At 34.6% G+C, this 230,686-nt stretch carries 215 protein-coding genes, 2 tRNA genes, 1 other RNA gene, 3 pseudogenes and 2 riboswitches (1 of these 223 running past the window's edge); of the genes and pseudogenes, 77 read left to right on the top strand and 144 right to left on the bottom strand.

Annotated features, from left to right (window positions below; genetic code table 11):
• Positions 1-88: 88 nt before the first annotated feature.
• From ACYQ1E_RS00540 to ACYQ1E_RS00555, 4 genes are all read right to left on the bottom strand, one after another.
• Positions 89-1,162 carry an IS3 family transposase gene (locus ACYQ1E_RS00540; protein ID WP_459874715.1) on the bottom strand — a complete coding sequence of 358 codons (1,074 nt, stop codon included), beginning with the start codon at positions 1,160-1,162 and terminating at the stop codon, positions 89-91.
• Positions 1,123-1,590, bottom strand: a complete 468-nt coding sequence (locus tag ACYQ1E_RS00545; RefSeq protein WP_459874716.1) for a transposase — start codon at positions 1,588-1,590, stop codon at positions 1,123-1,125. Before ACYQ1E_RS00545 ends, ACYQ1E_RS00540 begins: the two co-directional genes overlap by 40 nt.
• Before the next feature lie 72 nt (positions 1,591-1,662).
• Positions 1,663-2,475 (bottom strand): FkbM family methyltransferase, encoded by an 813-nt coding sequence (locus ACYQ1E_RS00550; protein ID WP_459874717.1) that lies wholly within the window; start codon positions 2,473-2,475, stop codon positions 1,663-1,665.
• A 132-nt stretch (positions 2,476-2,607) separates the two neighbouring features.
• The gene (locus ACYQ1E_RS00555; RefSeq protein WP_459874718.1) at positions 2,608-2,754 is read right to left on the bottom strand and encodes a hypothetical protein; all 147 of its coding nucleotides are present in this window, start codon (positions 2,752-2,754) and stop codon (positions 2,608-2,610) included.
• Between the two features lie 733 nt (positions 2,755-3,487).
• Between ACYQ1E_RS00555 and ACYQ1E_RS00560 the strand changes: the two genes are divergently transcribed.
• Together ACYQ1E_RS00560 and ACYQ1E_RS00565 are read left to right on the top strand one after the other, a co-directional pair.
• Entirely contained in the window at positions 3,488-4,402 is a 915-nt protein-coding gene (locus ACYQ1E_RS00560; RefSeq protein ID WP_459874719.1) for a tyrosine-type recombinase/integrase, read from the top strand.
• Positions 4,399-5,472: an IS91 family transposase gene (locus ACYQ1E_RS00565; RefSeq protein ID WP_459874720.1), complete on the top strand. Its 1,074-nt coding sequence runs from the start codon at positions 4,399-4,401 to the stop codon at positions 5,470-5,472. Before ACYQ1E_RS00560 ends, ACYQ1E_RS00565 begins: the two co-directional genes overlap by 4 nt.
• 351 nt (positions 5,473-5,823) lie before the next feature.
• On the opposite strand, the gene ACYQ1E_RS00570 is transcribed toward ACYQ1E_RS00565, so the two are convergent.
• Entirely contained in the window at positions 5,824-6,147 is a 324-nt protein-coding gene (locus tag ACYQ1E_RS00570; RefSeq protein WP_459874721.1) for a HigA family addiction module antitoxin, read from the bottom strand.
• Positions 6,148-6,153: 6 nt separating this feature from the next.
• Positions 6,154-6,453 (bottom strand): type II toxin-antitoxin system RelE/ParE family toxin, encoded by a 300-nt coding sequence (locus ACYQ1E_RS00575; RefSeq protein WP_459874722.1) that lies wholly within the window; start codon positions 6,451-6,453, stop codon positions 6,154-6,156.
• A 125-nt stretch (positions 6,454-6,578) separates the two neighbouring features.
• On the opposite strand from ACYQ1E_RS00575, the gene ACYQ1E_RS00580 reads away from it, so the two are divergent.
• A complete protein-coding gene (locus ACYQ1E_RS00580) occupies positions 6,579-6,962 on the top strand; it encodes a transposase (protein WP_459878409.1) in 384 nt (127 codons plus the stop codon).
• Positions 6,963-7,247: 285 nt separating this feature from the next.
• On the opposite strand, the gene ACYQ1E_RS00585 is transcribed toward ACYQ1E_RS00580, so the two are convergent.
• A complete protein-coding gene (locus tag ACYQ1E_RS00585; protein ID WP_459874723.1) occupies positions 7,248-7,736 on the bottom strand; it encodes a hypothetical protein in 489 nt (162 codons plus the stop codon).
• Positions 7,737-7,787: 51 nt separating this feature from the next.
• Entirely contained in the window at positions 7,788-8,303 is a 516-nt protein-coding gene (locus ACYQ1E_RS00590; protein ID WP_459874724.1) for a hypothetical protein, read from the bottom strand.
• 228 nt (positions 8,304-8,531) lie between these two features.
• Between ACYQ1E_RS00590 and ACYQ1E_RS00595 the strand changes: the two genes are divergently transcribed.
• On the top strand, positions 8,532-9,446 hold the full coding sequence (locus ACYQ1E_RS00595; protein WP_459874719.1) for a tyrosine-type recombinase/integrase: 915 nt from the start codon (positions 8,532-8,534) through the stop codon (positions 9,444-9,446).
• Positions 9,443-10,522 carry an IS91 family transposase gene (locus ACYQ1E_RS00600; protein ID WP_459874725.1) on the top strand — a complete coding sequence of 360 codons (1,080 nt, stop codon included), beginning with the start codon at positions 9,443-9,445 and terminating at the stop codon, positions 10,520-10,522. The genes ACYQ1E_RS00595 and ACYQ1E_RS00600 overlap by 4 nt, the downstream gene beginning before the upstream one ends.
• A 346-nt stretch (positions 10,523-10,868) precedes the next feature.
• On the opposite strand, the gene ACYQ1E_RS00605 is transcribed toward ACYQ1E_RS00600, so the two are convergent.
• The 4 genes from ACYQ1E_RS00605 to ACYQ1E_RS00620 all read right to left on the bottom strand — a co-directional run bounded on the left by ACYQ1E_RS00605 (position 10,869) and on the right by ACYQ1E_RS00620 (position 13,064).
• Positions 10,869-11,084, bottom strand: a complete 216-nt coding sequence (locus tag ACYQ1E_RS00605) for a HepT-like ribonuclease domain-containing protein (RefSeq protein ID WP_459878412.1) — start codon at positions 11,082-11,084, stop codon at positions 10,869-10,871.
• 3 nt (positions 11,085-11,087) lie between these two features.
• A complete protein-coding gene (locus tag ACYQ1E_RS00610; protein ID WP_459874726.1) occupies positions 11,088-11,240 on the bottom strand; it encodes a hypothetical protein in 153 nt (50 codons plus the stop codon).
• Positions 11,233-11,517, bottom strand: coding sequence for a nucleotidyltransferase family protein (locus ACYQ1E_RS00615; RefSeq protein WP_459874727.1), 285 nt, complete (start codon positions 11,515-11,517; stop codon positions 11,233-11,235). The genes ACYQ1E_RS00610 and ACYQ1E_RS00615 overlap by 8 nt, the downstream gene beginning before the upstream one ends.
• Before the next feature lie 293 nt (positions 11,518-11,810).
• On the bottom strand, positions 11,811-13,064 hold the full coding sequence (locus ACYQ1E_RS00620) for an IS256 family transposase (RefSeq protein ID WP_459874728.1): 1,254 nt from the start codon (positions 13,062-13,064) through the stop codon (positions 11,811-11,813).
• 154 nt (positions 13,065-13,218) lie between these two features.
• Between ACYQ1E_RS00620 and ACYQ1E_RS00625 the strand changes: the two genes are divergently transcribed.
• Positions 13,219-14,145, top strand: a complete 927-nt coding sequence (locus tag ACYQ1E_RS00625) for an IS110 family RNA-guided transposase (RefSeq protein WP_459878415.1) — start codon at positions 13,219-13,221, stop codon at positions 14,143-14,145.
• 275 nt (positions 14,146-14,420) lie between these two features.
• On the opposite strand, the gene ACYQ1E_RS00630 is transcribed toward ACYQ1E_RS00625, so the two are convergent.
• The 8 genes and pseudogenes from ACYQ1E_RS00630 to ACYQ1E_RS00665 all read right to left on the bottom strand — a co-directional run bounded on the left by ACYQ1E_RS00630 (position 14,421) and on the right by ACYQ1E_RS00665 (position 21,454).
• On the bottom strand, positions 14,421-14,657 hold the full coding sequence (locus ACYQ1E_RS00630; protein ID WP_459874729.1) for a YlcI/YnfO family protein: 237 nt from the start codon (positions 14,655-14,657) through the stop codon (positions 14,421-14,423).
• Positions 14,654-14,971 (bottom strand): PIN domain-containing protein, encoded by a 318-nt coding sequence (locus ACYQ1E_RS00635; protein ID WP_459878418.1) that lies wholly within the window; start codon positions 14,969-14,971, stop codon positions 14,654-14,656. The genes ACYQ1E_RS00630 and ACYQ1E_RS00635 overlap by 4 nt, the downstream gene beginning before the upstream one ends.
• Positions 14,972-15,020: 49 nt before the next feature.
• Positions 15,021-16,094, bottom strand: coding sequence for an IS3 family transposase (locus tag ACYQ1E_RS00640; RefSeq protein ID WP_459874715.1), 1,074 nt, complete (start codon positions 16,092-16,094; stop codon positions 15,021-15,023).
• Positions 16,055-16,321 carry a transposase gene (locus tag ACYQ1E_RS00645; protein ID WP_459874730.1) on the bottom strand — a complete coding sequence of 89 codons (267 nt, stop codon included), beginning with the start codon at positions 16,319-16,321 and terminating at the stop codon, positions 16,055-16,057. The genes ACYQ1E_RS00640 and ACYQ1E_RS00645 overlap by 40 nt, the downstream gene beginning before the upstream one ends.
• Before the next feature lie 251 nt (positions 16,322-16,572).
• Positions 16,573-17,847, bottom strand: a pseudogene (locus ACYQ1E_RS00650) (IS1380 family transposase); the annotation flags it as partial.
• Between the two features lie 77 nt (positions 17,848-17,924).
• Positions 17,925-19,736 carry an IS1634 family transposase gene (locus ACYQ1E_RS00655; protein WP_459874731.1) on the bottom strand — a complete coding sequence of 604 codons (1,812 nt, stop codon included), beginning with the start codon at positions 19,734-19,736 and terminating at the stop codon, positions 17,925-17,927.
• 287 nt (positions 19,737-20,023) lie between these two features.
• A complete protein-coding gene (locus ACYQ1E_RS00660; protein WP_459874732.1) occupies positions 20,024-20,209 on the bottom strand; it encodes a transposase in 186 nt (61 codons plus the stop codon).
• Between the two features lie 72 nt (positions 20,210-20,281).
• Positions 20,282-21,454, bottom strand: a complete 1,173-nt coding sequence (locus ACYQ1E_RS00665) for a DUF1156 domain-containing protein (RefSeq protein WP_459874733.1) — start codon at positions 21,452-21,454, stop codon at positions 20,282-20,284.
• Positions 21,455-21,686: 232 nt separating this feature from the next.
• Between ACYQ1E_RS00665 and ACYQ1E_RS00670 the strand changes: the two genes are divergently transcribed.
• Together ACYQ1E_RS00670 and ACYQ1E_RS00675 are read left to right on the top strand one after the other, a co-directional pair.
• The gene (locus tag ACYQ1E_RS00670; protein ID WP_459874734.1) at positions 21,687-22,676 is read left to right on the top strand and encodes an Rpn family recombination-promoting nuclease/putative transposase; all 990 of its coding nucleotides are present in this window, start codon (positions 21,687-21,689) and stop codon (positions 22,674-22,676) included.
• Between the two features lie 498 nt (positions 22,677-23,174).
• On the top strand, positions 23,175-24,122 hold the full coding sequence (locus tag ACYQ1E_RS00675) for an IS1634 family transposase (protein ID WP_459874735.1): 948 nt from the start codon (positions 23,175-23,177) through the stop codon (positions 24,120-24,122).
• Positions 24,123-24,562: 440 nt separating this feature from the next.
• Here ACYQ1E_RS00675 and ACYQ1E_RS00680 read toward each other — a convergent pair whose 3' ends face one another.
• The 3 genes from ACYQ1E_RS00680 to ACYQ1E_RS00690 all read right to left on the bottom strand — a co-directional run bounded on the left by ACYQ1E_RS00680 (position 24,563) and on the right by ACYQ1E_RS00690 (position 27,568).
• Positions 24,563-25,585, bottom strand: coding sequence for an Rpn family recombination-promoting nuclease/putative transposase (locus ACYQ1E_RS00680; protein WP_459874736.1), 1,023 nt, complete (start codon positions 25,583-25,585; stop codon positions 24,563-24,565).
• 124 nt (positions 25,586-25,709) lie between these two features.
• Positions 25,710-26,234: a helix-turn-helix domain-containing protein gene (locus ACYQ1E_RS00685; RefSeq protein WP_459874737.1), complete on the bottom strand. Its 525-nt coding sequence runs from the start codon at positions 26,232-26,234 to the stop codon at positions 25,710-25,712.
• Between the two features lie 335 nt (positions 26,235-26,569).
• Positions 26,570-27,568 (bottom strand): Rpn family recombination-promoting nuclease/putative transposase, encoded by a 999-nt coding sequence (locus tag ACYQ1E_RS00690; RefSeq protein WP_459874738.1) that lies wholly within the window; start codon positions 27,566-27,568, stop codon positions 26,570-26,572.
• A gap of 333 nt (positions 27,569-27,901) precedes the next feature.
• Between ACYQ1E_RS00690 and ACYQ1E_RS00695 the strand changes: the two genes are divergently transcribed.
• Positions 27,902-28,309, top strand: a complete 408-nt coding sequence (locus tag ACYQ1E_RS00695) for a cereblon family protein (protein ID WP_459874739.1) — start codon at positions 27,902-27,904, stop codon at positions 28,307-28,309.
• Positions 28,310-28,326: 17 nt separating this feature from the next.
• Here ACYQ1E_RS00695 and nadD read toward each other — a convergent pair whose 3' ends face one another.
• The 3 genes from nadD to ACYQ1E_RS00710 are packed head-to-tail and all read right to left on the bottom strand — an operon-like array spanning position 28,327 to position 31,040.
• Positions 28,327-28,971 carry a nicotinate (nicotinamide) nucleotide adenylyltransferase gene (nadD, locus tag ACYQ1E_RS00700; RefSeq protein ID WP_459874740.1) on the bottom strand — a complete coding sequence of 215 codons (645 nt, stop codon included), beginning with the start codon at positions 28,969-28,971 and terminating at the stop codon, positions 28,327-28,329.
• A 28-nt stretch (positions 28,972-28,999) separates the two neighbouring features.
• Positions 29,000-30,262, bottom strand: coding sequence for a glutamate-5-semialdehyde dehydrogenase (locus tag ACYQ1E_RS00705; protein ID WP_459874741.1), 1,263 nt, complete (start codon positions 30,260-30,262; stop codon positions 29,000-29,002).
• 22 nt (positions 30,263-30,284) lie between these two features.
• Complete coding sequence (locus ACYQ1E_RS00710) at positions 30,285-31,040, bottom strand: MBL fold metallo-hydrolase (protein WP_459874742.1); 756 nt, start codon at positions 31,038-31,040, stop codon at positions 30,285-30,287.
• A 114-nt stretch (positions 31,041-31,154) separates the two neighbouring features.
• On the opposite strand from ACYQ1E_RS00710, the gene ACYQ1E_RS00715 reads away from it, so the two are divergent.
• Genes ACYQ1E_RS00715 through ACYQ1E_RS00740 form a run of 6 tightly spaced genes read left to right on the top strand, consistent with a single transcriptional unit; the run spans position 31,155 to position 36,365 of the window.
• Positions 31,155-31,832, top strand: coding sequence for a tetratricopeptide repeat protein (locus ACYQ1E_RS00715; protein WP_459874743.1), 678 nt, complete (start codon positions 31,155-31,157; stop codon positions 31,830-31,832).
• 2 nt (positions 31,833-31,834) lie between these two features.
• Positions 31,835-33,673 (top strand): indolepyruvate ferredoxin oxidoreductase subunit alpha, encoded by a 1,839-nt coding sequence (gene iorA, locus ACYQ1E_RS00720; RefSeq protein ID WP_459874744.1) that lies wholly within the window; start codon positions 31,835-31,837, stop codon positions 33,671-33,673.
• Positions 33,673-34,260 (top strand): indolepyruvate oxidoreductase subunit beta, encoded by a 588-nt coding sequence (locus tag ACYQ1E_RS00725; protein ID WP_459874745.1) that lies wholly within the window; start codon positions 33,673-33,675, stop codon positions 34,258-34,260. The genes iorA and ACYQ1E_RS00725 overlap by 1 nt, the downstream gene beginning before the upstream one ends.
• Before the next feature lie 47 nt (positions 34,261-34,307).
• Positions 34,308-34,847 (top strand): FmdB family zinc ribbon protein, encoded by a 540-nt coding sequence (locus ACYQ1E_RS00730; protein ID WP_459874746.1) that lies wholly within the window; start codon positions 34,308-34,310, stop codon positions 34,845-34,847.
• A complete protein-coding gene (locus ACYQ1E_RS00735) occupies positions 34,834-35,619 on the top strand; it encodes a tetratricopeptide repeat protein (RefSeq protein WP_459874747.1) in 786 nt (261 codons plus the stop codon). Before ACYQ1E_RS00730 ends, ACYQ1E_RS00735 begins: the two co-directional genes overlap by 14 nt.
• A complete protein-coding gene (locus ACYQ1E_RS00740) occupies positions 35,616-36,365 on the top strand; it encodes a cyclic di-GMP-binding domain-containing protein, MshE-related (RefSeq protein ID WP_459874748.1) in 750 nt (249 codons plus the stop codon). Before ACYQ1E_RS00735 ends, ACYQ1E_RS00740 begins: the two co-directional genes overlap by 4 nt.
• A 169-nt stretch (positions 36,366-36,534) precedes the next feature.
• Here ACYQ1E_RS00740 and ACYQ1E_RS00745 read toward each other — a convergent pair whose 3' ends face one another.
• The 7 genes and pseudogenes from ACYQ1E_RS00745 to ACYQ1E_RS00775 all read right to left on the bottom strand — a co-directional run bounded on the left by ACYQ1E_RS00745 (position 36,535) and on the right by ACYQ1E_RS00775 (position 41,997).
• On the bottom strand, positions 36,535-37,569 hold the full coding sequence (locus tag ACYQ1E_RS00745) for a hypothetical protein (protein WP_459874749.1): 1,035 nt from the start codon (positions 37,567-37,569) through the stop codon (positions 36,535-36,537).
• Between the two features lie 499 nt (positions 37,570-38,068).
• Entirely contained in the window at positions 38,069-38,254 is a 186-nt protein-coding gene (locus ACYQ1E_RS00750) for a hypothetical protein (RefSeq protein ID WP_459874750.1), read from the bottom strand.
• A 308-nt stretch (positions 38,255-38,562) separates the two neighbouring features.
• Positions 38,563-39,399: a PD-(D/E)XK nuclease domain-containing protein gene (locus ACYQ1E_RS00755; RefSeq protein WP_459878421.1), complete on the bottom strand. Its 837-nt coding sequence runs from the start codon at positions 39,397-39,399 to the stop codon at positions 38,563-38,565.
• A 225-nt stretch (positions 39,400-39,624) separates the two neighbouring features.
• A pseudogene (locus ACYQ1E_RS00760) lies at positions 39,625-39,840 on the bottom strand (AAA family ATPase); the annotation flags it as partial.
• Positions 39,841-39,910: 70 nt separating this feature from the next.
• Entirely contained in the window at positions 39,911-40,984 is a 1,074-nt protein-coding gene (locus tag ACYQ1E_RS00765) for an IS3 family transposase (RefSeq protein WP_459874751.1), read from the bottom strand.
• Complete coding sequence (locus tag ACYQ1E_RS00770) at positions 40,945-41,412, bottom strand: transposase (RefSeq protein WP_459874752.1); 468 nt, start codon at positions 41,410-41,412, stop codon at positions 40,945-40,947. The genes ACYQ1E_RS00765 and ACYQ1E_RS00770 overlap by 40 nt, the downstream gene beginning before the upstream one ends.
• 93 nt (positions 41,413-41,505) lie before the next feature.
• Positions 41,506-41,997, bottom strand: a complete 492-nt coding sequence (locus ACYQ1E_RS00775; protein WP_459874753.1) for an AAA family ATPase — start codon at positions 41,995-41,997, stop codon at positions 41,506-41,508.
• Between the two features lie 633 nt (positions 41,998-42,630).
• Here ACYQ1E_RS00775 and ACYQ1E_RS00780 point away from each other — a divergent pair.
• The 4 genes from ACYQ1E_RS00780 (at position 42,631) to ACYQ1E_RS00795 (ending at position 47,948) form a co-directional block, all read left to right on the top strand.
• Positions 42,631-43,404, top strand: coding sequence for a formylglycine-generating enzyme family protein (locus ACYQ1E_RS00780; RefSeq protein ID WP_459874754.1), 774 nt, complete (start codon positions 42,631-42,633; stop codon positions 43,402-43,404).
• 240 nt (positions 43,405-43,644) lie between these two features.
• The gene (locus ACYQ1E_RS00785) at positions 43,645-44,238 is read left to right on the top strand and encodes a transposase (RefSeq protein WP_459874755.1); all 594 of its coding nucleotides are present in this window, start codon (positions 43,645-43,647) and stop codon (positions 44,236-44,238) included.
• A 989-nt stretch (positions 44,239-45,227) separates the two neighbouring features.
• Positions 45,228-46,736: a caspase family protein gene (locus tag ACYQ1E_RS00790; protein ID WP_459874756.1), complete on the top strand. Its 1,509-nt coding sequence runs from the start codon at positions 45,228-45,230 to the stop codon at positions 46,734-46,736.
• Between the two features lie 129 nt (positions 46,737-46,865).
• Complete coding sequence (locus ACYQ1E_RS00795) at positions 46,866-47,948, top strand: FlgO family outer membrane protein (RefSeq protein WP_459874757.1); 1,083 nt, start codon at positions 46,866-46,868, stop codon at positions 47,946-47,948.
• A gap of 43 nt (positions 47,949-47,991) precedes the next feature.
• Here the strand turns inward: ACYQ1E_RS00795 and ACYQ1E_RS00800 are convergent, their stop codons facing one another.
• Positions 47,992-49,740 (bottom strand): AAA family ATPase, encoded by a 1,749-nt coding sequence (locus ACYQ1E_RS00800; protein ID WP_459874758.1) that lies wholly within the window; start codon positions 49,738-49,740, stop codon positions 47,992-47,994.
• A gap of 566 nt (positions 49,741-50,306) precedes the next feature.
• Between ACYQ1E_RS00800 and ACYQ1E_RS00805 the strand changes: the two genes are divergently transcribed.
• From ACYQ1E_RS00805 to ACYQ1E_RS00825, 5 genes are all read left to right on the top strand, one after another.
• On the top strand, positions 50,307-51,032 hold the full coding sequence (locus ACYQ1E_RS00805; protein WP_459874759.1) for a formylglycine-generating enzyme family protein: 726 nt from the start codon (positions 50,307-50,309) through the stop codon (positions 51,030-51,032).
• Between the two features lie 345 nt (positions 51,033-51,377).
• On the top strand, positions 51,378-51,971 hold the full coding sequence (locus ACYQ1E_RS00810) for a transposase (protein ID WP_459874760.1): 594 nt from the start codon (positions 51,378-51,380) through the stop codon (positions 51,969-51,971).
• 437 nt (positions 51,972-52,408) lie between these two features.
• A complete protein-coding gene (locus tag ACYQ1E_RS00815) occupies positions 52,409-52,765 on the top strand; it encodes a tetratricopeptide repeat protein (RefSeq protein WP_459874761.1) in 357 nt (118 codons plus the stop codon).
• On the top strand, positions 52,735-53,175 hold the full coding sequence (locus ACYQ1E_RS00820) for a caspase family protein (protein WP_459874762.1): 441 nt from the start codon (positions 52,735-52,737) through the stop codon (positions 53,173-53,175). Before ACYQ1E_RS00815 ends, ACYQ1E_RS00820 begins: the two co-directional genes overlap by 31 nt.
• A gap of 129 nt (positions 53,176-53,304) precedes the next feature.
• Positions 53,305-54,387: a FlgO family outer membrane protein gene (locus tag ACYQ1E_RS00825; protein ID WP_459874763.1), complete on the top strand. Its 1,083-nt coding sequence runs from the start codon at positions 53,305-53,307 to the stop codon at positions 54,385-54,387.
• A gap of 43 nt (positions 54,388-54,430) precedes the next feature.
• On the opposite strand, the gene ACYQ1E_RS00830 is transcribed toward ACYQ1E_RS00825, so the two are convergent.
• The 3 genes from ACYQ1E_RS00830 to ACYQ1E_RS00840 form a co-directional block, all read right to left on the bottom strand.
• On the bottom strand, positions 54,431-56,179 hold the full coding sequence (locus ACYQ1E_RS00830; protein ID WP_459874764.1) for an AAA family ATPase: 1,749 nt from the start codon (positions 56,177-56,179) through the stop codon (positions 54,431-54,433).
• A 61-nt stretch (positions 56,180-56,240) separates the two neighbouring features.
• A complete protein-coding gene (locus tag ACYQ1E_RS00835) occupies positions 56,241-57,770 on the bottom strand; it encodes a B12-binding domain-containing radical SAM protein (protein ID WP_459874765.1) in 1,530 nt (509 codons plus the stop codon).
• Positions 57,771-57,921: 151 nt separating this feature from the next.
• The gene (locus tag ACYQ1E_RS00840; protein WP_459874766.1) at positions 57,922-60,216 is read right to left on the bottom strand and encodes a mechanosensitive ion channel family protein; all 2,295 of its coding nucleotides are present in this window, start codon (positions 60,214-60,216) and stop codon (positions 57,922-57,924) included.
• A gap of 475 nt (positions 60,217-60,691) precedes the next feature.
• Here ACYQ1E_RS00840 and sfsA point away from each other — a divergent pair, with 475 nt between their 5' ends.
• The 5 genes from sfsA to ACYQ1E_RS00865 all read left to right on the top strand — a co-directional run bounded on the left by sfsA (position 60,692) and on the right by ACYQ1E_RS00865 (position 69,013).
• Entirely contained in the window at positions 60,692-61,852 is a 1,161-nt protein-coding gene (gene sfsA, locus ACYQ1E_RS00845; protein WP_459874767.1) for a DNA/RNA nuclease SfsA, read from the top strand.
• Between the two features lie 116 nt (positions 61,853-61,968).
• On the top strand, positions 61,969-64,464 hold the full coding sequence (locus ACYQ1E_RS00850) for a UvrD-helicase domain-containing protein (protein WP_459874768.1): 2,496 nt from the start codon (positions 61,969-61,971) through the stop codon (positions 64,462-64,464).
• Positions 64,440-64,982 carry a hypothetical protein gene (locus tag ACYQ1E_RS00855; RefSeq protein WP_459874769.1) on the top strand — a complete coding sequence of 181 codons (543 nt, stop codon included), beginning with the start codon at positions 64,440-64,442 and terminating at the stop codon, positions 64,980-64,982. The genes ACYQ1E_RS00850 and ACYQ1E_RS00855 overlap by 25 nt, the downstream gene beginning before the upstream one ends.
• Positions 64,983-64,987: 5 nt before the next feature.
• The gene (locus ACYQ1E_RS00860) at positions 64,988-67,837 is read left to right on the top strand and encodes a PD-(D/E)XK nuclease family protein (RefSeq protein WP_459874770.1); all 2,850 of its coding nucleotides are present in this window, start codon (positions 64,988-64,990) and stop codon (positions 67,835-67,837) included.
• A gap of 126 nt (positions 67,838-67,963) precedes the next feature.
• Positions 67,964-69,013 (top strand): M48 family metallopeptidase, encoded by a 1,050-nt coding sequence (locus tag ACYQ1E_RS00865; RefSeq protein WP_459874771.1) that lies wholly within the window; start codon positions 67,964-67,966, stop codon positions 69,011-69,013.
• Between the two features lie 76 nt (positions 69,014-69,089).
• On the opposite strand, the gene ftsZ is transcribed toward ACYQ1E_RS00865, so the two are convergent.
• From ftsZ to mraZ, 15 genes are all read right to left on the bottom strand, one after another.
• A complete protein-coding gene (gene ftsZ, locus ACYQ1E_RS00870) occupies positions 69,090-70,334 on the bottom strand; it encodes a cell division protein FtsZ (RefSeq protein ID WP_459874772.1) in 1,245 nt (414 codons plus the stop codon).
• Between the two features lie 164 nt (positions 70,335-70,498).
• Positions 70,499-71,725 (bottom strand): cell division protein FtsA, encoded by a 1,227-nt coding sequence (ftsA, locus tag ACYQ1E_RS00875; RefSeq protein WP_459874773.1) that lies wholly within the window; start codon positions 71,723-71,725, stop codon positions 70,499-70,501.
• Positions 71,726-71,754: 29 nt separating this feature from the next.
• The gene (locus ACYQ1E_RS00880; protein WP_459874774.1) at positions 71,755-72,513 is read right to left on the bottom strand and encodes a cell division protein FtsQ/DivIB; all 759 of its coding nucleotides are present in this window, start codon (positions 72,511-72,513) and stop codon (positions 71,755-71,757) included.
• 1 nt (position 72,514) lies between these two features.
• Complete coding sequence (gene murB / locus ACYQ1E_RS00885; RefSeq protein WP_459874775.1) at positions 72,515-73,390, bottom strand: UDP-N-acetylmuramate dehydrogenase; 876 nt, start codon at positions 73,388-73,390, stop codon at positions 72,515-72,517.
• The gene (gene murC / locus ACYQ1E_RS00890; RefSeq protein ID WP_459874776.1) at positions 73,387-74,757 is read right to left on the bottom strand and encodes a UDP-N-acetylmuramate--L-alanine ligase; all 1,371 of its coding nucleotides are present in this window, start codon (positions 74,755-74,757) and stop codon (positions 73,387-73,389) included. Before murC ends, murB begins: the two co-directional genes overlap by 4 nt.
• Positions 74,758-74,778: 21 nt before the next feature.
• Positions 74,779-75,885: an undecaprenyldiphospho-muramoylpentapeptide beta-N-acetylglucosaminyltransferase gene (gene murG / locus ACYQ1E_RS00895; RefSeq protein WP_459874777.1), complete on the bottom strand. Its 1,107-nt coding sequence runs from the start codon at positions 75,883-75,885 to the stop codon at positions 74,779-74,781.
• A complete protein-coding gene (gene ftsW / locus ACYQ1E_RS00900; RefSeq protein WP_459874778.1) occupies positions 75,878-76,969 on the bottom strand; it encodes a putative lipid II flippase FtsW in 1,092 nt (363 codons plus the stop codon). Before ftsW ends, murG begins: the two co-directional genes overlap by 8 nt.
• A 5-nt stretch (positions 76,970-76,974) precedes the next feature.
• Positions 76,975-78,261: a UDP-N-acetylmuramoyl-L-alanine--D-glutamate ligase gene (gene murD / locus ACYQ1E_RS00905; protein ID WP_459874779.1), complete on the bottom strand. Its 1,287-nt coding sequence runs from the start codon at positions 78,259-78,261 to the stop codon at positions 76,975-76,977.
• 6 nt (positions 78,262-78,267) lie between these two features.
• Positions 78,268-79,341, bottom strand: coding sequence for a phospho-N-acetylmuramoyl-pentapeptide-transferase (gene mraY / locus ACYQ1E_RS00910; RefSeq protein WP_459874780.1), 1,074 nt, complete (start codon positions 79,339-79,341; stop codon positions 78,268-78,270).
• A gap of 9 nt (positions 79,342-79,350) precedes the next feature.
• Positions 79,351-80,736 carry a UDP-N-acetylmuramoyl-tripeptide--D-alanyl-D-alanine ligase gene (locus ACYQ1E_RS00915; RefSeq protein WP_459874781.1) on the bottom strand — a complete coding sequence of 462 codons (1,386 nt, stop codon included), beginning with the start codon at positions 80,734-80,736 and terminating at the stop codon, positions 79,351-79,353.
• Positions 80,727-82,163, bottom strand: coding sequence for a UDP-N-acetylmuramoyl-L-alanyl-D-glutamate--2,6-diaminopimelate ligase (locus ACYQ1E_RS00920; RefSeq protein WP_459874782.1), 1,437 nt, complete (start codon positions 82,161-82,163; stop codon positions 80,727-80,729). Before ACYQ1E_RS00920 ends, ACYQ1E_RS00915 begins: the two co-directional genes overlap by 10 nt.
• Before the next feature lie 18 nt (positions 82,164-82,181).
• Positions 82,182-84,116 (bottom strand): penicillin-binding transpeptidase domain-containing protein, encoded by a 1,935-nt coding sequence (locus tag ACYQ1E_RS00925; RefSeq protein ID WP_459874783.1) that lies wholly within the window; start codon positions 84,114-84,116, stop codon positions 82,182-82,184.
• A complete protein-coding gene (locus ACYQ1E_RS00930; RefSeq protein ID WP_459874784.1) occupies positions 84,116-84,379 on the bottom strand; it encodes a hypothetical protein in 264 nt (87 codons plus the stop codon). The genes ACYQ1E_RS00925 and ACYQ1E_RS00930 overlap by 1 nt, the downstream gene beginning before the upstream one ends.
• Positions 84,376-85,335 (bottom strand): 16S rRNA (cytosine(1402)-N(4))-methyltransferase RsmH, encoded by a 960-nt coding sequence (gene rsmH / locus ACYQ1E_RS00935; protein WP_459874785.1) that lies wholly within the window; start codon positions 85,333-85,335, stop codon positions 84,376-84,378. The genes ACYQ1E_RS00930 and rsmH overlap by 4 nt, the downstream gene beginning before the upstream one ends.
• A gap of 1 nt (position 85,336) precedes the next feature.
• Positions 85,337-85,792 carry a division/cell wall cluster transcriptional repressor MraZ gene (gene mraZ, locus ACYQ1E_RS00940; protein WP_459874786.1) on the bottom strand — a complete coding sequence of 152 codons (456 nt, stop codon included), beginning with the start codon at positions 85,790-85,792 and terminating at the stop codon, positions 85,337-85,339.
• A gap of 313 nt (positions 85,793-86,105) precedes the next feature.
• Here mraZ and ACYQ1E_RS00945 point away from each other — a divergent pair, with 313 nt between their 5' ends.
• On the top strand, positions 86,106-86,747 hold the full coding sequence (locus ACYQ1E_RS00945; protein WP_459874787.1) for a class I SAM-dependent methyltransferase: 642 nt from the start codon (positions 86,106-86,108) through the stop codon (positions 86,745-86,747).
• Between the two features lie 97 nt (positions 86,748-86,844).
• Here the strand turns inward: ACYQ1E_RS00945 and ACYQ1E_RS00950 are convergent.
• The 15 genes and pseudogenes from ACYQ1E_RS00950 to cmr1 all read right to left on the bottom strand — a co-directional run.
• Positions 86,845-87,057: pseudogene (locus ACYQ1E_RS00950) on the bottom strand (IS1634 family transposase); the annotation flags it as partial.
• Positions 87,058-87,172: 115 nt separating this feature from the next.
• On the bottom strand, positions 87,173-87,937 hold the full coding sequence (locus tag ACYQ1E_RS00955) for an IS1634 family transposase (RefSeq protein ID WP_459878424.1): 765 nt from the start codon (positions 87,935-87,937) through the stop codon (positions 87,173-87,175).
• A 369-nt stretch (positions 87,938-88,306) separates the two neighbouring features.
• Complete coding sequence (locus tag ACYQ1E_RS00960) at positions 88,307-89,911, bottom strand: ATP-binding protein (RefSeq protein ID WP_459874788.1); 1,605 nt, start codon at positions 89,909-89,911, stop codon at positions 88,307-88,309.
• A 95-nt stretch (positions 89,912-90,006) separates the two neighbouring features.
• Complete coding sequence (locus ACYQ1E_RS00965) at positions 90,007-91,602, bottom strand: ATP-binding protein (RefSeq protein WP_459874789.1); 1,596 nt, start codon at positions 91,600-91,602, stop codon at positions 90,007-90,009.
• A 96-nt stretch (positions 91,603-91,698) separates the two neighbouring features.
• Positions 91,699-93,303, bottom strand: a complete 1,605-nt coding sequence (locus tag ACYQ1E_RS00970) for an AAA family ATPase (RefSeq protein WP_459874790.1) — start codon at positions 93,301-93,303, stop codon at positions 91,699-91,701.
• Between the two features lie 95 nt (positions 93,304-93,398).
• Positions 93,399-94,994 (bottom strand): ATP-binding protein, encoded by a 1,596-nt coding sequence (locus tag ACYQ1E_RS00975; protein ID WP_459874791.1) that lies wholly within the window; start codon positions 94,992-94,994, stop codon positions 93,399-93,401.
• Positions 94,995-95,216: 222 nt separating this feature from the next.
• Entirely contained in the window at positions 95,217-95,534 is a 318-nt protein-coding gene (locus ACYQ1E_RS00980; RefSeq protein WP_459874793.1) for a type II toxin-antitoxin system PemK/MazF family toxin, read from the bottom strand.
• 49 nt (positions 95,535-95,583) lie between these two features.
• Positions 95,584-95,721 carry a hypothetical protein gene (locus ACYQ1E_RS00985; protein WP_459874794.1) on the bottom strand — a complete coding sequence of 46 codons (138 nt, stop codon included), beginning with the start codon at positions 95,719-95,721 and terminating at the stop codon, positions 95,584-95,586.
• 128 nt (positions 95,722-95,849) lie between these two features.
• Positions 95,850-96,539: an RAMP superfamily CRISPR-associated protein gene (locus ACYQ1E_RS00990; RefSeq protein WP_459874795.1), complete on the bottom strand. Its 690-nt coding sequence runs from the start codon at positions 96,537-96,539 to the stop codon at positions 95,850-95,852.
• A 14-nt stretch (positions 96,540-96,553) separates the two neighbouring features.
• The gene (locus tag ACYQ1E_RS00995; protein WP_459874796.1) at positions 96,554-97,141 is read right to left on the bottom strand and encodes a hypothetical protein; all 588 of its coding nucleotides are present in this window, start codon (positions 97,139-97,141) and stop codon (positions 96,554-96,556) included.
• A complete protein-coding gene (locus ACYQ1E_RS01000) occupies positions 97,134-97,409 on the bottom strand; it encodes a hypothetical protein (protein ID WP_459874797.1) in 276 nt (91 codons plus the stop codon). Before ACYQ1E_RS01000 ends, ACYQ1E_RS00995 begins: the two co-directional genes overlap by 8 nt.
• A gap of 288 nt (positions 97,410-97,697) precedes the next feature.
• A complete protein-coding gene (locus tag ACYQ1E_RS01005; RefSeq protein WP_459874798.1) occupies positions 97,698-98,678 on the bottom strand; it encodes an AAA family ATPase in 981 nt (326 codons plus the stop codon).
• A gap of 194 nt (positions 98,679-98,872) precedes the next feature.
• A complete protein-coding gene (locus ACYQ1E_RS01010) occupies positions 98,873-100,291 on the bottom strand; it encodes an RNA-guided endonuclease InsQ/TnpB family protein (RefSeq protein ID WP_459874799.1) in 1,419 nt (472 codons plus the stop codon).
• A 45-nt stretch (positions 100,292-100,336) separates the two neighbouring features.
• Positions 100,337-101,002, bottom strand: a complete 666-nt coding sequence (locus ACYQ1E_RS01015) for an RAMP superfamily CRISPR-associated protein (protein WP_459874800.1) — start codon at positions 101,000-101,002, stop codon at positions 100,337-100,339.
• Positions 101,003-101,037: 35 nt separating this feature from the next.
• On the bottom strand, positions 101,038-101,262 hold the full coding sequence (cmr1, locus tag ACYQ1E_RS01020; protein ID WP_459874801.1) for a type III-B CRISPR module RAMP protein Cmr1: 225 nt from the start codon (positions 101,260-101,262) through the stop codon (positions 101,038-101,040).
• A gap of 385 nt (positions 101,263-101,647) precedes the next feature.
• Between cmr1 and ACYQ1E_RS01025 the strand changes: the two genes are divergently transcribed.
• The 5 genes from ACYQ1E_RS01025 to ACYQ1E_RS01045 all read left to right on the top strand — a co-directional run bounded on the left by ACYQ1E_RS01025 (position 101,648) and on the right by ACYQ1E_RS01045 (position 110,752).
• Complete coding sequence (locus ACYQ1E_RS01025; protein WP_459874802.1) at positions 101,648-105,304, top strand: Eco57I restriction-modification methylase domain-containing protein; 3,657 nt, start codon at positions 101,648-101,650, stop codon at positions 105,302-105,304.
• Positions 105,301-105,777 (top strand): AlbA family DNA-binding domain-containing protein, encoded by a 477-nt coding sequence (locus ACYQ1E_RS01030; protein ID WP_459874803.1) that lies wholly within the window; start codon positions 105,301-105,303, stop codon positions 105,775-105,777. Before ACYQ1E_RS01025 ends, ACYQ1E_RS01030 begins: the two co-directional genes overlap by 4 nt.
• A complete protein-coding gene (locus ACYQ1E_RS01035) occupies positions 105,770-105,919 on the top strand; it encodes a phospholipase D-like domain-containing protein (protein WP_459874804.1) in 150 nt (49 codons plus the stop codon). The genes ACYQ1E_RS01030 and ACYQ1E_RS01035 overlap by 8 nt, the downstream gene beginning before the upstream one ends.
• A gap of 80 nt (positions 105,920-105,999) precedes the next feature.
• Complete coding sequence (locus ACYQ1E_RS01040; protein WP_459874805.1) at positions 106,000-107,292, top strand: IS1380 family transposase; 1,293 nt, start codon at positions 106,000-106,002, stop codon at positions 107,290-107,292.
• Between the two features lie 271 nt (positions 107,293-107,563).
• On the top strand, positions 107,564-110,752 hold the full coding sequence (locus ACYQ1E_RS01045) for a helicase-related protein (protein ID WP_459874806.1): 3,189 nt from the start codon (positions 107,564-107,566) through the stop codon (positions 110,750-110,752).
• Positions 110,753-110,875: 123 nt separating this feature from the next.
• On the opposite strand, the gene ACYQ1E_RS01050 is transcribed toward ACYQ1E_RS01045, so the two are convergent.
• The 6 genes from ACYQ1E_RS01050 to ACYQ1E_RS01075 form a co-directional block, all read right to left on the bottom strand.
• Complete coding sequence (locus tag ACYQ1E_RS01050; RefSeq protein WP_459874807.1) at positions 110,876-111,913, bottom strand: hypothetical protein; 1,038 nt, start codon at positions 111,911-111,913, stop codon at positions 110,876-110,878.
• A 54-nt stretch (positions 111,914-111,967) separates the two neighbouring features.
• On the bottom strand, positions 111,968-112,186 hold the full coding sequence (locus ACYQ1E_RS01055; protein WP_459874808.1) for a hypothetical protein: 219 nt from the start codon (positions 112,184-112,186) through the stop codon (positions 111,968-111,970).
• Between the two features lie 36 nt (positions 112,187-112,222).
• Positions 112,223-113,566 (bottom strand): AAA family ATPase, encoded by a 1,344-nt coding sequence (locus ACYQ1E_RS01060; RefSeq protein ID WP_459874809.1) that lies wholly within the window; start codon positions 113,564-113,566, stop codon positions 112,223-112,225.
• 128 nt (positions 113,567-113,694) lie between these two features.
• On the bottom strand, positions 113,695-113,841 hold the full coding sequence (locus ACYQ1E_RS01065) for a hypothetical protein (protein WP_459874811.1): 147 nt from the start codon (positions 113,839-113,841) through the stop codon (positions 113,695-113,697).
• A gap of 289 nt (positions 113,842-114,130) precedes the next feature.
• Positions 114,131-114,649, bottom strand: coding sequence for a hypothetical protein (locus ACYQ1E_RS01070; RefSeq protein ID WP_459874812.1), 519 nt, complete (start codon positions 114,647-114,649; stop codon positions 114,131-114,133).
• Positions 114,650-114,726: 77 nt separating this feature from the next.
• The gene (locus ACYQ1E_RS01075) at positions 114,727-115,164 is read right to left on the bottom strand and encodes a permease (protein ID WP_459874814.1); all 438 of its coding nucleotides are present in this window, start codon (positions 115,162-115,164) and stop codon (positions 114,727-114,729) included.
• Between the two features lie 195 nt (positions 115,165-115,359).
• On the opposite strand from ACYQ1E_RS01075, the gene ACYQ1E_RS01080 reads away from it, so the two are divergent.
• Positions 115,360-116,619 (top strand): EAL domain-containing protein, encoded by a 1,260-nt coding sequence (locus ACYQ1E_RS01080; RefSeq protein WP_459874815.1) that lies wholly within the window; start codon positions 115,360-115,362, stop codon positions 116,617-116,619.
• Entirely contained in the window at positions 116,620-118,098 is a 1,479-nt protein-coding gene (locus ACYQ1E_RS01085) for a TolB-like translocation protein (RefSeq protein ID WP_459874816.1), read from the top strand.
• A gap of 32 nt (positions 118,099-118,130) precedes the next feature.
• On the opposite strand, the gene ACYQ1E_RS01090 is transcribed toward ACYQ1E_RS01085, so the two are convergent.
• On the bottom strand, positions 118,131-119,102 hold the full coding sequence (locus ACYQ1E_RS01090) for a sirohydrochlorin cobaltochelatase (protein WP_459874817.1): 972 nt from the start codon (positions 119,100-119,102) through the stop codon (positions 118,131-118,133).
• A gap of 122 nt (positions 119,103-119,224) precedes the next feature.
• A riboswitch (cobalamin riboswitch) is annotated at positions 119,225-119,470 on the bottom strand.
• A gap of 106 nt (positions 119,471-119,576) precedes the next feature.
• Here ACYQ1E_RS01090 and ACYQ1E_RS01095 point away from each other — a divergent pair.
• The 3 genes from ACYQ1E_RS01095 (at position 119,577) to rnz (ending at position 121,703) form a co-directional block, all read left to right on the top strand.
• Complete coding sequence (locus ACYQ1E_RS01095) at positions 119,577-120,380, top strand: TatD family hydrolase (protein WP_459874818.1); 804 nt, start codon at positions 119,577-119,579, stop codon at positions 120,378-120,380.
• 165 nt (positions 120,381-120,545) lie between these two features.
• The gene (locus ACYQ1E_RS01100) at positions 120,546-120,785 is read left to right on the top strand and encodes a KH domain-containing protein (RefSeq protein WP_459874819.1); all 240 of its coding nucleotides are present in this window, start codon (positions 120,546-120,548) and stop codon (positions 120,783-120,785) included.
• Positions 120,786-121,703: a ribonuclease Z gene (gene rnz / locus ACYQ1E_RS01105; protein WP_459874820.1), complete on the top strand. Its 918-nt coding sequence runs from the start codon at positions 120,786-120,788 to the stop codon at positions 121,701-121,703. It begins immediately after the preceding gene.
• 4 nt (positions 121,704-121,707) lie between these two features.
• Here the strand turns inward: rnz and folE2 are convergent, their stop codons facing one another.
• From folE2 to ACYQ1E_RS01135, 6 genes are all read right to left on the bottom strand, one after another.
• Positions 121,708-122,484 carry a GTP cyclohydrolase FolE2 gene (folE2, locus tag ACYQ1E_RS01110; RefSeq protein WP_459874821.1) on the bottom strand — a complete coding sequence of 259 codons (777 nt, stop codon included), beginning with the start codon at positions 122,482-122,484 and terminating at the stop codon, positions 121,708-121,710.
• Positions 122,484-122,903 carry a nickel-responsive transcriptional regulator NikR gene (gene nikR, locus ACYQ1E_RS01115; protein WP_459874822.1) on the bottom strand — a complete coding sequence of 140 codons (420 nt, stop codon included), beginning with the start codon at positions 122,901-122,903 and terminating at the stop codon, positions 122,484-122,486. Before nikR ends, folE2 begins: the two co-directional genes overlap by 1 nt.
• Positions 122,904-123,045: 142 nt before the next feature.
• Positions 123,046-126,591 carry an SNF2-related protein gene (locus ACYQ1E_RS01120; protein ID WP_459874823.1) on the bottom strand — a complete coding sequence of 1,182 codons (3,546 nt, stop codon included), beginning with the start codon at positions 126,589-126,591 and terminating at the stop codon, positions 123,046-123,048.
• Between the two features lie 19 nt (positions 126,592-126,610).
• Positions 126,611-127,414, bottom strand: a complete 804-nt coding sequence (locus ACYQ1E_RS01125) for a sulfite exporter TauE/SafE family protein (protein ID WP_459874824.1) — start codon at positions 127,412-127,414, stop codon at positions 126,611-126,613.
• Between the two features lie 175 nt (positions 127,415-127,589).
• Positions 127,590-127,949, bottom strand: a transfer-messenger RNA (tmRNA) gene (ssrA, locus tag ACYQ1E_RS01130).
• Positions 127,950-127,972: 23 nt separating this feature from the next.
• Positions 127,973-128,046 (bottom strand) — tRNA-Met (locus ACYQ1E_RS01135).
• A gap of 799 nt (positions 128,047-128,845) precedes the next feature.
• Between ACYQ1E_RS01135 and ACYQ1E_RS01140 the strand changes: the two genes are divergently transcribed.
• Positions 128,846-129,553: a hypothetical protein gene (locus tag ACYQ1E_RS01140; protein WP_459874825.1), complete on the top strand. Its 708-nt coding sequence runs from the start codon at positions 128,846-128,848 to the stop codon at positions 129,551-129,553.
• A 54-nt stretch (positions 129,554-129,607) separates the two neighbouring features.
• Here ACYQ1E_RS01140 and ACYQ1E_RS01145 read toward each other — a convergent pair whose 3' ends face one another.
• Complete coding sequence (locus ACYQ1E_RS01145) at positions 129,608-130,483, bottom strand: DMT family transporter (protein ID WP_459874826.1); 876 nt, start codon at positions 130,481-130,483, stop codon at positions 129,608-129,610.
• A 57-nt stretch (positions 130,484-130,540) separates the two neighbouring features.
• Here ACYQ1E_RS01145 and ACYQ1E_RS01150 point away from each other — a divergent pair, with 57 nt between their 5' ends.
• The 3 genes from ACYQ1E_RS01150 to ACYQ1E_RS01160 are packed head-to-tail and all read left to right on the top strand — an operon-like array spanning position 130,541 to position 132,685.
• Entirely contained in the window at positions 130,541-131,098 is a 558-nt protein-coding gene (locus ACYQ1E_RS01150) for an arylesterase (protein ID WP_459874827.1), read from the top strand.
• Between the two features lie 15 nt (positions 131,099-131,113).
• Positions 131,114-132,124, top strand: a complete 1,011-nt coding sequence (locus tag ACYQ1E_RS01155; protein WP_459874828.1) for a DUF933 domain-containing protein — start codon at positions 131,114-131,116, stop codon at positions 132,122-132,124.
• Positions 132,125-132,142: 18 nt separating this feature from the next.
• A complete protein-coding gene (locus ACYQ1E_RS01160) occupies positions 132,143-132,685 on the top strand; it encodes a nitroreductase family protein (protein WP_459874829.1) in 543 nt (180 codons plus the stop codon).
• A gap of 161 nt (positions 132,686-132,846) precedes the next feature.
• On the opposite strand, the gene ACYQ1E_RS01165 is transcribed toward ACYQ1E_RS01160, so the two are convergent.
• Positions 132,847-133,281 (bottom strand): FKBP-type peptidyl-prolyl cis-trans isomerase, encoded by a 435-nt coding sequence (locus tag ACYQ1E_RS01165; RefSeq protein ID WP_459874830.1) that lies wholly within the window; start codon positions 133,279-133,281, stop codon positions 132,847-132,849.
• Positions 133,282-133,367: 86 nt separating this feature from the next.
• Between ACYQ1E_RS01165 and ACYQ1E_RS01170 the strand changes: the two genes are divergently transcribed.
• The 3 genes from ACYQ1E_RS01170 (at position 133,368) to gltA (ending at position 137,023) form a co-directional block, all read left to right on the top strand.
• Complete coding sequence (locus ACYQ1E_RS01170) at positions 133,368-134,681, top strand: M23 family metallopeptidase (protein WP_459874831.1); 1,314 nt, start codon at positions 133,368-133,370, stop codon at positions 134,679-134,681.
• 80 nt (positions 134,682-134,761) lie between these two features.
• Positions 134,762-135,598, top strand: a complete 837-nt coding sequence (locus ACYQ1E_RS01175) for a sulfide/dihydroorotate dehydrogenase-like FAD/NAD-binding protein (RefSeq protein WP_459874832.1) — start codon at positions 134,762-134,764, stop codon at positions 135,596-135,598.
• 21 nt (positions 135,599-135,619) lie between these two features.
• Positions 135,620-137,023: an NADPH-dependent glutamate synthase gene (gene gltA / locus ACYQ1E_RS01180; RefSeq protein ID WP_459874833.1), complete on the top strand. Its 1,404-nt coding sequence runs from the start codon at positions 135,620-135,622 to the stop codon at positions 137,021-137,023.
• A gap of 32 nt (positions 137,024-137,055) precedes the next feature.
• Here gltA and ACYQ1E_RS01185 read toward each other — a convergent pair whose 3' ends face one another.
• Together ACYQ1E_RS01185 and yihA are read right to left on the bottom strand one after the other, a co-directional pair.
• Positions 137,056-139,143, bottom strand: coding sequence for an acetate--CoA ligase family protein (locus ACYQ1E_RS01185; RefSeq protein ID WP_459874834.1), 2,088 nt, complete (start codon positions 139,141-139,143; stop codon positions 137,056-137,058).
• Positions 139,144-139,187: 44 nt separating this feature from the next.
• Entirely contained in the window at positions 139,188-139,784 is a 597-nt protein-coding gene (gene yihA / locus ACYQ1E_RS01190) for a ribosome biogenesis GTP-binding protein YihA/YsxC (protein ID WP_459874835.1), read from the bottom strand.
• Positions 139,785-139,892: 108 nt separating this feature from the next.
• Between yihA and ACYQ1E_RS01195 the strand changes: the two genes are divergently transcribed.
• From ACYQ1E_RS01195 to ACYQ1E_RS01230, 8 genes are all read left to right on the top strand, one after another.
• On the top strand, positions 139,893-140,660 hold the full coding sequence (locus tag ACYQ1E_RS01195) for a hypothetical protein (RefSeq protein ID WP_459874836.1): 768 nt from the start codon (positions 139,893-139,895) through the stop codon (positions 140,658-140,660).
• Positions 140,661-140,752: 92 nt separating this feature from the next.
• Positions 140,753-141,220, top strand: a complete 468-nt coding sequence (locus ACYQ1E_RS01200) for a type II 3-dehydroquinate dehydratase (protein WP_459874837.1) — start codon at positions 140,753-140,755, stop codon at positions 141,218-141,220.
• Positions 141,221-141,300: 80 nt separating this feature from the next.
• Entirely contained in the window at positions 141,301-141,858 is a 558-nt protein-coding gene (gene efp, locus ACYQ1E_RS01205; protein ID WP_459874838.1) for an elongation factor P, read from the top strand.
• Between the two features lie 11 nt (positions 141,859-141,869).
• Positions 141,870-144,059 carry a DNA translocase FtsK gene (locus ACYQ1E_RS01210; protein ID WP_459874839.1) on the top strand — a complete coding sequence of 730 codons (2,190 nt, stop codon included), beginning with the start codon at positions 141,870-141,872 and terminating at the stop codon, positions 144,057-144,059.
• Positions 144,060-144,087: 28 nt separating this feature from the next.
• Entirely contained in the window at positions 144,088-144,714 is a 627-nt protein-coding gene (locus tag ACYQ1E_RS01215) for a TetR/AcrR family transcriptional regulator (RefSeq protein ID WP_459874840.1), read from the top strand.
• Complete coding sequence (locus ACYQ1E_RS01220; RefSeq protein WP_459874841.1) at positions 144,698-146,062, top strand: TrpB-like pyridoxal phosphate-dependent enzyme; 1,365 nt, start codon at positions 144,698-144,700, stop codon at positions 146,060-146,062. The genes ACYQ1E_RS01215 and ACYQ1E_RS01220 overlap by 17 nt, the downstream gene beginning before the upstream one ends.
• Before the next feature lie 10 nt (positions 146,063-146,072).
• Complete coding sequence (locus tag ACYQ1E_RS01225) at positions 146,073-147,413, top strand: aminoglycoside phosphotransferase family protein (protein ID WP_459874842.1); 1,341 nt, start codon at positions 146,073-146,075, stop codon at positions 147,411-147,413.
• Between the two features lie 8 nt (positions 147,414-147,421).
• Positions 147,422-148,018 carry an adenylyl-sulfate kinase gene (locus ACYQ1E_RS01230; RefSeq protein WP_459874843.1) on the top strand — a complete coding sequence of 199 codons (597 nt, stop codon included), beginning with the start codon at positions 147,422-147,424 and terminating at the stop codon, positions 148,016-148,018.
• A gap of 87 nt (positions 148,019-148,105) precedes the next feature.
• On the opposite strand, the gene ACYQ1E_RS01235 is transcribed toward ACYQ1E_RS01230, so the two are convergent.
• From ACYQ1E_RS01235 to ACYQ1E_RS01260, 6 genes are all read right to left on the bottom strand, one after another.
• Positions 148,106-148,792, bottom strand: coding sequence for a methylenetetrahydrofolate reductase C-terminal domain-containing protein (locus tag ACYQ1E_RS01235; RefSeq protein WP_459874845.1), 687 nt, complete (start codon positions 148,790-148,792; stop codon positions 148,106-148,108).
• 30 nt (positions 148,793-148,822) lie between these two features.
• Positions 148,823-149,173 carry a 4Fe-4S dicluster domain-containing protein gene (locus ACYQ1E_RS01240; RefSeq protein ID WP_459874847.1) on the bottom strand — a complete coding sequence of 117 codons (351 nt, stop codon included), beginning with the start codon at positions 149,171-149,173 and terminating at the stop codon, positions 148,823-148,825.
• Positions 149,174-149,205: 32 nt separating this feature from the next.
• A complete protein-coding gene (locus ACYQ1E_RS01245) occupies positions 149,206-149,889 on the bottom strand; it encodes a hypothetical protein (protein ID WP_459874849.1) in 684 nt (227 codons plus the stop codon).
• A 203-nt stretch (positions 149,890-150,092) separates the two neighbouring features.
• Positions 150,093-150,395 (bottom strand): flagellar biosynthesis anti-sigma factor FlgM, encoded by a 303-nt coding sequence (flgM, locus tag ACYQ1E_RS01250; protein ID WP_459874851.1) that lies wholly within the window; start codon positions 150,393-150,395, stop codon positions 150,093-150,095.
• Positions 150,396-150,428: 33 nt separating this feature from the next.
• The gene (locus tag ACYQ1E_RS01255) at positions 150,429-150,833 is read right to left on the bottom strand and encodes a DVU0524 family FlgM-associated protein (RefSeq protein WP_459874852.1); all 405 of its coding nucleotides are present in this window, start codon (positions 150,831-150,833) and stop codon (positions 150,429-150,431) included.
• A gap of 200 nt (positions 150,834-151,033) precedes the next feature.
• Positions 151,034-151,201, bottom strand: a complete 168-nt coding sequence (locus ACYQ1E_RS01260) for a hypothetical protein (protein WP_459874853.1) — start codon at positions 151,199-151,201, stop codon at positions 151,034-151,036.
• Positions 151,202-151,375: 174 nt separating this feature from the next.
• Here ACYQ1E_RS01260 and ACYQ1E_RS01265 point away from each other — a divergent pair, with 174 nt between their 5' ends.
• The 4 genes from ACYQ1E_RS01265 to ACYQ1E_RS01280 all read left to right on the top strand — a co-directional run bounded on the left by ACYQ1E_RS01265 (position 151,376) and on the right by ACYQ1E_RS01280 (position 153,909).
• Positions 151,376-152,341 (top strand): sigma-54 interaction domain-containing protein, encoded by a 966-nt coding sequence (locus ACYQ1E_RS01265; protein WP_459874854.1) that lies wholly within the window; start codon positions 151,376-151,378, stop codon positions 152,339-152,341.
• 63 nt (positions 152,342-152,404) lie between these two features.
• Positions 152,405-152,641: an AAA-type ATPase lid domain-containing protein gene (locus ACYQ1E_RS01270; protein WP_459878427.1), complete on the top strand. Its 237-nt coding sequence runs from the start codon at positions 152,405-152,407 to the stop codon at positions 152,639-152,641.
• Positions 152,601-152,735 carry a helix-turn-helix domain-containing protein gene (locus tag ACYQ1E_RS01275; protein WP_459874855.1) on the top strand — a complete coding sequence of 45 codons (135 nt, stop codon included), beginning with the start codon at positions 152,601-152,603 and terminating at the stop codon, positions 152,733-152,735. Before ACYQ1E_RS01270 ends, ACYQ1E_RS01275 begins: the two co-directional genes overlap by 41 nt.
• A 112-nt stretch (positions 152,736-152,847) precedes the next feature.
• Complete coding sequence (locus tag ACYQ1E_RS01280) at positions 152,848-153,909, top strand: IS630 family transposase (protein ID WP_459874856.1); 1,062 nt, start codon at positions 152,848-152,850, stop codon at positions 153,907-153,909.
• Here ACYQ1E_RS01280 and ACYQ1E_RS01285 read toward each other — a convergent pair whose 3' ends face one another.
• On the bottom strand, positions 153,910-154,140 hold the full coding sequence (locus ACYQ1E_RS01285) for a hypothetical protein (protein ID WP_459874857.1): 231 nt from the start codon (positions 154,138-154,140) through the stop codon (positions 153,910-153,912).
• A 182-nt stretch (positions 154,141-154,322) separates the two neighbouring features.
• Positions 154,323-155,036 carry an orotidine-5'-phosphate decarboxylase gene (gene pyrF / locus ACYQ1E_RS01290; protein ID WP_459874858.1) on the bottom strand — a complete coding sequence of 238 codons (714 nt, stop codon included), beginning with the start codon at positions 155,034-155,036 and terminating at the stop codon, positions 154,323-154,325.
• Between the two features lie 96 nt (positions 155,037-155,132).
• Between pyrF and ACYQ1E_RS01295 the strand changes: the two genes are divergently transcribed.
• Both ACYQ1E_RS01295 and ACYQ1E_RS01300 read left to right on the top strand, forming a co-directional pair.
• Positions 155,133-157,559 carry a ComEC/Rec2 family competence protein gene (locus ACYQ1E_RS01295; RefSeq protein WP_459874859.1) on the top strand — a complete coding sequence of 809 codons (2,427 nt, stop codon included), beginning with the start codon at positions 155,133-155,135 and terminating at the stop codon, positions 157,557-157,559.
• Positions 157,510-158,427, top strand: a complete 918-nt coding sequence (locus ACYQ1E_RS01300) for an HpcH/HpaI aldolase/citrate lyase family protein (RefSeq protein WP_459874860.1) — start codon at positions 157,510-157,512, stop codon at positions 158,425-158,427. The genes ACYQ1E_RS01295 and ACYQ1E_RS01300 overlap by 50 nt, the downstream gene beginning before the upstream one ends.
• A gap of 27 nt (positions 158,428-158,454) precedes the next feature.
• Here ACYQ1E_RS01300 and ACYQ1E_RS01305 read toward each other — a convergent pair whose 3' ends face one another.
• The 4 genes from ACYQ1E_RS01305 to acs all read right to left on the bottom strand — a co-directional run bounded on the left by ACYQ1E_RS01305 (position 158,455) and on the right by acs (position 164,825).
• A complete protein-coding gene (locus tag ACYQ1E_RS01305) occupies positions 158,455-159,618 on the bottom strand; it encodes an acyl-CoA dehydrogenase (RefSeq protein WP_459874861.1) in 1,164 nt (387 codons plus the stop codon).
• Between the two features lie 219 nt (positions 159,619-159,837).
• Entirely contained in the window at positions 159,838-160,278 is a 441-nt protein-coding gene (locus ACYQ1E_RS01310; RefSeq protein ID WP_459874862.1) for a secondary thiamine-phosphate synthase enzyme YjbQ, read from the bottom strand.
• A gap of 304 nt (positions 160,279-160,582) precedes the next feature.
• Positions 160,583-162,394, bottom strand: a complete 1,812-nt coding sequence (locus ACYQ1E_RS01315) for an IS1634 family transposase (RefSeq protein ID WP_459874731.1) — start codon at positions 162,392-162,394, stop codon at positions 160,583-160,585.
• Positions 162,395-162,803: 409 nt separating this feature from the next.
• On the bottom strand, positions 162,804-164,825 hold the full coding sequence (gene acs / locus ACYQ1E_RS01320; protein ID WP_459874863.1) for an acetate--CoA ligase: 2,022 nt from the start codon (positions 164,823-164,825) through the stop codon (positions 162,804-162,806).
• 205 nt (positions 164,826-165,030) lie between these two features.
• On the opposite strand from acs, the gene ACYQ1E_RS01325 reads away from it, so the two are divergent.
• Positions 165,031-167,721, top strand: coding sequence for a bifunctional acetate--CoA ligase family protein/GNAT family N-acetyltransferase (locus ACYQ1E_RS01325; RefSeq protein ID WP_459874864.1), 2,691 nt, complete (start codon positions 165,031-165,033; stop codon positions 167,719-167,721).
• A gap of 11 nt (positions 167,722-167,732) precedes the next feature.
• Here ACYQ1E_RS01325 and ACYQ1E_RS01330 read toward each other — a convergent pair whose 3' ends face one another.
• The 7 genes from ACYQ1E_RS01330 to ACYQ1E_RS01360 form a co-directional block, all read right to left on the bottom strand.
• Positions 167,733-169,085 (bottom strand): sigma-54-dependent transcriptional regulator, encoded by a 1,353-nt coding sequence (locus ACYQ1E_RS01330; RefSeq protein ID WP_459874865.1) that lies wholly within the window; start codon positions 169,083-169,085, stop codon positions 167,733-167,735.
• A gap of 33 nt (positions 169,086-169,118) precedes the next feature.
• Positions 169,119-170,534, bottom strand: coding sequence for a sensor histidine kinase (locus tag ACYQ1E_RS01335; RefSeq protein ID WP_459874866.1), 1,416 nt, complete (start codon positions 170,532-170,534; stop codon positions 169,119-169,121).
• Between the two features lie 21 nt (positions 170,535-170,555).
• Positions 170,556-171,386: a cytidylate kinase-like family protein gene (locus ACYQ1E_RS01340; RefSeq protein WP_459874867.1), complete on the bottom strand. Its 831-nt coding sequence runs from the start codon at positions 171,384-171,386 to the stop codon at positions 170,556-170,558.
• Positions 171,387-171,446: 60 nt separating this feature from the next.
• Positions 171,447-173,261 carry an SLC13 family permease gene (locus ACYQ1E_RS01345; protein ID WP_459874868.1) on the bottom strand — a complete coding sequence of 605 codons (1,815 nt, stop codon included), beginning with the start codon at positions 173,259-173,261 and terminating at the stop codon, positions 171,447-171,449.
• 289 nt (positions 173,262-173,550) lie between these two features.
• Positions 173,551-174,105, bottom strand: a complete 555-nt coding sequence (locus ACYQ1E_RS01350; RefSeq protein ID WP_459874869.1) for a hypothetical protein — start codon at positions 174,103-174,105, stop codon at positions 173,551-173,553.
• 16 nt (positions 174,106-174,121) lie between these two features.
• Positions 174,122-174,598 (bottom strand): hypothetical protein, encoded by a 477-nt coding sequence (locus tag ACYQ1E_RS01355; protein ID WP_459874870.1) that lies wholly within the window; start codon positions 174,596-174,598, stop codon positions 174,122-174,124.
• 71 nt (positions 174,599-174,669) lie between these two features.
• Positions 174,670-174,849: a hypothetical protein gene (locus ACYQ1E_RS01360; RefSeq protein ID WP_459874871.1), complete on the bottom strand. Its 180-nt coding sequence runs from the start codon at positions 174,847-174,849 to the stop codon at positions 174,670-174,672.
• 277 nt (positions 174,850-175,126) lie between these two features.
• Between ACYQ1E_RS01360 and lon the strand changes: the two genes are divergently transcribed.
• From lon to ACYQ1E_RS01380, 4 genes are all read left to right on the top strand, one after another.
• On the top strand, positions 175,127-177,154 hold the full coding sequence (gene lon / locus ACYQ1E_RS01365; RefSeq protein ID WP_459874872.1) for an endopeptidase La: 2,028 nt from the start codon (positions 175,127-175,129) through the stop codon (positions 177,152-177,154).
• Positions 177,155-177,355: 201 nt separating this feature from the next.
• Positions 177,356-178,321: a sulfite exporter TauE/SafE family protein gene (locus ACYQ1E_RS01370; RefSeq protein ID WP_459874873.1), complete on the top strand. Its 966-nt coding sequence runs from the start codon at positions 177,356-177,358 to the stop codon at positions 178,319-178,321.
• Between the two features lie 45 nt (positions 178,322-178,366).
• The gene (locus ACYQ1E_RS01375; protein ID WP_459874874.1) at positions 178,367-178,783 is read left to right on the top strand and encodes a DUF1634 domain-containing protein; all 417 of its coding nucleotides are present in this window, start codon (positions 178,367-178,369) and stop codon (positions 178,781-178,783) included.
• Positions 178,784-179,002: 219 nt separating this feature from the next.
• Positions 179,003-179,155: a hypothetical protein gene (locus ACYQ1E_RS01380; RefSeq protein WP_459874875.1), complete on the top strand. Its 153-nt coding sequence runs from the start codon at positions 179,003-179,005 to the stop codon at positions 179,153-179,155.
• 55 nt (positions 179,156-179,210) lie between these two features.
• Here the strand turns inward: ACYQ1E_RS01380 and ACYQ1E_RS01385 are convergent, their stop codons facing one another.
• A complete protein-coding gene (locus ACYQ1E_RS01385; RefSeq protein ID WP_459874876.1) occupies positions 179,211-179,396 on the bottom strand; it encodes a hypothetical protein in 186 nt (61 codons plus the stop codon).
• A 934-nt stretch (positions 179,397-180,330) separates the two neighbouring features.
• Here ACYQ1E_RS01385 and ACYQ1E_RS01390 point away from each other — a divergent pair.
• Positions 180,331-181,479 (top strand): transposase, encoded by a 1,149-nt coding sequence (locus ACYQ1E_RS01390; protein ID WP_459874877.1) that lies wholly within the window; start codon positions 180,331-180,333, stop codon positions 181,477-181,479.
• 195 nt (positions 181,480-181,674) lie between these two features.
• Here ACYQ1E_RS01390 and ACYQ1E_RS01395 read toward each other — a convergent pair whose 3' ends face one another.
• Entirely contained in the window at positions 181,675-182,967 is a 1,293-nt protein-coding gene (locus tag ACYQ1E_RS01395) for an IS1380 family transposase (RefSeq protein ID WP_459874805.1), read from the bottom strand.
• Positions 182,968-183,702: 735 nt separating this feature from the next.
• On the opposite strand from ACYQ1E_RS01395, the gene ACYQ1E_RS01400 reads away from it, so the two are divergent.
• Positions 183,703-184,137, top strand: a complete 435-nt coding sequence (locus ACYQ1E_RS01400) for an IS1 family transposase (RefSeq protein ID WP_459874879.1) — start codon at positions 183,703-183,705, stop codon at positions 184,135-184,137.
• A gap of 95 nt (positions 184,138-184,232) precedes the next feature.
• On the opposite strand, the gene thiC is transcribed toward ACYQ1E_RS01400, so the two are convergent.
• The 4 genes from thiC to ACYQ1E_RS01420 form a co-directional block, all read right to left on the bottom strand.
• Positions 184,233-185,489 (bottom strand): phosphomethylpyrimidine synthase ThiC, encoded by a 1,257-nt coding sequence (gene thiC, locus ACYQ1E_RS01405; RefSeq protein ID WP_459874881.1) that lies wholly within the window; start codon positions 185,487-185,489, stop codon positions 184,233-184,235.
• A 47-nt stretch (positions 185,490-185,536) separates the two neighbouring features.
• Positions 185,537-186,325, bottom strand: a complete 789-nt coding sequence (gene thiD, locus ACYQ1E_RS01410) for a bifunctional hydroxymethylpyrimidine kinase/phosphomethylpyrimidine kinase (RefSeq protein WP_459874882.1) — start codon at positions 186,323-186,325, stop codon at positions 185,537-185,539.
• Entirely contained in the window at positions 186,318-187,115 is a 798-nt protein-coding gene (locus ACYQ1E_RS01415; protein WP_459874883.1) for a sulfide-dependent adenosine diphosphate thiazole synthase, read from the bottom strand. The genes thiD and ACYQ1E_RS01415 overlap by 8 nt, the downstream gene beginning before the upstream one ends.
• A 119-nt stretch (positions 187,116-187,234) precedes the next feature.
• Positions 187,235-187,334: riboswitch (TPP riboswitch) on the bottom strand.
• 44 nt (positions 187,335-187,378) lie between these two features.
• Positions 187,379-187,591: an FmdB family zinc ribbon protein gene (locus ACYQ1E_RS01420; RefSeq protein ID WP_459874884.1), complete on the bottom strand. Its 213-nt coding sequence runs from the start codon at positions 187,589-187,591 to the stop codon at positions 187,379-187,381.
• A 150-nt stretch (positions 187,592-187,741) separates the two neighbouring features.
• On the opposite strand from ACYQ1E_RS01420, the gene ACYQ1E_RS01425 reads away from it, so the two are divergent.
• Entirely contained in the window at positions 187,742-188,350 is a 609-nt protein-coding gene (locus ACYQ1E_RS01425; protein WP_459874885.1) for an HD domain-containing protein, read from the top strand.
• Entirely contained in the window at positions 188,313-189,218 is a 906-nt protein-coding gene (locus ACYQ1E_RS01430; protein WP_459874886.1) for a D-alanine--D-alanine ligase family protein, read from the top strand. Before ACYQ1E_RS01425 ends, ACYQ1E_RS01430 begins: the two co-directional genes overlap by 38 nt.
• 33 nt (positions 189,219-189,251) lie before the next feature.
• Here ACYQ1E_RS01430 and ACYQ1E_RS01435 read toward each other — a convergent pair whose 3' ends face one another.
• The 5 genes from ACYQ1E_RS01435 to ACYQ1E_RS01455 all read right to left on the bottom strand — a co-directional run bounded on the left by ACYQ1E_RS01435 (position 189,252) and on the right by ACYQ1E_RS01455 (position 194,890).
• Positions 189,252-189,551, bottom strand: a complete 300-nt coding sequence (locus ACYQ1E_RS01435; RefSeq protein WP_459874888.1) for a hypothetical protein — start codon at positions 189,549-189,551, stop codon at positions 189,252-189,254.
• Positions 189,552-189,579: 28 nt separating this feature from the next.
• A complete protein-coding gene (locus ACYQ1E_RS01440; protein ID WP_459874889.1) occupies positions 189,580-190,752 on the bottom strand; it encodes a M20/M25/M40 family metallo-hydrolase in 1,173 nt (390 codons plus the stop codon).
• On the bottom strand, positions 190,694-192,247 hold the full coding sequence (locus ACYQ1E_RS01445; RefSeq protein ID WP_459874890.1) for a KamA family radical SAM protein: 1,554 nt from the start codon (positions 192,245-192,247) through the stop codon (positions 190,694-190,696). Before ACYQ1E_RS01445 ends, ACYQ1E_RS01440 begins: the two co-directional genes overlap by 59 nt.
• A 494-nt stretch (positions 192,248-192,741) precedes the next feature.
• Positions 192,742-194,394 carry an ABC1 kinase family protein gene (locus ACYQ1E_RS01450; protein WP_459874891.1) on the bottom strand — a complete coding sequence of 551 codons (1,653 nt, stop codon included), beginning with the start codon at positions 194,392-194,394 and terminating at the stop codon, positions 192,742-192,744.
• A gap of 37 nt (positions 194,395-194,431) precedes the next feature.
• A complete protein-coding gene (locus ACYQ1E_RS01455) occupies positions 194,432-194,890 on the bottom strand; it encodes an Lrp/AsnC family transcriptional regulator (protein WP_459874892.1) in 459 nt (152 codons plus the stop codon).
• A 481-nt stretch (positions 194,891-195,371) separates the two neighbouring features.
• Between ACYQ1E_RS01455 and ACYQ1E_RS01460 the strand changes: the two genes are divergently transcribed.
• A complete protein-coding gene (locus ACYQ1E_RS01460) occupies positions 195,372-195,788 on the top strand; it encodes a hypothetical protein (protein ID WP_459874894.1) in 417 nt (138 codons plus the stop codon).
• A gap of 165 nt (positions 195,789-195,953) precedes the next feature.
• Here ACYQ1E_RS01460 and ACYQ1E_RS01465 read toward each other — a convergent pair whose 3' ends face one another.
• A complete protein-coding gene (locus ACYQ1E_RS01465) occupies positions 195,954-197,912 on the bottom strand; it encodes an HD domain-containing phosphohydrolase (RefSeq protein ID WP_459874895.1) in 1,959 nt (652 codons plus the stop codon).
• Between the two features lie 157 nt (positions 197,913-198,069).
• Between ACYQ1E_RS01465 and larB the strand changes: the two genes are divergently transcribed.
• Positions 198,070-198,825, top strand: coding sequence for a nickel pincer cofactor biosynthesis protein LarB (larB, locus tag ACYQ1E_RS01470; RefSeq protein WP_459874897.1), 756 nt, complete (start codon positions 198,070-198,072; stop codon positions 198,823-198,825).
• A 28-nt stretch (positions 198,826-198,853) separates the two neighbouring features.
• On the opposite strand, the gene ACYQ1E_RS01475 is transcribed toward larB, so the two are convergent.
• The 6 genes from ACYQ1E_RS01475 to gmhA form a co-directional block, all read right to left on the bottom strand.
• Positions 198,854-200,119 (bottom strand): class II fructose-bisphosphate aldolase, encoded by a 1,266-nt coding sequence (locus tag ACYQ1E_RS01475; protein WP_459874898.1) that lies wholly within the window; start codon positions 200,117-200,119, stop codon positions 198,854-198,856.
• Positions 200,120-200,268: 149 nt separating this feature from the next.
• Positions 200,269-201,675 (bottom strand): M16 family metallopeptidase, encoded by a 1,407-nt coding sequence (locus ACYQ1E_RS01480; protein ID WP_459874899.1) that lies wholly within the window; start codon positions 201,673-201,675, stop codon positions 200,269-200,271.
• An 11-nt stretch (positions 201,676-201,686) separates the two neighbouring features.
• Entirely contained in the window at positions 201,687-203,198 is a 1,512-nt protein-coding gene (locus tag ACYQ1E_RS01485) for a M16 family metallopeptidase (protein WP_459874902.1), read from the bottom strand.
• Between the two features lie 5 nt (positions 203,199-203,203).
• A complete protein-coding gene (hemC, locus tag ACYQ1E_RS01490; RefSeq protein ID WP_459878429.1) occupies positions 203,204-204,133 on the bottom strand; it encodes a hydroxymethylbilane synthase in 930 nt (309 codons plus the stop codon).
• 22 nt (positions 204,134-204,155) lie between these two features.
• Positions 204,156-204,392: an FmdB family zinc ribbon protein gene (locus tag ACYQ1E_RS01495; protein WP_459874904.1), complete on the bottom strand. Its 237-nt coding sequence runs from the start codon at positions 204,390-204,392 to the stop codon at positions 204,156-204,158.
• A gap of 24 nt (positions 204,393-204,416) precedes the next feature.
• Entirely contained in the window at positions 204,417-205,025 is a 609-nt protein-coding gene (gene gmhA, locus ACYQ1E_RS01500) for a D-sedoheptulose 7-phosphate isomerase (RefSeq protein ID WP_459874905.1), read from the bottom strand.
• A 182-nt stretch (positions 205,026-205,207) separates the two neighbouring features.
• On the opposite strand from gmhA, the gene eno reads away from it, so the two are divergent.
• A complete protein-coding gene (eno, locus tag ACYQ1E_RS01505; RefSeq protein ID WP_459874906.1) occupies positions 205,208-206,482 on the top strand; it encodes a phosphopyruvate hydratase in 1,275 nt (424 codons plus the stop codon).
• A gap of 45 nt (positions 206,483-206,527) precedes the next feature.
• On the opposite strand, the gene ACYQ1E_RS01510 is transcribed toward eno, so the two are convergent.
• A complete protein-coding gene (locus ACYQ1E_RS01510) occupies positions 206,528-207,307 on the bottom strand; it encodes a type III pantothenate kinase (protein ID WP_459874907.1) in 780 nt (259 codons plus the stop codon).
• Positions 207,308-207,426: 119 nt separating this feature from the next.
• Between ACYQ1E_RS01510 and ACYQ1E_RS01515 the strand changes: the two genes are divergently transcribed.
• Complete coding sequence (locus ACYQ1E_RS01515; RefSeq protein WP_459874908.1) at positions 207,427-208,470, top strand: hypothetical protein; 1,044 nt, start codon at positions 207,427-207,429, stop codon at positions 208,468-208,470.
• A 456-nt stretch (positions 208,471-208,926) separates the two neighbouring features.
• On the opposite strand, the gene ACYQ1E_RS01520 is transcribed toward ACYQ1E_RS01515, so the two are convergent.
• From ACYQ1E_RS01520 to selA, 5 genes are read right to left on the bottom strand one after another with little or no spacing between them, the layout of a single operon-like run.
• Positions 208,927-210,042 carry an SPL family radical SAM protein gene (locus ACYQ1E_RS01520; protein ID WP_459874909.1) on the bottom strand — a complete coding sequence of 372 codons (1,116 nt, stop codon included), beginning with the start codon at positions 210,040-210,042 and terminating at the stop codon, positions 208,927-208,929.
• 9 nt (positions 210,043-210,051) lie between these two features.
• Positions 210,052-210,999, bottom strand: coding sequence for an uL15 family ribosomal protein (locus ACYQ1E_RS01525; protein ID WP_459874910.1), 948 nt, complete (start codon positions 210,997-210,999; stop codon positions 210,052-210,054).
• Positions 210,992-212,062: a GGDEF domain-containing protein gene (locus ACYQ1E_RS01530; protein ID WP_459874911.1), complete on the bottom strand. Its 1,071-nt coding sequence runs from the start codon at positions 212,060-212,062 to the stop codon at positions 210,992-210,994. The genes ACYQ1E_RS01525 and ACYQ1E_RS01530 overlap by 8 nt, the downstream gene beginning before the upstream one ends.
• Before the next feature lie 18 nt (positions 212,063-212,080).
• Entirely contained in the window at positions 212,081-213,430 is a 1,350-nt protein-coding gene (locus ACYQ1E_RS01535; protein WP_459874912.1) for an aminopeptidase, read from the bottom strand.
• Positions 213,431-213,441: 11 nt separating this feature from the next.
• Complete coding sequence (gene selA / locus ACYQ1E_RS01540) at positions 213,442-214,857, bottom strand: L-seryl-tRNA(Sec) selenium transferase (RefSeq protein WP_459874913.1); 1,416 nt, start codon at positions 214,855-214,857, stop codon at positions 213,442-213,444.
• Positions 214,858-214,960: 103 nt separating this feature from the next.
• Here selA and ACYQ1E_RS01545 point away from each other — a divergent pair.
• Positions 214,961-215,034: transfer RNA gene (locus ACYQ1E_RS01545), tRNA-Arg, on the top strand.
• Between the two features lie 532 nt (positions 215,035-215,566).
• Here the strand turns inward: ACYQ1E_RS01545 and ACYQ1E_RS01550 are convergent.
• The 5 genes from ACYQ1E_RS01550 to ACYQ1E_RS01570 form a co-directional block, all read right to left on the bottom strand.
• Entirely contained in the window at positions 215,567-215,854 is a 288-nt protein-coding gene (locus ACYQ1E_RS01550; protein ID WP_459874914.1) for an RNA polymerase factor sigma-54, read from the bottom strand.
• An 861-nt stretch (positions 215,855-216,715) separates the two neighbouring features.
• Positions 216,716-216,934 carry a type II toxin-antitoxin system HicB family antitoxin gene (locus tag ACYQ1E_RS01555; RefSeq protein WP_459874915.1) on the bottom strand — a complete coding sequence of 73 codons (219 nt, stop codon included), beginning with the start codon at positions 216,932-216,934 and terminating at the stop codon, positions 216,716-216,718.
• Positions 216,924-217,127 carry a type II toxin-antitoxin system HicA family toxin gene (locus ACYQ1E_RS01560; protein WP_459874916.1) on the bottom strand — a complete coding sequence of 68 codons (204 nt, stop codon included), beginning with the start codon at positions 217,125-217,127 and terminating at the stop codon, positions 216,924-216,926. Before ACYQ1E_RS01560 ends, ACYQ1E_RS01555 begins: the two co-directional genes overlap by 11 nt.
• Positions 217,124-218,296 carry a tyrosine-type recombinase/integrase gene (locus ACYQ1E_RS01565; RefSeq protein WP_459874917.1) on the bottom strand — a complete coding sequence of 391 codons (1,173 nt, stop codon included), beginning with the start codon at positions 218,294-218,296 and terminating at the stop codon, positions 217,124-217,126. Before ACYQ1E_RS01565 ends, ACYQ1E_RS01560 begins: the two co-directional genes overlap by 4 nt.
• 292 nt (positions 218,297-218,588) lie before the next feature.
• Positions 218,589-219,392, bottom strand: a complete 804-nt coding sequence (locus ACYQ1E_RS01570; RefSeq protein ID WP_459874918.1) for a hypothetical protein — start codon at positions 219,390-219,392, stop codon at positions 218,589-218,591.
• A gap of 319 nt (positions 219,393-219,711) precedes the next feature.
• Here ACYQ1E_RS01570 and ACYQ1E_RS01575 point away from each other — a divergent pair, with 319 nt between their 5' ends.
• Both ACYQ1E_RS01575 and ACYQ1E_RS01580 read left to right on the top strand, forming a co-directional pair.
• Positions 219,712-219,885, top strand: a complete 174-nt coding sequence (locus ACYQ1E_RS01575) for a hypothetical protein (protein WP_459874920.1) — start codon at positions 219,712-219,714, stop codon at positions 219,883-219,885.
• A gap of 80 nt (positions 219,886-219,965) precedes the next feature.
• The gene (locus tag ACYQ1E_RS01580) at positions 219,966-220,082 is read left to right on the top strand and encodes a hypothetical protein (protein ID WP_459874922.1); all 117 of its coding nucleotides are present in this window, start codon (positions 219,966-219,968) and stop codon (positions 220,080-220,082) included.
• 41 nt (positions 220,083-220,123) lie between these two features.
• Here the strand turns inward: ACYQ1E_RS01580 and ACYQ1E_RS01585 are convergent, their stop codons facing one another.
• From ACYQ1E_RS01585 to ACYQ1E_RS01640, 12 genes are all read right to left on the bottom strand, one after another.
• Positions 220,124-220,807, bottom strand: a complete 684-nt coding sequence (locus ACYQ1E_RS01585; RefSeq protein WP_459874924.1) for a phosphatase PAP2 family protein — start codon at positions 220,805-220,807, stop codon at positions 220,124-220,126.
• A 116-nt stretch (positions 220,808-220,923) separates the two neighbouring features.
• On the bottom strand, positions 220,924-222,105 hold the full coding sequence (locus ACYQ1E_RS01590) for an acetyl-CoA C-acetyltransferase (RefSeq protein WP_459874925.1): 1,182 nt from the start codon (positions 222,103-222,105) through the stop codon (positions 220,924-220,926).
• 88 nt (positions 222,106-222,193) lie between these two features.
• Complete coding sequence (cmk, locus tag ACYQ1E_RS01595; protein ID WP_459874926.1) at positions 222,194-222,850, bottom strand: (d)CMP kinase; 657 nt, start codon at positions 222,848-222,850, stop codon at positions 222,194-222,196.
• A gap of 6 nt (positions 222,851-222,856) precedes the next feature.
• Complete coding sequence (hisC, locus tag ACYQ1E_RS01600) at positions 222,857-223,954, bottom strand: histidinol-phosphate transaminase (RefSeq protein ID WP_459874927.1); 1,098 nt, start codon at positions 223,952-223,954, stop codon at positions 222,857-222,859.
• 31 nt (positions 223,955-223,985) lie between these two features.
• On the bottom strand, positions 223,986-224,648 hold the full coding sequence (locus tag ACYQ1E_RS01605; RefSeq protein ID WP_459874928.1) for a lactate utilization protein: 663 nt from the start codon (positions 224,646-224,648) through the stop codon (positions 223,986-223,988).
• A 23-nt stretch (positions 224,649-224,671) separates the two neighbouring features.
• Positions 224,672-226,045: an FAD-binding oxidoreductase gene (locus tag ACYQ1E_RS01610; RefSeq protein WP_459874929.1), complete on the bottom strand. Its 1,374-nt coding sequence runs from the start codon at positions 226,043-226,045 to the stop codon at positions 224,672-224,674.
• Between the two features lie 2 nt (positions 226,046-226,047).
• Positions 226,048-226,512, bottom strand: coding sequence for an SsrA-binding protein SmpB (gene smpB / locus ACYQ1E_RS01615; RefSeq protein WP_459874930.1), 465 nt, complete (start codon positions 226,510-226,512; stop codon positions 226,048-226,050).
• A 217-nt stretch (positions 226,513-226,729) separates the two neighbouring features.
• Entirely contained in the window at positions 226,730-228,499 is a 1,770-nt protein-coding gene (gene ptsP / locus ACYQ1E_RS01620) for a phosphoenolpyruvate--protein phosphotransferase (RefSeq protein ID WP_459874931.1), read from the bottom strand.
• Between the two features lie 15 nt (positions 228,500-228,514).
• On the bottom strand, positions 228,515-228,793 hold the full coding sequence (locus ACYQ1E_RS01625) for an HPr family phosphocarrier protein (RefSeq protein ID WP_459874932.1): 279 nt from the start codon (positions 228,791-228,793) through the stop codon (positions 228,515-228,517).
• Between the two features lie 14 nt (positions 228,794-228,807).
• The gene (locus ACYQ1E_RS01630; protein ID WP_459874933.1) at positions 228,808-229,545 is read right to left on the bottom strand and encodes a PTS system mannose/fructose/sorbose family transporter subunit IID; all 738 of its coding nucleotides are present in this window, start codon (positions 229,543-229,545) and stop codon (positions 228,808-228,810) included.
• The gene (gene rsmI / locus ACYQ1E_RS01635; RefSeq protein ID WP_459874934.1) at positions 229,538-230,389 is read right to left on the bottom strand and encodes a 16S rRNA (cytidine(1402)-2'-O)-methyltransferase; all 852 of its coding nucleotides are present in this window, start codon (positions 230,387-230,389) and stop codon (positions 229,538-229,540) included. The genes ACYQ1E_RS01630 and rsmI overlap by 8 nt, the downstream gene beginning before the upstream one ends.
• On the bottom strand, positions 230,322-230,686 hold the 3' portion of the coding sequence (locus ACYQ1E_RS01640) for a YraN family protein (RefSeq protein WP_459874935.1). The gene runs 40 nt beyond the window's last position; 365 of the gene's 405 nt are visible here — the last part of the coding sequence; its start codon lies beyond the right edge, outside the window; it ends in the stop codon at positions 230,322-230,324. The genes rsmI and ACYQ1E_RS01640 overlap by 68 nt, the downstream gene beginning before the upstream one ends.

The raw sequence follows: 230,686 nt of genomic DNA on the forward strand, positions 1-230,686 counted from the left end.
CTATTTTGATTATTTTCTTGTTCCCATTAATTTGATATACGGTGAATGTCAGTAAAGATGTCACCAAAAGTTATTTTATTTTTTCCCATCAAGCAACCTTTTTAAGATGTTGTTTAGCTTTTGGATTGAGATCAACACTTAAAATAGGATCCCAATTCCGAATGTTTCCAGACCACCGTTCTGGATGTTTAGAACGGGCTTTTTTGTATACATCTTTACGCTTGGCTAAAATCTCAATATCCAAGCCTAAGTGTCTCTGCTCAGGCGTAACAAACTTAATTTTGCTGTGATAATGTTTAAAATTATACCAATTAACAAATTCAAGACACCAATTCCTGGCTTCTTCCAGACTAGAAAATCTACATGGATACTCAGGACAATATTTTACTGTTTTAAAAAGGGACCCTATGTATGGATTATCATCACTAACATGAGGGCGACTAAAAGATGGCACTATCCCTAAATTCTGCATAGTAGCTAACATGCTTGAGCCTTTCATAGGCTTACCATTGTCTGAATGAATCACAAGCCCTTGTCCTGTAATATTTTCACAAAGCAAAGCTCTATTTAGTACTTTTGTTGCCAAGTCACTTTTTTGTTCTGAATATACCTCCCATCCTACTATCTTACGGCTATAAATATCTATGTACATGTATAAATAAAAAAACATGCCTTGGATTAATGTAGGAAGATAAGTGATATCCCAACTCCAAATCTGATTCGGCCCTGAAGCTCTATAATGTTTAGGTTTGGAATATGTCTTGGATTTAGACCTTTGTCTGTGTGTCAATTGACCTGCTTCTCTGAGTACACGGTAAAAAGTACTTTCTGATGCAATATATTGCCCTCTGTCAGCTAACATGGGTACAATCTTATTGGGGGATAACTCTTTGAAGGTCTCTGAATTACAAATAGATAAGATCTTTTTTCTTTCTTGCTCAGACAACTTGTTAGCTGGCTTCCTGGGGACATCTTTTCTCTTATCTTCCAAAGTCCCTGCACTCTTCCATCGTTGGTAAGTCCTTATTGAAATCCCAATAAGATCACATGCTTTTTTCAAACTACACCCCTCTTTTTTGGCTTGTGTTATAGCTTTGTAAGCATATTCTTTTTGTTGTAACTCTATCTTTCGTCCTCTTGCTCCTCCAAGAAATTTTCCCATTTTTTTTTAAGCACCAATAAAGCCGTTGTCTCTGCTATAGTCTTGTCCTTTCGCCGTATTTCCCTTTCTAACTTGCAAATCCTCTGTTTTAATCTTTTCTCTTTTTTCTTGAATTCCTTATTAGAACGGTTATCAATATTTTCCAGACAGGCCTGTTTCCATTTCTCCAATGTACTCGGATATATGCCTTTTTCCCTACAAAACCTGGACACCTCAATCTCACTCATTGAGGCACATTGAAAAAGTAAATTAAGTTTTTCTTCAGCTGAAAATTTTTTATTCATTGTTTTTCCTTTTTGAGCGTTAATTTTCCATGTCATCACTGTACTATAGGGGATATTATTCTCTCTTGCAATAGCAGCAACTGTTTTTGAAGTGGTTAAAATTTGCTTAAGCACACTTTCTTTAACATCTTCAGGATAAAACATAATAAAAGACTCCTTTTCGCCCAGGTTAAAATTTCCCCTTCCCCCTAGGGGGAAGGATGATAAGATAAGAGCTCAAGAAAAGAACCCCTTTCTTATCTCACTAACGCGACATCTTTCCTGAGACATTGGGTATATGTGATATTTTTTTGTCCGAAGTATTTCTTCCAATTCTTGTATTCGCAATTCCCTAAAATCGATTGACTCTTTATCAAGTTTTTCTTTTGTCACTACAAGATAATGGTGGAGAACTTCGAAGAGTATGAAAGGACGATGCTTGTCTATTGTCATTTTAAGTCCTTTTATTACTTCAAGTTCAGCACCTTCCACATCAACCTTTATTAGAGCTATTGAAGGTATGCCCAAACTGTCAATAACTTCATCCCCACGGGCAGCATATATATATTTTTTATAATTGTAAAAATTCGCTGGCCTGAATCCGTCAATCATACTTGCTACGTCCGATGCCATAGAATAGACTCCGTTTCCTCTTATATGAAGCAGTACGCATTCATTTTTATCAGAAAGTGCAATTGGCAAAATACAATAGTTTTTGATTTTGTTCTCAATTAAAAAACTTTCAACACATGAAGCAGCTGTGCTCTGTGGTTCGAAGCCAAAGTACAGACGATTTTTGTCAAAAGAAAGAATTTTAAGCAAGGTCTGCCCAGTATTTACTCCTACATCAATGATAGCCCCTTCATTTTTCTTTAGTGCTGCTCTATATATATCATCTAAAAATTCTTCATGATGCAACGTTTTAGACATAAGATTTGGCAATAAAAGCCTCCTCATATAAATGTCTTTACCTATACATATTTTTTCTTTCAAAAAAATACTTGCGACTAATGTTATCATTTTGTTGATTATTTTCTTTAGAATCTGCATATAGTTATCCTCCTCTTTATGACGTAATTAAGGTAGGACTGCCGATTACCCTACAGCCCCCCTCACAGATCCCTGCGTGCGGTTTTCTCGCACAGGGCTCTTCGATATTGTTCGCTTCGTACAAAAGCTTAGTTAACTCCAGTAACCGATTATTTTGGGACGTGGTATTTTAAAATACTCCATCATCTCTCCAAATTGGTGTTGTGAGTCTTCCTTTGCCTTCTTTGCTATTCCCCGCAGTGAGGTTGGCATATGTTTATCAGCCTTTCTTATCCGCATATGTTTCCTTTACGGGCTACACAATATCGTCATCCCCTTCCCCTTGTGATCGGGTGCTACCGTCTCTGAGTACTATGAGATGATCTGACTCCCTACCACCCTTCAAACGCTCTTCTTTTGGTTGATGCGTTTTACCCCTCTTCTTGGAGGAGGTGTCAGGGTCTCCCAGGTTCCTGACGCCTCTCTCTCTACATGCCACGCTCTCGGACACCGGCAGTCCCTCAGGAATCTTACCAAAGCGATTCCTTTGTGCAGGCTTTCAGCACGTTAACACCGTCGCCAACTGCTTTGTTCCTTCTTACGAGGCTGTATTGCTTAAGGGAGATACGTCTCCCTTGCGGCCTATAAAGTTCCCTGGGTACGCTTCACCTGTTTTGTTCGCCACAAAGTTCTTTTCATGACTCCGCCATAGGCGCAACACTCGGTACGGGCTGCTGGTCAGGCTTTGCCCGATAGGGACTTCCTGCCTATAAACATTGGCAGGGCATCCTATAAGAAGTGCCAAGCTGCGCCTGGCGCACTAACGTTAAAGCTAAGCTGCCGACAACCCCAAGCCCTAAGGGCGCAGCGGGTTGTCGGTCAGCTTGAGCGCCTTGTTGGACGAAGCCGCTAAAGCGGCAAGCAATTTTAGGTAATTATACTTCGGATAATTAATGATTGCAATATAAAGTTTATGTGATAAAAGGTTAGCTAGTATTGAGCCAAGAAGAGGCTCTTAAATTAGGAGGTTATAATGAACACAAACATGCCCACTGACCCCAAATTCAATGCTTATTATCAAAAACATGTTAAGTTACTGAAATTAAGCGGATTTCAGCCAAAAACAATTGAGGCATATTCTAGGGCACTTAGGCGAATCGGAAATTACTTTGATTGTAAAATATCCGACCTATCCTCTGACCAGCTTCTGGATTACTTCAACGATCTTCGGGCAAGCCACTCCTGGAGTGCCGTCAAGCTCGATCTCTATGGTCTCAAATTTTTTTATTCCTATGTGCTGAAAAAAACATGGGAAAATATCCCTTTGATTAAACCGCCAAAAACATCCAGAATTCCTGATATTCTGACTATAGAAGAACTTCAACGATTAATAACAGCTACCAGAAGTTTGAGTTACAAAGTTTTCTTTTTCACACTCTATTCATTGGGATTGCGGTTGGGTGAGGGAATTGAGCTTCACCTCGGAGATATCGACTATACAAACATGAGGGTTCATATTCGTGATGCCAAGGGCAGAAAAGATAGATTAGTCCCATTGCCACGGAAAACCTTACAGGTACTCAGAAATTTTTGGAGAGTTCACAAACATCCACGCTTTATATTCCCAAATCGCAAAAGAGGTCGTAAAAACGCCCATCTTGTTGACAAACCACTGGATAGAAGTGGCATCCAGACTGCCATGAAAGTAGTTGTCACAGAACTAGAAATTAGAAAAAAAATTTCATGTCACTCTCTTCGCCACAGTTATGCGACACATATGCTGGAGGCCGGAGTTGACCTTGTAGAATTACAGAAAATCCTGGGGCATGTCAGCATCCTCACAACCTCAAAATACACACACCTTACCAACAAAACCGGAACCAATGCTCAAAAGGCTGCAAACTTCCTCAGCAATCACCTTGAAATCAGATGGGGAGATGTGCAATGATTTACCTTTCTTCTATCATAACCCAATTCAAAGATTCTTTTTTTGTAAAGTATAAAAATTTCGTCCTGCCGGCCCATAAAAAGGCCCTACATGTCATGGAACATTGCAGGGATAAACATGGCCCTCTCATGTTAGCACGGTGCTCAAATGATAACTGCTCCCACACCGTTTATATTCCACATTCATGTGGACACAGAAGTTGTCCTCACTGCCAGAACCATGAAAACCAGCAATGGATAGAAAATCAGTTGAGCAAAAAACTTCCCGCTACTTACTGGCTGATTACATTTACTCTTCCCACTCAGCTCAGAAACCTGGCATGGAAAAATCAAAAAACCTTCTATTCCCTGATGTTTGAATCTGTCCAGGAAACCTTGAAGACTTTTGTAAAAAACGATAAAAAACTTGGCGGTGCAGCAGGCTTTATTGCCGTACTTCATACCCATTCCCGCAACCTTAACTATCATCCCCACATCCATGTAATCATGCCTGCAGCCAGCATCAATACAAAAACAGGGCTGTGGCGAACAAAATCCACTAAATACCTCTTTAACCAAAAGGCTCTTGGAACCGTGTTTAGGGCTAAACTCCTGCACGCCATTGTAGATGCAAAACTTAGACTCCCCAAAAATTGCTCCAAAAAATGGATCGTCCACTGTAAAAACGTCGGAAACGCTGAAAAGGCCATTGTCTATCTTGGCAATTATCTTTACAGAGGAGTTATTCGGGAAAAGGACATCTTAAAATGCAAAAACGGAAAGGTCACCTTCAGATACTTCCATGCCAAAACCAGGCAATATAAAACCAGAACCGTTTCAGGTGAATACTTCCTCTATCTCATTATGCTCCATGTATTGCCTAAAGGCTTTAGAAGAAGCAGAAGTTATGGCTTTCTTCACTCATGCAGCAAGAAATTAATCTGTTTTTTACAGTTGATACTCCGTATTAATCCATTCACCAAATGGAAACGAAAACCGTCAATAGTCTGCCCCCTCTGTGGAAATAGCATGAAGATTATAAAAACAATGATACCTGGATTATTACCATCGCAACCTGGTTATTGTACATGAAAGGGGCTGGGAGGATGATTATGTAAGCTCAAACCATATATGATTCAAAAAACCGGAGATCTTTTAAAATCCCCGGCAAAGGATAGTTATACCCTAAAAACAGAATTTTTTACCTGAAAATTGCCTGGATATTAAAAAAAATGACAATCGCAACAACAAATCAACTTCCCATAGCATTGGTTAATCCAACCAATGCCCCTTACCACCACTTTCCTTGATCAACACTCCATAGCCACAAAAAGATATTTTCTATATTTAACCGGGCTTGTCCAACAAACGGTTCAGATTGTGGTTCGCTCTCTTACGCTCGCTCTCACAATCTAACCTTATTCGTTCGGCTTTCAATATTTTTTAGACTTCTGCTGGTTCATGCCTCAATTTCAATGGCTCAATCTCTTTTAATATCTCTTTTTCCTTCTTCATTGCACGATAAAGATCCCATCTAAGTTGTAAATTAAGCCAAAAATCTTCACTTGTGCCAAAAAATTTGGCCAATCTCAAAGCAGTGCTTGGTGTAATGCCTCTTTTTCCATTTATAATCTCATTTATCTTTTGATATGGAACTTTTATACCTTTAGAAAGCTCTTTTTGAGTTATACCCATGGGTTTCAAAAATTCTTCCAAAAGCATCTCTCCTGGATGAGTTGGTTTTCTATGTGTTGGTATTCTTATCATTCTTATTTACCCCTTATGGTAATCTACTATTTCTACTTCTGATGGACCCTTATCTTCCCATATAAAACAAATACGATATTGATCGTTTATTCTTATGCTGTACTGGCCTTTTCTATTCCCTTTTAGGATTTCTAGCTTGTTACCAGGAGGAATGGATAAATCTTCTAGTGTTGCCGCAGAATCAAGTTGATCTAGTTTTCTTCTTGCAATTTTCCAAAGTTGTTCAGGACAGGTTTTCCTAGCTCTTTTAGTATTTTTCCCATTGAAAATATCCTCTGTGCCAAGATTTTTAAACGATAATATCATGTATAATCATTATCACGGTATTCATGTTATTTCAAGCCTAATTTTGTAGCCGAACGTCTGAACTCACTGGTTTTTACGGAGCGGAGCGGAGTAAAAATCCAGTGCAGTAAAAATCCAGTGCAGAAATCTTTTATCTTCTTAAAACAGTCCCAGGTATAGGTTCTAAAATAGCATTTATTATCCTATCAGAAATTATTGACATGAAAAGATTTAAAAATTTCGACCAATTAAAATCATATGTGGGTCTTACTCCTTCTGTATATTCCTCTGGAGATACTCATTATGAATATGGACTTACATATAGAAAAAATTCCAGATTAAAATATGCATTAATAGAAGCCTCATGGGTTGCAATTAGAAAAGACCCTGCATTATTAGAAAGTTATAACAAATTAATAACTAGAATGAAAAAACAACAAGCTATCATTAGAATAGCTAAAAAACTTCTATCTAGAATAAGGCATGTATGGTTAAATAAACAACCTTATGTAACAGGTATAGTAGAATAAATTAATGCATTTAAAATTTGGCAGACCGCAAACACGTCGATGCGGAAGATTTAACATCTTTCGCTAAGCTGCAGACTGCGGCTGCCATTAAAATGTGTTAATTCTAGGTCATGCAGCAGGGCCTAATCCCTGACTGTTAATAATAGCTTGCATTAATACTTATTCTACTACTACCTATGAATTAAAAAAGGAGTACTTCCGTGCCTTAACGAAAATTTTTTTAAAAAATTTATTTATGAGCTTGACTTTTTACATAATAGCATCTTGTTAAACAGCACATTTAATTCATTCAATCGGTAATCGAGTTGAAGCTGCCTCACACGGTGACCAAAACCAACCTCGGGGATCCCAAGTTCTTCCATATTTATACTTTTTACACACAGTTTTATAAGCTTCCTCAGCTATTCTTTTATATTTCAAATTTTTAGTTTTTTTATATAAAAATTCAGCGGATCTTCCCTTTATCCAATAAGCAGTTGCGACATCATTTAAAAGTCCTCGTTCAAATATTTTATGCTTTTCTGGACTAGAAACTTTACCTGTTGGTGGTTCAGGTATATGTTTTAATTCTAAATTCTTTTGTATTTTAGCAGCTTGTTTGCCAAATTCATCAATACACTTATCTGCATATTTTATTGCATGTTCATAGTTTTCTTTATTAAAAGCATTCCATGCATTTTTTAAACATATTTCTTCTGCTTGTAATGATACCTTCATTAAAGAAAACAAAACCCAAAATAAAACTATTAAAATTTTTTTGTTACTTTTAACCATTGCTATAACCTCCCTTTGTGTATTAAGAAGATATTTACAAAAAAATTGGTATTATTTTCGTTGTACTGTAATTTCATCAAATTCTTTTGTTCCATTAGGAAGTATATTTAACCAACAACCAATAGGTCTACTGTTACACTGCTCAAATTCTTCTTGAGCCTTATTATCAACTAACAAGGCAATTATATCAAATTCTTCACCTGAGTCAGCACTTGAACCTATATTAACATTATAACTAACCCAATTACCTTGATTAGTAATAATAGCATGGCTTTGATGTGGATAGAATACTCTGTCAGAATGTGAGTAGACTACAATCCAAATTCTAAAATCTGACGGAACATTTCGATAAGTTCCTCTAATGGTTTCAATCTGATTTACTATTTGGCCATTAACAGGAGATATAATTTTTATATAAATTTTATTATACTTTTTCCAGCTCCAAAATCCTATAATACTAATCACAAATATTAAGATTAATCCAAGAAAAACTTTTTTAAAAGGGATATTTCTTTCTCTTAAGTATTCAATTATAGCAGTTATCAATTTTATTATAGATTCGATCATGTTGTTTTTATACGAACTTAGATATTTCTATCTGTCTGTTTAACGTTAGAGGTCAGCGGCGAGCGGGTAGCGAGTCCGCTGAACCGACTTGTTGGACGAAGCCGCTAAAGCGGCAAGCAATTTTAGGTAATTATACTTCGGATAATTAATGATTGCAATATAAAGTTTATGTGATAAAAGGTTAGCTAGTATTGAGCCAAGAAGAGGCTCTTAAATTAGGAGGTTATAATGAACACAAACATGCCCACTGACCCCAAATTCAATGCTTATTATCAAAAACATGTTAAGTTACTGAAATTAAGCGGATTTCAGCCAAAAACAATTGAGGCATATTCTAGGGCACTTAGGCGAATCGGAAATTACTTTGATTGTAAAATATCCGACCTATCCTCTGACCAGCTTCTGGATTACTTCAACGATCTTCGGGCAAGCCACTCCTGGAGTGCCGTCAAGCTCGATCTCTATGGTCTCAAATTTTTTTATTCCTATGTGCTGAAAAAAACATGGGAAAATATCCCTTTGATTAAACCGCCAAAAACATCCAGAATTCCTGATATTCTGACTATAGAAGAACTTCAACGATTAATAACAGCTACCAGAAGTTTGAGTTACAAAGTTTTCTTTTTCACACTCTATTCATTGGGATTGCGGTTGGGTGAGGGAATTGAGCTTCACCTCGGAGATATCGACTATACAAACATGAGGGTTCATATTCGTGATGCCAAGGGCAGAAAAGATAGATTAGTCCCATTGCCACGGAAAACCTTACAGGTACTCAGAAATTTTTGGAGAGTTCACAAACATCCACGCTTTATATTCCCAAATCGCAAAAGAGGTCGTAAAAACGCCCATCTTGTTGACAAACCACTGGATAGAAGTGGCATCCAGACTGCCATGAAAGTAGTTGTCACAGAACTAGAAATTAGAAAAAAAATTTCATGTCACTCTCTTCGCCACAGTTATGCGACACATATGCTGGAGGCCGGAGTTGACCTTGTAGAATTACAGAAAATCCTGGGGCATGTCAGCATCCTCACAACCTCAAAATACACACACCTTACCAACAAAACCGGAACCAATGCTCAAAAGGCTGCAAACTTCCTCAGCAATCACCTTGAAATCAGATGGGGAGATGTGCAATGATTTACCTTTCTTCTATCATAACCCAATTCAAAGATTCTTTTTTTGTAAAGTATAAAAATTTCGTCCTGCCGGCCCATAAAAAGGCCCTACATGTCATGGAACATTGCAGGGATAAACATGGCCCTCTCATGTTAGCACGGTGCTCAAATGATAACTGCTCCCACACCGTTTATATTCCACATTCATGTGGACACAGAAGTTGTCCTCACTGCCAGAACCATGAAAACCAGCAATGGATAGAAAATCAGTTGAGCAAAAAACTTCCCGCTACTTACTGGCTGATTACATTTACTCTTCCCACTCAGCTCAGAAACCTGGCATGGAAAAATCAAAAAACCTTCTATTCCCTGATGTTTGAATCTGTCCAGGAAACCTTGAAGACTTTTGTAAAAAACGATAAAAAACTTGGCGGTGCAGCAGGCTTTATTGCCGTACTTCATACCCATTCCCGCAACCTTAACTATCATCCCCACATCCATGTAATCATGCCTGCAGCCAGCATCAATACAAAAACAGGGCTGTGGCGAACAAAATCCACTAAATACCTCTTTAACCAAAAGGCTCTTGGAACCGTGTTTAGGGCTAAACTCCTGCACGCCATTGTAGATGCAAAACTTAGACTCCCCAAAAATTGCTCCAAAAAATGGATCGTCCACTGTAAAAACGTCGGAAACGCTGAAAAGGCCATTGTCTATCTTGGCAATTATCTTTACAGAGGAGTTATTCGGGAAAAGGACATCTTAAAATGCAAAAACGGAAAGGTCACCTTCAGATACTTCCATGCCAAAACCAGGCAATATAAAACCAGAACCGTTTCAGGTGAATACTTCCTCTATCTCATTATGCTCCATGTATTGCCTAAAGGCTTTAGAAGAAGCAGAAGTTATGGCTTTCTTCACTCATGCAGCAAGAAATTAATCTGTTTTTTACAGTTGATACTCCGTATTAATCCATTCACCAAATGGAAACGAAAACCAAAACCGTCAATAGTCTGCCCCCTCTGTGGAAATAGCATGAAGATTATAAAAACAATGATACCTGGATTATTACCATCGCAACCTGGTTATTGTACATGAAAGGGGCTGGGAGGATGATTATGTAAGCTCAAACTATATATGATTCAAAAAACCGGAGATCTTTTAAAATCCCCGGCAAAGGATAGTTATACCCTAAAAACAGAATTTTTTACCTGAAAATTGCCTGGATATTAAAAAAAATGACAATCGCAACAACAAATCAACTTCCCATAGCATTGGTTAATCCAACCAATGCCCCTTACCACCACTTTCCTTGATCAACACTCCATAGCCACAAAAAGATATTTTCTATATTTAACCGGGCTTGTCCAACAAACGGTTCAGATTGTGGTTCGCTCTCTTACGCTCGCTCTCACAATCTAACCTTATTCGTTAGCCTTTGATTTTATATGTCTTTTAAAATCTCTTCTATTGTATCTTTAAGCTCTGGTATTTTATTCTTGCATACTTCATAAATTATCTCTGCATCAATATCAAAATAATGATGACTTATTATATCTCTCATTCCTTTTATCTCTTTCCAATCAATAGAGGGATATTTAGAAAATAATTTCCCTTCTATAAGTTTATCTATTTTTTTAACAGTTTCTCCAATTGCTATAAGTTACATACATATTGAATCCAATTTCTCCATATCTCCTAAAGAATTGGTAAAATCTAATACTTTTCTTACTGGTGCAAAATGATATAGAACAACTTCTAATGCATTATTTATTTGCTGTAAAATTTCTATTATCAATTCCTTATCGTTATACATAAATAAAATCTCTTTCTATTCTTTTTTTCATAGATGGATTTATATCATTTGCAACTATTATAGTATCAAAATGATTATTAAATTTTTCTTCTAATTCTATTTTTATCCTACCTAATAAAAACAAATCTGCATATTTCTGTCCTACAACTACATCTTTATCACTTTTTTGATTATATTTATTTCTTGTTACAGAGCCAAATATACCTATCTTAATAATTTTATCTTTATATTTTTCTTTTATTTTCTGTAAATTTTTTATTATTACTTCTCTATTCATCACTTTTATTTAGGGCTAACGCAAAGCTCAGTGGCGAGCAACCGCCAAGCCGTAGGCACAGGCGGGTTGCGAGTCCACTGCAGACCTTATGCTAAAAAGCACTTTACGAGTTTAACCCTCCCAGGATATAAGGAGGGAATCAATAAACTTAAACCTTATACCCCAGGAGAGCATTTATGAAACAACAAAAAAATAATAAAAAAATTTCTTTTAAAGGTAAAGATTTTTTCATAGGAATTGATGTCCATAAAAAAACTTGGTATATCTCTATTAGACATAAACGGGCGGTTGTGTCAAGAATTTTGTGTAAAAATTTTATTAATATTTTTTAGGTTAATCAAAGAATTTTGCATCATCCCTATAGGGTGAGATTGCCAGTATAACTCCATTTTAAGGCTTATAAAAGAAAGTAATAAGTAGCAACTTGTCTCTCCTCCTATTATTTCCATACTTTTTGTTCTTCTTTTAAACTCTTTATGCAACCTTTCTATTATATTGGTACTTCTTATTGATACCCATTCTTCATAAGGAAATGAATAAAATGTTGTACAATACTTAAAACTTTTTTCTAAACTCCTTACTGCTGAAGGGATTATTTTTTCCCATTTTTGTTTGAATTTCATAAAAAGCTCATAAGATTCTTTTTTAGATGCGGCATAAAATATATCTCTTAAAGCATCTGCTACTTCTTTTTTATACTTTTTAGGCACTTTATATAGCACATTTCTCATAACATGAACTAGACATCTCTGAATTTTGGAATTTATAAATTCTTCTTTAAAAACCCTTTCTAAACCACTAAGACCATCCATTACTCCTAATTTTATATCTGAGCCTTTCAGACCTCTGGATTTTAAATCCTTAAAAAATTCTCGCCAGGAAGATGCGCTCTCTTTATCTCCCATTTGAAAACCTAACACCTTTTTTATTCCCTTATCATTTACTCCTATTGCTACTAATATGGGTAAACTCTCTATGCTATTGCCTATTCGAATTTTAAAATTAACTCCATCTACAAATAAATACTTTATTTTTTCTCGGGATAAATCCCGATTTCGCCATCTCTCTATTGCTTCCTTTAATTCTTTAGTACAGTTAGATACTTGACTATGACTTATTTTATAGCCCAATAAATGCTTAGAAATCATAGATAACGTTCTTGTGCTTAGGCCTGTTAAAAACAACAAGGAGATATCTCTGCTAAGTTCTTCCTCCTGTCTCTTATACTTGGGAATAATTCTACTATTAAATTTCCCAAGTCTATCTCTAGGAACTTGAACCCTTATCCCCCCTATTCCTTTTATTGCAAATGTCTTAGTTGTATATCCATTCCTGTAATTCCTTTCCCTTTTTCCTTTAATCCTCTCATATTTCTGCCTTCCTAAAAAAATAGTAAGTTCAACTTCCATCATCTTTGTCAGAAATTTCCCTATGGGGTCCTTAATATCTCTTCTTATCAACTTAAAAATATTCTCAGGAACTAAAACTAAGTCCTTGATAAAATCCTTAATTTCAGGCAAACTAATCTTGCATTCGAATATAGACATAGGGCATCCTCCTTTATGGGTTTTTTAAGTTATTTTTTCCTTTCACCTCACCCTAAAGGATGATGCCCATTTTTTCTACAAAAAATTTACACAAATTTTTTTACACTACCTAACGGGGCTTATTAAATCTTTTGCCAGGGACCCTATACCTGAAATTCTCGTTAATTTCCTTAATAAAAATTATCCTTGTGCTAATTTCTTTGTGGCATATGAAACTGGAAGATTTGGCTTCTGGATCTATAGAAAATTTAAAAAATTGGGCATTAATTGTATGGTCGTTAATCCTGCTGATATACCTTCTACTCATAAAGAAAAAGATAAAAAATCTGATAAAATCGATTCTATTAAATTAGCTAGAGAGTTGGAAAATAATAATCTTAAACCCATATACGTACCGCCTCCAGAGGCTCAGCATTTAAGATCCTTAGTAAGATTATATCTAAATTACACTAAAAACATCACTAGAACCAAAAATCAAATAAAAAGTTTTTTAGATTATAACGGTATAACATTACCAAAACATACATCTTATTGGTCTAATAACTTCATTAATCACCTCTATTCCATAACTATTGATAATGGACCAGGAGATAAAACTCTACACTCTCTTTTGAATATTCTCTGTTTCTTTAGAAAAGAACAAAATGATATCTTAAAACAAATAAGAAAATTCATAAATAACTCTTATTTTAAAGAAATCTTTTATCTTCTTAAAACAGTCCCAGGTATAGGTTCTAAAATAGCATTTACTATCCTATCAGAAATTATTGACATGAAAAGATTTAAAAATTTCGACCAATTAAAATCATATGGGGGTCTTACTCCTTCTGTATATTCCTCTGGAGATACTCATTATGAATATGGACTTACATATAGAAAAAATTCCAGATTAAAATATGCATTAATAGAAGCCTCATGGGTTGCAATTAGAAAAGACCCTGCATTATTAGAAAGTTATAACAAATTAATAACTAGAATGAAAAAACAACAAGCTATCATTAAAATAGCTAAAAAACTTCTATCTAGAATAAGGCATGTATGGTTAAATAAACAACCTTATGTAACAGGTATAGTAGAATAAATTAATGCATTTAAAATTTGGCAGACCGCAAACAAGTCGATGCGGAAGATTTAACATCTTTCGCTAAGCTGCAGACTGCGGCTGCCATTAAAATGTGTTAATTCTAGGTCATGCAGCAGGGCCTAATCCCTGACTGTTAATAATAGCTTGCATTAATACTTATTCTACTACTACCTATGAATTAAAAAAGGAGTACTTCCGTGCCTTAACGAAAATTTTTTTAAAAAATTTATTTATGAGCTTGACTTTTTACATAATAGCACTTTGTTATGCTATTACAGCTTATCATATTCAAATGGTTCAACGTCTGGAACTTCTTTTAGAGCATCTAAAAACTTATCCCGTGAAGCTTCCTTAGCTCTTTTTTTTAGATAATCTAAGGTTATTAACGCACTAATCTTCTCTGCTAATGCAGAGGCAATAAACTGATTAATTGATATTCCTTCTTTTTTGGATAACTCTCGTACTGTTTCATGAAGAGAGTTAGGTAATCGTACACTTAATGTACTCATTTAACGACTCCTATTTTATTTAAAAAATCTTTTGCTGATAGGACTTTTATACCAAATTTTTCTACTCCCTTAAAATCTCTTATATTGTAAGTCACTATATATTTACATCGAGCTGTTACTGCCAATTCGAGTATCATATCGTCCTTCGGATCTCTCAAAAATGGTCTCCATAAATAATAAATCTCATGATGTTCTGATACTAAACACAAATAATTTAAAATATCATTTATTTTTTCATCTGATAATTTAATTTTTGAACGATTTCGTTTAATAATTGATTTATATTCAATAAATAGTGGTACTGATAATACAATCGGTGAATGTCAGTAAAGATGTCACCAAAAGTTATTTTATTTTTTCCCATCAAGCAACCTTTTTAAGATGTTGTTTAGCTTTTGGATTGAGATCAACACTTAAAATAGGATCCCAATTCCGAATGTTTCCAGACCACCGTTCTGGATGTTTAGAACGGGCTTTTTTGTATACATCTTTACGCTTGGCTAAAATCTCAATATCCAAGCCTAAGTGTCTCTGCTCAGGCGTAACAAACTTAATTTTGCTGTGATAATGTTTAAAATTATACCAATTAACAAATTCAAGACACCAATTCCTGGCTTCTTCCAGACTAGAAAATCTACATGGATACTCAGGACAATATTTTACTGTTTTAAAAAGGGACCCTATGTATGGATTATCATCACTAACATGAGGGCGACTAAAAGATGGCACTATCCCTAAATTCTGCATAGTAGCTAACATGCTTGAGCCTTTCATAGGCTTACCATTGTCTGAATGAATCACAAGCCCTTGTCCTGTAATATTTTCACAAAGCAAAGCTCTATTTAGTACTTTTGTTGCCAAGTCACTTTTTTGTTCTGAATATACCTCCCATCCTACTATCTTACGGCTATAAATATCTATGTACATGTATAAATAAAAAAACATGCCTTGGATTAATGTAGGAAGATAAGTGATATCCCAACTCCAAATCTGATTCGGCCCTGAAGCTCTATAATGTTTAGGTTTGGAATATGTCTTGGATTTAGACCTTTGTCTGTGTGTCAATTGACCTGCTTCTCTGAGTACACGGTAAAAAGTACTTTCTGATGCAATATATTGCCCTCTGTCAGCTAACATGGGTACAATCTTATTGGGGGATAACTCTTTGAAGGTCTCTGAATTACAAATAGATAAGATCTTTTTTCTTTCTTGCTCAGACAACTTGTTAGCTGGCTTCCTGGGGACATCTTTTCTCTTATCTTCCAAAGTCCCTGCACTCTTCCATCGTTGGTAAGTCCTTATTGAAATCCCAATAAGATCACATGCTTTTTTCAAACTACACCCCTCTTTTTTGGCTTGTGTTATAGCTTTGTAAGCATATTCTTTTTGTTGTAACTCTATCTTTCGTCCTCTTGCTCCTCCAAGAAATTTTCCCATTTTTTTTTAAGCACCAATAAAGCCGTTGTCTCTGCTATAGTCTTGTCCTTTCGCCGTATTTCCCTTTCTAACTTGCAAATCCTCTGTTTTAATCTTTTCTCTTTTTTCTTGAATTCCTTATTAGAACGGTTATCAATATTTTCCAGACAGGCCTGTTTCCATTTCTCCAATGTACTCGGATATATGCCTTTTTCCCTACAAAACCTGGACACCTCAATCTCACTCATTGAGGCACATTGAAAAAGTAAATTACCTAAAATCTGCAATTACAGTTCAATCGTAAGCAACTGATTGTTCTGGACAGAGATACCTAGATATGGAGCTGTTATGTTAAAGGATATGTCTCCCTCATTGTGACTTGGAAGGCTTTTTCAGGTAGAAGCTGCGGTCAGTGGCACTCTTTACGGGTGTGTAAAGGCACACCACTGCACATGGACTTACGCAAAATCCTATTTTGGAGGATACTCTCAAAAAAAGATTAAGCAAATTGTAATGACCGGATGGAATTTTCTATCTTTATCCAACGTTCTTTGAAAAAATAATCCCTCGATAATCGAAGGAACCATTGTCGTCCCGCATGCATCAGCCGAGCTGGAACATGGATTAGAAACATGCGGATTGTGTTGGGCTCTTCTCTAAAACCATCTTCATCGTTGAGCCACATCATCCAAACCAGTAGATTGTAAGCCAGAATACAGGTCTGGAATATGGCGGAGTTGGCCCAAAAATCCTGTGTCAAAATGCTTCCAGAGGCCATCTCTCCCTTACACCACTCAATCCAGTTTTCACTGGCCCCCCGTTGGCAATAATACCTGTGGACGTCCCAGGGACTCAGGTTCATATTTGTTACATAACAAAAATAATCATACTCAGTCTTTGTAACGCTGAAAAAAAAGCAACTAAATTTGCTCTCTATTACTTGACGTACGGCCACAAACCGGCGGGGGTGCTTCCACCTTTCACATTTGTATGTGAATTCGGTCTTCTCATAGCCAGGTCTATTTTTAACCTTGTGCCATTTCTGAGCTTCTAAAAGCTGAGTGAGTCCTCGCATCTTAACCTTGATTAAGTACAAAGCATGAGCCTCTTCTAAGTAGTCTAAAAGTTCTCCATTAAAAAAGGCGGAATCTGCACGTACAATAATTTTCCAGACTCTCCTTGGAAGCTTGGCAAAGCACTCTTGCATAAACTCTACACAACCATTGGCTGAATAAGCATCTCCGGCTCTAAACCAGTTGTGAAGACATTCCCGCGTCTCAGCAATAAAGCAAAGGAGCGGATGATATCCCCTTTGTCCTGGCTTCTTGGGGTTGTAACCCTTCTCGGCACCTTCCTGTTTCCCATACACCCCACGCACTGTAGAGTCCAAATCTAAAGTGATGCGGCTAAACCATTTTTTACCCCAAACCTTTTTGCGCACTTTTGTTTCTACATCGGAGAGCTCATTGCAATGTCGGGGATTAAACAACTTAAAAACCCGATTTATGGTAGTATAGTCAGGAAACCTTTCCCATTTAAAAAGCGACCTCAATGCTAAATCAGATCTTAGGATAAATACATGGCTCATATGCTTAGCCCCAGCTAACACTGCCATCATCAAAATCATGATAATGTCGGAAACCTTATACTGTGCGGTAGCTCCCCGCTTAATAGTAATGTGTTGCTCAAGCATCTTGGGAACCTTCAGTTTGTCAGCAAACAGGCCCAGCAATACCAGTCCGGCGTTGCCCGTAAGATTTTTTTCAGTGAACTTAACCCAAGTTTGTCACTTTTTTTTGTAAGATATTGTAATTATTGAATTCAATCATCTTTTTCTTCACTACAAATTTATCAATTAATTTTTAAAATGCTAGATAAAGGCTTTAAAGGAAGTTCCAGGGCATTATATATCTCCAGTTGAAAAGATTCTAATTCTGTTATTTGTCTCAGATGGATTGTTTTACCTTCCTGGGTTATCATAGTGGTGGTTACTCTAATTATGGTACTTAACTCTCTTCTTATTGTTTCCCATAATTTTGAAATCCCTCTTTGTCTCAATCTCCTTTGAATAACACAAAGCAGATGATAAGCTAATATGGTTAAAAAAATATGACCTGTTATTCGTTTATCTATTCTATGATAGATTGGTCTTAATTTTAGTTCACTCTTTAAGCTCCTGAATGATGCTTCTACATTTGAAAGAAGATTGTAAATCTCCCATAATTCCTTATTACTTAGCTCTGTCCTGGAAGTTCTAAGTTTGTACGCTCCTGAAAATCTTACATGAAGTTTGTCTTTATCTCTTACTCTCCAGCAAATATCCACTGCTTTGCCATTCTCTTCCTTTACTTTAATCTCATAAAATTGCGACACACTGCTGTATTTCTCTTTTATTCTTCCTATCCTCTCCAGTACCTTCGGATAACTTTTGATTCCTACTTTTCTTGTAAGAGATTGCTTGAGCCTTTGTAAATCTTTTTCCAGGCGCAGTTGAATACGATTTTTTATTGCCTCTTCCTTTTTGGCCCTACCGCTACTTTTACAATATAAAAATACCTCTTCAGGCTCTTCTACTCGTATCGCATATACTTTGCCACTATTACTCTCATGAACTATACTTTCTTCACCTGAGGGAAGTTCTTTTACTCGTCGTCTGTCTACACATATATAATCAAGTCCTTTGGCTCTGATTAGTTTTAAATTCTCTTCTGTGGCTATACCTGCATCTATAACTACTGTAAGCTTGCCTGTAAGCGATCTTGGAGAATTTATAAAAAAATCATCTAAAATCTTCTCCAGTGTTGAGGCTTCCGACACATTACCAGGAAAAATCCTGCTGGCCTTGGGAAAACCATCTTCATCAAGTATTATACCTACTGTCACTAATGGCCTATCATTTCGTTTCTCCTTAGATAGACCTCTCTTTGACAATTCTGAGCTTGTAACCTTCCCCTCAAAATATGTATTAGTCAGATCATATAAAATAAGCTGTTCTCCAAGACCAAAAAGTTCTCTTTCTCTTTTTACCACCTTCTCTTCTATAGCTTCTTTATTGGCTATCAGCTTGTCCAGAGTCCTATATAAACTGGATAGCGATACCACTTTTGCATCAATATTCATTACCTCATCAAGCCCACTTAACCGGTGAAACCATTTATGAATTTCCCTCTCACTCCCACAATTTATCAGACTCCCAACTATAAGAACTTTTGCTCTATCTATATCCTTTCTATTAAAACCTATTTCCTTTAAAATTTTTGTAATCATAAGTTTATCATATGCCCAGGCCCCTACAACTTCTGCTCCAACACATCTGACATCTTCGTTTTTTACTGAAGCAACATCAACCATCTTCCAATGAGCCTCATGTTTTGTTTTCTCCTCACTCTTTTGAAGAGCTTTTTTTCTTATTAAACCTGCAAAACGTCTTGCAGGTTTTTCAATTTTTTCAGGGACTTTTAATAACGACAATTGTCCTTTTAATAATTCCTCAATTCTATTAGCAAGAAATTTTAACTCCTCCCTGGACAGATCCAGTTTTCCAAGGTTTAAAATAGTTCTCTGCCTGGGACCATCAGGGGTTCTGTAAGATTCTACTAATTGATGGTAGAAATAAGTTTTTCCAGATTTGGGATCGGTTTTTCTAACTTTGCGGATAAACATAGGTAAGGATTATATCAAATCGGTTTTTCTTTGTCAAGATGCGAAATATTTTTTCTACCACTACATTCAGTTTTTAAAAAATTTAATTCAATAATTCCAACAGATTATAGCATTTTGCATCACAAAATCAACCAAATTTTTTATAAAAATCTTATTATTTTGACAAACTTGGGTTAACATGGAATCTACGCATAGAATCAGTGCCTCCTTCATACTTCCTATTTGAAACACTTTATACCATTAATTCACTATATTGTCAAGCTAAACATTATCTTATGATGCAAATTTTAGGAATTAAGTTTTTCTTCAGCTGAAAATTTTTTATTCATTGTTTTTCCTTTTTGAGCGTTAATTTTCCATGTCATCACTGTACTATAGGGGATATTATTCTCTCTTGCAATAGCAGCAACTGTTTTTGAAGTGGTTAAAATTTGCTTAAGCACACTTTCTTTAACATCTTCAGGATAAAACATAATAAAAGACTCCTTTTCGCCCAGGTTAAAATTTCCCCTTCCCCCTAGGGGGAAGGATGATAAGATAAGAGCTCAAGAAAAGAACCCCTTTCTTATCTCACTAACGCGACATCTTTCCTGAGACATTGGGATTGTATCAACATGAGTAATTTGTCCGCAAAATGGACATTTTACTCCTCTTGAAACAATAGTGCCTTCTGTCCTTTCAATATCCTCTCCTTTAACAATACCAAATCTCACAATTTTCTGTTCCTTATCTACATTCATTGTAAGGACAACTTTTTTACCACCTTTATTACAAAGAAGCAGACTGCGCAAAAGAGGTATCTCCCCCCTACAGGAAGGATTTGAACACGGAGCAGTTCTGGCCCATAAATATCCTACAACAGGTCTGCCATCTTTTCCTGGAGGATAAAGATGACCTATTTTTTGTTTTGTTTTCTCAAGTATCCAATTTGCCCATTTCTCAACATCATGGACAAGAACATTGGGGACCTCTACCTCAACTTCTTTTTTGGTGTCTAATTCTTTTTTTATTACCTTACGCTTGCCAGGTTTCCCATATTTCTGGGGAAATTCGCATGTTGCCCTGAGTATCAGATAAGCTACTGGATTGTAATCATTAGCAATTGGTTGACAGCCAATGCGTCCAGCTTCCAGAGGTATTGCTCCGCCGCCAGCAAAGGGGTCAAGAACAGTGGGGATTTGGCCTTGATTTGCAATTTTTACCAGTTCTCTGGCAATATGAAGTACTTCTTTGCCCTGTTCATTTTCTGGATTAGATATTTCCCATTTGATAAGGCTACGGTCATCAAGTAGTTGTTTAGGTTGTGGCGGTTTTGAGCGTATGCCCATTTCAAATTCTATTGCCTCTTTTGACCATTTGGCAATAAACATGAGCAGGCGATTTCTAAGGGTATCTTCCATTCCATCATAAGGACGATAGGGATCGCTGTCTTTAATTACATTGCGGCCACGATAATAATATTTAAGTTCCTCAGGAACATTTGTTTTCAAATACTTTTCCACTGCTTCTTTAAAATCTTCTGGACATCGTGGATCATCAGGGTCAAACACTAAAGAAGCAAAAACAACAGCACGACAAGCAGCAAGAGGCCTTCTGGCCCACCACAAATGTAGTGTTGAAATATGTCCGTGCCGAAGACTTTTATCCCGCACGCTTTCAGCCGATATTTCCCTGACAGGCAAAGCAACTTCAATAAGGCGGGGACACGTGTTGTTCATAGTGGTCTCCTTTTTGATGATTGGGTATTATTGTATTGCTAGTATCGCATGGTAATAAAAAAGTTGGATTTTTTCTACATATTTTTTCAAATATACAAGCACAGGAATTGAAAAGCGAAAAAGTGCCAAGCAAATAAAGAGTGAACAGTGAACAGAAGAATTTCCACCTCAAGTAAGAGGAGCAAACAAAACTCCCCTTGCCATCCTTTAAAAGGTGTTTTATTAAAAAATTATGGACAAAAAATACATCCAAAATCCACATGATGCATTTGTTAAGGAAGTCTTTTCTCATAAAGAGCAGGCTGAAGATTTTTTAAGAAATTATCTACCTCAAGATATTTGCAGATTAATTGATTTTGATTCCCTTAGTCTTGTCAAAGATTCCTTTGTAGATGAAGATTTAAAAGAACATTTTTCTGATTTACTCTATGAAGTCCAGCTAAGCTCCAGGCCTGGTTTTATTTATTTGCTTTTTGAGCACAAAAGCACTCCACAAAGATTTACTGGTCTGCAACTATTGCGTTACATGGTGAAAATCTGGGACCTTTATCTTAAACAACACCATGAGCCTATTCTTCCTGTTATTATCCCTCTTGTAATTTATAATGGACATAGAAGATGGACGATAAAAACAAATTTTTCCTATCTTTTTGGAGAAATAGAAAAGGAGCTAAATAAATATATACCTGAATTTAATTATTTACTTTATGATTTGTCCACTCTATCAGATGAAAAGATCAAGGGGAGAGTGATATTAAAAGCCACTTTAATGGCACTAAAATATCTTACAACACCTGAACCAGGCAAACATCTAAAAGGAATTTTTAGTCTTTTTAAAGAGCTTGGTGAGAGCAATACACCCCTTCAATACTTAGAAACACTTTTACGTTACATAGCAAGTGCTAGTGATAAAATAGAAGAAAAAGACATAACAGAAGCAATAAAACAAATAGGAAAGGAGGCAGATATTATGCCAACTCTTGCAGAAAAATGGATAGAACAAGGAGAACAACAAGGGATGATTAAAGGCATGGTCTTAGATGCTCAAGAAATGGTTCTCGAGGCCTTGATAGAGAGGTTTGGACTTATTAAACCAGATTTGTCTGTTAAAATTAAGGGAATAGTTAACAGAGAGGTTTTAAAAAGCCTGCTTAAATTAGCTATTAGAGTGGATTCTTTGTCTGAGTTTGAGGAAAAATTAAAACAACTTGACCAGTGCTAGGGCTTAGATTTTAGACTTTAAATTTCTGGGTAAGGAATTTTTTGTTTGACATTAACAGCATATTTAACAAAAATATATAATATATAACAATTTAAAATAGTCCAACATTCATCTATTACTCTTAGAAAGAGGGACGGCTCACTTTAAAATTATCGAATACTTTCAGCAAAATTTGGTGACATCTTTACTGACATTCACCGAAATATATCCTGGTAGAAGTGGCGGATTATTTTGACACTGTACTTCTTCCTCGTATTAAAAAGGTGGTCTATTCCAAGGATTGGAAGGGTGGCAAACCAAAATCAGATCAAAAAGGAAATCTTAACCCAAGTTTGTCAAAATAATAGGATTTTTATAAAAAATTTGGTTGATTTTGTGGTGCAAAATGTTATAATCTGTTGGAATTATTGAATTAAATTTTTTAAAGACTGAATGTAGTGGTAGAGAAAATATTTCGCATCTTGACAAAGAAAAACCGATTTGATATAATCCTTACCTATGTTTATCCGCAAAATTAGAAAAACCGATCCCAAATCTGGAAAAACTTATTTCTACCATCAATTAGTAGAATCTTACAGAACCCCTGATGGTCCCAGGCAGAGAACTATTTTAAACCTTGGAAAACTGGATCTGTCCAGGGAGGAGTTAAAATTTCTTGCTAATAGAATTGAGGAATTATTAAAAGGACAATTGTCGTTATTAAAAGTCCCTGAAAAAATTGAAAAACCTGCAAGACGTTTTGCAGGTTTAATAAGAAAAAAAGCTCTTCAAAAGAGTGAGGAGAAAGCAAAACATGAGGCTCATTGGAAGATGGTTGATGTTGCTTCAGTAAAAAACGAAGATGTCAGATGTGTTGGAGCAGAAGTTGTAGGGGCCTGGGCATATGATAAACTTATGATTACAAAAATTTTAAAGGAAATAGGTTTTAATAGAAAGGATATAGATAGAGCAAAAGTTCTTATAGTTGGGAGTCTGATAAATTGTGGGAGTGAGAGGGAAATTCATAAATGGTTTCACCGGTTAAGTGGGCTTGATGAGGTAATGAATATTGATGCAAAAGTGGTATCGCTATCCAGTTTATATAGGACTCTGGACAAGCTGATAGCCAATAAAGAAGCTATAGAAGAGAAGGTGGTAAAAAGAGAAAGAGAACTTTTTGGTCTTGGAGAACAGCTTATTTTATATGATCTGACTAATACATATTTTGAGGGGAAGGTTACAAGCTCAGAATTGTCAAAGAGAGGTCTATCTAAGGAGAAACGAAATGATAGGCCATTAGTGACAGTAGGTATAATACTTGATGAAGATGGTTTTCCCAAGGCCAGCAGGATTTTTCCTGGTAATGTGTCGGAAGCCTCAACACTGGAGAAGATTTTAGATGTTTTTTTTATAAATTCTCCAAGATCGCTTACAGGCAAGCTTACAGTAGTTATAGATGCAGTATAGCCACGGAAGAGAATTTAAAACTAATCAGAGCCAAAGGACTTGATTATATATGTGTAGACAGAGGGCGAGTAAAAGAACTTCCCTCAGGTGAAGAAAGTATAGTTCATGAGAGTAATAGTGGCAAAGTATATGCGATACGAGTAGAAGAGCCTGAAGAGGTATTTTTATATTGTAAAAGTAGCGGTAGGGCCAAAAAGGAAGAGGCAATAAAAAATCGTATTCAACTGCGCCTGGAAAAAGATTTACAAAGGCTCAAGCAATCTCTTACAAGAAAAGTAGGAATCAAAAGTTATCCGAAGGTACTGGAGAGGATAGGAAGAATAAATAAAAAAAGGGACGGGCGAATAATGAGTAACCTACAAAGAAAAGGAACAATATCTACCCCCAACTTGAGGTGAAAATTTTATTCTGTTCACTGTTCACTCTATAACACCTTTCTCTTACAATTCAAGTTGTTTTAATCTCTCTTCAAATTCCTGTATGGACTCTACTCTAATAGCCAGTTTATGCAGGATTTTTAAAACATCTCTGTTGCCCACACCTCTGATTTTAACAGATAACTCTGGTTTAACAAGCCCAAATCTCTCTATCAGAGCTTCCATGACCATTTCCTGGGCATCCAGGATCATGCCTTCCATACGACCTTCCATACGACCTTCTATACGACCTTCTATACGACCTTCTGTACGTCCTTGTTCTATCCATTTTTCTGCAAGTGTTGGCATAATATCTGCCCCCTTTTCTATTTGTTTTATTGCCTTTTTTATATCCTCTTCTTCTATCTTGTCAGTTGCACTCACTATATAGCGAAGTAGTGTTTCCAGATATTGAAGTGGTGTATTACTCTCACCAAGTCCTTTAAAGAGATTGAAAATTCGCTCCAGATGTTTACCTGGTTCAGGTGTTGTAAGGTATTTAAGGGCCATTAAAGTAGCCTTTAATATCACTGTTCCTTTGATCTCTTCTTCAGATATACTAGATAGGTCATAAAGCAGGTAATTAAAGTCTGGTATATAAACATCTAACTCTTTTTCAGTCTCTCCAAAAAGATCGGAAAAGTTTGTTTTTATTGTCCATTTTCTGTAACCATTGTATATGACTAACGGAATAATAACAGGTAGAGTAGAAGATTGATTTTGTTTGAGATATAGATCCCAGATTTTGACCATGTATCTGAGAAGCTGCAGAGCAGTGAATCTTTGCGGGATGCTTTTGTGCTCAAAAAGCAAATAAATAAATCCATCTCTGGAACTTATCTGAACTTCATAGAGCAAATCAGAAAAATGTCTTTTTAAATCTTCATCCACAAAGGAGTCTTTGACAATGGCAAGAGAATTAAAATCAATTAATTTGCAGATATTTTGAGGCAGATAATTTTTTAAAAAATCTTCAGCCTGCTCTTTGTGTGAGAAGATTTCCTTCACAAATGCGTCATGAGGGTTCTGTATATATTTTCTCTCCATAACTTTTTTATTAAAACACCACTTAATAAATGGCAAGAGGAGTTTGGAAAATAGTAAATAATGAACAGGAGAGAAGGTAGAAAGAGGTAGACAGCCCTTGTTCACTTCCTTTATGTGTGAACCATTATTCGCCCGTCCCTATTTTTTTCCCTAAGAGCTGAAGCAAGCCCCCTTTTTTCCCCTCCTTTTGTGCCTCGGCACAGGCTTTTTCTGCTTTCGGCCTTGGAACTTTCTTCTTGATACCAAGCCGAACAAACAACGATCGCATCCCCCAGTAGCTGTATTTGACTTTGAACTCTTTCGCTACCCACTCTACAGCATCTTGTATCGTTTTAAAGACTCCTTCTGCTGCCTTAGCTTTCAATTGCTCCTTTTGCTCTGCACTCAACCAGCATTCTCTCCCCTGTCGCCCTCCTTTCTTTCGTCGCCTCACTTCTTCTATACCCCCTGACCTATACCATGCTATCCAACGTCGAAGCGTTCGTTCATGGATACCTAAAACTTTTTTCACCTCTGCTACTGAATACCCTTTCCTCAAAAGCCAAAATGCATGCAATCGAGAACGTATCTCAACATCTTGTTCTCTTTTATACAATTCCAATAATTCCTTTTCCCTCTCTCGCCATTCTATATTCATCCTCTTAGACATCACTACCCCTCTCATCTGAAACTGGAGGCCTTTTATTTTATAATATGTCTTTTCCAAAGGCAAATGGTATAAGCATGATTCACACCCATTTATTAGTCAATCATTGGTCAATTTAGTCAATTGTCAAAGATAAAATAAATTCCCCAGGAAAAGGCCATTAAAATTCCCCCCTATATGACAATCGCCTCGGGAAATTTTTTGTCCGGAGGTGAAATTAAAAATATGGACGGGCATATATTGCTACCCTCGAAGGAAATAGCTGCCTACACCTGTAGGTTTTAGATGTAAATTCTTTCTCTTCACTGTTTACAGCTCTCTGTTCACTCCAGCTACTCTTACAATTCAAGTTGTTTTAATTTCTCCTCAAATTCCTGGATGGAATCTACTCTAATAGCCAGTTTATGCAGGATTTTTAAAACATCTCTGTTGCCCACACCTCTGATTTTAACAGATAACTCTGGTTTAACAAGCCCAAATCTCTCTATCAGAGCTTCCATGACCATTTCCTGGGCATCCAGGATCATGCCTTCCATACGACCTTCTATACGTCCTTCTGTACGTCCTTGTTCTATCCATTTTTCTGCAAGTGTTGGCATAATATCTGCCCCCTTTTCTATTTGTTTTATTGCCTTTTTTATATCCTCTTCTTCTATCTTGTCAGTTGCATTGGCTATATACCGAAGTAGTGTTTCCAGATATTGAAGTGGTGTATTACTCTCACCAAGTCCTTTAAAGAGATTGAAAATTCGCTCCAGATGTTTACCTGGTTCAGGTGTTGTAAGATATTTAAGAGCCATTAAAGTAGCCTTTAATATTACTGTTCCTTTGATCTCTTCATCAGATATAGAGGATAGGTCGTAAAGGAGGTAATTAAAGTCTGGTATATAACTATCTAACTCTTTTTCAGTCTCTCCAAAAAGTTCGGAAAAGTTTGTTTTTATTGTCCATTTTCTGTAACCATTGTAGATGACTAATGGAATAATAACAGGTAGAGTAGAAGATTGATTTTGTTTGAGATATAGATCCCAGATTTTGACCATGTATCTGAGAAGCTGCAGAGCAGTGAATCTTTGCGGGATGCTTTTGTGCTCAAAAAGCAAATAAATAAATCCATCTCTGGAACTTATCTGAACTTCATAGAGCAAATCAGAAAAATGTCTTTTTAAATCTTCATCCACAAAGGAGTCTTTGACAATGGCAAGAGAATTAAAATCAATTAATTTGCAGATATTTTGAGGCAGATAATTTTTTAAAAAATCTTCAGCCTGCTCTTTGTGTGAGAAGATTTCCTTCACAAATGCGTCATGAGGGTTCTGTATATATTTTCTCTCCATAACTTTTTTATTAAAACACCACTTAATAAATGGCAAGAGGAGTTTGGAAAATAGTAAATAATGAACAGGAGAGAAGGTAGAAAGAGGTAGACAGCCCTTGTTCACTTCCTTTATGTGTGAACCATTATTCGCCCGTCCCTATTTTTTTCCCTGAGGAAGTGAAATTAAATCCTTGATAAAATCTTTCACTTTAGGCAAAGTGATTTCACAATCAACCATAGGGCGCCTTCCATAATAATATGCAGATTTAAAGAGCGGAGGTTAGAAGAGAAGATCTGCCCTGTACAAACAGGCCTGCAGTCTGCTCAAAGGATTGGAAGTTAGGACTTACATATGGCTTTATCACAGGTTATTTTATTTAAAAAAAGTTTATCACCAGATATAGAGGTGATCATTAAAGAACAGACTGAAAAAATAGAACAAAAAAAAGATATATATTATTTATGTAAATTTTGCAAAACCAAAATTACCTCAGCAAGATACAAGATTAAAATAAATGGCAAATTCAAACATGTGTGCGCAAATCCCCATGGATTAATATTTGAAGTTGGTTGTTTTTCAGATGGCAAAAATTTTATCCCTGCAGGAAAACCCACCAAAGATTTTACATGGTTTCCTGGTTATGCATGGCAAATAGTTGTTTGTGCCACATGTCTTAACCATTTAGGATGGTTATATACGTCTTCAGAAAGTTCCTTTCTTGGCCTGATACTCACAAATCTAATTGAAGAGAAAAATTAATTTTCTATTGCTTATAATCACACATCTTTCAAAAGGAGTTTACAATATTCCTGAGATATTTTTTTCTCAAGGGATTCTGGAACTAGACCCCGCAAAAATTTTTGGGTCATAGCCTTTTTTCTTATCAAAGAGCTACTTATCTCTAACCTTGGAATCTCAATATAATGTATTTTATATTCTCCCACTTGCCAAACAAAGTTCTGGTTTGTTTTTGCTGAAAGATTTTTTTCAATAAAAAATTGCAAATTATGAAGGTCCCCTTGTCTCCTTCCAACTACGATAAAATTACATAAATCAAAAAGATGTCTCCATTTATACCACTTAGTTAAATGGGTTATTTCGTCTCCTCCAATAACAAAATAGAGATCATCTCCAGGGTATAGTTGTTTTAATTCTTCTAAAGTAATAACTGTATAAGAAGGGGTGCTCCTCTTTGCTTCAATTGTATTTATCCTTAAAAAGGAAATACCATTTATTGCTATTTTTATAAGCTCTACCCTTTTCTCAAAATCAAGTAATTTTTCATCCAATTTATGGGGAGGGCGAGGAGCTGGGATGAGTTCAACAAAATCAAGATCCATTTGTTCTTTTACTTCAATGGCCACCCTTATGTGGCCATTGTGTATGGGATTAAAACTTCCTCCAACAAATCCTATTTTCATATCCTCTCCAAAAAGTGATAAACTACTTCTAAGTCCGTATTTGTCCATCTCCAAAGGCTATAAACTTGGTAGTTGTTAACTCTTTTACCCCCATTGGACCATAGGCGTGCAATTTTGATGTACTGATACCGATCTCTGCACCAAGTCCAAGCTCGCCTCCATCATTAAATCTTGTGGAAGCATTAACAAGCACCAGTGATGCATCTACCTCTTTTAAAAACCTCATTGCCCTTTGATGATTATTTGTCAAAATCGCCTCTGTGTGATTAGAGCCATATAGAGAGATGTGTTCCTGGGCTTCATCTTGATTTGCCACCACTTTAACTGCCATCTTAAGCTCTAAAAATTCATATCCAAAATCTTCTTGTTTGGCTTCTTCAGCCCACTTTTCAAGATATTTAAAAGACTTTTTATCTGCCTTAAATAAAACTCCAGCTCCTCCAAGCTTTTCACCTACCTTTGGTAGGAGTGAAGGTGCTATTTTTTCATGAACCAGTAAGCATTCAAGGGCATTACACACACCAGGTCTTTGAACCTTGGCATTATAGATTATCTCTACTGCCTGATCTATGTCCACATCTTCATCCACATATATATGACAAACACCTTTGTAGTGTTTTAAAACAGGCATCTTTGCACCCTCGACCACTGTGCGAATTAGCCCTTCTCCGCCCCTTGGGATTATCACATCAATATATTCTTCTAGTTTGAGCATTTCTGAAACTGCTGTTCTATCAGTTGTGGGAATAAGTTGCACTGCATCTTCAGGCAGACCAGCTTCTAATAGGGCCTTTGAAAATAACTTAGCCAAGACCTGATTTGAATAAAATGCTTCAGATCCCCCTCTTAAAATAACCGCATTTGATGCCTTAACACACAAGATCCCCGCATCAATTGTAACATTTGGCCGAGATTCATAAATCATCCCAATAACACCCAAAGGAATCCTCATTTTACCAACTAAAAGACCCTTTGGCCTTTTCCACATTGTCTCAATTGCCCCTACTGGATCCGGAAGTTGAGCAACTTCAATACAACCTTTCCTCATCGAATCTATGACCTTATCTGAAAGGGTTAACCTGTCTATTTTTGCGCTGCTAAGTCCCCTTTTCTCTGCCAGTTCCAAATCCTTTTTATTTTCCTCTTGAATATATTTTTTTTCAGATTCAAGCATATCAGAAAGTATTATTAATGCCTTATTCTTTTTTTCACTTGATGCCTTGGCCATTAATTTTGAAGCCCTTTTAGCCCTCTTTCCAATATCTAATACCAGATTTCCTATATCAGACATAAATTCCCTCCTGTGTCAGTTTTTAAAGGGTTATTTTATTTCCATGAACAGGAATAATAATATTTAGGTCGTTAAATTTATCTTTATTATTCTCAAAATAAGAAACAATGCTATCCCTTGCATCTCTTTGCATATGAACTGGTGCAAAGGTCTTAGCACCTACTTTTCTCGCAAAATCAATACAATTTACAAAATTTCCGTGACCATGAATGTCTTCATCAAGCAAAAATGTCTCTTGAACCAAAAGATCACAACCCTTTGCTATTTCATAACAACCTTCTTTTGGTGGTCCATCTCCACTATAATAAAGAACTTTTTCGCCATCTGAGATTCTAACTCCTAGGTCAGGCTGCGTATGTCCAGTGGAGGCTCCAGAAAATTTAACTTCTTCTATTTCTTTTTCTTCCCCTTCTACTAACTGGTGAAATATATAATCAAAGGAAATCTTGTCTGCCAGGGTTGGAAAAGCAAGTTTCATAGACGAATTCACAACATAGTCTATTCCTTTCTGACCAACAAAGTGAAGGGGCCTTCTTCTTCCCTGTTCCCAAAATCTCAACAAAAGAAGTGGTAGACCCAAGAAATGATCCCCGTGGAAGTGGGAAATCCAGATTATGTCCACCTTGTTTACGTCTTTTTCATATTTAAAAAACTCATGGGTTACACTAAAACCGCAATCAAGCAGCAGTGTCTTTTGATTCCCAGTGTATAAGAGTAAAGACGTATTTGGATATTTCTCATCACAGGCCTCACCAACTCCTAGAAAAATCACCTCCATACACTTCTCCTTTGACTTTCAGCTATAAAATTTTTTGACCTTTTTTTTAAAAGGGGTTAAAAGACTTCCTCAAAAACTTAAATTTCAAAATAAACTACACGGAGGTAAATTCAAATGCAAGACAAAAAAAAGACCAAACTATCTATTCCAATAGAAGAAGAAATTGCAAAAGAGGCCATGCCTCTTGTTGAAAAAATCATCTCTCACTTAAGGGAAATTGTCATAGCTGTGGGCGCTATTGTTGTGATTGCAGCTGGGTATTCTGGATACAAATGGTATACACAAAATAAATTAAATAACATCAAAAAAGAGCTTGGTTCTATATTGCTTTTAAAAGAAGACAACGAAAAGATATCTAAACTAAATAAATTGCTCAAAGAGGCCCCATCATCAATAAAACAGGCAATACGGCTTCAGCTTGCCAAGTTATACATAAAGACAAAACAATATGATAAGGCAGTATCTATGTTTGGACAAGTTGCAGAAAACAGTGATGATCCCAATGTAAAGGGGATTGCAATCATAGGAAAAGCCAATTGTTTTAAACTGATGGGGAAAAAGACCGAGGCCCTAAAGATACTTCTGAAATTAAAAGACAATCAGGAATATGCACAAATAGTAACAATGGAGATTGCAAGACTGGCAGAAGATACTCAAAATATAGAGCAGGCCTTGTGGGCATATAAAAAACTAAGATCAAGTCTTGGAGTAGGTGATCCAAATGGTTTATTCTATCAATATAAAATAGCTCAACTAGAGCAAAAACTACAAAATCAAACAAAAGGAAAGTAATTATGAGACACATATTGCTGGACTCAAAATCAGGAGAAAAACATCTCTTATTGGGTAATGAAGCAGTAGCCAGGGGTGCAATTGAGGCTGGAGTTGGTTTTGTTTCAGCCTATCCTGGGACACCCTCCTCTGAAGTACCAGATACATTTTATAAATTATCTCCCTATGGAGACTTTTATTTTGAATATTCAGTAAATGAAAAAGTTGCCCTTGAAGTTGGGGGAGGTGCATCATTGGGTGGTGTGCCAACCTTGGTCTGCATGAAACACGTAGGAGTAAATGTTGCTGCTGATCCCCTTATGAGCCTTGCATATGTTGGAACGCCTGGGGGTCTGGTCTTACTGAGCGCAGATGATCCTGGTTGCCATTCAAGCCAAAACGAACAGGATAATAGATACTATGCGCGACTAGCAGGCCTGCCCTGTTTTGAACCCTCTACTGCCCAGGAAGCAAAGGATATGACCAAAGAGGCGTTACTTTTATCGAGAAAGTGGCAACAACCAGTTATGCTAAGGACCACAACAAGGATAAACCACTTAAGAGGGCCAGTTGTATTTGGCGAAAAAAAACAAGTACCTAAAGCTGAATTTAAAAGAGATCCCTATAGATTTGTTCCCTTACCAGCAATAGCAAGACTAAGACATCCAGTGCTTTTAGAAAATCTAGAAAAAATAAGAAAAGAAATAGAAAACCATCCTTATAATAAGGCCAGAATAAAAAGCAAATTGGGAATAATTGCTAGTGGGATTTCAAGGGCATATTTAAATGACGTGCTAAATGATTTAGATCTATTTGATGAAGTATCTGTACTGGAGCTAGGGATCACATATCCTTTAGCTGAAAAAACCTTACTTGATTTTCTTTCTCAGATGGATAAGGTTTTGGTTTTAGAGGAGTTAGAGCCTATTTTAGAAGATAGTGTAAGGATGATTTGCCAAAAAAACAATTTAAACACAAAAGTCTATGGAAAGGACGAAAATCTTACAAGACTCTTTGAATATTCAACAAAAAAAATAGAAGCTGCTATCCTCAAATTTCTTGAAAGGCCCAAAAGCAAGACCAAAGGGTGTGAAGAAGAAAAGGAACTTCCTGGAAGACCCCCAAACCTGTGTGCAGGATGTCCCCACAGGGCAGTTTACTACTCTGTTAGAAAGGTTTTTGGAGATGATGCAATCTACGCAACTGATATTGGTTGTTATACCCTGGGATTTTTACCTCCACACAGGGCATGTGACTTTTTATTTTGCATGGGATCCTCAATATCTGGAGGCTCTGGTATGGCACGGGCAACAGGAAAAACTGTAATCGGCTATATTGGGGATTCCACATTTTTCCACTCTGGATTAACTGGACTTGTAAATGCGGTTCACAACAACCACAACTTACTGGTAATTATATTAGATAATCAGACCACTGCCATGACTGGACATCAGCCCCATCCAGGTGTTGATAAAACACTAATGGGGGATAACAAAAGCAGAGTAGATATTGAAACAATTGTTAAAGGATGTGGTGTTACACATGTTAAAAAGGTAAACCCATTAAATCTCAAAAAAACCCTTTCTGTGTTACAAAAATTTAAAGAATTATCTGGAGTTAGAGTCATAATTGCTGAGCAGCCCTGCACCCTCTTTGCAACAAAGGTTCTTAAGAAAAAAAGTCTAACTTATGCATATGTTGAAAAGCAACATGAAGAAGTTGAAAAATGTTTAAAAGAACTTGCATGTCCTGCCTTTTATAAAAAAGATGGGAAAATTTTTATAGATGAAAGTCTATGTTCTGGGTGTATGTTCTGTGTACAAATAACTAACTATATAAAAGCCAAAAAAAGGAAATCATAATGGGAAAGATGAGAATATTTTTAGCAGGGGTTGGTGGACAGGGCACACTGACTGCAACTAATTTAATTTCTTTAATTGCCCTAGATAAAAATATAGAGGTAACTTCAGGTGAAATCCATGGCATGGCACAGAGGGGAGGGATCGTAGAGTCCACTGTGCTTCTTGGAGGGTATTTAAGCCCTAAAATTGACATTGGAGAAGCAGATGTATTGCTGGGATTTGAACCAGTTGAGACCCTGCGTTCGCTTAAATACCTAAAAAAAGGCGGAACCATTGTCTGGAATACAGAACCAACCTATCCTGTTGGAGTTTCAATTGGCATGGAAAAATATCCTGAAATGGATTACATTGAAGAGAAAATAAATAAATGTGCACAAAATAGCTATAAACTCTCATGTATAGAATTAGCAAAAAAAGCAGGTACAATAAAGTGTGCCAATATAGTCCTTTTAGGCGCTTTTTTTTCTATAAATGAGTCCCCTTTTACCTTAAATGACCTAATTGATGGCATAAAAAAGCATATGTCTCCCAAAATCCAGGATATAAATATTAAGGCAGCAAAACTTGGCAGCGAGGCTATTAAGTAATATAAATATTGCAGTTGTGCAAAAATAATGGATGGGAGGTGATAAAAATGCCTGTATATGAATTTTATTGTGAAAATTGTCATATGATATTTAATTTCCTTAGCAAACGCATAAACACAAAAGACACCCCCATCTGTCCCAAGTGCAAAAACAAAAACATGAAGAGAAAGGTATCTATCTTTTCAGTAATTTCTTCTTCAAAAAAAGAAAATGACAATGGGGAGATGGATGACCCAATCTCAAAGATGCTCTCTCAGGTAGATGAGAAAAAACTTGAAAGTGCCATTGCTTCTCTAGCTGATCAAGCTGATAAAATAGACGAGGACAATCCAAAAGAAATGGCAAAGCTCATGAAAAAACTATTTGAAACAACAGGACTTAAAATGGGAGGGGCAATGGAAGAGGCCCTAAGACGACTGGAAGCAGGCGAGGACCCTGAAAAAATTGAAGAAGAAATGGGCGATCTATTTGAAGATGAAAATTCACTCTTTGATCTTAAAAAAACAAAAATTTCAAAATTGTTGCCACCTAAAGAAGACGAAACCCTCTACAATATGGATGACTATATAGTAAATGAAACAAAATAAGAGATTAAATATTGGCCATTCTAATAGAATTTACGGCGTATTTTCAATTATAAAAAGCGGAAAGATTGGGGCCGGACATACTCAAAGAAACAGTAGTCACAAATTGTTATTCTTTGCCAAAGAGCAAGAAGATAGCAGTATATCTCTTCAGCCAATAAATAAGAATTTTGTTCCCTCAGGGCCAAGGTCCTTTATCTCCAAAGAAGAATTTCTTCAAAACTTCATACCCGAGCCTGATATATACATGAACAAAGTCTATCCTGCTATAAGGGAATTACAAAAGACTATTGCAAGAGGCGAAAGGTATAGAAGAAATAAAAAATACTATAGCGCTGAATATGAATTCAAAAATGCACTTAGAATTGATGAAGAAAATATTAGAGCTACCTTTGGACTTGGATTTACCTATTTAGATAAAGGCGATAAAGAAAAGGCCAAATTAGTGTTTAAAAGGATTTACAATTTAAATGCTGCCTTTGAGAGGGAACATAAACACCTGTTCAATGAATTTGGCATTAAAATGAGAAAATATAAAATGTATAAAGAGGCTCTAAAATATTACTTTAAAGCTTATAGACTGGAAAAATGGGATGAACATCTTTTTTTTAATATTGCGAGGACATTATTTGAATTGAACAAATATAAACAAGCCCTGAAATTTGTAAATAAAGGACTTGCTATAAACCCTGATTTTGAAGAAGGAATTAAATTAAAGAGAGTTATTGAAAAAAGATTACAAACTCAAAATCCTACATGTGGGATGGTAAAATGAATGATAGATTCTTTGGAGAGTATTTAATATCAAAGGGAATAATAGATGAAAACACATTGAAGGACCTTTTAAATGAACAGATACAAAGAAATAAAAAGATAGGAGAGATCTGTGTTGAGAAAAAACTTTTGTCTGCAAAGGACGTAGAAAAGATCATTCAAATTCAACAAATAGAAGATAAACCTTTTTGTGAAATTGCAAAAAAATTAAATCTTCTTAGTCAAAAACAAATTGACGAGATTTTATTTTTGCAGGATGTAAAACATGTTCATCTTGGAGAATTACTTGTAGAGAAAAAAATAATCTCTTTTGAAAAGTTATCTCCCTTATTAGAGGAATATCTAGAGATAGAGCACAAAAGAAATAATTACTTAAACGAATATATTCAAAGTCTTAACGAGAAAGAGCTAAAACTAATTATAGAGGTTGTTACAAATTATTTTGTAAGAATTAGACACGAGATATTAAAACCTATTTATGTAAATAAAAAAATAATTAATTTAAAATTAACGTCTATTTTAAAAATCAAAATATACAACAAAGAAAAAAAGACATTTCATCTAAAAATTTTTGGAAGATATGATACTTTGGATGATTTTATTAAAGTCACTAAAAATTACCTCTTAAATAAAAACATAAAATGCCAAATAGAAAATGTAAATACACTTGAAGGTATTGAAACAGAAAACAATATCATATTTTATTCTCCTGGTGGCAACATGGTTATTTTGTTTTATCAATCTTAAATGAAGACTTATACATAATAAGCCACTTCTTTGTCTGTCTGCCCCCTATTCTCTATAAATGGCACTCTTATTTTTTCATCTTCTATACCACATAAGCCAATAAAGAAGATAGTAAAAAAATGTTTTTTTCATCTTCTTTCCCACTTATTTTTATGTTTTTAATGTCTTTTTAAAAATTCTTTAAAGAATTTGTATCAATTTTGTAATTACAACCCCTGGGCAAGAAAGGGTTAAACTCTTGAAGGGCCATAACAAACCATGCTGTAGCTCCTACGTGAAGGTTGGGGTAATAGGACCAATTAAGACCTGTAGAAAGATGGTCTTTTGAGGATGCCACAATTCCTTTGCCATTTCCATTGTTTGCCTCTGCTTGCCACTTTTTCATATTTTGAATATATAATTCTGCTTCTGAGGTGCAGCCTGCCAGCTTCAGTGCCAGCGCAAGTTGAGCTGTTCCTTCCCACCATATTCCATCGCAATCGTCGTTAAAGTCAATGCCTTTATATCCCTCCTGTTCTACTACACTATGATTAAGAACCCAATCAAGAGCCCTGTTCATTTGAGCAGGGTCATTTATTTGAGCCATAGCAAGGTATCCCCAAGTGTTCACGTCAATGGGTTTGACAGAATCATTTATTGTCACACCATCTTCCAGAGTACCAGCATAGTAACGTCCCTCTGAATTATTCCACATGGAGTCAATAAACCTTTTGGCGTGCTGAGCTCTTTCCAGCCAGATTTCGTCATGGGTCAAATAGTAAAGTCTCATAAAAGCAACATATACATCCAGATTGTGTTCTGTGGATTTCCACATAAGACGTGTCTGACCTGTAGGATTTGAATTATTTTGTTCCCAACCTTCGTATCCACCTGTGTAACCACCATCTCCTCTAATATCTCGACAGTTTGCTTCAATCCATTCTCCCATTTGTTTAGCAGTCTCAAGATAAATTGCCTTTTGCTCTGGTGTTTCAGGAGAAAGTTCATAATATCCAAGAAGTGCCAATATTGCCCAGGCAACATTTCCAGTGTGAGTGCCCACGGAATAATTATCTTCTTCCCATTCGCCATTTTCCTTTGTGTGGCCAGGTATGCGGACCATATGATTTCTTCCATTAGGTTGCCAGCCATTAGGCAAAATTAAATCTCCAGAATTATAAGCGTTTCTAATACGACCATCGTTAAAGAATCGATCATGTTTCACTGAATAAACCAGTGCATCGGCCAATAAGTTTGCTCGTTTGAGATTCTCTGGTGTAGGAGTGGAGAAGAAAGCAAGAAGAGCTAATGCATTATCGTAAGTAAAAGCTACGTTTTTTCTTTGAACATCTATTCCCTCCCCCTGGTAGCTTTTGAGGAACCTGAGTGTGTTTAAATATGTTTTTTCGTAATAAACCTTATGCTTTTGTCTTTAAAAACGTGAAAAAAATTTACGTTTTTTAGAGGAGCTTAAATCATTGCAAGTTCTTGAGTTATGATGGTTAAGCCTTGATGGATGAGGAGATAAGACTTTTCAATATTAAATGGTTGTGATGCACTATGTTCTAAGTCCTTTTTAAAACACCTTGAAATTATAGGGTTTTTAAAAAAGTCATTAGCACAAATTGTAGCCCAAAGCCACTTCCAGCCAAATTTAGTAACCGCATAAAATGATTTACCTTTTGCCTTTTTGACGATCTTTCTAGAGATTAATTTTTCACTTCCTAGCGAATTTGAGAGGAATTTCGGAAGTAGTTGGATAGAGCATTCTTAAGTTCACAACTTTTAAATCCAAAAGAGGAGTATTTGGTTTTAAGCAATTCTTTGATGAGAGCAAGTTGTCTGTCTTTTCTAAGATCAGGAGCAGAGACCTTATGGTTAAGGTGGTCAAGAACTGGTTTTGAAAACATGTTCGGTTCAATCTCACATAATGAGGAGAGATCAACGTCAGCACAACAATTGAGGAATTTGTTATTGGCATCAAGACCTTTCCATAAATAGGCCTGTAGATAGAGAACAGGTTTTTTAAGCCCCAGCGATTTAGGGTTGTTAATGGTGGTTCCTGCCCGCCAGTGCCTCGAGAATATGTGGGATTTAAGTAAAGTAAGCAGGGCATAGAAATTCGGAACTTTAGTTTGTTAAAATTCATGTATTAAATGAAGTTGCTGGTAAAAAAATATAGTAACATATGTGTGCTGCATACCATTAATCCCTTCAACTATATCTCTTCCATCTCTACAAGCTCCCATCCATGCCATATTTGATAGATAAGTTTTAACTTTGTATGAGATTTTCTGGAGATAATATCATCCTGTGCATATTTTAAAATCTGCTTCTTTGCCTCTTCCCTTTTTTTGTTTAAAATATTCTCTGTAAGCTTTTCTCTACGGGGAATATATTTTATTTCAATAAGATAGCCAAATCTCACCTTTTGATTTTTCTCATAAAAAGGTTTTAGATAGAGATCTGCAAATCCCTTGTTTAGCTCCCTTTCTAAATGCACTATAAAATAATCAGTAATTGAGATATATGCTGCTAAAAATGTTTTTATTGTCTGCTCCCCTTGAAGATAGTCCCTTATGGATGTCTGAGTATTTATTTCACTGGATAGTTGTTCAAATACTCCTTTCCACTCGCCTGAATATGCCATTTTTTTTATTTTTTCTGCAAGAAAATAGAGATTTGAGCGAAATATTCCTGTGTCTTCATAAGCATCTCTTAAGTGCTCATATAAAAGTTGATTTACTGTTTCATTTGGAATGATTAATTCATCATCTCCATTAAAGGACAAAAGACCCAGGTAAAAGAGATGAGATGTAAAATTTTGAGGATGGGTGAGCCTCTCTAAGGGAAAGGTTTTAACTACTCTACCACCTGCAATGCCATTTTCAATTATTTGTTTTAAAATGGAAAAATTTCCATTAAAGGTCTTAACTTTCCTGTCAACTGTAATAAGGTGTCTCATCTTTGCATAATCTATGCGCACATTTTCATCAATTAAGTCCCTGGGAAGTTTTTTTAGGGCCATTATTTGCTTTAAAAAATAAAATATCATATCAGGATTATACACACGCTCTGTGGTGTCCTCATTAAAGGAATATCCATTATACCATGCAGATATAATTTTAAAAAACTCATCTTTATCTATATTTAAAAGATTTAAAGATGTATAATATTCATAGATTGTTGCAACCTCTTTTTCAGTAAAACCAAAGAGGGTACTCAGCCTTGGGTCTAGTGATAAATTTTCCCCAATATTAAACCCCGAGGTTACATCATCAAGTGTAATAGGAGAGACGCCTGTTATAAAGAGTTTGGCAAGGGAAGATTCAGACTCTTCAGTTGCAGCCTTTAATTTTTTAAAAAAATCTTTAAAAAATCCCCCACCATGAGTAAGTTGCATGTATTCTTCATGAGAATATGCTGAGAGAATGGCGTTTGCAAAATTGTCGTATTCATCAATTAAGATGTAAATTTTGTGTTTGGTCTTTTCATAAAATTCTTCAGATAAGACCCTCGGTGAATGTCAGTAAAGATGTCACCAAAAGTTATTTTATTTTTTCCCATCAAGCAACCTTTTTAAGATGTTGTTTAGTTCCTGGATTGAGATCAACACTTAAAATAGGATCCCAATTCCGGATGTTTCCAGACCACCGCTCTGGATGTTTAGAACGGGCTTTTTTGTATACCTCTTTACGCTTGGCTAAAATCTCAATATCCAAGCCTAAGTGTCTCTGCTCAGGCGTAACAAACTTAATTTTGCTGTGATAATGTTTAAAATTATACCAATTAACAAATTCAAGACACCAATTCCTGGCTTCTTCCAGACTAGAAAATCTACATGGATACTCAGGACAATATTTTACTGTTTTAAAAAGGGACTCTATGTATGGATTATCATCACTAACATGAGGGCGACTAAAAGATGGCACTATCCCTAAATTCTGCATAGTAGCTAACATGCTTGAGCCTTTCATAGGCTTACCATTGTCTGAATGAATCACAAGCCCTTGTCCTGTAATATTTTCACAAAGCAAAGCTCTATTTAGTACTTTTGTTGCCAAGTCACTTTTTTGTTCTGAATATACCTCCCATCCTACTATCTTACGGCTATAAATATCTATGTACATGTATAAATAAAAAAACATGCCTTGGATTAATGTAGGAAGATAAGTGATATCCCAACTCCAAATCTGATTCGGCCCTGAAGCTCTATAATGTTTAGGTTTGGAATATGTCTTGGGTTTAGACCTTTGCCTGTGTGTCAATTGACCTGCTTCTCTGAGTACACGGTAAAAAGTACTTTCTGATGCAATATATTGCCCTCTGTCAGCTAACATGGGTACAATCTTATTGGGGGATAACTCTTTGAAGGTCTCTGAATTACAAATAGATAAGATCTTTTTTCTTTCTTGCTCAGACAACTTGTTAGCTGGCTTCCTGGGGACATCTTTTCTCTTATCTTCCAAAGTCCCTGCACTCTTCCATCGTTGGTAAGTCCTTATTGAAATCCCAATAAGATCACATGCTTTTTTCAAACTACACCCCTCTTTTTTGGCTTGTGTTATAGCTTTGTAAGCATATTCTTTTTGTTGTAACTCTATCTTTCGTCCTCTTGCTCCTCCAAGAAATTTTCCCATTTTTTTTTAAGCACCAATAAAGCCGTTGTCTCTGCTATAGTCTTGTCCTTTCGCCGTATTTCCCTTTCTAACTTGCAAATCTTCTGTTTTAATCTTTTCTCTTTTTTCTTGAATTCCTTATTAGAACGGTTATCAATATTTTCCAGACAGGCCTGTTTCCATTTCTCCAATGTACTCGGATATATGCCTTTTTCCCTACAAAACCTGGACACCTCAATCTCACTCATTGAGGCACATTGAAAAAGTAAATTAAGTTTTTCTTCAGCTGAAAATTTTTTATTCATTGTTTTTCCTTTTTGAGCGTTAATTTTCCATGTCATCACTGTACTATAGGGGATATTATTCTCTCTTGCAATAGCAGCAACTGTTTTTGAAGTGGTTAAAATTTGCTTAAGCACACTTTCTTTAACATCTTCAGGATAAAACATAATAAAAGACTCCTTTTCGCCCAGGTTAAAATTTTCCCTTCCCCCTAGGGGGAAGGATGATAAGATAGGAGCTCAAGAAAAGAACCCCCTTTCTTATCTCACTAAGGCGACATCTTTCCTGAGACATTGGGCCCTTCTTAGCATCTCAACTCCATTTTCCAGGGCAAGAATGCTTTTTTTAAGATCATCAGGGATCAATTTCTTATACCGGTCAACAAATCTTACCAATATATCGTGGACATAAAGATTAAAATCATGCTCAACCTTTAATGGGTCCGCCCTTACAGCAGAGAAGTTAAATCTTATAACCAGAAAACTTCCCTGAAGCTCAGTTGGATTTTTGCCTATCCACGTGTTTTTAAAAAACTCCTGAAACCTGTGTTTTCTGTTTATGTCATAATAGAGTTCTAAGGTGGATATTAAAAGGGATTTTCCAAAGCGTCTTGGTCTTAAAACAACAATGTGCCTGCCAGCGTTTTCAAGTACAGGAATAAAATGGGTTTTATCTACATAATAGTATTTATCAGATAGAACCTCAGCGGCATCAGCTATACCATAGGGAATTTTTTTAGGTGTCTGAGTCATAAAAAAGCTCCTTTAGGTTTTTTTTATTTTAAACATATTTGTCTCACCTGTGCAATGCTGTTTTCCTGCGTGTGCAGGATATGTTTGAGACTTATATTTTTTTTATTATTGATAAACACTAATTATTTAAAAGGAATCTGGAAAAATTTTTTAAAGCATGAGCTACTTATGCATTTAAATAAATAAGAAGTTGACAATAAAGAGGCAATAAACTTATTAAAAAGAGAAAAGAATTAAAAAAAAATGAAAATTATTATATTGCATTGTTTAGACATCTGGAATAAAAATTTCGTTAATTTATAGCTGATTTTTTGATTTGTAGGGGCAATTCATGAATTGCCCCTACAGCGCAGGTGGTTTCCACAAAGGCAATATGTGCCATGAAAATTAGATGCGATTATCCTGAGTGGACATTGTGGCGGGCAAAAATTTTAGTTTTTGCAATGAGTTGATTTTCAGGGAGTATAGATGAAAAGAATCATTTTGTTTGTTTTGATTTTTTGTCTGACAGCAGGTTATGTTTTTGCCCGGAGAGGCGTTGATCCCAGTTTTATTCCCATTGATGATGAGCCGTATTACTCTGGCGGCACATCAGGCCCTTCAGGCAGGGAATGGAAAGATCCGTATCTGGGCATGGAGTTTGTGTGGGTAGAAGGGGGGTGTTATGAGATGGGGTGCGGTAGTTGGACAGATAGTTGCTATAGTGATGAAAAGCCAGTACATACGGTTTGTGTGGATGGGTTCTGGATGGGGAAGTATGAGGTGACAGTGGGGCAATATTTGAAATGTGTAGATGAAGGGGCGTGTCCCGTGCCTGAATGGCTTGAGAAAGGAAATAAATACAATATTCATACAGGTAGTAAGAAGTATTATTATGGAAAATTGGGAAGAGCTTTAACCTCAAAAAATTATCCAATTGTAGGGGTAAGTTGGAATGATGCCAGGGCCTTTGCAAAGTGGCTTTTTCGCAAGACTGGCCGCACATTTCGCCTTCCAACAGAGGCTGAGTGGGAATATGCGTGCAGAAGTGGAGGGAAGAAGGTGAAGTATGCCACGTCAACAGGAAGATTATCACATGATCTGGCTAATTATGACGGTACGGGAGGCAGGGATAGGTGGGAATATACATCTCCAGTTGGTTCATTTCCCGCAAATCCATTGGGATTGTATGACATGAGCGGCAATGTGTGGGAATGGTGTGAGGACTGGTATGATAAGAATTATTATTCACGCTCTCCGCGTAACAATCCTCAAGGCCCTTCATCAGGCAAGTATCGAGTGTTGCGCGGTGGTTCCTGGTACAACGGGCCGAGGGGTTTACGTTGTGCTATTCGAAACTGGAACGGGCCAGTTCTCCGTAACTACAACTTCGGCTTTCGTCTGGTCCGTCTTCGCTCAGCTCAGTAGAAAAATTCTGGATTCTGGAATTCTGTATTCTGAATTCTGAAAGCAATTTGTGTTGAAATATGAAACAGTCACCGATATTTGTAAAAATTATTGTAGGGGCAATTCATGAATTGCCCCTACAATATTGCCCCCAATTTGCCCGTACATTTATGAATTGTCCTACATATTTTGGCGGAAATACAAATTTTGATTTTTTAAATTGTCATTATGAATTCAGGTTGTAATAGGGTGGAGTCATTTATGAAATATTCACATCGTCGCCGTTCTATTCGGTTAAAAAATTATGATTATTCACAATCAGGATTATATTTTATTACCATTTGCACACATAATAAGGTAAAATTGTTTGGTGAAATAAAAAATAGTAATATGTTATTAAATGAATATGGAAAAATTGTAAAAAGATATTGGAATGAAATTACAAAATATTATCCAGATATAAAATTACTTGAATATATAATAATGCCAAATCATATTCATGGAATTTTGTGGTTTACAAAATATATTACTAATAATCAAATTGTAGGGGCAACAAAACTACCTCTCAGGTACTCGACAGATCATGAATTGCCATTATATAATGAATCAAATTTGCAAAATGAATTATTTCGGCAATATCGAAAGAATCGTCGAAAAATGGTGTTACCTAAAATTATCGGACGTTTTAAAATGCAATCAGCGAAACAAATTAATATGTTACGTGGAACATCTGGATTACCTGTATGGCAGCGCAATTATTATGAACATATAATCCGCAACGCAGATTCGTATTTGAAGATTGCAGAATATATTGTAAATAATCCGAGAACCTGGGAAAAAGACAAATATTTTTGATAAATCGGGATTAATTTTTTTCCTGTTTGCAGGGGCAGTTTATGAACTGACAGGTACCTGGCAGCAGGGTTATGTTATTAAGATTTTATTTGATATGTTCTGTTTATTTGTAGGGGCAATTCATGAATTGCCCCTACGGGATTGCCCCTAGAGGGGAGGTGGTTTTCACAAAGGCAATATGTGCCGTGAAGATTAGATTTAATTGTCCTGGGTGGACATTGTGGCGGGTAAAGATTTTAGTTTTTGCAATGAGTTGATTTTCAGGGTGTATATTTGTTCGCGATCCAACAAAAGCGAAATGGGAATATGCATGCAGAAGAAGTTGTGGAAAATAAGCAAAGTGTTGTAAAATTTTTTAGCCATATGGGCTGATAATTCAATTGTAGGGGCAATTCATGAATTGCCCCTACGGGATTGTCCCTAGAGGGCAGGTGGTTTTCACAAAGGCAATATGTGCCATGAAAGTTAGATGCGGTTGTCGTGGGTGGACACTGTGGCGGGTAAAGATTTTAGTTTTTGCAATGAGTTGATTTTGAGGGATTACATTTGTTCGCGATCCAACAAAAGCGAAATGGGAATATGCATGCAGAAGAAGTTGTGGAAAATAAGCAAAGTGTTGTAAAATTTTTTAGCCATATGGGCTGATAATCCAATTGTAGGGGCAATTCATGAATTGCCCCTACGGAATTGCCACTAGCGGGCAGGTGGTTTTCACAAAGGCAATATGTGCCATGAAAGTTAGATGCGGTTGTTGTGGGTGGACATTGTGGCGGGTAAAGATTTTAGTTTTTGCAATGAGCTGATTTTCAGGAAGTACATTTGTTCGCCAACCAACAAAAGCGAAATGGGAATATGCATGCAGAAGAAGTTGTGGAAAATAAGCAAAGTGTTATAAAATTTTTTAGCCATATGGGCTGATAATTCAATTGTAGGGGCAATTCATGAATTGCCCCTACGGGATTGCTAAAATGTAAATGAGGAGGTATTTTATGTGCGTATTTGCTTTGCTTTTAACCCTTTTACTTTGCACTCCTTCCATGTCTTTTGCCACTGATATGTGTCCTGTTGCCAGAGAGCTGGCAAAGACAAGTCTTAATTTATTTAAAAAAGATAAGAAAAAGGGGCTTTCTGGCCTTATTCGGGCGCACAAGCTCTGCCCTGGAGACAAAAAAATAGCCTATAACCTTGGAGCTGCGTATTATCAGTACAAACGCCCTGATCTGGCTTATGGTGTGTGGTCAAAGCTGGCAAAGAAAAACAAAAGGGATTTTAAATTGTTATCCAATCTTGCCTGGGTTGCCCTGGAGATGGGCAGGCTGGATGATGCGCAGAACTGGGCCAAAAAGGCTGGTAGTATTAAAAAAGATAAGGACCTTCTGGCCTTGCAACTGGATATTTTGTTTAAAAAGGGAAAATATGAACAGGCCCTTGAGTTTGCCAGGAAAAATAACATGTCTCTTGAGGCGGACAGTGCAGCAGGATACTTGGTGGAGACTCTCTGGAACAGGTTCAGGAATGGGGAAAAGGAAGATGCTTTCAAGGATTTGATAGAGCTCTGCAATAAATACAGAGGGATAGGAAAGCTTGTGGAGGCCAAGGACAAGATGGCCCTGGCCCTGGTGGATGAAAGCGTTGTGCCTTTGCCAAAACCATTGCCTGATCAACAATTTAAAGCTGGCTCTTCTGGTCCGATTATAACACGGGTAAGCGATGAATTTCTGGACATAGAGCATACAAGGGTTACTTTGAAACCTACTGCTAAGGCCTATGCCCTGATTGTGGGCATCCGCAGGTATAAATATTTAAAAGGCCCTCGTTTTGCTGATACAGATGCCAGGCAGGTTTATCGTTTGCTGGTCAAAAAGGCAGGATTTAAAAATGACAGCGCGCATATCCGCCTGCGTTTGAATAGTGATGCTTCTGTGGGCACTTTGTATAATGATCTGGAATGGCTGGTGCGTAAGGCAAAATTAAATCCAGACGCAAAGATCTTTTTTTATTTTTCAGGGCATGGCTCTCCTGTTGTTAAAGGGCAAAATATCAAGGATGGTTTGCTTGTGCCTTATGAGGCAACACTTGATGGTTTAAACGAAAGAACCGCCATACCCCTTTCTTATCTGCGCAAGAAATTCAGCGCCCTGAAAAACAAAAATGTTGTATGTGTGCTGGATGCGTGTTTTTCTGGCACTGGCAAATCTGTAAGCGGCATAAAACTTATTCGTCCTAAAATCAACAGGTCTCTTCTGGCTTGTAATAAACTTTTTATTTCCGCAGCAGCAGCGGATCGGCCAGCAAAAGAATACACGCCTGGCAGACAGGGTGCTTTTACCTATTTCTTTTTAAAGGCCATGCTGGGAGAAGGCGATGCAAACAGGGATGGGTGGGTGGATACAAAAGAGGCCTTTGATTATGCCAGACAAAAGCTCATGTCCCTGGATTATGACCAGAACCCGCAGATGAGCGCTAATGTGAGGATAAAATTGGCCAGGGTGAGGTAGGGGCGGATTCTATATCCGCCCCTTAATGGTGAACCGTGAACAGAGGCGGATTCCATATCCGTCCCATGAATAAATGAATACCGAAATTTACCCAATACATCATAAATCCATAAATCCAAAAAATATCTTATGACCAGAAAAACATATATAAACATAGCTATTTTCTCTTGTTTGTTTTTTATTTTGTTTATATGGACAAATTGTTTTGCCTTTTGGGGCAGGCCAGCTAATCTTGATGCTGCGTGCGAGAAATTGGCTCACAGGCTTGCCAGGGCAAAACCACTTGCTGGCAAACGGTTGGCTGTTTTGCACTTTCAAGCAGCAGATGGTTTTGATGGCCTTATGTCCAATGTATTGGCGCGCAAATTATTGAGTGCACTGGCCCAGGCAAAGAAAAGGAAATTTGAACTGGTGGAAAGGCTGGAGATAGTGCGGCTCATGGATGAGATTGAGGCTTTTGGGCCAGGCGGCAAGGTGCATTTGGATGATGAAGGACTCCTGGATATTGATAAATGGGCAAAAAAACTTAAGGCTGATTATGTTGTGCTGGGAACTTATACCTGGCTTAAACAAAAAGGATTATTGGACATAGATTGCAGGGTAGTAAGACCTGATAATGGACGGGTAATTGCTTCAGCCAGTGTAAAGTTGAAAGTGAATAAAGACCTGGAGAGGATCTTAAGTTCTCCTGCTGCATCTAAGGGTGCAGGCGCCAGGCTGGAAAGCCTCTCTTCCTCATCTTCGTCAAAAGGCAGGGTATCGCTTTTTGTATTGCGCAAAAATAAAAAGGTGGCTTTGAGGGGTGATGCGCCAGTAGTCAATGTGGGGGATAATATTGGCTTTTCTGTGTGTCCGCCCATGAATAGTAGATTGTATGTATTTAATTACGATCCTGGCACTGGAGAGGTGATTTTTTTATATCCTATCAAGGAACTTATTCCTTTAGTTTTTACAAAAGACAGGGTCTATTCTTTTCCTGAGTGTGTTGATAAAAGCGCTGTAAGTTATAGGGTTTACCCTCCTGTTGGCAGGATGTGTTTTAAGGTCATTGGTATATCATCTGATGTTGATGTGGATTTGACAGCAGGTCTAAAAGTGCAGGATGGGTATTATGTGCTGAGGCAAGAAGACATGAAGAGGTTTTTGAGCAAACTCTCACTTGTTCCTGCTGCTGCCTGGTGGGAAGAGAGCATTGATTTCTGGATACGGTAGAGGCTTAGATGATGCACACTATATCATCACTGCCCATCTTCAACTATATCTCTTCCATTTCCACAAGCTCCCACCCATGCCATATTTGATAGATAAGTTTTAGCTTTGTATGAGATTTTCTGGAGATAATATCATCCTGTGCATATTTTAAAAGCTGAGCTTTTGCCTCATCCCTTTTTTTGTTTAAAATGTTCTCTGTGAGTTTTTCTCCACGGGGAATATATTTTATTTCAATAAGATAGCCAAATCTCACCTTTTGATTTTTCTCATAAAAAGGTTTTAGATAGAGATCTGCAAATCCCTTGTTTAGCTCCCTTTCTAAATGCACTATAAAATAATCAGTAATTGAGATATATGCTGCTAAAAATGTTTTTATTGTCTGCTCCCCTTGAAGATAGTCCCTTATGGATGTCTGAGTATTTATTTCACTGGATAGTTGTTCAAATACTCCTTTCCACTCGCCTGAATATGCCATTTTTTTTATTTTTTCTGCAAGAAAATAGAGATTTGAGCGAAATATCCCTGTGTCTTCATAAGCATCTCTTAAGTGCTCATATAAAAGTTGATTTACTGTTTCATTTGGAATGATTAATTCATCATCTCCATTAAAGGACAAAAGACCCAGGTAAAAGAGATGAGATGTAAAATTTTGAGGATGGGTGAGCCTCTCCAATGGAAAGGTTTTAACTACTCTACCACCTGCTATGCCATTTTCAATTATTTGTTTTAAAATGGAAAAATTTCCATTAAAGGTCTTAACTTTCCTGTCAACTGTAATAAGGTGTCTCATCTTTGCATAATCTATGCGCACATTTTCATCAATTAAGTCCCTGGGAAGTTTTTTTAGGGCCATTATTTGCTTTAAAAAATAAAATATCATATCAGGATTATACACACGCTCTGTGGTGTCCTCATTAAAGGAATATCCATTATACCATGCAGATATAATTTTAAAAAACTCATCTTTATCTATATTTAAAAGATTTAAAGATGTATAATATTCATAGATTGTTGCAACCTCTTTTTCAGTAAAACCAAAGAGGGTACTCAGCCTTGGGTCTAGTGATAAATTTTCCCCAATATTAAACCCCGAGGTTACATCATCAAGTGTAATAGGAGAGACGCCTGTTATAAAGAGTTTGGCAAGGGAAGATTCAGACTCTTCAGTTGCAGCCTTTAATTTTTTAAAAAAATCTTTAAAAAATCCTCCACCATGAGTTAGTTGCATATATTCTTCGTGAGAATATGCAGAGAGAATGGCATTTGCAAAATTGTCGTATTCATCAATTAAGATGTAAATTTTGTGTCTGGTCTTTCTGTAGAATTCTTGAGATAAGAGCACTCTGAGCATATCTGGACCATTTTCACAACAGAGTATTCTCTCAAAAATATCTCGGGGTATAAATTTTTCATAATAACGAACATAAGAACCAATGACCTCTTTGATATAGAGATTGAAATCCTCCTCCACCAGCTCAGGGTCTGCCCTTACAGCAGAGAAGTTAAATCTGATAACCAGAAAACTTCCCTGGAGCTCAGTTGGATTTTTCCCGATCCATGTGTCTTTAAAAAACTCCTGAAACCTGTGTTTTCTGTTTATGTCATAATAGAGTTCTAAGGTGGATATTAAAAGGGATTTTCCAAAGCGTCTTGGTCTTAAAACAACAATGTGCCTTCCAGCGTTTTCAAGTACAGGAATAAAATGTGTTTTATCCACATAATAGTATTTATCAGATAGAACCTCAGCGGCATCAGCTATACCATAGGGAATTTTTTTAGGTGTTTGAGTCATAAAAAAGCTCCTTTAGGCTTTTTCTTATTTTAAACATATTTGTCTCACCTGTGCAATGCTGTTTTTTTGCATGTGCAGGATATGTTTGAGACTTATGTTTTTTTATTATTGATAAACACTAATTATTTAAAAGGAATCTGGAAAAATTTTTTAAAGCATGGGTTATTTATGCATTTAAACAAACAAGAGGTTGACAATAAAGAGGCAATAAACTTATTGGAAAGAAAAAAGAATTAAAAAAAATAAAAATTATATTGCATTGTTTAGACATCTGGAATAAAAATTTCGTTAATTTATAGCTGATTTTTTGATTTGTAGGGGCAATTCATGAATTGCCCCTACAGGGCTGTGGCGGGCAAAAATTTTAGTTTTTGCAATGAGTTGATTTTCAGGGAGTATAGATGAAAAGAATCATTTTGCTTGTTTTGATTTTTTGTCTGACAGCAGGTTATGTTTTTGCCCGGAAAGGCGTTGATCCCAGTTTTATCCCCATTGATGATGAGCCGTATGACCCTGGCGGCACATCAGGCCCTTCAGGCAGGGAATGGAAAGATCCGTATCTGGGCATGGAGTTTGTGTGGGTAGAAGGTGGGTGTTATGAGATGGGGTGCGGTAGTTGGACAGATAGTTGCGATAGTGATGAAAAGCCAGTACATAAGGTTTGTGTGGATGGGTTCTGGATGGGGAAGTATGAGGTGACCTTTGAACAATATGACAGGTTTTGTGAGGAAACAGGCAGGCGCAAGCCAGGTGATAGAGGCTGGGGCAGGGGAAGAAGACCGGTGATAAATGTATCGTGGAATGACGCCAGGGCATTTGCAAAGTGGCTTTCTCGCAAGACTGGCCGCACATTTCGTCTTCCAACAGAGGCTGAGTGGGAATATGCGTGCAGAAGTGGTGGGAAGAAGGTGAAGTATGTAGGTACATCTGATACTTCAAAAGTATACAGATATGCAAATTTTTGTGATATGAATTGTAAATATGGTTGGAAAATTTCATCTCAAGATGATGGGTATGTTTATACGGCTCCTGCGGGCAGTTTTGCTCCCAATGGATTGGGACTTCATGACATGAGCGGTAATGTGTGGGAATGGTGTGAGGATGTGTATGATAAGAATGCTTATCGTCATCATAGTCGGAAGAATCCTATACATACGGATTCAGGTTCCTACCGCGTGGCACGGGGCAGTAGCTGGATCCGCGGTCTCAGGAGCGTGCGATGTGCTAATCGCGACTACTTCGAGCCAGGTTGCAGGTGCGACGATCTGGGCTTCCGCCTTGTCTCCGAGTAAGGATTACTTTTTGGACTTTTACTTTTTTACATTCTGGGAACTGCGGGCGTAAGCCCGCAGAAGATTTTTTATTTTTTAAAACAGAGGGATAACGGTGGCTTTCGCCTGATGCGTGCCTGGCTCTGCTCAGTAAAAAAATTCTGAAAGGGATTTGTGTTGAAATATGCAACAGTCACCTATATTTGTAAAAATGATTGTAGGGGTAATTCATGAATTGCCCCTACGGAATTGCCCCCAATTTGCCTGTGCATTTATGAATTGCCCCTACATATTTTGGCAAAAATACAAATTTTGATTTTTTAAATTGTCATTATGAATTCAGGCTGTAACAGGGTGGAGTCATTTATGAAATATTCACATTGTCGCCGTTCTATTCGGTTAAAAAATTATGATTATTCACAATCAGGATTATATTTTATTACCATTTGCACACATAATAAGGTAAAATTGTTTGGTGAAATAAAAAATAGTAATATGTTATTAAATGAATATGGAAAAATTGTAAAAAGATATTGGAATGAAATTACAAAATATTATCCAGATATAAAATTACTTGAATATATAATAATGCCAAATCATATTCATGGAATTTTGTGGTTTACAAAATATATTACTAATAATCAAATTGTAGGGGCAACAAAACTACCTGTCAGGTACTCGACAGATCATGAATTGCCATTATATAATGAATCAAATTTGCAAAATGAATTATTTCGGCAATATCGAAAGAATCGTCGAAAAATGGTGTTACCTAAAATTATCGGACGTTTTAAAATGCAATCAGCGAAACAAATTAATATGTTACGTGGAACATCTGGATTACCTGTATGGCAGCGCAATTATTATGAACATATAATCCGCAACGCAGATTCGTATTTGAAGATTGCAGAATATATTGTAAATAATCCCAGAACGTGGGAAAAAGACAAATATTTTTGATAAATTGGGATTAATTTTTTCCTGTTTGCAGGGGCAGTTTATGAACTGACAGGTACCTGGCAGCAGGGTTATGTTATTAAGATTTTATTTGATATGTTCTGTTTATTTGTAGGGGCAATTCATGAATTGCCCCTACGGGATTGCCCCTAGAGGGGAGGTGGTTTTCACAAAGGCAATATGTGCCATGAAAGTTAGATGCGGTTGTCGTGGGTGGACATTGTGGCGGGTAAAAATTTTTGTTTTTGCAATGAGTTGATTTTCAAGGTGTATATTTGTTCGCGATCCAACAAAAGCGAAATGGGAATGCGCATGCAGAAGAAGTTGTGGAAAATAAGCAAAGTGTTGTAAAATTTTTTAGCCATATGGGCTGATAATCCAATTGTAGGGGCAATTCATGAATTGCCCCTACGGAATTGCCAGGCGATAGAAGGTATTTTATGTGCGTACTTGCTTTTCTTTTAACCCTTTTACTTTGCACTCCTTCCATGTCTTTTGCCACTGATATGTGTCCTGTTGCCAGAGAGCTGGCAAAGACAAGCCTGAATTTATTTAAAAAAGATAAGAAAAAGGGGCTTTCTGGCCTTATTCGGGCGCACAAGCTCTGCCCTGGAGACAAAAAAATAGCCTATAACCTTGGAGCTGCGTATTATCAATACAAACGCCCTGATCTGGCTTATGATGTGTGGTCAAAGCTGGCAAAGAAAAACAAACAGGTCATGGCTCTCCTGTTGTTAAAGGGCAAAATATCAAGGATGGTTTGCTTGTGCCTTATGAGGCAACACTTGATGGTTTAAACGAAAGAACCGCCATACCCCTTTCTTATCTGCGCAAGAAATTCAGCTCCCTGAAAAACAAAAATGTTGTATGTGTGCTGGATGCGTGTTTTTCTGGCACTGGCAAGTCTGTAAGCGGGATGAAACTTATTCGTCCTAAAATCAACAGGTCTCTTCTGGCCTGTAATAAACTTTTTATTTCAGCAGCAGCAGCGGACCGGCCAGCAAAAGAATACACGCCTGGCAGACAGGGTGCTTTTACCTATTTCTTTTTAAAGGCCATGCTGGGAGAAGGCGATGCAAACAGGGATGGCTGGGTAGATACAAAAGAGGCCTTTGATTATGCCAGACAAAAGCTCATGTCCCTGGATTATGACCAGAACCCGCAGATGAGCGCTAATGTGAGGATAAAATTGGCCAGGGTGAGGTAGGGGCGGATTCTATATCCGCCCCTTAATGGTGAACCGTGAACAGAGGCGGATTCCATATCTGCCCCATGAACAAATGAATACCGAAATTATCCCAATACATGATAAACTCATAAACCCAAAAAATATCTTATGACCAGAAAAACATATATAAACATAGCTATTTTGTGTGGTTTGTTTTTTATTTTGTTTACATGGACAGATTGTTTTGCCTTTTGGGGCAGGCCAGCTAATCTTGATGCTGCGTGCGAGAAATTGGCTGACAGGCTTGCCAGGGCAAAACCACTTGCTGGCAAACGGTTGGCTGTTTTGCACTTTCAAGCAGCAGATGGCTTTGATGGCCTTATGTCCAATGTATTGGCGCGCAAATTATTGACTGCTCTGGCCCAGGCAAAGAAAAGGAAATTTGAACTGGTGGAAAGGCTGGAGATAGTGCGGCTCATGGATGAGATGGAGGTTTTCGGGCAAGGCGGCAAGGTGCATCTGGATGATGAAGGACTCTTGGATATTGATAAATGGGCAGAAAAACTTAAGGCTGATTATGTTGTGCTGGGAACCTATACCTGGCTTAAACAAAAAGGATTGCTGGACATAGATTGCAGGGTGGTAAGACCTGATAATGGAAGGGTAATTGCTTCAGCCAGTGTAAAGTTAAAGGTGAATAAAGACCTGGAGAGGATCTTGAGTTCTCCTGCTGCTTCTAAGGGCGCAGGCGCCAGGCTGGAAAGCCTGTCTTCTTCATCTTCGTCAAAAGGCAGGGTATCGCTTTTTGTATTGCGCAAAAATAAAAAGGTGGCTTTGAGGGGTGATGCGCCAGTAGTCAATGTGGGGGATAATATTGGCTTTTCTGTGTGTCCGCCCATGAACAGTAGATTGTATGTATTTAATTACGATCCTGGCACTGGAGAGGTGATTTTTTTATATCCTATCAAGGAACTTATTCCTTTAGTTTTTACAAAAGACAGGGTCTATTCTTTTCCTGAGTGTGTTGATAAAAGCGCTGTAAGTTATAGGGTTTACCCTCCTGTTGGCAGGATGTGTTTTAAGGTCATTGGTATATCATCTGATGTTGATGTGGATTTGACAGCAAGTCTAAAAGTGCAGGATGGGTATTATGTGCTGAGGCAAGAAGACATGAAGAGGTTTTTGAGCAAACTCTCACTTGTTCCTGCTGCTGCCTGGTGGGAAGAGAGCATTGATTTCTGGATACGGTAGAGGCTTAGATGATGCACACTATATCATCACTGCCCATCTTCAACTATATCTCTTCCATTTCCACAAGCTCCCACCCATGCCATATTTGATAGATAAGTTTTAGCTTTGTATGAGATTTTCTGGAGATAACATCATCCTGTGCATATTTTAAAAGCTGAGCTTTTGCCTCATCCCTTTTTTTGTTTAAAATGTTCTCTGTGAGTTTTTCTCCACGGGGAATATATTTTATTTCAATAAGATATCCAAATCTCACCTTTTGATTTTTCTCATAAAAAGGTTTTAGATAGAGATCTGCAAATCCCTTGTTTAGCTCCCTTTCTAAGTGCACTATAAAATAATCAGTAATTGAGATATATGCTGCTAAAAATGCTTTTATTGTTTGTTCCCCCTGAAGATAATCCCTTATGGAAGTCTGAGTATTTATTTCATTGGATAGTTGTTCAAATACCCCTTTCCATTCACCTGAATATGCCATTTTTCTTATTTTTTCTGCAAGAAAATAGAGATTTGAGCGAAATATCCCTGTGTCTTCATAAGCATCTCTTAAGTGCTCATATAAAAGTTGATTTACTGTTTCATTTGGAATGATTAATTCATCATCTCCATTAAAGGACAAAAGACCCAGGTAAAAGAGATGAGATGTAAAATTTTGAGGATGGGTGAGCCTCTCTAAGGGAAAGGTTTTAACGACTCTACCGCCTGCTATGCCATTTTCAATTATCTGTTTTAAAATGGAAAAATTTCCATTAAATGTCTTAACTTTCCTGTCAACTGTAATAAGGTGTCTCATCTTTGCATAATCTATGCGCACGTTTTCATCAATGAGGTCATCGGGCAGATAATCTTTTTTAAGACTCCTTTTTATAAAATAAAATACCATATCTGGGTTATAAACTTTGCTTTTACTTCTTCTGGAAAATCTGTATCTATTGTACCAGTAGGTAATTAAATCAAAAAAGTTCTTTTTAGAAATTTTTAAAAAATCAAAGGAGGCATAATATTCATATAATTTTTCCACTTCTTGTTCAGTAAAACCAAAAAGAGTTGCATATTCAGGATCAAGAGATAAATTTTCCCCAATATTAAACCCCGAGGTTACATCGTCAAGGGTAATTGGAGAGACGCCTGTTATAAAGAGTTTGGCAAGGGAAGATTCAGACTCTTCAGTTGCAGCCTTTAATTTTTTAAAAAAATCTTTAAAAAATCCCCCACCATGGGTGAGTTGCATATATTCTTCATGAGAATATGCAGAGAGAATGGCATTTGCAAAATTGTCGTATTCATCAATTAAGATGTAAATTTTGTGTCTGGTCTTTTCATAAAATTCTTCAGATAAGACCCTTCTTAGCATTTCAACTCCATTTTCCAGGGCAAGAATGCTTTTTTTAAGATCATCAGGGATCAATTTTTTATACCGGTCAACAAATCTTACCAATATATCGTGGACATATAGGTTAAAGTCATGTTCAACCTTTAATGGGTCTGCCCTTACAGCAGAGAAGTTAAATCTGATAACCAGAAAACTTCCCTGGAGCTCAGTTGGATTTTTCCCGATCCATGTGTCTTTAAAAAACTCCTGAAACCTGTGTTTTCTGTTTATGTCATAATAGAGTTCTAAGGTGGATATTAAAAGGGATTTTCCAAAGCGTCTTGGTCTTAAAACAACAATGTGCCTGCCAGCGTTTTCAAGTACAGGAATAAAATGGGTTTTATCTACATAATAGTATTTATCAGATAGAACCTCAGCGGCATCAGCTATACCATAGGGAATTTTTTTAGGTGTTTGAGTCATAAAAAGGCTCCTCATCCTTTAATTGAATTCTATCGCCTATAAAAACTCATATAACAGGAATTTATGAAGAAGCTAGTTGATTTTTATTTTTTACTTCATTTAAAAAATCCTGTAATGAATGTTCACATTTTTCTGAAAACTTTCTGAAGTGTTCTCCTAAAATGGCCAATTCTACTGCCACTGGCATTGATTTAAATCTTGTAAAAAGAGTTTTAAAAAGAAGTTTCCAATAATAGATATTAGATTTAGAGAATATCCCAATTTTAAATATACTTTTTATAAAGGCAATTAAATCTTCCTTTTTTAGTTTAACCTTTGTTTTTGGATTATAGTTTTTTAGAAATACATCTATTCTTTTGTAATAATTTTTTGGAGAATATATTGTTTTTATAATATTGTCATATCCCTCTATAAGCTTATCTAATCCCATTTTTGGATAGAAATTTATATCTGCAGAAGTGTTATCTCCAATTGCATCTCTAAAGAGTCTATTTTCTGCTTTTAGTCTATAATATAATCTAGTTTTTGGGGCAGCTACTAACATTCCAACCATTGCGGTTACTATTCCGGTTTTCTGTATAAATTGTATCTGCTTGCTAAATATAGATTCATCATCACTGTCAAATCCAACAATAAAACCAGACATAACTTGCATACCATGTCTATGTATAGTATTTACTACTTCAGTTAGATCTTTTTTTGTATTTTGCAATTTATTACATTCTTTGAGACTATCTAGAGACGGAGATTCAATACCAAGAAAAACTTTATTAAAATTAGCAGCACACATAAGATCCATGAGTTCTTCATCATCAGCAAGATTGACACTGGCTTCGGTAAAAAAAGTAAAAGGATAATTATGTTTTTTTTGCCATTTAATTACTTCATGTAACATTTTTTTTACTTTGTGTTTATTGCCTATAAAATTATCGTCAACTATAAATACTCCACCTCTCCATCCCATAGTGTAAAGAACCTGAAGTTCTTGTACCATCTGCTCTGGTGTTTTGGTTCTAGGTTTTCTTCCAAATAGAGTAATAATATCACAAAATTCACAATTAAAGGGACATCCCCTTGAATATTGGACACACATAGAGGCATATTTTGAAATATCAATAAGATGCCAGGAAGGCAGAGGAGTTTTGGTTATGTCTGGTTTTTGTTCTGATCTATAGATACCTTTTTGAGCCCCATTTTTAAAGTCTTCTAGGAACTTAGGTATGGTCAATTCTCCTTCATCTAAAATTAAGTAATCAACATCTTTAAATTTTTCAGGCTCAGAGCTAAATGCTGGACCTCCTGCAGCCACTTTTACACCATATTCCTTACATTTATTAATTACCTCTCTGGCACTTTTAGATTGAATCATCATAGCGCTTATCAATACCAGGTCAACATTTTTTATGTGTTTATCTTTTAGTTTTTCCACATTCAGATCAATCAATTTAAGGTCCCATGACTCTGGTAGCATTGAAGCAATGGTGATTAGTCCCAGAGGTGGAAATGCTGCCTTTTTAGAGACGAATTTTAATGCGTCTCTAAAGCTCCAAAAGGTGTCAGGATATCTTGGATATATTAAAAGGACCTTCATGTTTTACCTCCATATTTTTTATAAGAATTTAAGGTGTTGTCTGGTTAAAATTTTTTTCATTTTTTCTACTAGTTTTATATTAGGTTAGAATCCAACTTCCCTAACTTGTCAAGCTTTTTGCTAGTCAAATTTTCATGTTGTGTGTTCTGTTTTAATTCTTATTTTTTTTATTTTCTATAAAATCGATCAAATCATCAGGCAAATTTTTTATGTGTAAATCCCGTTGTGGAAAGGGGATCTCTATGTTTGCTTCCTTTAGTTTTTTAAAGAGTGCAAAATAATAATCACTGAGTAGGCCACTTTTTATATCACTTAGCTGATTTATTCTACACCATACCTTTAAGGAAAAATTTATAGAACTATCCCCAAATCCTTCAAACCATACCTGTATTGGATGGTCTTTATTTTCTTTTGTAATAGGGACTTCTCTTGCAGCTTCTATGGCAATCTCTTTTACCACTTCAGGGTCAGCATTGTAACTGACTCCAAAGGGTATTGTTAGTCTTCTCCAATCATCACTATAGGTCCAGGTATTTACCCTGGATGAGACGAGCTCAGAATTTGGGACAATTATATCTTTACCATCAAAGGTCTTTATTACAGTGGCTCTTATGGCCAAGCTTTTGACAGTTCCCATTGTACCATCTTCTAGCTCCACTATATCACCAACCTGAATGGACCTATCAGTCAAAATTATTAGGCCTGAAATAAAATTGTTGGCAATTGTTTGGAGACCAAAGCCTATCCCAACTCCCAGGGCGCCCATAAGTATGTTCAATTGGGTCAAATTGATACCAGCAGTGGACAGTACTATTAAAACCAGTAAAACTAGGGAAAAATAATAACCAAGCGTTGTTATGGAGTTTATTGCTCCCAAAGATAATTTTGTTTTTTGTTGCATAAGAGAGGTCATTTTTTTTCTGACTCGTCTTAAGATAATAAAACCTAAGACAAATAAAAGCACTATTTTTAAAATAGATGCGATACTTAGTTCCAAATTTCCTATTTTTGCAAAAGGATAAAAAACTACAAACTTAACCTTTTGATACAGGTCTATAAATTTTTCTTTACTCCAGACATTTAAACTCCTTATCCACCCCAACATATCTTTCAAAAGTGATGAAATCAAAGATGCCTCATTCAAGAATTCAGAACATTTATGTTTGTTTTGAATTAATATAAAGATAATGTTATCAATGAGTTTGCTTTGCCTTTTTAGCTCATAATTTAAATTATAAATTGCCTGCTTTAGTTTTTCATCTTTGAGCAGTTTAATTTTCTGTGTATTAATGGCCAGTGACTGCTCCAAATTTATCTTGGCTTTTCTAATATCTGCCAAATTTTCAATTGTGAGATTAAATCTTTGTTCAATATTTTCAATAACTAAATCAATGGATTTAAAAATAGTGTTGTCACTGCTACCTGCCTTTATTTTTTTATATTCAACTAACCACAGATAATAAAAATCATAATATTTTTTCTTTAATTCAATACTTAAAATTTTCTGCGAAAGGTATAATTTTTTAAAATTATAGTACTTAATAAGAGATTTAATTCTCTTTTCGTCTATTTTCAATAATTCTTTATTTAAATTAGAGTTTTTAGAATTAATTTTATTTTGAAGTGACTGTAGTTTTATCTCATAATAAATAATTTTTTTATCTATATTTCTTTGTTGTTCTAATATTTTCGCCTTTTCCACTTTAAGTTGACTATTTAACATCTCTTTTTTATGTTTAATATTTTTGATATCTAATTGAGTAATTTTTAAGTTTTTAAAAGTATAATTTATCCTATCAGTTAACTTATTTTTTTGCTCTTTTAATTTAGTTACTATAAATTGATAATTTTTTTGTTTTTTATATAAAATCATGTTCTGAATCTTAAGAGATAATATAGATGTTAATCTATTATATTTCTGAAATATAGTAAGATCTTTCTTATGTTTTAAATAATCATCAATCAAGCTTTTACAATCTTTTTTAATTGCTTCAAGTTTGTCTTTTACATCTTCATTAAGATGTACATTTTCTGAAATAGATAAATTTATATTTCTTAAAAGAGAAATATATTGTTTAAATATATTAATAGAATAAGGGGGTTTTTGTTTTTTGGGAATAGTAAAAGAAAGCGTTGGCTTAACAACTTTTAATTTATTTAATATTGTTATTTGTGAATCAATTAAATCAATATTATCTAATATTAAATTTAACTTCTTTTTATCAATTTTAGTTTTTTTATTTTTCAAAATTGAGTTTATACTGTTCTTCAACTTTTTGGTGCTATTTATACAATCACTTATAAATTGATCTATTGGATAATTTAGTATATCTTTTGAAATTATAAATTCTATATTTTTAATTATTACTTCGTGGGAAGCTATAGCCTTTGACGAAATAAATCCAATAATACATAGAAAAATAGTTATTAATAAAAAATTTCTCATATGACCATCCCTTATTTATTATAAAAATGTGGTTTGTACTTAATTTGTAAGCCTATTATAGGCCGAATGATTTGGTCAACATTTATTTACCAAATACAACAAATTTCATCTCACTTTTATAAAAGACGTTTTAACGTGAAACTAAAAGTTGGTAAAGAAAATCTTATGATGATTTCCATCTCAATAAAGCCTTGTATATTTCACCAAATCAGGACAAGGAAAAAATTAGATGTGATGATACATATCTCATCAAGACCATTGAAGAGAGAGTTGTGTTAGTGCTTTTTACGCAGATCATATTAACTAGGCACTCTATTTTTAACTTAATACCTTCCCCTTTCATACAAATTCATTATATCACATTGTCTCTATTATATCAATTTTCGCAGGATACTATAATTTGTTTCTTAAAGCGAATTGCCGGGTCTTGACATTTTTCCTTGAAAAAAATCACCTTTTCTTTAAAATCTTTTAAATGCTAACCTATCTTTTTAGTTTTAAAAAAATAAAAGGTCTTTTTTTAAAGAGACTCAATAGATTTACAGTAGAGGTAGTTGTAAATTCTAAAAAAACTTTGGCCTATCTTCCTAATCCTGGAAGACTGTGGGAACTTCTAATTCCAAACACAGAAGTATTGATTGTAAAAAATCATTCCCATACAAAACTCCCATATACCCTTTTGGCCTGTAAAAAACACAACACCTGGATTTTACTTCATACCCACTTAACTAACAAAATAGTAAAATCTCTGTTATTGAATAAAAGACTTCCCTTTTGGAGAGATTGGGAATTTTTTAAGGATGAAGTAAGATTGGGAAAAGGAAGAATTGATTTTTTGCTCAGAAATATTACCAAAGATTGCGAAAAATTCATGTTTTTAGAAGTAAAAACCTGCACCCTCTTTGGAAAAGATATAGGAATGTTTCCCGACGCAGAGACTAAAAGAGGAACTCGTCACATTCAAGAACTTGCCAATTTAAATCCCTTAAATCAAAAGGGGGCACTTCTTTTTGTCATAATGAATCCTGACATATCCTTTTTCATGCCTGCTTTCCATGTGGATTTAACTTTTTCAAAAAACCTTATTGATCTATCTAAAAAATTGGACATAAGGGCTATAAGTCTTGGTTTTGATGAAAATGTTGAAAAGATATCCTTTGTAAAAGAAGTCAAGATACCCTTTGAACTTATTGAAAAAGAACTAAGAGATTCAGGATGTTATCTTATCTGGATTTTTTTAGATAACTCTAAGGATATTGTTGCGGGAAAGAAGAGCTTTTTTTTAGAAAAAGGTTATTATATCTATGTGGGGTCTGCAAAAAAAGGACTCACTAGTAGAATAAATAGACACTTAAGAAAAAAAAAGAAACTTCACTGGCATATTGATTATTTAACTAAAGAAGCAAAAAAGAAAATGGCCATTCCCATTAGAAGTTATGAACCTTTAGAGTGTATTATAGCCAAAAGATTAGCCAATTTAGGAAAGCCAATATCAGGATTTGGTTCATCTGACTGTAAGTGCAATTCCCATCTCTTTTATTTTGAACAGGATCCCCTAAAAGACCCCAAATTCCAGGAGTTGCTTATAGACTTTCGTATAAATAGATTGACCCCTAAATTATTTAATAGCCTATAAGGGATGAAGCAAAAAATTAGTTTTAAACAATTTTTTAATGAAATAACACCCCATCTGGGCGCCAATTTACGATTTTAAGGTAACAAGGATAGTGGCTCAGGATATAGGGAGGAATTATGGAACCTGAAATAATTGGTATCAGGGCCTCTGCTGGTTCAGGCAAGACCTATGAATTATCTTTGAGATATTTGAGGCTGCTTAAAAAATTAAATTATCCATCACCTGCAGGTTTAAGAAAGATAATTGCCATTACCTTTACTAACAAAGCTGCCTGGGAAATGAAGGAGAGGATAATCCTTTTTTTAAAGGAGATTGCCTTAAGTACTCAATCTGGCCAGAAATTGTCCAGAAAAACCCATCTAACCCCTGAACAGGCCAGGAAGTGGCTGGAAAATATAATCTTAAACTATTCAGATTTTTATGTAAGAACCATTGATAGTCTTTTGTTTGCAATATTAAAAGCACTTTGCTTTGAACTCAAGCTCAAGCCTGATCTAAATGTCACATTTAATCCACAGGAAATATTTGACACTGCCTTTGACAAAATCCTTTTTGATCTACAAATTGATAAAAAATTCTGGGAAGATCTTTTAGACACCTTTTTTAAAATAGACGAAAGAGGTGGATTTTATCCAGAAAGTGGTCTTAGAAATAGACTTTTTGAACTCATAGCTAAAACACCTGATAAAGTTAAAGCAATAAAAGCTCCTGAAATCTTTACTCTAGAAAGGGAGCTTGATGTTTTAAAAAGAGATTTTTTAAAAACAATTGACTCATTAGCAAAATATATAAATGGGAATTTAATAAAAAACTTAAACCAAGACATCTCTTTAGAGTCTTTGCACAGCAGAGCGATTTTCACAAAAAACATAGAGGAGGTGTTTAAGAAAAAATACAAAAACCAATTAAAAGAGATAAAGGAGTTTGAAGATAATAGAGAAAGGCTCAGACAAAAACTCAATGAATGGATATACCTTAAAGCAATATATAGGGTGAGTGGTTATGCTCAAGCTGTTTTAAAATTAAAACAAACCATAAATTCCATCTGTGAACAAGAGGGAATAGTACCTGGCAGTGATTGGTGGACCAGGATTATCCTGGAGGAAATGCGAAAAAGTGGTGTGCCCCCTTTAATTTATGCCCATTTTGGCTCAAAATTTTCCCATTTTTTGTTTGATGAATTTCAGGACACATCAAGGGATCAATGGGATAGTCTAAATCCACTTGTAGAAGAGGCCCTATCATCTGGTGGCTCCCTTTTTTTGGTTGGGGATATAAAACAGGCCATCTATAGATGGAGAGGTGGCGATTGGCATTTATTTGGTGATCTCTTTTCTAAAAAAAAGTATTTTACATATTTAGATACCAATAGTTTTAAAGAAAAATCCCTTGATTTCAACTATAGGTCCAATAAAGATCTGGTTGAATTTTTTAATAAAATCTTTGACCCATTATCAGATGAGAACAAAGTGTATGATGGTCTGTCAACCCTCATTCTGGGAAATCAAGCCTTAGAGGATGTTAAAAAGAAATTTTCAAAAGATGTTGCAAGGGCCTTTCAAAGACATACCCAGAGACCTGCTAATACAAATATTAAAAGTGGTGTAATAAAAATTTACAATGCTGAAGGGTCAAGTGATGAGGTAAAGGGGTTAATTAAGGATAGTTTTTTGGAAAATCTAAAAAAAGAATGGAGTAACAGAAGTAAATCTAACAAAATTGAGATCGCAGTCCTTGTGAGAAATCATGCAACAGGTGAAGAAATATCATCCTGGTTAATACATGAGGGAATCCCAGTAATAACTGAAAATTCATTAAAATTAAAGGTGTCTTCAGTAGTAAAGGGAATTTTATGTTTTTTATCTTACCTTTATGACCCTTCTGACAAAAGGGCTATTTATGGAATCTTCTCATCTAATATATTAAATTTTGGACCTAAAAGTGAATCAGAGCTGTGTAGTGCCTGGATAAAAGGTGATTTAGATAGATGGATTTTAGAATTAAATGAGTTAATAGAGCAATTTAAACCCCTTGTAAATAAAAGGGCGCCCTATGAAATAATACAATTTCTATTAAAAAAATTAAATTTAATTGACAGGTTAAATGCAGACCTTGTAGGCCACAAAGTTTTTGTTGATCGCCTTTTAGAAGTGACCCATTATTTTGAGATTGAATCAGGCCCAAGTTTAGGAAGGTATTTGGCTTTCTGGGAACAGGGAGGATTAGAAGAACAAGTGGGGTTTCCAGAAAATATCAATGCTGTTAGGGTGTTGACAATTCACAAGGCAAAGGGTCTTGAATTTCCTGTGGTGTTTATTCCCTTTACCAATTGGAGGATCAGGGACCTTAGTCCTGTGGTTATCCATGATGGTTTTTTGATACACCTTAAAAAACCCCTTACAGAGGAACTTGAGAGAAAGAGACTAATACTAATTGCTGAAGAGGCCCAGGAACTGTTAAACCTCTTTTACGTTGCTGTTACCAGGGCCAGGGAATCTTTGTATCTATATTTGAGTCTGGTTAAAGGGGGTGGTTTAAAACCCCTCTCTTTCTGGATAAAATCCCTTTTACAGGAGAGCGAAAACTTATGGAACATAGAGGAGCTCAACTAAAAATAAAGCTACCAGAAAATTTACCCCTCTCTCATGGGGATTTTAAAAAAATAAAAAAGGGAGAAATACTCCATCTAACCCTCTCCTTTATCAAAAATTTAAGGGATAGGGATAATCTGGATTTGTATATTAAGCGGTCTCTGGCATTTTTTGGGGAAAAATTGGATAAATGGGATAGGGAAAAAGATTTTAAGGCCCCTTTAGAAAAACTTTTTTCCCTGCCACAAATAACTGAGATATTTCCTGAAGATGCAAAGAAAGTTCTGATAGAAAAAAATATCCTTATTCCCACAAAAAATAATAGCGTGAAAACCCTAAGACCTGACAGGGTGGTGATGTTTGAAGATGAGGTAAGGGTTATTGACTTTAAAAGTGAAGAGCCTGTGTTTAAAGATGTTTTAAAAGTATATAAAAAACAAGTAAGGGAATATTGTGGAATTATAAAAAGGATATTTAAGGTCAAAGTAACAGGTTATTTAGTATTTGTTTTAACACCTAAAATAGAGATCCTGGGATAGATTTTATGTCTAAAATTAAAGTAGTTCATCCAAAGGTCAATCTTTTGCTATTAGTTGCAGAGGATTTATTAAAGAGAAAACATCTGTCCAATGCTCATGTGATATTTCCAAATAAAAGGTCAGTGAGTTTTTTTGAATATTATCTATCTCAAAAAATAGATGAACCAACTATCCTGCCAGTTATACAACCCATTGAGGATTGGGTAAAGAATGTATATATTTTGTCTCAAAATAACCCTCCAACAATATTAAATGAATATGATCAGGCCTATATAGCATATCTTTCTGCAAAAGAGGTCTTTAAAAAACAGCAAAAGGATATTCCTAAGTGGGATAATTTTTTTCCATGGGCCTTGAGACTGGTTAAATTATTTGAAGAATTAGACTTAGAACTTGGAGAAGGAAAGGATATATATTGCCCCCCTGAAGAGGCCCTCTCTTTAAAGGCCATTGAAATATTAGAACAAATGGGACAGATCTATAATGTATTTAATAAAAAATTAAAGGAGAAAAATTACATTACCTATGCAAAGATGCTCCGTTATTTATCAGAAAATTCAGATTTTTTACCTGACTCTCCCATTTATCTGGTAGGTTTTTATGCCTTAACCCAATCAGAGGACAAACTATTTAAAAACTTGTATGAGAGGGAGGCCTACATATATTGGCATGCAGACCCAGAACAACTCCCTGAACTCTATAAAAGATGGCAGAAAAGATGGGAAATAAAGTTTGAAGGTGTATATCCCATAAAACCTTCTGAAACAGAGATATATTTTTTTGAGGCCCATGATTTACACGCTGAGTTAGATGAGATAAAAAAAAGGCTTCCAGAAAAAATTAATAATTTTAAAGCTGATAAAATAGCTATTGTAACAGTTAATACTGAGAATCTAATACCAATTATTTACCATCTCCCACCATGTCCTATAAATATTACAATGGGTTATCCCATTAAATTGAGCGGAATTTTTGTGTTTTTAGAAGCTATTTTTGATCTTATCTTGGGTAAAGATGAAAATAGGGGATATGCACTTAAAGACTTAATTGCCTTTTTTAGAAGTCCCTATTTAAAAGATAACTTGCATGTAGATGATATTCTAATTGAATATGGTGCCCCTTATGTTGGGTTTGAAGAACTTATTCATATAATAGAAAAAAAATTTGATGAAGATAGTATTAGATATATAAAGGAATTGTTTGAAAAAATAATATTTCCCATAGAAAAAGCAAATTGTCCTTTGGCCCTTTGTAGGGGGTTTAGAAAAGGGTTTGATTTTATCCAGGCCAATGAAGATTTTGGACTCTTTGAACAATCATTTTTGGACTCAATAGTGGAATCAGTTTTATACGTGGTTGAAGAATCCCTTTTTGCCGATAAAGTAATGGAAAAGGGTGGATTGTTCAATCTATTTAAAGAACTCATCTCAAATGTCAGGGTACCCTTTGAAGGTGAGCCCCTTGTTGGAATACAGGTTATGGGGTTGCTTGAGACTAGACTTTTAAATTTTGAGGAAATCTTTGTTCTGGATGTAAATGAAGGTGTATTGCCCCAGGTAGAAGAAGTAAATCCCCTGCTACCAGAGCAAATAAGGACAATACTCGGTCTACCCAACAGGCAGAGAGAGGAGGTGATAATAAGATATCACTTTGAGAGATTAATTAACACGGCTAAAAAAGTACACCTTTTCTGGCAGCATCAAACCACAAGAGGAACAGGTCAGGGTATTGATAGTATAAAGGTCAGGAGTCGGTACGTAGAAAAACTCATCTGGGATATAGAGAAAAAAGAAGGTGTTTTGTTTGATAATTCAAAAATGGCAAATAGATTTAAAGGTTCTTTTTTTAAAATATCGCCACAGGCTAGTGGATTATTTAATAAAGAACCTTTAAAAAAAGATATTGAACTAAAAAAGATTCTAATACAAAAAGCACTCTCTCCTATCTCTCCCTCAACCCTCAGGATCTATCTAGAGTGTCCCTTAAAATTTTTTTATTCAAAGGTATTAGATATATCTTATCAAAAAAGTGTGGATGAGCTCTCCTATGAAGAGCTAGGCATAGCAGTACATGAAGCATTAGAAGATTTTTATAAAGAACTTTTAAAAAAATCAAAGATTGTAGAAAAAAAGAACATCAAGGAGCAACGTTTATTAGCCTTATTTGAAGAAAAAGTTAAAGCTAAACCATTTTACAAAACCCTCTCAGAACAAAGGAGATTTTTACTCTTTAAAGGGGCCGAGTTTAGATTAAAAAAGTATATTGAAAATCATCCAGAAAAGACAAAAATAATTTGTCTTGAAAGGGAATTTGAAGCAGGAGTCTTAGTGCCAGACATTGGAGATATGAAAATTTTTGGAAGGGTTGACAGGGTAGATTTTAGGGATGGTTTTTTCAGGGTTTTGGATTATAAAACTGGTTATGTGGAAAATGTTAATATAAAAAAGGGAGTTGAACTTGATGTGTCTTCCTGGATCAGGGATAAAAGATTTGATCTTGAAACCTTAAAGCAAATAAATGAACATATACCAGATCTTCAACTCCCTGTATATGCCTATCTCTTTGCTCGAAATTGCGAAGAAAATGAGACTAATCCATGGGATATCACAGTTGCTGCCTATGTGAAGCTGAGGGACAAAGGAGAAGAAGAGTATTTTTTGCCCCTTAAAAAATCTAACAAATATGGGACAACATTATCATTTTCTAATTATGGTGAGTGGCTGAAAATAGAATTTCCCAAGCTTTTAAAATTTATTGTAATGCATATTATATTTTCTGAATATTGGTATCCTGCTATAAAGGATGGTGCTTGCAGTCAATGTGACTTTAGCAGGATGTGCAGGTATGAATCATAAATCGGATCAAAAATAGATTTGCCAGCCATATTTTCTTTTGATATTATCTCCGAGGTTAAAAATTATAGAAAAGATATGAAAGAATTATCCTGTAATAGAAATTTCAAACTTTTACGGGGAAGAGAGATGAAGAAATATAAGTTAATTGCATTGATTTTTTTCCTAATAGCTGCTGCCTGTGCCCCAACAACCAGAGTGCCAAAGATTAGTGAGGAAATAGCTGCCCAGGAAGCAGAAAAACAGAGAGAATTGGCTGTGTTAGAATTTGTAAAATTATATAAACGCCTTCAGAGGATAGGCTTTCGCATTCTCCAAGCCAATGCGCCATTATGTGGAAATAAAGTAAGATATGATTGGGGTTTTGTTTATCTTTCCCAGGCAAGTATATCAAAAAATTATCGTCAGGCCTATGTAAATCTTTTTGGGATTAAAGATTATCCAACAGTACTTTATGTAATACCTGATTCACCAGCAGAAAAAGCGGGTTTAAAGCCAGGAGATGTAATCTATGCTGTTAATCAGGAGCATTTATTGCCAGGCAAAAAAGGAATAAACACCTTAAGTCAGGTTTTAAAAGACAATCATGGGGAAAAAATTGTGTTATCAATAGAACGTGAAGACAAAAAACTAAATATTGTGATTAAACCTCTTTGTATATGTAATTATTCAATAATATTAAAAAATAGCGATCAGGTAAATGCATATGCAGATGGTAGACATGTAGTTGTTTTCTCAGGAATGATGAGATTTTTAGATTCCGATGATGAATTGGCATTAATAATTGGGCACGAACTAGCCCATAATACCATGGGACACATACAAAAAAAAGCTGTAAATAGGACTATTGGAACCCTTTTAGGTGCTATTATAAGTGAATTAACAGGAGTAAATGTAACAAGAATAGGAGCAGAAGCAGGACAATTGATCTTTAGCCAGGAGTTTGAGGCTGAAGCAGATTATGTGGGATGCTATTATGCGGCTCGGGCTGGATATGATGTCTCAGGAGCTGCTCAATTATGGAGGCGTATGGCAGCAACTCATCCTATGGCTATCAATTTAAAAGGAAGTACCCATCCCTCTACAGCAAAGCGGTTTCTGGCTATTCAAAAGACCGCTGACGAAATTAAAAGAAAAATAAAAATGGGGGAACCTTTAATTCCTGAAACTAAAGATTAGTAAAAACCTTAATCACACCGCCCTTTACAAGGAAGAGTATAGAAGGTTGATTAACGCAGGGGAAATCCCCTGCTTTTTAATCCACCTGTTTTCTTATAAAAGAAGGAATTTCAAAGTCTTCTTCATCTTCAAATATAAAATCATCTTCTCCACTTGCAACAGAAACTTTTTGTTCAGGGGTAATGTCATGGTTATCTTCCATAATTCCCGACTTTTTCCTGATAAATGCCGGAATTTCTCTTTGATCATGGGAAGCTGCTGGAGCTGGTTTTCTATTTGTCGGTTGAGGTCTTTTTTGAAATCTGCTAAGATTACTGACTTTCCTCACATCAGAAGGATCTAATGTTGAATCTATTACTTTTTCTCCATTTTCTATTCCAGTGGCTATTACTGTAATTCTTATTTCATCACCACAGTTGTCCTCAAAGACTGTTCCAAAAAATATCTGTGCATCTTTACTTGCAGCTTCATAAATAATACTTGCAGCTTCATCAACCTCCTGGATCCTTAAATCTGGCCCTGCTGTAATATTCATAAGTATTCCCTGGGCACCATCGATAGACACATCTTCCAAAAGGGGGCTAGTTATTGCCTTCATTGCAGCTTCCCTTGCCCTGCCTTCTCCACTTGCAATACCAGTACCCATAAGAGCAAGACCCATTCCCTCCATTACTGCCTTTACATCTGCAAAGTCCAGGTTTATTAGACCTGGAACCAAAATAAGATCAGATATGCCTTTGACAGCATAATACAAAACTTCATCTGCCTTTTTCAACATCTCCATAAATGTAGCATTCTTAGAGGCAAGGGAGAGTAATCTATCGTTTGGTATTGTGATAATACTATCCACCACTTCCTTTAAATTTTTTATACCTCTTTCTGCCTGTTGCAATCTCTTTGGTCCTTCAAAATAAAAAGGCTTTGTAACAACTGCCACAGTAAGAGCCCCAAGTTCTTTAGCAATTTGAGCTATAACTGGTGCAGCACCTGTGCCTGTTCCACCACCCATTCCTGCTGTAACAAATACCATATCACTGCCTGTTAAAAGTTCTTTAATGGTCTCTGCACTTTCTTCAGCAGCCTGTCGCCCAATTTCAGGATTTGCTCCAGCTCCAAGTCCCTTTGTGAGCTTTTCTCCAAGCTGGATCTTATACTCTGCACAAGAATTCTTAAGGGCCTGAACATCTGTATTTGCAACTATAAATGACACTCCTTTTAAAGAAGAGTCAATCATATTATTAACAGCATTTCCTCCACCGCCGCCTACTCCAACAACCTTTATCTTGGCATTTCCCTCAGGTATTATTTCCATATGTTCCATAATTTCCTCCTTATAGGGGTTGTGAGTTTGTGGGTTTGTGAGTTTATTGAGTTTGTCGGGTTTATTGAGTTTATTGGATTTGTTGAGTTCGGAATTTAATGGGGTCAACTCTTAACTCTTTAACCCTCAACCCATAAACCCTTTAACTCTCACATCATTACAAACTAACTAATATCCACAAACCAATTCTTCATCTTTGACAAAAGTCTATCAAAGACATTTCTTTCCCTAATTCTAAAGCTAGTTGAAAAATTTTCCTTTCTTGCACCATAAAGAAGCAGACCAACAGCAGTAGCATATTTTGGGTTCATCACTATGTCTGTAAGACCGCCTATGCCCTTTGGATAACCAATCCTAACAGGCAGGCCAAATATCTGCTCAGCTAACTCCACTATACCCTCGATAAGAGAACTACCTCCAGTTAAGACCACACCTGCACCTATCATGGGTTTGTAACCAGATTTCTCCAGATCTTGATCCACCAGGGCAAGAATTTCTTCCATTCTGGGTTCACAAATTTCAGCCAGGGTCTTTCTAAAAAGTCTCCTCGGTGGCCTGCCTCCAACAGTTGGAACATCAATAACCTCATTGTCCTGAACTAGATCAGTAAGTGCACACCCATACTTTTTCTTTATCTCCTCTGCAGCACTCATTGGGGTTCTCAAACCAAAGGCAATATCACTGGTTAAATTGGTCCCTCCAAGGGATAAAATTGAGATGTGTTTTATTGCATCGTTTAAAAAAACAGCAAGATCTGTTGTCCCTCCTCCAATATCCACCAATGCCACACCAATTTCCTTTTCCTCATCAGTTAAGGTTGCATACCCAGACGCTAAGGGCTCTAATACAATATCTGCCACATCTAATCCGGCCTTATGACAAGAACGAATAATGTTTTGAGCACTTGATACTGCACCTGTTACAATATGCACCTTGACCTCTAACCTCACTCCGGACATACCAAGCGGATCCTCTATACCACCCTGATCATCCACTATAAACTCCTGAGGCAGGATATGTATAACTTCCCTGTCCAAGGGAATTGCCACAGCCTTAGCTGCATCTATTACCCGTTCAATATCGTTTTTTGTTATCTCTTCGCCCCTGACTGGGATAATCCCCTGACTGTTAAAACCCTTTATATGACTACCTGCTATCCCTGCATACACTGATCTGATCTCACACCCACTCATCTGCTCTGCCTCATCCAGGGCCTCTTTTATGGATTTCACAGTCTGTTCAATATTCACAACCACTCCTTTTCTCAGCCCTGAAGAAGGACTCTCTCCACTTCCAATTATATGTATTCGTCCATTCTTGTTCTCTCCAATAACTGCACAAATCTTGGTTGTTCCTATGTCCAGACCAACTATGATTTCTCCCTTTGCCATGAATTATCCCCTGTTTAATTTTTTGTAGGTCAATTTCTAAGTTGTACCCAACCCAAGTAATTTATTACTGTAATTTCCTTTATATTATTTCCTTTGAAAGTTCTGTTTATTTCACGCCAGATCAATCTTGCACTACTAAGGCTATTAGATAAACTATCAACATCTATTTTCCATAGGATTTTATTTTTATAATCATAAAATTTAACATATATATTTCCTACATACACCCACCCTATATTATTTATACTTATTGGCAATCCTTTTGTTAAATAATTACTTATTTTAGAGAAAACTTGTTGATCCTCCATTTCTATAACTGGTAAATCCAATATCTTATTTCCAAATTTTGCTATCTTTATCCCATCCTTATCAATATAATACAATGACCTTTTTTCGTGTAATATATATACAGGCTCTCTTTCAGTAATACTAATAACAATCTTACTTGGTATTACCCTTCTTATCATCACATCTTTTATCCATTTATCTTTTAATAATCTTTTTTTTATATCAAAAAGATTTATATCAAATATATTCTTTCCATAATTAATATTTAATTTTTTCAATATTTCCTCTTTTGTTAAATTTTTTAATCCTTTTATTTCTACATATTTTAGAGCAAAAATTTTTGTAGTAGTTACATACTTATAACTTTTTACTAAAATCCAACTTATTGCTAGAAAAAAAACAACTATGAATGTATATAAAAACAAATACTTTAATATTGTTTTAAACTGTCTTACTATTTTGACAGATAATTTCTCCTGTATATATATATTTCTTGCCATGTTATGACAAAATTTTAACTTCTAAATCCAGATTTATTCCAAAATTTTCATATACCTTTGACCTTGCTATTTCTATAATTTCCATTGCTTCAGAAGGAGTAGCCTTACCTTTATTAATCAAAAAATTTGCATGAAGGTCTGAAAACATCATATTTCCTAGTGAAAAGCCCTTCATCCCACTTTTTTCCAAAAGATATCCCGCAGGATACTGAATAGGATTTTTAAAAACACATCCACAGGTCTTTGATGTAACTGGTTGGGTACTCTTTTTATTATTGTAAGTTTTCTTTATCTTCTTTAAGAGTAAATTTTTATCTGATTTCTTTAAATCCATAGTCACAGAAAAAACGCACCATAGACCTTCACGCATAGGAGGTACGAATTTCCTGTATGAAATTTCCAGATCATCCTTTGAATAAGTAACAATACCGATATCCTCATGCCAAAAGGTAACTTTTGATATAACATCAAATATTTCAGAACCATAAGAACCAGCATTCATACATACAGCACCTCCAACACTTCCAGGTATTCCAATTAAATTCTCCACTCCTTTATAACCATTTTTTACACTCCACATAATAAGTCTTTTCAGTAACACCGAAGAGCCTACTTCTATGAGTACACCATCTTCCTTTTCCCTTATTACCTCCAATTTCTCATTTAAAAATTTAATTATAAATACAGGCAAAAAGCTTAGTCCAGGCACTATATTGGAGCCATTTCCAATAAAGATAGCTTTTGCTTTATTTTTCACCAAGAAATTTGCTATTTCCTCCAGATCATGTATATCTCTAGCCTCAATTAAACCTTCACACCTGGACATAATTCCTATAGTAGTTAATTTATCGAGAAAAGGTTCGGAGATTAACCTCATAGTGCTTCCTTTTTCTGGAGATATGATACTCCCACCTTCCAGATACTACCTGCCCCAAGCGTGAGAAAAAGGTCTCCAGACCTTAATATCTCTCTGGCCTTTAAAAGACAGGTGTTTAAGTCTTCACAATAAAAAACATTAGTATTGCTAAGTTGCCTGATTCCTTTAGCCAGAGATTCACCATCCACGCCAGGAATAGGATCTTCTGAAGCAGGATAAATCTCAGTAACGAGCAATATATCAGCGAGTTCAAAAGATTTGCAAAAATCACCGTAAAGTGCCTTAGTCCTCGTATATCTGTGAGGCTGAAAGGCAACAACCAGCCTCTTTTCTGGATACATCTGTTTAACTGTTTTCAATGTGGTCTTTATTTCTGTTGGATGATGGCCATAGTCATCAATTACCACCACCCCGTCTAACCCACCCCTTTTTTCGAGCCTCCTTCCAACTCCTTTAAAACCCTCCAGCCCATGTATGATATCTTTTTTAGAGATACCAAAGTGATTGGCTATGCCTATAACCCCTATTGCATTTAAAATATTGTGCTCTCCAGGAATACCTAAGACACATTCTCCCCAGAATTTATTTGCAATAAATATCCTAAATCTGGATAGAGCTCCTATCTCTATTATCTCCCCTCTGATTGTGTTGTGTGCTTTAAACCCATAAGTAATTACAGACCTTTTAACTTTTGGCACTAGTTCCATTATATTTTCATCATCTCCACACACCACATTTATTCCATAAAAAGGCACCATGTTCATAAATTTCAAAAATGCATCCTTTATAGAATCTAAATCAGGATAAAAGTCCATATGATCAGCGTCTATATTAGTAACCATAGAAACAATGGGAAACAAACAGAGAAATGAGCCATCAGACTCATCTGCCTCGGCAATTAAATATTCTCCTTTTCCTAAAAATGCATTTGTGCCATATGCATTGAGTCTGCCCCCAATAATCACTGTTGGATCAAGTCCTGCCTCCATAAAAACTGTTCCAAGAAGTGAAGTAGATGTGGTCTTTCCATGTGTTCCAGCAACAGCAATACCTGTCTTTAACCTCATGAGTTCAGCCAACATCTCAGCCCTTGGAATAACAGGTATGGACCTTTGTTTGGCCTCTATTATCTCTGGATTATCTTCTGAAATAGCACTGGAAAAAACAACTACTTCAGCATCTTCCACGTTTTTTGCACTGTGACCTATGTTCACCTTTGCCCCAAGTTTTTTAAGCCGTTCAATCACATCGCTATCAGCCACGTCTGAGCCAGACACACTATATCCTAAATTTATTAACACTTCTGCTATTCCGCTCATTCCAGATCCACCTATTCCAATCATGTGTATCTTTTTTATACTTTTCATAACGCTATCTCTTATTCTTTTTTAACATCTACTAAGCTCAAGTATCCTCTGAGTTAGTCTTATAGTTGCATCAGGTTTAGCAATGGATTTTGCAGCCTTTGACATCTCCTTTAACTTGCCAGGAATAGCAACTAAATCAGCTACAATGTTTCCCAAAGAATTTCTCTCTAAAAAACCCTGTTCCACTACCATTGCCCCACCCACCTTTTCTAAATATCTAGCATTTTTTCTCTGGTGATCATTGGCTGCATAAGGGTAAGGTATCAAAATACTTGGCTTTCCCATTGTTGCTAGCTCAAAAATAGTGGATGCACCTGCCCTGCAAACAACAAGATCAGCCCAGAGATAAGCATCTGTCATATTATCTATAAAAGGCACGACTCTGTAGTTCTTTAGACCAGAAGATCTATATACAGAGAGCACCCTTTCATAGTCTAATTTCCCTGTTTGATGATAAAGACTCACACCTATACTCTTAAATAAAGTAAGTGATTCTAAAACTCCATCATTAATCCCTTTTGCTCCCTGGCTCCCTCCAATAATGAGCAAATTTATCTTCTTATTTCCCCCATCAATACTACCGTTACTTACTTTTGCAGCCTCAATTATTTCTTGTCTTACTGGATTTCCCAAAACCTCTGTTTTGTTTTTATCAAATATTCCCATATCATCTGGAAAACTCAAAAATACCCTATCAACCCTTTTTCCTAAAAACCTGTTTGTAAAACCTGGATAGCTATTTTGTTCATGTATGCAGGTGGGTATTCCCATTTTCCAGGCCACATAAACTGGAACAAAAGATGCGTAACTTCCAAATCCAACCACTACATCTGGTTTTACCTTTCTAAGCCACAAGTAACAGATGATCATGCTATATAAGACAAAACCCATATTTGATATTGCGTTTAACCCCTTACCCAAAATCCCTTTTACCGGGAGTAAATAAATTTTATAACCTGCATCTGTTACAATTTTTTGTTCCTGGCCATATTTTCCGCCAACTAAAAAGACTTCTGCTTGTTGCAAAGCAAAATTTTCAATTTCTCTGGCCACAGCTAGGGCCGGAAATATATGACCACCTGTGCCACCTGTTGCTAGTATTATCTTACAATTTTTAGTATTACCCATTCTTCTTAATTACACTTAAAATTAATCCTATTCCAATTGAAAGGGCCAAAAGATTTGATCCTCCATAGCTTAAAAAGGGCATAGCCAACCCCTTTGGGGGAATCATGCCCAACACAACAGAAATATTCAAAAACGCTGAGAACACAATTATAAAGATAATGCCCGCCACCAAAAACTTATCTTTGAGATCTTGGATATTAACACAAATTTTTACACCCATATATAAAATAGAAATAATGCACAAAAATACCACACTCATCCCTAAAAAACCAAGCTCTTCCCCTAAGACACTCAAGATAAAGTCTGTATGGGCTTCAGGAAGGAAAAACAACTTCTGCTTACCATATCCAAGTCCAACCCCTTTAAGTCCTCCATTTGCCAGACCATATATTGATTGTACCAGTTGATAACCTTCTTTTTTTGCGTGTTCAAAGGGATGCAAAAAGGCCTTCCATCTCATCAGTCTATAAGGAGATGTAATAACCATAACAATTGCAGAACTCGCTAAAAGAATTAATGAACATATCCAATAAAGGAGTTTTGTGCCTCCAATCAAGCTCATAAAAAAGAATATACAACATAAAAATAGTGCACTGCCAAAATCAGGCTGAAGGAGCAAAATCGATGAAAATATAATAGTGACTAAGATTGGTGGCAGAAAACCAATACTAAATTTCTTAATATTTTCCTGTTTTTCACCAAAAAACCAGGCAAAATACATTGTCAAAAAGATTTTTGAAAATTCTACTGGCTGAAGAGAAAATCCCAAAAAAGGTATCCATCTGCTTGCACCATGAGCTTTATGACCAATTGAAGTCAAAGTTAAGACCAATAATGTAAAACAGATCAACAACCAAAAATATCTAGTTACATAAAAAAATTCTGTTGGTATCATGGAGACAATATATATGACAACAATTCCTGTTATAAAAAATATAAACTGTTTTTTTATAAAAAAATATGCATCATTAAAATTTGATGTGGCATAAATGCTACTTGCACTAAATACCATAATAAGTCCCATTATCATTAATATTGAAATTGGAACAAGAATAAATTTGTATGAAGATAAATTTTTATTCATATATTTTAGTTGTATTTAACACTCTTTATTAAGCTTTTTACAATATTTTTAAAACAATTTCCCCTCTCTTTATAGTTTTCAAACATATCAAAACTTGAGCAACCAGGGGAAAATAAAATAATATCTCCTTTTTTTGAATTAGCAAATAACAGTGATACTGCTTGATTTATGTCCTTTACTTTCTCTACAGGAAAATACTTATTCCATTTTTCATAAAATATATCACCACTCTGTCCAAAAACACATGCATGAGATATTTTATCTTTAATACATATTCCTGTTTTTTTTGGATCTCCACCCTTTAATTTGCCGCCAGCAATTAATAAAACAGGGTCTTCAAATGAATTTACAGCTGCTTCTATTGATTTAAGGGTTGTTGATTTTGAGTCATTAAAAAATTTAACTCCATTTATTTCACCTACATATTCAAGTCTGTGTTCAAAAGGTCTAAAATCAGAAGCAGCCTCTATAAACTGTTTTTTACTTATACCCAGTTCTTTACATACCAGATATGCTGCAGCAATATTTTCAAGATTGTGTTTTCCTATTAAATTTTTTAATTTAAAATCCGCTTTTGAAAAGTATTTAACCTGTGAATTAAATATAGTTCCATTTAAAAATGGCTTTAGATTTATATTTATTATAGCAACATCATCTGATGATTGGTTTTTAAATATATTAAGCTTACATGTAAGATATTCATCCATATCTTTATGAAAATCGAGATGGTTTTCAGAAAAATTTAAAAATACTGAAATATTACATCTAAAATCTTTTATGTTTTGTAATTGAAAGCTACTGAGTTCAAGAAGTATAATTTTCTTTTTACTACCATCTAAAACATAATCACTTAATGGAATTCCATAATTTCCACCAACAAAGTGATCTATCTCTAGTTTATTTAAAACCCAGGAAATAATTCCAACTGTAGTAGTCTTACCATTTGTACCTGTTACACCTATTATTTTCTCTTCTTTTAAATGATTATATGCAAATTCTATTTCTGATATAATAGGAATATGTGGGTCCAAAACTTTTTTAATCTTATGTACAGGCACCCCTGGGCTTAAGATTACAAGGTCAATTTTTGAAAAATCACCTTTTTTATGTTCTCCTTCAATTAGTTTAATACCTCTATTATAGAGTTCTTCTCTTAGATAAGAATCAATAACTCCTTTTTTTTGTTCAAACAAAAAGGTTTCAAACCCCTTTTTTGAAGCCAATTTTGCAGCAGCTATTCCTGAGGTGCCACCGCCAATCACAGCTACTCTTTTTGCATTAAATCTATTCATAATTTACTATCTTAGTTTTAAAGTACTAAGAGCTAACATTGCAAATATTATTGAAATAATCCAGAACCTTACTATAATCTTTGATTCTGGTATGCCTTGCAACTCAAAGTGATGATGAATAGGCGCCATTTTAAATACCCTTTTGCCACCAGTCCATCTAAAATATGCAACCTGAATAATAACAGAGAGGGTTTCTATTACAAAGAGTGCTCCAGCAATGGGTAAAACAAGTTCCTGTTTGCACAAAATTGCCAGGAATCCAAGGGTTGCTCCAAGGCTTAAACTTCCCACATCACCCATAAATACCTGAGCTGGATAGGCATTAAACCACAAAAATCCCAGGCCAGCTCCAACCAATGAGGCACAGAACACTGTGACCTCCCCTACTCCAGGGACATATGCCACCTGAAGATAGTGAGCAATCTTTACATGTCCTGCAACATATAAAAATACAGCAAGACACGCTGCAACAATCACAGTTGGACCTATTGCCAGCCCATCAAGACCATCGGTTAAATTTACACCATTTGAAGAGCCCACAACCACAAAAAGGGCAAACACAATATAAAACCATCCTAGATCAGGATGGATCCACTTAAAAAAAGGAACATAAAGCTTGCTTGAATAGCCTGGGAGCTTTATCAAAAGTGTAAGGGCAATAATCCCTATAATTACCTGTGCGAAAAACTTAGAACCTTTGGTTAATCCCATATTGTGCCTGCGAATCACCTTCAGATAATCATCAATAAATCCAATTAGACCAAAACCAACAAATACTAAGATACAAAGCCAGATATAGGGATTTGTCAGATCTGCCCAAAGAAATACAGAAGTCAAATGGGCTATCCCAATAAGTATTCCTCCCATTGTAGGAGTACCCTGTTTTGTTTGATGTATCACTACATCTTCCTGAATATACTGTTTGACCTTTAATCCTTTAAGAAACTCTATAACTTTTGGTCCAATGAAAATAGCTATTAAAAGAGATGTTAACATTGCATAAATAGATCTAAAAGTAATATATCTGAAGATATTAAAAGCAGAAATATAATCAGATAAGGAATACAATAAATGATACATTTAATTTATTTATCCTTGATTTTTTATTTTTTGAATCAAATCTCTTATTATATCCTCTAACTTAATTCCTCTAGATGCTTTAGCAACAATAGTCCCTTTATATATATTTAAGGCTTTAAATTTATTTAATACATCTTCAATATTTTTTATCTCATATATTGGAATATTCTGTGAAACAGATAATAATCCATTCTTTACATATTCAAAAAAATCTCCTTTATAAAACAATATATCTACATTACTCTTTCCAATTAATTTACCCAGATTTTGATGTTCATAGACAGAAGCATCACCTAACTCCAACATATCTCCTAAAATAGCTATCAAAGGTTTTTTAACATTTACCTTTGATAAACCTAAAAATAATTTCTCCATTGCAATTGGATTTGCATTGTAACAATCATCTAAAATCAAAAAGTCATTAATCTTTAACCATTTGTTTCTGTGTTCAGGTAACTTAACTTGCGATATACCTTTTTTTATATCTTCAATATCAATTCCTAATTTATATGCAATTGTAGATGCAATTAATATGTTTTCATCAAATAAACTTAGATTTAAAGGGCTAACAACATCTATTTTTGTTTCATCTAAATTGAGAGTAAATTCACCAAACATATCTTTATCTAAACCATTGTATGTTATATTATATTTTGTTCCATCTCCAACATATACAATTTTTATATTTCTTTTTTCTACCTCCTCTACTAACTCAGGATAATCTCTATTTATTACGGCAAATCCACCTGGTCTTACAAAATCTAAAAGTTTTGCTTTCTCCTTTGCAACTCCTTTTACAGAACCAAGACCCTCTAAGTGAACTGGTCCAATATTTGGTATGCATGCAATATCAGGTGCAACCACTTCACCCAGCTTATCCATCTCATTTTTATAATTTATACCTAACTCTAAGACCCAGAAATCTTCCTTTCCTGTAAATTTAAATATTGATAGAGGGATTCCAATATGATTATTCCAGTTTTTAAAATTTTTTCCTGTATTATGATGTATAGACAATATTGAATATATCAGTTCCTTTGTAGAGGTCTTGCCACAACTGCCTGTAACACCAATTACCTTGCCTTTAAATTTAAACCGCAGATGTTTTGCAATGGTTAAAAGGGCTTGTTCAGTATCTCTTACCATTATTATTGGAATTTGCCCTTGTAAATCCCTTAACATTTTCATGGCCACAATTGCTCTAGCCCCTTTTTTTACAGCATCTTTAGCAAAGCTGTGGCCATCCATTTTGGAGCCCTGAAGACAGACAAAGAGATCTCCTTTTTCCACAAGACGACTGTCAGTCTTGATAGAAGTAAATTGAATGTCTTGAAATTCCAAATAATTGCCTATAGAACCAAGGATGGACCCAAGTTCATATAATCCTAATTCCATGAATCCAATATCTCCAACACAACCTCTTTATCCATAAATGGATATCTCACACCCTTTATTTCCTGGTGTGTTTCATGTCCTTTTCCTGCTATTAAAAGGACATCCTTTTTGTCTAACATCTCAATTGCCTTTTGAATTGCCTTTTTTCTATCCACCTCTACAAAATATGGCCTTGATCCATTTATACCAACTAAAATATCTTCAATTATATCAACTGGCTCTTCAAATCTTGGATTGTCCGAGGTAACAACAACTATATCACTATATTTAGATGCTGCCTTCCCCATTTTAGCCCGTTTGGTCCTATCCCTGTTACCACCGCAACCAAAAACCACAATAACCCTTTTAAAATCCATTTGCCTTACTGCTTTTAACACCCTTTCAAGACCATCAGGAGTGTGTGCATAATCAATATATATATTTAATCCTAGTTTGTTCTCTACTTTTTCCATTCTACCCGGTATATTAAATTTTTGTTCAAAACACCGAAAAACACCTGTCTTAATGCCCATAGCAAGACCCAATCCCTGGGCAGCAAGGAGGTTGTATACATTGTGTTTTCCAATAAATGGAACCTGCAATTCCCAGGATTCATTTCTGTAGCTAAACTTAACTTTTTGCTTTGTTGTAAAACTCTTTAATATTTCAGCCCAAAGAAAATTATTATCTTTATTATTGGAACAGATAGTATAACCAATTATTTTTTTATTGATATTTTTAACAAGTCTTTTGCCATAAGCGTCATCTACATTGATGATGGCTGTGCCTTTTTTTCTTAAATATATTTGAAATAGTTTTGTTTTTGCTAAAAAATAATCCTCCATATCCTTATGGTAATCTAAATGATCCTGGGTTAGATTTGTAAAAACTGCAAAATCAAATCTCAAACCAGCTACCCTATCCTGGGAGAGTCCATGGGATGATACTTCCATCACTATTGCATCAATACCTTCAGATCTCATTTTAGAAATAATTTCGTGTAACTCCAAACATCCTGGAGTTGTTAAAGGGGCATCTTGAATATGATTTATCCATCTATAATTTATAGTGCCTATTACTCCTACTTTTAGACCAATATATTTTAAAAGATGTTCAATAAAATAAGATGTTGTTGTTTTTCCATTTGTCCCAGTAATTCCAATTAGAATAAAATCCTGTTTCTCTGTTTTAAAATATGCAGAAGCTAGCTCTCCAAGAGATTTTTTTGTATCATGCACATAGATAACTTCCCTATCTTCCATCTTGGGGATGGAATCTTTGTGTTTTTGACCAACTACAAAATATTGCGCACCCCTTTTATATGCATCTTCTATAAATCTTTTGTTTTCATCTAAAACAACAAAGAGATCTCCAGATTCAATTTTTCTAGAATCTACCTCAACCTTTAAACCCTGTCTTACTTTTTGTTTTAAAACTTCCCATTCCATGGCTATAAATATCTATTTTTAGTTATTTCCCATCCATAAAATCACTTTTTTCCCTTTTAATGAAGAGCCCTCTTTTGGATATTGTTTTACAACTACAGGACCTTTGTTTCTTACCTCAAAAATTACATGTTTTTTTGATAGTAAATGGATAACTTCTCTTAAACACATTCCTTTTAAATCTGGCATTTTTGAGCCCTTAAATATTACTTTTTTATAAAAAAGAGGAGAATTTTTATCTTTGTTCTTTGAATCAATAGCCTCTAGAACATCTCTATTTAACGGGCCTTGGGTTAAAGAGGTGTCTAAAGGAAAGATTTTTTTAAAGATCTCCCTGACAATGGGTGCTGCTACCACACCGCCGTATATATTTTCTTTGGGTTCATCGACCAGGACAAAGGCCAGATACTTTGGGTCCAACGCTGGATAAAGCCCAATAAAGCAAGCAACATATTTCTTTCTACTGTATTTCCCATGCTCCACTTTTTGTGATGTGCCTGTCTTACCCCCAATTTCCATACCTTCAATACGGGCTAGCCGGCCTGTTCCATCCTTTTCCACTACATCTTTTAACACATCTAAGATTGCATCGCTTACCCTTCTAGAAATAACTCTCTTTCTTTGATTATTATCATCATAATCCTCAATAAGATGCAGAGGTGTAAAAACCCCATGGTTTGCAATTATAAGATAGGCCCTTACAAGTTGAAGGGCTGTTGTTGAAATACCCTGTCCAAAACTGATATTTGCAAGATCTACCTTAGTCCACTCAGATACATCCCTAAAGATCCCCTTGGCCTCTCCTGGCAAAGGGAGTCTAGTTGTACTGCCAAATCCAATTTTGTTTAAAAAGGCAAAAAGTTTTTGAGCCCCTATATCAAGTCCTATCTTTGCAGCGCCAATATTACTAGAATATCTGATTATCCTGGATACAGACAGCCAGGAGTGTGGGTGTGTATCCCTGATTATTACATCCTCAAACTTCCATTTGCCCTTTTCACAATAATAAATTTTATTTAAATTACACACCTTGTTTTCCATTGCAGCTACAACAATTAAAGGTTTTATAGTTGAGCCAGGCTCAAACATATCCAGGGCAATTCTATTTCTCCAAATGGCTGGAGAGGAATTTCTAAATGAATTTGGATTAAAAAAGGGGTATTGTGCCCATGCCAAGATATTGCCTGTTTTAACTTCAACAACTAAAGCTATCCCATAATTTCCACGATTTTTTTTAACTCCAGCAGCAAGGGCCTTTTCACAGATTGTCTGGATCCTTGAATCCAGAGTAAGCTCTATGTCTTTGCCTGCTATTGAGCTCTTAAGTTGACCGGGTGCATATAAAAGATGTCCTCTTCCATCGCGCTGGACTAAGAAATATTTTTTTTCACCTGAGAGTTGTTTATCAAGGCTCTTTTCCAGACCTTCTAATCCCTGGTTATCAACACCAACAAATCCAATCAATTGGCCCGCCATTATTTTTTGAGGATAGACCCTGGCCATCTCTTCTGTTAAGTGTATTCCTTTTGGATGCAAATCAGCTATTTTTTTTGCTTGTTTATCTGAGATACGTCTTTTTAACCACACAAAATTTCTCTTTGTTTTGAGCTTTTTTTTTATGTATCCTGGGCTTAGATCTAAAATCTTTGCCAAATTTCTGCTTGTCTTATCTATATTATCAATATCTTTAGGTACAGCAAAAACTGAATTTAATATCACACTAGTTGCAACCAATACATCATCTGATGTAAAAATCTCACCTCTTGGTCCATTTACTAGCTCTTTTTTCCAATATTGATGACTACTTTTTTTTAATAAATCCTTTCTCCAGACTATCTGGATGTAAAAATCCCTTATCCATAAAGTTAAAATACCAAGAAATAATGCGAAAAAAAGTATCCTTATCTTTATATTTATAATTGATAAATCTCTATTACTTCTTTTTAATAAAGTCATTATTTTATTTTTCTCACCTTTGCAGGTTCAATATATTCTAAACCAAGTTTATTTGCTAACCTTTTCAAATTATAAGGAGAAAATAGTACACTTGCCTCGGTCTCAAGTTTATCCTTTAACTCTTTTTTTTCTTTATATTCTGATTGTAATTTTGATATTTTGTATTTAAGTGTTATTTGTGTGACATTAAGCCATGTAATCAAAAAGCATAAAATTATTGTAATAATTACTTCAATAAAGCAAATAACAATATATTTTTTCATAAAACTTCTGCAGCCCTTAGTTTTGCACTCCTTGCCCTTTTGTTTAACTTTATTTCATCTTCCTTTGGAACAACGGGCTTTTTAGTAAGTATCTTTAGTCTTGGAACATGATTGCAAGTACACAATATCTGTGAGGGAGGACAAATACAGCCCTTTTGTTCTATTTTAAAAAAGTGCTTCACTATCCTGTCTTCCAGGGAATGAAAAGATATAATCACTATCCGTGCTCCGGGTTTTAAGAAATTAAGCACCTTTGATAGAAATTCCTTAAGCTCATCTAATTCTCTATTAACAGCTATTCTAAAGGCCTGAAAAGTCCTGGTTGCAGGATGTCTTTTTGCTGTCCGCCTCCACTTTGATGGATATGCCTCTAATACAATCGATGCCAACTCTTGTGTAGTTTTTATAGGACTCTGTCCTCGCTTCTCTACGATTTTTTTTGCTATTCTTCCGGCCATTGGATCCTGACCATATTCTTTGATAATATCTCTCAACTCCTCATAAGGAGCAAAATTAACTATATCAAAACAACTTTTCTCATCATCTCTATCCATTCTCATATCCAGAGGACCTGGGAGGTGAAAACTAAAGCCCCTTGCTGGGGTATCCACCTGGTATGAAGAAACACCAAGGTCCAACAAAACTCCATCTAATTTGGGCCACTTAAGACTCTCTATAATATCAAAGACCTTAGAAAAAGGAGAATGAAATAGCATAACTTTGGATAAGTATCCCTTTTGTTCTATATTTTTTCTTGCAATGTCTAATACCTCCTTGTCTCTATCCACCCCCAAAACAAAGATATCTCCTTTGACTTCCTCCAGCATTGCAATTGTATGGCCACCACAGCCAATGGTGCCATCTAGATAATATCCTCCTTTTTTAATATTAAGATACTTAATTGCGTCATTCTTTAGAACTGGTATATGAAAATCTTTTTTATCAAACTCACACATTTTAAATTTTTAACTCATAACCATTTTGATATAAATCATCTATAAGGGAATCAAAATCTTCTTCAACCTTGCTGATCTGCATCTCAAATTTCTCCTGATCCCAGATCTCAAATTTGTGTCCAACTCCAGCCAAAACAACCTCCCGATTAAGTTTAGCGTATTTTCTCAAATGTGGAGGCACAAGTATTCTTCCCTGGCTATCCATTACCACCTCTTTTGCTCCAGATATGAAAAATCTTTGAAAATCTCTAAGTCTTCTATTTAACAAATTTATTTCATTAAAACTCTGTTCCAATTCAAGCCATTTGGGATAAGTATAACCAACAACGCACCCATCAAGATTAGTGAGCATGATACGCCCTGCTTCATTCTGGGATAAAACTATCTCCCTAAATTCTGGTGGGAGTATTAATCTGCCCTTGGTATCCAGGGTACGATAAACATGTCCTCTAAACATCTCCACTAGTCTCCACTTCTCTCCACATAATCTCAAAACCTATGCTTTTGTCAAGGGGAATTTATAAAATATACATAACAATCTAAAAAAGTGTTTACTATCAAAAACTTAAGGGAATGTAACTCTTTGGGTCAAAAATATCTTCACACAATAAATAAACCAACTCATATTTGACTAGCACTGGCTTGATAATTACAAATTAACTAAATAAGATAATATTTACCTAAAGATAGGAGCAAAAGTGTGTGAAGACTACTTGGGTTAGAGGAAATAATGTATGTTTTACTTTTTTAATCAATCATGAAAAATAAAAATGGAAATCAATATAAAACTTAGAAAGAAGTCATTTACCATATTAGGTCCTATGGACGTGGAAGGGTATTGGGGAAAGATTTCAAGGGGAAATGAATTCTCCGAAGATGAAATCCCTTATTGGTGTGAACTGTGGCCATCCTCTCTTTTACTTGGAAAGTTTATCTTGAAAAATCCCCATAAATTCAAAGGAAAAAAGTGTCTTGATCTTGGATGTGGACTTGGTCTTGTATCAATGGCCTTAAAGCTTTCCCGGGCTATTGTATATTCTTACGATATCATACTTGAATCCCTTGTTTTTTTAAAAAAGAACTTTTCAATAAACAAACTTCCCTATCCTATTTGTATTGCAGGGGACTGGAGATGTCCATGTTTTAAAAAACATAGTTTAGACATAATAGTGGCATCAGATATTTTATACGAAAAAAGATTTCATATACCAGTACTTAAATTTATCATTTATACTTTAAAAAAAGGAGGCACAGCTTACATATCTACACCTAAAAGAGGAGGTACCTTTGATTTTTTTAATCAGGCCCAAGATTATAATTTAACTCCCTCTCTTATTAAAAAAAATTCTATATACATAAATAAAGTTAGTACTCAAATATATTTGTGGAAACTGACGTCCACTAATAAATAGAAATGCGTAAATATTTATAATAAATTTTAATTAATATTCAACAGGACTTTCCCTTTTTTAGGTCAAAACACAACAAAGAAACAGTAATATCAAGATGTTATCTGGATATTTTTTGTAAGACCCCACCTTTTATTTTGTAGCCAAATACAGAAAGTATTTCAGCCTGGAGGGGAGTTGGTTCCTCTATTATCCTTATAGGCTTTCTTTTACCTGAATGCCAACAAAGGCAACTATGTAAGGATCTCATTGATTCCATTATTTTATCAATACTGACCATAATCCCTGCTTTTTTTATCCATAAACTTAATAACTAAAGATAAGTTAAGCTTTTCTCTTTAACCCCACTTTGATAGTTAAAAAGTTTAAAAGTCAATTATATTAGCATGTTATAATTTTAAAAATGAGGGAATTTTACCTACAAACCTTTAGAGTGATGGAAAGAGATATTTTTTCATTTCCTCTTCAGACATTATGTGCTTCATATTTTTTATTTTAAAAATTTCAAACATCTTACTTGCCAATTTATTATGTTTGGTTTTGAAATAATATTTCTTACCATTTATATCTGTTTCTATTGCATTTATCCCTTTTAAAGCCTTTAATATACCAGCTGAAGTAATTACCATGTCCTGAGTTTTTTTATTGTATTTTAATGTACGTTCTATATGTTTTAATAAAAAATAGGCTAAAAATGAGACTATAACATGACCTTTTATCCTTTTAGGAGTATAGTGATAAATAGGCCTTATATTCAAATCAGTCTTTAATTCTCTAAAAGCACTTTCAACGTTATATATTTGCTTATGGATTTTTATCACTTTTAGTGCTGGCATATTAACATCTGAACACGCCAAAGCATAAAATCCGTCATATTTTTTGTCTTTTTCTATTTTCTTTAAATTTAATCTATATCTAACTTTGCCACCATCACAATATTTTTCTATATATTTTTCTTTACCTTTTATTTTATTTTTTTGAAGCTTTTTTATAACTTTATTAATTAATTTATCTCTTTCTCTTTTGTCTTTTAATGCCCTTTTATCTGAATATGTAGCTACTATTTTATGATTTAATTCAATCTCTTGATAACTTTCTGAAATCTTTACTTTTCTTTTTTCTAGGACCTCAAATTCTTTATATGCATAGACTCCTTTAGTTAGACTGCAGGAAGATACTAATAAATTCTTTATTTTTAGTCAATAAAAAAAGTACTAATATTATAAAGTTAGGACTACAAAATTTTTCGGCAAAAAATATATGTAGCTGATGTGATTAAACTTTTATAAAAATATTACCCCAAATTCCACTAATTTCCTACTCTGACTGTCAACGTCGGGATGAAGGACAAAATATTTTTTCTGATCAATGAGCATTAGCACTTCCTCTAAATCTAATCGCTCTAATGGCGGCAAACAATAATGGTCCTCGCACCTTACAGGTCCTGCTGTATTGAAAAATCTCTTGTATGCTCCTTAAGTTATTGATTGTTTTTATAGCATATTTTTTTAATGGTAAACCTATCCTTTATCTTCCTCATTACTACAAAAGGAATTTAATTTTCACATCCCCCACACCCATATCTCTTTCCCTCTGTATTTTTCCCTTCTCTCAAATATTTTCTCCTCCCAACTCACATCTTTTCTTTTATCAAATATCACAAGGTGTCCTTCATCTGCTCCACATCTGTCCATATATTCATAGGTTTGAGATAAGCCTTCTTCTATGGTCTTTTCCAGACTTTTATAAAGAACCTTGAGCTCTATCACCACCTTTTGTACCTTCTTTGCTTCAAGAAGACTGGTTGTTCCAATGGGCCATATCAAAAGAAGATCTGTCCTCTTTCTGCCAAGACCATATTCTCTTTCTATCCTTCCGCCACTGTTAACAATCCTTTGCAAAAATGCCTGCATAAGTAGCTGTGGACCTGCTTCCTTGTATTGAAATCTCTCAAGCCAGCTCTCACTGTGTTCTCTAAAAAACTCCTGAAATGCTCGCATAAGTTTTACCATATCAAGGCTTCCATCTGGATTTACATACCACAAAGGTTTAAATTGGCTTTCTAGCTCTGTCTGTAACATATAGGTAATCTCTCTTGGGATGATCTCTCTGTATATGCCATTGGATATCCTTGGTCCCTCTTCTCTATCCCTTTTAACAAGACCTAAGTCTATAACATATTGAAGATCATCCTCTTTTATATTTCTTATGCCTTCGCCTTTTAAAATTGCTTCTATTACACTCTTTACTCTATCTTCCTTAAGCTTGTCTGCAAGTTGATCAATGTGGGTGTATCTCTCTAAAATAATCTTTTCCTTTGCTTCTGTGATAAGTTCTTTTGTAATGGGCTTATTTCTATCTCTTCCCTCTTTTAACTTAAAACATGCAACATATCCCAATGCATTTACAAGCCAGGGCTGTCCTTCTGTAAGCTCCCATACATAATCTATAACACCATCTTCAAACTTTTGTCCTGTTTCCTCTGTATGTTGATTATAAAGGACTTTTATTTCTCTTTTATTAAAATCTCCAAGATGCAAAGACTCGGCTTTAATGTTAAATGCGCTTCCTCCTGTTATAATTTCTTTTTCTTTGCTTGAGTGTATCCGATAGTCCCGAACATCTCTTACTCCACACAAAATAATGCTCTGGGGGAATGACTTTGGTCTTAAATTATATCCAGTTCTAAGTTGTCTTAAAACACTGATCAAAGTATCTCCAACAAGACTATCTATCTCATCTATCATCAATACAACAGGTTTATCTGTTCTAATACTAAGGAGGCTAAGAAGTTCTCTTAAACCATCATCTTCTCCTCTTTGTTTAAGTATCTCAAGCCAATCTTTCAAAATCTCTTGTTTCCAGAAAAACCTGACACCTGCTTCCAGAGAACTCATTATTGAACGGATTCCCCTATACACGTCCTCCCTTGCTGCCTGAGCACCTTCCACATTTACATATAGTGCCCTGTATTTGTCTTCTTTGTTTAGATACTCTTGAAGTGCTAAAAGGCAGGTTGTCTTGCCAGTTTGCCTTGGTGCATGAAGGACAAAATATTTTTTCTGATCAATGAGCATTAGCACTTCCTCTAAATCTAACCGCTCTAATGGCGGCAAACAATAATGGTCCTCGCACCTTACAGGTCCTGCTGTATTGAAAAATCTCATGTATGCTCCTTAAGTTATTGATTGTTTTTATAGCATATTTTTTAATGGTAAACCTATCCTTTATCTTCCTCATTCCTACAAAAGGAATTTAATTTTCACATCCCCCACACCCATATCTCTTTGCCTTTGTATTTTTCCCTTCTCTCAAATATCTTCTCATCCCATGATTTGCCCTTTGTCTTATCAAATATCACAAGATGTCCTTCATCTGCACCGCATCTGTCCATATACTCATAGGTCTGAGATAAACCCTCCTCTATGGTCTTTTCCAGACTTTTATAAAGAACCTTGAGCTCTATCACCACCTTTTGTACTTTCTTTGCTTCAAGAAGGCTACTTGTTCCAATAGGCCATATCAAAAGAAGATCTGTCCTCCTTCTGCCAAGACCATATTCTCTTTCTATCCTTCCGCCACTATTAACAATTCTTTGCAAAAAAGCCTGCATAAGTAGTTGTGGTCCTGCTTCTTTGTATTGAAATCTCTCAAGCCAGCTCTCACTGTGTTCTCTAAAAAACTCCTGAAATGCCCGCATAAGTTTTACCATATCAAGACTTCCATCTGGATTTACATACCACAAAGCATCATGGGTTATGGTTACTTGAGTACTAAAGGTAAGTTCCCTTGGAATTATCTCCTGATATATCTTATTTGAAATCCTCAAATTCGGACGGGTCTTAATTAAGCCTAAATCCTCTACATACAAAATATCATCAATTGGTATATCCTCTGGATTTTTGTCTCCTTCTAAAATTGCCTCTATTACCCTTTGAACCCTATGTTCCTTAAGCTTGTCTGCAAGCTGATCAATGTGAGTGTATCTCTCTAAAATAATCTTTTCCTTTGCCTCTGTTATGAGTTCTTTTGTAATGGGTCTTTTTCTATTTCTTCCCTCTTTTAACTTAAAACATGCAACATATCCCAGTGCATTTACAAGCCAGGGCTGTCCTTCTGTAAGCTCCCATACATAATCTATAACCTCATCTTCAAACCTTTGCCCTGTTTCCTCTGTATGTTGATTATAAAGGACTTTTATTTCTCTTTTATTAAAATCTCCAAGATGCAAGGATTCCGCTTTGATGTTAAATGCACTTCCTCCTGTTATAATTTCTTTTTCTTTGCTTGAGTGTATGCGATAGTCCCTAACATCTCTTACTCCACATAAGATTATACTCTGGGGAAATGCCTTTGGTCTTAAATTATATCCTGCTCTAAGCTGTCTCAAAACACTAATCAAAGTATCTCCAACAAGGCTATCTATCTCATCAATCATCAAAACAACAGGTCTGGTGGACTTTTGGGTAACTTTTCTTAAATAAGTTAAAAGGGCAGAATCTTCTCCATGTTCTCTTAATACTTTATTGTAATCTATGTCTAAATCTTGTTCCCAATACTCTTCTATCATTATGGTCATTGTACTTAAAATTGCCTTAATTCCCCTATACACATTCTCCCGTGCCCCTTGAGCGCTTTCCACATTTACATACAGTGCCCTGTATTTGTCTTCTTTGTTTAGATACTCCTGAAGTGCTAAAAGGCAGGTTGTCTTGCCAGTTTGCCTTGGTGCATGAAGGACAAAATATTTTTTCTGATCAATGAGCATTAGCACTTCTTCTAAATCTAACCGCTCTAATGGGGGCAAACAATAATGATCCTCGCACCTTACAGGTCCTGCTGTATTGAAAAATCTCATGTATGCTCCTTAAGTTATTGATTGTTTTTATAGCATATTTTTTTAATGGTAAACCTATCCTTTATCTTCCTCATTACTACAAAAGGAATTTAATTTTCACATCCCCCACACCCATATCTCTTTGCCTTTGTATTTTTCCCTTCTCTCAAATATCTTCTCATCCCATGATTTGCCCTTTGTCTTATCAAATATCACAAGATGTCCTTCATCTGCACCGCATCTGTCCATATACTCATAGGTTTGAGATAAACCTTCCTCTATGGTCTTTTCCAGACTTTTATAAAGGACCTTGAGCTCAATAACCACCTTTTGCACCTTCTTTGCTTCAAGAAGGCTACTTGTCCCAATAGGCCATATTAAAAGAAGGTCCGTCCTCTTTCTGCCAAGACCATATTCTCTCTCTATCCTTCCGCCACTATTAACAATTCTTTGCAAAAAAGCCTGCATAAGTAGTTGTGGACCTGCTTCCTTGTATTGAAATCTCTCAAGCCAGCTCTCACTGTGTTCTCTAAAAAACTCCTGAAATGCCCGCATAAGTTTTACCATATCAAGACTTCCATCTGGATTTACATACCACAAAGGTTTAAATTGGCTTTCTAGCTCTGTCTGTAACATATAGGTAATCTCTCTTGGGATGATCTCTCTGTATATGCCATTGGATATCCTTGGTCCCTCTTCTCTATCCCTTTTAACAAGACCTAAGTCTATAACATATTGAAGATCATCCTCTTTTATATTTCTTATGCCTTCGCCTTTTAAAATTGCTTCTATTACGCTCTTTACTCTATCTTCCTTAAGCTTGTCTGCAAGTTGATCAATGTGGGTGTATCTCTCTAAAATAATCTTTTCCTTTGCTTCTGTGATAAGTTCTTTTGTAATGGGCTTATTTCTATCTCTTCCCTCTTTTAACTTAAAACATGCAACATATCCCAATGCATTTACAAGCCAGGGCTGTCCTTCTGTAAGCTCCCATACATAATCTATAACCTCATCTTCAAACCTTTGCCCTGTTTCCTCTGTATGTTGATTATAAAGGACTTTTATTTCTCTTTTATTAAAATCTCCAAGATGCAAAGACTCGGCTTTAATGTTAAATGCGCTTCCTCCTGTTATAATTTCTTTTTCTTTGCTTGAGTGTATCCGATAGTCCCTAACATCTCTTACTCCACATAATATAATGCTCTGAGGAAAGCCTTCTGGTCTGTCTGTATAACCAGCTCTAAGTTGTCTTAAGACACTGATTAATGTATCTCCAACAAGGCTGTCTATCTCATCAAGTAATAACACCACAGGCTTATTGCTTTTTTCTGTAAGTAAACACAAAAATTCTCTCAAGGCATCATCAGGTCCTCTTTTTTCTAAAATAAAACCAAAATCTTCTCCAAAGTCTTCTTTCCAGTATCTTCTGATACGAGATTCAATTATACTTAAAATAGTTTTAATGCCTAAATATACATCTTCCCTTGCTGCCTGAGCACCTTCCACATTTACATATAGTGCCCTGTATTTGTCTTCTTTGTTTAGATACTCTTGAAGTGCTAAAAGGCAGGTTGTCTTGCCAGTTTGCCTTGGTGCATGAAGGACAAAATATTTTTTCTGATCAATGAGCATTAGCACTTCCTCTAAATCTAACCGCTCTAATGGCGGCAAACAATAATGGTCCTCGCACCTTACAGGTCCTGCTGTATTGAAAAATCTCATGTATGCTCCTTAAGTTATTGATTGTTTTTATAGCATATTTTTTAATGGTAAACCTATCCTTTATCTTCCTCATTACTACAAAAGGAATTTAATTTTCACATCCCCCACACCCATATCTCTTTCCCTCTGTATTTTTCCCTTCTCTCAAATATCTTCTCATCCCATGATTTGCCCTTTGTCTTATCAAATATCACAAGATGTCCTTCATCTGCACCGCATCTGTCCATATACTCATAGGTTTGAGATAAACCTTCCTCTATGGTCTTTTCCAGACTTTTATAAAGGACCTTGAGCTCAATAACCACCTTTTGCACCTTCTTTGCTTCAAGAAGGCTACTTGTCCCAATAGGCCATATTAAAAGAAGGTCCGTCCTCTTTCTGCCAAGACCATATTCTCTCTCTATCCTTCCGCCACTATTAACAATTCTTTGCAAAAAAGCCTGCATAAGTAGTTGTGGTCCTGCTTCTTTGTATTGAAATCTCTCAAGCCAGCTCTCACTGTGTTCTCTAAAAAACTCCTGAAATGCCCGCATAAGTTTTACCATATCAAGACTTCCATCTGGATTTACATACCACAAAGCATCATGGGTTATGGTTACTTGAGTACTAAAGGTAAGTTCCCTTGGAATTATCTCCTGATATATCTTATTTGAAATCCTCAAATTCGGACGGGTCTTAATTAAGCCTAAATCCTCTACATACAAAATATCATCAATTGGTATATCCTCTGGATTTTTGTCTCCTTCTAAAATTGCCTCTATTACCCTTTGAACCCTATGTTCCTTAAGCTTGTCTGCAAGCTGATCAATGTGAGTGTATCTCTCTAAAATAATCTTTTCCTTTGCCTCTGTTATGAGTTCTTTTGTAATGAGTCTTTTTCTATTTCTTCCCTCTTTTAACTTAAAACATGCAACATATCCCAGTGCATTTACAAGCCAGGGCTGTCCTTCTGTAAGCTCCCATACATAATCTATAACCTCATCTTCAAACCTTTGCCCTGTTTCCTCTGTATGTTGATTATAAAGGACTTTTATTTCTCTTTTATTAAAATCTCCAAGATGCAAGGATTCCGCTTTGATGTTAAATGCACTTCCTCCTGTTATAATTTCTTTTTCTTTGCTTGAGTGTATGCGATAGTCCCTAACATCTCTTACTCCACATAAGATTATACTCTGGGGAAATGCCTTTGGTCTTAAATTATATCCTGCTCTAAGCTGTCTCAAAACACTAATCAAAGTATCTCCAACAAGGCTATCTATCTCATCAATCATCAATACTACTGGTTTGTCTGCTCTAATGCTAAGCACACTAAGAAGCTCCCTTAAACCATCATCTTCTCCTCTTTGTTTAAGTATCTCAAGCCAATCTTTTAAAATCTCCTGTTTCCAGAAAAACCTGACACCTGCTTCCAGGGAACTCATTATTGAGCGTATTCCCCTGTACACATCCTCCCGTGCCCCCTGAGCGCTTTCCACATTTACATATAGTGCCCTGTATTTGTCTTCTTTGTTTAGATACTCCTGAAGTGCTAAAAGACAGGTTGTCTTACCAGTTTGCCTTGGTGCATGAAGGACAAAATATTTTTTCTGCTCAATTAGCATTAGCACTTCTTCTAAATCTAACCGCTCTAATGGGGGCAAACAATAATGATCCTCACACCTTACAGGTCCTGCTGTATTGAAAAATCTCATGTGTGCTCCTTATTTTATTAGTTGTTTTTATAGCCTATTTTTCTTTTAATTGCACTACAATCTTCTTAATTCTTCATATTATCTTTTTACCTTGTTACTGTCAGACACAATTAATGCAATATTATCTCATTCTACACATATCACTTTTTTTACACTACTTCTAATACTCAGCTTAGAGTGTTCTGTTATATTGATATCATTGCTTCCAGTAACAATGGTTTATTAAATCTTTAATATTTTTCTTAGTTGTTCTTTTATTTGAACAACATAAAATTTTTCTAACTCACCCAATTTTTTTCTTAATCTTTTGCTATCTATTGTTCTCAACTGAAAAATTAATAATATAGAAGGAAAAGACAATCCATTTTTTAAGGATGGTTCTATTTTTAGAGTATAAGGAAAAGGGAGCGCTAAAACATTTGAAGTAAAAGGAATTATTAAAGAAATTTCCCTAATAGATTGTGATACCAATAATACTGAACCAAAACCGAACTGTTCACGACCATTAATCTTTGGTATCTCCGCAAGATATATTTCCATTTTTAATTCTCTCTTCACAACTCAAAAAATCTTCATCAGAAATTTCATCCTACATTTTAAATTCTTTTTGAAGTTTTAAAAATTCTTTATAAATTTTTAAAGATTCTTTTAAAATTTCTTCCTCGTTTTTATTTACTTGCAAAGAAATTTCATTAAGTTCCTTTTGAATTTCTTCAGACAAAATCATTCTTTCTCTCTTCTTTGTTTTTCTATATTATTTATTCTAACAAATCTTAATAATTAGCAAAAGTGTTTAATTCTAATCTATACCTAATATAACTTCAAAAAACATATTCACCTGTGCTGATCCCAATATTACACTTCCTGATATTCTATTTTCATTCCACTTCCTTTATCTCTATCCCATTCGCGCACCACAAAAGGAAAAAGTTTATCTTTTTCCCATTCAACAGGAAAAAAACAACGATTATCCTTCGTAGGATCTTTTATTGATTTGATTATTTTTTGAGCTTTTTCTTTAGCTAAAAAAGAATCTTCATTATCTTCAATTTCTATTACATTGACCTTTCCAAATCCTGTATTCTTATCTGCTCCAATAAAAAAGATTTTTTCTTTTAGCTGGTCTTCAATAAAATTTATCACTTCCCTATTTTCCGCTTTTACCCATCCCACAAATTCTGTTCCTGGAATTATATATTCTCGCTCGTACAAAGCCCCTTCAAGTGAAGTATTTGTCAAAGTATCTATTGCATTTTTTAAGTCCGAACTGATAAATTCTCTTTTTTTCTCATCAGACAAGTGCAACAATATATCAGCTTCATTCAATATGTAAAAATTGGACAATCGTAAATTTTCAAAAATTTTTTCTGCATTTTCATAATCAAGATTCTCATCTTTAATTGCGTATAATTTTACAAGACAGTTCCACATTGTCCATGCAGGGATAAAAAGGTAAGTCTCATATAAAATGCCAAATTCTCTCTTTGTGATAGAAATAGGAGATAATGCCTTTAATTTTATTTGAAAAATTTTATCTTCTGCCATTTTCTACCTCATTGTTATTCGTGTTGTATTGCTTTAGCCTTATACCTTGCATAAATAAGCATCTTTTCAAGTATTGTTTTTGTAAATAAAGTTTTTGTTAGATCAGAGGTGATCTCATTTAAAAAAGAGAACTCAATTTTTTCTTTAAGGTCATCGCTGGTATCAATCTCCATTAATTTTAACTTCTGTAGAATTCTTGCAGTTTGAATTAACATTGCTCTGTGAGGTTCTTTATCTTCAGATTTAAGCCAGATAAGATATGCAAAAGGTCCATCTTCAACAAGAATACCAAGTGCTTTTGTGATTTCAGTTTCAAAACTTTTGGAGTCAAAGTTTAATGGTTTATCTTTTTTCTTTAATTTATTAAAATCATTGTCATTCTTGAGACTATCTTTTATAATCCCTAAACTATAATTTCCAAATTCTTCTAATTTTTTATTTTCTCCCCCATTTTCTTTATAGCTTTTAGTTCTTAAATCTGATAAATTTCTACAACTTTTAATAAGTTCATTAATTTTCTCATAAGTTTTTTTAAAAAACTCTAACAAATCTATTCCAAATTCAGCGCAGGTTTTATCAAGATTTGTTACATTATTATTCATAGTTATAATCCTCCAATTCTTCTAAGTTATTTAATCTTTTCTGTAAGTTATCTAATGTAATAAAATAAACCCTAATCTTTTTATATCCACAGGATTTCAAATTTTTTGTTATTTTTCTCTCAAGATACTCTATAACTTTTATAATAGATTCGATTTCCTTTTCTCTCACAAGCAGATAATAAACAATTTCTTCATCCCATAGTGTCTGAAATAATAACTTTTTCTCTCTACCTTCAATTATACCAGCAAGAATAAGGAGAGTATCCACAAGTTTTTTTAGATAAACTCATCTCAAGTTTATTCAATGTGTTTTTATTTGCTAAATTTTGTATTTTATCGAAATTTTTTGCCTCTATGATATAGCAACAGCATCTGCTTTGAACCAGTCCAAGGCAGACAAAATCAGATGATGAAGGTGTATTATTGATTCTGTAAAAAGAGGAGAAAGAGGATTTCAGTCTATCAAAATCAATAAAAAAAATAGAAGATTGAGGAAATTTTATTGTAAAACCAGATTCTGTTATTGTTTTACCATTTATTATAAAATCCTTCCACATCAGAGAATCTCCTGTTCTTCTTCATATAGATTATAGAATGTGTTCAGTAATGGAAGTAAATCTATCCCCCTTTCATCAATTTCCAATTTTTCAGGAATACCATCTGCCTTAAAAAGATATGCTCTGATGTTTTCTTTTATTTCTGGCCTCATCTGTAAAATATTGTTTACTTTTTTCAGCAGGTAATCACTGTGTGTGCTTATAAGGATCTGAATACCTCTTAAAGCTAAATCTACAAGCAATTCTCCCATAACAACCTGCCATTCAGGATGTAAGTGTTCTTCTGGCTCTTCAAGAAATAAGATTCCGCCAGGTATTATTAACCCCTGCTTTAAAGCAAGATAAATAAGAGAAAAGGTTTTTAATCCACTTGCCACACGTTCAATATTTACTCGCTCTCCTTTAAACAAAGCTATAATTTTACCCTCTTTAATGGAAAAACGCGCATTGATTTTATCTTCTAATTCCTTTAATAATTCATTCCACTCTTTTGCTCTTTCAGGATATTCAAGATACAAGATCCGAGTAAGAAAATCTGTAACTGTTTCTGAGACTCCAAAACTGCCCTTATGTTCTTGAGTAAAAATATTTATAGCAGAATATACATTTAAAACATCTGGTATAGAAATAAAGTTTATTGTATCAGCGCTTAGACTTTCTATGAGATTACTTTTGAAAGATACTTTTTTCTTATTATGTATAGAAAGCTTAATTTCACTATCTTTTATTTTTATTATAACTTTTGCTTCTCTTTCTCCCCATCTAATAAGTCTTTTAAGATTCTTTTCCTGAAATACATACTGTAGTTTTTTTTCTATATCACCATCACTTCTTGATATAGCATTTAACATTGAATATAAAGTCATACTTACATAAGATTTGCCACTTCCATTTGGGCCTATAAAAAAATTAAGCTCTTTTAAATCTGCCTTCCATTCTTTTACAGGTCCAAGATTCTTTACTTCTATTTGATTAATCATGAATTACTCCTGCAAATATTCCTAATTTCTTCTATAACAAAAAGCAATTTTTTATTTTTATCTATATTCTGCTTTAGCTTTTCTGAAAATTTCTTTGCATAACTACACCACTTGTTAAGTAATTCTTCAAACTCTTTCTTTTTATCTGAAGTGTTACTTTCTTTATCTTTTTTCTCTTTTAATCTCTCAGTGAACTACTCCGCCCTTACAGACGGAGCTTCTAAGGGAGCTTGATAGGTCACTCCTACCCTTATCCCTTTGGGCAGGTTCACTCTACCCTCTACTCCTATCCCTGCAAAAAGCAGGGATTCGGAGATACCTTTACCAAGTTTGTAGATTCTTAGTCTGACTATTCTCTTTAATCCTGTTACAAGCTCAAACCAATTCTTTTTGAATTTCCTTAAGATATTCCTCGCTCCGTTAACATCTGCATTAATCACTCCTTTAACAGGAGACAGAAATAGTCCTCTCTTTATTCTCCTTCCTTGTCCTTTACTTTGTTTTGAGATAGTTGTGCTTTCATCACAACTATCCGTCAAGGAAGTATAGCTCTCATCTATTAGTTTAACTTCTATCCCTATTTCTTTGAGCTTATAGCTCAGGTATTCTGTTACTTTTCCGTGTGGCAGCAGTTTAAACATCTGATTTACAAGGTCTGGGAGGCTGTTTTCTTTGTTTTTTGACTCTTGAACTTTCCCTATTACTACCGTTCTTACTCCATTCCTAAATGCAAGCTCTCTTATCAGGTTGCTTACCTTGTGAGCATAGTCTCTCATTAGGTTCTTGATTCTCTTCCAAAGTTTGTGAAGTCTCTTTTCTACTTGAATAGTCGGCAGTCCTTTGTTTTTGAGGTTGTCAAGTCTTCTCTGCAGGTTAGTTATCTTTTTGAGCTTTTTCCTGAGTAACGTCTTTAGCCCCCTTCCATCTATGATGTAAGAAACCGGATTTCCCTCTACTACACAAGTTGCAAAGTTTGTGATTCCGTAGTCTATCGCCAATATTTTGTTCCCTATGGGTTTAACTTCAAAAACTTCTTTTTCATACACTATCACCATTTTAAAGCTTATATGCCCGTAGGCTTTATACGGAACTACCTGAATGTTGAGAGGTTTAAGTTTTTTCAGGTCTTTATATCCTGTTTCTATCCACAGGTACTTGGGTGAAAATCTAAATTTTTTGAGCAAGTATCCCTTTAAGCTCTTTGAAATGGATAGCCTTATCCTGCTTCCTTCTATCTTGAATCCCGTTTTATCCCAGGTTACTACTCTGTGGGGTGTTTTGGGATTTACGTAACTCGGTGGTTTAACGGTTTCTATCCCTTTCTTCTTGAACCTTTCAGGATTTTTCAAGAACTTGAAAAAGTTGCTCCACCCTCTTGATAGTTCGTCAAGGACTATTTGAGCTGATCGGGATTGCAAAGAACGCAGGTGTAAGGATGTCTCTTTGAGTTTGTTATACAGGTCTCTATAGTCAGGTTTTGCTAATCTGTTTTTTACAAGATAGTTTGCTTGATTCCAAAGTCTTCCAGCATGGTAGGTAAGGTGTCCAAGTATTATTTGCTGTTCTTCTGTCAAGTTGTTTAATTCCAGGACTATTGCTCTTTTTGTTTTCATCTCTGTAGTTGTAATCCATACTCACAGTTGTTTAGTTTCAAGGTCCTAATGCACCTGTGGGCTTACATCCCCTCCCTTACGGAAGGGGTCTTCCCGCCCGCAAAAGATAAAACTTTTTACACTCTTCCAATACTTCTCCTCATTAAGAAAATTATCCTTTTTAATCTCAATCTTGCCAAATCCTCTTGTTCCCATTCCGCCAATTCCAAGAGTTGAAAAAAGCTCAAAGCTTTTTTCAACTGTTCCTATAACCTCTTCAATAGGATTATTTTTGCCATAATTTTTCGGATTTTCATAAGTTACATCAAGAATAAAAACAGTACCCCTTGGTAATGCCTCATAAGTAAACAAAGCTCCGCCTTCCGCAGCACCTGTTACGGGATTTATCGAAACTGAAGTTCTTGTTTCAAGATTTGAGTTTACAATGTGATGAAAAACTTTTGCTGAAACAACACACAATTTATTTTCTATTTTGTCCAAGATATCTTTACTTTCTTTCTTCTCAAGCATTATCCAACCAAAATTTAATATTTCTTTGGATTCATTGCTTTTAGGCAATTCAGTCATTTCATTTGAACAAATAAACTCATTTTCAGTAACTTCTATTTCATCGGAGCCATTAGTATTAATTACCTCCTTCACAATCTCATCGGATGTTACCCAAACAGTACCAATCATTGTTGAAACTGGAAAAAAACAAAATTCTTGCATCTGAAAAATAGGCAAGTCCTGATTGTGCCCCTTCATCATTTATAAAACCATAAGAGAGACAAACAGGACATTTTCCACAGGCATTGGGCACCTGTAGAATCACTCGCCTTATACCCCATTCCCCTTACAAGCGCCTCAAACCACCATCTTAAAGAACCTATGATTCCCGTTAATTTCAATTCGTTTGACTCCCCCCACGCATCCCCAGTCCACAGAGGAGTCAATGTTTTAAAGGTTACTTTAATTGATTTGCCTTCCATAAATTTCTCCCTTTAACATACTGGTTTTTATATCTTTTCCTCATCCTCTATCCTAATATTCCCCAGTTTTAATGCCTTTATGATTTTATCTTCATATTCTGTTATTTTTAAATTGTCCGAGCTCGTTGAGTTTGTCCCTCGCTCAGTCATCCCTAATAAAAAAACACTAATTTTACAACTTATCATAAATAAAAGGCCCCGCGAAACTCGTTGTTTCCAGAAAAAAGCTCCTTGATAAAATTTTTAACTTCAGGCAGATTTGTTTTTTGATTTTGAATTGATAATGTTGCATAAAATTAAGTTTTTTAAAAGTAAATTTTTTCTTTAATATAATATTTACCATAGTAACAATGTGAAAATTTTGAGAAAAAGCGGGAAGATTCATATGTCAATAAAATCTTTAATTGAAAATTTCTCTATAGATACTTTAAAGGATTTTTTTAGGGAAAAAATTTATACCTTTAGTATAGAAGAAGAAAATTATGAATATTTATTTGAAAATAATTTCAATATTCTAAACAACTATGAAGACATATTAAAAATCGGAGAAGCTAATTTAGAAAACAGCGATGAGATAATTGTCATTGCCGCAAAAACTTTAGCCCCGCTTACAAATAAAACAGGAAAGAAAAGACAATATGAAATTGCAAAGAAAATTTTAAAATATGAAAATAAAGACGCGTCCTTTTTTATTTTTTACGATGATAATGGCAATTTTAGATTTAGTTTTATCAAAGCAAATTATCAGGGAACTAAAAGAAATTTTACAGATTTCAAAAGATATACATATTTTGTAAGTCCAAAACAGACAAACAAAACATTTATTAATAGAATTTCCAAATGTAATTTTGAAAACTTGGACAGTATTCAAGATGCTTTTAGTGTAGAGCCTGTTACTAAAGAATTTTATACAAAACTCCAAAGATGGTACTTTTGGGCAATTAAAAATGTAAAATTTCCTGAAGATGCGGAAAAAGAAAAAAATGGGAGAGAGATCGCAATTATAAGGCTTATCACCCGCCTTATGTTTGTCTGGTTTATGAAGGTGCGAGGACTTATTCCAGATGAACTTTTTGACAAGGAAGAGATTGGCAAAATATTAAAGGATTTTTCTGATGAAGAATCAACATATTATAAGGCAATTTTACAAAATCTATTTTTTGCTACTTTAAATACAAAGCAAAATGAAAGAAAATTCAGAAGAGAAGTCAGAGGACATAAAGGATATAATCCAGACTATGGTAATCAGAATGTTTTCCGTTATCACAATTTATTTAAAGAAAGCGTATTTCTTGAAAATCTTTTTAAAGAGATTCCATTTTTAAATGGTGGATTGTTTGAATGTCTGGATTATAAATCAAAAATTAGCAATGAAAGAAAATATATTGATGGATTTACAGATACCAAAAAATATCAACCAAAAGTCCCCAATTTCCTTTTCTTTTCAGATCCAATCAAGGTTGATTTAGCAGATTTTTTTAGAGAAAAAAAGAAAACCTATGAGGTAGAAGGTTTAATAAACATACTTAAAAGTTATAATTTTACCATTGATGAAAACGAACCTGATGATGTGGAAATTGCCCTTGATCCTGAACTCTTAGGTTCTATCTTTGAAAATCTGCTTGCAAGTTATAATCCTGAAACCGCCACAACAGCTCGAAAAGCTACTGGCAGTTTTTACACTCCAAGGGAAATAGTCAACTACATGACTGAAGAAAGCCTTAAACAATATTTTAAAACACATCTAAAAGATATGCCCAGCATTGATGAAAAATTAGATTTATTGATAAAATCAGACAATTCTAAAAATCCTTTTGATGAACAGACCACAAAAAAAGTAATAGATCTAATAAATGATTTAAGGGTTGTTGACCCTGCTGTTGGTTCAGGCGCGTTTCCAATGGCAATGCTAAACAAACTTGTTTTTATTCTTGGCAAACTTGATCCCAAAAACCAATACTGGAAAGAATCACAGATTGAGTCCATAAAAAAATCTATTAAAGATCCTGTACTTCAACATAAACTTACCCAGCAAATTGAAAAGCAATTTAAAGAAAAAAATGCAGATTATGGCAGAAAACTCTATCTGATTGAAAAATGTATATATGGGGTGGATATTCAGCAGATTGCTGTGGAAATTGCAAAACTTCGCTTTTTTATCTCTCTTCTGGTGGATGAGGAAATTGACAAAGCAAAAGAAAATTGTGGAGTTGAACCATTACCCAATCTTGATTTTAAATTGATGCAAGGAAATAGTTTAATATCCACTTTTGCGGGAATTGATTTTAGCAACAACAAAAGAGAAAAATACAAAGTATTGCATTTTCAAGGGATAGAACCTCCCTATAAAAAAATTATAAAGGAATTTGAAGACCTTAAACATCAATATCAATATGAACCAAACAATAAAAAGAAAAGAGAACTTCGGGATAAAATTAATGAAAAAATTATAGAAATTTTTCAAACAAAAATAAGTGGTCTTGATTCAACACTGAAAGATATTGAAGAAAGAGCCAAAAAAATACCTAAAGAACAAAGGGAAATATTTATAAAAGAAGAAAAGCAAAAATTAAATAAAAAACTTGGATTTGATATTGAACAAGTCAAAAAAGACTTAATTGCATACACAGAAGGCAGAAAACAAAAAGATTTCTTTTTGTGGGATGTATATTTTGCGGAAGTGTTTTCTCAAAAACGCGGGTTTGATATTGTGATTGGCAATCCGCCCTATATCCAACTGCAAAAAGCTGTAAACAATAAACAAAAATTTGCGGACTTATATAAAAATGAAAATTATAAAACATTTGAGCGAACAGGAGATATTTATACACTATTCTATGAGAAAGGTATAAAGATTTTAAATAGATATGGCCTACTATGTTTTATTACTTCTAATAAATGGATGCGAGCAAACTACGGTAAATCTTTAAGAAAATTTTTGAGTAAACATACTCCATTAAAATTAATTGATTTAGGCCCAGGCATTTTTAATACTGCCACAGTTGACACCAATATCTTGCTTATTGCAAAAAAAGATTTTTCTGAAAAAAATCATCATAGATTAAAAGCATTAACTTTAGCTGAGAAAGATAAAATTAACACTCTTACAGACAAGGATTTTACCATACTGACAGACCTAAACGAGGAGAATTGGATAATTCTCTCTCCACAAGAACAAAAGATAAAAGAAAAAATAGAAAGAATAGGAACACCGCTAAAAGATTGGGATATTCAAATTAATTACGGAATAAAAACTGGCTACAACAAAGCGTTTATAATTGACGGTAAAACCAAAGATGAGCTTATAAGAAAAGATCCAAAATCCGCAGAAATAATAAAACCAATTTTGCGGGGAAGGGATATTAAGAGATATAAAGCGGAATTTGCGGATTTGTGGTTGATAAATACACATAATGGATATAAAAATTCAAAAGGCGAATATATTCCGCCTATAGATGTAAGGGAATATCCTGCGATAAAAGAGCATTTGGATAAATATTGGGATAAATTAAAAAAACGACAAGATAAGGGGATCACGCCTTATAATTTACGAAATTGTGCATATCTTGAAGAATTTGAAAACGAGAAGATTGTTTATCAGGAGATAGTTAGATATGCTGAATTTTATTATGATATAAATGGATATTTCCCAGAAGCAACCACATTTATCATAACAGGAAAATTTATAAAATTTCTTATTGCAAATTTAAATTCAAAACCTGTAACATATTTCTTTAGAAAATTTTATGCAGGTGGTGGGTTAGGAGAAAAAGGATTTAGATATAAAAAAGCTTTTTTAATTAATCTTCCAATTCCCCTAGTATCCAAATCCCAACAAAAACCTTTTGAAACTATTGTTGACAAAATCCTTATCAAAAAAGAACGAGGTGAAGACACAACAAAGGAAGAGCAACAAATAGACCTTATGGTTTATAAGCTGTATGAACTAACTTATGATGAGGTAAAGATTGTTGACCCTGAATTCCCATTAACAAAAGAGGAATACGACAAATTTTCCATTGAGCAGGTAGAGAAAAAATGAATGAAAAAGAATTAAAGAAAATAATTTCTAAAGGGGAAGGAATTGATATTGAATTTAAGGAATCCCGCAACGCTCTTAACAAAGATGTATTTGAAACAGTTTGCGCGTTTTTAAAGAGAAAAGGCGGGCATTTGATTCTGGGAGTTAAAGACAATGGAAAGATTATAGGTGTGGAAAATCCTCTTAAAAAAGCACATATCCCTCAAGTAGTCGCCCAAGCTACTCCCCAGGATACCCCTCAAGCAGAGGAATTAAGCAAAAGGGAGATGGCTATTCTGGACTTTTGCAAAATACCTAGAAGTGCTGATGAAATCGGAAAGTTTATAAATATAAAAGATAGAAAACACTTGCGAAATAGCATCTTAAAACCTCTTTTAGAAAAAAAACTCCTAAAACTCACAATCCCTGACAAACCAACCAGCTCCAAACAAAAGTATTTTTTTGTGTTAAGGGAGATTAAAAATAATGAATAACTTTATAACCAATGAAGAAAACATCACATTAAAAGAGAGATTGCAAAAACTCATAAAAGCAAGCACAGAGTTAAAGTTTCTTGTAGGCTTTTTTTATTTTTCAGGTTGGCGAGAGATTTATAACCTAAAATTTGCATCATAAGATAATGTTTAGCTTGACAATATAGTGAATTAATGGTATAAAGTGTTTCAAATAGGAAGTATGAAGGAGGCACTGATTCTATGCGTAGATTCCATGTTAAGTTCACTGAAAAAAATCTTACGGGCAACGCCGGACTGGTATTGCTGGGCCTGTTTGCTGACAAACTGAAGCTTCCCAAGATGCTTGAGCAACACATTACTATTAAGCGGGGAGCTACCGCACAGTATAAGGTTTCCGACATTATCATGATTTTGATGATGGCAGTGTTAGCTGGGGCTAAGCATATGAGCCATGTATTTATCCTAAGATCTGATTTAGCATTGAGGTCGCTTTTTAAATGGGAAAGGTTTCCTGACTATACTACCATAAATCGGGTTTTTAAGTTGTTTAATCCCCGACATTGCAATGAGCTCTCCGATGTAGAAACAAAAGTGCGCAAAAAGGTTTGGGGTAAAAAATGGTTTAGCCGCATCACTTTAGATTTGGACTCTACAGTGCGTGGGGTGTATGGGAAACAGGAAGGTGCCGAGAAGGGTTACAACCCCAAGAAGCCAGGACAAAGGGGATATCATCCGCTCCTTTGCTTTATTGCTGAGACGCGGGAATGTCTTCACAACTGGTTTAGAGCCGGAGATGCTTATTCAGCCAATGGTTGTGTAGAGTTTATGCAAGAGTGCTTTGCCAAGCTTCCAAGGAGAGTCTGGAAAATTATTGTACGTGCAGATTCCGCCTTTTTTAATGGAGAACTTTTAGACTACTTAGAAGAGGCTCATGCTTTGTACTTAATCAAGGTTAAGATGCGAGGACTCACTCAGCTTTTAGAAGCTCAGAAATGGCACAAGGTTAAAAATAGACCTGGCTATGAGAAGACCGAATTCACATACAAATGTGAGAGGTGGAAACACCCCCGCCGGTTTGTGGCCGTACGTCAAGTAATAGAGAGCAAATTTAGTTGCTTTTTTTTCAGCGTTACAAAGACTGAGTATGATTATTTTTGTTATGTAACAAATATGAACCTGAGTCCCTGGGACGTCCACAGGTATTATTGCCAACGGGGGGCCAGTGAAAACTGGATTGAGTGGTGTAAGGGACAGATGGCCTCTGGAAGCATTTTGACACAGGATTTTTGGGCCAACTCCGCCATATTCCAGACCTGTATTCTGGCTTACAATCTACTGGTTTGGATGATGTGGCTCAACGATGAAGATGGTTTTAGAGAAGAGCCCAACACAATCCGCATGTTTCTAATCCATGTTCCAGCTCGGCTGATGCATGCGGGACGACAATGGTTCCTTCGATTATCGAGGGATTATTTTTTCAAAGAACGTTGGATAAAGATAGAAAATTCCATCCGGTCATTACAATTTGCTTAATCTTTTTTTGAGAGTATCCTCCAAAATAGGATTTTGCGTAAGTCCATGTGCAGTGGTGTGCCTTTACACACCCGTAAAGAGTGCCACTGACCGCAGCTTCTACCTGAAAAAGCCTTCCAAGTCACAATGAGGGAGACATATCCTTTAACATAACAGCTCCATATCTAGGTATCTCTGTCCAGAACAATCAGTTGCTTACGATTGAACTGTAATTGCAGATTTTAGGTATAAATCTTTAAAAGAAAACAATAACATAATTCTTAAAATTCTTGTGGGATTAGAGGTTGACAAATATTTTTCAAACATTGTTGAAGTTGGAAATCATGACAACAATTTAAGCAGAGAAGAATATTTTACACGCTTTATAAAATCCCTTGGCAATGCAATTAACAACCCTGAAATGGATAATGAAGAGTTTTATAATCAAATAGAATTCTTTATAAAACTTCTTGAAGATGGGCGGTTAATAATCAGAAAAACTCTTAATCCAAATCATGCAAAACTTTATGTTTTTAAACTGGATGGTGATTATCAAAAAGTTTTTAATATAAAAGGTGAATTTATAACAGGAAGCAGCAATTTAACAAAAGCAGGACTTCAAAACCAAGATGAATTTAATGTGGAAATCAGAGATTATGGATTTGAAAACGCAGAAAGTTATTTTGATGAACTATGGCAAAAAGCTATTCCCATTACTGAAGCTCCAAACGGCAAAGAAATCATACTTGATTTTTTAAAAAATAGAACCCAAACATCACTTATAACACCTTATGAAGCCTATGCTTATATATTAAAAACTTATCTTGAACTTTATGAAAGCAAAAAGATTACTCCTTCTCTTGAACGTATTTTAGAAGAAAACGGCTTTAAGAAATACGCTTATCAAATAGATGCAGTAAATCAGGCTCTAAATATCATTGAAACTTATGGAGGTGTTATAATAGCCGATGTTGTGGGTCTGGGAAAATCTGTCATTGCATCATTGATTGCCCTTCAACTTGGAAAACGAGGATTAATTTTATGTCCTCCAGGGCTTATTGGAGACAAAAAAGAAGGAACAGGCTGGTATGAATATTGGCATAAATTTAAACTCCATAATTGGGACATAGAAAGTACAGGAAATATTGAAAAATTAGCAGAATCAATAAAGAAAAATAATATAGAATATGAAGTTGTAATTGTTGATGAAGCTCATCGTTTTAGGAATCAAGATACAGAGGCTTATGAAGCACTTTTAGATATATGCAGAGGTAAAATTGTCATACTTTTAACTGCAACACCTTTTAATAACTCTCCTGCTGATATTTTTTCTTTGCTTAAACTTTTTATTGTGCCAGGAAAATCTGGTATTACAATTGAGCCTAATTTAGAAGGAAGATTTCATTCTTATAACTATCGTTTTAAAAATCTTTCTTTTATTTTAAAAAATTACAATTCTATTAATGAGGAAAAACGGAAAAAAGCCGAGAGGCTTTACACAATGATGTTTGGCTTAAAACCTCCAATTAATGTTGCGCTTGTTAAACAAAATGTAAATCAAATGGCAAGCGATATTAAAAATGTTATTTCTCCTGTAATAATAAGACGAAACAGATTGGATTTGCAGGAAGATTTTGATTATAAAAAGGAGATAAAAAATCTTTCAAAAGTTAAAGACCCAAAAGAAATATTCTACAAATTAAGTAAACAGCAATCTGAATTTTATGACAAAATTATAAAAGAATATTTTGCAGAAGATGGCAAATTTAGTGGCGCAATTTATCGTCCCTATGAATATGAAACAGATCTTAACAAGGAGAAAGATTTAGAAACAAACAGAACTTACCAACAACAGCGCAACTTATTTGATTTTATGAGAAGATTATTAGTAAAAAGATTTGAAAGTTCTTTTGGAGCATTTGCTAAAAGCATTGAAAATTTTTTACGCACTCACAGAATGGTTAAATCTTTTATTGAAACTTCAGGCAAATATATTTTAGATCGAAAATTAATAGAGTCAATTTATAACAATGAAGAAAATGCCGACACTTTCACAATGGAAGCCATAGAAAAAGCATTAAAAGAATTTAGAGAAAATGCAAAGGGCAAATCATCACCTAAACATACAAAGATCTATGAAATAAAAAAATTTAAAAGAAAAGATGAATTTCTTTGTGATATTGATAATGATATAAAATTGTTTGAAAAAATAAAACAACAAATAGAAAAATTAAATTTAGTGGAAGATGATCCAAAACGAAAACAAGTATTGGAAAAAGTAAAAAAGATATTAAAACAAGAAACTAATCCAAAAAGAAAGATCGTAATATTTACTGAATATGCGGATACTGTTTTACATTTAAAGGACTATTTTGAAGAGAATATTGGCAGGGTAATATTTTGTGATGGCAATCTTAGCAAAAAATTGGCCATGGAGCTTGATGCCAATTTTAACGCAAAATATGAAGAACAAAAAGATGATTATGATATTTTAATAACAACAGATAAACTTTCAGAAGGTGTGAATTTAAATCGTGCAGGTGCAATAATAAACTATGATATACCATGGAACCCCACAAGGGTCATCCAACGAATTGGCCGTATAAATAGGATTGGGACAAAAGTCTTTGATGAGCTTTTTATATATAATATTTTTCCAACTGAGCAAGGAGCAAGCCAAGTAAAAATAAAAGAGATCGCCCAGCAAAAGATGTTTTTGATTCATAATGCCCTTGGAGAAGATGCAAAAATCTTTGATCCTGATGAAGAACCTACTCCGAGTGGTTTATTTACAAAAATAAATTCAAACCCTGATGAAGAAGAACTAAATATTATTACAATCATAAGAAATGAATATAAACAAATTAAACAAACACATCCTCAAGTAATAGACAGAATAAAGGAATTACCAAATAGAACAAAGACAGCTAAATATTTTAAGGAAAACAACACTGTTGTTTTTAAGAAAAAAGGAATGGCAATATTTTCTCTGTTAGCTACTTATAAAGATAATAAGATTGAAATATCAGAAAGAAGTTTTCAGGAATTAATGGAATATATTAAATGTCCCTTTGAAGAAAAAAGGCTACCATTAAGCAAACAATTCTGGAAATCTTACGAAAAAATAAAGAAATATAAACCTACCTACAGGACTAACTCTTCTGAGCTATCTATAGAAAAAAAGGCATTAAATAGTTTAAAGTCATTGCTGAAAAATAAAAGAAATGAGTTAGATCAAAATATGATTGCTTTTATTGATACTCTTTTAACTGATATAAAAATTTATAAGACATTATCAACAAATACACTTAGAAAACTCATATTGCCTAAAAAATTAAATAAAGATTCTTATGCAGAGCTAATTCAAAATATAGAACAATTAAGGCAAAAAATTGGAATGGATTATCTGGACATAATTCTTAAAAAAACAACAAAAATTGCAGATGATATTATAATCGCAGTTGAGAATAGAAGTAACTGAGTCTGTAACATTATTTGTGTAAATCCCCTTTGAATATGAGAGTTTAAGAATTGCATAACGAATTTTTATAAGATTTATCTTTCTATAATTTTTTGCAAACAATTCTTTTTATGAATGCACTCCTTAAAATTTAAAAACTTTTGAATATGTTAATAAATAATCTTTCTGATGCTTAATCTTAAATTTATCTAAAATTTCAAAAACAAGGTCTTCAAATGTAATATTTTTTAAATTTCTTATATAAGATTTCAACACATTAAGATCCTTTTTATTATAATTGTAAACATCATGACAATAAAAAAAATCTTTACACCATTTCTCATCTTTTTTCATGTAGAGTAATATTAAAATTAATAAAGACTTATTGAAGCTATCAGCAACATAAGTATTGGCAATAAATCTATTCTCATCAAATTCATATGGCATGATAAATTGGTCTTTATGAAATTGTAATCCTTGTTGTTGATATTTATAAACCAAATCTTTTATAATTGAAAGAAATTGATTTAATAAATGCTTGTTTTCCCGCAAAAAACTTGATATATAAATATTAATTCTATCTTTTCTTTTTTCATAAGGATAATATTTCATAGCCAGACAATCTATAAAATTGCTTTTATCAATTTCAATAAATAATTCCTCTAAAAATGCTTCTGTTAAATAGCGTTGAGACCTATTATATAATAATATAGGATAAATTCCACCATTCCTATAACAAAGATCATCCAATTGATATTTTTTACCATTAAAATAAAAATATTTTTGTTCTACATCAATATATTGTTTTTGTTTTAATTCATAAAAATTGGTATCTATATATAATTTTAGTCCTTTTGGGTATATTTTTTCCAAAAAAATATTATAAGGAGAGGAATTTTTTAAATCAATATCTTTATTTAATAGCATAAGGCTAATACCATTTACATTACCAACTTGAAATAATATATAATTATTAAAAACTATCTTAGTCTCACCACCATGATAAGTTAAAATTTTATGAATAAACTCTGGCTTTTGAATATTCTCTGGTGTTACTTCACACAATGTTATGGCTTCATGTGCATCAAAAAACAAAATTTGCTTGTAAAAGTCTTCAAAATACTTAAATTCGTTATCTCTATATTTCTCAATAATTAAATTTATTTTTTCAATATTTTTCATCACTAATTTCTTTACTTAGATATCTTCCTCATTACTACAAAAGGAATTTAATTTTCACATCCCCCAAATCCATATCTCTTTGCCTGTGTATTTTTCCCTTCTCTCAAATATCTTCTCATCCCATGATTTGCCCTTTGTTTTATCAAATATTACAAGGTGCCCTTCATCTGCTCCATATCTGTCCATATATTCATAGGTCTGAGATAAACCTTCTTCTATGGTCTTTTCCAGACTTTTATAAAGAACTTTAAGCTCTATCACCACCTTTTGCACCTTCTTTGCTTCAAGAAGACTGGTTGTTCCAATGGGCTATATCAAAAGAAGATCTGTCCTCTTTCTGCCAAGTCCATATTCTCTTTCTATCTTCCCTCCCCTATTAAGAATTCTTTGCAAAAATGCCTGCATAAGTAGTTGGGGGCCTGCTTCTTTATATTGAAATCTCTCAAGCCAGCTCTCGCTGTGCTCTCTAAAAAACTCTTGAAATGCTCGCATAAGTTTTACCATATCAAGGCTTCCATCTGGATTTACATACCACAAAGCATCATGGGTTATAGTTACTTGCGTGCTAAAGGTAAGTTCCCTTGGAATTATCTCCTGATATATCTTATTTGAAATCCTCAAATTCGGACGAATCTTTATTAGACCTAAATCCTCTACATACAAAATATCATCAATTGGTATGTCCTCTGGATTTTTGTCTCCTTCTAAAATGGCCTCTATTACCCTTTGAACTGTATTTTCCTTAAGCTTGTCTGCAAGCTGATCAATGTGGGTATATCTCTCTAAAATAATCTTTTCCTTTGCTTCTGTGATTAGTTCTTTTGTAATGGGCTTATTTCTATCTCTTCCTTCTTTTAACTCAAAGCATGCAACATATCCCAGCGCATTTACAAGCCATGGCTGTCCTTCTGTTAAGTCCCATACATAATCTATAACCCCATCTTCAAATCTTTGTCCTGTTTCCTCTGTGTGTTGGCTGTAAAGTATCTCTATCTCTTTTTTATTAAAATTTCCAAGATGCAAGGACTTGGCTTTGATGTTAAATGCACTTCCTCCTGTTATAATTTCTTTTTCTTTGCTTGAGTGTATGCGGTAGTCCCGAACATCTCTTACTCCACACAAAATAATGCTCTGGGGAAAGCCTTCTGGTCTGTCTGTATAACCAGCTCTAAGTTGTCTTAATACACTGATTAATGTGTCTCCAACAAGGCTGTCTATCTCATCTATCATTAACACTATAGGATTTTTAGTATATTCGCTCATCATGCTAAGTAGTGCCTTAAATGCAGAATATTCTCCTGTTTGCTCAAGTATTGGTTTGTAGTGTTCAAGAAAATAATCGTCTTTAAATGTCTTTTGATATTTATAGGCAACTTCATACATAATGGATTGAATTCCCCTATAAACATCCTCTCTTGCCCCTTGAGCGTTTTCCACATTTACATATAGTGCCCTGTATTTGCCTTCTTTGTTTAAATACTCCTGAAGTGCTAAAAGGCAGGTTGTCTTACCAGTTTGCCTTGGTGCATGAAGGACAAAATATTTTTTCTGATCAATGAGCATTAGCACTTCTTCTAAATCTAACCGCTCTAATGGGGGCAAACAATAATGATCCTCGCATCTAACTGGTCCTGCTGTGTTAAAAAATCTCATGGATGTTCCTTTATTGGAGTTGTGGGATATAAAATTTATGTTTAATTGATATGACAAATAATTATTGAGGTTTAAATCTATCCATATAAATTTCTTCCAGGTCTGTAACAGACCTCAAAAACAGGAACTCATCCAGGTGTAAGTTTCTTTTCCAATTTTTTTGCAATGTTTTTTAATATCTTAAGTGCTCCTTCTTTGTCATCTTCAAGAGATATTTTCAATATCTCTTGAACTTCTCCTTTGTTCAGAGACAATACCACATCCTCCATTTTCATAAATGTCCCTCCTAATTAAAAATAGGTTAAAAATCTTTAATTCCCTTTAAAATTAACATATAGGTCCTTTAAAATTACAGGCTTCACCTCTGTCAAAATTTTCAGCAAATAAATCAAAGGCTATGAATTATCTTACCGTAGTTTTCTTAAGCTATAAGATAAAAAATAAGTTTCTTCAACTTTGGAAATTCTGATAAAACTGTGATAAGTGCCAGGCGAATAATAGACTCTAAAAAGAGGTGTTTTAAATAAAGGTTTTAAGACCTGGGCCTATACTCGCTCTGTTACCTTACTTAAAAAGTTCTCTTATTTTATCCCAGTCAAATTTTTTCGCAAATTCAAGACCATCTTTCCAATGCATATTAGAGAAATTAAATACCAATACCGCATCGACCATCCCAGGATTTTTCTTGGAATTAAATCCTATAATAATTCCACCACTTTTATCCTTTTTTTCATAAGAAATTGCCACATTATACCCATTTATTTTTGTTACCTTAATAAACCGCTCAGTTGAATCAACCTGCATATTGTTCTGATAAGGTGCCCACATTCCCATGGCATTCATGCCGGAGAACACTGCTACGTCCACTTGCTTATTGCCCTTTGTGTATTTTTTCTGTGCACTAACCATATTGCCCATTGGAGTTCCCTGAACATTCATACCCTCGCATTTATCTGAGTCCCATCCAGGAATTTCCTCTAGTTGAGCACAAATTGTGCTATAATGAGGAAAGGAGAGAACTACAGAAGAATTAAAAAACACAAGAAAAATAACCAATAAAAATTTTCTAGAGATTTGTACCATAATGCCCTCCTAATATATTTATTAATTTTAGTGCCAAAATTTACGTATAGTTTTTATAATTGATAAAAGCTTTATTGTTAATTTTGAGATGATCTTACTTTTTTCCTGTTTAAATTTACCTTAACATTTTCCAACTTATTTAGTGCTTCTTGAATTGATTTAACACAATGCTCACAACTAATATTTGGTCTCAATAGGGCATAAATAGCAAGGATAGAGTCTGCCCCAGTTGTGGGTGTTGAGATAAGAAAAGAGAGGGTAGCCCCTTTATTTGCTCCTTGTTTCCTGAAAGATACAGCAGCTGGAAGAACTCCACAAGAACATAAGGGTATGCCAACTAGGGATGCCTTTAGGGAAGATAAGATTTTCCCTCTGCCAAAATGAGAAACTATTTTTTCCTCAGGTAATAATACCTTTAAAATCCCAGCAACAAGAAAACCAAATAAAAGGTAGAGTGCCATGGTCTCAAGAAGTTTGAATGACTCAAAGAGTATCCCTAAAAATGTGTCCATCATCTATTTTTTACTTATTAAAAAAATATTTTTTTCAAGAAGAGTGAAAAAGATATTTCTTAAAAGGTTATTTTTTAAGATAACTTTTGTTATGATTTGTTTTTTTATGGTTTTTGTCAAGCGGTAAAAAAAGTGCCTTGACAAAAAGTGGTAAAAAAATAAACAATTCATCATCATTTGAACCTAACGGGGGAAAGAATGGAATATTTACTTCCAAAAATAAAAATGCAGAGTAGCTATAGACGAGAAAATTACTTGTCAAAAATAGGACATAACCCATGTTTGATTGCATATATTGACATTATGAATTTTTCTTTTATGGGATTTAAATATGGATATAAAATAACTAATAGAATCCTGGAAACAATTTGTGAAAGAATTTTAAAATATATTACAAAAGAAGATTTTTTTGAAAACATCTATGCTGATGATTTTATTCTAATTTTAAAAGGTGAGAAAAGCGAGGTAAATGATTGTGAGAAAAGGTTATTAAAAATAAAAGAGGAAATAGAGAAACCTATATCAATAGATGAAGTTAAGGAAAATATTGAATTAAATTTTAGAATTGCGGTTATCCATTATCCCTCTGATTTTAAAAATATTCAAGAGGCCTATAGATATATAATATTATTTTGTAAATATCTAAAAAGACAAAAAGGTCCTGGTATATATTTCTTAGATAAATTTTCTTTTCCTATATTTGATAAACTACGAAAATTTACTAATTTCATTTTAAGTAAAGATTTTTCTAAATATCTGATACCGGCATTTCAGGGAATATGGGATTTAAATAGAAGTGAATTATATGGATATGAAGTGCTTAGTAGAATTAAATATAACGAAAATGTTTATAGTGCAACACAATTTATGGATGTATTAGAATATTTTAAATTGAATTTAAAAAGTGATGAGATTATAATAAATAAAGCCCTTCAATATAAATTAGAAACAAAAGACCAACATGTCTATTTTTTTAACATTATTCCAAAATTTTTTTATCAATATGTAAAACTGATTACACATATTTTCGAAAATTTTAAAAACCTTTCTATAGATCTAGGACAAATTTGTATAGAACTTATTGAGATAACAGAATTTTCGGAATTTGAAGACATAAATAATACTATATTAAAATTAAAAGAAAAGTATGGAATCAAATTTGCTATTGATGATTTTGGAGCTGGATTCTCAAATTTAAACGTATTTACAACCCTTCATGTGGATTTTTTAAAAATTGACAAAGAATTAATAGATAAAACAACCACCCAACCTATAACTGGTTATTTATTAAAATCAATTTCTGAGTTGTCCCTTTTTAGAAACATAGCAATTGTGGGAGAAGGGATAGATTCTCCAAACAAATTGAGATTAATTAATAAAATAGGATTTGACTATGGACAGGGGTATTATTTATCAAAACCAGAAATACCAGAATATTTTTTAAAAGTGGAGGAGTAAATGAAATACAAAACTATTTTTCTTCTATCTATTGTAACCCTTTACTTACTATCCGCCAGGTTATTTGCCCTGACGCTAAAAGAAAAGGTTATATTCAAGGGATCTCCCCCTGAAGGTTATGTATTGATTGCTGAATCTGTTGTCCCATCCCCAAATTTACAACATATTGGATTTGTGTGTAGATCAAAGGACAAAAAAACAATGGTAGCAGTGGTTGATGGAAAAAAGACCATTGAATTTTCTAATATAGCCAAAGGATATCCTCGTTTTTCCCCTGATGGAAAGGATTTTTTAGTTCTGGGAAAAATAAAAGATAAGGTATACGTGCTTCATAATAATAAATTGTCCCAAGGATTTGATGAAATTTTCAAAGCCCAGTTTACTCCAGATGGAAAAAAAATAGTATTTATTGCAATTCAAGGTGGCAGGGAATTTTTAATCGAAAATGGAAAACCCTGGAAAGACTACAAAGCCATAGCTGAAAGAATATCCCCTGTTATTAGTAGTGATTCCAAAAAGATAGCAATTGTAGCCTTAAAAGACAACGGTAAATCCACAATCTCTGTAAACAACAAGGAACTGGGAGAATATGATCTTGTTTTAAAACCCAATTTTAGCCCTGATTCTAAACACATTGCATATCCAATTAAAAAAAATGGTAAATTTAGCGTGGTTTTGGATGGTAAAATAATAGGGGGTTCTTATGATGAAGTAAAACACATAGTATTTAGTCCAGATTCAAAACACCTTGCTTTTGTTGCTAAGGTTGGAATGAATTTTTTTGCTGTTATAGATGGAAAAAGTTCTGATAAATATCAATATGTAGGCACTGTAATTTTTTCAGATGACGGAAAACACTGGGCATATATGGTATATGAAAACCAAAAAATGTTCATTGTACTAGATGGGAAAAAGGGACCAAAATTAGACCAGATTGGTCCGTATTTTTTTTCAAAGAACAATGATCTGTTATATATGGGGGTGAAAAACTCCAAAGGAGCGATATTCATTAATAATAAGCCTCAAAAATTCTATGATTCAGTTGGATTACCTGTTGTATCAAATGATGGAAAACATATAGCTTATAGAGCAAGATCCGGCAAAAAATGGTTTTTAGTTTTAGACAAAAAAGAAGGAAAAAAGTATGATTTCATCAGACGACCTAAATTCTCCAACAATGGAAAACATGTTGCCTACATAGCAGTAAAAAGTAAAAAATATTTTATTGTATTGGATAATATTGAAGGGAAAAAATATCCATGGACAGATTTTCCTTATTTTTCCAAAGATGGTAATCACATGGCATATGTTGCAAGTGATGGGAAAAATATGTTTATGGTAGTAGATGGGGTAGAAGCAAAGGAGAAATTTTTCGGATATTTAAAAGGACTACCTTTACTTTTTCACAAAAATTGCATCACTGGGCAAGCAATTAGATTACCAGGACCTAAATTTTATGTGGTAGAAACGTGTTTTTAAATAAAGGGGAGATATCATCTCCCCTCAAATCTTTAATGGAGATGTATCCCATTGTCCTTTGCTGCATCTTTTACGTGCTCTACAAATATTTTTACTATTTCAGGATTTTCACCAAGTCCTTCTAAAATTGGATAGACCTTAATTCCCTTTGATTCCATAATAGACTTCCAGGAATCTTTTTCAGGACCTGCCATATCGTTGTTGGCATGGTCTCCTGCCACCATCATAAGGGGTTTTAACACAACTCTTTTGACCTTTGAGTGTATAAGTGCAGATATAACATCATCTAAAGAAGGAAAGCCTTCTACCGTTCCTATAAAAACTGGTACTTTATACATTCGCCTCATTGTATTCTGAAGCTGTGCATAAACTCCAGTTGAAAAATACTCATTTCCATGTCCCATATAGACCAAGGCAGCATGCTTTTTCTTTGCATATTCTACGTCTTTTTTTAGAGCCTTTGCTGTTTCGTTAATATCTTCATTATAATCGTGATTTACACCCCACATTCCAGTTAAAGGACGTCCAACTACGAGTTTTTCAAAAGGTATATACTTCTTCTTAATAGTCTTTATTGCAGTTAAACCATCAACATAGGAACATAGATCCATAAATTCTTCACCTGCATAAAAATGAGTGGGTTGCACAATAATTGTTCTGTACCCTTCGTCTTGCAGCTCAGCAATAGCTGCGAGAGGTCCTTTTACATAAAAAATATCTTTTGGTATATCCTCTCTATTTATCCACTCTGGATCAGTTTGCCTTTTATGCCAGATGTTCCGTATAATATTTGAAGTAAAGGCCATTTTTACTTTTGCAGTAGGAAATTCCTTTTTGATTGCATTTCTAATATTGAGCAGTGATCTTAGTGCCTCTGGATAGGTAGTACCAAAGGCCGCCACAACAATACCAATTTTGTTTTTTTGATGTTCCATAGCAAACCCTCTACTCAAAATTAATGTGGATAAAATCATAGCTGCTAAAAAGATTTTTAAAAACCGCATAACAATACCTCCTTTTAATAAAAATTTAAAAATAAAAAAACCCTTTAACTGGATAAAATTCCAGTTAAAGGGTTGCACCCGAATTTTCTTCACCCTTCATTGCCTGATTTGTCCTCAGCACTCAGGCATCTATTTGTGTGGCAGGTCTTCTGACTCCAGGATCATCCTACTTGCCCTGTTGAATTAAGGATATTCAACAGGACTCGCCCCTTTCGGGCGAGCTGCACCTTCCCACAGAACACCTCTTAGAGGTGCTCGGTAGTGGTATATTGCAGCTTTCGTCCCCTGTCACAGCGGCCGGGACCGTGCCAGATTTTCACTGGCTTCCCTTTTAAGCCCTTTTGGACACCACACGTCAAGCTTTTAATTTTTTATTTTTAAATAGTCAATAATTAACTAAAGGTTTCATTAAAATTTGACAATTTTATCACTTAGATTTTAATATTTCCTGGACTAAAAAAATGGAGGACAAAAATGGTAATAGCAATTGATTCCCACATGCATGGAGATATATTATTAAAACAAGATATGGACTTCCCAGCCAAGTATCGTGATAATAACATAGGAGGAATAATCTGGTCATATAATGAAAACATACATGACCCTGCAGATTATATCATTTACTGGGATTATCTAAAAAATATAGCTGATGAATTATCTAAAAAAAATTCACCTTTTTATTACAAGATAGGAATTCATCCAAGAACCATTTGCCAGGAGCTAAAAAACACTAAAAAACTTACAACAGAAATAAAAAAGGCCTTAGAAACCCATATGAAAAATCCTAAGTGTCTTGGAATTGGGGAAATAGGATTGGATGGAGATGAGGAAATTCAAGAAAAAATACTTATTGAACAACTTAATTGGTGTGTTAATTATTTACCAGAAAACAAGAGAATTGGTATTCATACCCCAAGAAAAAATAAATACAAAATAACTCAAAATATATTAGATATTTTAAATGATTATAAATCCCTTTATCAACAGATAGTAATTGATCATGTTGAATTAAATACAATTGATCTTGTAAAAAAAATTAACGTCCAAATAGGAATTACATTACAAAAAGGAAAATCTACCAAAGAGGATATAGCAAAATTAGTTAATAATAATTTATATGATATAAATAAAGTAATGCTAAATAGCGATAGCGGGAAAATTATATCCAGACCATATATTGACTTTGTTACTGGAAAATATCTTAAACCAGAGGAAAAATCCAAATTATTAAAACATAACATAATCTCATTTTATAATTTAGAAGAACACTTATCTTAACAAAAAAATGAGATTGAACTAAAGCTTATTGAAAATGTGTCAGAAAATTTTGAAATAAAAAATTGAACTTCAATCTTGAAAAAATATGACATAACGTATAAGAATAAACATTATTTATTGGTTTTGGCTCTTTATGTTTCACCTTTAACAAGAGAGTGGAAAGTGATGAAAGAATTTGTTGAAAAGCTTGTGAAGGAAATTGTGGACAGGCCAGAAGAGGTAATTGTAGAAGAAAATCTGGAAAATAAACGAATGCCTCTTCTAGAGTTAAAAGTAGCTAAACAGGACATGGGTAAGGTGATAGGTAAAAGGGGTAAGATGATAGAGGCACTTAGAGTCCTGCTTGCCGCAGCTTCTAAAAAACAAAATAAAGAATATCAACTCATAGTTGTGGATCAGGACTAAATGACGCAAAAAAAGATTGTGGTTCTGGGGACAGCATCTCAGGTCCCCACCACCTTTAGAAACCATGTGGGACTTTTTCTAAGGTGGGAAAATGAAGATTTTTTATTTGACCCAGGCGAGGGAACCCAAAGACAGATAATAAGATTTAAAGTCCCAATAAATAGAATAAAAAAAATATTTATTTCCCATTTTCATGGAGACCATTGTCTTGGACTTCCAGGGATAATTCAAAGGCTTTCATTAAACCAAATAAACCATCCAGTAGAAATTATCTATCCAAAGGAGGGAGAGCTTTTTTTAAGAAATTTAATCAATGCTGCAATATTTCACAACAATCTGGAATTAATCTTTTGTCCAATTGAACATGATGGCAAAATAAGTGTTTCAGGTGAGGTATTAATTGAGGCCTACAAACTGGACCATGGGATAGATTGCTATGGCTTTAGAATATCTGACCCTCTCAAATGGAATGTAATCCCATCAAAACTCCCTAAAGACCTACCAAAAGAGGCCATTGGTGAGCTAAAAAATAGAGGAATGATTGAATTTAAAGGACAAAAGGTCTTTTTACAACAAGTAGCGGTTCCCAAAAAAAGACAAATTTTTTCTTATATTATGGATACACGGATTTGCGATTCAGCCTATAAAATCGCAGATAGTGCAGATATTTTGGTTTGTGAATCCACTTATCTTTCTACTGAAACAAAATTAGCTGAAAATTACAAACACTTAACAGCAATGCAGGCAGCTGAAATAGCAAAAAAAAGTAAGGTAAAAAAGCTAATTTTAACCCACTTTTCCCAGAGATATAACACCACAGAAGTATTTGAACAAGAAGCTCAAAAAATTTTTAAAAATACCATTGCAGCCAGGGACGGTATGGAAATGGAATTTGAAGCTATTAGAAGAAATATTTAATGTATCACAAATTAGAAGGAGATTCTATACAGGCATAGGCATTGTGATTATGTATGGATTCATGGCTTTCAACCTCTACCCTAAACCACTTAACAAGTGGATGGTCTAAAAGTTTAGCTGCGATCCTTCTCACCACATCTTCCACAAAGACCGGATTAGAAAAAGCAGACTCAGTTACATATTTTTCATCTATTCTTTTTAAAAGGGCATAAACAGGTGAAGATGCAGAAGTAGTAGCCACTTCAATAAGGTCCTCAACCCACAAAAACCCTTCAAACTGACATTTTATCTTCACTAAAGCACGCTGGCTATGAGCCCCATTTTCACTAATTGCAAGAGAACATGGACAAACAGTCATTACTGGAACAGTTACCTGCAAGAACATGGAAAGCTTATCATCTTCCAATTCTCCCATAAATACACACTCATAATCCATAAGGGCCTTTATTCCACTTTTTGGCGCCCGCTGTTCAGAAAAATACGGGAAAGATATTGAAAGATGAGACTTTCTTGCCTTTAACCTCTTTTGAACATCCCGAAGAAGTTCTTTAAAAGTATGATAATCTAAAACACCAGACCATTCTTGCAAACTCTCTATAAACCTGCTCATGTGCGTGCCTTTAAATTCTGAAGGCAAATCTACGTAAAGATTCACGTGGGCAACTGTGTGTTGAATACCGTTATTTTTTTTTCTAATTAATAAGGGATACTTGAAGTCCTTCACTCCTACTCTATCAATAGGAATTTGAACTGAAGGCGTTTTATTTTGAATGTCTTCCATTACACCAAGTCCTTACCTGTAGTCGAAAGATTAAGACTCCCGTATTTTACACCTTTTGTGGATTGAAGTCTCTGGGAAACTTCTTTTATCCTTTTCACAGGTCCCCTTAAAATTAAAACCTCCATACAATTATGGTGGTCAATATGTACATGAAGAGTGGTTATTATAACGTCTAGGGATTTGTGTTGAATTTCAGTCATTTTCTGAGACAAATCGCTAACATGGTGATCATAAATTAGAGTCAAAGTCCCTGTTACTTCTCTGTTTTCATCTTCCCACTCTTTGTGAACCAATTCTTTTCTAATCAGATCCCTTATGGCCTCTGATCTAGTTTGGTAACATCTTTCTTCACATAATTTGTCAAATCTCTCTAACAATTCAGAATCGAGAGATACTCCAAATCTAATTGTCTGTCCCACTTACTAACCCTCCTGTTGTTTTAAATTTTTAAGCAATTTTAAACTTTTTTTGTTAAATAAGAGGGCCTTGTGTCTTTTAAACAACACATGATTACCCCTTAAACAATTTTTTTTATGTTTGCAACATACACAAAAAATCTAATTATCCTTTTTCTAACTCCACTAACTCTCTTAACTCATCATCTTTGAGTTCTGTAATCCATGTTTCTCCTGTATCTACAATGCTTTTGCTTAAGGCGCGTTTTTTTTCTAACATCCTGTCAATTTTTTCTTCAATAGTGCCTTTGGTAAGGAGCCTGTGTACGAATACATTGCTTTTTTGCCCAATTCTATATGCCCTATCAGATGCCTGATCTTCAACTGCTGGATTCCACCATAGATCATAATGGATTACGTGGTTTGCTGATACCAGATTTAATCCTGTTCCCCCTGCCTTAAGTGAGAGTATAAAAATCCAAGGACTTTTTTCTGTGCTGAATTTTTTAATCATTTCATCTCTCTTTTTCCTTGCCACCCCACCATGTAAAAACATCACCTCTTCGCCCAATTCTTTTAAGATCATTTCTTTAAGCAGGTGTCCCATTTCTCTGAACTGGGAAAAAATAAGCACTTTTTCCTTTTGTTTTTTTATCTCATCTAAAAGCTCAATTAATCTCATACTCTTGCCAGATAAATCTGGATTTAGCTGATTTTGTTTTAAATACAGGGCTGGATGATTACATATCTGTTTTAGAGAGAGCATAAGTTTTAATACAAGCCCCTTTCTTGTTATACCCTGTTCGCCAAAAATTTTTCCTAAAGATGTTTTCACTACCTCTTCATAAAGAGTGATTTGGTCTTGAGACATGGGACAATATTCATTTTTTTCTATTTTTTCTGGAAGATCTCGTATAACTGTTTTGTCTGTTTTTTGGCGTCTTAAAATAAATGGAGAGATAATGCGCCTTAAATCTTTTTTTGCTTCTTCGTCTCCATATCTTTCTATTGGGATGGAAAAGTGTTTTTTAAAATATTGTTGGCTGCCTAATAGGCCTGGATTTAAGAATTGAAATATACTCCACAGCTCCATAAGCCTATTTTCAATAGGGGTACCTGATAATGCAATTCTATAAGGTGCTTTATTTAAACTATATACTGCCTTTGTCTGGGCTGCGAATGGATTTTTTATATTTTGTGCCTCATCTATAATTACAACAGGAAATTTATCTGGAGAGATCTGGTTTTCCTTTTGTCTGAGCACACCATAGGTAGTTAAAACAACATCTATATTGTCCAGATTATCAAGACTTTTATCAGTGCCGTGATAGGAATATACATTAAGGGAAGGAGCAAATTTATCTATTTCCTGTTGCCAATTCCCAAGCAGGGTTGTTGGGGCAACAATTAATGCTGGCCTTATTTTTTTCTTCTTTAAATAAAGTATCAAAGCTATTGCCTGAATGGTCTTTCCTAGTCCCATATCATCGGCAAGACATGCGCCAAATCCTGCCTCACAATTTACCACCATCCACCTATAGCCTGTTAATTGATAAGGCCTAAGGTTTGCTTTTAGACCAGCAGGTGTCTTAAGTCGCCTTAATTTAGATAGCCCTTCTAGCTTGGTCTTAATCTCCTCAGGAGGAATGAATTCAATTGCGCCACCATCAGTTTTTATCTCTTGCATTAAGGCAGAGCGCATAAGTTCTGCATAATCTTTAATTTCAATATCTGTGTTAAGAATGCGCTTTACCCTTTCAAGTTCATCTGGCTTGATCAATAGCCAGTCTTCTTTTATCTTAACCAGAGGAGTTTTGGCTTCACATAATTTTAAAAATTCTTCTCTACTTAAAGTAATATCCCCGAGACTCACCTGCCATTCAAACTTGAGCATATCCTTTAAAGAGAGCATGGGTTCAATATGAGAGAGAGATTTTGTCTGTATTCTAGGCCTAATCTTTAGAACCTCTTTTATTTCTTCAGGGAATATCAATGGGATATCAAATATCTGTAAATATTCTTTGCCTGTTGAAATGAGATTTAACAAATCATCTGCTTTTACAGTGATTTTTTCTTTAAATCCTCCCTTTTTGGCCTCAAGTGAGCTAAGAACAGGGATATGGCGCGTTAAGATAGATATTAAATCAATGATCTCCTTCTTGTCCTTGTCATGTGCTGTTTTCCAGAATTTTTTTAAGTTGACAGGTTGATTATCATTAGGAAATACCCTTGGCTCTAGCACCCAATTTTTTGTTCTCTTAGCAGGCTTTAACACAAGACCAATCCTTATAATATCTTGTTTTTTCCGTAAAATTAGAGGGGCAAGCCATGATTTTAGGGCTGAAAAAAAGGAGTTTATCTGGGGAGTACTTGCTAATATACTCTTATCCTCTTTAAAAACAAATAGATATTCATCTTCTAATAATACATTAGAACCAATTCCTTTTTTTACTAGTATATTTATGCAAGTGTCTAAAAAAGATTCCATTACATCTTGAGGTGGGAGATATCCTCTTTTATTTATATACCTTAAATAGGTGCAAGGTGGAGCTTTTTTTATAGTTTTATCAAATATTTCCTTTAGTTTTTTTGATATAAGATAAGATTTATATGTAATCCTATAGGAAACATTTTTATCAGATGTTTGTTCAACAGAGGGGATATAATAGGAATTTTCAACAAGGGCCAGGGCAAAATGTGCAAGGTAAATATAGGTAAAAAACGCAGGAGATATTTCATTTTCTAAAGTAAGAGATGAGGATGCAAGATATGGTAATATCTTATCTAGCTCTATTGAAATACCTTTCACACGTTTTTGTTTTAATTCTCCATTATCACTAATTGTTATTAATTTTTGTTTAAGAGAGATATGTTTATCTATTCCATAAATAAAGAGTTCATTTTTTTCTTTTAAAAATATAACACCTTTTGCATTAATAAGATTAGAGTAATCATCTCCATTTTCTAAAAATGAATTTAGGTCTATTGAATCATAAATAGAACCCAATATCTCTTTAAAATCTCCTTTTCTGTAAAAAATAGGGTTATCAGTAAGTACTGAAAATATAAAATTTTTCCCATTTCCCTCCAAAGAGAGTGAAGGAAAAGGTGTATTCTCTTTATAGGAATAAAAATTTTCTATTTCTGATTTACTTGGCATAAAACTGGAGATATTATCTTTTTCTTCAATTAATTTTAGTTGTTTTAAAAATTCTTCTTTTGGAATTCCCCTAAGTGTAAATAGCACAAAAGGGTCATTATCTATGACCTCGGCTAGGACATAAAACACTGCTGCAATGTGTTTACAGGGATTTGCCCAATCAGGGCAGGTGCAGTCAGTGTCAAATTCCTCTTCAGTTGTTGGCAAAAGGTCAATTCCATGATCTTTAAATATCTCTACTATGTTTTCAGGCAGGGTCAAATTTAATATAGATGACACAAGAAGTGGTCTTTGCCTGAGTATTTGAAATATTTTCTCTTTGGTTTCCTTTGTAAATTCTTTTACCTTTATTTTAATCTTATAGGGTGTCTCTCTGGTGCCAGCTACTCGGGCAGTGATCAGGCCTGGTTGTATATCACAATTAAGTACCATGCCTTTTCGTGCGTAAGTTCTTCCTCTTGGGAGCCGATTTTCCCAGATAACACCAAGACGCTCCAACGCGCCTATCCATGTCTTTCCCCACCAGGTTAAGGCAAAAGGTTTTCTTTTCATATATTAAATCCTTTTTACACTATATTAATCCCTTTGAATGAAGTGCGTTTATAACCATAAAACCTGCTGCTATCCAATTTGTATATGCAAAGAGTTTTTTTAGATGTTTTGGTTTTGTCTTTAAAGAAAATTTACCACCAATAATACCACCTATAACAGTAATCACAGCTAGAGGAACAGCAACGTGAGGATTAAAATCTCCTTTTAGGGCATGTCCCATAAAACCCATAAAAGAAGTAGCAGCAATTAAACTAGAAGCTGTTCCAACAGCAAGGTGCATAGGAGCTCCACACGCAAGGACCATAAGGGGTACTAAAAATGAGCCACCAGAAACCCCTACCATTCCCGAACAAAAACCTGTTAGAATTGTAACTGGTGCAGCTATCCAGAGATTTAAGGTTAATATATACTTCCCTGATTTAAATTTTATTATTCCAATGGTGTGGGTAGCTAGATTGTGTTCTTTTTCAGGTATTTTAATTAGCATAAGCAGACCTGCTAAAAAGAGCAAGGCTGCAAATATTATTTTTAAAGTAAATCCAGAAAACATATGGGAGAAATATCCTCCACCAAGGGCTGACAACGAAGCTAAAATACCTATAAAAAGAGCAAGATGCCAGGATAAGGATTTGTTTTTCTGAAAAACTATCATTGCTGCGACAGAAGCGGTAAACAGAATGAACTGACCAGTGGTTGCAGCTTCATGCATGGGTATACCGGCCATGGCGAGTATTACTACATAAAAATTACCGCCCCCTTTACCCACCATTGTCATAAACACAGCCACCAAAAATAATAAACTACCGACTATTAAAAATTTCATCACAACTACCTCTTTTTTTTTAGACCAATAAAAAAGTGACTTTTTTATAAATAAGAAGGATAATCTAAGTCAACAAATAAACTTTATATAAAGGCAGGAAAATGACCAAATTCTTTAATTAAGAAATACTATTAAGAAGTAAGAAAAAAAGTGTTGAAGGGAAAAATTGACTTAATGGTGGAGGCGGCGGGAGTCGAACCCGCGTCCGGAGATACTACGCAAGAGCTTCTACAGGCTTAGGTCAGGTTTTGATTTAATTGCCAGATCCCCCCTGACCAGGGTCTCTGACAACGAGCCTTCTTAATTTATTTCACTCAAATGCCAGAAGGCGGGCATTTGAGCTAGCCTGATTAATTTGTCACCTCATCTAAGCTATCAGGCGTCGCCTAGATGAGGCGTGGCTGACTTTAAGCAGCCATTGCGTATTCGTAGTTATTGTCGGCACTTAATTTTTTGCCGTGTGTTTTACGAGGCCTCACGGCACCTCGGCCTGCCACTCTTGCTTCGCTATCCCCGTCGAAGCCATTTCGCCCCCTTAAAATTTTTGGGGCATTAAAATAGCGAGGGAGGGACTTGAACCCCCGACTCTGCGGATATGAGCCGCATGCTCTAACCAACTGAGCTACCTCGCCCCGACAAGGTTTTTATATAAGCACTTTTTGTGTTTTTGGCAAGAAAAATTTTCTCATTTTATAATTTTCAATTTCCAAAGTTGAATAAACTTATTTTTTATCTTATAGTTTAAGAAAGCAGCGGCAAGCTAATTTTTAGCTTTTGATTTATTTGCTGAAAATTTTGACAGAGGTGAGGCCTGTAATTTTAATGCCCTATATATTTAGAGGCGAATTTTTTTTGAACATAGTCAAGTTTATTACCATTTTTCCCGTTATGGACGGATGGCCACCAGAGAATAGGGATGTCAAATTTATTAGCTTGTTTTGAGATATGAGAGTTAAGTTGGCCTGCCCGCCAGTGCTCCACCAATAATATGAGGTATTTAACAAGATTAACCAGTGCAATATCAATAAGTCCTTAAAACACAGAATGTCAAGGCGATTGGCAGGCGGGTCAGTGAAAATGCCCATAACGCCATTAGAGCGTTTAACAAAACCCATAGATTTAAGGAAAGAAGCAACGCCTCCTTCATAGAAGAGGTCTAAAATGTAACCGCGAAGGATAACATGATCAAAAGATGTGTAGGAAAACTTGATATTTTTTGAAAATTGAGCGACAAAGTTGTTGTTCACATGTAATTTTCCTCCTTATTGAGTGTTGGCTAATCACCTATTTAGGAAATTACCTGTGAACATTCAATTTTTTTTCAGGCAAAGTTATGGGACTTATCAATCACTAAGAAACTCATAACACAAACCAACATGCAGTTTTCGGAACTTTAGTTTGCTAAAAAATAAAGTGATAAGGAGGTCAAGTATGCAGTATGTAGCTCTTGAAAAAAGGGTGGATAGGCTGGAAGAGGCCCTTATGGAGCTCGTGTATCAGTCTAGAAAAACAGAAATGGAGATTGAAAAGCTTTCTAAAGAGATGAAAGAATTCAAAAATGAAATGAGAGAATTTAAAGATGAGATGAAAGAATTCAAAAATGAAATGAGAGAATTTAAAGATGAGATGAAAGAATTCAAAAATGAAATGAGAGAATTTAAGGATGAAATGAGAGAATTTAAGAACGAAAGTGAAAGGATACATAAGGAGATGAATAAGAGATGGGGTGAGTTGGCAAATAAATTGGGTACATTGGCGGAAGATATAGTTGCACCAGGGATTCCACAACTGATTAAAAGAACTTATAATTTCGATGTAACAGAAATTTCTGTAAGAAGGAAAAGAAAGTTAAATGGAAAAATAAGAGAATATGATGTTATATGCGTAGCAGACAATTATCTCTTTTTGGTTGATGTAAAATCTACCTATAGAAGACATCATTTTGAAGAATTTGAGTCAGCTATCTCTGATTTTCTAACATTCTTTCCAGAATATAGAAATCTAAAGGTGATCCCTGTTGTTGCGTCACTAAATCTCACAGAAGAAATAGTTAACATTGCTACTTCTAAAAACTGGCTTGCTCTACAATTGTTGGGTGATTATTTGGATTTTGTAAACAAAGACAAAGTAAGATTTTAGATGCATAAAAAATTAATGAAATAGTTCCGTCTATAAATTGGGAGGAGATAGTTATTAAAAATCCGTTAGTAGTATAAGCGAGATAATAGTTAAAAAGATGCCAAATAAGGACTTTTTTGTGAGCTTGTCTTTAAATATAATGGCTGACATAATAATACCTATTACAAAATGCATTCCATTAATAATTACAACAATGGAAAGGGGACCAGTTCCTAACGCCATAAGATAACAGTAAAAACCCAAAATATTAAGTATTCCCATTAAAATTCCAATAATAATTGTTGTGAAATTAAAATAGTGTTCTTTGGATAAGAAGTTTTCTTTTGGATTTAATAGCTTTAACGCAATTGTTAAAAAGAATGTGGACATTACATAAGATATAAAAATAAAAACAAATTTATTTATATAACTAGCTGCGTATTTGCATGAAATAGAAGAAATAGCACCACATACCATAGCAAAGGATGCCCAGATAAATCCTATTTTATTTTCCTTTTTCTTATAAGAATTATTTTTAAATTCGGAACTAATTAGAAACAGGGCTATGATTGAGATAAAAATTCCAATAACTTGAATAGATGTAAGTCTTTCCATTAATATAAAAGAGGAATATAAAACTACTATTAATATGTTTAAACGAATAAAAGGATATACTAACGAGGGTGAAGAAAATTTAAGGGCCTGGATATGGCTTATTGTAGCAATGGAAAATGTGATACTATTTAAAAAACTTAAAAAAAGTGTATAGCTATTTAGAGAAATTTTAGTGTTGGTTGCAAATATATAGATAAAACTGATAGAGCTTACAGAAAGCATGAAAATAAAAGTTGTAGCAAGGGAATTACAATTGTATTTTGCAGCTACATTGTAAAAGAAACGCTGAATACCTATAATAAAAAAAGCTAAAAGCGCATAAATATACCAATACATAAAATATATTTAAGATAAAAATAAAAAAACTTCAATTATTACTTTTAGGGGTATTGTATGATAAAGATCCTTGCCTTTGGCAACAGTTTAACAGAAGGCTATGGTTTAAGGCGTGATAAGTCATTTGCAAGCAGGCTTGAGATGCATCTAAATAAGCAGGGTTATAGTGTAAAAGTAATTAATGCAGGTGTATCTGGAGACACCACCTTTGGAGGTCTTAGAAGAATTGATTTTTATTTAAAGGAGTTGCCAGATATTGTAGTTCTGGAGCTAGGGATAAATGATGGGTTTTTGGAATATCCAATTGAAGAGATTTATTTGAATCTTGATAAAATGATAGAAAAGGCAAAAGGAATTGGTGCAAAAATATTGCTCATCGGTACAAAGATCCCAGAGGGACTTTTTGAGATAGACAAAGAATATTGCGAGAATTTTGAGAAAATTTTTATAGACCTTGCAAAAAAACATAACATACCCTTGGTTCATGATTTTTTAGGTGGCATAATAGGTAATCATTCTTTGACATTACAAGATATGGTCCATCCCAATGAGCAAGGGGTGGAAATAATGGTAGAAAAAGTAATCCCTGAGGTTATAAAATTATTAAAAAATTAGAGGTAGGAGATAAAAATGAAAACAGGTATTTTTGGTTTTGCTGGATCTGGTAAGACAGAGTTATTTGTTGCCCTTGCAGGAGCTCAGGCAGCAAATCTGAACAGAGCTATGGTCAAGGTAATAGACCCGAGATTGCAACCTCTGGCAGAAATATTTAAACCAAAGAAAGTTACTTATTCTGAAATTGAATATTGGGAAATCACAGGTGCAGGGGCCAAAAGCCTTGGAAATAAGGTGTTGAATGATATAAGAAGCATGGATTGTCTTTTGCCTGTAATTGATTGCTTTTCAGGTCTAAATGACCCTAAAATCCAGGAACAAAACATCGAAGGGGACTTGATTATTTCAGACCTTGCGGTTGTGGAAAAAAGGCTTGATAGGATCGCTGTTGACAAAAGAAAAGACAAAAATTTAGTAAACCCAAAAGAAGAAGAACTCCTTGTTCTGGCAAAGGAGCTTTTAGAAAAAGAAATCCCCTTAAGAACTAATGAACAAATAAGATTAACTCCAGAACTTAAAGGATTTCAATTTTTGTCTGCCAAACCAATTTTGTATGTGTACAATGTATTAGAATCTGATATGGGAAAATATGAGTTTGAATACAATGAAGATGATCCACAAAAGAAAAAAATAGAGGTGTGTGCAAAATTAGAGAGAGAGCTCAGAGAAATAGAAGACGAAAAAGAAAGGCAAGAGTTTTTAAAGGACCTGGGGATAAAAGAGTCTGCCTTAGATAAAATAATCCATGCAACCTACGAACTCTTAGGGCTTATTACTTTTTTGACTGCAGGTGAAAAAGAAGTAAGGGCCTGGACAATTAAAAAAGGATGTAATGCAAAACAGGCAGCTAGAGCCATTCATTCTGATATTGAAAAAGGATTTATTCGGGCAGAGGTTTTGTCATGGGCTGATTTTGAGAAATACAGGGATTTTAAAAAGGCAAAGGAACTTGGAGTGTTGCGTTTAGAGGGTAAAGATTACATTGTCAAGGATGGGGACATTATAACCTTTAGATTTAATGTATAAAAATAAGGAGGAGTATCTATGATGGAGTTTATGGAAATTATCAAAACCAGAAGAAGTATAAGAAAATTTGAAGATAAGGATGTAGAGGAGGAGAAGATTGAGAAGCTCCTTGAGTCAGTTAAGTGGGCCCAATCATGGGCAAATACTCAATGTTGGGAAGTGATTGTTGTAAAAGATATGGATGTTAAGAAAAAGCTTCAGGAAACAGTGCCAAATAATAATCCAGCATACCTTGCCATAGTAAATGCACCAGTTGTTTTTGTAATGGTGGCAAAATTAAAACAGGCAGGTTATTATAAAGGAAAAGTCACTACAAAATTTGGTGATTGGTTTATGTTTGATATTGGGATAGCCACCCAGAATCTGTGTTTAATAGCAAAATCCCTGGGACTTGGAGGCGTAGTTGTTGGCCTTTTTGATCAAGACAAGGCAAAAAAAGTATTAGGCGTGCCAGATGGATATGAAGTGGTCGTCATGGTCCCAATGGGATATCCTGCCCAGGATCCAAAGCCTCCAAAGAGAAAGGAGATCTCAGAATTTGTTCATTATGAAAAATTTTAACTAAAAAGGGGGAGTTAGCTCTCCCTTTTTGTTTTAAGCATGATATTGGTTTACAAACTTATAAAATAGGTATATAGGCAAAGAAATTTTTCTTGATTTAAAAGATTTGAATGGGATGTTAAAAAAAGCGGTATGCAGAGATACCGCTTTTCTCTGGGTCTTTAAGCTGAGACTAAATCAACTAATTGGATTTCAAATTTAAGATTTTTTCCAGCAAGGGGGTGGTTAGCATCAAGCACAACATTTGTATCATCCATATCAGTGATCCTGACAAGGACCTGAGTATTCTGGGGAGTGGTGAGCTGAAGCATCATTCCAATTTCTGGTTGGATGTGTTCAGGAAGACTTTCTCTAGGAACTTCCAGTTTTGCCATTTCATTGTACTCTCCATAGCCATCTTCTGGAGCTACATCAACGACCTTTGTTTCACCAATTCCCATGCCAATGACAGCATTTTCAAACCCAGGGATTATTTCACCATTGCCAATTGTAAACTCAAGGGGATCTTGGTCAAATGAAGAATCAAAGACTGTTCCGTCTTCTAGGAATCCTTTATAATGAACCTTTACCTTATCTCCTTGTTTTGCCTTTTCCATGAATCTACCTCCTAATAAAAGTTTGTTACAAAGTTTATATATTACACAAAACAAAAAAAATATGCAAATAAAAAAGGAAAAATTTTATGAATAAATTTAAAGTGGTTAGTTTTTTATTGGTTCTTTTAATAATTTTAGGGGGAGGATATTATTATTTTATTTTGGATAGGGTTCCACCAAAAGTAGTGCTAGAAAATCGAAAGTATATTGGGGGAGATAATAGGATAATAAAAATTAGTGTTAAGGATAGAAAATCTTTGCTAAAAAAAGTAGATATAAAGGTTTTTCAAGGAAAAAGACAAAAGACTATTTCTTTAAAAACTGAAAAAAATTCTTCCTCTATTGATTATGAGTTAGATCTTAAAAGACTTGGTTTTAGTGATGGTAAAATCGAATTAGTGGTATTGGCTTCAGACAAATCCATAAACAATTTTTTTCAGGGAAATGTAGCCAAAATAAGAAAAATCTATATATTGGATACCTCTTCCCCAAATATATTTATGAAGACCTTTAGACATTATTTAAAAATTGGGGGTTCTGGGCTTTGTGGGTTTTCTGTTTCAGAACCCATTAAAAGAGCGGGGATAGAGGTATCTAAATATTTTTTCCCAGCATATAAATACAAAAAAAATTATATTGTGTTCTTTGCCATCCCCTATAACGTAGATTCAAACAATCTAAATGTTTGGGTAGTTGCTGAAGATCTTGCAGGAAACAAGAAGAAAATACCTTTTAGATGTTATATAAAAAAAACAAGATTTAGACATTCAAAAATAAACATATCAGATAGGTTTTTAAATACCAAAATGGTTCAATTTGAAGATAAATTCAAAGGATTAAGTCCATTGGAGATATTTTTAAAAGTGAACAAAGAGCTCAGGAAGAAAAATAGAGATATGCTCAGGAAGATTGGACTTAATACAGAGAAAAAAATTTTATTTAAAGGTGCCTTTTTAAGGATGCCCAATGCAGCTAGAATGGCTTCTTTTGGTGATAGACGAACTTACTTTTATCATGGAAAAAAAATTGATACCCAGACCCATCTTGGAATTGACCTTGCTTCTGTTGCGAGAGATAAGGTTATTGCGGCAAATTATGGTAGGGTGGTTTATGCAGGTTGGTTTGGAATCTACGGAAATGCTGTAATTATCGACCACGGCTATGGAGTTCAATCTTTGTATGGACATTTGTCCTTGATAAGGGTAAAAAAAGGTGATTTTGTACAAAAAGGACAGGTAATAGGGCTTTCTGGGGCAACAGGACTTGCTGGTGGAGATCATCTCCATTTTGGAATATTAATTAGTGGAATACCTGTTGATCCTGTTGAGTGGTGGGATCCAAAGTGGATGAAAAACAATATTTACTATAATCTAAAACAATTGGAAGGGGATAATTTGTAATTAGGGCTGATATTTTCAGTCTATATATGTTTTTCCAGTGGGTCCTAAACAAATTAATAAAAACTCTTTGGAGGTAAGTTATGTTTGAAATTGTCAAGCGACAGGAAATGGCTCAAGGCTCGGTAGTGTTAAATGAGATTAAGGCGCCCTTGATTGCAAAAAAAGCAAAACCAGGACAGTTTGTTATTTTAAGGGCCAGTGAAACTGGGGAGAGAATCCCCTTGACCATGGCGGATACAGATCCAGAAAAAGGTACAATAACAATTATCTATCAAGTGGTTGGTAAGACCACAGCACTTTTTAAGACCCTCAAACAAGGGGATAGTTATTTAGATATAATTGGACCACTTGGAAAGCCAACAGATATTGAGAAGTATGACGGAGATGTTGTCTGTGTTGGCGGTGGAACCGGGGTTGCAGTGCTTCACCCAATCACTAGAGCACTTAAACAAAAAGGCAACCACGTAATAGCTATTATAGGTGCAAGGACAAAGAATTTGCTTATCCTAGAAGACAAGATGAAGGCAGCATCCCATGAGCTACATGTATGCACAGATGATGGTTCTTACGGCCACCATGGATTTGTTACAGATGTTTTAAAAGAAACCTTAGAAAAAGGAAATGTGAAGTTAGTTGTTGGGATTGGACCTGTTCCAATGATGAAGTTTGTATGTGCTATGACCAAGGAATACAATGTCAAGACCCTGGTCAGCTTAAACCCAATTATGGTAGATGGAACAGGAATGTGTGGATGCTGTAGGGTAACAGTTGACGGTAAAACAAAGTTTGCATGCGTTGATGGACCAGAATTTGATGGTCATAAGGTGGATTTTGATGAACTCATGAAAAGGCTGAGGTCCTATTTAGCTGAGGAAAAAGTGGCTTATGAAAAATTTAAAGCAGCAATGCAGGGATAAAAAAACAAAAGGAGAGAAGATATGGCAGAAAAAAAAGAGAAACTTCCTCGTCAAAAAATGCCAGAACAACCACCTGAGGTCAGAAGGAGAAATTTTAAAGAAGTGCCTTTAGGATACACTCCAGAATTGGCTATGAAAGAGGCCTCAAGGTGTTTGCAGTGTAAAAAACCAGCATGTATGGAAGGGTGTCCTGTAGGAGTTGATATACCAGGTTTTATAAAATTCATAAGAGAAGGGCAGTTTGATAAGGCCATTAGAAAGATATGGGAAAAAAATAGTCTGCCAGCAATCTGCGGGAGGGTCTGTCCTCAAGAAGTCCAGTGCGAAGGAAATTGTATTTTAGGTAAAAAGGGAGAGCCTGTAGCTATTGGTAATCTGGAGAGATTTGCTGCAGATTACGAAAGAGAACATGGGAGTGGAGAATTACCACCAAAGGCCCCACCAACTGGCAAAAAAGTTGCTGTAATAGGTTCTGGTCCATCTGGCCTAACAGTTGCTGGTGACCTTATACTAAAAGGACACGAAGTAACTGTTTTTGAGGCATTTCATAAAGGTGGTGGGGTTCTGGTGTATGGAATTCCAGAATTCCGTCTGCCAAAAGACATTGTGGCATCTGAATTAAAAAATCTTGAAAGACTTGGGGTAAAATTTGAATACAATGTAGTGGTTGGAAAGACCATTACTATTGATGAGTTGTTCGAGCAGGGCTATGATGCAATATTTATTGGAGTTGGAGCAGGTCTTCCAAGATTTTTAAATATTCCAGGAGAAAATCTTGTTGGAATCTATTCGGCCAATGAATATTTGACCAGGGCAAATCTCATGAAGGCATATCTATTCCCCGAATATGATACTCCAATTGCAAAGGGAAAAAATGTAGTTGTTATAGGGGCTGGTAATGTTGCAATGGACTCAGCAAGGACAGCTATGAGGCTTGGAGCTGATAGTGTTAAAATAGTCTATCGTAGATCAAGAGAAGAGATGCCAGCAAGGTTGGCTGAAATTCATCATGCAGAAGAAGAGGGAATTGAGTTCCACCTACTTACAAATCCAATTGAATTTTTAGGAGATGATGAAGGAAGAGTCAGAGGCATGAGATGTATAAAGATGGAACTTGGTGAGCCTGATGAGTCTGGTAGAAGAAGGCCTGTACCAATTGAAGGGTCTGAATTTGAGATGGAATGTGATTTGGTAGTAATTTCAGTTGGTGCTGGAGCAAATCCAGTGCTAACCAAGGCTACAGAGGGTTTAGAGCTCAATAAATGGGGATATATTGTAGCAGATCCTGAGACTGGCAAGACCAAGAAAAAAGGTGTTTGGGCTGGTGGTGATATAGTCACTGGTCAGGCAACGGTTATCCTGGCTGCAGGTGCTGGCCGTAAGGCCTCAGATTCAATCCATCAGTATCTTACCTGGGGATGGTAAAATAAAAAGAGAGGGCACATGCCCTCTCTTTTTTATATCTTTCTGGTAATTGTAGCATCTACACAAAAAATTCCATTGGAATTAATAATCAAAGGATTTAAATCAATAGATTCGATTTCATCAAATTTTTGTCCCAAATCTCCAAGGATCTTTATAATCTTTGCTACCTCTAACCTATTAATTTTCGGATACCTTCTATATCCTTCTAAAATTTTTTGATTTTTAAGATCATAGGTAAATAGGTAAGCTTCTTTTAAGGTAAAAGGCGCAACTCTAAGTATCTTATCTTTCAAGATATCCGCAAGTATTCCACCAAATCCAAGCATGACCACAGGTCCAAAATTTTTGTCTCTGCTTAATCCAGCGATCAATTCATATCCAATTTCTACTTGTTTTTGTATTAAAATCTTTCCATTATTGAGGACCTTTTTATTTAATTCCAGATAAGCTGCCTTAAGAAGCTCTTGTGTATACAGATTGGTTTTAACAAGTCCCTGTTCTGTCTTGTGTATAAGCTCTGATAAAATACCCTTTAACACAACTGGATACCCCATTTTTTCCGCATAAAAAATAGCCTCTTCTTCTGAAAATACTAAATATTCTTCTACAATGGGAATCCCTAAACTCCCCAAAAAAGATTTTGATTCAAATTCATCTAGAATTTCCTTTTTTGATGGCAAACCAAGGTATATAGGTGATTTTTTCTCTCTTATCGAATCAGTAGGTGCCTTTGTTTTTAATTTTTTGTAAAACCTCACAATTTTATCCATAACTTCCACAGCACTGGAAATTTCTTGAAATATAGGAAGTTTTAATTCTCTGCAGATCTCAAAAAGTTCATGTTTAGCATCACGTTCCCCTATAATCCACAAAAAAACAGGTTTTTTCATTCTCTTTGATATGTTTTTAATTTCCCTAAAATCTTCAGCTCCCAGATTTCCTCTAGAAAAAACATGAAGAAAAATAAAATCTACACCATCATCTTCTATTATTTCTTTAAAAATCTGGACATATGCTGATGGCCCCCTTTTCTCCACAGCTGGCCACACATCCGCAGGATTGGAAACAGGCATCCATTCAGGGGAGAATGACTTAATCCTCTTTATTGTGTCTTTACTTAAGCTTGCCAATTCAATTGATTTGTCTTTAAACAAATCAGCACTAACAATCCCTGCCCCACCACTGAAAGTTACAATTGCAACTCTATTATTCCTCTGATTAAGATTATCATACTCATATATAGAAGAGAACCCAAGGCACAGGTTCATCATTTCTTTAAAATCATTAGCTTCCACTACATTTGTCTGTTCAAAAACTCCAGAGATCACTTCATAAGAACCTGCGTAACTAGCAGTGTGTGTTAGGGCTGCCTTTGCTCCTTGTTTGGTTTTTCCCCCTTTTAAAACCACTATAGGCTTTTGTGCATTTTTCACCAGGTCAAGAAATTTTGTTCCCCTTTTTATAGATTCTAAATACATTCCAATGACTTTTGTCTGAGGGTCATTCAACAGATATTCTAATAGATCACACTCGTCCACATCCAATTTATTGCCTATGGAACATGCCTTGGCTATACTAAATGGTCCAGACGAGCACATATCTATTAAAAAACTGGCAGTAAGCATACCACTTTGAACAATAAGGGATATATCTCCTGGATATATAAAATCCCAGATAATAGGAGAAACAAAAGAAAATACATGTCTTGAGTGCATATCAACGATTCCCATACAATTAGGTCCCCAGATTCTAATGCCACTGTGCTTTTTTATCTCTAATAATTGGTTCTGCAATTTTTGTCCAAACTCCCCTGTTTCAGCAAATCCTCCAGATTCAATTATCACACCTTTAATCTTTTTTTTCGCTAGTCCTAAAACCGAATCCACAACTGACCGGGCTGGGACAAAGACAATAGCCAAATCTAATCCCTCAGGAAGATCAGAAATCTTGTAACATTTGAGCCCATCTATCTCGTCATATTTTGGATTCACAGGAAAAATTTCACCCTTAAAACCTTTTCTCACATTATTTAAAATTACATTGCCGCCCTTGGTTTTTTCTTTGCTTACTCCAATTATAGCTATGTTTTTGGGATAAAAAAACAAATCTAAATTCCCCATATAATTCCCTTTAATAAAGAGGTAGTTTTAAACCCAATGTGCACCTAATGATTTTGTGCATGGGCCTTTTTAAAAATATTTCTCAAAATTTGAATAATCTGTCCCCTTCCTCTGGATGTCTTTGATGAAAAAAATACTGGTTGAATAAAATTAGATGCAAAGTCTAACCAGAAATTTTTATTTCTATTTTTTGCAGACATATTTGCCTTGTCTTCTTTAGTAAGGACGGGAATAATATTAAATCCTTTGTCTTTTAAGTAATTATAAAGAGTAATGTCTGCTTGTTGGGGCGGTATGCTCGCATCAATCAAAAGTATAACCCCTTTTATGTATTGGGAGTTTTTGTCAAAATAATTTTCAATGAGCAAAGCCCATTTTTGTCTCTCTTTTTTTGATTTTTTTGCATATCCATATCCAGGTAAATCTACTAAAAATCCCTTAAGATCTTTTAAAAAATAGAAATTAATTGATCCTGTTTTACCTGGAGTAGCGCTAGTTTTTGCTAATTTTTTTTTCCCAGACACACAGTTTATAAAACTGGATTTTCCCACATTTGATCTACCAGCTATTGGTATTTGAGGCGATTCTAAAAGGGGTATTTTCTCAACTTCATAAATTGTGTATTTTAGTATAATTTCCATTTGGTTTTTATACTTGCAATTTTTATACATTTTATATTAATGGAAATGTTTGTATTAGTAAGTTTGGTAAATAAAAAAAAAATAAAGGTCAACACTAAAGGGGGGAATATGAAAAAATTGGGGTATATTTTGTTTTTAAGTGTGTTCTTTATTGGAGGTTGTACAAAAATAGTGATAAAAAAAGAATCCATAGAGACTTCCTATAAAACATTTAAAGGTGTTGTAGAGGTAGATATCACAGTGGAAGATGAAAATAAAAGCGAGGATGAAATTAGAAAACTATTGGCCCTAAAGGCGCAAAAACAAGGGATTTTGGAGGTAGCAAGGAAATGGGTTAATCACAGTATAATTTTAAAGCAAGGTAGAGTTAAAAAAAACCTAAATGAGAAAATTGTCAATTTAAACACAATTCATACAAATTTTCATCCCCTATACGACGATATGACAGGGACTTATGAAGGGAAATTCAAATGCTTTGTTGAACTTGATCCAGTGTCCTATTTAACTGGAACTATTACAGGGATAGAAGGGGGTTATTCAATAGCAACATCGCATATTGCCATAAAATTTTCCAATTTTGTTCCAGAACAAAATACCTATTTTATTATAGCCAAAAAAAATGAATTCGGAGCAGGAAATTACTATCAAGTTGTTGGAGTTGGGAGGATCTATAATAACTTAGACATGATTTCTCAAGGGGAAATACTTACCTCTAATAGGTCAATCAAAAAAAAAGACCTGGTTTTTTTGTTAAAGACTAAGATTATTCCAGCAATTGATAAAGGACTAAAGAGGGAAGAAAAAAATCAAATACCTGTTGTAAAGGTTCATCCGATTTTAGAAAAAAAGCAAAATAGTCCAAAAGAAATGAAATAACAGGGGGTTTATGTAAGTCAGTAGAAAAAAGTGAATCTAGAGGAAAAAATAAAATAGATTAAAATAAGTGTTCTGTGAAAGCGGAGGTTTCTATGTCTAAAAAATACAAGATTCTCATAATTAATGGCCCAAATTTAAGATATCTTGGAAAAAGAGAGCCAGAAATTTATGGAAACAAAAAGATGCAGGATGTGGTTTTGGATATGGGTGAATATCTAAAAAAGGATATTATTGAAAGGGTGGATATTGATCTCTTCCAATCAAATCACGAAGGCGAAATAATAGATCGGTTGGAGAGGGCATGGCTAGATAAAATTGATGGTATTGTGATAAATGCAGGCGCATATACTCATACATCCCTTGCTATTAGAGATTGTATTGCATGGATAAAAATCCCATGTGTGGAGGTTCATATTAGTAATTTATGGGCAAGAGAAGAGAATATAAGACACAAGAGCATGCTATCACCCAAATGTATAGGAGTGGTTTCAGGGTTTGGTGTTTTTTCATATGTTTTGGCCATCCTGGCATTGGTGGAGTATTTAGATAATCTAAAGTAAAACTTCCCGCAACATAACCATTGACAACTTATTAATTTTACATCACAAAAAGACCAAGGGGGTATACAAGGAGGAGATTTATGTACACTACGTCAGATATTAGAAAGGGTTTGAAAATAGAGTTTAAAGGGGAACCTTATGAGATAATAGATTTTCTCCATGCAAAATATGGAAGGGGCGGGGCACATATATGGACAAAGTTGAAAAATCTTTTGAATGGATCTGTAATAGAATACACCTTTAGATCTGGTGAAAAGATTGATAAACCTGATTTGGTTTCAAAGGAAGTTCAGTATTTATATCGGGAAGGCGATGAATTGGTTTTTATGGACCTTGAAACCTATGAACAGATGTATGTTTCTGCCCATACTCTAGATAAAAAAGTTTACTTTTTAAAAGAAGGCGAGACCTTAAAGGTCCTAATATATAATGGACAGATAATTGATGTAAATTTACCTGTAGCAGTGGTTCTAGAAGTAATTGAGACTGAGCCCGGGATTAAAGGAGATACTGTGAGCGGTGCAACTAAGCCAGCTACTTTAGAAGGTGGTCTTACAGTAAATGTGCCGCTTTTTATTAACATAGGGGATAAGGTCAAAGTTGACACCAGAACCTTTGAATACCTTGGCAGAGAGTAGATTAATTCTTTATGGAGAAAGACAATTATGGAAATAAGCTGGTAAGGGAAATTAGTTCCCTGAGTTTGTTGTTTATCAGTATTTTTTTATTCCTGTCCATACTTTCATATTCTCCAACTGATCCTTCCTTTAATGTGGCCTCCTCTAGCACAAGGGTTAAAAATTTTGGCGGCATTGTCGGTGCTTACATAGGTGGACTTATTGTAGAACTGTTTGGCAATGCTGCATGGTTATTTCCTTTTTTATTTCTTTGGTCTGGCCTTTGCATTTTTTTTGAAGAACTGAGATTTCATTGGTATAGAATAGTTGGTCTTTTTTTTGTTATTTTGTTTTTATTGATGTTTTTTGCATCAGAATTTGGCAATTCTATTTATATTGGAAAAGTTCATGGTGGAGGATATATTGGTACATGGTTATATTATTTGATTGATAAATATCTTAATTTTGCTGGAACCATCCTTGTCTGGATATTTTTGATTGTGGTTGGAGTTCAATTGATTTTTCTATTTTTATGGAAGGATATTTTTATTTATATGGGAAATCTTGCTGGTAAAACCATAAATAGGATAATAGATATATTTTTTTCAATAAAGAAAGAAAATCATTCTTTTAACATTAATAATTCAAAAAAGGAATCTGATTCAAATGAATTAAAAATACCAGTTAGACAATATAAAGAAGAAAAAAGAGAAATTAAGACTGTTATAGAGAAGAAAAGTAATAGTCAAAAAGAAAAAAAACAAGACCTTAGTGATAAGAAATCAGACATACAAATAAATAGTATAGATCCTTATCCATCCATTGATCTTTTGGATCCTGTTAAAAAACAAGACAATCACATAGACACAAAATATTTTGATGAAATGTCAAATAGATTGCTTGCATGTTTAAAAGATTTTGGAGTAGAGGGGGAGCTTTTAAATATAAAACCAGGTCCTGTTGTAACTATGTTTGAATTTCGTCCAGCTCCTGGCATAAAGATTAGCAAAATTGCTCAATTAAATAATGATTTAGCTCTTGCTTTAAAGGCCCTTGCTGTAAGGATAGAGGCTCCAATTCCAGGAAAAGATTATATTGGAATTGAGATTCCCAATATAAAGAGAAAAATTGTCTATTTTAGAGAGATTGTTGAGTCCAAGAGCTTTCAAGATAGTAAAAGCAATTTACCAATAGTTTTAGGACAGGACATTCAGGGAAAGCCAAGGGTGGAAGACTTGGCTAAAATGCCCCATCTTTTAGTTGCTGGTGCCACTGGTGCTGGAAAGAGTGTTTGTTTAAATTCAATTATAATTAGCCTACTTATGCGTTTTTCACCTGAGGAAGTGAAATTTTTGTTAATAGATCCCAAAAGGATTGAAATGGCTTCATATTCTTCACTACCCCACTTGATACACCCGGTTGTAGTGGATATGGATCTTGCAAAAACAGCTCTGGAGTGGGCAGTTAGTGAAATGGAAAATAGATACGATAAAATGGCTGAAATCGGTGCTAGAAATATTTATAGTTATAACGAAAAAATAAAAAAACAAGAAATTCAAGAGAGTGATGAATCTCCAATGCCTTATCTTGTTATTGTTATAGATGAGCTGGCTGATCTTATGTTGACTGCTGGTAAAGAAGCTGAGGCAAAAATAATCAGACTTGCTCAACTTGCAAGGGCAGCTGGTATTCATCTGATCCTAGCCACGCAGAGGCCATCTGTAGATGTGGTTACAGGTCTTATAAAGGCCAATTTCCCTGCTAGAGTGGCCTTTCAGGTCACATCAAAACATGACTCAAGGACAATTTTAGATAATGTAGGAGCAGAAAATCTACTCGGCAAAGGGGATATGCTATTTAAGCCTCCAGCAGGTAGGATACAGAGGATTCACGGGGCTTATATAAGTGATGGGGAAATAAATCGAATAATTAAATTTTGGGAAGACAAATACCCTCAAAAAGTCCATATGGACTTAAAGGAGTGGAAAAAGGAAAAGGAACAGGATACAAAAATTGAGGGTGGTAATGATATTTATAATGATCCTATGTATCAAGAGGCGGTCAAATTTGTAATGGAACAGGACAAGATATCTATTTCAATGTTACAGCGTTATCTGAGAATTGGTTTTAACAAGGCGGCAAGATTTATAGAGATGATGGAAAAGGAAGGAATAATAGGACCTCAGGAAGGCAGTAAGCCAAGGATGGTAATAAAAAAATAAATTTTTATGAATATGGAGTGTAGGGGGTATGGAAAGAAATATGGTTAATATGCACGAAACAGCAGAAATAATTTTAGAAAAGGCCCATGAGTTATTTGTAGAAAAAGGTTATGAACGTTCTTCAATGAGAGAAATTGCAGAAAGAGTAGGAATCAGTAAAGCTGCGCTTTATCATCATTTCAAAAATAAAGAAGAAATTTTATTTACCCTGTGTGTTAGAGCTGGAGTGATATTAAATGAAGATATGAGACAGGCCATTTTAAAAAGTGAGGCTCAATATACCAATGTTAGAGACCAATTGATTAATATCTTGTATGAGTATACAATTGGATATTTGAGGCATAAAAATTTTAACAAAGTATTATTTTTTGAAATTGAATCCCTTCCACCAGATAAAAGAGAAAGAATAATAGATTATGAAAGAGCTAATGTTGCCCAGTTTAAAAATTACCTTAGAAGATTAATGGATCAGGGTAAAATAAAAAAGACAAATATTACTGTGCTTACCTTTTGTTTTTTTGCCACTGCACAATGGTTATATTTTTGGTATAAAAAAGATGGACCTTTGAGTATTCGTGAAGTTATTGAATACATAGTGGATTATTTTTTGTATGGAATTATAAAAGAGGAGAACTTACATGAAAAAAGATGTTAAGGTCTTTTTACAAGCACAAGATATACCGACTAGTTGGTATAACATCTTGCCAGACTTACCAACTCCAATCTCTCCCCCTCTTCATCCAGCAACAAAGGAGACGGTGTCGCCAGAGGATTTAAAGGAAATTTTTCCAATGGGTCTTATTTTGCAGGAGATGAGTGCAGACAGAGAAATTAAAATCCCCGAAAAAGTTTTGGAGAAATACATTTTATGGCGTCCAACACCTCTTCGCAGGGCTAGAAATTTAGAGAAGTTTTTAGACACTCCAGCTAAAATCTATTTCAAAGACGAGTCAGTTTCACCGCCTGGTTCTCATAAGCCAAACACGGCAATTCCCCAGGCCTATTACAATAAACTGGAAAATACAAAAAAGATTTGTACTGAGACAGGTGCTGGACAATGGGGAAGTGCTCTATCTTTTGCCTGTGCTCAATTTGGAATAGAATGCGAAGTTTTTATGGTTAGGGTAAGCTACGACCAAAAGCCTTATAGAAAAATCATGATGCAAACATGGGGGGCCCATTGTGTGCCCAGTCCAAGTAATCTGACTAGAATAGGGAGAAAGATTTTAGAGCAAAATCCAGATTCACCTGGCAGCCTTGGTATAGCTATTAGTGAAGCAATAGAGAGAGCTGTTTGTGAGAAAGATGCCAAATATGCACTTGGGAGCGTGTTAAATCACGTACTGCTTCACCAGACAATAATAGGCCTTGAAGCCAAAAAGCAAATGGAGCTAATTGGAGAAAAACCTGATGTTATAATTGGATGTGCTGGCGGGGGAAGTAATTTTGCTGGACTAGCCCTTCCTTTTATAAGGGACAAAATCTATGGAGACAAAATAGATATATATGCAGTGGAACCTGTGTCCTGTCCAACTATGACCAAGGGCAAATATATGTATGATTTTGGAGATGTAGCCAAAACCACACCGCTTTTGCCAATGCATACTCTTGGACATTCTTTTATACCTCCTCCTGTCCATGCAGGAGGTCTTCGTTATCACGGCATGGCACCAATAGTAAGTAAATTAATACAAGAAAAATTAATAACTCCAGTATCAGTTCCTCAGCTTGAAACATTTAATGCAGGAATTAATTGGGCGAGGTGTGAGGGATTTATCCCTGCACCTGAAACCACTCACGCCATATGTTTTGTTATAGAAGAAGCAAAAAAAGCCAAAGAAGAAGGTAAAGAAAAGACTATAATATTTTCCTATAGTGGACACGGGCTGGTTGATATGGCAGCATATGAGGCCTACCTATCAGGTAAACTTTTTAACTATTCCCTTTCTGATGAGGACATAGAAAATGCCCTGGAAGAGTTAAAAGATTTGCCAAAACCCTAATGTTTTTGAGATGAAGGGAATATTAGACAAGATAGTAAAAAGGTGTCCTAAGCTTGGACACGAGGTAAATGTGAAATATTGTTTAGTAGAGGAAGATAATCTTCCCTGTGAACGTCTTATGAGTTGTTGGGGAGATTCCTCTTCGCTTGTTAGGTTATTTAAAAAATTTTTGGGAGAAAAGTTACTTAATAATCCAAAATTTACTCCCAGTGATAAGCTTGTTCAACTGGCCCGTAAGGTAAAAAATATTAAAAAATATGGTGGAGGTGGAAATATGTTCTCAGTAACTGATATCCATAAATTTTTTAATGAACTCTATGAAGGTAAGGTAAGATCTATATCATTAGGTGAATTTGGAAAGCAAGAAGGGGAGGTATTAAAAGACTTTGGTTATGGTAAACCCTTAATTGTAACTATAAATTTTGAAAATGGAGAGAAACAGGACGTTGTTATCTCAACTATGAGGGGAGATGAGTATGGCCATCAATATTATTGGGACAGAGCCAGGATACTTATGTTTCAATATGAAACTGGTGGAAAATTGGATAAGCATGTAAGACCAATTGCCATGGGATATATGTCTGAAGAGGGACTAATTCCAATTAAAAGGGTCAAAGAATTTTTTATAGTAAATGAAAAAGTTGGTGGAGAGGATTATTATCTTAGTTTGGATAGAATAAAAAAGGGGGATTTTAGAGAAGAAGATTTAGAGTTCGTTAAAAAATTGGCCAGGTATTTGGCGAAAATTCATTCTCAAAAATATAAACAAGATGATTTATATATTAGAAGAATTAGAAATTTGATTGGAGATTGTGAGTGTATTTTTGGAATAATTGATGGTTATCCTACTCCTTATGATGATTATCCAGAAAATAAGTTCATAGAGCTTGAAAAAGAGTTGATTTCATGGAGATGGAAGTTAAAAAAGTATTGTCATCGCCTTTGTGTTGTACATGGTGATTTCCATCCTTGGAATGTCCTTGTAACAGAAAATAATGATTTTTGGGTGTTAGATAGGAGCAGGGGTGAGTATGGGGAAGCAGCAGATGACGTCGCTACCATGGCATGCAATTATATCCTTTATGGTCTCTATGATAAGCCAAGGATAACAGGTCCTTTTGAAAAAATGTATATGAGCTTTTTTGAAGAATATCTATCTCTATCACAAGACAATGAGATATTGGAAGTAATAGCGCCTTTTTTTGTGTTCAGATCCCTGGTCATAGCCTCTCCAAAATGGTATCCCAACCATCCAACAGAGGTAAGAGCTGGTCTTTTTAGGTTTATGGAAAATATTTTAAAGGATGAAAAATTTGATTATGCAAATGTAAACAAATATATGCAGGGATAGAAAAATTTATGAAAGAAAAAGGTATTTGTTTTTGGTTTGTGGGGCTACCTGGATGTGGAAAGTCTTCAATTAGTAAGAGGGTTTATAATGCATTGGTAAATAAGGGAATAGATGCTGCGTATCTAGAGATGGATAAGCTCAGGAAAAAATATTTTCCCAATGCAAAGTATACTGCAGATGAGAGGGAAAGGGCATATGAGTTATTTGTTGAAGATGCATATAAGGAGTTTATAAAAGGAAAAGTGGTAATTATGGATGGCACGGCATATAAGGTCAAAATGAGACAACTTGCACGGGATAAAATGGGAAAGAATTTTTTTGAGATATTTGTTAATTGTAGTATAGAGACTGCAATAAAAAGGGAGTCTCAGAGAAAAAATGGGTTAGTTATGGCAGATTTATATAAAAAGGCTCTTGATAGAAAGAAAACAGGAAAGCAATATCCTGGGCTGGGAGAAGTAATAGGGATTGATGTCCCCTTTGAGGAGGATAAGAATTGTGACTTTGTTCTTGAAAATGATACCCTTTCTTTAGATAAGGCAGTATCTCTTTGTCTTAAGTTTATAGAAAAAAAACTCAATTCCGAAGGGTTTTCTAAAGCATGAGAGAGATTTTTTAGAATTAAAAAGGCACATCCTGTAGAAAGAATGTGCCCTTATGTTTAACCCTTAGTATAAGTCTTTTTGAACTTATTAAGCATCCATGTTTACATATCTTTCTTCATAGCCGTACTGTACCACGGTTCGCTGAATTTGATTTTTCCAATCTACTGGAGGATGTATTTTTTTAATATCTTCCAGTCTATTTTGTTCTTTAAGCCTATTATAGATGTCATACCAGGCACATGGAATATTTGGGTTTACTTCACACATGCCCTTGTTTGTGCCACCACATGGTCCGTTAAAAAGACTTTTTGCACACCTGGTAATTGGACATATACCTCCAGTATAACCTATTACACAATGTCCACATGCCCTGCACTTTTCTTCATAAAGTCCTATGTCTCTATCAATACCAATAGCAATGGTATCTACTGCTGGATAAACTGGTATTTTAATAAATTTTTCTGCAATAAGCTGTGTTCCTGCAGAACAACACATGGTGATTATTGCGTCATAATTACCTTTCTCTATTACATTTGGCAGATCTAAGAAACATTTTTCATTACATGCCCTTTCTACTGTATATGCATCTATATTCTTTGTCTCACCTTTTTTTTCATAATAGAGCATAAGTTCTTTATTTAATAAATCAACTTCTTTTTGACCACCTCCAAGACACACAGATGCGCATCCACCACATCCTACATTCAGGATATGATTATATTTCTCAATACAATCTATAATTTCATCAAATTTTTTCCTTTTGACCTTGATCATTTATATCCTCCTAAAGCATTATTTATAATGTTAATTGTCATATGTCTTATATACGCCCTTTTGTCTGCAAAAATCCCTGGCAATAGAGATTAAATAGGGGATATCAATTCCAAGAGAGCAATAGCATCTAGTGCATAACACACATTTTTCCCACACTATATTTTTTATATTTTCTATTTCATTATCTGAAAGATCACCTTTTTTCTTAAATATGATACCAATTGAATTCAACATCTTATAAGAAGGCATATATGTTGGGTCACCATTATTTGCCCTATACAAAAAACAACTTGGTGCACACATAGAACACCTGGCACACAGAGACATAGCAAATTTAATCTTTGATTTATTTCTCAATATTATATCTGGTAAATTAGACATCTTTTTTCCTCCTAAATATTAACAATAAAAATTCAATTCCACACTCTATTTCCTTTTTTAAAGAAGGAATATTCACTTTTAAGACAAAATCTATTTAAAAAGAAAAAAATCATGTGTTTTAGCCTGGTAAAAGGAATGCAGACAAGCATGAGTTCGCCCAGGAGCATATGTAGGATCACCATTGGCATATAAGGAAATATCTGATGATATGCCAAAAATCCAGTTAAGTAAGGCAAAAAAACAAGAAAGAACATCAACCAATCCCCTCCACCTGTAATTATTCTTACCTTTGATAGAAATATCCTTCTGTAGAGAAAATAAGCACCAAAACATAAGATTACTATTGTAAAGACATCAGTTATTTTTTCAGACAAAGATGGAGGGGCAATTCCCCATGATTGTTTAAGCAAGATATTGTGAGCAAGTAAAAAAATGGGAGTTAATACTACCAAAACGTGAAATATAGAGGTGAGAATAGTAAAATATGGTTGCGTAGACCAGACACTTCCTTCCCATCTTGTCAATTTTTTTATATCATCTGGTGGATAAAAGGATTTGATTTCCTTTTTGGATGGTAGTAACCCTGGATTTTGATAGATCTCTTGTGCTTTAGTATTATTGAAAAACCAAATAATTTGATAAATTACTCCAACAATAAAAATGATAAAAGAAATTAAAGCCAAGGGACCTCTTACCAACAGATATAAGTGGTGCATAAAAATCCTCCTTTAACTAAGGATAAAACATTATTTCCTCTAAAGATGAATGAACTATGCATAATTGTTTGAAAATAATTTGTCAAGATAACGGGTTATAAAATAATAATTTCCGCTAAAAATAAAAAAGGCTTTTTTTCGGGAAAATAAGGGCAGGTAATTAGGCCTAAAGAACTGTTGATAAAGTTTTGACCCTTGTTTTTTTAAAGGATGAGATCTATTTCGCTTTCCACAATCTTTTTTGCAATCTCTTTTGCATCTAATTTATACTCTCCGGATTGAATTTTATCCTTTAAATATTCTACTTTTTCTCTTCTTACCATATCTTGTTTTTTGACAGCCTCAATTAGATTGTTTAATATTTTCCCTTGATTGGATAATTCTACTCTATCAGAGTCGGTGATATTTTGAGTCTTTCCCCTATTTTTTAATACACTGTCTTTTTCCTGGGAAATTTTGTTTTGAGTGTAGAGATTAATTTTTTCAAAAATACCTTTAATTACCATTTTTCCTCCCCCTTTTTTGTTATCTCTTAACTGTTAAGGGAATAATAGTGAATTCAATTTTTTATATGTAATATCCCTTAATTTTTTAATTATTTCTTCTTGCTCCCTCTCTGTGAGCTCTTTTTTATCTTCTCTTCGGACTGTTAATGATTTTTCTTTAGGGTCAAATTTAAACACTAATTTGTGGTCATATTCATTTTCTAATTCCTGGGTTATTTCCTGCACTATTTTAGGTTGATTTTTTGCAAATATCAAATTGTTGACTATATCTTTTGTGAGCCTTGAAATAAGTTCCTTTCTCCTTCCATCCTCTGATAGAGAAACCTTATCTTCTGATACTTCAGACCTCAAGGTATTTTTTAACAAAACAAGCCTTTTGGATCTATTTTGTTGTATATAATATTTTTGAATAACATTTATTATTCTAGAAGTAGTCACGTCTATCTCCTACTTTTCTCCTACTATATTCTATCGGAAAGCAATCCAAGAACTTTAATCAACCCATTAACCTTGTGTTTATCAACCTATGGCCTTAAGAGCAGACCTTGTTCCTCTATCACGGGAATACCCCATTTTCTATCTTTTTGTTATTGTTATGTAAAAATTACCATTTTTTTGTTCAATATTGGATTCAATCTCTATATATTTGATAATTCCAATATGTTATTTAAGTAATGAACAGTGAGAGGGTCATTTGTTATTATTTCCAGCTCATCTCCCTCACTCAATTCAAACACCTTCCCTGTAATATTCAGGAGGTTCACAGGGGTAATAAAAGAATCTTGAATATCTAAATTAACCTTCATACTCTATTCCTCGCTGATATGGCCTTTATTTTGGCAACTCACATGCTAAAAATCCAGTAAAAATTTTTAACATAATAACAGTGAGTTACAAATCTTGTTTACATCATTAAAAATATGTGTTAACCTATCTAATAAATTCTTTTTTAACACTTATTAACATTTTAAACAAAAATTATGAAAAATCGAACCAAGGATTTTTGGGAAGCTGTAATTGAAACCATGCAAGAAGGGCTCATGATTGTGAGTCCTCAAGGGATTATAATTGCGGTGAATAAGGCTTTTGAGGAGTTGGTCCAGTACACAAGAGAAGAGCTTGTTGGAAAAAGTTGTAAGGTCCTTGATTGTGATATTTGTAGGGGAATGAGGAATAATTTAGATGATTACTGGTGTGAATTGTTTAAAGAAAAGGGCACAAAAAAACGAAAATGTATATTGCTAAGAAAAGATGGCAGAAGGATACCTGTGCTCAAAAATGCAACTATTTTATATGATGAAGAAAATAAAGTGGTTGGTGCTGTTGAGACATTAACAGACTTAACAGAGGTTTTAGAAAAAGAGAAACAGATTAGAGATTTAAAAAAAGTTTTAAGAAATGAGAATAGTTTTTTTGGAATTATTGGATCATCTCCAAAGATGCAACAAATTTTTCAGTTAACAAAAAATGCTGCCAAATCTGATGCTCCAGTTATAATTTATGGGGAATCAGGCACAGGAAAAGAACTGGTGGCAGAGGTCATTCACAATTTAAGTGACAGGAATAAAGGACCTTTTATTAAGGTAAATTGTGTTGCAATAACAGAAACTCTTTTTGAGTCTGAATTATTTGGACATGTAAAAGGCGCATTTACTGGAGCTGTTAAGACGAGAAAGGGCAGATTTGAGTTAGCCTTTGGTGGAGACATATTTTTAGATGAGATTGGTGACTTGCCTGTTTCCATGCAGGTCAAGCTCCTTCGAGTTATTGAGGAAAAAGTCATTGAAAGGGTTGGTGATAGTACGCCTATTTCAGTTGATGTGAGAATAATTTATGCAACTAATAGAGATCTAAGAGAAATGGTTGAGAAAAAAGAATTCAGGGAAGATCTCTTTTACAGGATAAATGTAATACCTATCTTCCTCCCACCTTTAAGAGACAGATAAGAACACATCCCTTTACTTGTTGAACACTTCCTCACAAAAAATAGTCTTAAGACAGGAAAGCAAATAAATGGAGTCTCAGGAGAGGTCATGGATATATTTTTTGATTATCACTGGCCTGGAAATGTGAGGGAGCTTAGGAGCGTAATTGAATATGCCTTTGTTGTATGTGATGGAAAGGAAATTACAAAGGAACATCTAATGCCTTCTTTGCTTACTCAAAAAAAAAGAGTTTACCTCCGCTTCAAACTCCAAAATTTCTATGGACAAAGAAGAAAAAGAAAGGATAATAGAAGCACTTAAACAAACTCAGGGAAACAGGACAAAGGCTGCCCAGCTACTTGGATATTCTCGGGTAACTCTGTGGAAAAAAATGAAAAAATATGAAATTTCTTAAATTTATAGGGAGGGTGCAAAGATTTTGACAGAACTTATTGAAAATAAGGGGATAGAATATAGTATCCTTCAGAACTTGATATAATAGGAACGATTTGATATAATGAATATTTATGAAAGGGGAACGTATTAAGGTTAAAAATGCAGAAGAGCTAAAGGAAAAATTAAAGGGTGAGAAGAAAGACAATATTTTGGTAAAACTTATTTTTCTAAATCTTATAAGAGAAGGGATAGATTTTGAAAAGGCGTGTAGCGGTTGTGGGATAGCCCAATCGACAGGATACTTATGGATAAGGGAATGGAACCAAGAGGGTTATAAAGGGATAAAAGGTAAAGGAAGAGGAAAAGGGGGAGGAAGGCCAAGTAGGCTATCAGAGGAAGATTTAAAAAAGCTTAAGGAATTACTTAAAAAGAGAGCTTATTGGACTACAAAAGAAGTAAGGGCATTGATAAAAGATACTTTTGATATAGAATACTCCCAAGACCATGTAGTAAGGATATTGAGAGATAAGCTTAAGATGCATTTTTCTAAACCATATCCGATGGATTATAGGAAACCAAAAGATGGAGAGAAGATATTAGAGAATCAACTTCAACTTACTTTTTCTCTGTTAAAGGAGAAAGGATTTAAAGAAGAGGAGATAGCAATAGGTTTTATAGATGAAACAAGTCCGCAGAACACCGCCAATACAGTAAGGGTATGGAGTTTTGAGAAGACAAGAATTATAAAAAATACAACAAAGTTCAAGACAAACACAATAGGTTTTTATGCTATAAAAGGAGAAAGTGTAAAATCATTTTTAGAAGATTCAAAAGGCTTATCAATAGCTAAGTTTTTAGAAAAGATAAGAGAAGTAAATAAGAAATATAAAGCGATAGTAGCAATAATAGATAATTTTTCATCCCATAAGAGTAAAGTAGTAAGAGAGAAGGCATCTGAGTTAGATATTTATCTAGTCTATCTTCCCCCTTATTCACCAGAGTTAAATCCTATTGAGTATATCTGGAAAAGTATAAAAAGAGTGCTTTCATTAGTTTTTGTAAAAGATATAAAAGAGATGGAGGAGGTTATATCAGAAGCATGGAATAGGTTATGTAAAAAACTAAGTTTTGCTAAAAGTTGGATAGAAAAATTTTTAAAGGGCACCCCATATTATATGAAATTGTGCGGATAACTATACTTTAAAAACTGTTTCTAAATTACTCCTATTTTGCTTCTCTTTCATCCTGCGTTGAAAAGATAATAAAGAAGGATCCTGAAAAAACATCATGGCAAAACCACTCATAAAACAATCATGGAGACTATGTTTCACCTTACTTTGATCACGCTTATCTTCTATCTCTAACACCCGACTAGACAATTTTTCCCTTAATGCTGTAAAACTTAAATGTTTTTTTATATGCATAAAATAATGCCTCTCTCTTAATTTTTCTTCTACTATAACTTCTTTGTATAATAATTACAAGGAATTATTTAAACATTAATACAATTTTTCCCCAAACCTTCAATATCCTCCTTTTCCCCATACTTTGCGAAAAATAAATATCATTTTTCTTGTATTACCCCTTAAATACTAACTCCACAAACTCACCGAGAATTGCTGCAATTTTTTATCTCTTCTTTAATTTTAGAAATTGTCTTTACTGGATTTTGGGAGTCACGAATTGGCCTTCCTATTACCAAATAATCTGAGCCATTTAATATAGCATCTTTTGGTGTTAAGACTCTTTTATGATCCCCTTTAATTGAAAAACCGGGTCTAATACCTGGAGTGACAATTATAAGGCTATCTCCTAATTTTTCTCTTATTATTTTGGCCTCTAGCCCTGATGCAACCACTCCAGCACATCCAGCCTTTTGGGCTAGCTCAGCCCTTTTTAAAACCAGTTGTTCAGTGTGAACCGGGTAGCCCATCTCTCTTAGATCTTTCTCATCCAAAGAGGTAAGTACTGTTACCCCAAGTATATTCACTTTAGCTCCTGCTGCTCCCTCAACTGCTGCTTTTAAAATATCTAAATTACCGTGGACCGTTAAAAAGGTAATCTCTTTTTTACAAATTTCTTTGACTGTTCTAAAGACTGTCTGAGGGATATCATACAATTTCAAATCCAGCATTACCTCGCATCCTGCATGGGTAACCTTGTCAACCACTGCCATGCCTTCTGAAACAAATAATTCAAGACCTATTTTGTAAAATTTTACATGATCTTTTAAAATACTTAGCCACTTCTCAACTTGTGAAATAGTGTTTACATCCAAGGCAAAAATAATCCTTTTGTCTAAGTCTATATTTTTTTTCATTAAAAACCCCACCTTGAATATAGACAATTATAGTTTATTTCTCTAAAGTAAAAGTGTGAATAAAACTTAATTAAATAACCTCAAAAACTCAAGTTCATGAACAGCCCACATTCCCAAGAAGGCCATGCATTTTTACCATTCCACTATTATCTAATCAGCATTATCCTGGGAATTTGGGGAAGTTTGTATTTAATTCCAGCGATAATATTAATTCTTATTATCATTTATCTCATAACCTGGGAAAAATCAAAAAAAATAATAATAACAGTATTTAGCTTATTTCTAATCTCCCATATGCTATGTAAAATACACCAGGATTTTTTCTTGAACCCTGAAAAAATCCCTTTAAATACTTATGTTACAGTGGAAGGACAAGTAGAGAAAATTACCACTTATCCTGAATTTAAGACTTATTGTGTTTTAAAAAATGTGGAGATTACCCATAATGGCAAAAAAATAAAATTAAAAAATAAAATACTCTGGAAAATATATAATTCTCCAAACTCCCCTCTACCTGGTCAATATGTAAAAGGAAGATTTAAACTCCATCCACTTCGCACCTATAATAATCCTGGCAATAGTGGATACATAAAAACATATTATTTGCAAAATATTTTTTTTGTACAATACTCTTACAAGATATCTAACAAAATAAAAATATATGGAAGTCCTTATTTTTTATGGAAATTTAAAAGACTTGTTAAAAAGAAAATTTTAAAATGCCTTAATGGAGTAAAAAACAAAGGATTTATTTTGAGCCTTATCATAGGCGATAGGAGTTATTTAACATATAAAGACACAAAAATATTTAGACAGGCCTCCCTTTCACATATTATCGCCCAATCTGGACTACATGTTGGCTTTGTGGCACTTATTGGTATTAGTCTAGTGATATTTATTAGTTATATCTATCCAGATATTTATTTATATATTCCCAAACAAAAATTAACATGTTTAATTTCTTGTGCCTTAGTTATATTTTTCTTATGTGTTAGTGAACCTAGACCTTCATTAATTAGGGCATCTGTTATGTATCTTGTCTGGTGTACATTATTTTTTATCAACCACAAATATGCCATAATCGATGGAATTGCTTTATCTATTTTGATATTATTAATCTTAAATCCATATTGTATATTTGATATTGGTTTGCAACTATCTTATCTTTCTGTTGTTATAATAATAACCATCTATTCATCAATAAATAGAAAATTAACAAAATTAATTTCAAATAAAGCTATACTCTATATTGTTAGCGTTCTAATAATCTCTATAATAATTAATATATCAATTTTGCCTATAATTAATTACTATTTTGGAGAAGTTTATATAGCATGTTATATTAATGTAATTTTTATTCCAGTTATAGGACTTTTAATATTTCCTCTAATATTTTTAGCAAGTATTATTTCTTTCATTGATTATTTAAATTTCATTTCAATGTTACTATTTAGTATATGTGATAAAATTTTATCTTTTTGTATAAAGACACTTATAATTTTAAATAAAAATGGGCTTCTTCCTACATTAGTGACTATAAGACCAAATTCATTTATGATAATTGGATTTTATGTTTTTTTATTTGCCATTTATTTAAAGATAAACCAATATAACCATAAAGTAAAATATCTGATACTACTCAGTCTTATATTTTTTTTAATTCCATTTATGAAAAATTATATTTATGACAAACAAGGACAGGTCAATTTAAAGGTATTAGATGTTGGGAGAGGACAAGGTTTATTAATAGAATATAAAGGTAAAAGAATATTAATTGATTGTGGTGGAAGTTGGTATAGAAAGTTTAATTTTGGTAAAAATGTGTTATCTCCAATCTTAACTTATACTAGATTTCCGATACTTGATAAAATAATTTTAACTAGAAATAATATTTATCATATGGGGGGATTATTTTATATATCAAAAAAATACAAAATAAATGAATTTTATTATAATGGGCAAATAGATAAAAAAATTAAATACATCTTAACTATATTAAAAAAAAGAGATATAAAAATAAATCCAATAAAAAAACACACCGTAATCTTTATTTCTAACAATTTACAATTGGAAATTTTAAAAGTTGCAAATAATGCTGACAATTATTTAATTATAAAATTAATATACAAAAAAAATCCTATATTAACTGTATTGCCTAAAATTGATAAATATTTACTTACTAAATATCCAGTGTTAAACCTAAAATCAAGTGTTGTTGTCTTACCATCACATACATTAAGAAACAAAGTAGTACAATGGATTGTAAAAAATATAAGTCCAAAAGTTGCTATATTAACAGGTGGCACTTATAGTAGATCTAAAATTTATTTGAATAAGTACAAAAATTTTTTTATAAAACAAGATATACAGGTTTATAGTACACAAATTTCAGGATGTATAAATATTATATTTAGAAAAAATGACAAATTATATTTCAAATTAAAAACCTTTTTGCCAAAAAGGAGGGTTGTGTATGAACAAGGTAATACTTCAAAGATCTACTATTTCAGTGCCATCAAATAGAGAAAAGATGCTGATAAAATCCATGGGGTTAAATGCGGATTTTATAATGTATGATTTAGAAGATAGTGTGAGTTTAGAGGAAAAAGATAAGGCAAGAAGGATGTTAATTGACTTTTTGTCGTCAGAAGATTTGCAAGATAAGGTTATATCTTATAGAATAAATGAAGTTGAATCTCCTTTTGCTTATAAAGATGTAATTGAGGTAATAGAAAATGTTGGAAATAAGATACAGAGTGTTGTTATTCCCAAGGTAGAGTCTGAGAGACACATTATTTGGATAGATGTTCTTCTTACTCAAATTGAAGAATCTATTGGTCTTAATAAAAAGATTGAAATAGAGCCTTCTATTGAAACAGCCAAAGGTATTTTGAATATCAAAGAAATCGTTAATGCATCGGAGAGGATCAGGTCTTTAGTTTTTGGTATAGCAGATTACACAGTTTCTCTAGGTATGTTTTTTAAAGGATTTAGTGGACATGGGGAAGAAGAAGAGTTTTATCCAGGTCATAGGTTCCATTACCCAATGAGTGTAATTGCAGTTGCTGCCAAGGCCAAGGGAGTTTTGGCAATTGATGCCCCTTATGGAAATTTTAAGGACTTAGAAGGGCTAAAAAGGTCATGTCTTATTAGTAAGTATCTTGGATTTGATGGAAAATGGGCTATTCATCCATCTCAGATTGAAATCATAAATAAAGTTTATTCTCCAGATGAAGAAGACATACAAAGGTGTAAAAAAATAGTTAACACTTACGAAGAATCCATAAAAACAGGTAAGGGATCAGCTTCAATTGATGGTAGGATGATTGATGGAGCAACATACAGGCTTGCCAAAAGTATATTGGATAAAGCGCACAAAATAAAAGGTTAAGTAAGGGGCTAATGCCCCTTTTTGACTTTATTTTTTCTTTTTTTTCTTTTTATCTCCAATTACCTCATTTGCAATAACTATGCGCTGGATTTGAGATGTGCCTTCATAGATTGTAAATACCCGTGCGTCTCTGTACAATCTTTCAATTGTAAATTCTTTGGTATAACCATATCCACCGTGAATCTGAAGGGCATTAGCTGTTACCCTATTGGCCATCTCTGAGGCAAAAAGTTTTGCCATGGACGCCTCCTTTGAACACACCTCTCCCCTATCTTTTTTTGCAGCAGCGTTTAGCACAAGGAGTCTAGCAGCTTCCACATCAACGGCCATGTCTGCAATCATCCATCTAAGCCCCTGGTTTTCACAAATAGGCTTTCCAAATTGAATCCTTTGTTTTGAGTACTCCACAGCCAGATCAAGTGCAGCCCATCCAACTCCTAAAGACTGGGCAGCTATTCCTATCCTTCCAGCATCAAGGGCTGACATGGCTACGTAAAATCCTTCACCTTCTCTACCCAGAAGATTTTCAGCAGGAACTTTACAATTGTCAAAAATAATATCAGTTGTATCTGAAGCCTTAAGTCCCATTTTATCTTCTTTCCTACCAGTAGCAAAACCTTCCATATCCCTTGTCACAATAAATGCTGAGACACCTTTATGCCTTTCCTCTGGATTGGTTTTAGCAAGAACAATAAAAAGATAAGATGTAGCACCACCAGTTATCCACCTTTTAGTGCCATTTAAAATATAATAATCTCCTTCCCTCTTTGCGGTCGTAGTCATACTGGCAGGATCTGAACCAGCCTCAGGCTCTGAGAGCGCAAAAGAACCAATGTATTCTCCCTTTGCCAGAGGAACTAGATATTTCTGTTTTTGCTCTTCTGTGCCATGATATAATATACAACCACAGGCAAGTGAGTTATGGACAGACATAATTACTGCTGTGGAGGCACAAGCATATGCTATTTCAGTCAAGGCCAGTGCATAGGATACTGTATCTACCCCCATACCCCCATATTTTTCAGGAACCAACATCCCCAAAAAACCAAGCTCACCCATCATCTTTAGACTGTCAGCAGGATATTCTGCATTTTTGTCTCTCTCAGCTGCCTTTGGAAGCAGTTCTTTTCTGGCAAACTCCCTGGCACTTTTTTGGATTAACAGTTGTTCTTTGGTCAAAGAAAATCCCATCTTCCCACTCCTTTGAATTAATTTTATGAAATTAAATCACTTTTATAAGGCTTATCTGCAATACATTAATAATTTTGTTGCTAACTGACAAGCCAAAAAAAAATTTGCTTTCTAAACAATGAAAAATTTTAGGCTCATCCTGAGTTGAATTTTTTTGGTTATTCTAATTTCTAGATCAAACAGTCGTAAAAAATTATGGAAAGGAAAAAATATTTTAATTTAAGTGTTTCCTACCACTGTTACAGTAATTTTTCTCGTTCTTTGCTTTATGTCGTGATTTATAATGACTATTTGTTGCCATGTGCCTAAAACCATTTCATAATTTCTTATGGAAACAGAAATAGAGGGTCCAATTATTGCTGCCTGAACATGGCTGTGTCCATTACCGTCATGCCATGCTTTTTCATGCTCATAATATCTATCAGGTGAGACTATTTCATTAATTATATCTTTTAAATCTTTAATCACCCCAGGCTCATACTCAATGGTTGTCACAGAACCAGTAGATCCAATAGAAGTTATATGAACTACCCCATTTTTTATTCCTGATTTTTTAATTATCTCCTCAATTAATAAAGTAATGTCCTTAATATCAATACCCTTTTCCATAACTATTTCAATATCTTGAAAATAGATACATATATTATTAGACCTTGCCATTAGCTCCCCCTTTAATCATAAATTCATTCAAATATGTCTACCTTTATCTATCTAGTTTTATTTATTTTGCTCTTTTACTTTTGTAAAGAGATTTTAAATATTTCTTTTTTTAGTTAAATAATAAATTACCCAAAATTATAATTACCAATGGGGTCCAAAATATTTTCTGGATGAAAAATAATATTGTTCAACTCTATTTTTAATTTCAGAATTATTGGAAGGAATTTAACCCAAGTTTGTCACTTTTTTTTGTAAGATATTGTAATTATTGAATTCAATCATCTTTTTCTTCACTACAAATTTATCAATTAATTTTTAAAATGCTAGATAAAGGCTTTAAAGGAAGTTCCAGGGCATTATATATCTCCAGTTGAAAAGATTCTAATTCTGTTATTTGTCTCAGATGGATTGTTTTACCTTCCTGGGTTATCATAGTGGTGGTTACTCTAATTATGGTACTTAACTCTCTTCTTATTGTTTCCCATAATTTTGAAATCCCTCTTTGTCTCAATCTCCTTTGAATAACACAAAGCAGATGATAAGCTAATATGGTTAAAAAAATATGACCTGTTATTCGTTTATCTATTCTATGATAGATTGGTCTTAATTTTAGTTCACTCTTTAAGCTCCTGAATGATGCTTCTACATTTGAAAGAAGATTGTAAATCTCCCATAATTCCTTATTACTTAGCTCTGTCCTGGAAGTTCTAAGTTTGTACGCTCCTGAAAATCTTACATGAAGTTTGTCTTTATCTCTTACTCTCCAGCAAATATCCACTGCTTTGCCATTCTCTTCCTTTACTTTAATCTCATAAAATTGCGACACACTGCTGTATTTCTCTTTTATTCTTCCTATCCTCTCCAGTACCTTCGGATAACTTTTGATTCCTACTTTTCTTGTAAGAGATTGCTTGAGCCTTTGTAAATCTTTTTCCAGGCGCAGTTGAATACGATTTTTTATTGCCTCTTCCTTTTTGGCCCTACCGCTACTTTTACAATATAAAAATACCTCTTCAGGCTCTTCTACTCGTATCGCATATACTTTGCCACTATTACTCTCATGAACTATACTTTCTTCACCTGAGGGAAGTTCTTTTACTCGTCGTCTGTCTACACATATATAATCAAGTCCTTTGGCTCTGATTAGTTTTAAATTCTCTTCTGTGGCTATACCTGCATCTATAACTACTGTAAGCTTGCCTGTAAGCGATCTTGGAGAATTTATAAAAAAATCATCTAAAATCTTCTCCAGTGTTGAGGCTTCCGACACATTACCAGGAAAAATCCTGCTGGCCTTGGGAAAACCATCTTCATCAAGTATTATACCTACTGTCACTAATGGCCTATCATTTCGTTTCTCCTTAGATAGACCTCTCTTTGACAATTCTGAGCTTGTAACCTTCCCCTCAAAATATGTATTAGTCAGATCATATAAAATAAGCTGTTCTCCAAGACCAAAAAGTTCTCTTTCTCTTTTTACCACCTTCTCTTCTATAGCTTCTTTATTGGCTATCAGCTTGTCCAGAGTCCTATATAAACTGGATAGCGATACCACTTTTGCATCAATATTCATTACCTCATCAAGCCCACTTAACCGGTGAAACCATTTATGAATTTCCCTCTCACTCCCACAATTTATCAGACTCCCAACTATAAGAACTTTTGCTCTATCTATATCCTTTCTATTAAAACCTATTTCCTTTAAAATTTTTGTAATCATAAGTTTATCATATGCCCAGGCCCCTACAACTTCTGCTCCAACACATCTGACATCTTCGTTTTTTACTGAAGCAACATCAACCATCTTCCAATGAGCCTCATGTTTTGTTTTCTCCTCACTCTTTTGAAGAGCTTTTTTTCTTATTAAACCTGCAAAACGTCTTGCAGGTTTTTCAATTTTTTCAGGGACTTTTAATAACGACAATTGTCCTTTTAATAATTCCTCAATTCTATTAGCAAGAAATTTTAACTCCTCCCTGGACAGATCCAGTTTTCCAAGGTTTAAAATAGTTCTCTGCCTGGGACCATCAGGGGTTCTGTAAGATTCTACTAATTGATGGTAGAAATAAGTTTTTCCAGATTTGGGATCGGTTTTTCTAACTTTGCGGATAAACATAGGTAAGGATTATATCAAATCGGTTTTTCTTTGTCAAGATGCGAAATATTTTTTCTACCACTACATTCAGTTTTTAAAAAATTTAATTCAATAATTCCAACAGATTATAGCATTTTGCATCACAAAATCAACCAAATTTTTTATAAAAATCTTATTATTTTGACAAACTTGGGTTAAGATGTGGAAAAAATTTTTGTGTTTTTTTTTCATTTTAATTTTTTATGGCATGTATGGTCTAAAATAAAAAAATTTTTTAAAATAGATTCAGATTAAAAAGGCGCTAATCTTAAACTCTACTTCTCCCCCTCCCTTCATGTTTAAGATTAGCGCCTATAGCTTTTGATGTCTTTATTTTATCCAAGGTTTTCCAACTGGTAGATTAATCCCTACATCAGCACAGAATTTTTTACTACCCTTGCACCATCTTTTTAATCTCCTCTACTATATGAGGATTAGATAGGGTTGTAATATCACCAAGATCTTGTTTGTTGTTGGATATTGCAGCCAGGATCCTGCGCATAATCTTACCAGACCTGGTCTTTGGCATATCAGGAACAATAAATACCCTTGCTGGTTTTGCTATTTTTCCTACAATCTCTGAAACTGCATCTGATATCTTCTTGGCAAGCTCATCTGATGGATCAAATCCAGGTTTAAGGGATACATAGAGATGGGAAACAGTCCCTTTGATTTCATCATAAACAGCAACAACTGCTGCTTCTGCAACTTCTTCAACTGTAAGTGCAGCAGATTCTATTTCTTTGGTACCAAGCCTATGACCTGCTACATTTATAACGTCATCTACCCTACCCAAAATCCTGACATATCCGTCTTTGGCTATAACTGCAGCATCACCAGCCATATATGGCCAATCCCTCCAATCTTTACTATTAGGATTTTTGCAATATTTAGCATAATAGGTATCCACATATCTCTGTCTATTTTTCCAGATAGTCTGCATAAGTCCTGGCCAAGGATTTTTGATACAGATATTACCAGCCCTCCCAGAACCTGGTTGTATTTCATTTCCTTCATCGTCTAAAATAACAGGATGAATCCCAGGGACTCCAGGACCAGCACTGCCTGGTTTCATAGGCTTTAATGCGGGCACAGTGGAGCACAGAAAACCTCCAGTCTCTGTCTGCCACCAGGTGTCCACAATCACTGCCTTGCCTTTTCCTATCACATGATAGTACCACCTCCATACCTCTGGTTCTATGGGCTCACCAACAGTAGTCATATGTTTAAATTCATAATTGTATTTAAGGGGTAATTCGCCACCAGCCTTTCTCAGTGCCCTGATAGCGGTAGGGGAAGTGTGGAAAATATTTACCCCTAATTCTTCAGCTATTCTCCAAGGTTTTCCTGGATCTGGATATGTTGGCGTGCCCTCATAAACCACTGTGGATGCTGCAAGTGCAAGTGGACCATATACAATAAAAGAATGACCTGTAATCCATCCAATATCAGCCATACACCAGTACACATCCTCTGGATGGATATCCTGAATTACCTTTGACATCCATGTAACATAGGCCAGGTATCCACCAATTGAATGCTGGACTCCTTTGGGTTTTCCTGTAGAACCACTTGTATACATTAAAAATAAAATTCCATCAGCTGGCATTGAAACTGGTTCAACTTCCTTGTGATAATAGTCCTTTAACACATCGTTCATAATATAGTCTCTGCCTTCAATTAGTGGTGTTGGAGAAGAATACTTGCCTGGATATCTTTGCCATATAAGTACCTTCTTGACCTTCTGACCTTTATCTTCTGCAGTTTTTACTGCCTCATCTGCCTTTTGTTTGTGATCAAGTAAATTGCCAGACCTGTAATAACCATCCATTGTAATTAATATTTCACTTTCAGAATCAACAATCCTGTCACCACAGGCCTTTCCGCTAAAACCCGCAAATACCTGAGAGTGTATTATCCCAAGCCTTGCACAAGCAAGCATTGTAATTGGCAACTCAGGTGTCATTGGAAGATGTAATGTAACCCTATCCCCTGCCTTTAAACCACAAAAATCTCTCAATAGTGCTGCCACTTCATTTACCCTTCTCCAGAGCTCCTGATATGTGATCTTAAGGATCCTCTCTTCCTCTAATTCAGGGACAAAATAAATGGCCACCTTATTTCTATATTTAGCAAGATGTCTATCAACACAATTGTAACATGCATTTAATCTTCCCCCCACAAACCACTTCCAGCAAGGGGCATCAGAAGGATCAAAGGTAGTATGCCAGTATTTGTCCCAATCTAGTAGCTCTGCCATTTCTCTGAAACACTCTGGAAAATTGTCTAGACTGAAACGGTCATAAACAGAACTATCTGTACAATTTGCCTGTCCAATAAAGTCTGGAGTAGAATAATAATATTCTTCTTCTTGCCACCTTACCTCATAATGTTTTGTCTCTATGTCTTCCATAGCACCCTTTCCTGTTTTAAAGGTTTAAACAAGGTTTATCTCTTCTATCATAAAAATTTTTTGCAACAGGTCTTTCTTTTTGTCAATTATTTTTTTTGTTAGTTGATTTTTTTTCTTTTTAAAGTAAGAATTTTAGAAAAGAAAAGTTTGGAACGCAAATTAATTTTTAAAAGTGACATACTATAATTTTTTAGGGAAGACAAAAATGAGTTTAAAAGATTTAGATTATCTGTTCAGGCCAAAGGCCATAGCTGTTATAGGTGCATCCAATAGGCCCAAAAGTATTGGCAACGTAGTTATGAAAAACCTATTAAATGGTGGATTTGCAGGACCAATACTTCCCATTAATCCAAAATATAAAGCCATTGCAGGGGTATTAGCATATCCTGATCTCACATCTCTACCAATAACACCTGATCTAGCTATAATTTGCACCCCACCTAAAACAATACCTCTATATCTTAGGGAGTTTGGAGAGATTGGGGGCAAAACTGCTCTTATTATGAGTACAGATCTAAGCAAATTTTATGAAAAGGGCATGGTTCTAGATAAAATGTGTTTAGAAATTGCAAGAAAATATTCCCTAAGAATATTAGGTCCTAATTGTCTCGGCATCATGGTTCCAAGAATAGGGTTAAATGCTAGTTTTGGTATAACTACAGTCTCATCTGGTCAAATTGCCTTTATATCTCAATCAGATTCTCTTGGCATGGCAGTATTAGATTGGGCGCATTCAAAAAACATTGGTTTTTCCACATTCCTCTCTTTAGGAGATTCTCTGGATATAAATTTTGATGAAATAATAGACTATCTTGCAGGAGATCCCTATACCGCATCTATTTTGCTATATATTGAAGATATAAAAAATCCCAGAAAATTTATCTCAGCAGCGAGATCGGCCTCGAGAAACAAACCTCTTATAGTTATAAAAGGCAGCCCTTTAAGAGAGGAAGATTCAAACATAATCCTGCACAATGGAATAAAAATAGATTCAGAACTTATCTATAATGCTCTATTTAGAAGAGCGGGTATGTTAAGGGTGTATGAAGTAGACGAGCTGTTTAATGCTGTAGAAACCCTGGCAAGGTCAAAACCCCTTAGAGGGGATAAAATGGCTATATTAAGCAATGGCGGCGGTCCAGCCATGATGGCCAAAAATATGTTGATTAATGAGGGAGGTACCTTAGCTGATTTAGAGGACAAAACCCTTGAAATTTTAAAACAAGAAATAGGCGATACTTTTTATGGGAAAAATCCTTTAAGAATTATGGATCATGCTCCCAGTGAAATATACTCAAAAACTTTAAAAATACTTCTAAAAGACAAAAATGTTGACGCAATACTGGTTATCCATGTCCCTTCTGCATTCGTCTCATCTACAGATGTGGCAGGGGCAATAGTCAATACTATTGGACAGAGCAGAAAGAATATATTCACAGTTTGGCTTGGGGAAAATGCACCTAAAGAAGCTAGGAGGATTTTTGCCATATCTAATATTCCAACTTACGAAACCCCTGCAGAAGCAGTTAGGATTTTCATGGATATTGTAAAATTCAGGAGAAATCAAAAATTACTTATGGAGACCCCAGACTCTGTGCCAAAGGAATTTATACCAAATCCAGAGCCAGCAAAAATAATTGTAAAAAATGCCTTAAAAGAAAATAGAGACACCTTAAGCTTGCCAGAAATAAAAGAGATTTTATCCCTTTATTCAATAAAAATGGTAGAGAGTCGATTTGTTGAATCTCTTGAAGATGTGCCTTTAATTGCAAGAGAGATCGGTTTTCCCCTGTGTATTAAAATCTCATCTAAAGACATACAGGATCCCCAGGAAATAGGAGCTGTTGTTTGGGATCTTGAAAAAGAAGATGATGTAAAAAAGGCTGCAGAGGCCATATTAGCCCGAGCAATAAAAAATAGACCTGAAGCTCAAATTGATGGATTCATTGTGCAAAAGATGTTCAGAAGACCTGATGTTTTTCAACTTGCTGCAGGTTTTTATGAACATGAAACCTTTGGCCCTGTTATATTTTTTGGACAAGGAGGATCAGATATAAACAGGGACCTGGCTGCAGGTTTCCCACCCCTTAATATGACCCTGGCAAAAGAGGTTATTGCCCATACTCAAATTTCAAGACATCTTAAAGAAGCAGCATCAAGTGGCAGAGTTGATTTAGATGCTTTAAGACTCACCCTTGTTCAACTATCTCAATTAACAATTGACGTCCCTCAGATTAAGGAAATTTTCATTAACCCTCTTATTGCTGACTCCTCCGGTGTCCTGGCTTTGGATGCAAAAGCCAAAATTGCTGAAACCAACTTAACAGGTGCTGCAAGGTTAGTCATAAGGCCATATCCAGAGTATTTAGAAGAATATGTCTCCTTACCTTCAGGATTAAATGTGCTTCTCAGACCCATCAGACCTGAGGATGAAGAGAAACATAAGAGATTTATGAATAAACTATCAGAATATGATATCAGGATGAGATTTTTTGCATTTGTACATGAATTCACCCATTCTCAACTGGCTCATTTGACACAGATAGATTATGATAGGGAAATGGCATTTATTGCCATAAATTTAAATGAAGGAGAAGATAAGGACCAAACCATAGGAGAAGTTAGAGCATATTTTGATCCAGACAATACTACTGCAGAATTTTCTATAGTTGTTAGGTCAGATCTAAAACTAAAAGGACTTGGGACTATTCTTTTGGATAAAATGATAAGATATTGCAAAATGAGAGGTACAAAAATACTAATGGCATATACTTTAAGGGATAACAAGGCAATGCAGGCCCTAGGTAAAAAGCTGGGATTTAAAATAAAGTCTGACCCCAATGACGCTGGGACTATAATCTTAACCTTGGATATAGAGAAATTACCAGCTGAATAATCAGGATGTTTTTAAATCCATTTTTTCAATTTTCTCCAGAGGGATACACGGTCAATGCCGAGTATCTTAGCCGCCTTTGACCTATTCCCTCCACATTTTTCCAATACCCACAGGATGTAGTCCTTTTCTATTTGTTCAAGGGTGGGCATATTAGATGAGTCTTTTCTAAATGTATGTACTTCATATATTTGAAGATATTCAGGAAGTAAATCAGGAGTAATCTCAGCTTTATTTGCAAGGGCAACTGCCCTTTCTATTACATTTTCAAGCTCCCTTACATTGCCAGGCCATGAATAATTTAATAAAATATTCATGGCCTTTTGTGATATATATTTCACATCTTTTTCCATCTCTATTGACTTTTTCTTTAAAAAATAATTAGCCAGAAGGGGTATGTCTTCTTTCCTCTCAGCCAAGGGTGGAATTTTTAATGAGACCACATTTAGTCTATAATAGAGATCCTGTCTAAAATTCCCTTTTTCTACCTCCACCTGTAGGTCCCTGTGGGTTGCAGCGATAAACCTTACATCCACTTTAATTGGCTCTGTTCCACCGACCCTTAAAATTTCCCTTTCCTGAATAGCTCTAAGCAATTTAACCTGCATAGATATTGGCATATCCCCAATTTCATCTAAAAAAAGAGTACCTCCATCAGCTACCTCAATAAGTCCTTTTTTAGTAGAGTCTGCGCCAGTATACGCCCCTTTCTCATGGCCAAAGAGTTCATTTGCGATCAATTCTTCAGTAAATGCCCCACAATTAAAGGCCACAAACTTTTTGTTTGATCTCCTGCTTATGGAGTGAATATACTTTGCCAGAAGTTCTTTTCCTGTGCCTGATTCTCCTAATATTAAGACATTTGCATCTGTAACTGCCACCTGTTTTGCCAGCTCTACTACCTTTAAAAATTGCTTTGACTTTCCTATAAGTTCAACAGATGGTCTTTTCTGGGTTAATTTTTTTCGAAGTTCTATATTTTCAAGTTGCAATCCCCTTTTTATAAGGGCCTGTTTTACTATTCCCCTAACTTCATCTAATTTATAAGGTTTTGCAATATAATGGAAGGCCCCTTCCTTCATAGCTGTAACTGCTGAATCAACTGTGGCATACCCTGTTATCATGATTACTTCAGTATAAGGAGCCTTTGATTTTACATATTTTAAAACTTCCATTCCATCTATGCCTTCCATCTTAAGGTCTGTTACAACTAAATCAAATTCCTTTTTATTTATAAGGTCAATAGCTTCCTTTCCACTTGCCACACTCTCTATAACATATCCCTCTTTTGAAAGGATCCTGTGCAAATTTTTTCGTGCTATGTCTTCGTCTTCAACAACCAAAATCTTAAATTCTCTCTGGTCCATTTCCAATATCCCTTGTTTCATTAAAATGAATTCTCAATTATTTGACTTGTAAGGCAAAAAAATTGTAAAACAAGTTCCCTTTCCAACCTCACTTTTAACAGAGATCTCTCCCCCATGTTTTGCTATTATACCCTGTGATACAGACAGGCCCAGTCCTGATCCCTTACCCACTTTTTTTGTGGTAAAAAAGGGATCAAATATTTTTGGGAGAATATCCTCTGGAATACCTGGTCCATTGTCTTCTACTTCTATTATTATCCCCTCACGTTTCTCATCCTTTTGTGCCCTGATATGAATCTGTCCTCCCTGTTTTTCCATTGCCTGGATTGCATTTAAAATAAGATTCAAAAAGACCTGTTGCATCCGCCTTGGATCTACCATTGCCTTAAGGTCTTCTGAAACGTCAACTAAAATACTCACATTGGAGGGCACTTCACCTTGAACTAATTTTAGGGTATTTTTTACAAGATGGAGGATACTCTCTTCGCTAGTGCTGAAGGTAGTTTCCCTTGAGAATTCTAAGAGATTCTTTACAATATCCTGGGCCCTGTCAACTTGAACTAAAGATTCTTTTAAAAGCTCCCTCTGATACTCTATATCTCCTTCATCTAGTTCTTCCAAAACTATCTGGAGAGATGTAGATATGTTATTTAGAGGATTATTTAACTCATGAGCAACTCCAGAAGTCAATGTGCCCAGGGCCGCCATCTTCTCACTCTGAAGCAGTTGCTCACTCCTCTTTTTCATTTCTGATAAGAGTTTATTTAATGTAAGTGCCAAACGTTCAAACTCGTCCCCTGTCTTTATCCTGGGTAGGGCCTCATAATCTCCAATAATAATTCTTTTTATAGCATTTTCAATCTGCTTTAATGGTCGATTAACATTGATAAGTAAAAAAATTAAGATAATAATTGTTACGCCGACCATTGAAATTATACTTAGATACAAATATGTTTTAGATTTTATAAGTAATCCCTTTATGGCCCCTTTTTCTCTATTAATTGCATTCTCCATTGTGGCAGTCAAATTATGTCCTTTTTGCCTGACTAGCTCGATCTCTTTAGGAGCTATAACAGAGGAGTGTTTAATTTTATTTAAAAGTAAAATTAATGCACTCTTATAATCTCTAACAAGACTCATATGGTCCTGGATATTGGAACTTTCAGCATACTTCCCCATTTCTTGCGATATCAAGACAAAAAGAGAATCTGCTTTTTCTAAAAAATTAATGGCATATTCTAGATCCTTTTTGTCCTTTTTTATAAAAAAATTTTTTTCATATCTTCTGGCTTCCAATATATAATTTAAAAGTTCCCTTTTTTTTTCTATTAAACTGATTTTATGATTTAATTTATTATAATTATAAAAACCAAAGATAGATATGGATATTGATATAAAAAATAAAATTAAAAATGTAATTATAATTTTTTTTCTAATACTTATTTTCATATTAAAAATTTCTCCCAAAGATTAAATTTCAAACATTATATCCTTCAAATAAGGTATATTTTTTAATCTTTTATAAATAGACAGTATAGTATCGTCTATTATCGATTTATTTATATCTTTTTCTAAACTAGGAGATACAGGATTTGTTTTTCTTATCTTTGGTAATTTGACTTTTATTTTTAAAATTCTATCTTGAATACTCATATCTTCAATACTTTCATCGAATAATTCAATTTTTGCCAGAGTTAATATATATTCATCTATTAATTTTTTCTTACACATATCAGTCATATTGAATCTATCATCTTTAATAATATTACAGATAATATCACAGGCCTTATCTATATCGATCTTTTGTATATGAATAATTATATCATATAAAAATGGAGAATTTAAGTCCTGATTGTATAGTATTTTAGTCCACTGAGCTCTTTGTCTATCTTCATTTTCTATCTCTTTTTTTGCTTCATTCTCATTTATGTTTTTTAATTTCATTACAAGTTCAATCCTCTCATTGAGATCAGCAACTAGACGTACTTTTAAGAGACAGGATATATTTGGCAGGAGAAAATGTCCTGCATTACCATGATATATGATGTTATCTTCCATTGCATGTTTTATAAGAGTTGCCTTTATCATGTTTAGATATTTTTCTCTGTTTTTTTTGTTTTCAAAAAAAGAAGGAGAGTCGTGCAAGGCCTTAAAAAGGTCTTTTTGTTGAACATGGTGCTTAGAGGCAGTTTCAACCAGGATTTCTCTACTAATACATTTATAACCTAAAACTTGTGCCACTTTCTCTGATATTATTCTCCCAAAGCTATAACTTCCTCTGGAAACAGTAATAATTGCCATAATAAAGTCCCTCCCTTTTGATGGAAAAATAGGAGGACCAGAAGTCCTCCATTGATTTTATTATTTAATTCCATAGAAAAAGTATATAACTGTAAGTTCCACTGCAAGGAACAATACAGTCATAATGGCACCTGCCTTGGCATAGTCCACTGTTCTATATCCACCAGGTCTCATTACCAGTGCATTTACCTGATGGGTTGGGAGTACAAAGGTATTTGATGCAGAAAGTCCCACAACCAGGGCCGCCATCCTTGGATCACCACCTGCCATAACCGCCATGTTCATACATAGGGGAACAAGCAAAACTGTGGCACCAACATTGGATATAACCAAGGTAAAAAAGGAAGTGAGAAGCCCCACAACTCCAAGCAGGACTATTGGCGAGGGCTTACCTATAATTTCCAGGATCTTATGGGCAATAAAAGATGCAGTCCCTGTTTTTTCAAAGGCAATTCCAAGGGGGATTAGTCCTGCAAGCAAAAATACCGTCATCCAGTCGACTGATTGATAGGCCTCATCTACTGTCAATACTCCAGTTATTATCATTCCAAGGGCACCAGACATGAGTGCAACAGATAATTTAACCTTGAAGAAGATTATCTGGGATAGGGCCAATATCAACCAAAATACAGCCCATTTTGCCTTTTGAGGCTTTAATATCTCTCCTTCAAGGGGAGAAGCAAAACTAAGGGGCCTTGGCTGGGGTCTGTTTTTAAGTATATGAAACCTTGCCCATGGGCCAAATAATAGTAAAGTATCTCCCATGCTAAGCCTTATATTGGTAAGCCCAGAATAAAATATTTTGTTTCCCTTAAATAGGGCTACTGGGTTAACTCCAAAGAGCTCTTTGAAGTTTATCTCACTTAAGGTCTTGCCTATTAGCTCAGAACGTGGAGACACTATAGCCTCTGCAAGGCCTGCATTCGTCCTGGCAAGATCTTCTGCAAATACTTCCAATTGGTCTTTTAATTTAAAATTAAGCTCCCCTGCCATAATTTCCACGTTCTTTCTCTTCCCAACTACCGCAATTGTATCACCAGGAGAAAGTTTGTCCGTACTTCTTGGAACAAGGGTCCTATCTTTTTTCTTGGAAAAATATATACCCACTACTGTAACTAAAAATTTTTCTCTTATGGCCAATTCTTCTAAGGTCTTTGGACCATCAAAACTCTCTGGAATATCTAGTTCAAAAACACTCTCAAGCCCTCTGTAGGCCTCCATAAGAAGGTCGGAAATTCCCTTATCAGCCTGACCTTCACCTGAGGGTAAGATGTATTTCCCAAAAAAAACAAAATAAATTATAGCAGATGCAAGGAGACAAACACCTATTGGCGTTTGAGTGAACAGACCAAAGGGCTTTAGTTTTTCGCCATTTAACACCATTAAATCATTTAAGAGGATAGTGGGACTGGCACCAACAAGGGTTAATGTACCACCTATAATTGCACAAAATCCCATTGGCATCAGGATTCTTGATATGGGGACTCCTGTCCTTTTTGCAATTCTCTGGGCTGCGGGCAAAAAAAGTGCCGCTGCTCCAATATTTTGCATCATTGAGGAAATAATTCCAACTGTTCCTGATATGAGTATAATTATCCTTTTTTCACTATTTCCTGCTAACTTTATTATAGGATTTGCCACCTTATTCATCACTCCAGTTTTATCTAATCCAGCACCAATAATAATAACTGCTATAATCGAACATACTGCATTGGAACTCAAACCAATAAATGCCTCTTTTGGGGTTACCAGACCAAGTAAGGGAAGTAAGACCATCATTATAATTCCAACAACATCTACCCTGACCCATTCAAAAACAAATAGTAATATAGCAAATGCGAGCACTATCATAGTAAGAATCATATCTGGTGACATATGTTCCTCCTAAATTTTTTTACAAACTCCAAACACACCAAAAGGTCCTCTTCTAAAATCAAAAAGAGGACCTCTTTTTAAGCAGAACCGCCTTAATAAATCTGAAAATGTACCCAACTTAACCACCTCACTAAACCATGTTCCCACCCTCACTCAATTTTAAAAAAATTTAACCTTTTTTGTTTTCATGCCTAAAAACATAACAAAACCCCAAAAATACTCCTATTAATGCTAATTTCAAATAAAAGGTAATATCCATATTTATCCAACCTCCATAAATTAAAACATTTTATACCATTGAGTATACGCAAACAGCTGGCCGTTGTTTTTGTCTGTTTTTATCTTGTGCAACTACAAAGTCCCTTTCAGTATCAGATATTACAAACTCAATTCCTTGAATTTCATTTTTTATCTCTTCCAAGGCATCTTCTTTGTCTAAAAATTTTACCTTGTGGGAAAAATTTAATCCTTCTTTTTTAACCCTATTTTTAAACCCCTGAATATTCTTTTCGCATGCATCTAAAAACTCCTGTCTGAGTTTTTTTCGCTCAAGGCTTTTTACAGGCAAACCATCGCCAATTGATGCTGTATTTAAGGCCACGATCTCATACCCCAATCTCTTTGCCATATCAATTGAGTACTCAATAACAGTTGAAGAAAAGGTGTTTCCATGTCCTATAACTAATAATTTGGGTTGTATTTGAAAATCTTTCCTGTTTTCCTCCAAAAACTGAGTGGCTTCCTCATGCCTGCCTTCTTCAGCAAAGGCAATGGCATCCTGATATTTTGTAATTTCTTCTTTTGTTTTTTTTGCCTTTTTTTTAAATTTATCAAAAATTCCCATAACTACCTCCCTAAATTTAAGTTTCTATAACAATAATTGGGATATCCAATTCTTGTTTAAGTTTTTCTAAAACTTTTTCCCTATGTGTCTTACTTATAGCAATAACAGTTAAAATAATCTCTTTTCTTTCCCTTACACGCTTTACCACTTCTTTTACAAAATCACCTATCCTTATTACTAGATCCACTTTCAAATCCGCCTTTTGAATCTTTGATAGGTAGGGTTTTAAATTCTCCATTGCCTGATTTACAATTTCCCTTGCCATCTCATGTTCTTGATGTTCCGCATATGTAACAGCTACCATGGCGTCTTCCATTAATGATTTAAGCAATTTAAGGGGGCCTACTATCTTAATAGATGGCTTTTTATTTTTTTCAGGCACCACTTCAAAAAACTCCACTTCCAAACCAAGCTGCTTTGCTAGATCTAATGAGTAACAAACAGTTTTTGAATCTGGATTCAGTCCATAAGAAGCCACTAAAATCCTCTTCATAAAGACCCCCCTGTAAGTAAGATTTGGAAAGGTATTGCAAGAAAAATCACCTTTCCTGATTGAACACATCCCTACAGCCTCATCTCGTCTCTCTTTCTTAATTTCTCAACCCTGTGTGCCTTTTCTTTTCTAATATCCTTTTTCTTTTCATCTAAAAAACTCAAGGCCATCTCTCTTAAATTGGCCTCAGCAAAGGTTACTGCCATCATAATTTTTTCCAATTTCCTTAATATAGTTTCTTTTTGCAACATTTTAAACCTCCTTTTTTTACTTTATATATGATGAAGCAAAAGTAATGCCAGAAATGTAACTAGCTGAAATCAAATAGATTTTATATAATATGAAATAACAAATATATTTCAAAAAGCAACACTATCTAATAAATATTTCTTTTTGTTTATTGATTTCAATTACTTACTATTAGTAACATATTATAATTTACCTATGTTTCATTTTTTAACACTTAACTTTTAATTAAAGCTCGTCTATAGAATTAATCAGAAGAATGTTAAAAAAATAGGAGTAGTCATGATTTTTTTTAAAAAAAAGGAAGACAAAAAAATACCAGAACAATTTCACGAGCAAACTATAGATGAGCTGGGAAAATTAAGGAGTGAGATTAAAGATAAAAATCTGCCTGAGTATGTGAAGAAGGTGGCTTTAAAGGAGTTGGATAGAATAAAGTTTATCTCAGAATCATCAGCAGAATACACAATTGGTATTAATTATATTGATTATTTATTATCTCTTCCCTGGAATACGATGACCAAAGACAATTTAGATATAAATAGGGCAGCAGAGATATTAGATGAGCAACATTACGGACTTCAGGATATTAAGGATAGAATACTTGAGCATATAGCAGTGAGGATTTTGAAAAATAAGAAAAAATTTAAGATATTGGTTGTGGACGATGAAAAACTCACTTGCATGAATATAAAGCATGTTCTTGAGAAACAAAAATATGAAGTCTATTCTGCCCTAAGTGGGGAAGAGGCCATTTCGCTCTTGTCTCATCACAATTTTGATGTAATAATAACGGACCTAAAGATGCAGGAGATTGATGGACTATCAGTACTTGAACAGGCGAAAAAAAGTCATCCATCAACTGAAGTCATAATAATTACTGGATATGCAACTGTTAATGCAGCGGTTGAAGCCATGAAAAAGGGTTCTTTTCAATTTTTGTCAAAACCATTAAAATTAGAAGAAATTATTTCCACTGTAGAAAATGCCCTGGAAAATCATAGAATTTTGTTTGAAAACAAAGGTCCAATCCTCTGCTTTGTTGGCCCCCCTGGCACAGGAAAGACCTCCCTTGGAACTTCAATCGCAAAGAGCATGGGAAGAAAATTTATCAGAATCTCCCTAGCTGGAGTAAAAGATGAGGCCCACATCAGGGGGCACAGAAGGAGTTATGTGGGCGCCTTGCCAGGCAGGATAATTCAGGAAATAAGGCGTGCTGGTTCAAAAAATCCAGTGTTTATGTTAGATGAAATAGATAAAATAGGACAGGATTTCAAAGGAGATCCATCTGCTCCTCTACTTGAAATATTGGATCCTGAACAAAATAAAAATTATGTGGACCACTATTTAGACATACCCTTTGATCTATCCAAGGTGATGTTCATAGCTACAGCTAACACCATTGATAATATTCCTGATCCCCTTTTAGATCGTTTAGAAATAATAAGTGTGCCAGGTTATCTGGAAGAGGAAAAAGTGGAAATTGCCAAAAAATATTTAATTCCAAAAGAAATAGTTGAAAATGGACTACAGGATTATGATATTGAATTTAAAGAAGATGCTATAAAAAAAATCATAAAAGAATATACAAAAGAAGCAGGACTTAGAAATTTACAAAGACAAATCTCATCCATCTGCAGAAAGACAGCCAGAAACATATTAGAGCGAGAAATATCACTAAAGTCGCCTTTAACAATTGATGTAAATAAAGTTGAAGAATTTTTAGGACCACCAAAATTTAAACCAACCATGGTAGATGTAAAAGATAGAGTAGGGGTAGCCACAGCACTTGCATGGACTCCTTTTGGTGGAGAGATATTATTTATAGAAGCCACAAAAATGGCTGGCTCAGACAATTTGATTCTTACTGGATCTCTGGGAAATGTTTTAAAAGAATCAGCACAAGCGGCCTTGAGTTTTATAAAATCAAATATCCATTTATTCAAGATATCTGCAGATTTTTTTAAATCCCAGGATATTCATATTCATGTGCCAGCAGGAGCAATTCCCAAGGACGGACCTTCTGCTGGTCTACCCATATTTGCAGCTCTTATCTCTCTTATAACAAACAAAAAATGTAGAAGCGATGTAGCCTTAAGCGGTGAAATAACACTTTCAGGACGGGTTCTCCCAGTTGGTGGAATAAGGGAAAAACTCCTTGCAGCCAAAATAGCAGGCGTAAAAACCGTTATCCTGCCTGAAAAAAATAAGAGGGATTTTTCTTCAATATCAAATAGTATAACCAGCGGAATAAATATAATCTTTATTAAGGAGTTATCTGAAATACTTGATAAAATATTTTCAAAGTAACAATACCTTCTATCTTCCCCTAAATAATACAAATAGAGAAACATTGTTCAATACATGTTTCAAAATGTTACATATTTTTTTATTGACAAACCAAAAAGGGACAGTTAGTGACAAAAAAAGAACAAACTTTTTGCCTTTATTTGTTCTTTTTTTCACAAGTAAAAAATAGATTTTGAAAATAAATAAAAATAGGAGGTTAATATGGAAAAGAAATTTACACAACTTTTTTTATTTATCATCTTATTTTTTTGTTTGAGCTTGTTTTTTTGTCCTGATTTATTTGCTCAGGAAGGAAAAGTAGTAGCAGAAGTTACAAAATCTGTAGCAAAGCCATGGTGGTTTTGGCCCTCTATTCTCTTTGTTTTTTGTTTTATTTTGGGTATTGTTGCAGTACTTGCTGGTGTTGGCGGGGGCGTGTTGTATGTACCACTGGTATCTGCCTTTTTCCCATTCCACTTAGATTTTGTAAGAGGTGCTGGTCTGTTTGTGGCACTAGCCGGGGCCTTGGCAGCTGGTCCAGGTCTTTTAAAAAGAAATCTGGCAAACTTGAGGTTGGCACTTCCTCTAGCACTTATAGCATCTACCTGTGCAATTTTTGGGGCCTTTTTAGGGCTCTCGCTTCCAACTAACATTGTACAAATCCTCTTAGGATCAACTATTCTTTTTATTTCAATTCTCCTTTTAACTTCCAAAAATGTAGAATATCCAATTGTGACAAAACAGGACGCCATAGGAGTTGCACTTGGTCTTCAGGGCTCATATATGGAAGAGGCAACAGGAAAAATTGTTCAGTGGAACACAAAAAATACCTTGGTTGGTCTTTTATTATTTATTGTAATTGGAACTGTTGCTGGTATGTTTGGACTAGGGGCTGGTTGGGCAAATGTGCCTGTTTTAAACCTTGTTATGGGTGTACCATTAAAGATTTCTGTTGCCACGAGTAAATTTCTCTTGTCCATTACTGATACCTCAGCTGCCTGGGTCTATTTAAACAGAGGATGTGTAATCCCACTAATCGCCATTCCATCTATAATAGGCCTTATGCTTGGCTCAATTGTTGGAGTTAGAATTCTCGCTAAGGCCAAACCAGCTTTAATCAGATATCTAGTAATTGGTGTGTTGATATTTGCAGGAGGAAAGGCCCTGTTAAAGGGACTTGGATACTAAGCTACCTAGAAACATAAACAAACTTAGGCCAAAGGAGGAAAAAATATGGAAAATAAAGTAGAGGTAACAAAAGAACAGCTTCTGTATGCAGAAATTTTATTTTACGGTTGTTGGGGTGGAATTGCCCTTATGTGTATAACCTTCTTTTTATATTTATCAGGAATAATGGAACCTTATGTTCCAATAGATACACTCCAAAATTTGTGGAATCTTCCATCAGGGGAGTTTCTAGAAAAACTAAACATACATGAGGGATGGACTTGGGTGTATCTTTTAGGTAAAGGCGATTTCTTAAATTTTTTGGGCATTGCTCTACTGGGATTACTTACTATTGTGGCATATCTCACACTGGTTTTTGCTTATTTCAAAAAAGGGGATAAAATATACACCGCAATAGCCGGTGTTGAAATCCTGGTTCTTCTACTCGCTGCATCTGGTATTTTGGGATCTGGAGGACATTAAAAAAGGGGGCACATGCCCCCTCATTTTTCCCAAGCTTATCAACTTATTTAAATTCTTGATAAAAATAAATTCCCTTCTATTTAGACTTGACAAAACCCAATATTCTTTTGCTAGCAAACCTAAAAGTATGCTTTTGTCTTTAAAAACGTGAAAAAAATTTACGTTTTTTAGAGGAGCTTAAATCATTGCAAGTTCTTGAGTTATGAGGGTTAAGCCTTGATGGATGAGGAGATAGGACTTTTCTTAGATGGTTGTGATGCACTATGTTCTAAGTCCTTTTTAAAACACCTTGAAATTATGGGATTTTTAAAAAAGTTGTTAACACAAATTGTAGCCCAAAGCCACTTCCAGCCAAATTTAGTAACCGCATAAAATGATTTACCTTTTGCCTTTTTGACGATCTTTCTAGAGATTAATTTTTCACTTCCTAGCGAATTTGAGAGGAATTTCGGAAGTAGTTGGATAGAGCATTCTTAAGTTCACAACTTTTAAATTCAAAAGAGGAGTATTTGGTTTTAAGCAATTCTTTGATGAGAGCAAGTTGTCTGTCTTTTCTAAGATCAGGAGCAGAGACCTTATGGTTAAGGTGGTCAAGAACTGGTTTTGAAAACATGTTCGGTTCAATCTCACATAATGAGGAGAGATCAACGTCAGCACAACAATTGAGGAATTTGTTATTGGCATCAAGACCTCTCCATAAATAGGCCTGTAGATAGAGAACAGGTTTTTTAAGCCCCAGCGATTTAGGGTTGTTAATGGTGGTTCCTGCCCGCCAGTGCCTCGAGAATATGTGAGATTTAAATGACAGAGTGTCTAGGCGGTTGGCAGGCGGGGATGTAATAGTGTTTTACAGGTTTTCTGCATTTATAGACACGATGAAAAGTCTTTTTAGTTTTATTGGAAGTTAATTCCCGAGAAGCAAAGGTAAAAACAGGTTCTTTGTCGGTGATAATAGAGAAGACATGATTTTTAAATCGATTGTATTTAGAGGCGAATTTTTTTTTTGAACATAGTCAAGTTTAGCACCCTTTTTCCCGCCATGGAGGGAAGGCCACCAGAGAATAGGGATGTCAAATTTATTAGCTTGTTTTGAGATATGAGAGTTAAGTTGGCCTGCCCGCCAGTGCTCCACCAATAATATGAGGTATTTAACAAGATTAACCAGTGCAATATCAATAAGTCCTTAAAACACAGAATGTCAAGGCGATTGGCAGGCGGGTCAGTGAAAATGCGCATAACGCCATTAGAGCGTTTAACAAAGCCCTTAGGTTTAAGGAAAGAAGCAACGCCTCCTTCATAGAAGAGGTCTAAAATGTAACCGCAAAGGATAACACGATCAAAAGATGTGTCAGCAATTCTCGGTGAGTTTGTGGAGTTAGTATTTAAGGGGTAATACAAGAAAAATGATATTTATTTTTCGCAAAGTATGGGGAAAAGGAGGATATTGAAGGTTTGGGGAAAAATTGTATTAATGTTTAAATAATTCCTTGTAATTATTATACAAAGAAGTTATAGTAGAAAAAAAATTAAGAGAGAGGAATTATTTTATGCATATAAAAAAACATTTAAGTTTTACAGCATTAAGGGAAAAATTGTCTAGTCGGGTGTTAGAGATAGAAGATAAGCGTGATCAAAGTAAGGTGAAACATAGTCTCCATGATTGTTTTATGAGTGGTTTTGCCATGATGTTTTTTCAGGATCCTTCTTTATTATCTTTTCAACGCAGGATGAAAGAGAAGCAAAATAGGAGTAATTTAGAAACAGTTTTTAAAGTAAAATCAATTCCTAAGGATAGCCAGATTAGGGAAGTTTTAGATAATAGTGATATTGATAAGTTAGAGGAAGTATTTTTAGATTATTTTAAGGCATTGCAACGAGGTAAACATTTGGAGAATTATCGATTTTGGGGAGGGAAGTATTTGATTACATTAGATGGGTCAGAGTATTTTAGTTCAGAAAAGATATGCTGTCCTGGGTGTCTTGTAAAGAGATCTAAGAGAGGTAAAGTTCGTTATTACCATCAGATTTTACAAGCAGCTTTAGTGCATCCAGACCATAGACAGGTAATTGTTTTAGCACCTGAACAAGTAAGGAATACAGATGGAACAGAGAAGCAGGATTGTGAAATAAATGCAGGGAAAAGGATATTAAATAAGATTAGACGAGCTCATCCGAAATTAGGGATTATAATAGTGGGAGATAGTCTTTATTCAAAACAGCCATTTATTCAAGAACTAAAAGATAAAAATATGAGTTATATTCTAGTAGCCAAGCCTAAGGATCATAAGTTGATGATGGAGTGGGTATCAGAACAAAAGAGAATGGGGAATGTATCGAGAATGGAATATAAGGATAAGAAAGGCCGTAAACATGTATATGAATGGATAAATGAAGTACCATTAAATGGATATGATGATACAATTTGGGTAAATTATTTTGAATATAAGATTATAGGAGAAGAGAAAGTTAATTATCGCAATAGTTGGATAACAGATATAACCCTTAGTAGAGATAATATAGAACATTTAGTAAGGGGTGGAAGATCTAGATGGAAGATAGAGAATGAGACGTTTAATACATTAAAGAATCAAGGTTATCACTTAGAACATAATTTTGGTCATGGTAAGAAGAATTTGTCAATAATTTTTTTTCTTTTAAATTTATTCCTAAAATCTGCAATTACAGTTCAATCGTAAGCAACTGATTGTTCTGGACAGAGATACCTAGATATGGAGCTGTTATGTTAAAGGATATGTCTCCCTCATTGTGACTTGGAAGGCTTTTTCAGGTAGAAGCTGCGGTCAGTGGCACTCTTTACGGGTGTGTAAAGGCACACCACTGCACATGGACTTACGCAAAATCCTATTTTGGAGGATACTCTCAAAAAAAGATTAAGCAAATTGTAATGACCGGATGGAATTTTCTATCTTTATCCAACGTTCTTTGAAAAAATAATCCCTCGATAATCGAAGGAACCATTGTCGTCCCGCATGCATCAGCCGAGCTGGAACATGGATTAGAAACATGCGGATTGTGTTGGGCTCTTCTCTAAAACCATCTTCATCGTTGAGCCACATCATCCAAACCAGTAGATTGTAAGCCAGAATACAGGTCTGGAATATGGCGGAGTTGGCCCAAAAATCCTGTGTCAAAATGCTTCCAGAGGCCATCTGTCCCTTACACCACTCAATCCAGTTTTCACTGGCCCCCCGTTGGCAATAATACCTGTGGACGTCCCAGGGACTCAGGTTCATATTTGTTACATAACAAAAATAATCATACTCAGTCTTTGTAACGCTGAAAAAAAAGCAACTAAATTTGCTCTCTATTACTTGACGTACGGCCACAAACCGGCGGGGGTGTTTCCACCTCTCACATTTGTATGTGAATTCGGTCTTCTCATAGCCAGGTCTATTTTTAACCTTGTGCCATTTCTGAGCTTCTAAAAGCTGAGTGAGTCCTCGCATCTTAACCTTGATTAAGTACAAAGCATGAGCCTCTTCTAAGTAGTCTAAAAGTTCTCCATTAAAAAAGGCGGAATCTGCACGTACAATAATTTTCCAGACTCTCCTTGGAAGCTTGGCAAAGCACTCTTGCATAAACTCTACACAACCATTGGCTGAATAAGCATCTCCGGCTCTAAACCAGTTGTGAAGACATTCCCGCGTCTCAGCAATAAAGCAAAGGAGCGGATGATATCCCCTTTGTCCTGGCTTCTTGGGGTTGTAACCCTTCTCGGCACCTTCCTGTTTCCCATACACCCCACGCACTGTAGAGTCCAAATCTAAAGTGATGCGGCTAAACCATTTTTTACCCCAAACCTTTTTGCGCACTTTTGTTTCTACATCGGAGAGCTCATTGCAATGTCGGGGATTAAACAACTTAAAAACCCGATTTATGGTAGTATAGTCAGGAAACCTTTCCCATTTAAAAAGCGACCTCAATGCTAAATCAGATCTTAGGATAAATACATGGCTCATATGCTTAGCCCCAGCTAACACTGCCATCATCAAAATCATGATAATGTCGGAAACCTTATACTGTGCGGTAGCTCCCCGCTTAATAGTAATGTGTTGCTCAAGCATCTTGGGAAGCTTCAGTTTGTCAGCAAACAGGCCCAGCAATACCAGTCCGGCGTTGCCCGTAAGATTTTTTTCAGTGAACTTAACATGGAATCTACGCATAGAATCAGTGCCTCCTTCATACTTCCTATTTGAAACACTTTATACCATTAATTCACTATATTGTCAAGCTAAACATTATCTTATGATGCAAATTTTAGGTTATTAGCATTTTTTGTACATCAGATATTAGAATTAACGGACCTATTATATCAGAAATGTCGAGCGAAATTTAGTTCTCGGAAAGAATACTGGAATCATTTGCGAGTGACATTTCGGATTTTGTTATTTGAGAGTTGGGAGGAATATCTGAAGTTTTTTTACTCTCCTCCATAGTAAAAAGTGTTTTGAGAGAATATTTTTTGAATTTATGGAAATAAGTTTGAGGGAGTAGTGCGTCCAAAAAGAGATTATAAGAGGATATTTTACCGAAGAGAAGTGGTATTTTATATCAAATTTTCTTAAATTTTTAATAGAGGGTAGTTTTTTGAATCTGAAAGAAGGAGATAAAACATCTAAAATGATCTAATTTGTCCCTCACCGAGAATTGCTGAAGATGTGTAGGAAAACTTGATATTTTTTGAAAATTGAGCGATAAAGTTGTTGTTCACAGGTAATTTTCCTCCTTATATTGATTGTTGGCAAATCACCTATTTAGGAAATTACCTGTGGACTTTCAATTTTTTTTCAGGCAAAGTTATGGGACCTATCAATAACTAAGAAACTCATAACACAAACCAACATGCAGTTTTCGGAACTTTAGTTTGTTAAAGAGTTAAAGAAATTTCCTTAGATGAGATGTGGACATATGTTAGATCACGACGGAAAGAGAAAAGGAACAGCGTTTGGATATGGACGGCAGTATTAAATTCAGGGGAGGTAATATTTGAGGTAGGAGACAGAAGCGAAGAGACATTTTTTCGTTTAAGTGAGAAGTTACCATTAGCGCAGAGGTATTATACAGACAATTACAAAGTTTATGAATATCTTCCACCTGGACGTCATAAGATTGGGAAGTTTGGGAGAGTTAATAGAAATGAAGGGATACATTCAGTTTTAAGAGATAGACTAAAGAGACTGGCGAGAATGACAAAGAGCTATAGCAAGAGCTATTTAATGCTTAAGGCTTCGTTAGCATTAGTATCTTTATTTAGGATGGATATAAATGGCATCATTTGTAAAGAATACCGTATTAATATTATAAAGTTAGGACTACAAAATTTTTTGACATAAAATTTATGTAACTGATCTGATTAAACTTTTATAAAAAAATACTCCCAAATTCCACTAATTTCCTACTCTAACTGTCAAAGTCGGGAAAGCATCGACTACTTTAACATCTTAAGAGCACAAAATTCGCCACACATTGCACATTCTTCCTTGGCTGCAAATTTTTCCCGTCTCTTTTTTATTATATTGGGATCAAGTGCATGTTTAAGAATCATATCCCAATTTAGTTCATTTCTTGCCTTGGAAATCATTTTGCTTCTATTAGTTGCATCCCTGTAACCCAATGCAATTTCCGCAGAATTAGCCGCTACTAAAGATGCCATGACTCCTTGATACACGTCGTTTTCATTAGGCAAGGTAACATGTTCTGCAGGCGTAACATAACAGAGAAAATCTGCACCAGCATATGCAGCAATTGCCCCTCCAATTGCGCCAGCTATATGATCATAACCTGCAGCTATATCGGTTGTTAAAGGTCCAAGTACATACAATGGGGCATTGTGACAGATAGTTTTTATACACTTGATTTGAGCTGCAACCAGATGTAGAGGCACATGCCCAGGTCCTTCTATCATAACTTGAACTCCCTTTTCCCATGCCATTTTTGTTAGTTCTCCCAGTACAACAACCTCCTCCATTTGAGCCTCATCACCAGCGTCGCATATTGCCCCAGGTCTAAGTCCGTCTCCAAGACTAATCACTATATTGTACTTCAAAGAGATGTCCAATAATTTGTCAAAATTAGTCAAAAGAGGATTTTCTTTTTTATTTACTTCCATCCACTTCGCCAGAATAGAGCCTCCTCTTGAAACAATTCCCAACACCCTATCCTTTGCCATTTCTGCCGCCCTTTTTGTAACTCCACAGTGTAAGGTCATAAAATCAACGCCTTGTTCTGCCTGTTTTTCTATTTCTTCTAAAAGTTCATTTTCAGAAAATTTACTTACATCCTGACCTTTTTTTATATATTTTTGTGCTACACTGTATATAGGAACAGTTCCAACTGGGAGAGGAGATTTTTTAATTATTTCTGTGCGAATTAAATCCAAATCCCCTCCTGTGGACAAATCCATTACTGTATGCGCACCAGCTTTTAATGCCACATCTAATTTTGACAATTCTAAATTTATATCACATAGAAATGGAGAAGTTCCCAGATTTGCATTTACCTTAATTTTTGAAGGCTGACCAATTAAAGTAGGATTTACACCTTTGTGTTTTGGATTATATAACAGAACCATTTTCCCATTTTCAACATGTTCTTTTATAACATCAAATTCTAATCCTTCAGTTTTGTAAAAATGCTCTCTATATTTATAAATTATATCAGATAAGATACTGTTCTTTTCAAGCATGAAATAGCTCCTCCAAAGCTAAATTATTTTTAGCAAAGTAAAATTCTCTAATATTTTATCCAAAAATTTACACCTTTTTTTCCTAAACACAAGCTAGAATTTAATACCCTTTCCATAAAAGATTTTGCATTTTTGACAGAATCTATTATATTATGGCCTTTAGCTAAATTTGCAGCTATTGCAGAAGAATATATACATCCAGTACCATGAACCTCTTTATTTTGAAACCTTTTTTGGGAAAATCTGTAAATAGAATTTCCATCATATAAAAAATCTATACTTTGTTTCTTGGTATTTAAATGACCACCTTTTATGAGGACATTTTTAGCGCCTAATTTATATATCTTTTTTGCTGCGGTAAAAATTTTATTTTCATCTGTGATTTTTATTCCTGATAAAAGAGAAGCTTCATAAATATTTGGGGTAATCAAAGAAACCATTGGTATTAATTCGCTTATTAAAGCATCTATACCATCATCTTGTAATAAAATATACCCTGAAGAAGATTTTATTACTGGATCTAATACTATTTTTTTTACACTATATTTTTTTAAAATATTACTGACAGCAACAACTATCTTTGCAGAAAATAGCATTCCAATTTTCACCGAATCTATGAGAAAATCTTCAAATAAGCTTTCTAGCTGAGAAGAAACAACATCTTCTGGCAGCCCATATACATCCAAGACTTTTTGACTATTCTGGGATGTTATAGCAGTTATAACACTTAGGCCATAAACTCCATTTTCCCAAAAGGTCTTCAAATCTACCTGCACCCCAGCTCCTGAGCTGGGATCTGATCCTGCTATTGTCAAGGCAATAGGCAATTTAGCCATTATTTTTTAATCTCTTTAATATTTCTTCTGCCACTTTTACTCCGGAGAGTAACATCCCACCAAAGATAGGTCCCATCCTGTATGAACCAAAACAAGCATTTGCTGCCATTCCAGCAACAAAGACCCCAGGAAACACTTCTTTTGTGTTATCCAGCGTATGGACCTCTGCGACTTCCGCCCACATGGACCTCTCCCCTTCTATTTTTCCTGATGGAGTAAAAAGGTTCACATCGTTCTTTTTAATAAGGGTATTTATCACTTCTAAGTCGTGTCCTGTAGCTTCTATCAAGAACTTACATTTTATCACAACAGGATCAACATGAAGTCCGGCTAATTCAACAGGAGAAGAATTTATAACAATACCTGTCACTCTTTTTTCTCCCTCTATTACTCTTAAAACCACATCTTCAACTGAAAAGCAGTTAAATATTTTTACCCCAGCAAGGGCAGCCTTTGCAGCCAATTGAGTAGTTGCTAAGACTGCATCTGCAGTATAATATCCCTTTTTGAACTCTTTGCAAGGAATGCCAGCTTCATCCAAGACATGCTTTCCTTCTTCCTGTACAACGATCACATTCCAGGTTACACCACCTCCCCACATTCCTCCGCCGATGGATAATTTCCTTTCAAATATTGCAACATTAAGTCCTCTTTCTGCCAATTTCCAACCAGCTGTAAGACCAGAAGGTCCAGCACCAACTATGGCCACATCCAGCTCTAGTGAAGATTTAAATTTTTCAAAAAAAGTAGTAGCAATTGCCTCGGTTACAATGGTTTCATCAATAGACATATTGAATTCTCCTTTTTTTATAATTGAATGACTTTATACAACACATGGATTTAATCCAAGTTAATGTACTGGGTCTGCAAAAAGTGGGAAAAGAGAGGATGCTGGAGTTGGGGAGGCTCCCTGGCATCCTTCCGATTCCCTACGCCAGTATTACCTGGATCAGGTTCCATGGGTTTATTCTCAGCCCTTAAATATTTAAGGGCACCCCAATCGGAAGCCCAGGATAATTTTTTATTCTAAATAATAGCTATCTAATTTCAAGACTAATTTTGTCTCTCCCTGTTCATACATTCAGGCACCTTAAAGCCACCTTTACCCTTAGGAATGCCCTTTGGCCTGATCGAGGCTAAAGATATTTTTTTCTCCACATTTTTAGAACCACAATTGGGACAGATTGGATTAACTACTTCCTTTGGTAAAATTACTATTTCAAAATCCCTCAAGCAGCTTAAGCATCTGTATTCATATATAGGCATATGCCTCCTCCTCAAAAGTGGGGTTTGAAGCTGAGAGGAACTTTATACGGATAAATTTGTTTTTTCAAGTTGATTTTTTGCGCAATTTTTTCTTAAAATCATAGAAATAACACAGTTGTTTTGTGGACATTATTTGGTAGATATTATCAGATGTTTAAAAATTTTGAGAAATTTTTAATACCCTTTAAGATCTCAACTCAGGAATATATCCCTGGAGAAAAGGAGTGTTATAGATTGTGGGATGAATATGAAATGATGGAGCACATCAAGGACCACAGTAGAATGGTAGGCAAAATAGCACTTGCTATTTCTTTAAAATTAAAAGAAAAGAATTTTTTTGTGAATGAAAAGCTGGTATATGCAACAGCGTTACTCCATGATATAGCAAAGACTTATACCATAAAAAACGGTGGCTATCATTCTCAACTTGGGGCAGTGTGGATACTGGATAAAATTAAAAATCATGCAATAGCTCATGGAATTATGCACCATGTATTTTGGCCTGGTCCAATTGACCTAAAAAAATATTGGCTCCCTTTGATTATTGTCTATTCTGACAAAAGGGTTAATCATGACAGAATTGTCAGTTTAGAAGAAAGACAACGTTATATTCTCAACAGGTATGGTAAAACATATGAGAAGATGCAGCGAATATTAGAATCATTTGAACAGGCAAAAGAGATAGAAAAAGCACTTAGTAGCATTATGGGAGGAGAGTTAGATGCGTGTATTGTTGATAGCAGGGGGATGGTCAGCTGAAAGAAAGGTTTCCTTAAATGGAGCCAATTTTATCCAAAAGGCTCTTCAAGAACTTGGACATGAAGTAATTTTTTTTGATTTGGCAAAGGATTTTGAAAAGTTGCCTAAAGTGGTGAAAAAAGTGGATTTTGCCTTTATAAATCTCCATGGATCCCCAGGAGAAGATGGTTTGGTTCAGGCCATGTTAGATAAGTTTGGTTGTCCTTATCAGGGCTCAGGTCCTGGGCCATCAATGATTGCTTTAAATAAGGTATGTAGCAAGATTATTTTTAAAGAAAATGAAATAAATACCCCAAAGTGGGAGTTTTTACCTATTCTGCCAGAGGGTGATTGGACTCCAAAATTGAAATTTCCTCTGGTGGTTAAGCCAAATACAGGTGGTTCTAGTGTTGATATAAAAATAGTTAACCACAAAGAGGAGTTAAATAATGCTATAAAAAAAATTTTGGATCAAAATCAAGGAGTTTTGATTGAGGAAAAAATAGATGGATTGGAAATTACTTGCGGTGTTTTAGGGGATAGAGCTCTCCCACCTGTATTGATTGAACCTGGGCCAAAATGTGAATTTTTTGACTATTACAGCAAATACACCAAAGGGGCTGCAAAAGAAATTTGTCCCGCCCCCATACCTGAGGATTTAACCAATAGCATTATGGAATTAGCCATCAAGTGTCATAATATTTTAGGGTTGTCAGGATACAGTAGAACGGATTTTATTGTGAGGGACAAAGAGATATATGTATTAGAAGTAAATACACTTCCTGGTATGACAGAAACCAGTCTATTTCCTCAAGAAGCTGCTGCAATAGGAATAGACTTTAAGTCTTTAATTAAGAGGCTAATTGAACTTGGTTTACCAAAGAGCTAATTTTGCATTTCCTGATAGCGTATTTTTTTGGGGTTAAAGTTTTTTAAGTCTTTTTTTGGATTCCTCTTTGGATAGAAAATACACCCTTATTTTATGGCTCCTTGGAAATTCCTTTTTTAAAAGTTTTTTTAAAACTCTTGTTAAATTTTTTATAGAGATATAACTTTCTTCTTTGTAAAAACCATCCTCTTTAACTAAAAATTTATCTATTGCTATTTTTTCAAACAACACAGATCTATTTCTCTTATAAGGAGTTAATACCAATTTTTCACCAATCTTTAATTTTTTTAACCTTGATATAATATGGGGTATACAGCTATCTCTATCCAACATCAGTCTCTCTTCAGCGTAAGATAAAAAGTTAAACCAATGAAGTAGCAGCTTTTAAAATAGAGATAGAGGTTAAAAGGATCCTTTCAGGTATTGAGGACTTAATTAAGAATTCCTGGGTTGAGTGGTCATTTGCCCCAGTAGGCCCCATTCCATCGATTACAGGTATTCCGCAATAGGAGATAAAATTGGCATCAGATACTCCTGGTCTTACTTGAGGTTTCACCTTTAATCCTATAAGATTAGAGGCTTCTTTTACAAGTTCATACAAGGGCATATTGGGTTCAGGTTCCATACAGGGTCTTTTAGATGTGATATTAAATTTGGAAGTGACTCCAGTAACTCTATTACTTTCGCATATTTTTTTTATATTTTCTATTATGTTACTTTCATGATATTGTTTTGAAAATCTAAAATCCACCAGCAATTTACATGATTCGGCAACGGTATTTGGGCCCAGTCCTCCTTCAATTTTACCAGCATTAGCTGAAATTTCTTCTATTTCATTATTTAATGCTTCTATCTCTATTATTTTATGTGCCATCTCAAGTATTGCAGAGGGCTTGTTGGTGATTTTATAAGCTGCATGGGATGCCTGTCCCGTGGTCTCAATTTTTATCCCTAATTTTCCTTTTCTTCCAACTACTACCTCTCCATTTTCTCCAGATCCTTCAAATACAAAGGCACATTTGGCCTTTTTTGCATATGACTCAATTAGACTCTTTGAATAAACTGACCCTATTTCTTCATCAGAATTTATAAAAAATACTACTGGTACTTTTTGAAGTAATTCTAAAGAGTCTAAAAAGATTAAAGCAAATAGGGCCACGATAAGCCCTCCTTTCATATCATAAACTCCTGGGCCATAGATTTTGTCATTATTTTCTACTAATTTATTAAACCCAAGTTCCTCAGGGAACACAGTGTCAATATGACCCATTAATAAAATATAATCTGTATTAGAGTTAGCTATTATCACATTCCTATCTATTTTCTCAATCTCTAATGATTCTGGAACATTTTCTATAAACACATCAAAACATTTATTTATTCCCTCTAAATTAAAAGAATATGTATTTATGTCTGTAAGTTCTTTAAAAAAAGAGAATAAACTCTCTTTATTTTTTTTAAAGAATGAATAAAAATTATTTATTATACTTGAAAAAGGAAAAATCCCTATTTTTGTATTCCTTTTCATTAGCATCTGGGTATCTTACCTCCTCTCCACTCCATGGTTTTTTAAGGATTATATTTCCATTATCTCTACCAATAATATTTGATCTATGTAGTGGAACTTTTCCACCAGCAGTTGCAATATACCTTGGTATGGCATCTCCAGATAGATTTCCATACATTCCTTCTACAATATCCTGCCCCACTTCTATGGGTACTCTTAAATGGGCAAATTGGGGATTTCTAAAACTGCAATTAAAAATATAATATGGTCTTACATAGGCTTCTTGAATTACTTCACACAACTTCCACATTTTTTCTTTTGAATCATTAACACCTTTTAAAAGAACTGCCTGGTTTAAAACTGCCATTACCCTTTTGGATATATTTTTAAAGGCCCTTTTGGAGACAGGAGTAATTTCCTGGGCTGTGTTTATTTGGGTAACAACCCGAAGTGGTTTTTTGTCATTACTCTCTTCAAGGATATCCAGCAATTCATTATCTATTCTTTGAGGAGTGGTAACTGGAATTCTAGTACCAAGTCTCTTTACCTTGACGTGTTCAATCTTATCCAATTCATTCAAGATCCATTTTATCAATTTGTTGGGCAACACAAATGCATCGCCTCCAGTTATTAATACATCTCTGATATTTTCGTTTTTTCTAATGTAATCAATGGCCTCTTCATATGCCTCTTTTTTGTAAATCCTGTCCTTTTTCCCAATATGGGCTATCCTGAGGCAATGGGTGCAATACATGGCGCACATATTGGTTGATTTAATAGTAAGTACTCGTGGATAAAATTGATCAATTAGCCTGGCTGGAGAATGATCCGCTGCAACAGGAGGTATTTCTATTCCCACATTATCAACCATCTCTCCAGTTGGAACGCACTGGATAAGTACTGGATCATCCAACTTATTCGGCATAATAAGCGAGGCATAATAAGGGGTCAGTCTCATTCTGTACTTTTTGGTTACTCTTGAAATATCTGAAAATGCCTTTTCAGGTAGGTCTATAACCTTGGCAAGGGTGTCCACATCTTGAATCACATTCTTAATTTGCCCATGATATGTGTTGAACTCTTCTTCAGATATATTTAATGCCTTTTTTATGCGTTCCTTATTTTTTAATATCTGTTCCCATAACTCAATACCACTTGGTGCGACTATATCTTTATTTTCCATGTAATATTTAACTCTTTCATTTGCCTGGTCTACTATTTTCAGGGCACGGAAAACTCTTCCTCCAACAGTTACGTGGTGTTCATCTAATTGAGCATGTTTTTTGGCAAGTGCATCCAAATCATCTTTTGATAGTCCAAAGGAAATGGGTGATATATTATCTTTTTGGGCGAAATTTAGTAGCTTTTTAAATAATTCCACAATGGGAGACAAAAGATCCTTTGATTTAGCTGCGTTATATAAACCCTTTATGTCATCAACAACAGTTTTAGGTAGCTCTCTTTTTTTTCCTTTAAATAACAGATCAAAAAGCTCCTGGGTATATGTATCCTGATAATCCATAATATGGCCTCCTAACATAAGAATATAGTATTTTCAATTAATTTCTTTCAGACCATGTTTTCTTTCAACATATCATTTCCCCTAATTGCTAAAGAGACGACCCTCGCAAGAAACCTTCCCCTGGTGATAATAAAAGGTACAATATCAGTAAAGATGTCATCAAAAACTATCTTATTTTTTACGATCAAGCAACTTTTTTAAGAATATTGTTATCGATTCTCCATCTCTATCTTCTATCCCCTAATAAATGCTCTATCTCAAACATAATTATATTTATAGCCAATTGATTGAGCATACGCACCTAAGTTTTTTGGTTGTTTAAAAGAATACATTATGTTTTTATGATTTAAAATGATAAAAAATTATTGAAAATAGATAGATAATTGTTTAATAGGAAGAGGAAATGCCAAGCTCTTGTGTAAAAATATAATAAATTATAAATTCTGATATAACAATCAGTCAATTGAGTTCGTCAATATCTTTGACACCTCTAGTTAAAACTTTTTTCTCCTAAGAATATCTAAGATTATCCATCCCCCTAAGAAGGCCGAAAAAACGTATCCAATTAGGCCCAATGCTGAATATCCCCCTATTAAGGGAGGGATTTTTGTGGTGATTATCATAGATGATCCAATTATCATTGAGGCTGTGATTAGGCCAATAGTAAGTCTATTGGTTATTCTATCCAAGGTCTTTATCAGACTCTCCAGTCTTCTATGTTCAAATCCAATTGATAATTGGTTTTGATCTAGCTTATCTAACAATCTATCTATTTTTTTGGGATAGTTCTTTAAAAGTGAGAGGGATATTAGTCCTTTTCTAAATTCAGAATAGAGATTTAAAGGGGACATTTTTTTTAAAACCAATTTTTTCACATAGGGTTTTAATTCAGCTATTACATCAACCTCTGGATAAAGTAATCTGCCTGAGCCTTCACTGGTGATAAATGCCTTATTGAGCACAGCAATCTCTGGCCTAATTCGCATCTTATATTTGTGTAAAATATTTGTAACTTCAAGTAGCATCTTTCCCATATCTATATCTTTTAGAGGAACCGAGTAGTATTCATCCATAATATCCTGGACTTCAAGAGATAAACTTATTAAATCATAAGATAATGGTTGATAAGTTAAAAATAAGATTACATCCATAACCTGATCTATATCCTTTTTTACAACTCCTTCAACTAAATCTATAAGCTTAAACTTAAGTAAGTTAGAAAGTCTTCCCGTCATTCCCCAATCAAGAAGAGAAATCCTATTGTCTTTTAGAATAAAAATATTTCCAGGATGGGGGTCTGCATGGAAGAATCCATATTCAAAGACCTGTTTAATAAAAATGTCCAGTAATTGATGTGCTATTTTTTTTCTTGTTTTAAAATCCATTTTAGGGATTGCACTTTTAAGACTAAGACCTTCTAATTTTTCCATTACAATGATATCTTTAGTAGAATACTTATCAAACACCTTTGGAAGATAGAATCTTTTGTCATTTTTAAAATTATTAGTGGCTATTTTTATGTTTTTGACCTCCCTTTTAAAATCAAGTTCATTTAAGATCATCTTTTTTATTTCCTGAACTATTTCTGGCAGGCTATAGACCTTTAAGAAGTCTATTTTCCCGTGTATTGCATTTGCGATTTCTTCTAAAATTTTCAGGTCTGTTTTGATTATATGTTCAATATTAGGACGTTGGATTTTTATTGCAACCCTGGTGTGTTCTTTTTTTAACACTGCCTCATGTACCTGGGCAATGGAACCAGCGGCTAAAGGTGTTGGATTTACATATGAAAATACTTCATCTATCTTTTTTTGAAGGGATTTTTCTAGATGTTTAACAATCACCTCATATTGCTCACCTTCCACTCTATCCTGGAGCAGGCTGAGCTCTTGGGTAAGTTGTACAGGTATAAGGTCAGTTCTAAGGCTCAGAATTTGTCCAAATTTAACAAAGGTTGGACCCAGTTCTTCTAATACCAATCTAATCCTTTTGTAAGTATCTTTAGGTATATTGCTGGCTTTTTTCGGGGGTATTTTGAAGGGATAAACACTTTGTAGCCTTGCTACAATGTCCTCAAAACCGTATTTAGCTAAGGTGAGTGCAATTTTTTTGTATCTGTTTAATTTAGATAAATATAAAATGTTCACAGCATTTTAAATAGGGCTGTCACAGCCCTCTTATTATTTACAACACATAGGGAACTTTAACATTGTATCCCTTATAAATAACAAAGGTCTCAAGGGATTGGACGTCTTCTATTTTGCTGACCTCTTCAGCATAAAATTCCTTAAGGCCATATTTGTCGTTAAATATAACAAAAAGCATGAGATCATACCTACCAGTAACCACACTGACAGACACCACACCTCTAAGTCGACTAAATTCCTCACCTTTTTTGAACATGTCTGTAGTTTTTAACTTTACCCCGATAATTACCAACTGATGATTGGGTATTCCCTCAATATCAACAAGCCCTTCAATGGAAAGAAGACCAGCACTTATCATTTTTCTCACCCTAGTCCTTACAGTATTTTCAGTAACACCAAGTTTTTTAGCAATCTTTTTAAAGGACTTTCTCCCTTCTCTTAGTTCTTTTATAATCTTTAAATTTATTTCATCTATCTTAATTTTCATAATTCCCATATTTTCTTCATCTTGTGTAACTAAAAAAATTACTTATAATAAATTTATATTTTTTTCAACCAATTTCATCAAAGCTACACTGTAAGATTGCCTGGATTTTTCCAATAAAATTTTTAGAAATAAACTCCTTTGTCTTAGTCAACGTGATATTTCACGCTGTCCAAGAGACAAGGAAAGACTTTTCATCGTCTCTATAAATGCAGAAAAGCTGTAAAACTATATTACATCCCCGCCTGCCAACCTTCTCGACAGTCTGTCATTTAAGCACTATTCCTGTGCCCTGCTTACTTTACTTAAATCCCACATATTCTCGAGGCACAGGCGGGCAGGAACCACCATTAACAATCCCAGACCGCTGGGGCTTAAAAAGCCTGTTCTCTATCTACAGGCCTATTTCTGGAAAGGTCTTGATGCCAATAACAAATTTCTCAATTGTTGCGCTGACGTTGATCTCTCCTCATTATGTGAAGTTGAACCAGACATGTTTTCAAAATTTGTTCTTGACCACCTTAACCATAATGTCCCTGCTCCTGACCTCAGAAAAGACAGACAACTTGCTCCCATCAAAGAATTGCTTAAAACCAAATACTCTTCTTTTGGATTTAAAACTTCTGAACTCAGATATGCTCTACCCACATACTTCCGAAATTTTTCTCAAATTCCCTATGAATTGAAAAAATTAATTTCTAGAAAAATCGTCAAAAAAGCAAAAGGTAAATCATTTTATGCGGTTACAAAATTTAGCTGTAAGTGGCTTTGGACTACAATTTGTGCTAACGACTTTTTTAAAAATCCCATAATTTCAAGGTATTTTAAAAAAGATCTGAAGATCAGTGCATCTCAACCATCTAATATTGAAAAGTGCTATCTACTCATTCATCAAGGCTTACCCTCATAACTCAAGAACTTGCAATGATTTAAGCTTCTCTAAAAAACGTAAATTTTTTTCACTTTTTTTAAAGAGAAAAGTATATAAAGATAACATGATTAACTCTATCTTATTTCTTAAAAATTTGTGTTGCCTTTTGGGGGCATTACATAACATTGCTTTAACATTGCCTAGTTACTTTAATAAATCAATACTTAAACATGCATCAACAACATCAGGATCATAGAGTATTCCTCTATTTTTCTTTATTTCTTCAAAGGCCATCTCAAGTCCCAGGGCGGGTCTATATGGTCTATGGGAAGATATGGCTTCCACTACATCTGCTACAGCCAATATCCTGGCTTCCATAGGTATTGAATCTCCTTTTAAACCTTCAGGATAACCACTACCATCTAAACGTTCATGATGATAAAGCACCATTTCTTTAACAGGACCAACAAATTCAACATCCTTTAAGATTTCATAACCCACCCTTGGATGGGTCTTGATTAAAGCAAATTCTTCAGGGGTCAATTTCCCAGGTTTTGTCAATATCTCTGCTGGGATTGCGATCTTGCCAAGGTCATGTAACAGTCCACCCATAAATAAGATGTTTATCTTTTGTTCATCTAAACCTAATTTTTTGGCAATCTTTACTGTAAGATTTGCCACATTTTTTTGATGTCCAGCAGTATATGGGTCCCTTCTCTCAATTGCCAAGGCAAGGGAATAAACTGTGCCTTCCAACATCTTATGTATTTTTCGCTGAAAATTTCTACTTTCAGTGACGTCAGATACCATTATGAGCCATGTAGGAGAAGGATGGGGTATATCTATAGGTTGAACTTTTATTTTTAATATCCTGCCACCTTTACCCTCACCAATTACCACATCTAATTCTTTTTTATCAGATTTAATCAGCTTTTTAATTGATATGTGTTTAAACTTTAATAACTGATCTTTGTTAGATATATATCCAAATTCAGAAATTAATTGTTCCCCAATTTTATTGTAGAGGAGTATTTTTAAGTTATTATCTATTAATATCACTCCTTCAGGGAAATTGTATAGCATATTCTGGACAATACCCTTTTCCCTTTCCTTAAATTCTATTATTCTGACAAATGTTATTGTTAATTGAGTAAATATAAGGTTTAAAAACCTTTTTTCTTCTTTATTAAACTCCTTTCCCTTCCTCCCAATACAAAAAATACCCATTTCTCTCTCCTCTGGATAGACAGTTATGGGGGACAAAAAAAGTTCATCTACTTCTCTTATACATTGATCTTTATCATACATGGGCTTTTCTACCTGTATTTCAAATTCATTATCATCAACTTTCATATATTTTGAAAGCTCTTTAAACATATTTTCAACTATATACTTTATTAAATTATCTGATAAATAATAATAGGGATATATAAATATTTTTTTTATATATTCTGAAACTATTAACATAGAAAAAAAATCATATTTTATACCAAAAGGAAGTAAATCGCGTACCACCTTAAGGGCTTCTTCATAGGTAGAGGCAAAGCTCAGTTGCCTAGACATATTTAGTAATATTTCTAATTCGTGATTCCTTTGTTCAAGTTCCTTTTTTAAATTGATTTTGTTCCTCTCCTCTAATTCTTCATGTATTATAACCTCAATTATGGAAGATAATTTATCTGTCATTTGTTCAATAAAGGACATAAAATCCTTTGAAAATCCATCTATAAATCTACTAAAAAATATAATAATAACTTTGAGATCTTCTCTATTAATTAGAAGATAGGTGTAAGTAGATTTGATGCCTCCTTTATATCTAATCCTATCACCCCAATAAGATGATTTACTTGTATCCTTCACATATATAGGTTTACCTGTTTTTAAGATTTTATCTGCATAACTATTTTTTCCAAGGGGCAAAAAACTTATATCATCTCTTTTATATAGAGAAGTTATTACTTTTTCTAAAGACTCTTTAAAATCCTCTTTTACCCACTCTAAGTTGCAGGATCTAAACATATTATATTCTGGTGTCCATATATAAACACATGCCCCATCAATTCCAAAATTTTTTTCCAGAAATTCAAAAAATCCATCTAGCTTTTGTTTGTGTTTTCTAGGTATCAATAAATTAGGGGTTTTTGATATAATTGAATCACCCATTGCAATCTCCTTTAAAATTTTCTATATTTTTTTAGACCCTTAAGATAACATACTATTTTTTTCTTGCACAAGGAGTCAATTATATAACTATTTTATAATAATTATTAATTAATTTAAGTCAAGAATATTAAAAATCTAAAAAAAGGAGTTATTAAAATTGGATATAAAAAATATTTTAAAGGATCTTGCTGATGGAAATATCTCGATAGATGAGGCATATACATATCTTAAGGATTTGCCATACAAAAGATTCCTAAATGGTATTTGTTTAGATTCCCACAGAGAGCTCAGAACTGGCCACAGAGAAGTTATATTTGGGCAGGGAAAGAGCTTTGAGCAACTGAAAACAATAATAGCAAAAAGTGGCATGGATAAAATTTTAATCACCAGGTTAGATATTAAAACAGGAAAAAGACTGGAAAAACTTTTTGATAAAGGCACCTTTTATCCAGAAGCAAAGATATTTATTTTTGGAGAAAAAATTCCCTTAGATCCACCATGGCAGGAAAATGGAGATGTTATTATCTTAACTGCTGGTGCATCAGATCTTCCAGTTGCCCTGGAAACATACCTGTGTACAAAATTTTTTGATTTAAATGTGGGACTAATTACAGATGTTGGCGTTGCAGGACTTCACCGATTGCTTCCCTATTTAGATACACTTAGAGATGCGAAGATATTGATAGTTATAGCAGGAATGGAAGGTGCCCTTCCCAGTGTAGTTGGGGGCATTACAGGAAAACCAATACTCGCAGTACCAACATCTGTTGGATACGGAGCCAGCTTTAATGGAATCAGTGCACTTCTGGGAATGTTAAACTCCTGTGCAGGTGGAGTTAGTGTCTTAAATATTGACAATGGATTTGGGGCCGCACTTATGGCAGCAAAGATATTTAACTCATTTAAAACATAGGGCACAAGTTTCATGTGCCCTATATTATTTAATCGTCATAATCTCCACTACTTCCCTTTACTTGTGCCTCCATAGCCTTTATCTTTTCTATAGTCCACTTAGATTCATCTTCTATCTTTTCAGCCTTTGGTCCTAGATCATAAGAGTTTGCCTTTGCAATTAGCTCCTTGGCAATATCAGCAGTGTCCTTTGCATTAAACACATCAACTAGCAAATAATACACAAACTCCTCAACGGCCTTGGTCATTCTTTCCCTTATTTCAGGTGGCTCTGACATAAGAGCAGTCTCAAATGGAAGATTTAGTTTTTTATAATTTCCCCCTTTTAGACCATTTTTCTTTGCATATTCCACCATCTCTCTCCACAATTCTTCACTAACCCCTTTATCTGGCTCTTTTATAAATTCACCCTTTTCATCCAATTCTGCATTTCCGTAATCATTTACCCTAACTCCCCAGGTGAGCATTTGAAGGGCTGTTGCTACATTTGCCTTTGTGGTGCGGGTCTTTTCAGCAATCTCCTTTAATCGCTGGGTGCTATTTCCAGAGGTGCCATGTTGTGCACCTGATACCTTATAAGGTTCTAATACCTCATGTATCTTTGCTGTCAAATCCACCTGAATCCCTGCCTCTGAATCCTGGATACCGTGTGTGGTTCCATTGTTTAAAGCAATCCAATCAGGGAATATGGAGTGGGCATTTAAGCCCCTGATTAAAAATAAGGCCTCTTCGGGAGTAGATAATCCTTCTTTTCCCTTTATCTCTCCAACCTCGGTCTCATATCCAGCCCATTTTGGGATATATTGAGAGAGTTCAATATTTGCAAGCAAGTTATCCCTATCAGGCATATGAGATGCATCAATTGCAATTGAAGTTATACCAAAATCAAACATTGATGGAATCTGTTTTCTGGCCTTTTCTATGTCTTCTTTGTTTTTTATTGCAAAATGATCTGCATGAATTGCCACTGGAACTGTGATATTAAGCTCATTACACAATGCATCAACCCTTCTTGCCAGATTCCAGAAATTAGTAGCACAATATGAGGATTCAGACTTGGCTATTTCTAAGATTATAGCAGCGTTTGCCCTCTGGGCAGCAAGAAGTGCCCCCCTTATAATAAAATAGTTCCTACCATTTGCAGCAATAGTCATTGCCTTGCCTTTTTCAAGCATTGCCCTATCAATCACCTTTCCACTGACAATAAGTGCCCTTGAATTTGGAAATAATTTTTTTATATTTGGTGGTCTTCCTATGTCTAATAGTTTTTTATAAGCATCTTCTGTATGGTGCATATCCCTGCCCTCCTTAGTTTACTTAAAATTTATCAACCATTTTGTCCAACTCTATAACCAACCAGCCATATAAGTTTCTATTTAAGTTATATTATCTACCCTAATTTTACAAGTTAAAACCAATTTTTTAATAAAACTTTTAATATACTCTATTGTTCCAGCTCCCAATCTTGAAAGTGACCGATTTTCTTTAACTCCTCTCCAATGTCCTTTTTGTCTCCAACAACTAAAATATCTACATCTTTGGGATGCAGATATTTTTTTGCCACTCTATTTACATCTTCAACTGTCACGGCCTTAATATCATTAATCAACTTTTTAAAAGAATCTGGGTCCATGCCTCTTATTTCATAATATAGCCTTCTCTCAAGTACTTTTTTAGGCGAATCATACCTAAAGACAAGAGAACTTAAAAATTGTTCCTTTGCCTCTTCAACTTCTTTTTCTTTTGCACCATATTGTTTTATCTTTTCAAGCTCATCTATAACCGCCTCTATTGCCCTTATTACAGAGCTATTTTTTGTCTTAAATGCAACAAAAAAGAGTCCTGGATAATATCGCTCACCTCCAAAATGTCCATATACACTATATGCCAATCCCATCTTTGTCCTTATATTTTCAAAAAGTCTTCCAGAAAAACCTCCACTTAAGACCATGTTCATTACCTGTAATGGAGCAAAATCTGGATTTAATCTATAACCACCTAGATGCCCTAAAATAATAAAGGCCTGATTTGAGCCTGGTTTATCTATTATATATCTTTTGCAGATGGGGGGATTTACTTTAGAGAAGTCAAATTTTATCTCTTCACCTTTTTTAAAGGCTTGAAAGAGTTTATCTAGTTTTTGCTTTATATTATTTTTGTCAAAGTCACCTACAACTCCCACTAATATATTGGGACCAACAAAGAGTTTTTGATAAAAACTGCGCACATCTTGTAATGAAATATCTTCAACACTCTTTTTTGTTGGAATCCTTCCTAAAAGAGAGTGCTTACCATAAATGATCCTTTTAAACTCTCTCATTCCAACTTCTTCCTGCCTATCATTTCGCCTTGCAATTATGGTTAAGAGTCTCATCTTTGCAAGGTTTAACTTATCCTTGGTAAAGATTGGATTTGCCAAACTCTCAATTATAACAGGCATAACTGTATAAAAGTCTTTTTTTAACAGATCAATATCAATTTCTCCATTTAACAGATCAAAATCAATATTATATTCAACGGCCCTATCTTCTAAAAATACATCCAGCTTTTCCCCTGGATATTTCTTGGTGCCACCCATTCTAAGCATTTGTGCTAATATAAATCCAAGGCCTTCTTTTCCCCTTGGAACTGCATATTTTCCACCTTTTACATAGATATTAAATTTAATAATGGGCAACTCATGATCTTCAATCAAAAAAAAGTTTATACCATTATTAGACTTAAAAGATGTAATCTTATAATCGGGCCAGGAAATGCTTTTATTAAACTTAAGCTCATTGTATTTCTTTGGACCATTAAGACTACAACCCATAAGACTTAAAATTATAGACATTATAATCAACCTCTTCATAATTTAACGTCCTATTTTTTATTTTTCCCATTATATACCAATCTTCCCTCTACCATATTAGATGAAACAAAATATTTTTTTATAACATCCTGAATATCTTTTGAGCTAACAGACTTAAGTTTTTCCAGATCTGAAAAAAGTCTGGTGTAGTCTCCATATATTGATTGTGCGTAGGCAAGTTCTCTTGCCATCCCCAAATTAGATTCCATTTCTCTGAGCAAGTTTGCTTCTTCCTGGGTATATGCCCTTTCTATCTCTTGTTTTGTTACTCCATTTTTTAGGATATCATTGAGTTCATCATCTATTGCCCTGGACAATTCATCCAGACTTACCCCTTGATTTGGTATTGCATATATTCCAAATAAACATGAATATCTCTCGCCAGGAAAGCCGTAGAATGCAAATATAGATAATGCCAATTTTTTCTCTAACACAAGGTGGGAATAAAGTCTTGAACTCCTGCCATTTGACAATATCCCTTCTAGTAAGTCCAGTGCTAAATAATCTTTGGTTCCATATCCTGGCACGTGATAACCTCTGATATACATGGGCTGAGCATCTGCATATAATAGGACCTCTTTTTTAGCTGTCTGTTTGGGCTCTTTTGTCCACACATAAGGAGAGTCTGGTCCTTTTTTCATATCTCCAAAATAAATTTCCGCCAACCTTTTTATTTCATTTAAATCAACATCTCCCACTATTGCTATAGTAATATTCTGGGGAACATAATATTTTTTGTAAAATTCCTTTACATCCGAAATGGTAGTATGAACAATGTCAGAATCCCATCCAATGGTAGGATGACCGTATGGATGGGCACTAAATGCTATTGACCTAAATGCTTCTACGAGTTTTCCCATATAGGAAGTATCAACCCTCATGCGTCTTTCTTCTCTAATTACCTCTTTTTCTGTATAAAATTCCCTGAATACTGGATTTTTAAGCCTATCAGACTCCAAAGAAAACCACAGCTCCAATTTATTTGCTGGAAGAGAACAGTAATACATGGTATAATCGGTTGAAGTTCCTGCATTTAGATCCTGACCACCATTTCTCTCTATTATCTTTGAAAATTCATTGTGCTTTACTAAAGAATTGGCCTCGTGTGAAATCTTTTCAAATTCCTCTTTATAAACTCTGCACTTTTCCTCTTCTTTTTCTAGGTCCCTACATTTTATATATTTTTTATAAGCCTCATCTAATTTTTCCAGCAATACCTTTTCTTTAGAATAATCTTTGGTTCCTATATCTTTTGTGCCTTTAAATGCCATGTGTTCAAATATATGGGCGATCCCTGTGTGACCTGTTTTTTCATCTACACTACCAACTTTAACAAATGTCACAAAACTCACCACTGGTGAGGTCTTTCTCTCCATTACAACAAAGGTCATTCCATTTTTTAATGTAAAAGAGTGGATCCTTTGCTTTAATTTATCCATGGAAATAATCTTGTCTCCTTGTGCATATACATTGATTATTAATAGCCAAAAAAACAAAACAAATATAGACAAATATTTCTTCATTTTTATTATGCCCCTTGATCATAAATTTCCCTTAAAATTTCTTCTCCTCCACTATTTAGTAAATATCTACCAAGCTCCTTTCCCACTTTGCTGGCATCTGAGGAATGTCCAATTTTTTCCCCATAAATAAACTTTTTTCCATCTAAATCAGAAATAAATCCTCTAATATAAACCATATTGTCTTTTAACTCAGCATAGGCACCAATTGGAACCTGGCATCCACCTTCAAGTTTATCCAAAAACCCCCTTTCCGCCATTACGCACACCTTGGTCTCAAAGTGATCTAAAAAGGATATAATATCCAGAAGCTCATTATGATCTTTTTTATACTCAATACCAAGTGCCCCCTGACCAACTGCAGGGAAAAATAGAGGAGGGGCCATTACTTCTACATACCTGCTGGATATATTTAACCTTTTTAAACCTGCTACAGCCACAATTATTGCATCATATAGACCTTGTTTTAATTTTCTGACCCTTGTATCTAAATTTCCCCTGAGCATCTTGATATGTATATCTGGACGATTTTTTTTTAACTGCGCCTGTCTCCTTAAACTACTAGTACCCACTACAGCGGACTCTGGAAGGGATTTTAAGTCTGGATATTTCTCTGACAAAAATGCATCAAATGGTTCTTCTCTTTTTGGAATTATCCCAACTTCCAGGCCTTCAGGTAATAGATATGGCACATCTTTCATAGAATGCACTGCTATATCTGCCTCACCCCTTAGTAGGGCTTCTTCTATTTCTTTTACAAAGAGACCTTTTCCACCTATCTTTGCAAGTGGGACATCCAATATTTTATCTCCAGAAGTTTTAATTATTTTGTATTCAACCTCTATATCACTATATTTTCGCTTTATTAGACCACCAATATAATGGGCCTGCCAGAGAGCCAATTTACTTCCTCTGGTGGCTATGCGTATCTTTTTCATGATGTTATCTTCCAATTGACTATTACCCTCCACAAGTGGCACAATTCCCTCCTGAACAACCTGCACATGAAGATCCTCCACTACTGGATGAAAGAGAGTCCAAAGAATTTCCACCAGATACCCTTGACCTACAAAGAGACATTAGTTTTTTGGTATTTTTACTATTACATTTTGGACATTGTACTTTTTCATCATTTTTAAATACCAGTTCTTCAAACTTATTATTACAATCTGCACATACATATTCATATATTGGCATCTCAAACCTCCTTAAATAATTAAATTATCCATATAAATCCAATTTTTCTACTTCTTCAAATAAAAATACATCTATAAGTTCGCATATTAAATGAATTATACTTATGTGGATTTCTTGTATAAGTGGTGTTGAATCTGTTGGTACTATGAGTGCGTAATCACACCTATCAACAAACCTAATTCCTTTTGCCCCTGTTAGGCCTATTGTTTGAATATTTTTTTCTTTTGCAGCATCTATTGCATTCAAAATATTTTTACTTCTACCAGAGGTAGAAATAGCAACCAAAACATCCCCTTCTTGCCCAATACCTTTTACCTGTCTGCTAAACACATCCTTAAAGCTATAATCATTACTAATACAAGTAAGTATAGAGGTGTCAGTTGTCAATGCAATAGCTGGGAGTGGAGGTCTTTCCAGTTTATATCTACCAACTAATTCTGCGGCCATGTGTTGAGCATCAGCTGCACTCCCACCATTTCCACATATTAATACCTTACCACCTTTAACCAGGCTGGCAGCAATTGTCCCGGCAATATCTATTATTAACCTTGCATTTTCCTCAAAAAATAGGGTCCTGAGTCTGGCCCCTTCGCTCACATGGTGATTGATTATCTCAAGTTCTTTTTGAAACATAAAAAATACTCCAAAATTACCTTTTAAATCCCATTGCAATTTTTATAGGTTTTCTATTTTTGTGTCAAATTTAAAACAAAATAAAATTCCCTTAAAAACACTGGAAAAACAAAATATTTTCCGCTATAGAAATAAAATGTCTTTGGTTACTGTTATAAAAAGCAAAAAAATGGAGGTTCACAATGGCAGACAGGATAAAACAAATACAAGGGATGGAGATTTTAGACTCAAGGGGAAATCCAACTGTAAGAGTATTTGTAGAACTTGAATCTGGAATAAAGGTATCAGCGTCAGTTCCTTCTGGTGCCAGCACAGGAGAAAATGAAGCCCTTGAGCTCAGGGATAACGATCCCAAGAGATATTTAGGAAAGGGGGTGTTAAAAGCAGTCTCAAATGTAAATGAAAAAATAGCTCCAAAATTAATTGGCCTAGATCCAACCAATCAACTCGAAATAGACAGAATAATGTTGGAGCTTGATGGAACAGAAAACAAATCAAACCTTGGAGCAAATGCTATTTTAGGTGTATCAATGGCGGTTTGTCGGGCAGCTGCAATGTCCTGTGGACTACCCCTTTATAAATATCTCGGTGGCACTACAACGAGGAGGATTCCTGTTCCCTGTATGAATATTTTAAATGGCGGAGCACATGCAGACAACAGCGTTGATATACAGGAATTTATGGCAGTTCCAGTGGGCGCGCCTACTTTTTCAGAAGGACTTAGATATATATCTGAAACATTTCATGTGCTAAAAAAAATATTAAAGGAAAAAGGACTTGCAACATCAGTAGGAGATGAAGGTGGATTTGCTCCTAATTTAAAGAGCAATGAAGAGGCCCTGGATTTAATTATTCAGGCAATAGAAAAGGCAGGATATAAACCTGGAGAGCAAATAGCAATTGCATTAGACTCTGCTGCCTCTTCCTTTGCCACTGAAAATATTGGTGAATATGATTTAAAGTGGTCTGGGGGCGGTAAAAAGACTAGTGATGAAATAATAGAGATGGCAAAAGAGTGGATATCCAAATATCCAATCGTGCTCTGGGAAGATCCACTTTCTGAAAAAGATTGGGAGGGATTTAAAAAATTCACTAAAGAATTTGGAGATAAAATTGAGGTTGTGGGCGATGATTTATTTGTCACCAATACAAAATATATAAAACAGGGAATTGAACAAGGAGCTGCTAATTCAGCTCTTATTAAATTAAATCAAATTGGAACTGTAACTGAGACCATAGAGGCAATACGACTCTGCAGAAATGCAGGATGGAGATACTTTATATCCCATAGATCAGGTGAAACAGAAGATGACTTTCTTGCTGACTTTTCTGTTGCTATGGATGGTGGACACTTAAAGACTGGTTCTGCGTGCAGGAGTGAGAGAATTGCAAAGTACAATCGCCTCCTTGAAATAGAAATGGAACTTGGCAAAGGGGCCGAATATTACTGGAAATGATGCTTATAAAACTTACCCCAGGTTTCTAAATCCTGGGGTAAAAATTTAGATGTTTTTTGATGCGAGCAAAAGGCCCTTTAAAAGCAAATCAGGCCTTATCTCATCAATGGATTTGCATACATTTTTTACTTTCTCAGCAAAACCCCCGGTTGCCACAACTGTAATATCTCCAGTTAAAAAGTCTTTTAGTTGAGTGCACAGACCATCAACCATTGAAGCAAAGCCAAAAATAAATCCATGTGTCATGCTGGTTACAGTGGAATTTCCAATGAGCATCTTGCCATCATCCACATCCAGACTTATTTTGGGTAATTTAGCGGTCTTCTGACCCAGCGCCTGGAGTGATGATAAGATCCCTGGACAGATAAGCCCACCCAAATATATGTTGTCCTGAACACATTCCAAAGTAGTGGCTGTTCCAAAGTCTATTACAATGAGACCTGGGGTGGAAAATAGTTCCCTGGCTGCATAGGCAGTAACCAGCCTATCAGACCCCACCTCATGGGGATTTGCATATCTATTTTCTAAAGGCAAAGGCAAATCCTCTGGAACAAATATAACATCACACATGGAATATTTGTTTCCTGCTTCTTTGATTATTCCGTTTAACGGTGGAACCACTGAGGACACCATCCACAAATCAATTTCATTTATTTGTATTTTCACGTGTCTGGTGAGTGCAAAGATCTTAAAGCCAAAGGTGTCAGATGTCTCTCTTAAAGAGGTTGGCAAGACATAGGTAGAAACAATCTCATTGCCAACAGCTAATCCTATTTTTGTATTTGTGTTTCCTACATCTATTAATAATATTTTCTTTTTTTTCATCAGGCCTCCACTTTAAATGTGATAAATAATTATCTTGAATCTTATATTTTTTAGGTATATAAAAATAAAAAATAAAGTCAAAAAATTTTAAACCTCAAGTTTAATCAAAGGAGTTTATTATGATAGAATTTAAAAAATATACTGAGACAGCAGAATTTCATAATCCTCTCAACAATTTTGAGAAAATAAAAGTAAACATTGAAATCAGAGAAGATCCTTTAACAAGATTCAGGTCTATTATCAATGAATATTTAATCAATAAAAAAGGAGTATTATATCCCGACACAGACTATGAATATTTATCCTCTTTAGCCGCCAGGAGTAAAGAAACATGCTTTTTGTGTGATGAAATGGTGGAAAAAACAACTCCAACCTATACCAAGGATTTTATAGAACAGGGACGACTAAAATATCAAGATGCTGTTTTATTTCCCAATTTATATCCTCTGACAAAATTTCATGCAGTGATTAGGGTGGGTAGGGATCATTTTAAAACATTAGGAGAATTAGATTCAACTATGTTATTTAATGGTTTTAAACTGGCCTTTGATTTTTTAATAAAATCTTTTGATTATGATAAAAGATATAAGTATCCAACAATAAATGCTAATTTTTTGTTGCCAGCTGGTGCAAGTGCTATCCATACCCATTTTCAGTTAGTAAATTTTTTCATCCCCTCTACTTACCATCAGTTATTATTAGACAAATCAAAAGAGTATTTTAAAAAACATAATTCTTGTTATTTTATTGAATTAGTCAAAATAGAAAAGGAGTTAGGTGTTAGATATATTGGAGAAATAGGGGAAGGTGTTTGGCTTTCAGCCTATTCCCCAATGGGAAGAAATGAAGTCCAGATAATCTGGCCTAAAAAACAAAACTTTTCTGAATTTACTGAAAAAGACATAAAAGATCTTAGTGAGGGACTTGAGAAATTATTTTCATATTATCATTCTAAAAAGATTTCTACATTTAATTTTTCTATATTAAGTGGCCCATTAGGAGAAGAAGCACCATATTTTAGGTGTATAATGAAGGTAGTTAACAGGCAAAATGTAGTAAAAGATCACAGGACCGATGACTATTTCTTACAAAAGATACTTAAAAATGAACTCTCTGAAATTACTCCTGAAGAATTAGCCAAGGAGATAAGGGAAGTTTTTTAAGTAAAATAGTCGATACTTAAAAAAATTTTTTATCAATTTTTTTAAATTATAAGATATATTAGAACGATTGGATAAAAAAAATTTCTATGAAAGAGGAACGTATTTAGGTAAAAAATATGGTGAAATAGTTAAAAGAAAAATTAAAGAGTAAGAACAAAGACTATATTGTGGTAAAACATATGGATAAGGAAAGGGAACCAAAGAGCGTTTTAAAGGGATGAAAGGTAATATAGGACAGGGGGCAGCAGAAAAGATAATAGAAGAGATGCGAACCCTAGATTTTTAATTGTATGGGAGCCCGAGACGAAGAAGTCCCATTGGCAACTTGTAGAACCTACACAATTTCAAAAAGACGTGCTCAAAGCCTTTGGATACTATATAGACTACAATTGGGTTCTACAACCTATAAAACAATAACATGCTATAATTACTGAATAAAAAAGAGTAAACTACCACTTATCTCTGAAAGTCCTGTCTAAGGGTTGATTGAAATGGTGCAAAAGAAAGCTGAATAAGATGATTTGCAAGTCCCCCTATATCCTTAGGGGTATAGCCAAGGGTGGCTCTCCATACCTCATCAGATTCCATGCAAAAATATATTTGTTTATCAACTCCATATTTTCTTAACAAATTCACTATAAAACGAAATTGTTTTATTCTAATGGGCCTGAATAGTCTAAGCTTTCCATCAACTCCTTTGATAAATTCTCCAAAATAGATATAATTGGAATCAGGCCAATTTTCTTCAATAAACTTAAAAAGATATGGCATTCCTCTAAAAGATCCAAGACTTAAATATGCAATATCTTTTGGCTTTATATAGTCAAATATCATTTCAATGGTCTCTTTATACCCCCTTTCCCAACCTGGATAATAAATTATTGGATCAAAATGAAGGCATACCCGAAAACCCATCTCAGCACATGTTTTAGCAGCCTTTAATCGCTCTTCCAAGGGAGCTGTGGATCTCTCTTCTTTGGCAGCGATATCAATACTATTTAAAGACCAGGCAGGAAGAACAAAACGTGTATCCTTAATTGCATCAATCCATGATAGATCTACAACTTTTGTCTTTAACTCCAATATTACATTTTGATACTGAAACAAAAATTCAATTAAGTATTTGGAATAATTAGTTAAATACTCAATAGCCAAAGAATCAGTAAACTCGCCAGTCCCTACCCTAAAAAATTTTTGTCTATTTGAAAATATCTTATCTAACTCCAAGTATAGATCTTCTATATTTGCCCAGACCTTGATGCTATTGTGAGAAAAATATGCTTTTAATATGCAATATGAACAATTTAAGGGACATCCCTCTCCAATATGGATAATTTTATACCCACAACAGTTATAAAATTTAGTTCCTGGACATTTTTTAAAAAAATTTCCCTTATATTTTAATAGATACACATATCCCTTTTTTAATTCCCTATCATCAAGTCTTATAAAATCACCATAAATTATAGGGACAAAGCCTGCATTTTTAGAAACAGTCTTACTTATAATACTGTTTTTTACCTCATTATCTATAAAAATTCCTTTTATATTTGAGGTTATATAATCACTCATTATTTTAAATCACTCACCATTTAATCGGGATTTATACCAATTATAAAATCTATCCCATTCATCAATTTTAGTTTTTAAGTCTTCAACTAAATTTTTAAGGGTATATAAGCCATCAAGTTTTATTTCCATGATAATTTCATCTACTTCAAATTCATTAGCAGGTATAATTCTTATTCTTTTTTTATTAATGATCTTTGAACTCCATTGCAGAAATTCTTTTTCTATAGTTCTTTTTAAAGGATAACATCTATCCCTTAAATTATTTAGTATTTTTTGAATTTTATCATTTGGAGATAAATCTTTTTCTAAAATTTCAAACAAAGGATTTAATATAATTTCTATATCAACTTTTTCTCTTTTTTTTAGTTTATATAGAAGTTCTAAAAAAATTTTTGATTTATTTTTTCCCCATCTGATGTTTATAAAAAAAGGAAGCAAATATCTTTGCTCATTTTGAGTAAACTTTTTAAACACTTCTATAACATCCAGAGAAACATTATCTTTAATCAAAATTTCATCAAAAATTTCAGGTAATTTTAGCCATTGTAATAAAAGGTTAATTTCTTTTTTATTTAAAATATTTTCAAAGATATCAAAGAATCTTACAGTTTTATCTTTTTTTTCTAATATTTTGTCGAAATATCTAGCACAAACAATTATTTTACCAGAATTTTTAAATTCATATTTCAAAAATTCTAAATTTATTAACCCTTTAAAAAAATCATTAGCTTTAACTACAATTACATTAATCTTATCTTGTTTAAATTCCTGCAATATTTCATATCCCCATATGAGATCAAAATAGTTTTGTTTTTCTTCCACTATAATGGGATAAAGATATTTTTTGTTTCTTAATTTTAAATCAAATCTATCTAAAAATATTTTGCCAAATAGCCAATCACCACTGGTATTGATTTTAGCTTTAGGAATTGATTCTAGAGATAGAAATTTAACCATCGAGATTGTAAACCTCTATTCTATTTTTACCAGACCTCTTTGCCCTATAAAGGGCCTGGTCAGCCTCTTCAATTAGCGTTTCACCAAATTTATCACCTTTGTAAGTAGAAGACACACCGCCACTCACAGTGATCTTTATTCCTGATTCCACTATTTCCCCATCTACGCTTCTGACAATAAAATTATATTTTGCAATACCTTTCCTAATGTTTTCTCCAAAATTATATCCTTCTTTTGACTCATATCCTTCCAAAATTAGACAAAATTCTTCTCCCCCATATCTCGTAGGGAAAAAATTCCCTTTTCTCTTTTCAAGAAGATATTTCTCTCCTTTCTCTTTTATTATCTTTGCCACTATTTTTAAAGCCTGATCTCCAATTCTATGACCATAAGTATCATTGATTTTTTTAAAATCATCTATGTCAAACATCAATATACAACAGGGAACACTATTTTCTTTACACTTATCTAATATCTTATCTAAATTAATGTCTAAAAATTTTCTGTTATATAAAGATGTCAGACTATCTATATTAACATCCTCATATAGATTTTTTATATCCTGTTCAACAAGATCTAATACTTGTTTAAAGGATTGTTTTATTTTTTTTATGGCAATTTCAATATCATCAGTTTTTTCTATTACTTCTATTGTATGTTGTTCAAGATCTTCTATATGTTTTTTTCTGAGTTGAGACGTTTCAGCAAAACTTTTAACCAATTTATGGGACTCTTTAACAACTTCTTTTAATTTTTTCTTATATGGCTCAAAAAGTATATCGCCCAATGCTTTATTTACTTTATTATATTCTTCCTCATCAAATTTTTTCTTATTAACAATATCAATTAAAAGTTTTCTAATTTTTTTCTTTTGCGTTAAAGTTAAATAGTTATATTCTGCAATATATCGTAAATACAAAATTAAAGTCTGCCATTTACAATCTTCCGGGACACCTATTTTTTTTAAATTTTTTAAAACAGGCTCTACACCATTACTCTGAGAGTATAAAAACATGAAATCTCTCTCCTTCTTTTCAACTTTTTCTTTTTTAAAAAAATTCATAAATACTCCTTCTTAAAATTAATTATAAAACTCTCTGTAAGCCAGATAAGTTGCGTACAAATCATATTTACTGCTTATTTCATAGGGACTGTGCATTCCCAAGATCCCTGGTCCAAAATCAATAATATCCATTCCATATCTGGCCAGGAATTTAGCTACAGTTCCTCCTCCCCCTTCATCCACTTTGCCCAATTCAGCCATCTGCCAGGGGATATTTTTTTTATTTAGCCTGTTTCTTAAAAAGGCAATATACTCAGCATTTGCATCATTTGCCCCAACCTTTCCGCGATGACCTGTAAATTTACAGAAAACTGGCCCATATCCCAGTTTTGATGCATTAAGTTTATCGTGTAGATCTTGATAATCTGGATCAAGGGCCCCGTGAACATCGGCTGAAATAGCTTTTGTATTTAAAAATATATCGGAAAGATGACAATTTTCATTCCAGACATCAATGAATTCCTCGAGCACATATTCTAAAAATTTCGATCTGGCACTTGACGCTCCTTCTGATCCAATCTCTTCTTTGTCCCAACACACCAATACTTGAGTATATTCTGGATTATCTTGATCCAAAAATGATTTCAACCCACAAAACACGCAAATTCTATCGTCCTGTCCATATCCCCCAATGAGAGAGTTATCCAGCCCTACAAATTTAGCTTGATATGCTGGTACAAATTGAAGTTCAGCACTATAAAGATCTTCTTCTGTAATTGAATATTTTTGATTTAATATATTTAAAACTGCAAATTTTATTTTATCTTCAACTTCTTCATCCATATATGGCACACTTCCAATAATTGCATTCATTTTTTCTGCCTCAAAGGCCTTTGACAACTTTTGGTCATTTTGTTTGTAGGCAAGATGAGGCAAAAGATCTGGAATGACAAATACGGGATCTTGTGGATCCTCTCCAATTTTTATGTCTACCTTTGTACCATCAATTTTTACAACTACACCATGGATTGCTAATGGAATTGAAAACCATTGATGCTTTCTTATACCGCCATAATAATGAGTTTTTACCATAGCAAGATATGTATTCTCATATATGGGATGTTGTTTAAAATCTAACCTTGGACTATCTAAATGTGCACCAATTATTCTAATTCCTTGCTTTAATGATTTTTTTCCTTTTCTAACCACAATTATACTCTTCTCCTTAAACTTTCTATAAAATACAGATTTACATGAATCAGTAAATATATTCCTCTCTATTAGTCTATTTTCAATCCATTTTACTGTTTCCCTCTCTGTTTTGCAATTATTTAAAAAATTGATATATTCTTTAGCAAAATTATCAACTTTATCCAATTCATCTTTGTATATTTTATAACAACTTTTTTGTTTATGAATAATTTCCATAAAAAACCTCCTTAATTTTCTTTTACATAATTATATACCTGTTTTAATACATGTGGAATTATGGATAAATCATCTTTAATCAATGTTCTAACATCAAGCATAAAATAATCATCTTCAATGATACCAACTATTGGAGGATCTGTATCAAGTAAAATTGATCTGAACCTATCCAAATTATCCATAAAATGGGGTTTAATTAAAACAAGATAAGTTGGTAAGTCTTTTTCGGGACTTGCACCACCACCTACCCTTGAATTACCTTTTTTTATTGCAAAAAAATACATTTCCCCTAGTTCTTGTCTTAATCTTCTCACCAGTCGCTTTGCCTTTGCCTTAAGGGTTGAAAGAGGCGTGAGTATTAATTTTAATGTTGGAATTTTATTTTTAGCCAGATCTTTATCTTTATAAAGTCTGAGTGTTGCCTCCAATGCTGCTAAAGTCATTTTATCTATTCTGAGTGCTCTGTTTAATGGATTTTTTTTAATCTTATCAATATATTGTTTTTTACCAACTATAATTCCTGCCTGGGGACCTCCGAGTAATTTATCACCACTAAAAGAGATAATACTTACACCTTTTTTTATTCTATCTGCTACAGTGGGTTCATCAATATTCAGCCAGTCAGGGAAGTCACAGAAGTTTCCACTTCCAAGGTCTTCAATAACTGGAAGGTTGTACCTATTCCCAAGCTCCACCAGATCTTGCAAGGGGACTTCTTTGTGAAAACCTATTATTTTGTAATTTGAAGTATGGGCCTTAAATAAGGCGGCTGTGTTTGGGGAAATAGCCTGTTCATAGTCATAGAGATGTGTTCTATTTGTAGTTCCAACCTCGCGCAAAATAGCACCACTGCTCTTCATTACATCTGGTATTCTAAAAGAACCACCAATTTCAATAAGCTCACCTCTGGATACTATTACTTCTTTGGCTTTTGCAAGTGTATTTAATACAATCAGCACAGCACCTGCATTGTTGTTTACAACTAATCCAGCCTCAGCGCCTGTTAGTTCTAACAAAAGGTCTTCAACTAAAGAGTACCTGCTTCCCCTTTTACCAGTTTCCAGGGAAAATTCCAGATTAGTATAATAACTACAACCTTTGACTACTGCATCTATTGCCTCTTGAGATAAAATAGACCTACCTAGATTGGTATGCACAACTACCCCAGTGCCATTTATGACTCGTCTATACTTGGGCCTTGATGCTTTTTTTAAAAAATTTACAACAAAGTCTCTTTCCACCACTTTTATAACTTGGTCCTTGTTTTTTATTTTTCCATCTTTAATGTCTTGTCTTAAGGAATCTAAAAGGTTAACTATTTTATCCTTTACAAGTGTTCGTGGGAGAGTGGTGAGCTCTTTTTCTGACTCAACTAATTTTAATAACACATCAACAGAGGGTAGATATTTAAATAATTCCCTATTCAAAATAAACCTCCTTTTAAAAGGATAGTTTAATGGTCGTTCTGGAAATTTTTGACTAACAAACTCTTGACCAAATGACAAACACTTTATATAGTATAACTTTGTAGCGCCCGTAGCTCAGCAGGATAGAGCAATGGACTTCTAATCCATGGGTCGGGGGTTCGAATCCTCCCGGGCGCGTAAACTAATAAATAATAAATTAAGTCTGTTAGGAGAAAATCTTAACAGGCTTTTTTTGTGGCCAAAATCTATGGGTGCCCCCATGGGTGCCCCAAAAGACATCTTTCCTTTTTAAATGGCCCCCTTAAAACTCATACCACATTCTTGTGAGCCGTTATTTATTTTGGAAGAAAGAAAAAAGAAATAGAAAAATAAATAAGTGGGTTATAGTTGATTGGTTTTTGGAGAGTCTAGAAGCCGGGAAAGAATTGTTAGGATAATAAATCCAAGAATTATAATGACCGGGGCAAGGAGGAGAAAGAAGAAAAATAAATCTGTGATGGCTTTAGCCCATACAACTCCTCTGTCCGCTAGATAAGCAGCAATTAAAAGAGAAATCACAGCAAATTTTTTCCAGTGTTTGAAAATGAAGGATTTAAGTGTGTACATATATATATACATTAGTCTATATCGAGCCTCAATTCAATTTGGCTTTGATGGCCTGTTCGAATAGAAGATTTATAAAATTTTAAAAATAAAACTTTCTAAATTTTCATACTTTTCTTTTGCTTGATGAAGGAATGCCTAAAGTCTCTCTATACTTAGCTACAGTCCTACGGGCAATATTAATCTGCCACTTATCTTTTAAAAGTTCGACCATTTTTTGATCACATAACGGGTTTTTAGGGTCCTCTTCTTCAATGAGGTTTTTTATGTACATCTTTATACTTTCCGAAGAGACTTGATCTCCGTAGTATGTGGATATCGAACTTGTGAAAAAGTATTTTGGGTATGTAACATAAACTGTGTAAATTCTTTTTAAGGCAAGGTCAATTGGCAACTAGCGCACATTTATAATATCCTTATCAGTCGTAAGAGAAGACTTGCTATCAGCGGCTTTTAATCTGTTTTGTGCCCGTGCAATTAGCGCAGGGTTAGAAAGATCTAAAGTAAAATATACTCCTAACGCTTTCTGTTCCTCTAGTGGTTTTAGAGCTTTACAAAAAGCATCAGGACTATTAAAATAACCGTAAATAGTGTTTTTAGCATAATGTCCCAGGCCTTATTTTTACCATGAAGTCCGAAAACTCGGACTTCAGTAACGTCTCCAGGTTTAAAAAATATTCGGTAAACTGTGCTTGGGTCGGTTATATTTTTAGGATAGCTTTTTTTATTTTTTTAAAATCCATTGTCTCTTTACCACCACAGAGCTTCCAACCTCTTAGCTTTTTCCTTGGTAGTGGAGCAAGACTTTTTTACCTATTCTTCATAGGCGTCTAAGTCTATACAGAGCGCTCCAGCTATTTTAATGAAAATTTCCGTATTTTGGCTAGGGGAGCGCTATTTATAAAGGTAGTTCTTTTAAAAGGGATACCTGCTCTTAGAAGTGCATCTTCGTTGTTTACTCGGACTATTCTCATATTGAGACCTCCTTTTGTGTCATAAAAAATAAAGAAAAACCTAAACTCCAGATACACAAGATAATTTTATCTAGTAAAAGGAAAAAGTATAACATGGGAAGGGGGAAAATGCTAATAAAATAGCCAAGTTATCTCAATTGGCTAATATTCAATTAATTGCCTGAAAATCAAGACATTGTGTCTTTAAAAAGGTGAAAAAGATGAAAAAATGTGGAAACAATTTCCACATTTCTACAAACAAATTATTCAGACAAGTTGTCTGTACTAAAAAAACGGATCTCTTAAACTCCTACTTCTATCTGAAAGGCCATACTCTTAGTTTGAGGGATGGGCATATTTTCAGCCTTTAAGCCTTCCAGGTGAAACCTGATAGCTTCACGCATGTTTTGAATAGTCTCATTTACTGTCTTACCTGTAGCCACACAACCAGGCAAATCAGGGCAGTAAGCTGAATAATTACCCTCTGCTTTTTCCACTATAATTGTATATTTAAACATCATTTTTCCCCCTTTTTAGGCCAGCTTGTTTTAAAATGCTATTTAATGTTCCAGGTGCTAAATCATCTTTTAAATTTCCTGCAATGGTTACAAGTCCTTTTTTAACTGGATGTTTGTATTGTCTATGACTGCCTTTTTGTCTTACCAAAATCCAGCCATCCTGTTCAATTAGTTTAATAACGTCTCTAACTTTCATGATAAAACTTTAACCATGTCTCGGGTAAATGGTAAGATATTCTTTTTCTCTTTAAAGGTATTCTCAATTCCCTTTATTGCCTCTTTCTTTGTATCTGGTGCTAAATGGCTATATCGTTCAGTCATTGCAAGTGTTTTGTGCCCCATAAGCTCTTTAACTGTATAAATTGGAGTGCCGTTCATAACCAGCCACCTCGCAAAGGTATGTCTTAAAGTATGAAAAACTACTTTATCTTTATCATCTGTAATGTCTTTATTTAGTCCAAGTTTATTTACAACCCTCATGAAGGTATTAGAAATGCGACCAATTTTTTCACCTTTTGTGTCCTTAAATACACATTCGTCTGGTTTACCCTCTTTTTTGGATAATATCTCTTTTACTTCTTTAGTCATGTAAGCAACTCTATCCTCGCCACTTTTTGAGTTTCTAATATGGATTATTCCATTTGTAAGGTCTAAATCGCCAAATTTTAAGTTAAATATCTCTCCAGCTCTCATGCCTGTATGAAGTGATAATAAGGCCATTTCATAAATCTGCTGACTATGTTTTTTTAGCTCGGTCAATAATTTTTCAGCCTCTTCTGGAGACAAAAAACGCACACGTTTATTATTAGGCTTTGTTTTTTTGACTCTGGTTGTAGGATTGACACCAGAGAAAAAACCCCACTCAAGGGCCTTGTTAAAGGTATGTCTGATAACTGCTAAGGCATATTCTATGGTTCTTGGTGCTCTATTGACATCACGCATATTCTTTTTTATTCGTTCAATGTCAAAAGGTGATACAGAAGACAAAGGCTTGCTTCCAATCACTGGCAAAATCCAAAGCCTAAGTAAAAATTCCTCTCTACTCCATGACTTCTTATTATCTTTGGCATAAGGCAAATATTTTTCCCTTATAAAATCCTCATACTTTATGTTTTGCTTTGCCAACTTTTTTCTATCGTAATACTCACCACTAACAAGCTCAGTTTTGATTTTGTTTTCAATATTCCTGGCCACTTCCAAGCTATTTGGGACTATCTTAACATAGCGCTTGCCCCTGTATTTAACCACAACTTTATAAGTCTTATTAGTCCTGGGTATAGAAGTTCCACATTTTGGACAAACCTTTGTTTTGGTAGGTAGGTCTTTTCTACAAGCAGTATTAGGACATCTAATATAAATTGTCATCTTTACCCCCTTTGTTGTGGGTGCCCTGGGTGCCCCATTGGGTGCCCCGCTTTCATAATATTCCTATCTAAAAACGGTAAACTCAGTCAAACTAAAATACTTATAGTTATAATAATCAAGTAAAAAATAGTAAAAGTAAGAAAAAAGATAAATAATAGACTTCTAATCCATGGGTCGGGGGTTCGAATCCTCCCGGGCGCGTAAACTAATAAGCTTTTCTCTATAAAAACGTGAAAAAAATTTACGTTTTTTAGAGGAGCTTAAATCATTGCAAGTTCTTGAGTTATGAGGGTTAAGCCTTGATGGATGAGGAGATAGGACTTTTCTTAGATGGTTGTGATGCACTATGTTCTAAGTCCTTTTTAAAACACCTTGAAATTATGGGATTTTTAAAAAAGTTGTTAGCACAAATTGTAGCCCAAAGCCACTTCCAGCCAAATTTAGTAACCGCATAAAATGATTTACCTTTTGCCTTTTTGACGATCTTTCTAGAGATTAATTTTTTCAATTCGTAGGGAATTTGAGAAGAATTTCGGAAGTAGTTGGATAGAGCATTCTTAAGTTCACAACTTTTAAATCCAAAAGAGGAGTATTTGGTTTTAAGCAATTCTTTGATGAGAGCAAGTTGTCTGTCTTTTCTAAGATCAGGAGCAGAGACCTTATGGTTAAGGTGGTCAAGAACTGGTTTTGAAAACATGTTCGGTTCAATCTCACATAATGAGGAGAGATCAACGTCAGCACAACAATTGAGGAATTTGTTATTGGCATCAAGACCTTTCCATAAATAGGCCTGTAGATAGAGAACAGGTTTTTTAAGCCCCAGCGATTTAGGGTTGTTAATGGTGGTTCCTGCCCGCCAGTGCCTCGAGAATATGTGAGATTTAAATGACAGAGTGTCTAGGCGATTGGCAGGCGGGTCAGTGAAAATGCGCATAACGCCATTAAAGCGTTTAACAAAACCCATAGGTTTAAGGAAAGAAGCAACGCCTCCTTCATAGAAGAGGTCTAAAATGTAACCGCAAAGGATAACACGATCAAAAGATGTGTAGGAAAACTTGATATTTTTTGAAAATTGAGCGATAAAGTTGTTGTTCACAGGTAATTTTCCTCCTTATATTGATTGTTGGCAAATCACCTATTTAGGAAATTACCTGTGGACTTTCAATTTTTTTTCAGGCAAAGTTATGGGGCCTATCAATAACTAAGAAACTCATAACACAAACCAACATGCAGTTTTCGGAACTTTAGTTTGTTAAAGAATTAAAGACTGAAGAATTAAAGACTGATTTGAATATAAGGCCTATTTATCATTACACTCCTAATAGGATAAAAGGTCATATTATAGTCTCGTTTTTAGCCTATTTTTTATTAAAACATATAGAACGTAGATTAAAATACAATAAAAAACTCAGGACATGGTAATTACTTCAGCTGGTATAATAAATGCTTTAAAAGAGATAAATGCAATAGAAACAGACATAAATGGTAAGAAATATTATCTCAAAACCAAACATAATAAATTGGCAAGTAAGATGTTTGAAATTTTTAAAATAAAAAATATCTCTTTCCATCACTCTAAAGGTTTCTAAAGGTTTGTAGGTAAAATTCCCTCATTTCTAATATAATTGATTTTTAAACTTTTTAACTATCAAAGTCGGGAAATTGGGATATGATTCTTAAACATGCACTTGATCCTAATATAATAAAAAAGAGACGGGAAAAATTTGCAGCCAAGGAAGAATGTGCAATGTGTGGCGAATTTTGTGCTCTTAAGATGTTAAAGTAGTCGAGGCTGTAAAAACATATAATTTCCTACCTAAGCATCAACTACTTGGTTGTGACCATCTCTTCAACTTTTAAAAACCTTGAAACAATCATTGCTGTCAAATATACAATTAGGCCTGAATATATGAGGTCAGTTATATAATGTGCACCTTGTACCATTCTTGCAATGCCTATCAAAGAACCAGCACATAAACCAAGGATTAGAAAAAAATAGGCCACAACCTTATTTTTTTTTCTGAATACAAAATATGGTGTAAACAAATAAAACCCTGTGGACGCGTGACCAGAAGGAAAGGATTTACCTGTGCCAGCTATGCCTTTTTGCCAGAATGGATGATAGTTAAATTTTCCGTTAAATTCTTTTGTTTGTCTTGGTCTTGGTCTGCCCCAATGTTCCTTAAGTAGTGCGTTTACTATAAGCCCTGGCCCTATAATCATAACTAAGACCAAAAATAGTCCAATAGGCGCATATTTCTTTAATTTTTTTGAGAAAAATCCGCCTATAAAAATTATACATCCCCCACTAGCCATAATTATGGCTGGAAGAGGTCCAAAGTGGTATAAAAAATCCCAGAGCTGAGAATTTTTTAAAAACCACCCATCAGTTGGATTATAAAAGTATTTAAGGAGCTTTACCTCAATATTTTCTCTCCCTAAGAGCAGGGATAAAAAAATAAAAAAAATTATTGGCAGAAAACTTAGAGCACCTCTCAAAACTATTCTCATAATTATCTTATGACCGTGCTGTGACCTGTGTGAGGTGAATGGGCTTTTTTAATTCCTTTTTATAAATTATTTTTCTATTTCTCTTCACTCACACAGATCACTTTTATCACTACTTCCTAAGGTCTTTCAATAATCATGGCAAATCCTTGTCCACCACCAATACAGAGTGTTGCAAGGCCAAGCTTTTTGTCTTGCCTCTTCATCTCATATAAAAGTGTTATGAGTATCCTACCACCTGAAGCACCAATTGGATGGCCGAGTGCAATGGCACCACCATTGGGATTTAGTTTGGATTTGTCAAGTCCAAGCTCCCTTATACAGGCTATAGACTGAGCAGCAAATGCTTCATTTAATTCTATTAGATCTATATCTTCTAATTTAATTCCAGATTTTTTCAGGACATTTTTAGTTGCAGGAATAGGGCCTAGCCCCATATAAGCAGGATCTACTCCGCCTGCAGCATAGGCTTTAATATAGGCCATAATCTCCAGTCCAAGTTCCTGGGCCTTTTTTTCTGACATTACAATTAAAATAGCAGCTCCATCATTTATTCCTGATGCGTTTCCAGCTGTGACAGTTCCATCTTTTTTAAAGGCTGGTTTTAGTTTTGCCAGGGCTTCCATAGAGGTGTTTGGCCTTGGATGTTCATCTGTATCAAAAATTATTGGGTCACCCTTTTTTTGAGGAATTTCCACAGGCACGATCTCTTCCTTAAACTTACCCGCTTCTATAGCAGCCTTAGCCTTCATCTGAGATTCATATCCAAATTCATCCTGTTCTTCCCTTGAGATATTGTATTTCTCAGCAATATTTTCTGCGGTAATTCCCATATGATAACCATTAAAGATCTCATAGAGCCCGTCAAAGATCATGAGATCCACGAGTTTCCCATCCCCCATTCTATGGCCCCATCTAGCATTCATTACTGCATATGGTGCCATTGACATATTCTCTATCCCCCCACATACAACAATTTCAGCATCCTGCAACATCACTGCCTGGGCCGCAAGTGCAACAGATTTTAGTCCTGAAGCGCATACTTTGTTCACTGTATAAGCTACTTTTTCCTGAGGAATCCCTGAATGGATGAGAACCTGTCTTGCAGGATTTTGTCCCTGGCCTCCCTGCAATACATTACCCAAAATAACTTCATCAACCAATGCAGGATCTATATTTATTCTCTTCATAGCTTCTTTTGTCGCTATAGTACCGAGCTTAACTGCTGAGACATCTTTTAAAGATTTTCCAAAGGATCCAACAGGAGTCCTCACAGCACTTACTATTACTGGTCTTTCCATGACATTCCCTCCTAATTTAAATGTTTTTCAATGAGTAATATATACCTTATCCTCAAAAATTTTACTCCTGGACCCAGCACATAAAAAATTATCCCTCAATAGTTTTTAACATTTTATTTACCACTTCTAAAATATTTAAATTCGACGTATCAATTATTAAAGCATCCTCAGCAGGTTTTAAGGGAGCTATTTCTCTAGAAGAATCCTGTTTATCCCTTTTTTCTATATCCTTTAAAATCTTGTCATAATCTGGATCTAACCCCATTTTTCTTAATTGTTCAAACCTCCTCTTTGCCCTTATCTGAGGTGATGCAGTTAAAAAGAACTTAAAGTCTGCATCCTTAAACACAACTGTCCCCATATCCCTGCCTTCAGCAACAATAGAATGCTTTCTGGCTATTTCTCTTTGCTGAGAGGTCAAATATTTTCTCACAATGGGCTCTTTAGCAATCCTTGATGCAACAAATCCTATTTCCTCACTCCGTATTTCATCACCGAGGATTTTATTGTTCATGGCCAAGGAAAAATCTTCTCCATCATACACCAGATCAAACTTCAATGAAGATAAAATCTCTTCTAATTTGTTAAAATCTTTAGGTAAATTACCTAAAATTAGGGCTACACCCCTATACATTGCCCCTGTATCTAGATAGGCAATATTTAATTTTTTAGCCAAAATCTTTGCTACACTAGTCTTTCCAGACCCTGAAGGACCATCTATGGTAATTATAATTCTTCTGGACATTGCTATTCAACAACTTTCTAAAATTTGTTTTAAATAATGGATAAACAACCTGTTTTCATCTTCTCTTCCAACCGATACCCTGAGATGATCATCTAAACCGTAAGAATTAAGTGGTCTTATAATAATACCTCTTTTTAGTAATCCCTCAAAAACAATGGTGGCATGAGTAGGTGGTTTAAACATCAAAAAATTGGCCTGGGATGGATATATCAGGCAATCAAGCTTTTCCATCTCCTCTTTTAAATATCTTCTACCTTCAATTACTGTATTTCTTGTGTGCTCAACAAAGGCAAAATCTTCTAACACTTCTATTGCAGCCTTTTCTGCAAGAAAATTTACACTAAAAGGAAGTTTTACCCTTTTTATATAGTCTGATAGTTTCAAAGGTAAAATTCCATATCCTATCCTTAATCCTGCCAGACCATATAATTTAGAAAAAGTCCTGATAACGCCTAAATTTTTCTGATTTACTACCTCTCTTACACAGGAATAATACTCAGGATCATCAGAAAATTCAACATATGCCTCATCAACAACCAACAACACATTTTCAGGAATCTTGTGTAAAAATTTAATTATCTCCTGGAATGGCAAACAATATCCAGATGGATTATCTGGATTTGTAATAAATATAATCTTGGTATTTTCATCTAATACATCTAATATGCCGTTAAAATTAAAGGAAAAATCTTTATTTAAAGGAACATACTTAACAGAAATCCCATGAAATTTTCCCTGCATCCTGTATATGGAAAAACTTGGATCAAAGACCACTATATTGTCTCTATAAGGAACAGCCAATACCCTTATAATGAGATCAATTATTTCATCTGAACCATTTGTAACTACAATATACTCATCAGGAATGTTCAAAATATCGGACAACTTCTCTACTAACTCTGGATTCCCTTTTCGGGGATACCTGAATGCATAAGGACCAAATTTTTTAATAACTTCCACCACACGTGGGGACGTTCCTAACGGATTTTCATTGCTAGCCATTTTTATTACATTGGCCAAATTGTATTTATCTTTTATCTCATCAATGGAAAGTCCTGGGGAATATGGAGAAAAATCAACTAATTCTTCTCTAATACCTAACATTTTTCCTCCTAATTAAACAACTTAAATAAAATCAAAGTCCACAATCTTCATTTATCAAAATTATCTTTATCCTCTTTGGGAGATAGCATTTCTCAGCTATAAGCCACACATTGCACACCCTCTCTGGACTATTGCAATCCTCGCATTTAAGGGTCTTTGCACATGGATTCTTTCTATTGAGCCTAAGCGTATTTATTGGAGCTGCAAATCCCTTTATCCTATTTATAGCCTCATCAAGGTCTGCAACTACCTTATTTCTCCCAATTAAAAGGGTTACATACCTGGGACCAAAGGCAATGCCTCCTATCCTATTGCCATATCCATCTAAATTAACTAATACTCCATCTTCAGTTACAGCATTTGTCCCTGTTAAAAAAAGATCAGATAAAAGGGCATGTCTTCTTCTCTCAATAAATTCATCCTTTGGAATGGTTCTATCATAGGTATCTATTACTTCATAATCTTTTGATTCTTTGAAAAAAGAATATATCCCTGAATCTACTACAGTTAAAGAACCTCCAAAAGATACTTTTTTAATATTTTCTAATTTATTTAGAATCTCCTTAATAAATAGCTCTTTTACCTCAGAAAGTTTTGGTGCAATAAATACCTCAAAATTATTTTTTTCTAAAACCTGCTTTAATAGATTTAATTTTTTTTCCCAAAAATTATCCAATATGCTTTTTGTATTCATAATACACCTCCAAACATAATAAATTAATAGGCCTTTCCTGGATTCATAATGTTATTTGGATCAAAGATGGTTTTTATTTTTCTCATAAGATTTATCTCTGTATTTGAAAGCTGTTTGTTAATTAAATCCAATTTCAATATTCCAATACCATGCTCTCCAGAGATAGTACCCCCTCTTTCTAGGGTCTTTTGCAATATTTTATAGGCTACTTCATGAGCTATTTCTTCTCTATCATCACTATACATTATATTTACATGTATATTCCCATCTCCTAGATGTCCAAAACAAAGTATAGGTATATTAAATTTTTTTCCTATAGACTTAGAATCATTTATGATTATTGGCACTTTAGACCTTGGTACACAGATATCAAGTGCTATTTTCTTTTCACCCATCTTATGTGATGCTGGATTTATAAGGCGTCTAACCTCCCATAATTCTTCTTCTCTTTTTTTATCTCCACCCTTCTCATAATATTCAATATCTAGCTCTTTAAATAATTTTTCACAATTATAAACCGCCCATTCCACTTCTTTTTCATTACCATCAAACTGTAATAAAAGCAGTGAGTCAATGTTTTTGGATATATCCACTTTACCAAGTTCTCTTAAACAATTTAAGACATCACTATCCATAAATTCCATTGCCACAGGAATTAGTCCTGTCTTTAGAATCTTTGCTGCGACCTCTATCAATCGTTCCAAGGAATTAAACCCTACTAAAATAGATATATACTTATCTGGCAAGGGCAGAATTTTTAAGATTATCTTTGTAAAAATACCCAATGTCCCTTCAGATCCTATCATAATAGATTTAAGATCTAACCCTACTACATCTTTATGGGACCTGCCTCCAAGAAAGAGCATTTCTCCGCCAGGAATACACACATCTAATCCCAACACATAATCCTTAGTGACCCCATACTTCACAGCGCGAAGACCACCTGCGTTTTGGGAGACATTGCCTCCAATAGTAGAAATTTTAGCTGATGCTGGATCTGGAGGATAAAATAAGGACTTTTGTTTTAATACTTTTTGCAGATCTCCTGTAACTACGCCAGGTTGTACTTCTGCCACATAATCCCTCTCATCTATATCCAGTATCCTGTTGAGCTTCAACATAGAGACAACGATTCCGCCATACACAGGGACACAACCGCCCACAACATTGGTTGCCCTTGCCCTTGGTATGATTGGAATTTTGTTTTTATCTGCCCATTTAAGCAATTCTTTTATCTGGGTGACTGAGGAAGGTCTTACAACAACTGAGGGCCATGCAAATTCTTTGCTTGCATCTGTACCAAATATTAAAATTTTTTCTCTTTCAAAGAGTACATCTTTTTCTCCAAAGAGAGATAATAAAAACCTTTTGTGGTCTTTTTTTAACTTAAATGTCATGGCTACTTATATCTGGACATTTCCCTTGCAATGTCCATCTTTATTGCCTTTCTCTTTAATTCTTCCCGTCTATCCCTGATATTTCTACCCCTGCATAAGGCAATCTCAACCTTAGCCCATGGACCCTTTAAATAAATTTTAAGAGGTATAACAGTAAGTCCCTTTTGCTGGACCTTTCCCTGGAGAGATAAAATCTCCCTTTTATGGAGCAAGAGTTTTCTATCTCTCTCAGGCTCATGACCAAGATAAGAGGCCTTTTCATAGGGAGCTATATGAAGACCTACTAAAAAGGCCTCTCCTTTATAAAATCTCACATAGCTATCCTTAAAATTTACCTTACCCTGTCTTATGGACTTGATTTCTGAACCAGTTAAAACCAGCCCTGCTTCTCTCCTCTCTAATATATCATAAAAGTGAAAGGCCTTTTTATTAGTTGCTATGACTTTTATTTTTTCCTTTTGCGACATAACTCATTTGTCCTATGTTCAAGGTTCGATGTTCAAAGTTCAAGGTTCGATGTTCAAGGTTCAAGGTTCGATGTTCAAGGTTCAAGGTTCTGTGTTCAAAGTTCAATGTTCTGTGTTCAAGGTTCGATGTTCTACGTTCAAAATTAGAAGTTGCTGTTCAAAGTTCTAGGTTCTCTTCTATGTATCTTACTCACACTGATCACCCACACTGTTCACTTTAATTATCAAAAAAAGAGGTATAAAATGTAAGTTCTTCAGGAATCTTATCAAACACCTTTTCTTTAACTATTTTATTATTTTCCTTTACTGAAGAATTTTGCAAGATTCTGTGGAGTAAATCTTCACACTCTTTTTTAGACAACATTCGAACAACACGCTTAACTCCAGGGACGGAATGTGGAGTGGTGCTAAGGATATCCACTCCCATGCCAATTAATAAAGGTAAACAAAATGGATCACCGGCCATTTCTCCACACATTGACACATGAATTCCAGCCTTTTTGGCAACATCCACCGTGTATTTTATACTTTTGATTATAGCAGGGTGCAGGGGTTGATAGAGATGGGAAACGTATTTGTTAGTGCGGTCAATGCCAAGGGAATATTGAATTAAATCGTTTGTGCCTATACTAAAAAAGTCAACTTCCTTTGCAAGGTCTTGGGCCACTAACACTGCGGAAGGGAGCTCAACCATAATCCCAACTGGAATATCCTTTTTATAGGACCTACCCTCTTTTTCAAGTTCATTTTTTGCTTCTTCTAAAACCTTTTTTGCTTCCCTAAGTTCTTCTAAACCTGATATCATTGGAAACATAAGGAATGCATTTCCTGCCTTAGCTGCCCTTAAAATTGCCTTTAATTGGGTTTTAAATATTTTTTTAAATTTTAGACAAAATCGGATGGCTCTTAAACCCATAGCTGGATTTGCCTCTTCCAATTTTTCAAATCCCTTTCCTATTTTGTCCCCTCCAGCATCTAATGTCCTGATAACCACTGGTTTTGGGGACATAATAGAGACAAGATCCCTATATTCTTCATATAATTCCTCTTCACTAGGTAACTTAGACCTATACAAATAAGAATATTCAGTCCTATATAGACCAATACCCTCGGCAGCATAATCTAAAACTGAACTGACTTCCTCAAAGAGTTCAATATTTGCCATTACTTTAACGTGGAATCCATCCTTTGTTTTCCCTGGAAGGCCCCTTTGTTGAAACAACTCTCTTTTGTATTGCTCAAAACTTATCTGCCTCTCAGTATACTCATATATCTCTTCTTCTTCTGGTTTTATCAATACCTTACCTGTAAAACCATCAACAATGATTAATTCATCGTCTGGGATTAAATTCTCCACATCTTCTATTCCTACTATTGCAGGGATTTCAAGGGTCCTTGCCACTATTGAAACGTGAGAAGTCTTCCCTCCCTGTGCCGTGACAAATGCCATAATTTTACTTACATCTAATTCAACTGTATCTGCTGGAGTCAATTCATGTGCTACTAATATTACTCGTGATTTAATGGGTTTTAACTCTTCTTCAGCTCCAATCAAATTTCCAATTACTTTTCTGCTGAGAAGCTTTATTTCACTAATCCTGGTTTTAAAAAATTCATCTTCTATACCCTTAAATGAGTTTTCTATATCTTTAACTCCTTTTTCAATAGCCCATTCTGCATTTAATTTCATATCCTTAATATATTTTGTTATTGCCGATTTTAACTTAGGATCCTGAAGCATCATTATATGGGTATCTATAATAGAAGAATATTCAGTTTGTTCTTCTGGAATTTTAGCTTTTAATTCTTTTAAATTAGATATTGTAAGGTCAAAGGCATCTTCCAGACGTTTTAATTCTTGATCAACTAATTCTTCCGATATATTTTGTATTGGAGTTAAACAAAAATGGTCTCTGGTCAAAATATATGCACGCCCAATAGCAATGCCAACTGAAATAGGTATACCTTGTAGAACTTTTTTTGCCATAATATCACCCTTAAATTATATTTCTCCAAATCCCTGTTCAATTAATGATTGTATATTTTCAATTGCCTCTTTTGCATCTTCTCCTTTTGCAACTAATTTAAGTGATTTTCCCTTGGACGCAGCTAAAGTCAAAATATCTAATATGCTTTTCGCATCTACCTCTGTCTTATCCATAACTATTTTAATATCAGATTTGTATTTACTGGCTTCCTTGGCTAAAATAGCAGCTGGTCTTGCATGAAGTCCTAAATTGTTATTTATTATTACCTCAGAACAAACCAACTTTTCTTTCATGCTTTTCCTTCCTTTTAAAAAAGTAATAATGAACCACCAACAATTATTGCTATTAACAACTCCCGTGATATTACATTTTTGTAAACAAGAAAGGATGAAATAAAAATTACTATTCCACCTATAAGAAAAAAAGTAAGATGATTATAATTTGATAGACATGATATTCTATACCAGATAAAAACAAGAAAAATTCCATTAATAATTTTCAGTTTATTGGCCCACCCAATTAGATTTATATTTTTCATCCATTGAAAAAAAGCAAGTCCCCTACTCCAGCCCTTCCAGAAAATAATAAATCTAAAAAGTTGTAGAGAAAAAAAGGCAAAAATAAAAAATAGTAATGCCCAAAATTTTTGCCCATACAAAATCAGCAATACCTCAGCGAATGCCCAGGTAACAAGCAAAGATCCCCCAAAGAATGAATCTCCAATTGCACTCAAGGTGTAGGCTGAGGTCTCTTTTATGGCTGTAAGGGCCTTGGGTGAGATCATTTTCTGGGATATCCTGGATTCAATAAATAAAAAATATCCAACCAATAGGGGCAAAAAAAAGGGATGTGAGTTATAATGAGATAAATATCTCTCTCTTGCCTTCCTATATTCCTTTTGATTTTCCCCATAAAATAACCTTAGTCCTGGGTCCATGATATATAACAGACCTAAATTCTGTAACCCTTTAGTATTAAACATACATCCTATAAAATAGGTTCTAAAAAAGCATTTTAAAAGGGTATATAATTCCTTTTTACCCATTTTTTATTCTTAAATAAAGATTATAGACCTCTTTTTTGTTCCACCCATCACTCACTTCAAGGATATTTTTAACTAGCTCTTTAGTACTTTTATTACCAGCCATTTCCATTTTTATCATGTTTATGAGATCTCTCTCATTGGTTTTTAATTCTCCTTTTTGAGGCGGGGAAATAACCACTGTAATCTCCCCTTTTAACTCGCCAATTTTTTCATATTCTGAAAGGGGAATAATTATTACATCTTCATATATTTTGGTTATTTCTTTAACAATAGCAACTTCCCTTTCTCCTTTCAATGTATCATAGGCAATTTTTAAAGTGTTTTTTAACCTGGATTTTCTTTCAAAAAATATCAACGTAGTATTAACTTGAGAAAAAGGATCTAATGTGGCCTTTATATCTCCTTTTTTTCTGGGCATAAACCCAAGAAAAGTAAAAGGAATAGGTTCTATTCCACTGATCATGAGCGCTGCTATAGGGGCGCTTGGGCCTGGTACTACTGACACCTTTATACCTCTTTTTCTACACTCTCTAACGAGCAAAAATCCTGGATCTGAAATAACAGGTGAACCTGCCTCAGATACCAGAGCTACATCCTTACCCCTTTCTAGTATTTTAATTATTTTGGACAATCTTTCTTTCTCTACATTGTCATAATAGCTAATTAATCTTTTCTTTGGAATTCCAAGGAGTTTTAAAAGATTGCCCGTTGTTCTTGTATCTTCACAAGCCACCACATCTACTTGATTTAAAACATCTATTGCCCGCTTTGATATATCACCAAGGTTGCCAATAGGAGTTGCCACTATCCAAAGGGTGCTCGAGTGTAAAGGCTTCTTTCTCATGTTTTATTTCTATTTTTTCTCCCCTCTTGGTGATCCCTATAATATCAAATCTTATATTTTTTTGCCATAATTTATTTTTTGTTAAATAAAAAAGAGCAGCCGCAAGTATCCTCTTTTGTTTACTTATATTAACAAATTCCAAAGGGTCACCAAAATTTTTACTTGATCTTGTCTTGACTTCAACAAAAACCAATTGCCCTTCTCCTTCAACAATAAGATCAATCTCTCCCTTTTTGGTCCTAAAATTCCTCTCCAAAATTTTATAGCCCCTTTTCTTAAAAAAATTTATTGCAATAT

The organism is Desulfothermus naphthae (assembly GCF_054657475.1).

Coding starts and splice junctions, on each gene's coding strand:
- ACYQ1E_RS01415 (WP_459874883.1), bottom strand. CDS start 187,115: ATGTCTATTGATGAAACCATTGTAACCGAGGCAATTGCTACTACTTTT.
- ACYQ1E_RS01390 (WP_459874877.1), top strand. CDS start 180,331: ATGCATATAAAAAAACATTTAAGTTTTACAGCATTAAGGGAAAAATTG.
- ACYQ1E_RS00715 (WP_459874743.1), top strand. CDS start 31,155: ATGCAAGACAAAAAAAAGACCAAACTATCTATTCCAATAGAAGAAGAA.
- ACYQ1E_RS00710 (WP_459874742.1), bottom strand. CDS start 31,040: ATGGAGGTGATTTTTCTAGGAGTTGGTGAGGCCTGTGATGAGAAATAT.
- ACYQ1E_RS01535 (WP_459874912.1), bottom strand. CDS start 213,430: ATGGAAATTATTCATAAACAAAAAAGTTGTTATAAAATATACAAAGAT.
- ACYQ1E_RS00600 (WP_459874725.1), top strand. CDS start 9,443: ATGATTTACCTTTCTTCTATCATAACCCAATTCAAAGATTCTTTTTTT.
- ACYQ1E_RS01325 (WP_459874864.1), top strand. CDS start 165,031: ATGAGTTTAAAAGATTTAGATTATCTGTTCAGGCCAAAGGCCATAGCT.
- ACYQ1E_RS00920 (WP_459874782.1), bottom strand. CDS start 82,163: ATGGAATGGGAAGTTTTAAAACAAAAAGTAAGACAGGGTTTAAAGGTT.
- cmk (WP_459874926.1), bottom strand. CDS start 222,850: ATGTCCAGAAGAATTATAATTACCATAGATGGTCCTTCAGGGTCTGGA.
- ACYQ1E_RS00810 (WP_459874760.1), top strand. CDS start 51,378: ATGAAATATTCACATTGTCGCCGTTCTATTCGGTTAAAAAATTATGAT.
- ACYQ1E_RS01125 (WP_459874824.1), bottom strand. CDS start 127,414: ATGAAATTTTTAATAGTCGGTAGTTTATTATTTTTGGTGGCTGTGTTT.
- rsmH (WP_459874785.1), bottom strand. CDS start 85,335: ATGTGTGAGTTTGATAAAAAAGATTTTCATATACCAGTTCTAAAGAAT.
- ACYQ1E_RS00725 (WP_459874745.1), top strand. CDS start 33,673: ATGGGAAAGATGAGAATATTTTTAGCAGGGGTTGGTGGACAGGGCACA.
- ACYQ1E_RS00695 (WP_459874739.1), top strand. CDS start 27,902: ATGGCTTTATCACAGGTTATTTTATTTAAAAAAAGTTTATCACCAGAT.
- ACYQ1E_RS01625 (WP_459874932.1), bottom strand. CDS start 228,793: ATGAAAGAAAAGTTGGTTTGTTCTGAGGTAATAATAAATAACAATTTA.
- ACYQ1E_RS01030 (WP_459874803.1), top strand. CDS start 105,301: ATGAATGAAAAAGAATTAAAGAAAATAATTTCTAAAGGGGAAGGAATT.
- ACYQ1E_RS01590 (WP_459874925.1), bottom strand. CDS start 222,105: ATGGAAAGACCAGTAATAGTAAGTGCTGTGAGGACTCCTGTTGGATCC.
- gmhA (WP_459874905.1), bottom strand. CDS start 205,025: ATGTTTCAAAAAGAACTTGAGATAATCAATCACCATGTGAGCGAAGGG.
- ACYQ1E_RS01070 (WP_459874812.1), bottom strand. CDS start 114,649: ATGGTACAAATCTCTAGAAAATTTTTATTGGTTATTTTTCTTGTGTTT.
- pyrF (WP_459874858.1), bottom strand. CDS start 155,036: ATGAAAAAAAATATAGACTTAGACAAAAGGATTATTTTTGCCTTGGAT.
- ACYQ1E_RS01525 (WP_459874910.1), bottom strand. CDS start 210,999: ATGGTTAAATTTCTATCTCTAGAATCAATTCCTAAAGCTAAAATCAAT.
- ACYQ1E_RS01485 (WP_459874902.1), bottom strand. CDS start 203,198: ATGAAGAAATATTTGTCTATATTTGTTTTGTTTTTTTGGCTATTAATA.
- murB (WP_459874775.1), bottom strand. CDS start 73,390: ATGAGGTTAATCTCCGAACCTTTTCTCGATAAATTAACTACTATAGGA.
- ACYQ1E_RS00680 (WP_459874736.1), bottom strand. CDS start 25,585: ATGGAGAGAAAATATATACAGAACCCTCATGACGCATTTGTGAAGGAA.
- ACYQ1E_RS00855 (WP_459874769.1), top strand. CDS start 64,440: ATGGAACATAGAGGAGCTCAACTAAAAATAAAGCTACCAGAAAATTTA.
- ACYQ1E_RS01080 (WP_459874815.1), top strand. CDS start 115,360: ATGGAATATTTACTTCCAAAAATAAAAATGCAGAGTAGCTATAGACGA.
- ACYQ1E_RS00595 (WP_459874719.1), top strand. CDS start 8,532: ATGAACACAAACATGCCCACTGACCCCAAATTCAATGCTTATTATCAA.
- lon (WP_459874872.1), top strand. CDS start 175,127: ATGATTTTTTTTAAAAAAAAGGAAGACAAAAAAATACCAGAACAATTT.
- ACYQ1E_RS01560 (WP_459874916.1), bottom strand. CDS start 217,127: ATGAAAGTTAGAGACGTTATTAAACTAATTGAACAGGATGGCTGGATT.
- ACYQ1E_RS01610 (WP_459874929.1), bottom strand. CDS start 226,045: ATGACATTTAAGTTAAAAAAAGACCACAAAAGGTTTTTATTATCTCTC.
- hemC (WP_459878429.1), bottom strand. CDS start 204,133: ATGAAAAAGATACGCATAGCCACCAGAGGAAGTAAATTGGCTCTCTGG.
- ACYQ1E_RS01260 (WP_459874853.1), bottom strand. CDS start 151,201: ATGAAGGTTAATTTAGATATTCAAGATTCTTTTATTACCCCTGTGAAC.
- ACYQ1E_RS01215 (WP_459874840.1), top strand. CDS start 144,088: ATGGAAAGAAATATGGTTAATATGCACGAAACAGCAGAAATAATTTTA.
- ACYQ1E_RS00765 (WP_459874751.1), bottom strand. CDS start 40,984: ATGGGAAAATTTCTTGGAGGAGCAAGAGGACGAAAGATAGAGTTACAA.
- ACYQ1E_RS01010 (WP_459874799.1), bottom strand. CDS start 100,291: ATGAAAACAAAAAGAGCAATAGTCCTGGAATTAAACAACTTGACAGAA.
- ACYQ1E_RS01265 (WP_459874854.1), top strand. CDS start 151,376: ATGAAAAATCGAACCAAGGATTTTTGGGAAGCTGTAATTGAAACCATG.
- ACYQ1E_RS01475 (WP_459874898.1), bottom strand. CDS start 200,119: ATGCACCATACAGAAGATGCTTATAAAAAACTATTAGACATAGGAAGA.
- murG (WP_459874777.1), bottom strand. CDS start 75,885: ATGGGTAATACTAAAAATTGTAAGATAATACTAGCAACAGGTGGCACA.
- folE2 (WP_459874821.1), bottom strand. CDS start 122,484: ATGGAAGACATTCAAAATAAAACGCCTTCAGTTCAAATTCCTATTGAT.
- ptsP (WP_459874931.1), bottom strand. CDS start 228,499: ATGGCAAAAAAAGTTCTACAAGGTATACCTATTTCAGTTGGCATTGCT.
- ACYQ1E_RS00830 (WP_459874764.1), bottom strand. CDS start 56,179: ATGACTCAAACACCTAAAAAAATTCCCTATGGTATAGCTGATGCCGCT.
- ACYQ1E_RS01400 (WP_459874879.1), top strand. CDS start 183,703: ATGTGGACATATGTTAGATCACGACGGAAAGAGAAAAGGAACAGCGTT.
- ACYQ1E_RS01295 (WP_459874859.1), top strand. CDS start 155,133: ATGAACAGCCCACATTCCCAAGAAGGCCATGCATTTTTACCATTCCAC.
- ACYQ1E_RS00860 (WP_459874770.1), top strand. CDS start 64,988: ATGTCTAAAATTAAAGTAGTTCATCCAAAGGTCAATCTTTTGCTATTA.
- ACYQ1E_RS00925 (WP_459874783.1), bottom strand. CDS start 84,116: ATGACTTTATTAAAAAGAAGTAATAGAGATTTATCAATTATAAATATA.
- ACYQ1E_RS00550 (WP_459874717.1), bottom strand. CDS start 2,475: ATGCAGATTCTAAAGAAAATAATCAACAAAATGATAACATTAGTCGCA.
- ACYQ1E_RS00630 (WP_459874729.1), bottom strand. CDS start 14,657: ATGAGTACATTAAGTGTACGATTACCTAACTCTCTTCATGAAACAGTA.
- ACYQ1E_RS00825 (WP_459874763.1), top strand. CDS start 53,305: ATGACCAGAAAAACATATATAAACATAGCTATTTTGTGTGGTTTGTTT.
- ACYQ1E_RS00740 (WP_459874748.1), top strand. CDS start 35,616: ATGAATGATAGATTCTTTGGAGAGTATTTAATATCAAAGGGAATAATA.
- ACYQ1E_RS01575 (WP_459874920.1), top strand. CDS start 219,712: ATGGTAATTACTTCAGCTGGTATAATAAATGCTTTAAAAGAGATAAAT.
- ACYQ1E_RS00930 (WP_459874784.1), bottom strand. CDS start 84,379: ATGAAAAAATATATTGTTATTTGCTTTATTGAAGTAATTATTACAATA.
- ACYQ1E_RS01420 (WP_459874884.1), bottom strand. CDS start 187,591: ATGCCTATATATGAATACAGATGCTTAAGCTGCTTGAGGGATTTTGAA.
- ACYQ1E_RS00780 (WP_459874754.1), top strand. CDS start 42,631: ATGGAGTTTGTGTGGGTAGAAGGGGGGTGTTATGAGATGGGGTGCGGT.
- ACYQ1E_RS01285 (WP_459874857.1), bottom strand. CDS start 154,140: ATGCATATAAAAAAACATTTAAGTTTTACAGCATTAAGGGAAAAATTG.
- ACYQ1E_RS01565 (WP_459874917.1), bottom strand. CDS start 218,296: ATGACAATTTATATTAGATGTCCTAATACTGCTTGTAGAAAAGACCTA.
- ACYQ1E_RS00655 (WP_459874731.1), bottom strand. CDS start 19,736: ATGTTTATCCGCAAAGTTAGAAAAACCGATCCCAAATCTGGAAAAACT.
- ACYQ1E_RS00785 (WP_459874755.1), top strand. CDS start 43,645: ATGAAATATTCACATCGTCGCCGTTCTATTCGGTTAAAAAATTATGAT.
- yihA (WP_459874835.1), bottom strand. CDS start 139,784: ATGGAAATTATACTAAAATACACAATTTATGAAGTTGAGAAAATACCC.
- ACYQ1E_RS01150 (WP_459874827.1), top strand. CDS start 130,541: ATGATAAAGATCCTTGCCTTTGGCAACAGTTTAACAGAAGGCTATGGT.
- ACYQ1E_RS01515 (WP_459874908.1), top strand. CDS start 207,427: ATGATAGAATTTAAAAAATATACTGAGACAGCAGAATTTCATAATCCT.
- acs (WP_459874863.1), bottom strand. CDS start 164,825: ATGGAAGACATAGAGACAAAACATTATGAGGTAAGGTGGCAAGAAGAA.
- nadD (WP_459874740.1), bottom strand. CDS start 28,971: ATGAAAATAGGATTTGTTGGAGGAAGTTTTAATCCCATACACAATGGC.
- ACYQ1E_RS00735 (WP_459874747.1), top strand. CDS start 34,834: ATGAAACAAAATAAGAGATTAAATATTGGCCATTCTAATAGAATTTAC.
- ACYQ1E_RS00990 (WP_459874795.1), bottom strand. CDS start 96,539: ATGGCAGAAGATAAAATTTTTCAAATAAAATTAAAGGCATTATCTCCT.
- ACYQ1E_RS00590 (WP_459874724.1), bottom strand. CDS start 8,303: ATGATCGAATCTATAATAAAATTGATAACTGCTATAATTGAATACTTA.
- ACYQ1E_RS00610 (WP_459874726.1), bottom strand. CDS start 11,240: ATGTATAACGATAAGGAATTGATAATAGAAATTTTACAGCAAATAAAT.
- ACYQ1E_RS00575 (WP_459874722.1), bottom strand. CDS start 6,453: ATGATATTATCGTTTAAAAATCTTGGCACAGAGGATATTTTCAATGGG.
- cmr1 (WP_459874801.1), bottom strand. CDS start 101,262: ATGGAAGGCAAATCAATTAAAGTAACCTTTAAAACATTGACTCCTCTG.
- ACYQ1E_RS01430 (WP_459874886.1), top strand. CDS start 188,313: ATGCGTGTATTGTTGATAGCAGGGGGATGGTCAGCTGAAAGAAAGGTT.
- ACYQ1E_RS01460 (WP_459874894.1), top strand. CDS start 195,372: ATGTTTTCAAAATTTGTTCTTGACCACCTTAACCATAATGTCCCTGCT.
- ACYQ1E_RS01345 (WP_459874868.1), bottom strand. CDS start 173,261: ATGTCACCAGATATGATTCTTACTATGATAGTGCTCGCATTTGCTATA.
- ACYQ1E_RS01585 (WP_459874924.1), bottom strand. CDS start 220,807: ATGAGAATAGTTTTGAGAGGTGCTCTAAGTTTTCTGCCAATAATTTTT.
- ACYQ1E_RS00730 (WP_459874746.1), top strand. CDS start 34,308: ATGCCTGTATATGAATTTTATTGTGAAAATTGTCATATGATATTTAAT.
- ACYQ1E_RS01100 (WP_459874819.1), top strand. CDS start 120,546: ATGAAAGAATTTGTTGAAAAGCTTGTGAAGGAAATTGTGGACAGGCCA.
- ACYQ1E_RS01605 (WP_459874928.1), bottom strand. CDS start 224,648: ATGAATACAAAAAGCATATTGGATAATTTTTGGGAAAAAAAATTAAAT.
- ACYQ1E_RS00750 (WP_459874750.1), bottom strand. CDS start 38,254: ATGTTTTCAAAACCAGTTCTTGACCACCTTAACCATAAGGTCTCTGCT.
- ACYQ1E_RS00815 (WP_459874761.1), top strand. CDS start 52,409: ATGTGCGTACTTGCTTTTCTTTTAACCCTTTTACTTTGCACTCCTTCC.
- ftsA (WP_459874773.1), bottom strand. CDS start 71,725: ATGGCAAAGGGAGAAATCATAGTTGGTCTGGACATAGGAACAACCAAG.
- ACYQ1E_RS01090 (WP_459874817.1), bottom strand. CDS start 119,102: ATGCGGTTTTTAAAAATCTTTTTAGCAGCTATGATTTTATCCACATTA.
- ACYQ1E_RS00685 (WP_459874737.1), bottom strand. CDS start 26,234: ATGTCTAAGAGGATGAATATAGAATGGCGAGAGAGGGAAAAGGAATTA.
- ACYQ1E_RS01060 (WP_459874809.1), bottom strand. CDS start 113,566: ATGAGATTTTTTAACACAGCAGGACCAGTTAGATGCGAGGATCATTAT.
- ACYQ1E_RS01330 (WP_459874865.1), bottom strand. CDS start 169,085: ATGGACCAGAGAGAATTTAAGATTTTGGTTGTTGAAGACGAAGACATA.
- ACYQ1E_RS00620 (WP_459874728.1), bottom strand. CDS start 13,064: ATGTCTATATTCGAATGCAAGATTAGTTTGCCTGAAATTAAGGATTTT.
- ACYQ1E_RS01375 (WP_459874874.1), top strand. CDS start 178,367: ATGGAAAATAAAGTAGAGGTAACAAAAGAACAGCTTCTGTATGCAGAA.
- ACYQ1E_RS01120 (WP_459874823.1), bottom strand. CDS start 126,591: ATGAAAAGAAAACCTTTTGCCTTAACCTGGTGGGGAAAGACATGGATA.
- ACYQ1E_RS00790 (WP_459874756.1), top strand. CDS start 45,228: ATGTGCGTATTTGCTTTGCTTTTAACCCTTTTACTTTGCACTCCTTCC.
- ftsW (WP_459874778.1), bottom strand. CDS start 76,969: ATGAATAAAAATTTATCTTCATACAAATTTATTCTTGTTCCAATTTCA.
- ACYQ1E_RS01465 (WP_459874895.1), bottom strand. CDS start 197,912: ATGGGTGATTCAATTATATCAAAAACCCCTAATTTATTGATACCTAGA.
- efp (WP_459874838.1), top strand. CDS start 141,301: ATGTACACTACGTCAGATATTAGAAAGGGTTTGAAAATAGAGTTTAAA.
- ACYQ1E_RS01335 (WP_459874866.1), bottom strand. CDS start 170,534: ATGAAAATAAGTATTAGAAAAAAAATTATAATTACATTTTTAATTTTA.
- ACYQ1E_RS01395 (WP_459874805.1), bottom strand. CDS start 182,967: ATGCGTAGATTCCATGTTAAGTTCACTGAAAAAAATCTTACGGGCAAC.
- ACYQ1E_RS00915 (WP_459874781.1), bottom strand. CDS start 80,736: ATGGAATTAGGATTATATGAACTTGGGTCCATCCTTGGTTCTATAGGC.
- ACYQ1E_RS01340 (WP_459874867.1), bottom strand. CDS start 171,386: ATGGCAATTATTACTGTTTCCAGAGGAAGTTATAGCTTTGGGAGAATA.
- ACYQ1E_RS00770 (WP_459874752.1), bottom strand. CDS start 41,412: ATGTTTTATCCTGAAGATGTTAAAGAAAGTGTGCTTAAGCAAATTTTA.
- ACYQ1E_RS01170 (WP_459874831.1), top strand. CDS start 133,368: ATGAATAAATTTAAAGTGGTTAGTTTTTTATTGGTTCTTTTAATAATT.
- flgM (WP_459874851.1), bottom strand. CDS start 150,395: ATGGTAATTAAAGGTATTTTTGAAAAAATTAATCTCTACACTCAAAAC.
- ACYQ1E_RS00560 (WP_459874719.1), top strand. CDS start 3,488: ATGAACACAAACATGCCCACTGACCCCAAATTCAATGCTTATTATCAA.
- ACYQ1E_RS01140 (WP_459874825.1), top strand. CDS start 128,846: ATGCAGTATGTAGCTCTTGAAAAAAGGGTGGATAGGCTGGAAGAGGCC.
- ACYQ1E_RS01195 (WP_459874836.1), top strand. CDS start 139,893: ATGAAAAAATTGGGGTATATTTTGTTTTTAAGTGTGTTCTTTATTGGA.
- ACYQ1E_RS00985 (WP_459874794.1), bottom strand. CDS start 95,721: ATGATTTTGTCTGAAGAAATTCAAAAGGAACTTAATGAAATTTCTTTG.
- ACYQ1E_RS01280 (WP_459874856.1), top strand. CDS start 152,848: ATGAAAGGGGAACGTATTAAGGTTAAAAATGCAGAAGAGCTAAAGGAA.
- ACYQ1E_RS01145 (WP_459874826.1), bottom strand. CDS start 130,483: ATGTATTGGTATATTTATGCGCTTTTAGCTTTTTTTATTATAGGTATT.
- ACYQ1E_RS01555 (WP_459874915.1), bottom strand. CDS start 216,934: ATGATGTTTAAATATACAATTATAGTGGAAAAAGCAGAGGGTAATTAT.
- ACYQ1E_RS01155 (WP_459874828.1), top strand. CDS start 131,114: ATGAAAACAGGTATTTTTGGTTTTGCTGGATCTGGTAAGACAGAGTTA.
- ACYQ1E_RS01050 (WP_459874807.1), bottom strand. CDS start 111,913: ATGAAAAATATTGAAAAAATAAATTTAATTATTGAGAAATATAGAGAT.
- ACYQ1E_RS01225 (WP_459874842.1), top strand. CDS start 146,073: ATGAAGGGAATATTAGACAAGATAGTAAAAAGGTGTCCTAAGCTTGGA.
- ACYQ1E_RS01455 (WP_459874892.1), bottom strand. CDS start 194,890: ATGGGAATTATGAAAATTAAGATAGATGAAATAAATTTAAAGATTATA.
- rnz (WP_459874820.1), top strand. CDS start 120,786: ATGACGCAAAAAAAGATTGTGGTTCTGGGGACAGCATCTCAGGTCCCC.
- ACYQ1E_RS00665 (WP_459874733.1), bottom strand. CDS start 21,454: ATGAACAACACGTGTCCCCGCCTTATTGAAGTTGCTTTGCCTGTCAGG.
- ACYQ1E_RS01310 (WP_459874862.1), bottom strand. CDS start 160,278: ATGGCAAGGTCTAATAATATATGTATCTATTTTCAAGATATTGAAATA.
- ACYQ1E_RS00540 (WP_459874715.1), bottom strand. CDS start 1,162: ATGGGAAAATTTCTTGGAGGAGCAAGAGGACGAAAGATAGAGTTACAA.
- ACYQ1E_RS00675 (WP_459874735.1), top strand. CDS start 23,175: ATGTTTATCCGCAAAATTAGAAAAACCGATCCCAAATCTGGAAAAACT.
- ACYQ1E_RS00705 (WP_459874741.1), bottom strand. CDS start 30,262: ATGTCTGATATAGGAAATCTGGTATTAGATATTGGAAAGAGGGCTAAA.
- ACYQ1E_RS01240 (WP_459874847.1), bottom strand. CDS start 149,173: ATGTCTAATTTACCAGATATAATATTGAGAAATAAATCAAAGATTAAA.
- ACYQ1E_RS00555 (WP_459874718.1), bottom strand. CDS start 2,754: ATGCGGATAAGAAAGGCTGATAAACATATGCCAACCTCACTGCGGGGA.
- ACYQ1E_RS00690 (WP_459874738.1), bottom strand. CDS start 27,568: ATGGAGAGAAAATATATACAGAACCCTCATGACGCATTTGTGAAGGAA.
- ACYQ1E_RS00995 (WP_459874796.1), bottom strand. CDS start 97,141: ATGAATAATAATGTAACAAATCTTGATAAAACCTGCGCTGAATTTGGA.
- mraY (WP_459874780.1), bottom strand. CDS start 79,341: ATGTATCATTTATTGTATTCCTTATCTGATTATATTTCTGCTTTTAAT.
- ACYQ1E_RS00570 (WP_459874721.1), bottom strand. CDS start 6,147: ATGATAAGAATACCAACACATAGAAAACCAACTCATCCAGGAGAGATG.
- ACYQ1E_RS01425 (WP_459874885.1), top strand. CDS start 187,742: ATGTTTAAAAATTTTGAGAAATTTTTAATACCCTTTAAGATCTCAACT.
- ACYQ1E_RS01275 (WP_459874855.1), top strand. CDS start 152,601: ATGGACAAAGAAGAAAAAGAAAGGATAATAGAAGCACTTAAACAAACT.
- sfsA (WP_459874767.1), top strand. CDS start 60,692: ATGCTAACCTATCTTTTTAGTTTTAAAAAAATAAAAGGTCTTTTTTTA.
- ACYQ1E_RS01075 (WP_459874814.1), bottom strand. CDS start 115,164: ATGATGGACACATTTTTAGGGATACTCTTTGAGTCATTCAAACTTCTT.
- ACYQ1E_RS01520 (WP_459874909.1), bottom strand. CDS start 210,042: ATGAGTGATTATATAACCTCAAATATAAAAGGAATTTTTATAGATAAT.
- iorA (WP_459874744.1), top strand. CDS start 31,835: ATGAGACACATATTGCTGGACTCAAAATCAGGAGAAAAACATCTCTTA.
- ACYQ1E_RS01220 (WP_459874841.1), top strand. CDS start 144,698: ATGAAAAAAGATGTTAAGGTCTTTTTACAAGCACAAGATATACCGACT.
- ACYQ1E_RS01480 (WP_459874899.1), bottom strand. CDS start 201,675: ATGAAGAGGTTGATTATAATGTCTATAATTTTAAGTCTTATGGGTTGT.
- ACYQ1E_RS00585 (WP_459874723.1), bottom strand. CDS start 7,736: ATGGTTAAAAGTAACAAAAAAATTTTAATAGTTTTATTTTGGGTTTTG.
- thiC (WP_459874881.1), bottom strand. CDS start 185,489: ATGCTTGAAAAGAACAGTATCTTATCTGATATAATTTATAAATATAGA.
- ACYQ1E_RS01300 (WP_459874860.1), top strand. CDS start 157,510: ATGAACAAGGTAATACTTCAAAGATCTACTATTTCAGTGCCATCAAAT.
- ACYQ1E_RS00865 (WP_459874771.1), top strand. CDS start 67,964: ATGAAGAAATATAAGTTAATTGCATTGATTTTTTTCCTAATAGCTGCT.
- ACYQ1E_RS00775 (WP_459874753.1), bottom strand. CDS start 41,997: ATGACTCAGACACCTAAAAAAATTCCCTATGGTATAGCTGATGCCGCT.
- ACYQ1E_RS01035 (WP_459874804.1), top strand. CDS start 105,770: ATGAATAACTTTATAACCAATGAAGAAAACATCACATTAAAAGAGAGA.
- ACYQ1E_RS00805 (WP_459874759.1), top strand. CDS start 50,307: ATGGAGTTTGTGTGGGTAGAAGGTGGGTGTTATGAGATGGGGTGCGGT.
- ACYQ1E_RS01445 (WP_459874890.1), bottom strand. CDS start 192,247: ATGGATTATCAGGATACATATACCCAGGAGCTTTTTGATCTGTTATTT.
- ACYQ1E_RS00965 (WP_459874789.1), bottom strand. CDS start 91,602: ATGAGATTTTTCAATACAGCAGGACCTGTAAGGTGCGAGGATCATTAT.
- ACYQ1E_RS01315 (WP_459874731.1), bottom strand. CDS start 162,394: ATGTTTATCCGCAAAGTTAGAAAAACCGATCCCAAATCTGGAAAAACT.
- ACYQ1E_RS00840 (WP_459874766.1), bottom strand. CDS start 60,216: ATGAGAAATTTTTTATTAATAACTATTTTTCTATGTATTATTGGATTT.
- ACYQ1E_RS01025 (WP_459874802.1), top strand. CDS start 101,648: ATGTCAATAAAATCTTTAATTGAAAATTTCTCTATAGATACTTTAAAG.
- ACYQ1E_RS01350 (WP_459874869.1), bottom strand. CDS start 174,105: ATGGGAATTTTTGATAAATTTAAAAAAAAGGCAAAAAAAACAAAAGAA.
- ACYQ1E_RS00850 (WP_459874768.1), top strand. CDS start 61,969: ATGGAACCTGAAATAATTGGTATCAGGGCCTCTGCTGGTTCAGGCAAG.
- ACYQ1E_RS01360 (WP_459874871.1), bottom strand. CDS start 174,849: ATGTTGCAAAAAGAAACTATATTAAGGAAATTGGAAAAAATTATGATG.
- rsmI (WP_459874934.1), bottom strand. CDS start 230,389: ATGAGAAAGAAGCCTTTACACTCGAGCACCCTTTGGATAGTGGCAACT.
- ACYQ1E_RS00755 (WP_459878421.1), bottom strand. CDS start 39,399: ATGATATTTTATTTTTTAAAGCAAATAATGGCCCTAAAAAAACTTCCC.
- ACYQ1E_RS01305 (WP_459874861.1), bottom strand. CDS start 159,618: ATGGGATTTTCTTTGACCAAAGAACAACTGTTAATCCAAAAAAGTGCC.
- ACYQ1E_RS00975 (WP_459874791.1), bottom strand. CDS start 94,994: ATGAGATTTTTCAATACAGCAGGACCTGTAAGGTGTGAGGATCATTAT.
- ACYQ1E_RS01235 (WP_459874845.1), bottom strand. CDS start 148,792: ATGATCAAGGTCAAAAGGAAAAAATTTGATGAAATTATAGATTGTATT.
- murC (WP_459874776.1), bottom strand. CDS start 74,757: ATGAAAAGTATAAAAAAGATACACATGATTGGAATAGGTGGATCTGGA.
- ACYQ1E_RS00670 (WP_459874734.1), top strand. CDS start 21,687: ATGGACAAAAAATACATCCAAAATCCACATGATGCATTTGTTAAGGAA.
- ACYQ1E_RS01160 (WP_459874829.1), top strand. CDS start 132,143: ATGATGGAGTTTATGGAAATTATCAAAACCAGAAGAAGTATAAGAAAA.
- ACYQ1E_RS00645 (WP_459874730.1), bottom strand. CDS start 16,321: ATGAGTGAGATTGAGGTGTCCAGGTTTTGTAGGGAAAAAGGCATATAT.
- ACYQ1E_RS01005 (WP_459874798.1), bottom strand. CDS start 98,678: ATGATTAATCAAATAGAAGTAAAGAATCTTGGACCTGTAAAAGAATGG.
- ACYQ1E_RS01440 (WP_459874889.1), bottom strand. CDS start 190,752: ATGCTAATGAAAAGGAATACAAAAATAGGGATTTTTCCTTTTTCAAGT.
- ACYQ1E_RS01580 (WP_459874922.1), top strand. CDS start 219,966: ATGATTCTTAAACATGCACTTGATCCTAATATAATAAAAAAGAGACGG.
- ACYQ1E_RS01085 (WP_459874816.1), top strand. CDS start 116,620: ATGAAATACAAAACTATTTTTCTTCTATCTATTGTAACCCTTTACTTA.
- ACYQ1E_RS01245 (WP_459874849.1), bottom strand. CDS start 149,889: ATGCACCACTTATATCTGTTGGTAAGAGGTCCCTTGGCTTTAATTTCT.
- ACYQ1E_RS01165 (WP_459874830.1), bottom strand. CDS start 133,281: ATGGAAAAGGCAAAACAAGGAGATAAGGTAAAGGTTCATTATAAAGGA.
- eno (WP_459874906.1), top strand. CDS start 205,208: ATGGCAGACAGGATAAAACAAATACAAGGGATGGAGATTTTAGACTCA.
- ACYQ1E_RS00970 (WP_459874790.1), bottom strand. CDS start 93,303: ATGAGATTTTTCAATACAGCAGGACCTGTAAGGTGCGAGGACCATTAT.
- ACYQ1E_RS01385 (WP_459874876.1), bottom strand. CDS start 179,396: ATGTTTTCAAAACCAGTTCTTGACCACCTTAACCATAAGGTCTCTGCT.
- thiD (WP_459874882.1), bottom strand. CDS start 186,325: ATGGCTAAATTGCCTATTGCCTTGACAATAGCAGGATCAGATCCCAGC.
- ACYQ1E_RS01355 (WP_459874870.1), bottom strand. CDS start 174,598: ATGAAGAGGATTTTAGTGGCTTCTTATGGACTGAATCCAGATTCAAAA.
- ACYQ1E_RS00880 (WP_459874774.1), bottom strand. CDS start 72,513: ATGGCAAGAAATATATATATACAGGAGAAATTATCTGTCAAAATAGTA.
- ACYQ1E_RS01210 (WP_459874839.1), top strand. CDS start 141,870: ATGGAGAAAGACAATTATGGAAATAAGCTGGTAAGGGAAATTAGTTCC.
- ACYQ1E_RS00835 (WP_459874765.1), bottom strand. CDS start 57,770: ATGAAGGTCCTTTTAATATATCCAAGATATCCTGACACCTTTTGGAGC.
- ACYQ1E_RS01495 (WP_459874904.1), bottom strand. CDS start 204,392: ATGCCAATATATGAATATGTATGTGCAGATTGTAATAATAAGTTTGAA.
- ftsZ (WP_459874772.1), bottom strand. CDS start 70,334: ATGGAACATATGGAAATAATACCTGAGGGAAATGCCAAGATAAAGGTT.
- ACYQ1E_RS01230 (WP_459874843.1), top strand. CDS start 147,422: ATGAAAGAAAAAGGTATTTGTTTTTGGTTTGTGGGGCTACCTGGATGT.
- ACYQ1E_RS01065 (WP_459874811.1), bottom strand. CDS start 113,841: ATGAAAATGGAGGATGTGGTATTGTCTCTGAACAAAGGAGAAGTTCAA.
- hisC (WP_459874927.1), bottom strand. CDS start 223,954: ATGTTAGGTATTAGAGAAGAATTAGTTGATTTTTCTCCATATTCCCCA.
- ACYQ1E_RS01040 (WP_459874805.1), top strand. CDS start 106,000: ATGCGTAGATTCCATGTTAAGTTCACTGAAAAAAATCTTACGGGCAAC.
- ACYQ1E_RS00545 (WP_459874716.1), bottom strand. CDS start 1,590: ATGTTTTATCCTGAAGATGTTAAAGAAAGTGTGCTTAAGCAAATTTTA.
- ACYQ1E_RS01200 (WP_459874837.1), top strand. CDS start 140,753: ATGTCTAAAAAATACAAGATTCTCATAATTAATGGCCCAAATTTAAGA.
- ACYQ1E_RS00945 (WP_459874787.1), top strand. CDS start 86,106: ATGGAAATCAATATAAAACTTAGAAAGAAGTCATTTACCATATTAGGT.
- ACYQ1E_RS01510 (WP_459874907.1), bottom strand. CDS start 207,307: ATGAAAAAAAAGAAAATATTATTAATAGATGTAGGAAACACAAATACA.
- ACYQ1E_RS01380 (WP_459874875.1), top strand. CDS start 179,003: ATGGATGAGGAGATAGGACTTTTCTTAGATGGTTGTGATGCACTATGT.
- ACYQ1E_RS01175 (WP_459874832.1), top strand. CDS start 134,762: ATGTTTGAAATTGTCAAGCGACAGGAAATGGCTCAAGGCTCGGTAGTG.
- smpB (WP_459874930.1), bottom strand. CDS start 226,512: ATGTCGCAAAAGGAAAAAATAAAAGTCATAGCAACTAATAAAAAGGCC.
- ACYQ1E_RS00960 (WP_459874788.1), bottom strand. CDS start 89,911: ATGAGATTTTTCAATACAGCAGGACCTGTAAGGTGCGAGGACCATTAT.
- ACYQ1E_RS01435 (WP_459874888.1), bottom strand. CDS start 189,551: ATGTTGGATAGAGATAGCTGTATACCCCATATTATATCAAGGTTAAAA.
- ACYQ1E_RS01630 (WP_459874933.1), bottom strand. CDS start 229,545: ATGGGTAAAAAGGAATTATATACCCTTTTAAAATGCTTTTTTAGAACC.
- ACYQ1E_RS00980 (WP_459874793.1), bottom strand. CDS start 95,534: ATGGAAATATATCTTGCGGAGATACCAAAGATTAATGGTCGTGAACAG.
- ACYQ1E_RS01530 (WP_459874911.1), bottom strand. CDS start 212,062: ATGAATTTTTTTAAAAAAGAAAAAGTTGAAAAGAAGGAGAGAGATTTC.
- ACYQ1E_RS00795 (WP_459874757.1), top strand. CDS start 46,866: ATGACCAGAAAAACATATATAAACATAGCTATTTTCTCTTGTTTGTTT.
- mraZ (WP_459874786.1), bottom strand. CDS start 85,792: ATGTTTAGAGGACATGTTTATCGTACCCTGGATACCAAGGGCAGATTA.
- ACYQ1E_RS01370 (WP_459874873.1), top strand. CDS start 177,356: ATGGAAAAGAAATTTACACAACTTTTTTTATTTATCATCTTATTTTTT.
- ACYQ1E_RS00615 (WP_459874727.1), bottom strand. CDS start 11,517: ATGAATAGAGAAGTAATAATAAAAAATTTACAGAAAATAAAAGAAAAA.
- ACYQ1E_RS01185 (WP_459874834.1), bottom strand. CDS start 139,143: ATGGGGAATTTAGATTTGTTTTTTTATCCCAAAAACATAGCTATAATT.
- gltA (WP_459874833.1), top strand. CDS start 135,620: ATGGCAGAAAAAAAAGAGAAACTTCCTCGTCAAAAAATGCCAGAACAA.
- ACYQ1E_RS00565 (WP_459874720.1), top strand. CDS start 4,399: ATGATTTACCTTTCTTCTATCATAACCCAATTCAAAGATTCTTTTTTT.
- ACYQ1E_RS01015 (WP_459874800.1), bottom strand. CDS start 101,002: ATGCAAGAATTTTGTTTTTTTCCAGTTTCAACAATGATTGGTACTGTT.
- ACYQ1E_RS00800 (WP_459874758.1), bottom strand. CDS start 49,740: ATGACTCAAACACCTAAAAAAATTCCCTATGGTATAGCTGATGCCGCT.
- murD (WP_459874779.1), bottom strand. CDS start 78,261: ATGAATAGATTTAATGCAAAAAGAGTAGCTGTGATTGGCGGTGGCACC.
- ACYQ1E_RS00660 (WP_459874732.1), bottom strand. CDS start 20,209: ATGTTTTATCCTGAAGATGTTAAAGAAAGTGTGCTTAAGCAAATTTTA.
- ACYQ1E_RS01095 (WP_459874818.1), top strand. CDS start 119,577: ATGGTAATAGCAATTGATTCCCACATGCATGGAGATATATTATTAAAA.
- ACYQ1E_RS00640 (WP_459874715.1), bottom strand. CDS start 16,094: ATGGGAAAATTTCTTGGAGGAGCAAGAGGACGAAAGATAGAGTTACAA.